Source organism: Desertihabitans brevis (genome assembly GCF_003327535.1).
In the GTDB taxonomy this organism is placed as follows: Bacteria; Actinomycetota; Actinomycetes; order Propionibacteriales; family Propionibacteriaceae; genus Desertihabitans; species Desertihabitans brevis.
On the sequence record NZ_QOUI01000005.1, the window covers coordinates 113,860 to 313,505 of the forward strand.

The 199,646-nt window shown below is 72.9% G+C and carries 188 protein-coding genes, 4 tRNA genes and 1 pseudogene (1 of these 193 running past the window's edge); 133 read left to right on the top strand and 60 right to left on the bottom strand.

The genetic code is table 11. The annotated features are described in order from the left end of the window. The 6 genes in view from DT076_RS09355 to DT076_RS09380 are tightly spaced (at most 43 nt apart) and all read left to right on the top strand, a layout consistent with a single transcriptional unit that may run on beyond the window. On the top strand, nt 1-80 hold the final stretch of the coding sequence (locus DT076_RS09355; RefSeq protein WP_114126416.1) for an ABC transporter substrate-binding protein. The gene continues 1,216 nt to the left of window position 1, outside the view; 80 of the gene's 1,296 nt are visible here — the last part of the coding sequence; its start codon lies beyond the left edge, outside the window; the stop codon is at nt 78-80. A 7-nt stretch (nt 81-87) separates the two neighbouring features. Further along, nucleotides 88-1,035: a carbohydrate ABC transporter permease gene (locus DT076_RS09360; protein ID WP_114126417.1), complete on the top strand. Its 948-nt coding sequence runs from the start codon at nt 88-90 to the stop codon at nt 1,033-1,035. Further along, nucleotides 1,032-1,934 (top strand): carbohydrate ABC transporter permease, encoded by a 903-nt coding sequence (locus DT076_RS09365; RefSeq protein WP_114126418.1) that lies wholly within the window; start codon nt 1,032-1,034, stop codon nt 1,932-1,934. Before DT076_RS09360 ends, DT076_RS09365 begins: the two co-directional genes overlap by 4 nt. Nucleotides 1,935-1,977: 43 nt before the next feature. Then, nucleotides 1,978-2,973: a sugar phosphate isomerase/epimerase family protein gene (locus DT076_RS09370; protein ID WP_114126419.1), complete on the top strand. Its 996-nt coding sequence runs from the start codon at nt 1,978-1,980 to the stop codon at nt 2,971-2,973. Further along, on the top strand, nt 2,973-3,890 hold the full coding sequence (locus tag DT076_RS09375; RefSeq protein WP_199539086.1) for a transketolase: 918 nt from the start codon (nt 2,973-2,975) through the stop codon (nt 3,888-3,890). Before DT076_RS09370 ends, DT076_RS09375 begins: the two co-directional genes overlap by 1 nt. Beyond that, nucleotides 3,887-4,864 carry a transketolase family protein gene (locus tag DT076_RS09380; protein ID WP_114126420.1) on the top strand — a complete coding sequence of 326 codons (978 nt, stop codon included), beginning with the start codon at nt 3,887-3,889 and terminating at the stop codon, nt 4,862-4,864. Before DT076_RS09375 ends, DT076_RS09380 begins: the two co-directional genes overlap by 4 nt. A 48-nt stretch (nt 4,865-4,912) precedes the next feature. Here DT076_RS09380 and DT076_RS09385 read toward each other — a convergent pair whose 3' ends face one another. The 4 genes from DT076_RS09385 to DT076_RS09400 form a co-directional block, all read right to left on the bottom strand. Beyond that, complete coding sequence (locus tag DT076_RS09385; RefSeq protein ID WP_114126421.1) at nt 4,913-6,070, bottom strand: alpha-amylase family glycosyl hydrolase; 1,158 nt, start codon at nt 6,068-6,070, stop codon at nt 4,913-4,915. A gap of 10 nt (nt 6,071-6,080) precedes the next feature. Next, nucleotides 6,081-6,335, bottom strand: coding sequence for a PLD nuclease N-terminal domain-containing protein (locus DT076_RS09390; protein WP_114126422.1), 255 nt, complete (start codon nt 6,333-6,335; stop codon nt 6,081-6,083). Nucleotides 6,336-6,434: 99 nt separating this feature from the next. Further along, a complete protein-coding gene (locus DT076_RS09395; protein WP_114126423.1) occupies nt 6,435-7,328 on the bottom strand; it encodes a 1,4-dihydroxy-2-naphthoate polyprenyltransferase in 894 nt (297 codons plus the stop codon). Then, nucleotides 7,325-8,464 (bottom strand): AMP-binding protein, encoded by a 1,140-nt coding sequence (locus tag DT076_RS09400; RefSeq protein WP_114126424.1) that lies wholly within the window; start codon nt 8,462-8,464, stop codon nt 7,325-7,327. Before DT076_RS09400 ends, DT076_RS09395 begins: the two co-directional genes overlap by 4 nt. Nucleotides 8,465-8,515: 51 nt before the next feature. Here DT076_RS09400 and DT076_RS19180 point away from each other — a divergent pair, with 51 nt between their 5' ends. Further along, nucleotides 8,516-9,877: a DUF418 domain-containing protein gene (locus tag DT076_RS19180; protein WP_147264113.1), complete on the top strand. Its 1,362-nt coding sequence runs from the start codon at nt 8,516-8,518 to the stop codon at nt 9,875-9,877. Between the two features lie 896 nt (nt 9,878-10,773). Here DT076_RS19180 and DT076_RS09410 read toward each other — a convergent pair. Next, nucleotides 10,774-13,560, bottom strand: a complete 2,787-nt coding sequence (locus DT076_RS09410) for a beta-glucosidase family protein (RefSeq protein ID WP_114126426.1) — start codon at nt 13,558-13,560, stop codon at nt 10,774-10,776. 113 nt (nt 13,561-13,673) lie between these two features. On the opposite strand from DT076_RS09410, the gene DT076_RS09415 reads away from it, so the two are divergent. Genes DT076_RS09415 through DT076_RS09425 form a run of 3 tightly spaced genes read left to right on the top strand, consistent with a single transcriptional unit; the run spans nt 13,674 to nt 17,331 of the window. Next, the gene (locus DT076_RS09415; protein WP_114126427.1) at nt 13,674-15,323 is read left to right on the top strand and encodes an extracellular solute-binding protein; all 1,650 of its coding nucleotides are present in this window, start codon (nt 13,674-13,676) and stop codon (nt 15,321-15,323) included. Further along, nucleotides 15,320-16,312: an ABC transporter permease gene (locus DT076_RS09420; protein ID WP_233493826.1), complete on the top strand. Its 993-nt coding sequence runs from the start codon at nt 15,320-15,322 to the stop codon at nt 16,310-16,312. Before DT076_RS09415 ends, DT076_RS09420 begins: the two co-directional genes overlap by 4 nt. After that, a complete protein-coding gene (locus DT076_RS09425) occupies nt 16,309-17,331 on the top strand; it encodes a carbohydrate ABC transporter permease (RefSeq protein WP_114126428.1) in 1,023 nt (340 codons plus the stop codon). Before DT076_RS09420 ends, DT076_RS09425 begins: the two co-directional genes overlap by 4 nt. Here DT076_RS09425 and DT076_RS09430 read toward each other — a convergent pair. After that, complete coding sequence (locus DT076_RS09430) at nt 17,321-18,304, bottom strand: LacI family DNA-binding transcriptional regulator (RefSeq protein WP_114126429.1); 984 nt, start codon at nt 18,302-18,304, stop codon at nt 17,321-17,323. The genes DT076_RS09425 and DT076_RS09430 overlap by 11 nt on opposite strands. A gap of 82 nt (nt 18,305-18,386) precedes the next feature. On the opposite strand from DT076_RS09430, the gene DT076_RS09435 reads away from it, so the two are divergent. The 4 genes from DT076_RS09435 to menD all read left to right on the top strand — a co-directional run bounded on the left by DT076_RS09435 (nt 18,387) and on the right by menD (nt 25,554). Further along, nucleotides 18,387-20,447 (top strand): beta-galactosidase, encoded by a 2,061-nt coding sequence (locus DT076_RS09435; protein WP_158548099.1) that lies wholly within the window; start codon nt 18,387-18,389, stop codon nt 20,445-20,447. Beyond that, nucleotides 20,444-22,720 carry an alpha-xylosidase gene (yicI, locus tag DT076_RS09440; RefSeq protein WP_114126431.1) on the top strand — a complete coding sequence of 759 codons (2,277 nt, stop codon included), beginning with the start codon at nt 20,444-20,446 and terminating at the stop codon, nt 22,718-22,720. The genes DT076_RS09435 and yicI overlap by 4 nt, the downstream gene beginning before the upstream one ends. 243 nt (nt 22,721-22,963) lie before the next feature. Further along, nucleotides 22,964-23,920 (top strand): o-succinylbenzoate synthase, encoded by a 957-nt coding sequence (locus DT076_RS09445; RefSeq protein WP_456073039.1) that lies wholly within the window; start codon nt 22,964-22,966, stop codon nt 23,918-23,920. Further along, nucleotides 23,917-25,554 (top strand): 2-succinyl-5-enolpyruvyl-6-hydroxy-3-cyclohexene-1-carboxylic-acid synthase, encoded by a 1,638-nt coding sequence (gene menD, locus DT076_RS09450; RefSeq protein ID WP_114126432.1) that lies wholly within the window; start codon nt 23,917-23,919, stop codon nt 25,552-25,554. Before DT076_RS09445 ends, menD begins: the two co-directional genes overlap by 4 nt. 22 nt (nt 25,555-25,576) lie before the next feature. Here the strand turns inward: menD and DT076_RS09455 are convergent, their stop codons facing one another. Beyond that, nucleotides 25,577-25,966, bottom strand: a complete 390-nt coding sequence (locus DT076_RS09455; protein WP_199539087.1) for a winged helix-turn-helix transcriptional regulator — start codon at nt 25,964-25,966, stop codon at nt 25,577-25,579. Between the two features lie 71 nt (nt 25,967-26,037). Here DT076_RS09455 and DT076_RS09460 point away from each other — a divergent pair, with 71 nt between their 5' ends. Both DT076_RS09460 and DT076_RS09465 read left to right on the top strand, forming a co-directional pair. After that, nucleotides 26,038-27,048, top strand: coding sequence for a zinc-binding alcohol dehydrogenase family protein (locus DT076_RS09460; protein WP_114126433.1), 1,011 nt, complete (start codon nt 26,038-26,040; stop codon nt 27,046-27,048). Between the two features lie 154 nt (nt 27,049-27,202). Continuing rightward, nucleotides 27,203-27,661, top strand: coding sequence for a DUF4383 domain-containing protein (locus DT076_RS09465; protein WP_114126434.1), 459 nt, complete (start codon nt 27,203-27,205; stop codon nt 27,659-27,661). Between the two features lie 90 nt (nt 27,662-27,751). On the opposite strand, the gene DT076_RS09470 is transcribed toward DT076_RS09465, so the two are convergent. Beyond that, nucleotides 27,752-29,482, bottom strand: coding sequence for a TM0106 family RecB-like putative nuclease (locus DT076_RS09470; RefSeq protein WP_114126435.1), 1,731 nt, complete (start codon nt 29,480-29,482; stop codon nt 27,752-27,754). A 24-nt stretch (nt 29,483-29,506) separates the two neighbouring features. Further along, complete coding sequence (locus tag DT076_RS09475) at nt 29,507-30,205, bottom strand: demethylmenaquinone methyltransferase (protein ID WP_267896814.1); 699 nt, start codon at nt 30,203-30,205, stop codon at nt 29,507-29,509. 97 nt (nt 30,206-30,302) lie between these two features. Between DT076_RS09475 and DT076_RS09480 the strand changes: the two genes are divergently transcribed. Beyond that, nucleotides 30,303-30,965, top strand: coding sequence for an ABC transporter ATP-binding protein (locus DT076_RS09480; protein ID WP_114126437.1), 663 nt, complete (start codon nt 30,303-30,305; stop codon nt 30,963-30,965). Continuing rightward, a complete protein-coding gene (locus DT076_RS09485; protein WP_114126438.1) occupies nt 30,962-32,812 on the top strand; it encodes a DUF6297 family protein in 1,851 nt (616 codons plus the stop codon). The genes DT076_RS09480 and DT076_RS09485 overlap by 4 nt, the downstream gene beginning before the upstream one ends. Nucleotides 32,813-32,958: 146 nt before the next feature. Here DT076_RS09485 and DT076_RS09490 read toward each other — a convergent pair whose 3' ends face one another. Continuing rightward, complete coding sequence (locus DT076_RS09490) at nt 32,959-33,648, bottom strand: DNA alkylation repair protein (protein ID WP_199539088.1); 690 nt, start codon at nt 33,646-33,648, stop codon at nt 32,959-32,961. Beyond that, nucleotides 33,645-34,982: an isochorismate synthase gene (locus DT076_RS09495; RefSeq protein ID WP_233493827.1), complete on the bottom strand. Its 1,338-nt coding sequence runs from the start codon at nt 34,980-34,982 to the stop codon at nt 33,645-33,647. Before DT076_RS09495 ends, DT076_RS09490 begins: the two co-directional genes overlap by 4 nt. 167 nt (nt 34,983-35,149) lie before the next feature. Here DT076_RS09495 and DT076_RS09500 point away from each other — a divergent pair, with 167 nt between their 5' ends. The 20 genes and pseudogenes from DT076_RS09500 (at nt 35,150) to recQ (ending at nt 58,308) form a co-directional block, all read left to right on the top strand. Further along, complete coding sequence (locus DT076_RS09500) at nt 35,150-36,427, top strand: geranylgeranyl reductase family protein (RefSeq protein WP_114126439.1); 1,278 nt, start codon at nt 35,150-35,152, stop codon at nt 36,425-36,427. A gap of 47 nt (nt 36,428-36,474) precedes the next feature. Beyond that, nucleotides 36,475-36,837: an NADH-quinone oxidoreductase subunit A gene (locus DT076_RS09505; protein ID WP_114126584.1), complete on the top strand. Its 363-nt coding sequence runs from the start codon at nt 36,475-36,477 to the stop codon at nt 36,835-36,837. A 58-nt stretch (nt 36,838-36,895) separates the two neighbouring features. Then, nucleotides 36,896-37,456 carry a NuoB/complex I 20 kDa subunit family protein gene (locus DT076_RS09510; RefSeq protein WP_114126440.1) on the top strand — a complete coding sequence of 187 codons (561 nt, stop codon included), beginning with the start codon at nt 36,896-36,898 and terminating at the stop codon, nt 37,454-37,456. Continuing rightward, on the top strand, nt 37,453-38,199 hold the full coding sequence (locus DT076_RS09515; protein WP_114126441.1) for an NADH-quinone oxidoreductase subunit C: 747 nt from the start codon (nt 37,453-37,455) through the stop codon (nt 38,197-38,199). The genes DT076_RS09510 and DT076_RS09515 overlap by 4 nt, the downstream gene beginning before the upstream one ends. A gap of 125 nt (nt 38,200-38,324) precedes the next feature. Continuing rightward, the gene (locus DT076_RS09520) at nt 38,325-39,578 is read left to right on the top strand and encodes an NADH-quinone oxidoreductase subunit D (RefSeq protein WP_233493868.1); all 1,254 of its coding nucleotides are present in this window, start codon (nt 38,325-38,327) and stop codon (nt 39,576-39,578) included. Between the two features lie 74 nt (nt 39,579-39,652). Further along, nucleotides 39,653-40,489, top strand: a complete 837-nt coding sequence (gene nuoE, locus DT076_RS09525; protein ID WP_114126585.1) for an NADH-quinone oxidoreductase subunit NuoE — start codon at nt 39,653-39,655, stop codon at nt 40,487-40,489. Further along, nucleotides 40,486-41,838: an NADH-quinone oxidoreductase subunit NuoF gene (gene nuoF, locus DT076_RS09530; RefSeq protein ID WP_114126443.1), complete on the top strand. Its 1,353-nt coding sequence runs from the start codon at nt 40,486-40,488 to the stop codon at nt 41,836-41,838. Before nuoE ends, nuoF begins: the two co-directional genes overlap by 4 nt. Next, nucleotides 41,835-44,309: pseudogene (locus DT076_RS09535) on the top strand (NADH-quinone oxidoreductase subunit G); the annotation flags it as partial. The gene nuoF and the pseudogene DT076_RS09535, both read left to right, overlap by 4 nt. Nucleotides 44,310-44,416: 107 nt before the next feature. Continuing rightward, entirely contained in the window at nt 44,417-45,769 is a 1,353-nt protein-coding gene (nuoH, locus tag DT076_RS09540; RefSeq protein WP_114126445.1) for an NADH-quinone oxidoreductase subunit NuoH, read from the top strand. A gap of 8 nt (nt 45,770-45,777) precedes the next feature. Next, nucleotides 45,778-46,377 carry an NADH-quinone oxidoreductase subunit NuoI gene (gene nuoI, locus DT076_RS09545; protein ID WP_114126586.1) on the top strand — a complete coding sequence of 200 codons (600 nt, stop codon included), beginning with the start codon at nt 45,778-45,780 and terminating at the stop codon, nt 46,375-46,377. 38 nt (nt 46,378-46,415) lie between these two features. Then, entirely contained in the window at nt 46,416-47,300 is an 885-nt protein-coding gene (locus DT076_RS09550) for an NADH-quinone oxidoreductase subunit J (RefSeq protein WP_114126587.1), read from the top strand. Continuing rightward, a complete protein-coding gene (gene nuoK / locus DT076_RS09555; protein WP_114126446.1) occupies nt 47,300-47,599 on the top strand; it encodes an NADH-quinone oxidoreductase subunit NuoK in 300 nt (99 codons plus the stop codon). The genes DT076_RS09550 and nuoK overlap by 1 nt, the downstream gene beginning before the upstream one ends. 9 nt (nt 47,600-47,608) lie before the next feature. Continuing rightward, the gene (gene nuoL, locus DT076_RS09560; RefSeq protein WP_114126447.1) at nt 47,609-49,519 is read left to right on the top strand and encodes an NADH-quinone oxidoreductase subunit L; all 1,911 of its coding nucleotides are present in this window, start codon (nt 47,609-47,611) and stop codon (nt 49,517-49,519) included. Nucleotides 49,520-49,531: 12 nt separating this feature from the next. Then, nucleotides 49,532-51,187, top strand: a complete 1,656-nt coding sequence (locus DT076_RS09565) for an NADH-quinone oxidoreductase subunit M (protein WP_114126448.1) — start codon at nt 49,532-49,534, stop codon at nt 51,185-51,187. Then, nucleotides 51,187-52,974: an NADH-quinone oxidoreductase subunit NuoN gene (gene nuoN, locus DT076_RS09570; RefSeq protein ID WP_114126449.1), complete on the top strand. Its 1,788-nt coding sequence runs from the start codon at nt 51,187-51,189 to the stop codon at nt 52,972-52,974. Before DT076_RS09565 ends, nuoN begins: the two co-directional genes overlap by 1 nt. A gap of 101 nt (nt 52,975-53,075) precedes the next feature. Next, nucleotides 53,076-54,050: a polyprenyl synthetase family protein gene (locus DT076_RS09575; protein ID WP_114126588.1), complete on the top strand. Its 975-nt coding sequence runs from the start codon at nt 53,076-53,078 to the stop codon at nt 54,048-54,050. Nucleotides 54,051-54,161: 111 nt separating this feature from the next. Next, nucleotides 54,162-55,574, top strand: a complete 1,413-nt coding sequence (locus DT076_RS09580) for an amidase (protein WP_233493833.1) — start codon at nt 54,162-54,164, stop codon at nt 55,572-55,574. A gap of 74 nt (nt 55,575-55,648) precedes the next feature. Further along, complete coding sequence (locus DT076_RS19185; protein WP_147264114.1) at nt 55,649-55,870, top strand: hypothetical protein; 222 nt, start codon at nt 55,649-55,651, stop codon at nt 55,868-55,870. Then, nucleotides 55,846-56,163, top strand: coding sequence for a PH domain-containing protein (locus DT076_RS09585; protein WP_114126451.1), 318 nt, complete (start codon nt 55,846-55,848; stop codon nt 56,161-56,163). Before DT076_RS19185 ends, DT076_RS09585 begins: the two co-directional genes overlap by 25 nt. A 180-nt stretch (nt 56,164-56,343) precedes the next feature. Beyond that, entirely contained in the window at nt 56,344-58,308 is a 1,965-nt protein-coding gene (recQ, locus tag DT076_RS09590) for a DNA helicase RecQ (protein ID WP_233493834.1), read from the top strand. A gap of 54 nt (nt 58,309-58,362) precedes the next feature. Here the strand turns inward: recQ and DT076_RS09595 are convergent, their stop codons facing one another. Further along, nucleotides 58,363-60,324, bottom strand: coding sequence for a M13 family metallopeptidase (locus DT076_RS09595; protein WP_114126589.1), 1,962 nt, complete (start codon nt 60,322-60,324; stop codon nt 58,363-58,365). A gap of 129 nt (nt 60,325-60,453) precedes the next feature. Between DT076_RS09595 and DT076_RS09600 the strand changes: the two genes are divergently transcribed. From DT076_RS09600 to DT076_RS09610, 3 genes are all read left to right on the top strand, one after another. Further along, nucleotides 60,454-61,596 (top strand): epoxide hydrolase family protein, encoded by a 1,143-nt coding sequence (locus tag DT076_RS09600; protein WP_114126453.1) that lies wholly within the window; start codon nt 60,454-60,456, stop codon nt 61,594-61,596. 185 nt (nt 61,597-61,781) lie between these two features. Beyond that, entirely contained in the window at nt 61,782-64,253 is a 2,472-nt protein-coding gene (locus tag DT076_RS09605; protein ID WP_114126590.1) for a phosphoketolase family protein, read from the top strand. 100 nt (nt 64,254-64,353) lie between these two features. Then, nucleotides 64,354-65,241 carry an SMP-30/gluconolactonase/LRE family protein gene (locus DT076_RS09610; RefSeq protein WP_199539089.1) on the top strand — a complete coding sequence of 296 codons (888 nt, stop codon included), beginning with the start codon at nt 64,354-64,356 and terminating at the stop codon, nt 65,239-65,241. 25 nt (nt 65,242-65,266) lie between these two features. On the opposite strand, the gene DT076_RS09615 is transcribed toward DT076_RS09610, so the two are convergent. Next, the gene (locus tag DT076_RS09615; RefSeq protein ID WP_114126454.1) at nt 65,267-66,346 is read right to left on the bottom strand and encodes a 2-oxoacid:ferredoxin oxidoreductase subunit beta; all 1,080 of its coding nucleotides are present in this window, start codon (nt 66,344-66,346) and stop codon (nt 65,267-65,269) included. Next, nucleotides 66,343-68,370: a 2-oxoacid:acceptor oxidoreductase subunit alpha gene (locus DT076_RS09620; protein ID WP_114126455.1), complete on the bottom strand. Its 2,028-nt coding sequence runs from the start codon at nt 68,368-68,370 to the stop codon at nt 66,343-66,345. Before DT076_RS09620 ends, DT076_RS09615 begins: the two co-directional genes overlap by 4 nt. A gap of 295 nt (nt 68,371-68,665) precedes the next feature. Between DT076_RS09620 and mptB the strand changes: the two genes are divergently transcribed. Beyond that, complete coding sequence (mptB, locus tag DT076_RS09625; protein WP_114126456.1) at nt 68,666-70,327, top strand: polyprenol phosphomannose-dependent alpha 1,6 mannosyltransferase MptB; 1,662 nt, start codon at nt 68,666-68,668, stop codon at nt 70,325-70,327. On the opposite strand, the gene DT076_RS09630 is transcribed toward mptB, so the two are convergent. The 4 genes from DT076_RS09630 to DT076_RS09645 form a co-directional block, all read right to left on the bottom strand. Beyond that, nucleotides 70,317-70,733: a hypothetical protein gene (locus DT076_RS09630; RefSeq protein ID WP_114126457.1), complete on the bottom strand. Its 417-nt coding sequence runs from the start codon at nt 70,731-70,733 to the stop codon at nt 70,317-70,319. The genes mptB and DT076_RS09630 overlap by 11 nt on opposite strands. Continuing rightward, nucleotides 70,726-71,100 carry a hypothetical protein gene (locus DT076_RS09635; RefSeq protein WP_114126458.1) on the bottom strand — a complete coding sequence of 125 codons (375 nt, stop codon included), beginning with the start codon at nt 71,098-71,100 and terminating at the stop codon, nt 70,726-70,728. Before DT076_RS09635 ends, DT076_RS09630 begins: the two co-directional genes overlap by 8 nt. A 137-nt stretch (nt 71,101-71,237) precedes the next feature. Further along, entirely contained in the window at nt 71,238-72,260 is a 1,023-nt protein-coding gene (locus tag DT076_RS09640) for an enoyl-CoA hydratase/isomerase family protein (protein WP_114126459.1), read from the bottom strand. 24 nt (nt 72,261-72,284) lie between these two features. Beyond that, the gene (locus tag DT076_RS09645) at nt 72,285-73,124 is read right to left on the bottom strand and encodes an exodeoxyribonuclease III (RefSeq protein WP_114126592.1); all 840 of its coding nucleotides are present in this window, start codon (nt 73,122-73,124) and stop codon (nt 72,285-72,287) included. A gap of 62 nt (nt 73,125-73,186) precedes the next feature. Here DT076_RS09645 and DT076_RS09650 point away from each other — a divergent pair, with 62 nt between their 5' ends. Both DT076_RS09650 and DT076_RS19390 read left to right on the top strand, forming a co-directional pair. Then, on the top strand, nt 73,187-74,107 hold the full coding sequence (locus DT076_RS09650; protein ID WP_233493835.1) for an aminoglycoside phosphotransferase family protein: 921 nt from the start codon (nt 73,187-73,189) through the stop codon (nt 74,105-74,107). Between the two features lie 44 nt (nt 74,108-74,151). Further along, a complete protein-coding gene (locus DT076_RS19390; RefSeq protein WP_158548100.1) occupies nt 74,152-74,622 on the top strand; it encodes a hypothetical protein in 471 nt (156 codons plus the stop codon). Nucleotides 74,623-74,641: 19 nt separating this feature from the next. On the opposite strand, the gene DT076_RS09660 is transcribed toward DT076_RS19390, so the two are convergent. Beyond that, nucleotides 74,642-75,133, bottom strand: coding sequence for a YajQ family cyclic di-GMP-binding protein (locus tag DT076_RS09660; RefSeq protein WP_114126461.1), 492 nt, complete (start codon nt 75,131-75,133; stop codon nt 74,642-74,644). A gap of 145 nt (nt 75,134-75,278) precedes the next feature. Here DT076_RS09660 and DT076_RS09665 point away from each other — a divergent pair. From DT076_RS09665 to rplL, 16 genes are all read left to right on the top strand, one after another. Further along, nucleotides 75,279-75,360, top strand: a tRNA-Tyr gene (locus DT076_RS09665). Nucleotides 75,361-75,458: 98 nt separating this feature from the next. Then, a tRNA-Thr gene (locus DT076_RS09670) sits at nt 75,459-75,531 on the top strand. A 30-nt stretch (nt 75,532-75,561) separates the two neighbouring features. Next, nucleotides 75,562-75,635, top strand: a tRNA-Met gene (locus DT076_RS09675). Between the two features lie 93 nt (nt 75,636-75,728). Further along, the gene (gene rpmG, locus DT076_RS09680) at nt 75,729-75,896 is read left to right on the top strand and encodes a 50S ribosomal protein L33 (RefSeq protein ID WP_114126462.1); all 168 of its coding nucleotides are present in this window, start codon (nt 75,729-75,731) and stop codon (nt 75,894-75,896) included. A 140-nt stretch (nt 75,897-76,036) separates the two neighbouring features. Then, on the top strand, nt 76,037-76,474 hold the full coding sequence (locus tag DT076_RS09685; RefSeq protein ID WP_114126463.1) for an FAS1-like dehydratase domain-containing protein: 438 nt from the start codon (nt 76,037-76,039) through the stop codon (nt 76,472-76,474). Continuing rightward, nucleotides 76,471-76,899 (top strand): MaoC/PaaZ C-terminal domain-containing protein, encoded by a 429-nt coding sequence (locus DT076_RS09690; RefSeq protein WP_114126464.1) that lies wholly within the window; start codon nt 76,471-76,473, stop codon nt 76,897-76,899. Before DT076_RS09685 ends, DT076_RS09690 begins: the two co-directional genes overlap by 4 nt. After that, nucleotides 76,892-77,974, top strand: a complete 1,083-nt coding sequence (locus DT076_RS09695; protein WP_114126465.1) for a UDP-N-acetylmuramate dehydrogenase — start codon at nt 76,892-76,894, stop codon at nt 77,972-77,974. Before DT076_RS09690 ends, DT076_RS09695 begins: the two co-directional genes overlap by 8 nt. A 29-nt stretch (nt 77,975-78,003) precedes the next feature. Continuing rightward, nucleotides 78,004-79,779 (top strand): malto-oligosyltrehalose trehalohydrolase, encoded by a 1,776-nt coding sequence (gene treZ / locus DT076_RS09700; protein WP_114126466.1) that lies wholly within the window; start codon nt 78,004-78,006, stop codon nt 79,777-79,779. Between the two features lie 157 nt (nt 79,780-79,936). Then, entirely contained in the window at nt 79,937-81,220 is a 1,284-nt protein-coding gene (locus DT076_RS09705; protein WP_407642715.1) for an aminotransferase class I/II-fold pyridoxal phosphate-dependent enzyme, read from the top strand. Nucleotides 81,221-81,324: 104 nt separating this feature from the next. Continuing rightward, nucleotides 81,325-81,397 (top strand) — tRNA-Trp (locus DT076_RS09710). 150 nt (nt 81,398-81,547) lie between these two features. Beyond that, on the top strand, nt 81,548-82,093 hold the full coding sequence (gene secE, locus DT076_RS19955) for a preprotein translocase subunit SecE (protein WP_233493836.1): 546 nt from the start codon (nt 81,548-81,550) through the stop codon (nt 82,091-82,093). 26 nt (nt 82,094-82,119) lie between these two features. Then, the gene (gene nusG / locus DT076_RS09720; RefSeq protein ID WP_114126594.1) at nt 82,120-82,977 is read left to right on the top strand and encodes a transcription termination/antitermination protein NusG; all 858 of its coding nucleotides are present in this window, start codon (nt 82,120-82,122) and stop codon (nt 82,975-82,977) included. Nucleotides 82,978-83,064: 87 nt separating this feature from the next. Further along, nucleotides 83,065-83,496, top strand: coding sequence for a 50S ribosomal protein L11 (rplK, locus tag DT076_RS09725; RefSeq protein WP_114126468.1), 432 nt, complete (start codon nt 83,065-83,067; stop codon nt 83,494-83,496). Between the two features lie 102 nt (nt 83,497-83,598). Then, entirely contained in the window at nt 83,599-84,300 is a 702-nt protein-coding gene (gene rplA, locus DT076_RS09730) for a 50S ribosomal protein L1 (protein ID WP_114126469.1), read from the top strand. 331 nt (nt 84,301-84,631) lie between these two features. After that, nucleotides 84,632-85,288 (top strand): 50S ribosomal protein L10, encoded by a 657-nt coding sequence (gene rplJ / locus DT076_RS09735; RefSeq protein WP_114126470.1) that lies wholly within the window; start codon nt 84,632-84,634, stop codon nt 85,286-85,288. A 14-nt stretch (nt 85,289-85,302) separates the two neighbouring features. Next, nucleotides 85,303-85,698, top strand: coding sequence for a 50S ribosomal protein L7/L12 (gene rplL / locus DT076_RS09740; protein WP_114126471.1), 396 nt, complete (start codon nt 85,303-85,305; stop codon nt 85,696-85,698). A 91-nt stretch (nt 85,699-85,789) separates the two neighbouring features. Here the strand turns inward: rplL and DT076_RS09745 are convergent, their stop codons facing one another. Then, nucleotides 85,790-85,999 (bottom strand): hypothetical protein, encoded by a 210-nt coding sequence (locus tag DT076_RS09745; RefSeq protein ID WP_114126472.1) that lies wholly within the window; start codon nt 85,997-85,999, stop codon nt 85,790-85,792. A gap of 186 nt (nt 86,000-86,185) precedes the next feature. Between DT076_RS09745 and DT076_RS09750 the strand changes: the two genes are divergently transcribed. The 3 genes from DT076_RS09750 to DT076_RS09760 all read left to right on the top strand — a co-directional run bounded on the left by DT076_RS09750 (nt 86,186) and on the right by DT076_RS09760 (nt 95,217). Then, entirely contained in the window at nt 86,186-87,451 is a 1,266-nt protein-coding gene (locus DT076_RS09750; protein ID WP_147264115.1) for a helix-turn-helix domain-containing protein, read from the top strand. A gap of 268 nt (nt 87,452-87,719) precedes the next feature. After that, a complete protein-coding gene (gene rpoB, locus DT076_RS09755) occupies nt 87,720-91,208 on the top strand; it encodes a DNA-directed RNA polymerase subunit beta (RefSeq protein ID WP_158548101.1) in 3,489 nt (1,162 codons plus the stop codon). 154 nt (nt 91,209-91,362) lie between these two features. Beyond that, the gene (locus DT076_RS09760) at nt 91,363-95,217 is read left to right on the top strand and encodes a DNA-directed RNA polymerase subunit beta' (protein ID WP_114126475.1); all 3,855 of its coding nucleotides are present in this window, start codon (nt 91,363-91,365) and stop codon (nt 95,215-95,217) included. Nucleotides 95,218-95,295: 78 nt separating this feature from the next. Here DT076_RS09760 and DT076_RS09765 read toward each other — a convergent pair whose 3' ends face one another. The 5 genes from DT076_RS09765 to DT076_RS09785 all read right to left on the bottom strand — a co-directional run bounded on the left by DT076_RS09765 (nt 95,296) and on the right by DT076_RS09785 (nt 100,227). Further along, the gene (locus DT076_RS09765) at nt 95,296-95,760 is read right to left on the bottom strand and encodes a tRNA (cytidine(34)-2'-O)-methyltransferase (protein WP_114126476.1); all 465 of its coding nucleotides are present in this window, start codon (nt 95,758-95,760) and stop codon (nt 95,296-95,298) included. A gap of 42 nt (nt 95,761-95,802) precedes the next feature. Beyond that, on the bottom strand, nt 95,803-96,474 hold the full coding sequence (locus tag DT076_RS09770) for a response regulator (protein WP_233493837.1): 672 nt from the start codon (nt 96,472-96,474) through the stop codon (nt 95,803-95,805). Beyond that, entirely contained in the window at nt 96,471-98,447 is a 1,977-nt protein-coding gene (locus tag DT076_RS09775; protein ID WP_114126477.1) for a sensor histidine kinase, read from the bottom strand. The genes DT076_RS09770 and DT076_RS09775 overlap by 4 nt, the downstream gene beginning before the upstream one ends. Nucleotides 98,448-98,472: 25 nt before the next feature. Further along, complete coding sequence (locus tag DT076_RS09780; RefSeq protein ID WP_233493839.1) at nt 98,473-99,171, bottom strand: hypothetical protein; 699 nt, start codon at nt 99,169-99,171, stop codon at nt 98,473-98,475. Between the two features lie 213 nt (nt 99,172-99,384). After that, nucleotides 99,385-100,227, bottom strand: coding sequence for a pseudouridine synthase (locus DT076_RS09785; protein ID WP_199539099.1), 843 nt, complete (start codon nt 100,225-100,227; stop codon nt 99,385-99,387). 222 nt (nt 100,228-100,449) lie between these two features. On the opposite strand from DT076_RS09785, the gene DT076_RS09790 reads away from it, so the two are divergent. After that, the gene (locus DT076_RS09790) at nt 100,450-101,181 is read left to right on the top strand and encodes a class I SAM-dependent methyltransferase (RefSeq protein WP_114126597.1); all 732 of its coding nucleotides are present in this window, start codon (nt 100,450-100,452) and stop codon (nt 101,179-101,181) included. Here the strand turns inward: DT076_RS09790 and DT076_RS09795 are convergent. Further along, a complete protein-coding gene (locus DT076_RS09795; protein WP_114126479.1) occupies nt 101,178-101,723 on the bottom strand; it encodes an AAA family ATPase in 546 nt (181 codons plus the stop codon). The two genes, DT076_RS09790 and DT076_RS09795, sit on opposite strands and share 4 nt — an antisense overlap. Nucleotides 101,724-101,804: 81 nt before the next feature. Between DT076_RS09795 and DT076_RS09800 the strand changes: the two genes are divergently transcribed. From DT076_RS09800 to tuf, 9 genes are all read left to right on the top strand, one after another. Beyond that, nucleotides 101,805-102,218: a VOC family protein gene (locus DT076_RS09800; RefSeq protein WP_114126480.1), complete on the top strand. Its 414-nt coding sequence runs from the start codon at nt 101,805-101,807 to the stop codon at nt 102,216-102,218. Between the two features lie 53 nt (nt 102,219-102,271). Then, entirely contained in the window at nt 102,272-103,021 is a 750-nt protein-coding gene (modA, locus tag DT076_RS09805; protein ID WP_114126481.1) for a molybdate ABC transporter substrate-binding protein, read from the top strand. Further along, a complete protein-coding gene (locus DT076_RS09810; protein WP_114126482.1) occupies nt 103,018-103,812 on the top strand; it encodes an ABC transporter permease in 795 nt (264 codons plus the stop codon). Before modA ends, DT076_RS09810 begins: the two co-directional genes overlap by 4 nt. Beyond that, complete coding sequence (locus DT076_RS09815; RefSeq protein WP_233493840.1) at nt 103,806-104,855, top strand: ABC transporter ATP-binding protein; 1,050 nt, start codon at nt 103,806-103,808, stop codon at nt 104,853-104,855. Before DT076_RS09810 ends, DT076_RS09815 begins: the two co-directional genes overlap by 7 nt. Before the next feature lie 63 nt (nt 104,856-104,918). Beyond that, nucleotides 104,919-105,599 (top strand): MOSC domain-containing protein, encoded by a 681-nt coding sequence (locus DT076_RS09820; RefSeq protein WP_114126483.1) that lies wholly within the window; start codon nt 104,919-104,921, stop codon nt 105,597-105,599. 368 nt (nt 105,600-105,967) lie between these two features. After that, complete coding sequence (gene rpsL / locus DT076_RS09825; RefSeq protein ID WP_114126484.1) at nt 105,968-106,339, top strand: 30S ribosomal protein S12; 372 nt, start codon at nt 105,968-105,970, stop codon at nt 106,337-106,339. After that, nucleotides 106,339-106,809 (top strand): 30S ribosomal protein S7, encoded by a 471-nt coding sequence (rpsG, locus tag DT076_RS09830; RefSeq protein ID WP_114126485.1) that lies wholly within the window; start codon nt 106,339-106,341, stop codon nt 106,807-106,809. The genes rpsL and rpsG overlap by 1 nt, the downstream gene beginning before the upstream one ends. 98 nt (nt 106,810-106,907) lie before the next feature. After that, the gene (gene fusA / locus DT076_RS09835) at nt 106,908-109,004 is read left to right on the top strand and encodes an elongation factor G (RefSeq protein ID WP_114126486.1); all 2,097 of its coding nucleotides are present in this window, start codon (nt 106,908-106,910) and stop codon (nt 109,002-109,004) included. Between the two features lie 137 nt (nt 109,005-109,141). Then, on the top strand, nt 109,142-110,335 hold the full coding sequence (gene tuf, locus DT076_RS09840; protein ID WP_114126487.1) for an elongation factor Tu: 1,194 nt from the start codon (nt 109,142-109,144) through the stop codon (nt 110,333-110,335). 122 nt (nt 110,336-110,457) lie between these two features. On the opposite strand, the gene DT076_RS09845 is transcribed toward tuf, so the two are convergent. After that, nucleotides 110,458-111,315 carry a class I SAM-dependent methyltransferase gene (locus DT076_RS09845; protein ID WP_114126488.1) on the bottom strand — a complete coding sequence of 286 codons (858 nt, stop codon included), beginning with the start codon at nt 111,313-111,315 and terminating at the stop codon, nt 110,458-110,460. A 10-nt stretch (nt 111,316-111,325) separates the two neighbouring features. Beyond that, nucleotides 111,326-111,763: an MOSC domain-containing protein gene (locus tag DT076_RS09850; RefSeq protein WP_114126489.1), complete on the bottom strand. Its 438-nt coding sequence runs from the start codon at nt 111,761-111,763 to the stop codon at nt 111,326-111,328. 43 nt (nt 111,764-111,806) lie between these two features. Between DT076_RS09850 and DT076_RS09855 the strand changes: the two genes are divergently transcribed. From DT076_RS09855 to DT076_RS09865, 3 genes are all read left to right on the top strand, one after another. Then, complete coding sequence (locus DT076_RS09855) at nt 111,807-112,490, top strand: GNAT family N-acetyltransferase (RefSeq protein WP_114126490.1); 684 nt, start codon at nt 111,807-111,809, stop codon at nt 112,488-112,490. A 107-nt stretch (nt 112,491-112,597) separates the two neighbouring features. Beyond that, nucleotides 112,598-113,137 (top strand): GNAT family N-acetyltransferase, encoded by a 540-nt coding sequence (locus DT076_RS09860; RefSeq protein WP_114126491.1) that lies wholly within the window; start codon nt 112,598-112,600, stop codon nt 113,135-113,137. Nucleotides 113,138-113,142: 5 nt separating this feature from the next. Then, entirely contained in the window at nt 113,143-113,976 is an 834-nt protein-coding gene (locus DT076_RS09865) for a GTP pyrophosphokinase (protein WP_114126492.1), read from the top strand. A 54-nt stretch (nt 113,977-114,030) separates the two neighbouring features. On the opposite strand, the gene treY is transcribed toward DT076_RS09865, so the two are convergent. Both treY and DT076_RS09875 read right to left on the bottom strand, forming a co-directional pair. Next, nucleotides 114,031-116,319: a malto-oligosyltrehalose synthase gene (gene treY / locus DT076_RS09870; protein WP_114126599.1), complete on the bottom strand. Its 2,289-nt coding sequence runs from the start codon at nt 116,317-116,319 to the stop codon at nt 114,031-114,033. 318 nt (nt 116,320-116,637) lie between these two features. After that, complete coding sequence (locus DT076_RS09875; protein WP_114126493.1) at nt 116,638-117,963, bottom strand: MFS transporter; 1,326 nt, start codon at nt 117,961-117,963, stop codon at nt 116,638-116,640. A gap of 140 nt (nt 117,964-118,103) precedes the next feature. Between DT076_RS09875 and DT076_RS09880 the strand changes: the two genes are divergently transcribed. Then, nucleotides 118,104-118,712, top strand: a complete 609-nt coding sequence (locus tag DT076_RS09880; protein WP_114126494.1) for a TetR/AcrR family transcriptional regulator — start codon at nt 118,104-118,106, stop codon at nt 118,710-118,712. Further along, the gene (locus DT076_RS09885; RefSeq protein WP_114126495.1) at nt 118,709-119,740 is read left to right on the top strand and encodes an LLM class flavin-dependent oxidoreductase; all 1,032 of its coding nucleotides are present in this window, start codon (nt 118,709-118,711) and stop codon (nt 119,738-119,740) included. The genes DT076_RS09880 and DT076_RS09885 overlap by 4 nt, the downstream gene beginning before the upstream one ends. A gap of 61 nt (nt 119,741-119,801) precedes the next feature. On the opposite strand, the gene DT076_RS09890 is transcribed toward DT076_RS09885, so the two are convergent. Beyond that, the gene (locus DT076_RS09890; protein WP_114126496.1) at nt 119,802-120,470 is read right to left on the bottom strand and encodes a TetR/AcrR family transcriptional regulator; all 669 of its coding nucleotides are present in this window, start codon (nt 120,468-120,470) and stop codon (nt 119,802-119,804) included. Between the two features lie 123 nt (nt 120,471-120,593). Here DT076_RS09890 and DT076_RS09895 point away from each other — a divergent pair, with 123 nt between their 5' ends. From DT076_RS09895 to DT076_RS09910, 4 genes are read left to right on the top strand one after another with little or no spacing between them, the layout of a single operon-like run. After that, nucleotides 120,594-121,931, top strand: a complete 1,338-nt coding sequence (locus DT076_RS09895; RefSeq protein WP_114126497.1) for an extracellular solute-binding protein — start codon at nt 120,594-120,596, stop codon at nt 121,929-121,931. Next, nucleotides 121,928-122,863, top strand: a complete 936-nt coding sequence (locus tag DT076_RS09900; RefSeq protein ID WP_114126498.1) for a carbohydrate ABC transporter permease — start codon at nt 121,928-121,930, stop codon at nt 122,861-122,863. Before DT076_RS09895 ends, DT076_RS09900 begins: the two co-directional genes overlap by 4 nt. Then, on the top strand, nt 122,863-123,759 hold the full coding sequence (locus DT076_RS09905) for a carbohydrate ABC transporter permease (protein ID WP_114126499.1): 897 nt from the start codon (nt 122,863-122,865) through the stop codon (nt 123,757-123,759). Before DT076_RS09900 ends, DT076_RS09905 begins: the two co-directional genes overlap by 1 nt. Beyond that, nucleotides 123,756-126,836 (top strand): glycoside hydrolase family 2 TIM barrel-domain containing protein, encoded by a 3,081-nt coding sequence (locus tag DT076_RS09910; protein WP_233493843.1) that lies wholly within the window; start codon nt 123,756-123,758, stop codon nt 126,834-126,836. The genes DT076_RS09905 and DT076_RS09910 overlap by 4 nt, the downstream gene beginning before the upstream one ends. Before the next feature lie 25 nt (nt 126,837-126,861). On the opposite strand, the gene DT076_RS09915 is transcribed toward DT076_RS09910, so the two are convergent. The 3 genes from DT076_RS09915 to serB are packed head-to-tail and all read right to left on the bottom strand — an operon-like array spanning nt 126,862 to nt 130,210. Further along, nucleotides 126,862-127,878: a Gfo/Idh/MocA family protein gene (locus DT076_RS09915; protein ID WP_114126500.1), complete on the bottom strand. Its 1,017-nt coding sequence runs from the start codon at nt 127,876-127,878 to the stop codon at nt 126,862-126,864. A gap of 41 nt (nt 127,879-127,919) precedes the next feature. Further along, nucleotides 127,920-129,347, bottom strand: coding sequence for a gamma-glutamyltransferase (locus DT076_RS09920; RefSeq protein WP_114126501.1), 1,428 nt, complete (start codon nt 129,345-129,347; stop codon nt 127,920-127,922). Beyond that, entirely contained in the window at nt 129,341-130,210 is an 870-nt protein-coding gene (serB, locus tag DT076_RS09925; protein ID WP_233493844.1) for a phosphoserine phosphatase SerB, read from the bottom strand. The genes DT076_RS09920 and serB overlap by 7 nt, the downstream gene beginning before the upstream one ends. A gap of 90 nt (nt 130,211-130,300) precedes the next feature. Between serB and DT076_RS09930 the strand changes: the two genes are divergently transcribed. The 26 genes from DT076_RS09930 (at nt 130,301) to galE (ending at nt 145,407) form a co-directional block, all read left to right on the top strand. Beyond that, nucleotides 130,301-131,281, top strand: a complete 981-nt coding sequence (locus tag DT076_RS09930; RefSeq protein ID WP_114126502.1) for a ribonuclease HI family protein — start codon at nt 130,301-130,303, stop codon at nt 131,279-131,281. 322 nt (nt 131,282-131,603) lie between these two features. Further along, a complete protein-coding gene (rpsJ, locus tag DT076_RS09935) occupies nt 131,604-131,912 on the top strand; it encodes a 30S ribosomal protein S10 (protein ID WP_090592218.1) in 309 nt (102 codons plus the stop codon). A 14-nt stretch (nt 131,913-131,926) separates the two neighbouring features. After that, entirely contained in the window at nt 131,927-132,583 is a 657-nt protein-coding gene (gene rplC, locus DT076_RS09940) for a 50S ribosomal protein L3 (RefSeq protein WP_114126503.1), read from the top strand. Then, nucleotides 132,580-133,266: a 50S ribosomal protein L4 gene (gene rplD / locus DT076_RS09945; RefSeq protein WP_114126504.1), complete on the top strand. Its 687-nt coding sequence runs from the start codon at nt 132,580-132,582 to the stop codon at nt 133,264-133,266. Before rplC ends, rplD begins: the two co-directional genes overlap by 4 nt. Continuing rightward, nucleotides 133,263-133,574 carry a 50S ribosomal protein L23 gene (gene rplW / locus DT076_RS09950; RefSeq protein ID WP_198671549.1) on the top strand — a complete coding sequence of 104 codons (312 nt, stop codon included), beginning with the start codon at nt 133,263-133,265 and terminating at the stop codon, nt 133,572-133,574. The genes rplD and rplW overlap by 4 nt, the downstream gene beginning before the upstream one ends. Nucleotides 133,575-133,614: 40 nt before the next feature. Next, nucleotides 133,615-134,451, top strand: coding sequence for a 50S ribosomal protein L2 (gene rplB, locus DT076_RS09955; protein ID WP_114126505.1), 837 nt, complete (start codon nt 133,615-133,617; stop codon nt 134,449-134,451). A gap of 17 nt (nt 134,452-134,468) precedes the next feature. Then, nucleotides 134,469-134,750, top strand: coding sequence for a 30S ribosomal protein S19 (rpsS, locus tag DT076_RS09960; protein WP_114126506.1), 282 nt, complete (start codon nt 134,469-134,471; stop codon nt 134,748-134,750). Between the two features lie 29 nt (nt 134,751-134,779). Continuing rightward, on the top strand, nt 134,780-135,211 hold the full coding sequence (gene rplV, locus DT076_RS09965) for a 50S ribosomal protein L22 (protein WP_114126507.1): 432 nt from the start codon (nt 134,780-134,782) through the stop codon (nt 135,209-135,211). 2 nt (nt 135,212-135,213) lie between these two features. Beyond that, nucleotides 135,214-136,026: a 30S ribosomal protein S3 gene (gene rpsC / locus DT076_RS09970; protein WP_114126508.1), complete on the top strand. Its 813-nt coding sequence runs from the start codon at nt 135,214-135,216 to the stop codon at nt 136,024-136,026. Then, entirely contained in the window at nt 136,026-136,445 is a 420-nt protein-coding gene (rplP, locus tag DT076_RS09975) for a 50S ribosomal protein L16 (protein WP_114126509.1), read from the top strand. The genes rpsC and rplP overlap by 1 nt, the downstream gene beginning before the upstream one ends. After that, nucleotides 136,445-136,735: a 50S ribosomal protein L29 gene (rpmC, locus tag DT076_RS09980; protein ID WP_114126510.1), complete on the top strand. Its 291-nt coding sequence runs from the start codon at nt 136,445-136,447 to the stop codon at nt 136,733-136,735. The genes rplP and rpmC overlap by 1 nt, the downstream gene beginning before the upstream one ends. Before the next feature lie 2 nt (nt 136,736-136,737). Beyond that, nucleotides 136,738-137,034 (top strand): 30S ribosomal protein S17, encoded by a 297-nt coding sequence (rpsQ, locus tag DT076_RS09985; protein ID WP_114126511.1) that lies wholly within the window; start codon nt 136,738-136,740, stop codon nt 137,032-137,034. A 103-nt stretch (nt 137,035-137,137) separates the two neighbouring features. Continuing rightward, entirely contained in the window at nt 137,138-137,506 is a 369-nt protein-coding gene (gene rplN / locus DT076_RS09990) for a 50S ribosomal protein L14 (RefSeq protein ID WP_114126512.1), read from the top strand. Continuing rightward, nucleotides 137,507-137,887, top strand: coding sequence for a 50S ribosomal protein L24 (gene rplX, locus DT076_RS09995; protein WP_114126513.1), 381 nt, complete (start codon nt 137,507-137,509; stop codon nt 137,885-137,887). Continuing rightward, nucleotides 137,887-138,525, top strand: coding sequence for a 50S ribosomal protein L5 (gene rplE, locus DT076_RS10000; RefSeq protein WP_114126514.1), 639 nt, complete (start codon nt 137,887-137,889; stop codon nt 138,523-138,525). The genes rplX and rplE overlap by 1 nt, the downstream gene beginning before the upstream one ends. Nucleotides 138,526-138,533: 8 nt before the next feature. After that, nucleotides 138,534-138,719 carry a type Z 30S ribosomal protein S14 gene (locus tag DT076_RS10005; protein ID WP_114126515.1) on the top strand — a complete coding sequence of 62 codons (186 nt, stop codon included), beginning with the start codon at nt 138,534-138,536 and terminating at the stop codon, nt 138,717-138,719. 136 nt (nt 138,720-138,855) lie between these two features. Beyond that, on the top strand, nt 138,856-139,263 hold the full coding sequence (gene rpsH, locus DT076_RS10010) for a 30S ribosomal protein S8 (RefSeq protein WP_114126516.1): 408 nt from the start codon (nt 138,856-138,858) through the stop codon (nt 139,261-139,263). 26 nt (nt 139,264-139,289) lie between these two features. Continuing rightward, nucleotides 139,290-139,832: a 50S ribosomal protein L6 gene (gene rplF / locus DT076_RS10015; protein ID WP_114126517.1), complete on the top strand. Its 543-nt coding sequence runs from the start codon at nt 139,290-139,292 to the stop codon at nt 139,830-139,832. Nucleotides 139,833-139,834: 2 nt separating this feature from the next. Continuing rightward, nucleotides 139,835-140,218 (top strand): 50S ribosomal protein L18, encoded by a 384-nt coding sequence (gene rplR, locus DT076_RS10020; protein WP_114126518.1) that lies wholly within the window; start codon nt 139,835-139,837, stop codon nt 140,216-140,218. 24 nt (nt 140,219-140,242) lie between these two features. Next, the gene (rpsE, locus tag DT076_RS10025; RefSeq protein WP_114126519.1) at nt 140,243-140,836 is read left to right on the top strand and encodes a 30S ribosomal protein S5; all 594 of its coding nucleotides are present in this window, start codon (nt 140,243-140,245) and stop codon (nt 140,834-140,836) included. Then, nucleotides 140,836-141,018, top strand: coding sequence for a 50S ribosomal protein L30 (rpmD, locus tag DT076_RS10030; protein ID WP_114126520.1), 183 nt, complete (start codon nt 140,836-140,838; stop codon nt 141,016-141,018). The genes rpsE and rpmD overlap by 1 nt, the downstream gene beginning before the upstream one ends. A gap of 1 nt (nt 141,019) precedes the next feature. Then, complete coding sequence (gene rplO / locus DT076_RS10035) at nt 141,020-141,460, top strand: 50S ribosomal protein L15 (RefSeq protein WP_114126521.1); 441 nt, start codon at nt 141,020-141,022, stop codon at nt 141,458-141,460. A 127-nt stretch (nt 141,461-141,587) separates the two neighbouring features. After that, nucleotides 141,588-142,898 (top strand): preprotein translocase subunit SecY, encoded by a 1,311-nt coding sequence (gene secY, locus DT076_RS10040; RefSeq protein ID WP_114126522.1) that lies wholly within the window; start codon nt 141,588-141,590, stop codon nt 142,896-142,898. Between the two features lie 31 nt (nt 142,899-142,929). Further along, a complete protein-coding gene (locus DT076_RS10045) occupies nt 142,930-143,493 on the top strand; it encodes an adenylate kinase (RefSeq protein WP_199539091.1) in 564 nt (187 codons plus the stop codon). 1 nt (nt 143,494) lies between these two features. Then, on the top strand, nt 143,495-144,322 hold the full coding sequence (map, locus tag DT076_RS10050; protein ID WP_114126523.1) for a type I methionyl aminopeptidase: 828 nt from the start codon (nt 143,495-143,497) through the stop codon (nt 144,320-144,322). Between the two features lie 71 nt (nt 144,323-144,393). Further along, nucleotides 144,394-145,407 carry a UDP-glucose 4-epimerase GalE gene (gene galE / locus DT076_RS10055; RefSeq protein ID WP_114126524.1) on the top strand — a complete coding sequence of 338 codons (1,014 nt, stop codon included), beginning with the start codon at nt 144,394-144,396 and terminating at the stop codon, nt 145,405-145,407. A gap of 58 nt (nt 145,408-145,465) precedes the next feature. Here the strand turns inward: galE and DT076_RS10060 are convergent, their stop codons facing one another. Then, nucleotides 145,466-146,011 carry a peptidase gene (locus DT076_RS10060; RefSeq protein ID WP_233493846.1) on the bottom strand — a complete coding sequence of 182 codons (546 nt, stop codon included), beginning with the start codon at nt 146,009-146,011 and terminating at the stop codon, nt 145,466-145,468. A gap of 168 nt (nt 146,012-146,179) precedes the next feature. Here DT076_RS10060 and DT076_RS10065 point away from each other — a divergent pair, with 168 nt between their 5' ends. The 17 genes from DT076_RS10065 (at nt 146,180) to DT076_RS10145 (ending at nt 164,448) form a co-directional block, all read left to right on the top strand. Beyond that, nucleotides 146,180-147,664 carry a pyridoxal phosphate-dependent decarboxylase family protein gene (locus DT076_RS10065; RefSeq protein ID WP_233493848.1) on the top strand — a complete coding sequence of 495 codons (1,485 nt, stop codon included), beginning with the start codon at nt 146,180-146,182 and terminating at the stop codon, nt 147,662-147,664. After that, on the top strand, nt 147,661-149,118 hold the full coding sequence (locus DT076_RS10070; RefSeq protein ID WP_114126526.1) for a lysine N(6)-hydroxylase/L-ornithine N(5)-oxygenase family protein: 1,458 nt from the start codon (nt 147,661-147,663) through the stop codon (nt 149,116-149,118). Before DT076_RS10065 ends, DT076_RS10070 begins: the two co-directional genes overlap by 4 nt. Beyond that, a complete protein-coding gene (locus DT076_RS10075; RefSeq protein WP_114126527.1) occupies nt 149,115-151,505 on the top strand; it encodes a GNAT family N-acetyltransferase in 2,391 nt (796 codons plus the stop codon). Before DT076_RS10070 ends, DT076_RS10075 begins: the two co-directional genes overlap by 4 nt. Further along, nucleotides 151,502-153,574, top strand: a complete 2,073-nt coding sequence (locus DT076_RS10080) for a penicillin acylase family protein (protein ID WP_114126528.1) — start codon at nt 151,502-151,504, stop codon at nt 153,572-153,574. The genes DT076_RS10075 and DT076_RS10080 overlap by 4 nt, the downstream gene beginning before the upstream one ends. Next, nucleotides 153,571-154,176: a GNAT family N-acetyltransferase gene (locus DT076_RS10085; RefSeq protein ID WP_114126529.1), complete on the top strand. Its 606-nt coding sequence runs from the start codon at nt 153,571-153,573 to the stop codon at nt 154,174-154,176. Before DT076_RS10080 ends, DT076_RS10085 begins: the two co-directional genes overlap by 4 nt. A gap of 63 nt (nt 154,177-154,239) precedes the next feature. Continuing rightward, nucleotides 154,240-156,354, top strand: coding sequence for a prolyl oligopeptidase family serine peptidase (locus DT076_RS10090; RefSeq protein WP_114126530.1), 2,115 nt, complete (start codon nt 154,240-154,242; stop codon nt 156,352-156,354). Nucleotides 156,355-156,488: 134 nt separating this feature from the next. Continuing rightward, the gene (locus DT076_RS10095) at nt 156,489-157,661 is read left to right on the top strand and encodes a PDDEXK family nuclease (protein WP_147264117.1); all 1,173 of its coding nucleotides are present in this window, start codon (nt 156,489-156,491) and stop codon (nt 157,659-157,661) included. 4 nt (nt 157,662-157,665) lie between these two features. Beyond that, nucleotides 157,666-158,034, top strand: coding sequence for a DUF1707 SHOCT-like domain-containing protein (locus DT076_RS10100; RefSeq protein WP_114126532.1), 369 nt, complete (start codon nt 157,666-157,668; stop codon nt 158,032-158,034). A 156-nt stretch (nt 158,035-158,190) separates the two neighbouring features. Beyond that, the gene (locus DT076_RS10105) at nt 158,191-159,069 is read left to right on the top strand and encodes a GTP-binding protein LepA (RefSeq protein ID WP_233493850.1); all 879 of its coding nucleotides are present in this window, start codon (nt 158,191-158,193) and stop codon (nt 159,067-159,069) included. 149 nt (nt 159,070-159,218) lie between these two features. Continuing rightward, nucleotides 159,219-159,440 (top strand): translation initiation factor IF-1, encoded by a 222-nt coding sequence (gene infA / locus DT076_RS10110; RefSeq protein WP_090592297.1) that lies wholly within the window; start codon nt 159,219-159,221, stop codon nt 159,438-159,440. Nucleotides 159,441-159,537: 97 nt separating this feature from the next. Continuing rightward, a complete protein-coding gene (gene rpmJ, locus DT076_RS10115) occupies nt 159,538-159,651 on the top strand; it encodes a 50S ribosomal protein L36 (RefSeq protein ID WP_002514836.1) in 114 nt (37 codons plus the stop codon). A gap of 253 nt (nt 159,652-159,904) precedes the next feature. Further along, the gene (gene rpsM / locus DT076_RS10120; RefSeq protein ID WP_114126534.1) at nt 159,905-160,279 is read left to right on the top strand and encodes a 30S ribosomal protein S13; all 375 of its coding nucleotides are present in this window, start codon (nt 159,905-159,907) and stop codon (nt 160,277-160,279) included. 38 nt (nt 160,280-160,317) lie between these two features. After that, a complete protein-coding gene (gene rpsK, locus DT076_RS10125) occupies nt 160,318-160,719 on the top strand; it encodes a 30S ribosomal protein S11 (protein WP_114126535.1) in 402 nt (133 codons plus the stop codon). 29 nt (nt 160,720-160,748) lie between these two features. Beyond that, nucleotides 160,749-161,354: a 30S ribosomal protein S4 gene (rpsD, locus tag DT076_RS10130; RefSeq protein ID WP_114126536.1), complete on the top strand. Its 606-nt coding sequence runs from the start codon at nt 160,749-160,751 to the stop codon at nt 161,352-161,354. A gap of 136 nt (nt 161,355-161,490) precedes the next feature. Next, a complete protein-coding gene (locus tag DT076_RS10135; RefSeq protein WP_114126537.1) occupies nt 161,491-162,507 on the top strand; it encodes a DNA-directed RNA polymerase subunit alpha in 1,017 nt (338 codons plus the stop codon). Nucleotides 162,508-162,596: 89 nt separating this feature from the next. Beyond that, entirely contained in the window at nt 162,597-163,205 is a 609-nt protein-coding gene (gene rplQ / locus DT076_RS10140; protein ID WP_114126538.1) for a 50S ribosomal protein L17, read from the top strand. 163 nt (nt 163,206-163,368) lie between these two features. Next, entirely contained in the window at nt 163,369-164,448 is a 1,080-nt protein-coding gene (locus DT076_RS10145) for a glycosyltransferase (protein WP_114126605.1), read from the top strand. A 3-nt stretch (nt 164,449-164,451) separates the two neighbouring features. On the opposite strand, the gene DT076_RS10150 is transcribed toward DT076_RS10145, so the two are convergent. Both DT076_RS10150 and DT076_RS10155 read right to left on the bottom strand, forming a co-directional pair. Then, nucleotides 164,452-165,108: a PIG-L deacetylase family protein gene (locus DT076_RS10150; RefSeq protein ID WP_114126539.1), complete on the bottom strand. Its 657-nt coding sequence runs from the start codon at nt 165,106-165,108 to the stop codon at nt 164,452-164,454. A 103-nt stretch (nt 165,109-165,211) separates the two neighbouring features. Continuing rightward, complete coding sequence (locus tag DT076_RS10155; RefSeq protein ID WP_114126540.1) at nt 165,212-165,829, bottom strand: superoxide dismutase; 618 nt, start codon at nt 165,827-165,829, stop codon at nt 165,212-165,214. A 131-nt stretch (nt 165,830-165,960) separates the two neighbouring features. Between DT076_RS10155 and DT076_RS10160 the strand changes: the two genes are divergently transcribed. After that, entirely contained in the window at nt 165,961-166,779 is an 819-nt protein-coding gene (locus DT076_RS10160; protein WP_114126541.1) for a siderophore-interacting protein, read from the top strand. A gap of 18 nt (nt 166,780-166,797) precedes the next feature. Here DT076_RS10160 and DT076_RS10165 read toward each other — a convergent pair whose 3' ends face one another. The 10 genes from DT076_RS10165 to DT076_RS10210 form a co-directional block, all read right to left on the bottom strand. Further along, a complete protein-coding gene (locus tag DT076_RS10165) occupies nt 166,798-167,340 on the bottom strand; it encodes a GNAT family N-acetyltransferase (RefSeq protein WP_114126542.1) in 543 nt (180 codons plus the stop codon). Between the two features lie 23 nt (nt 167,341-167,363). Continuing rightward, nucleotides 167,364-168,191, bottom strand: coding sequence for an ECF transporter S component (locus tag DT076_RS10170; protein ID WP_114126543.1), 828 nt, complete (start codon nt 168,189-168,191; stop codon nt 167,364-167,366). Continuing rightward, complete coding sequence (locus tag DT076_RS10175; RefSeq protein ID WP_114126606.1) at nt 168,188-169,807, bottom strand: ABC transporter ATP-binding protein; 1,620 nt, start codon at nt 169,805-169,807, stop codon at nt 168,188-168,190. The genes DT076_RS10170 and DT076_RS10175 overlap by 4 nt, the downstream gene beginning before the upstream one ends. Then, nucleotides 169,807-170,967: a CbiQ family ECF transporter T component gene (locus tag DT076_RS10180; protein ID WP_114126544.1), complete on the bottom strand. Its 1,161-nt coding sequence runs from the start codon at nt 170,965-170,967 to the stop codon at nt 169,807-169,809. The genes DT076_RS10175 and DT076_RS10180 overlap by 1 nt, the downstream gene beginning before the upstream one ends. A 267-nt stretch (nt 170,968-171,234) precedes the next feature. Next, a complete protein-coding gene (locus DT076_RS10185) occupies nt 171,235-171,456 on the bottom strand; it encodes a hypothetical protein (protein WP_114126545.1) in 222 nt (73 codons plus the stop codon). Between the two features lie 167 nt (nt 171,457-171,623). Then, nucleotides 171,624-172,958 (bottom strand): enolase C-terminal domain-like protein, encoded by a 1,335-nt coding sequence (locus DT076_RS10190; RefSeq protein ID WP_114126546.1) that lies wholly within the window; start codon nt 172,956-172,958, stop codon nt 171,624-171,626. Continuing rightward, complete coding sequence (gene kdgD, locus DT076_RS10195) at nt 172,958-173,881, bottom strand: 5-dehydro-4-deoxyglucarate dehydratase (protein WP_114126547.1); 924 nt, start codon at nt 173,879-173,881, stop codon at nt 172,958-172,960. Before kdgD ends, DT076_RS10190 begins: the two co-directional genes overlap by 1 nt. A 103-nt stretch (nt 173,882-173,984) precedes the next feature. Then, a complete protein-coding gene (locus DT076_RS10200; RefSeq protein WP_114126548.1) occupies nt 173,985-174,920 on the bottom strand; it encodes a LysR family transcriptional regulator in 936 nt (311 codons plus the stop codon). A gap of 53 nt (nt 174,921-174,973) precedes the next feature. Continuing rightward, nucleotides 174,974-175,654: a FadR/GntR family transcriptional regulator gene (locus tag DT076_RS10205; protein WP_114126549.1), complete on the bottom strand. Its 681-nt coding sequence runs from the start codon at nt 175,652-175,654 to the stop codon at nt 174,974-174,976. Then, nucleotides 175,651-176,778: an L-talarate/galactarate dehydratase gene (locus DT076_RS10210; RefSeq protein ID WP_114126550.1), complete on the bottom strand. Its 1,128-nt coding sequence runs from the start codon at nt 176,776-176,778 to the stop codon at nt 175,651-175,653. Before DT076_RS10210 ends, DT076_RS10205 begins: the two co-directional genes overlap by 4 nt. A gap of 72 nt (nt 176,779-176,850) precedes the next feature. Between DT076_RS10210 and DT076_RS10215 the strand changes: the two genes are divergently transcribed. Further along, the gene (locus DT076_RS10215) at nt 176,851-178,278 is read left to right on the top strand and encodes an alpha-hydroxy-acid oxidizing protein (RefSeq protein ID WP_233493851.1); all 1,428 of its coding nucleotides are present in this window, start codon (nt 176,851-176,853) and stop codon (nt 178,276-178,278) included. A gap of 77 nt (nt 178,279-178,355) precedes the next feature. Continuing rightward, on the top strand, nt 178,356-178,775 hold the full coding sequence (locus tag DT076_RS10220) for a VOC family protein (protein WP_114126551.1): 420 nt from the start codon (nt 178,356-178,358) through the stop codon (nt 178,773-178,775). A gap of 12 nt (nt 178,776-178,787) precedes the next feature. Here the strand turns inward: DT076_RS10220 and DT076_RS10225 are convergent, their stop codons facing one another. Genes DT076_RS10225 through DT076_RS10250 form a run of 6 tightly spaced genes read right to left on the bottom strand, consistent with a single transcriptional unit; the run spans nt 178,788 to nt 185,514 of the window. Then, nucleotides 178,788-179,381 (bottom strand): class I SAM-dependent methyltransferase, encoded by a 594-nt coding sequence (locus DT076_RS10225; RefSeq protein WP_114126552.1) that lies wholly within the window; start codon nt 179,379-179,381, stop codon nt 178,788-178,790. Continuing rightward, nucleotides 179,378-180,250, bottom strand: a complete 873-nt coding sequence (truA, locus tag DT076_RS10230) for a tRNA pseudouridine(38-40) synthase TruA (protein WP_233493857.1) — start codon at nt 180,248-180,250, stop codon at nt 179,378-179,380. Before truA ends, DT076_RS10225 begins: the two co-directional genes overlap by 4 nt. Then, nucleotides 180,247-180,993 (bottom strand): tRNA (guanosine(46)-N7)-methyltransferase TrmB, encoded by a 747-nt coding sequence (gene trmB, locus DT076_RS10235; RefSeq protein ID WP_114126554.1) that lies wholly within the window; start codon nt 180,991-180,993, stop codon nt 180,247-180,249. Before trmB ends, truA begins: the two co-directional genes overlap by 4 nt. Beyond that, entirely contained in the window at nt 180,990-181,211 is a 222-nt protein-coding gene (locus tag DT076_RS10240) for a hypothetical protein (RefSeq protein WP_114126555.1), read from the bottom strand. Before DT076_RS10240 ends, trmB begins: the two co-directional genes overlap by 4 nt. A 23-nt stretch (nt 181,212-181,234) precedes the next feature. Then, the gene (locus tag DT076_RS10245; protein ID WP_199539093.1) at nt 181,235-183,496 is read right to left on the bottom strand and encodes a heavy metal translocating P-type ATPase; all 2,262 of its coding nucleotides are present in this window, start codon (nt 183,494-183,496) and stop codon (nt 181,235-181,237) included. Beyond that, nucleotides 183,493-185,514, bottom strand: a complete 2,022-nt coding sequence (locus tag DT076_RS10250) for a cytochrome c oxidase assembly protein (protein ID WP_158548102.1) — start codon at nt 185,512-185,514, stop codon at nt 183,493-183,495. Before DT076_RS10250 ends, DT076_RS10245 begins: the two co-directional genes overlap by 4 nt. A 116-nt stretch (nt 185,515-185,630) precedes the next feature. Here DT076_RS10250 and DT076_RS10255 point away from each other — a divergent pair, with 116 nt between their 5' ends. Continuing rightward, complete coding sequence (locus DT076_RS10255) at nt 185,631-187,313, top strand: ABC-F family ATP-binding cassette domain-containing protein (protein WP_114126557.1); 1,683 nt, start codon at nt 185,631-185,633, stop codon at nt 187,311-187,313. A 78-nt stretch (nt 187,314-187,391) separates the two neighbouring features. Here DT076_RS10255 and DT076_RS10260 read toward each other — a convergent pair whose 3' ends face one another. From DT076_RS10260 to DT076_RS10285, 6 genes are all read right to left on the bottom strand, one after another. Further along, entirely contained in the window at nt 187,392-187,901 is a 510-nt protein-coding gene (locus DT076_RS10260) for a hypothetical protein (RefSeq protein ID WP_114126558.1), read from the bottom strand. 109 nt (nt 187,902-188,010) lie between these two features. Beyond that, a complete protein-coding gene (locus DT076_RS10265; protein ID WP_114126559.1) occupies nt 188,011-188,190 on the bottom strand; it encodes a hypothetical protein in 180 nt (59 codons plus the stop codon). Nucleotides 188,191-188,268: 78 nt separating this feature from the next. Next, nucleotides 188,269-188,571: a hypothetical protein gene (locus tag DT076_RS10270; protein ID WP_114126560.1), complete on the bottom strand. Its 303-nt coding sequence runs from the start codon at nt 188,569-188,571 to the stop codon at nt 188,269-188,271. Between the two features lie 31 nt (nt 188,572-188,602). Beyond that, the gene (locus DT076_RS10275; protein ID WP_114126561.1) at nt 188,603-190,303 is read right to left on the bottom strand and encodes a sodium:solute symporter family protein; all 1,701 of its coding nucleotides are present in this window, start codon (nt 190,301-190,303) and stop codon (nt 188,603-188,605) included. 173 nt (nt 190,304-190,476) lie between these two features. After that, the gene (locus tag DT076_RS10280; protein WP_199539094.1) at nt 190,477-193,314 is read right to left on the bottom strand and encodes an immune inhibitor A domain-containing protein; all 2,838 of its coding nucleotides are present in this window, start codon (nt 193,312-193,314) and stop codon (nt 190,477-190,479) included. A gap of 236 nt (nt 193,315-193,550) precedes the next feature. Next, nucleotides 193,551-194,816 carry a citrate synthase gene (locus DT076_RS10285; RefSeq protein ID WP_114126562.1) on the bottom strand — a complete coding sequence of 422 codons (1,266 nt, stop codon included), beginning with the start codon at nt 194,814-194,816 and terminating at the stop codon, nt 193,551-193,553. A 227-nt stretch (nt 194,817-195,043) separates the two neighbouring features. Between DT076_RS10285 and rplM the strand changes: the two genes are divergently transcribed. From rplM to DT076_RS10305, 4 genes are read left to right on the top strand one after another with little or no spacing between them, the layout of a single operon-like run. Further along, the gene (gene rplM / locus DT076_RS10290; RefSeq protein ID WP_114126563.1) at nt 195,044-195,487 is read left to right on the top strand and encodes a 50S ribosomal protein L13; all 444 of its coding nucleotides are present in this window, start codon (nt 195,044-195,046) and stop codon (nt 195,485-195,487) included. 17 nt (nt 195,488-195,504) lie between these two features. Beyond that, nucleotides 195,505-196,020, top strand: coding sequence for a 30S ribosomal protein S9 (gene rpsI, locus DT076_RS10295; protein ID WP_114126564.1), 516 nt, complete (start codon nt 195,505-195,507; stop codon nt 196,018-196,020). A 4-nt stretch (nt 196,021-196,024) separates the two neighbouring features. After that, complete coding sequence (gene glmM, locus DT076_RS10300; RefSeq protein WP_114126565.1) at nt 196,025-197,398, top strand: phosphoglucosamine mutase; 1,374 nt, start codon at nt 196,025-196,027, stop codon at nt 197,396-197,398. Between the two features lie 48 nt (nt 197,399-197,446). Then, nucleotides 197,447-198,322, top strand: a complete 876-nt coding sequence (locus tag DT076_RS10305) for an LLM class flavin-dependent oxidoreductase (protein ID WP_114126566.1) — start codon at nt 197,447-197,449, stop codon at nt 198,320-198,322. A gap of 10 nt (nt 198,323-198,332) precedes the next feature. Here the strand turns inward: DT076_RS10305 and coaA are convergent, their stop codons facing one another. Continuing rightward, the gene (gene coaA / locus DT076_RS10310) at nt 198,333-199,289 is read right to left on the bottom strand and encodes a type I pantothenate kinase (RefSeq protein WP_233493858.1); all 957 of its coding nucleotides are present in this window, start codon (nt 199,287-199,289) and stop codon (nt 198,333-198,335) included. Nucleotides 199,290-199,646: the final 357 nt, after the last annotated feature.

Here is a 199,646-nt window from a genome sequence, read left to right on the forward strand (position 1 = left end):
ACGTCCTCCAGGGCAGGACCAGCCCGGCCGACGCGGCGAAGGGGATGCAGGAGGTCGTCTCGACCTGGGCGCAGGGCTGACCCCGCGATGACGTCCTCGACCCTCACCACCGGCGCGCGCGTCCCGGCCGCGCGCGCCCCCGGCGGCGGCCGCCGCCGGTCCCCCGGACGCGGCGGCCTGGTCGCCTGGACCTTCGCCCTGCCCGCCCTGGCGGTCTACGCGGTGTTCCTCATCTACCCCGCGCTGTCCTCGCTGTGGTTCAGCTTCACCGACTGGGACGGTCTCAGCCCCACCTACGAGGTGGTCGGCCTCGACAACTACCTGGCCATGGCGTCGGACCCGGTCGTCGCGCGGGCGGTGGCGAACAACCTCACCTGGACGGTCGTCACCATCGTCTTCCCGGTGGTCATCGGGCTCGCGCTGGCCATCCTGCTCAACGGACCCGTGCGCGCCAAGCCGGTGCTGCGGCTGATCTTCTACACCCCAGCGGTGCTCCCGCTGGTGGCGGTCGCCTCGATCTGGGGCTGGTTGTACAACCCCGAGTACGGGGCCATCAACGCCGCCCTCGACGCGGTCGGCCTGGACTTCCTGGCCCAGCCGTGGCTCGGCCAGGACTCGACCGCACTCGGGGCGACGATGGTGCCCGCGATCTGGCTGAGGGTCGGCTTCCCGATGCTGCTCTACCTGGCCGCGCTGCAGGGCATCAACGCCGACATGTACGAGGCGGCCACGGTCGACGGCGCCACCCGGTGGCAGCAGTTCTGGCACATCACGATGCCGAGCCTGCGGCCGGCGCACTACATCGTGCTCGCCCTGTCGCTGATCGACTCGTTCAAGGTCTTCGACCTGGTCTACGCCATGACCTACGGCGGGCCCGGCACCGCCACCCAGGTGATGGGTACCTGGATGTACTTCAACGTCTTCCAGTACTACCAGGCCGGTTACGGCACCGCGATCGCGGTGGTCATCACCGTCGTGGCCGTCGCTGTCGGCATCCCCTACGTCCGGTCCCAGACGAAGGAGCACGTCGCATGAGCGGCTCCGCACAGCTCGCCCCGGCCGCAGCCCTGCCGGAGGCGGAGGTCCGCCCCGGCGACCTGGGCCGGCCGCGCCGGCGGAGCGGGGGACTGGTCGCGACGGTGGTGCTCGCCGTCGTCGCCCTGTTCTGGATCTCCCCGCTGGCCCTGCTCGTCATCACCGCCCTCCGCCCGTTGTCGGACTTCGTGGCCAACGGTGCGCTGTCGTGGCCCGGGACCTTCACCCTGCAGAACTTCGCCGACGCCTGGGCCATCGGGAACTTCGCCGCCACCTACCGCAACAGCGCCGTTCTGCTGCTGCTCAAGGTGCCGGTGGGCGTCTTCATCTCCGCGATGCTCGCCTACGCCCTGGCCAAGCTGCGGCTGCGGTTCGGTGCGGTCGTGATGTACGCCGTGTTCCTCGGCCTGACGATCCCCGTCTACATCACCATCGTGCCGGTCTTCGTGATGACCCGGAGCTTCGGCGCGACCGACAGCCTGCTGGGCCTGGTCGGGCCCTACCTCGCCTTCGGGATCCCGTTCGAGGTGCTGGTGCTGCAGTCGTTCTTCCGCCAGCTGCCGGACGAGATCATCGAGGCCGCCAAGATCGACGGCGCAGGCCCCTGGCGGATCTTCCTCACCATCGTCCTGCCGCTCTCGCTGCCCGCCTTGGTCACCGTGTTCATCCTCGACGCGGTGTCGACCTGGAACGAGTTCCTCTTCGCGCTCATCCTGCTCAGCTCGGACGCCAACAAGACGATCCCGGTCGGGCTGCTCAACTTCCAGGGGCAGTTCTCCAACAACAACACCGGTCTGGCCGCCGGCATCCTCATCGCCGTCGTCCCGATCCTGGTCGCCTACACCTTCCTGCAGCGCTGGATCGTCAGCGGGCTCACCGCCGGCGCCACCAAGGGCTGAGCCCCCAGCGCCCATCCACTCCCACACCTAGGAGGACCCCACGATGACCGACCTACCGACCTTCGGTGCCGGGATCTGGCACTTCGCCACCTACAAGGACCGCTACGCCACCGACGGCTACGGGGAACCGGTCGGCCTGCTGGAGCAGATCGACCGGGCCGGGGCGGTGGGCGAGCTCTCCGTGGTCGACCTCAACTGGCCGTTCGTCGGCTTCGAGGGCACGACCGAGGACGTCCGCTCCGCGCTCACCCGCAACGGGCTCCGCGCGGTGGCGATCACCCCGGAGATCTACACCCGCGAGTTCATGAAGGGCTCGCTGACCAACCCCGACCCCGCCGTCCGGACCAAGGCGCTGGAGATGCTGCACGAGGCGACCGCCGTCGCGCAGGAGCTGGGCTGCGACTACGTCAAGCTGTGGTTCGGCCAGGACGGGTGGGACTACCCGTTCCAGGTCAGCTACCGCGACGTGTGGCAGCAGGCCGTCCACGGGCTCCGCGAGCTCGTCGGGGCGCACCCCGACATGCGCTTCGTGATCGAGTACAAGCCGCGCGAGCCGCGCAACAAGATCATCTTCCCCAGTGCCGCCAGGACGCTGCTGGCCATCCAGGAGGTCGGTCACGACAACCTGGGGGTGCTGCTCGACTTCGGCCACTCGCTGTACGGCCTGGAGACGCCCGCCGACGCCGCCCAGCTGTGCATCGACCACGGTCGGCTCTTCGCCATCGACGTCAACGACAACTACCGCGGCTGGGACGACGACATGGTCGTGGGCTCGGTGCACCTGGTCGAGACCTTCGAGTTCTTCCACGTGCTGCGGCGCAACGGCTGGGACGGGGTGTGGCAGCTCGACCAGTTCCCCTTCCGGGAGGACCCGGTGCAGGCGGCCCGGCAGGCGGTCGACTTCCTCAAGGCGCTGCACCGTGCGCTCGACGCCCTCGACGAGGAGGCGCTGGCCGCCGCGCAGACCTCCCACGACGCCCTGGCCGCGCAGCGGCTGGTGCAGAAGGTGCTGCTGACCTCGATGGTGGAGGCGGGCTGATGCCCGGCCTGACCACCGACGAGGTGACCATGCCGGTGCTCGGACGGCTCGACTCCTCGGCACGGCGGGAGGACCAGGTCGCCCACCTGGCCGAGGTGGCCCGCCAGATCCGCATCCAGGACCTCAAGCTGGTGCACCACGGCGGTGCGGGGCACATCGGCGGGGACTTCTCCGCGATCGACATCCTCACCGTGCTCTACGGGGCGGTGCTCGACGTCAGCCCGGCCACCGTCGAGGACCCGGAGCGAGACCGGTTCATCCTGTCCAAGGGCCACGTCGCCGGCGCGCTGTACACCACGCTCGCCACCTTCGGGTTCCTCCCCGTCGAGGAGCTCGCGACCTTCCTCCAGCCGCTGTCCCGGCTGAACGGCCACCCCAACCGGGTCAAGGTGCCCGGGGTGGAGGCCAACACCGGGCCGCTGGGCCACGGGCTGCCGATCGCGGTGGGCCACGCGCTGTCGGCCAAGCTGGACGTCTCTCGTCGTCGGACGTTCGTCCTCACCGGCGACGGGGAGCTGCAGGAGGGCAGCAACTGGGAGGCGATGATGGCCGCCTCCCAGCACGAGCTCGACTCGCTCACCGTCATCGTCGACCGCAACCGGCTCCAGCAGGGCGCCACCACCCGCGAGACCAACGACCTCGACCCGCTGGACGCGAAGGCGGCCGCATTCGGGTTCTCGGTGGTCGAGGTCAACGGGCACGACCACGGCGAGCTGCTCGACGTCCTCTCGGCGGTGCCGTTCCGACCAGGCAAGCCGACCTTCGTCATCGCCCACACCCACAAGGGGCACCCCATCTCGTTCATGAGCAACAACGTCAAGTGGCACCACAAGGTCCCTGACGCCGAGCAGTACCAGCAGGCCCTGGACGAGCTGGACGCCCTCGCCCCCGACCGCGACGCCAGGAGGCCCGCATGACCCTCACCGCCAAGGCCCCGCAGACGGGATCCATCGCCGACGAGCCGCGGCACGACTGCCGCAACGCCTACGTCGAGACGCTGGCCGATCTCGCGCGTGCCGACCACCGGATCGTCGGTGTCGTCAACGACTCGGTCGGCTCGTCCAAGCTCGACGCCTTCAAGAAGGCCTTTCCCGACCGGCTCATCAACGTCGGCATCGCCGAGCAGGACATGGTCGGGGTGGCGGCGGGTCTGGCGAGCGGAGGCCGGATCCCGTTCGTGTCGGCGGCGTCCTGCTTCCTCACCGCGCGGGCGCTCGAGCAGATCAAGGCCGACGTCGCCTACTCCGACCACAACGTCAAGCTGTGCGGGATGAGCCCGGGGGTGGCCTACGGCGAGCTCGGTCCCACCCACCACTCGATCGAGGACCTGGCCTGGCTGCGCGCCATCGACAACCTCACCGTGGTGGTGCCCGCCGACCCGGTCGAGACGGCGGCAGCGATGCGCTGGGCCGCGGCCACCGAGGGGCCCGTCTTCATCCGGGTGAGCCGGATGGGCGTGCCGGTCGTCTACCGCGAGGACTACGAGTTCGTCCCGGGTCGCGCGGTGACGCTGCGCGACGGTCAGGACGTCACCCTGATCAGCAACGGCACCGTGCTGTGGCGGGCGCTGGCGGCGGCCGAGCAGCTGGCGCAGGAGGGGATCGAGGCGCGCGTCCTCTCGATGCCGACGGTCAAGCCGGTCGACGTGCAGGCCGTCGTCGCGGCCGCCCGGGAGACGGAGGGCATCGTCACGGCCGAGGAGGCGACGCGCGCCGGTGGTCTCGGGGGAGCCGTGGCGGAGACGGTCGTGGAGCACCACCCGACGCGGATGCGCATCCTCGGCATCCCCGAGTTCGCCCCCACGGGTGCGGCCGGCTTCCTGCTCGACCGCTACGGCATGTCACCGGACGGCATCGCCGACGCCGCCCGGAAGGTGCTCCGCCGCCGGTGACCCGCCGCGGTCGAGGGTGGCGGACGACGACCGACGTCCTCCGTGCGCTCAGACCGTGTCGACGCCCCATGAGCGTGCCGCGAAGCCGAGGGTGACGCGCAGGGCCTCCTCGCCGGACCTCACCAGGTAAACCAGGTGCTCCTGGGTGACCTCCTCGACCTCGAGCTGGGCGCGGTGCAGCCACGGGTGCTGGCGCCGCAGGCTGATCAGGTGGTGGTAGGTGCCCCGGATGACCTCGTCACCGGCCTCGGGCGCCGGCGGCAGCTCGGGCCGGACGGCGTCGTCGCCGCCGAACCGCTCCTCCTTGACGCCGGTGGAGCCCAGCTCGTCGCCGGCGTAGACCATCGGCGTCCCCGGCAGCGTCAGGAGCGCGACGACCGCCAGGGCGACGAGGCCGGGGTCGTCCAACCGGGAGGCGAGGCGGGTGACGTCGTGGTTGCCGAGGAACGTCACCGGCGCGAAGTGCTGCACGAGGTCGGCGTGCCGCCCGAGGGTCCAGGCGAGCTCGTGCGGGTTGCTGTCGGCGAGGCTGCTCCAGATCGCCTTCCACAGCTCGTACTGCGTCACCGAGTCCATGGTCGAGGTCTGCACGACGTCGGCGTAGTCGCCGTGGATGACCTCCCCGAAGAACCACGCGTGGGGGTGGGTGCGGCGCACCTCGGGAAGCACCGCGGCCCAGAAGTCGGGCGGCGTCGCGTAGGCGGCGTCGAGCCGCCAGGCGTCGGCACCGCGGTCGAGCCAGGTACGCATGATGTCGATCACCTCGGCGCGGACGTCGTCGCGGCCATGGTCGAGGGTGAGCAGCCCGCCGTGGCCCTCGAACGGCACCGGCTCACCGCGCTCGTCGCGGAGCAGCCAGTCCTGGCGCTGGTGCTGGGCGGCGACGTGGTTGAAGACGCCGTCGAGCGCGATGCGCAGCCCGCGGTCCTTCGCCGCGGCGACCAGCCGGTCGAAGGCGGCGTCGCCCCCGAGCCGCTCGTCGACGACGCGGTGGTCGAGCGTGTCGTAGCCGTGGGTCGCGGAGCGGAAGACCGGGCCGAGCGCGATCCCGGAGAGCCCGAGCGAGATCACGTGGTCGAGCCACGGCTCGAGGCGGTCCAGCCCGCGCGGCGCGGCGTGGGCGGGAGGTCCGGGCACAGCGCCCGCAGCGCCGAGGGGGTAGACGTGCCACCACAGGGCGTGCTCCACCCAGTCGGGCTCGGTCATGGGAGGCAGCTCAGAGCCGGCGCAGGAAGTCGGGGTCGTCGTCGGGGTAGCGAGGACGGTCGTAGCCGCCGCCCCCGCCGCCGTCGGCCTTCGGGCGTCCGAGCAGGAGCCAGCAGATCGGGCCGATGATCGGCACCACGACGATCACGGTGAGCCACAGCCAGCGGGGGGCGTTGCGGATCCGGTCGGCCTCCGACTGGGCGACATCGATGACGCAGTACACCATCAGCGCCAGGGCGATGAAGAGCGGCAGGTACCGGAGCATGGGCGAAGCATAGTTCGCGGGTCGGCCGCAAACCCCCGTCGAGAGCAGCTTCGTGTGCGGACGGGCGACAGGCTCAGGGTGCCGGGCCCAGGACGGCGGTCAGCCCAGGAGCAGACCGGCGAAGAGGCCGAGGGCGGCGAGCAGCTCGGTGGTGCCGGTGCGGGCGAGGACGGGGATGAGGTCGCGGCCGAGGGCACCGCGGAGGACGGTGCGGACGGCTGGCACCGCGGGGACCAGCATCGCCAGGCCGAGCAGCGCCCACCACGTGGTGAGCGCGGCCACGACCACCACGCCGACGGCGCCGACGCCGACCAGGGCCGCGTAGAGCACGCGGGTGCCGCGGTCACCCAGCCGGGTCGCCAGCGTCCGCTTCCCGGCGGCGCGGTCGCCGACGATGTCGCGGAGGTTGTTGGCGACCAGCAGGGCCGAGGCGAGGGAGCCGATGACCACCGCGCCGACCACCGTGGCGGCGTCCACCCGGCCGGTCTGGACGACGGTCGTGCCGCACACCGCGACCAGGCCGAAGAACACGAAGACGAACACCTCGCCCAGGCCGGCGTAGCCGTAGGGCCGCGGCCCGCCGGTGTAGAACCAGGCGGCGGCGATCGCGGCGGCGCCGACCGCGAGCAGCCACCACTGCCCCGACAGCACCACCACGGCCAGCCCGGCCAGGGCGGCGACGGCGAGGGCGGCGAACGCGGCCCGCTTCACCGCGGCGGGGCTCGCCGAACCCGAGCCCACCAGCCGCAGCGGGCCCACCCGGTCGGCGTCGGTGCCGCGGACGCCGTCGGAGTAGTCGTTGGCGTAGTTGACGCCGACCTGCAGCGCCAGGCTGACCAGCAGCGCGAGCACGGCCAGCCCCCAGCGCGGCGAGCCGGCGAAGGCGGCCGTCCCGGTGCCCACCAGCACCGGGGCCACCGCGGCCGGCAGCGTGCGCGGCCGCGCCCCGGCCACCCAGAGGGCGGCGCGGCTGCGCTCGACGGTGGCGGTCACCGCCGGGCCCCCGCGACGTCCGCGGCCAGTCGGCGCAGCTCCATCCGGTCCACCTTTCCTCCCGGCAACCGGGGTAGCGAGGGGAGCCGCAGCAGCTCCCGGGGCAGGGCGGCGTCGGCGACCAGGGCCCGCAGCCGCTGCTGGAGGGCGTCCAGCTCGAACGGGCTGCCCTCCTCGAGGACGGCCACGATCCGCGTCCCCCACTCGGGGTCGGGGCGGGCGGTGACGGCGACCTCGACCGGTCCGAGGACGGCCCGCAGCTGGCGCTCCAGCTGAGCCAGGTCGACGTTGATGCCGCCGGTGACGACGACGTCGTCGAGACGTCCCAGCACGCTCAGCCGGCCGTCGTCGAGGCGGCCGCGGTCGCTGGTGAGCACCGTGCGCGGGCCGACCAGCACCTCGGCGGTCAGATCGGGACGGTGCAGGTAGCCGGCGAACGCGGTCGGGGTGGTGATCCGCAGCCGCTGGTCGGCGTCGGCGACCACCTCGACCCCGCGCAGCGGGACGCCGTCGTAGACGCAGCCGCCGCAGGTCTCGCTCAGGCCGTAGGTGGTGACGGGGCGGACACCCGCGGCACGGAGGTCGTCGAGCAGGCCCGGGTCGACCGCCGCGCCACCGACCAGGACGGCCTCGAAGCGGGCGAGCCGGGCCAGCGCGGCGGGGTCGTCGCGCACCCGGTGCAGCTGGGTCGGCACCACCGACAGCAGGTGCGGACCGTCTCCCTCCGGTGCCAGGGCCGGGTCGGCCAGGTCGGCGGAGCGGCGGCGCAGGACGGCACGGGTGAGCACCGCCCGGGCGAGCACCATCAGCCCGCCGACCGCCGAGGGCGCCAGCACCGACGTCCAGGACGCCGCCCGTCCCAGCCGGTCCTCGCTCGCGGCCACCGCCGCCCGGACCGCCCCGACCGGCAGCACCACCGCCTTCGGCTCGCCCGTGGACCCGGAGGTGGCCACCACCACCGCGACGTCGGCGTCGACCGGCTGCTCCGGCCGCAGCACCGCCACGGCGCGGGCGGCGGCGGTGTCGTCGTCGGGCAGCACCGCCAGCGGACGTCCGCCGGCCAGCGCCTGCCGCAGCGCCTCCGGCAGCTCAGGGTCGCTGCCGCGGACCAGGCGGAGCGGGGCGGAGCGGGTCACCCGCCGAGCCTACTGCGGCAGCCGTTGGGGCCGGGACGGCACAGTGGGCCCATGACGACGTCGGGTCCGGCTGCCCCGGACCGCCCCGAGCCGCGGTCCCGGCTGGTCGGCGTCGACCTCGCGCGCGGGCTGGCCGTGCTCGGGATGTTCGTCGCGCACGCCGCCCCGACCGGGGACGTGCAGCTGTGGGAGGCGCTGGTCCGCGACGTCGCCGCCGAACGCTCCCGACTGCTCTTCGCCGTCACCGCCGGCCTCGGTCTGGGCCTGCTCACCCAGGCCCGCTGCCGGCCCACGTCCCGACGAGCTGGAGGCGCTGAGGAGGGGTCGGGGGTCGGGCACGGGTCGGTCGCGCTTCGACAGGCTCAGCGCGCTTCGGTGACGTCCCCCGACCCGCGCGAGGCCGCAGCTGCCAAGCAGAGCCGACCACAACGCCCTGAGCCTGTCGAAGGGCGAGCTCATCGCACGGATGCCGACTCCGAGGCGCTTCGACCGGCTCAGCGCGCTGGGGCTGGGTCCGCCGACAGCGCAGGGGGAGCGACGGGTCGGGCCGTGCCCGGGCGGGCCGCGTTGCGGTTGGAGATCGCGATCCGGGCGTTGTGCCTGCTGGTGCTCGGGGCGCTGCTGACCACGCTGGACACGCCGGTGCGGATCATCCTCGACGAGTACGGGGTGGCCTTCCTCGTCGTGCTGCCGCTGGTGTTCCTGCCGGCGCGGGTGCTGCTGGGGCTCGGGGTGGGCGGCGTCCTGCTGCTGCCCGGGGTGGCGGCCGCGCTGGCGCAGGTGCGGGCGGTGCGGGCGCAGCAGGTCGAGCCGTGGGGGATCGTCGTCGAGTGGTTCGTCACCGGCGCCTACCCGGTGCTGATCTGGGCGCCGACGCTGCTGCTCGGGGTGGCGCTGGTCCGGCTCGGTCTGGGACGGCGTCGGGCGACCCTGGTCGGCCTGGCGGTCGCGGCGGCCGTGGCCGCGGTGGCGCTGCCGCTCGGGGCGCAGCTCGTGCCGCCGCGGCAAGTGGCGATCGGCATCGCCACCGGCGGCGTGGAGCGGTTCGCGGTGGCGACCTCGCTGACGGTGGCCGGCAACGTCGCCGCGATGCTCGCCGTGGCGCTGGCCCTGATCGCCCTCACGACGTGGCTGCCCGCGTCCCCGCGCCGGCTGCTGGTCCGGCTGGGCGCACCGCTGGCCGCGGTCGGGTCGATGCCGCTGACGGTCTACGTCGCCCAGGTGCTGGTGCTCTGGCTGCTCACCCGAGGTCTCGGCGTCCCGCTGGGCGAGGACCACTGGGTGGTGGTTGGCGCGCTGACGGTCGGTTCGCTGCTGCTGGCCTGGCTCTGGCGCCGCCTGGCCGGACGCGGCCCGCTGGAGCAGCTGCTCGGCTTCATCAGCCGACCGCCGGCGCGGCGCACTTCCCGCTGAGACCCTCCCGCGGGTTGGTGGCGCTCAGCCCCTCGCCTGCGGCTGAGGCCGCGAGGGCGCCGAGTGGTGGTGCTCAGGCGTTGACGTGTGGCTCCCGCCCAGCCGCGCGCCGAGGGGTGGTGCTCGGGCGGGAAGGAAGATCGCGCGTGAGGCCTGCTGTGAGTGGGCGGTGCTCAGCCTCAGACGCGCGTCGAGTGCCGATGAGTGGCGCGAGTGGGCGGTGCTCAGCCCGCCCGTCTGGTGCTGAGGGGTGCTGCGAGCGGGCGGCGCTCGAGACGGTGAGCGATCGTCTGACGCTGATGGGCGCACCGAGCGGGCATCGCTCGGCTCCAGGGCAATGCGTCCAGTGCCGACGAGTGCCGCGAGTGGGCGGTGCTCAGCCCGTGGCCCGTCTGGTGCTGAGGGGTGCTGCGAGCGGGCGGTGCTCGGACCCTGAGCGGCGTCTGGCGCTGATGGTTGCTCCCAGTGGGCGCTGCTCGGCCTCAGGCATGCGTCCAGTGCCGACGAGTGCCTCGAGTGGGCGGTGTTCAGCCCGCGGCCCGTCTGGTGCTGAGGGGTGCTGCGAGCGGGCGGTGCTCGGACCCTGAGCGGCGTCTGGCGCTGATGGGTGCTCCCAGTGGGCGCTGCTCAGGCTCAGACGTGCGTCCAGTGCCGATCAGTGCCTCGAGTGGGCGGTGCTCAGGCGGGCGAGGACTCCGGTCCTGGCCGAGCCGATCCCGGAGCCTCCCGCCTCGGGGACGACAGGTACCGCTCCACGGCGCCCAGCGACGTCCGAGCCCGAGCGCCCCCGCGATCAGGATCCGACCGGCACACACCTCCGTCGCCCCGCACACCTGCTGCAGCATGGGTGCGGGGTGACGAAGGGGTGTGAGGCCAGCGCCGGCGGGAGTGAGAGGTCAGCGGGCCCCGCCCACCGCGCTGATCTCGACCAGCTCGACCGGACCCGACAGCGCCACCTCCAGCTCGGCCGGCTGCCCGACCTGCCCGGGCCGGGGGAGCACCACCTCGGGCAGCCCGTCGCCCTCCGCCCCGACCGACACCTCCGAACCGCCGACCCAGGCGGCGGCGACCTCGACCCGGCCCGGTCCGCGTCGGCGCAGCACCAGCCGCACCGCGTCCAGGCCGTCGACGTCCACCGGGCCGTAGCCGGCCCGACCCCCTCCGGCGACCGGACGCAGCACCGACCCGCTCAGCACCTCCCGCGGCGCCAGCTCCAGCCCCTCGCACCACGACCAGCACTCGGCGCGCACCGGACGCCGGGCCGGGCGGTGGCACGGCGCCTCGTCCCCCGCGAGCTCCACCGTCGCCCGGCTGCGGACGTCGGCGGCCGAGGCGCCCACCTCGAAGCGGTGCTCCCCGCCGGGCAGCCAGAACCGGTCGGCGGTGACGTCCCACAGCGTGAGCCGCTCCCGCGGCACCCGTAGCGTGACCGTCCGCTCCTCGCCGGGGGCGAGCTCGACCCGGGTGTGCGCGACCAGCCGGCGCGGGCCCTCTCGTCCCGGCACCTCGACCCGGTGGTACACCTGCACCAGCTCCGGGGCCGTCCGGGCGCCGTGGTTGACCAGGGCCACCTCCAGCGCCACCTCGTCGCCCACCACCGAGGCGGTCACGGTCCCGTAGCGGACGTCGCCGAAGTGCAGCCCGTGCCCCAGCGCGAACCGGGGTGCGTGCGGCGACCACCACGACGTCTGCCGGGCGCTCTCGAGGTCGTAGTCGGTGATCCCCCCGCAGTCCGACGGCCGCAGCGGCCACGGCTGCGGCAGCCGCCCGCTGGGCTCCACCGCCCCGGTGAGCACGTCCACCACGCCGTGGCCGAGCTCCTGCCCGCCGTGGCTGGTCCACACCAGCGGCAGCGCGGCGAGGTCGTCGTCGAGCACGTAGGGGTAGCTCGACACCACCACGACGACCGCCCGCGGCTGGACGGCCGCCACCGAGCGGACCAGCTCGGCCTGCGCCGGCGGCAGCTCGAGTGAGGGCCGGTCCGCGGTCTCGCGGCCGTTGAGGTGCGGGTCGTTGCCGACCACCACCACGGCGACATCGCTCTCCCGGGCGAGCCGGACCGCCTCGGCCGTCCCGGAGGCGACCGTCGTCACCTCGAACCGGGCCGCCTGCCCGATCCGCGCCGCGCCGGCCTCGATGACGCCGTCGGGCCGCGACCACAGCCAGCGCCGGGTGCCCAGGTGCAGCAGCGACCACGACCCGTCGGCGTGCACCTGCGTGGCGAAGCTCTCCTGCACCTCCCAGCCGCCCACCCGGGTGGCGTGGACGTCCACGGTGCGCCCGTCGCGGCTGCCCATCAGCCCGCGTCCGGAGTCCAGCGTCAGCAGCCCGTCGCCCCAGTCCTGCAGGGCCCAGGCGGTGGCCGCCGAGCGCTCCCCGGCCCGCACCCGGGCGTGCTCGTCGACGCCGAGCCACCCCGGCGTGCCCTGGACGCGCAGCACCACCCGGTCCAGGCCGTCGGCGGTGCGGGTCGGACCCCGCTCGGCGAAGGCGTCGGCCACCGACACCGCGTAGGGCGGGGTGCCGCTGTACCAGTCGGTGAGCACCCGGTCGGCGAGCGGGCCGACCACGGCGACGGAGGCGTCGGGCGGCAGCGGGAGGACGCGGTCGGGGGTGGCGTTCTCGCCCTCCGACCGGCTCAGGACGGTGGGGTTGGTCAGGACGACCACGGACCGTCCGGCGACCTCGCGGGCGAGCGCGCGGTGCTCGGGGAGGTCGATCTGGTCGGGCCCGATCGAGGCGTAGGGGTCGGTGGACGGGTCGAGCTCGCCGGTGCGCTCGCGCAGGGTGAGCAGCCGGCCGACGGCGGCGTCGACGTCCGCGACCGTGATGACGCCGCGCTCCAGCGCCTCGGTGAGGTGCCGCCGGGTGGGGCCGGGGTCGGCGGCGTCCTGGGTGAAGGAGTCGACGCCGGCCCGCAGCACCAGGCCGTAGGCCCCGGCCGGGTCGAGCCCGGGCAGCTGCACCGAGGCCACGTTGCCCGGCGCGTAGGCGTCGGAGACCACCGCCAGCAGCCCGTCCGCCGCCTCCCGGACGGCCTCGATCGCCTCGGCGTCCAGGTGCGCCGGACGCCCGTTGACGAGGTTGTAGGACGGCATCACCGCCCCGACCACCCCGGCGCGGGCCGGGCCGAGGAAGGCCGGCAGCTCGTACTCGTGCAGCACCCGCGGCGGCACCTGCACCGACAGCACGTCGCGGTGGTCCTCGACGTTGTAGGCGCTGAGGTGCTTCAGGGTCGGCACGCACCGCCACACCCGCTCGTCGTCGCCGCGCAACCCGCGGGCGTAGCCGGTGGCCAGCTCGGCGGTCAGGTGCGGGTCCTCGCTGAGCCCCTCCTCGTTGCGGCCCCAGCCGGGGTGGCGCAGCGGGTTGACCACGGGCGCCCAGGCGTTGAGACCGACCGCCGGGTCCTTGGCGTGGTGCGCGCGCAGCTCGGTGCCGACGACGGCGCCGACCCGCTCCAGCAGGTCGGCGTCCCAGCTGGCCCCGAGCCCGACCGCCTGGGGGAAGACGGTCGCCTCGCCGATCCAGGCCACCCCGTGCAGGGCCTCCTGCCCGGTGTGGAAGTCCGCCAGCCCGTGCTCGGGCAGTGCGGGCTGGTGCTGGTGCAGCATCGCGACCTTCTGCTCGGTGCTGAGCGACCCCAGCAGCTCGCGGACGCGTGGGGACCAGTCCTGGGGCATGGGGCTCCTCCTCGAGCAGGGGCTTGCGTTCGGTTCGGCGGGCGGCCTACAGTCCACCATCGAAGCGCTTCGACGACAAGATGGGTCGTCGGCATCTCTCACAAGGAAGTGACATGAGCACGCACCGTCCCGCACCCGCCCGCATCGTCCTCAACCGGCGCACGCTCTTCGGTGCCGCCGGTGTCGGCCTCAGCGCACTCGCCGTGCCCGGCCTCAGCGCCTGCGGAGGCGGCACCGCCGCCCCGACCGAGCAGGTCGCCGTCAGCACCGAGGTGCTGCCCCGCCACATCCCGATCACCATCGCCGAGCCCGACATCCCGGGCGTCAACGGCTCGGTGCCCGGCTACACCAGCCTCCCCACCGAGCTCGTCCGCTCGGTGACCACGCCGCCCGGCGACGGCCGCACCATCCGGGCGATGACGCCGCTGTGGGGCACCATCCCCCCGGCCGACGGCAACCAGTACTACGAGGCCGTCAACGAGATGATCGGCAACACCATCGAGTTCCAGATCACCGACGGCAACGTCTACGCCGACAAGCTCGCCACCGTGCTGGCCTCGCCGCGCGACGTCCCGGACTGGGTGCAGATCCCGCAGTGGAACTTCCCCAGCCGCTTCGGCTCGGAGATCGTGGGCAACGTCTTCGCCGACCTCACCCCCTACCTCGCCGGCGACGCGGTCAGCAAGTACCCGAACCTGGCCAACATCCCGACCGACGCGTGGCGCTCCTGCGTCTTCAACGGCAAGCTCTACGGCATCCCCTACCCGGACACCCCGATCCGCGACGCGCTGTACTACCGCGACGACCTGCTGGCCGAGCGGGGCATCGACCCCCAGGTCGGTTCGGCGGAGGAGCTGCTGGCGCTGGCCAAGGAGATCAACGACCCGGGGGCGAACCGGTGGGCCGCGGAGGACCTGTGGTCGGCCATCGCCATCGCCTTCGGCGTCCCGCCGAAGTGGAAGGTCGTCGACGGCAGGCTGGTGCACCGGGTCGAGACCGAGGAGTACCGCGCCGCCCTCGACTTCAACCGCCAGATGTTCGAGGCCGGGGTCGTCCACCCGGACGCGGTCGCCGCCCAGGAGAGCGAGGCCAAGGCCCGCTTCCAGTCCGGCCGCTCGCTGCTGCTCGCCGACGGCGTCGGCGGCTGGCACGAGGCCCTGCGCGACAACCTGGCCAACAACCCCGACTACTCGCAGAAGGCGTTCGCCCCGTTCGCCGGCCAGGGTGGTCAGCCGATCCTGTGGCGGGGCCCCGGCGCGAGCATGTTCTCCTTCGTCAAGCAGACCGACGACACCTCGATGATCGAGCAGATCCTCGCCTCGGCCAACGTCCTCGCCGCCCCGTTCGGCACCGAGGAGTTCTCGGTGATCAACAACGGTGTCGAGGGCGTGCACTACACCCCGGGCCCGGGCGGCGTCCCGCAGCCCACCGAGCTGGCCGCCGTCGAGCTGCAGCCGACCTACATCTTCCTGGCCGACCCGCCGGTGGTGGAGGCCAAGGTGCAGTACCCGGGCTTCGTCGAGGAGTACTGCAGCTGGATGGCCGACGCCGCGCAGTACCTGCAGGAGCCGCCGCTGTACGGCGTCCAGATCACCGAGCCGCCGCAGTACGCCTCGCTCGCCCAGCCCTTCGAGGACCTCGAGGCCGACATCCCGCGCGGGCGCAAGAGCCTGGACGACCTGGACGCCGCGGTCGAGAACTGGCGGAGCTCCGGCGGTGAGGAGCTGCGGGCGTTCTACCAAGGTCTGCTGGACCAGCAGTGAGCGCGCCCACCACGACCTCCGGCCAGCGGGCGGACGCGTCCGGGGCCCCGGAGGAGACGTCGGCGGCCCCGGCCCCGCGCCGCCGGACGCTCGCCACCCGCTGGCGGCGCGACCGCGCACTGGTGCTGATGACGCTGCCGGCGATCGCCCTGCTCGCCGTCTTCGCCTACCTGCCGATGCTGGGCAACATCGCGGCGTTCCAGTACTACTCGCCGTACTCGGGCTTCTTCAACAGCCCGTTCGTCGGGCTGGACAACTTCGCCCGGGTGTTCACCAACCCCGCCTTCCTCAACGCGGTGCTGAACACGCTGACGATCACGGCGTTCCAGCTGGTGTTCTTCTTCCCCATCCCGATCGCGCTGGCGCTGCTGCTCAACAGCGTGATCTCCCCGCGGGTGCGGGTGTTCATCCAGTCGGTGGTCTACCTGCCGCACTTCTTCAGCTGGGTGCTGGTGGTGACGATCTTCCAGCAGATCCTCGGCGGGGCCGGGCTGATCTCGCAGACCCTGCGGGAGAACGGCTACAGCGGCTTCGACCTGATGACCAACCCCGACACCTTCCTGCTGCTCATCACGCTGCAGGCGGTCTGGAAGGACGCCGGCTGGGGGATCATCATCTTCCTCGCCGCGCTCAGCACGGTCGACCCGGCGCTGCACGAGGCCGCGGCCTCCGACGGCGCCGGCCGCTGGCGCCGGATGTGGCACATCACCCTGCCGGCGCTGCGCCCGGTGGTGATCCTGCTGCTCATCCTGCGGCTGGGTGACTCGCTGACGGTGGGCTTCGAGCAGCTCATCCTGCAGCGCGACGCCGTCGGTGCGGAGGTCTCGGAGGTGGTCGACACCTTCGTCTACTACCAGGGCGTGGTCTACGGCGACTGGAGCTTCGCCGCCGCCGCCGGCCTGGCGAAGGGGCTGGTCAGCCTGGTCCTGGTGCTCGGCGCCAACAAGCTCGCCCACGTGTTCGGAGAGGCAGGGGTGTACCAGCGATGAGCGCCCAGATCGGAGACCAGACCGCCCCCGCCGCGGTCACCGCGACCGCCCGCCGCACCGGCGTCGGGCCCGGGGCGCCGCAGCGCCACGACGACCTGCACCCCTCGCGCCGACGCCGGCGCCGCGCCAACGGGCGTCCGGTGTGGGAGGAGGACCCGCACCCGGTCGGCCTCGGCCTCAAGGGCGTCGTGCTGGCGCTGGTGGTGCTCGTCGTCGCGTTCCCGCTCTACACCGTGGTGGTGACGAGCTTCTCGACCCAGGCCGAGACGCTGCGCGCCGGCGGCCTGGTCGTCATCCCCGGCGAGCTGACCCTGGAGGCGTACCGGCAGATCCTCTCCGGCGGCGTCGTCACCCGGGCCGCGGTCGTCAGCGTCGGGATCACCGTGGTCGGCACCGCGCTGTCGATGCTGGTGTCGGTGCTGGCCGCCTACGGGCTGTCGCGACCGGGCTCGCTGCTGCACACCCCGCTGCTGTTCGTCTTCCTCATCACGATGTTCTTCTCCGCCGGGCTGATCCCCAGCTACCTGCTGGTCAGCGGGCTGGGGCTGATCGACAGCTACTGGGCGCTGATCCTGCCGACGGCGGTGTCGGCGTTCAACATCCTCATCCTGCGCAACTTCTTCATGGGGATCGACAACGCCATCCTCGACGCCGCCCGCATCGACGGTGCGGGGGAGTGGCGCATCCTGCTGCGGATCGTGATGCCGCTCTCGGGGGCCGTGCTGGCCGTCGTCGCGTTGTTCTACGGGGTGGGCTACTTCAACGCCTTCTTCAACGCGGTGCTCTACATCAACGACAACGCCAAGTGGCCGCTGCAGCTGGTGCTGCGCTCCTACGTGCTGCAGGGCGCCTCGTTGCCCGGTGGGGCCGACCCCGGCCAGGCCGCCAGCGGCGCGGTCGCCGGCATGCCGATCAAGATGGCCGTCGTCGTGCTGGCCACCGTGCCGATCCTGCTGGTCTACCCCTTCGTCCAGCGCCACTTCACCAAGGGCGTCATCTTCGGCGCCATCAAGGGGTGACGCGGTGACGGGCCAGGGTCGGCGGGAGGAGCCGGACCTCGGGGCCGCGGCCGTCCTCCAGCCGGTCGACCACCATGTCGACTGCGAGCTCGCCGATCCTGGCCGCGGGGATCTCGATCCAGTCGCAGTCCACCGGCAGCGCCGCCACGACGTCGGCCGGACCGACCGCGAGCAGGGCGCGGTCGTCGTGCCCGCCCTCGCGCAGCGCCTCGATGACGCCGGGCAGCGCACCCTCGTTGTGCACCACCACGGCGTCGAGGTCGGGGTGGCGCTCCAGCAGCTCGGCCACGGCGGTGATCCCGCCGCGGCGGGTGCCCTCGGCGGCGGTCTCCAGCGGCTCCAGCCCGGCCTCGGCCAGGGCGTCGGCGTAGCCGTGCAGCAGCCGGTCGGCGAAGGAGGTGTGCCGGGCCCGCACCACCGGCGTGGGTCCGACCAGACCGATCCGGCGGCGTCCGGCGGCCAGCAGGTGCTGCACCGCAGTGCGGCCGACGGCGGCGAAGTCGAGGTCGACGCAGCTCAGCGGGCCCGGGTCGCCCGGCAGCCCGATCAGCACCGCCGGCTGCTTCATCGCGCGCAGCTCGGGCAGCCGCGGGTCGTCGGTCTCGATGTCCATCACCACGACGGCGTCCACCATCGAGCCGGCCACCACCCGGTCCAGGCTCGACGGGTCGTCGTTGGTGAGCAGCAGCACGTCCTTGTGGTGGGTGCGGGCCCGGGTGACCACCCCGGCCACGAACTGCAGGATCACGGGCACGTTGACGTCCACCCGCAGCGGGGCGACCAGGGCCAGCACGTCGGTGCGGCTGGAGGCCAGCGCGCGGGCGCCGGCGTGTGGGCGGTAGTCCAGCTCGCGCACCGCACGCTGGATCCGCTCCCGGGTGGCCACGGAGATCGGGCGCTTGCCGCTGAGGGCGTAGGAGACGGTCGAGACCGACACCCCGGCCGCGCGGGCGACGTCCTCGATGGTGGCCACGCCCGCTCCTCTGCTCGCTCCGATCGGCCTGACTGTAGCGCCGGCGGCGGGCTGCGCGGGCGGCGTCCGGGAGCGGTGCGTCGTGGCTGAGCCGACGCTGTGGATCGGTGCGGACTGGAACCCCGAGCAGTGGCCGCGCGACGTCTGGCGCACCGACGTCGAGCTGATGGTGCGGGCGGGGGTGAACCTCGCCACGGTGGGGGTGTTCAGCTGGTCCTCCCTCGAGCCGCGCCCCGACGAGTGGCGCATCGACTGGCTGGTCGACGTCCTCGACCTGCTGCACGAGCACGGGGTGCGGGCCGACCTGGCCACCCCGACCGCCTCCCCGCCGCCGTGGCTGGCCCGGCTCTGGCCGGAGACGTCCGCCGTCACCGCGGAAGGGGTGCGGCTGAGCCCGTTCTCGCGCAACCACTTCTGCCCGACGTCGGCCGTCTACCGCGAGCGCTGCGCCGCGGTGGTGCAGGCGCTGCTCGACCGCTGCGCCGGGCACCCGGCGGTGGCGCTGTGGCACGTCGGCAACGAGTTCGGCCAGACCTGCTTCTGCGACTCCTGCGCGGCGGCGTTCCGGGTCTGGCTGCGGGAGCGCTACGGCGATCTCGACGGGCTCAACCGCGCCTGGGGCACGGCGGTGTGGAGCCAGGGGGTCGGCGACTGGGACGACGTGCTACCGCCGCGGGCCGCGCCGTACCTGCACAACCCCGCACAGCTGCTCGACTTCCGCCGCTTCGCCTCCGACGCCCAGCTCGAGCTGTTCCGCGCCCAGCGCGACCAGATCCGGTCGGTGGACGCGACCACCCCGGTGACCACCAACTTCATGGGCTTCTTCGCGGGGGTGGACTACCGCCGCTGGGCCCGCGAGCTCGACCTCGTCAGCGACGACAGCTACCCCGACCCGTCCCGGGCCGACGCGGTGGTCGACTCGGCGATGAGCTCGGACCTCATGCGCTCCCTCGGCGGGGACCGCGGCTGGATGCTGATGGAGCAGGCCGCCAGCACGGTGAACTTCCGGCCCCACAACGCGGCCAAGTCGCCGGCGCGACTGCGGCGCGAGGTGTTCCAGGCGGTGGCCCGCGGCGCCCGTGGCCTGTGCTGGTTCCAGTGGCACCAGGCCGCCCAGGGCCCGGAGCGGTTCCACTCCGCGCTGCTGCCCGCCGCCGGGACGGACACCCGCCACCACCGGATGGTGGCCGCACTCGGCACCGAGCTGGCCGGCCTGCCGGACCTGGGGGAGGTGCCGCGCGCCGAGGTGGCGCTGCTCTTCGACTGGCCGAGCTGGTGGGCCGGCACCCAGCGCGACCTGCCGAGCGACCGGCTCGACCCGCTGGCGCAGCTGCGCCGCTGGTACCGGGTGTGCTGGCAGCGCGGGGTGCTCACCGACGTCCTCGGCAGCGGCGACGCGCTGGACGGCGTCCGGCTGCTGCTTGCGCCGTCGGCGGTGCTGCTCGACGACGCGACCGTCGCCCGGCTGCGGGCGTGGGTGCGCGACGGCGGCCACCTGTGGTTCGGCCCGTTCGCCTCGGCGGTGGACGAGACGACGCGTCTGCGACAGGGCCCCTTCCCCTCCGGTTTCGCCGACCTGCTCGGCGTCCGTGGCGAGGAGTGGCACCCGCTGCCCGACGACCAGCTCGACCCCGACGCCGACCCGTCCCGCAGTGCGGATCCCGACCGCAGCGCGCTGAGCCTGTCGAAGCGCCGGCAGTCGACCGTGGCGTTGGTGCCGACCGACCTGGGCGCCGGGCTCCCCCGCGGCCGCGCCGACATCTGGGCGGAGTGGCTCGAGGTCGACTCCGCCGACGTGTGGGCCCGGTTCCAGGGCGGACCGGCCGACGGCGGCCCCGCGGTGCTGACGTCGGCCGCCGGCGCGGGCCGGGTGGGCCTGGTCTCCACGGTCCCTGACGCCGCACTGCTGGACGCCGTTCTCGGCCGCGCTCTCGACCTGGCCCGGGTGGCGGTCCCGCCCGCCGTGCCGGACGTCGAGAGGGTCGTCCGCGGGGGGCTGACGTTCCTGATCAACCACGGGCAGGAGGTACGCACCGTGCCGGTCCCCGGCGCGACCACCGACCTGCTCAGCGGCACCCGGTACCGGGACGCCGTCGAGCTGCACGCCGACGAGGTGCGGGTGCTGACGAAGGAGGAAGTGTGAGGTTCACCGACGGGTACTGGCAGCTGCTGCCCGGGGTCAGCGTGCTCCGGCCGCAGGAGGTCGAGAGCCACGAGTTCGACGGCCAGCGGCTGGTGCTCTACGCCCCGACCGCGCGGATCACCAAGCGCGGCGACACCCTCAACCGTCCGGTGGTGACGGTCACCGTGACCTCCCCGGCCGAGGGCGTCCTCGGGGTGCGGATCGAGCACCACCGGGGTCGGCTGCCGCGGTACCCGGCCTTCGAGCTGACCACCGACCCCGACGTGGAGGTGCGCTGCGAGGAGGGTGAGGGCTGGGTGAGCCTCAGCTCCGGTCCGCTGACCGCCCGCTTCGCCACCGACGGCGGCTGGGCCTGCGACTTCCTCGAGGGCGACCGGGTGCTCACCAGCTCCAGCGGGCGCAGCATCGGCCTGGTCACCGACGGCGAGGGCCGGCACTTCGTGCACGAGCAGCTCGGGCTGTCGGTCGGGGAGCAGCTGTTCGGGATGGGGGAGCGGTTCGCCCCGTTCGTCCGCAACGGCCAGTCGGTCGACCTGTGGAACAGCGACGGCGGGACGTCCTCGGACCAGGCCTACAAGAACGTGCCCTTCTACCTCTCCGACCGCGGCTACGGCGTCTTCGTCGACCACCCCGAGCGGGTCAGCTTCGAGGTGGGCACCGAGGTGGTCTCGCGCACCCAGTTCTCGGTGGAGGGTGAGCACCTGCAGTACTACGTCGTCGCCGGACCCACCCCGGCCGACGTCCTCGACCGCTACACCCGTCTCACCGGGCGTCCGGGGGCGGTGCCGGACTGGTCCTACGGGCTGTGGCTGTCGACCTCGTTCACCACCAGCTACGACGAGCAGACCGTCACCTCCTTCGTCGACGGGATGGCCGAGCGGGACCTGCCGCTCAGCGTCTTCCACTTCGACTGCTTCTGGATGCGGCAGTTCCACTGGTGCGACTTCGTCTGGGACCCCGCCACCTTCCCCGACCCGACCGGGATGCTGCAGCGGCTGCGGGACAAGGGGCTGCGGATCTCGGCCTGGATCAACCCCTACATCGCCCAGCGCTCCGCCCTGTTCGAGGAGGGGCGGGAGTTCGGCTACCTGCTGCGCACCACCGACGGCGACGTCTGGCAGTGGGACATGTGGCAGGCGGGGATGGCGCTGGTCGACTTCACCAACCCCGACGCCGTCGAGTGGTACTCCTCCAAGCTCAAGACCCTGCTCGACCAGGGCGTGGACGCCTTCAAGACCGACTTCGGCGAGCGGATCCCCACCGAGGGCGTGCGCTGGCACAACGGCGGCGACCCGGAACGGATGCACAACTGGTACGCCCAGGCCTACAACAAGGCGGTGCACGACCTGCTGGTGCGCGAGCGCGGGGAGACGGAGGCGGTGCTCTTCGCCCGCTCCGCGACCGCCGGCGGGCAGCAGTTCCCGGTGCACTGGGGCGGTGACTGCGAGTCCACCTTCGTCTCGATGGCGGAGTCGCTGCGCGGTGGGCTGTCGCTGGGGCTGTCGGGGTTCGGCTACTGGTCCCACGACATCGGCGGGTTCGAGGGGACGCCCGACCCGGCGGTGTTCAAGCGCTGGGTCGCCTTCGGCCTGCTGTCCTCGCACTCGCGGCTGCACGGGTCCAGCTCCTACCGGGTGCCGTGGGCCTTCGACGAGGAGGCCGTGGACGTCACGCGGCAGTTCACCCGGCTGAAGATGTCGCTGATGCCCTACCTGCGCCGGCTGGGCGCGGAGGCCACCGAGCGCGGGCTGCCGGTGATGCGGGCGATGCTGCTGGAGCACCCCGGGGACCGGACCGCCCGCGGGCTCGACACCCAGTACATGCTGGGCGACAGCCTCCTGGTGGCGCCGGTGCTGGACGCCGCCGGCGACGTCGAGTACTACCTGCCGGCCGGCACCTGGACGCACCTGCTCACCGGTGAGCGCCGGCAGGGCCCGGGCTGGATCGCCGAGCGGCACGGCTTCGACTCGCTGCCGCTCTACGTCCGGGAGGGTGCGGTGCTGCCCCGCGGCGCCCGCACCGACCGCCCCGACTACGACCACGTCGACGGGCTGACGCTGGAGGTCCGCGAGCTGGCCGTGGGCGCGGAGACGACCGTGCGCGTCCCGACCGCCGACGGCGACGCCACCTGGGTGGTGTCCCGGGACACCGACGGCATCCGGGTGGTCGCCACCGGCACCGACAAGCCGTGGCGCGTCGTCCAGATCGGCCCCGCCGGCACGGTGACGGCCGAGGCCCCCGCCGTCGGCGCCACCGAGGCCCGCCTGCCCTGACCCGCCGACCGCGCCCCCGGTAGCCCCTTCACACACCTTCGCGGTGGGGCACACATGCTGCAGTGTGTGTGCGGTGGGGTGAACGTGTGTGAAGGCGGGCGCCCGCCCCGGCCGCCGTCCGGCTCCACACACCCTCGCGGTGCGGCACACATGCTGCAGCGTGTGTGCGGTGGGGTGAAGGTGTGTGAAGGGGGCGGACGTCCGCGGGCGGTGGTTGCGCACGGAGCGGGCTAGGGTCGCCACGTGCAGCGGATCGAGGTGTACGACATCGGGATGCGCACGCGGTTCCGCGGGATCACCCGACGCCAGGGCGTGCTGGTGCGCGGGGACGCCGGATGGGCGGAGTGGAGCCCGTTCCTCGACTACACCGGCGCCGAGCTCGTGCCGTGGTGGCGGGCCTGCCGCGAGGCCGCCGAGGAGGGGTTCCCGCCGCCGGTCCGCGCCGAGGTCGAGGTCAACTGCACCGTGCCGGCCGTGGACGCCGAGCGGGCCCACGCGCTGACGGCCGGGTCCGGCTGCCGCACCGCCAAGGTGAAGGTGGCTGAACCCGGTCAGACCCTGGCCGACGACGAGGCCCGGCTGGAGGCCGTCCGCGACGCCCTCGGCCCCGGTGGTGCGCTGCGGGTCGACGCCAACGGCGCCTGGGACGTCGACACCGCCGAGCGTGCGGTCGGCGTGCTGCGCCGTCTCGACCTGCAGTACGTCGAGCAGCCCTGCGCCACGGTGGAGGAGCTGGCCGAGCTCCGGCGCCGGCTGGCCCGCCGCGGCTGGGACGTCCGGGTCGCGGCTGATGAGTCGATCCGCCGCTCCGGCGACCCGGAGCGGGTGGTGGCCGCCGAGGCCGCCGACGTCGCCGTGCTCAAGGTGCAGCCGCTGGGCGGCGTCCGGGCCTGCCTGGAGCTGGCCGAGCGGCTCGGGCTGCCGGTCGTCGTGTCCAGCGCGTTGGAGACCTCGGTGGGGCTCGCCGCCGGGGTGGCGCTGGCCGCCGCGCTGCCCGAGCTCCCCTTCGCGTGCGGGCTCAACACCGTCCCGCTGCTGCACGAGGACGTCACCAGCGACCCGCTCGTCGCGCACGACGGCGCGATCGCCGTGCGCACCAGCGCACCGGCGCCCGACCTGTTCCCGGCCGTGGTCGCCGACGCCGACACCACCGCCAGCTGGCGGCACCGCTGGGACACCACCCGTGCGGCGGCGGCATGAGCGGCGCGCACCCCGACAGCATCACCGCTGCCACCACGGTGGTCGGCGCACTGGTGGCCGGCGGTATCACCGACGTGGTCGTCTCACCCGGTTCCCGCAGTGCCCCGCTGGCCTACGCGGTCGAGGCCGCCGAGCGCGGTGGGCTGCTGCGGCTGCACGTCCGCATCGACGAGCGCAGCGCCGCCTTCACCGCGCTCGGGATGGCCCGGGCCAGCGGCCGTCCGGTGCCGGTGGTCACCACCTCCGGCACCGCGGTGGCCAACCTGCACCCGGCCGTCCTCGAGGCCTCCCACGCCCACGTCCCGCTGGTGCTGCTCACCGCCGACCGGCCGGCCGCGGTGGTCGGCACCGGGGCCAACCAGACCACCCAGCAGATCGGCATCTTCGGCGAGGCGGTCCGCGCCGGCGCCCGGTTGTCGGTCCGCCCGGTCGAGGCGCTGGCCGGCGCCGTCCGACGGCTGCTGGCCGCGGCCACCGGCGTCCGCACCGGCACCCCCGGCCCGGTCCACCTCAACCTCGAGCTGACCGAGCCGCTGGTGCCCGACCGGCCGCTGGCCCCGATGGACACCCCCGGACCGGCCGGGGAGGTGTCCCGGCCGGCGCACCCGCCGGTCGGGCTCAGCCCGGACGCCGGCACCGTCGTCCTGGTCGGGGACGCCGCCCCCGAGGTCGGCGCGACCGCCCGCGCGCTGGCCGAGACCGCCCGGCTGCCGCTGCTGTCGGAGCCGTCGGGCAACGCCCGGGTGGGGGAGTGCGCCATCGGCACCTACCGGCTGCTGCTCGGCGGACCGCTGGGCGAGCGGATCACCCGGGTCCTCTGCTTCGGCCACCCGACCCTGTCCCGACCGGTCACCCGGCTGCTGGCCCGCGCCGACGTCGAGCTGGTGGCCGTCACCGCCGGCGACCGCTGGCCCGACCCCGGCCACCGGGTCTCCCGCGTCGCCGGTGCCGTCGACCTCGCCGCGGGCGACGAGGGCTGGCTGGCGGAGTGGCAGCAGGCCGACGCCGCCCTGCGCCGTCGCCTCGACGGGCTCGTCCCGGCCGACCCCAGCACCGGCCCCGGGCTGGCGGCGATGGTGGCCGGCAGCCTGCGCGCCTCCGACGTCTGGCTGCTCGGCTCCTCCCAGGCGGTCCGGGACGCCGACCTGGCGCCGGTCTGGACGTCGGCCGGGCCCGTGGTGCACGCCAACCGCGGGCTGGCCGGGATCGACGGCACCGTCTCCACCGCCGTCGGGTTGTCGCTGGGCACCGGCGCCGGGGTGACCGCGCTCGTCGGTGACCTCACCTTCCTGCACGACAGCAACGGGCTGCTGATCGGGCCCGACGAGCCCCGCGCCGACGTCCGGGTGGTCGTCGCCAACGACGTCGGCGGCGCCATCTTCGCCAGCCTCGAGCAGGGACGTCCGGACCTCGGCGGCTCCTTCGAGCGGCTCTTCGGCACCCCCCACCGCGTCGACCTCGCCGCGCTGGCCGCCGCGCACGGCGTGAAGTACCGCCCGATCACCGACGCCGACCAGCTGGCCGAGCTGCTCGAACGCCGGATCACGGGGATCGAGGTCGTCGAGGTCCGCCTGGACCGCAGCCGCCGCCGCGCCCTGGACGCCGGCCTCCGCGCCCTCGTCCGCCCCTCCTGAGCCGGATCCCCGGCGGGACGGCTCAGCCGCGGGCCGGGGTGGCGACCGGCAGCGGACCGGGCGCGTCCTCGGGGTGGCCCGCGTTGGCCTCGACCCAGGAGCGCAGGTGCGCCAGCGGCGCGGCCGCGCTCGCGCCCAGCCCGGTGAGGGCGTACTCGACGCGGGGCGGCACCTCCGCGTAGGCGGTCCGCGTCACCAGGTCGCTGGCCTCGAGCCGCTTGAGGGTCTGCGAGAGCACCTTCGGGCTCACCCCCTCCAGCCGGCGGCGCAGCTCGCCGAACCGGGTCGGGCCCTCCTCGAGCACACCGATGGCGAGCGCGCTCCACTTGTTGGCCAGCAGGTCCAGCAGGTCGCGGCAGGGGCACATCGCGGCGTAGACGTCGTTGCGCCCGCAGGCGTCGGGGGTGGTCACCGCGCCGACGATACCCGATGGGTACCAGGTGCCCTTGACGGTAACTACGGTCCGCGGGACATCGTCGCCCCATGACCACCACGCACACCGCCATCGGCTACCGCGACAACCTCCCAGCCACCGACGAGCGGGCGCTCGTCACCGAGCAGGTCCCCACCCCCGAACCGGGGCCGCACGACCTGCTCGTGCGGGTCGAGGCCGTCTCGGTCAACCCGGTCGACGTCAAGCTGCGCAGCGGGGCGCCGGCCGGAGGCCTGCGGGTGCTCGGCTTCGACGCCGCCGGCACCGTGGTGCGGGTCGGTTCGGAGGTGAGCCTCTTCAGCGAGGGCGACGAGGTGTACTACGCCGGCAGCATCGACCGTCCCGGCACCGACCAGCAGCGGCACGTCGTCGACGAGCGCGTCGTGGGACGCAAGCCGGCCAGCCTCTCCTTCGCCGACGCCGCCTCGCTCCCGCTCACCGCGATCACCGCCTGGGAGGCCCTGTTCGACCGGCTCGGCCTGACCGCCGGCTCCAGCGGGACCCTGCTCGTCGTCGGCGCCACCGGGGGCGTGGGATCGATCCTGCTGCAGCTCGCCGAGGCGCTGCTGCCCGGGGTCCGGGTCATCGCCACCGCCTCCGACGACGAGCGGGCGGCCCGTGTCCGCGGGCTCGGCGCAGAGCACACCGTCAACCACCGCGATGACCTCACCGCCCAGGTGCTCGCCCTCGCCCCGGCGGGGGTGGACTGGCTCTTCACCGCCTACTCCGAGGGTCAGGTCGCCACCTATGCCGAGGTCGTCGCCCCGGGCGGCCACGTGGTCGCCATCGACGACGGGCCGCGGGACGTGTCACCGCTGAAGTCCAGGAGCATCGCCTGGCACTGGGAGCTGATGTTCACCCGGCCGGTGCACCAGACCGCCGACCTGGTCGAGCAGCACCGCCTGCTCACCCGGGTCGCCGAGCTCGTCGACGCCGGACGGGTGCGCGCCACCACCGAGCAGGTGTTCACCCCGATCGACGCGGCGAACCTGCGTGAGGCGCACCGGAGGATCGAGAGCAGCCGGACGACGGGCAAGATCGTCCTGCACGGGTGGCGGTGACCCTGCGGCGGCGCCAGGCCGCCAGCCGGCCCGCCGGCCGGGAGCGCGCCGCCCGGGCCGTCGAGCGGGCCCGCGTCGGGTTGAACCGGGGGCGAGCGGGTAGCCCATCGGTACCGCCGGGACCGTCCCGGTACCGAACACCCGTGGAGGGATCATGTCTGTTCCCACGTCGTCCCGTACCGACCGTGCGGGCCGGACCAACGTCCAGAAGGCCGCCCTGGTGGTCGGCGTAATCTTCCTGCTCATCGGCGTGCTCGGGTTCATCCCGGGCATCACCACCAACTACGACACGATGTCCTTCGCGTCGCACCACTCCGAGGCGATGCTGCTCGGGATCTTCCAGGTCTCGATCCTGCACAACATCGTCCACCTGCTGTTCGGCGTGGCCGGTCTGGTGCTGGCCCGCTCGGTCTCCGGGGCCCGCAGCTACCTGGTCGTGGGCGGGATCATCTACGCGGTGCTGTTCATCTACGGCCTGCTCGTGCCCCAGGACTCCGCGGCCAACTTCGTCCCGCTGAACCTGGCCGACGACATCCTGCACCTGGTGCTGGCGATCGGCATGGTGGGCCTGGGCGTCGCCCTGACCCGCGGGCGGGCCGGCGCCGACGCCTGAGTCCGACCCGCACCGTACCTCGCCCCTCACACCGCCCGGCCAGCGCGGCGTGAGGGGCGGGGTCGCTGCGTGGCGGGGGCGTGCTCGACCTCAGTCGAGCGAGCGCAGCCAGCGGCGCAGCGCGGCGGTGGCCAGCACGTCGTCCTCGTTGTACTGCAGCACCCGCCACCGCGCCTGCGCCCTGATCTCCTCGGTCGGCCCGTGCACCGCCTCGGCGAACCAGCGCTGGGAGTTCAGCCCGCCGGGGTCGTCGTCGCGCCAGGAGAAGCCCGCACCCGCGCTGGCCACCACCTTCAGCCCCAGCCCGTTGACGCCGAACAGGTGGTCACGCACCGTCGCGAACAGGTCGACGAAGGCGTGGACGCCCTCGTCGCGGGCCCAGGCCAGCAGCGCTCCGCCGGGGTCGCCGTCGACGCCGGTGCGCTCGGCCAGCTGCCCGATCCGCACCGTCTCGTAGTCGCTGTAGTGGTAGACCCGCACCGAGCGGGGCCCCTCGACCACGCTCCGCAGCCAACCCAGCGCCTCCGCCGCGAGCGCCACCTCGCCCGCGTCGTCGAGGTCGTGCCAGGACACGAACGGCCGGAACTCGCTCGTGCCGGCGACCGTGTCGTTGACGAGGAACCCCCACAGGTACACCCGGTCGTCGGCGGAGGTCTCGATGTCGAGGTCGATCTCCAGCTCCGCCGCCGCGACGTCCACCGGGCCGGACTCCAGCCGCTCCAGCACCACCCCGTCGCTGATCAGCTGGGCCCGCCGCTGCACCCGACGGAGCCGCTGCTCCGCGCCGTGGCGGTGGGCGACCTCGGGCAGGTAGCGCGGCAGCAGCGCGTCGAGGTCGGCCCGGGCCAGCTCGGTGGTGGTGGCCACGCCGAGGGAGCGGAGCACGCTGATCTCGCGGACGTCCAGCGGCGCCTTGGCGATCCGCACGCTGATGTCCTCGGCGTCCAGCTGCGGCTCGCAGGCCCGCCACCACTGGCACCGGTCGCACTCCGACACCTTGATCGGGTGCACCATCGGGGTGACGCCCGGCTGGTCGAGCTGCTCGGCCCGGCGCGCCACCGAGACGCGGAACTGGTGCTCGTGGTCGTGCCGCTCCAGCGCCGAGCGCAGCCGCCAGCCGCCGGGGGAGGTGCGGGAGAAGGTGCGGAACACCGGCTCGGCCAGCTCGAGCCAGGTGATGCCCACCGGCTCGTCGGTGCCCACCAGCCCGCCGCGCGGCGGGCCGTCGGGGGCCCGGCCGCAGGCCTGCAGCATCCGGTACAGGTGGGCCAGCTGCACCGCGTCCCGCTCGCGGCGGATGGTGCGGAAGCTCTCCTCGGGGTGCACCACCGCGGCGGCCCGCGACGGCGCGTCGATGCCAGAGACGTGCAGCGGGCTGAGCCCGGGCGCCGGCGCGCGCCGCTCCCGCACCCGGTGGCCCTTGACCAGCACCGGGTGGTAGGCGTGCCGGCCGGGGGTGCCCGGGTCGCGCACCAGCACGTCGCACCGTCCGTAGCGGTGACCCTCGACGTCCAGCGGCAGCTGGGCGGCCAGCACCAGGTCGGCCCCCGACGCCATCGCCTCGACGGTGCGCCCGGCCCGCACGGCGGCGGGCTCGGAGGCCACCGGTCGCAGGTCGACCACGCCGGGCAGTGCGGCCAGCAGGTCGTCGACGTCGCGCTGCCACTGCTCCCCGCCGGCGAACAGCTCCCGCAGCGCCTCGTCCGCCGGCGGCGGGGCGGGGACGCCGACCAGCCGCGGGTCGTGCGCGTTCTGCGTCTTCACCGGGCAGCTGGTCGCGGCGTAGGGGCCGAGCACGATGCCGCCGTCGGCCAGCCTCACGCGGTGCCCCTCACGCCCCGCCCCTCACGCGACCCCGCGGTGCAGGGCGACCACGCCGCCGGTGAGGTCGCGCCACTGCACACGGCGCCACCCGGCCCGTCCCATCAGCGCGGCCAGCTCCGGCTGGGCCGGCCAGGCCCGGATCGACTCGGCGAGGTACCCGTACGCCGGCGGGTTGGACGAGACCACCCGGGCGACCCCCGGCAGCGCGGCCAGCAGCACGTCGCGGTACAGCTGTCGCACCCCGGGCAGGGTCGGGGTGGAGAACTCGCAGACCACCACCCGCCCGCCCCGACGGGTGACCCGCCGCAGCTCACGCAGGGCGTCCTCGGTGTGCTCGACGTTGCGCAGCCCGAACGAGATCGTCACCGCGTCGAAGGCACCGTCGGCGAAGGGCAGCGACAGCGCGTCCGCGGCCACGAAGGGCAGGTCGGGCTGGCGGTGCTTGCCCACCCGCAGCATGCCCAGGCTCAGGTCGGCCGGGACGACCGTCGCCCCGGCGTCGGCGAAGGGGCGGCTGGACGTCCCGGTGCCGGCGGCGAGGTCGAGCACCCGCTCACCCGGCAGCGGGTGCACCGCGGCCACCACCGCACGCCGCCAGCGACGGTCCAGACCCAGGCTGAGCACGTCGTTGGTGGTGTCGTAGCGCTCGGCCACCGCGTCGAACATGCGGGCGACGTCGGAGCGGCGTTTGGCCAGCGTGGCTCGAGCGGGGTGCGACACGTGTGGGATTCTGCCACGCGGGTCCGACACCCATCCCGGCTCCGCGGACGCCTCCCGAGCCGGTGCGCGTTCGGCGACGGAAGGCAGAATCGAGGCCATGGCCAGGAAGACCACCGTGCTCAAGGTGTCCGGACTCCGGCGCGCCTACGGGCCCGTGACCATCGTCCGCAACTTCGACCTGGAGGTGCGCGCCGGCGAGGCGGTGGCGCTGACGGGGCGCAACGGCTCGGGCAAGTCGACGGTGCTGCGCTGCCTGGTCGGGGCGGACAAGGCCGACGAGGGCACGGTCGAGGTGAACGGCCACCCGGTGCTGGAGACCTCGGTGCGGTCGCGCCGCGACATCGCCACCGTGATCGACGACCTCGACTTCTTCCCCGACCTGTCGGTGGTCGAGCACCTCGACCTGCTGGCCCGCGCCCACGGCGTCCCCGACGCCGACGCCCTGGTCGACGAGGTGCTGGAGGAGGTGCAGCTGGTGCCGCAGTCCGGGCAGCTGCCCGGCACGCTGTCCTCGGGCCAGCGGCGCCGGCTGGGGCTGGCCACCGCCTTCGTCCGCCCGCGCGACCTGCTGGTGATGGACGAGCCGGAGGCCCGGCTGGACGTCGAGGGCGTGGCCTGGCTGGCCAACCGGCTGCGGGCCGAGCGCGAGCAGGGCCTGGCCATCGTCTTCGCCAGCCACGAGCCCAGCCTGGTCGACACCGTCGCGACCCGGGTGGTCGAGCTGGGCGCCCCGCGGCAGACGGAGGGTGCGCGCGGATGAGCGAGCCCGACCCCACGAGCGACCCCGGACGCGCCGCCGAGCCGACCCGCGCCGGCGAGCCGGACCCGATCCGTCCCGACGGCCCGGGCCGCAGCCTGCCCGCCGCCGTCACCCCGAAGGGGGCGCGCAAGAAGCGGAGGAAGGAGCCCAAGGCCGCGCCGGCCGCCGGGTCCGCGACGCCCGCCGGCGCGGAGTCGTTGAGCGAACGGCCGATGCTGCGCACCGGGCAGCCGCTGCCGCGCCCCGCGCACCCGGTCCGGGTGACCACGGTGACCGCGGAGGAGTGCGAGCCCGCCGACCACCGCGAGCTGCTCGGGCTGATGCGCGACTGGCGCAAGGGCCGGGCCACCAAGAAGCTCGGCGAGGTCATCTCCGACGCCTACGTGGTCGTCTTCGGTGTGCTGCTGGTCGGGGCGATGGCGGTCAACGTGGTGCTGCAGGCCCAGACCACCGTCAGCCAGTGCGCCACCGTGGCCTGCACCTCCGCCCGGCTCTTCCTGCCGTGGGCGACGGTCGCCCTCGTGGCCGGGCTGGCGCTGTCGATGGCCCGGCTGTTCGGCCCCGTGCTCGCCTCGGCGGCGGAGGGGTCGTGGCTGATGTCGGCCCCGGTCGGACGCGGCCGGCTGCTGCGTCCCCGGCTGGTCTCCGCCCTGGTCATCGCCCTGCTCGGCGGCGCGCTGGTCGGCGTCCTGGTCACCCTGCTGTCGGGGACCGCCGGTCGCGAGGTGGCGGCCTGGACCATCGCCACCGGTCTGTCCGCGGCCGCCGTGGTGGCCTGGGCCGCGGCCTGGCAGACGGCCGGACGCTCCGGGCCGGCCCGCTGGAGCGCACGGCTGTTCGCCCTGCTCGGCCTGGCGGTGCTCATGCTGGTGGTGGCGCTGGCCGCCGGGTGGACCACGTTCACCCTGCCCGGGGCCGCCCGGATCGAGATCGCGGCGGCGGTCGCCGCGGGCGCGGTGCTGCTGCTGGTGGTCTGCGCCGCGGTGGCCGGACGCCGGCTCGACCGCATCGAGCGGCTGCGGCTGACCAGCGGCGGCTCCCTGGTCTCGGGTCTGTCCGGTGCGTTCTACGCCCTCGACCTCGGGCTGATCCACGACATCGTGGTGGAGCGGCGCGCCCGCGAGAGGGGCCACGTCCGGGCGATGCGGGGCAGCGGCGAGGCCGTCCGGGCCCTGGTGCTGCGCGAGGTGCAGCGGGCGCTGCGCAGCCCGGCCGCGGTGCCCACGGTGCTGCTCACCGTGGTGGTGCCCTACGCCGCCGACGCGCTCGGCCTGGCCACCGTGGTGCCGTTCCTGGGGGCGCTCGCCGTGTTCGTCAGCCTGATCCCGCTCACCGGCGGCCTGCGGGTGCTGACCCGCAACAGCGGGCTGGCGCGCACGCTGCCCTTCACCAACGGCCAGATCCGTCGGGCCACCGTGGTGGTGCCGGCCGTGGTGGCCCTGCTCTGGGCGATCGCCTCGGCGCCGGCCTTCGTCGGGTTCGGCGAGTCCGCCGGCACCCGTCCGGTGCTGGAGGCGGTGCAGGTGACCCTGCTGACCGCGTTCGCCGGGCTGATGGGGGCGGTCCGCTGGACCACGGCCAAGCCGGTGAACTGGGGTGCCCCGATGGCCTCCACCCCGGCCGGGGCGATCCCGCCCGGGATGATCACCGCCCCGATCCGCGGGATCGACATGGTGCTGCTCATCACCGCCCCGATCCTGCTCAACCTGCCTCTGGTCGTGTCCTTCGTCATCGCCGCGATCGTGGCGGTCGTACTGCTCGGCGGTTTCAGCAGCGAGGGCCTGCAGGCCACCCGTGAGCAGCAGCAGAAGGAGCTGGAGCGCCAGCGCGCCGCCCGCCGCCGCTGACCCCCGCACCCACACCCGCCCCCACCCGCCCCGCCCGCGCCCGGCCCCGCCCGCGCCCGGCCGCGAGTGTGGCGGAATCGTCGTGTCGCGGAGACGGATACCGCCGGGTCGGCCACACTCGTGCCCTGGCGGGGCCGGGGTGGGGCTCAGCCCACCCAGCGGCGGCGGACCGAGGGGTCGGCCTTCTCCAGGGCGAGCCGCACCACCGAGCGCGGCATCGTGCGGGCGTGGGAGGTGAGGAAGGCGTTGAGCATCAGCGGGGCCCGCTCGCCGGCGTGCTTGAGAAAGGTGCCGACGGCCTGGTGCACCACCGGCTCGGGGTCGGCGGCCAGCGCGGAGGCCACCACGTAGCCGGCGGTGAGGTCGGCGTCGGAGCCCTGCCGCACGAACAGCAGCGGTGCCGTGATCGCCGAGCGGCGGCGCAGCGGGTCCGCGCTGGCGGCCAGCTCGTGCAGCACCTCGTAGGGCCCGCCGAGCAGCGGGCCGCCCAGCACCCGCGGGGCGGCCCGGTCGACCATGTCCCAGGTGGTGATGCGGTCGTGGCGGCGCAGGTAGAGCTGCTGGCGTGCCGGGTCGCCGAGCCGGTCACGCACCTGCAGGTCGAGCACGCAGACGGCGCACATCCGGGCCTCGTAGGTCGGCTGGTCGAGCAGCCGCTCCACCTCGCCCAGCGGGAGCGTGGACGCCCACCGGGCGACGTCGAACAGCTCGCGCATCCGGATCCCGATGGCCGGCTCGTCCGGGGCCAGCCGGCGTCGCACCTTCGGCAGCTCGGCCGGGTCGGCCCGGGCCTGCAGCGCCCCCACCACGACCTCGGCGGTCAGCTCCCCGTTCACCGGGCACCCGTCCCCGAGGCCACCCGTCCGGTCGCGGCGGACGCCTCGGCCAGCGCGGTCCGCATCGGTACCAGCTTGGCCTCGGACTCGGCCACCTCGGCGTCGGGGTCGGAGTCGGCCACGATCCCGCAGCCGGCGAACAGCCGGACCACCCGAGAGTCATCAGGATCCACCTGCCCGCAGCGCAGCGCGATCGCCCACGCCCCGTCGCCGGTGCTGTCCACCCAGCCGACCGGGCCGGAGTAGCGGCCGCGGTCCATCGACTCCAGCTCCGCGATCAGCCGGCGGGCGGTCGGGGTGGGCGTGCCGCACACCGCCGCGCTCGGGTGCAGGGCGCCGACCAGCTCCAGCACCGAGGTCATCGGGCTGGTGGCGGCGGTGATCTCGGTGGCCAGGTGCAGCACGTTGGGCAGCTCCAGCACGTAGGGGGCGCTCGGCACGTTCATCCCGTCGCAGTACGGCGCCAGCGCCGAGGCCACCGAGGCCACCGCGTACTCGTGCTCGAGCAGGTCCTTGGAGGATGAGGCCAGCGCCGCGCCGAGGGTCTCCGGGGTGGCGCCGGAGACGCCGATCGTCCCGGCCAGCACCCGCGAGGTCACCAGCCCCTCCTCACGCCGCACCAGCATCTCCGGGCTCGCACCGACCAGGCCGTCGACCAGGAACGTCCAGCACCGCGGGTAGGACGCGTGCAGACGCCGGGCCAGCCGACCCACCGGCAGCGGCCGGTCGCCGCGTACGGTCACCTGCCGGGCCAGCACCACCTTGTCGAGGTCGCCGACGAGGATCCGCTTCACCCCGCGGGCGACCCGCTCGGCCCACTGCTCGGCGTCGAGGGCCTCGTGCTCCTCGTGCAGCCCGACGGGCTCCTGCGGCGCCTGGTCGACCGCTCCCAGCAGGGCGTCCAGCCGGGCGGTGGCCGGGACGGGGAACGGGCGGGTCGAGGCCTCCAGCAGCACCGTCCCCCCGTGCCGGTGCACCAGCACCCACTCCGGCAGCACCAGCACCGGCGCCGCCCTGGTGTGCCCGGGGTCGAAGGGGAAGGAGCCGAAGGCCAGCGAGGCGTGGCCGGCGCTGTCCCCGGTGTGCTCCAGCCGGGCGCAGACGCCGTCCCACCAGGACGCCGCCGCGCCGGTGCCCTCCCCGGGCCGCGGCTCCCAGCGCACGGCCGCGCCGCCGCCGACCGCACCGTCCTCGCCGTGCAGCCAGCCGAAGTCCACCCCGCCGGCCGGTCCGCGCCGCAGCAGGTCGAGCACCGCGTCGATGCCGGTCCCCGGGAGAAGCGTGCTCCGGACGAAGACGGGGGCGGAGCTGTGCACGAGCAGGGGGGCGATCACGCCCAGAGCCTACGCATCCGATTTGCGTGATGTCGCGCTTGCGATATTCGCCTGGTCAAACCGCCCGCGACAAGGGAGAACGGGCACCCCCACCCCTGCGCACGAAACCCGCGGATGTGGTTAGAGTGGCGGAGGTAGTGAACGTTTTCACGAGCAGCAGGAGTGCCATGACCAGCACCCCGTCCGGGGTCGTCGACGCCGACGTGGTCGTCGTGGGAGCCGGCCCCGCCGGTTCCGCCACCGCCACGCACCTGGCGCGGCGCGGGCTGGAGGTCGCCCTGCTCGAGAAGACGCAGTTCCCCCGCGAGAAGGTCTGCGGCGACGGGCTCACCCCGCGCGCCACCCGCCAGCTGATCCGGCTCGGCATCGACACCTCCACCGAGGCCGGCTGGCTGCACAACCGGGGCCTGCGGATCTACGGCGGCGGCGGGCAGCCGTTCCACCTGGACTGGCCCGACCTGGCCGACTTCCCGCCCTACGGACTGGTCCGGCCCCGTGCGGACTTCGACGACCTGCTGGCCCGGACGGCCGTGGCCGCCGGCGCCGAGCTGCACGAGCTGGCCAACGTCACCGAGCCGCTGCTGGACGAGCGCACCGGCCGGATCGTCGGCGTCCGCTGCAAGGACGGCCGGGAGTTCCGGGCCCCGCTGGTGGTCGCCGCCGACGGCAACTCGACCCGGCTGAGCGTGGCGATGGGCATCACCAAGCGCGACGACCGCCCGATGGGGGTCGCGGTGCGCACCTACTACACCTCGCCCCGCTCCGACGACGACTACCTCGAGTCCTGGCTGGAGCTGTGGGACGGTCCGGCCGGGAAGTCGAACCTGCTGCCCGGCTACGGCTGGATCTTCGGCATGGGCGACGGCACCAGCAACGTCGGGCTGGGCATCCTCAACACCTCCTCCGCCTTCGGCAGGACCGACTACAAGGGCCTGCTCAAGGCCTGGCTGGACACCACCCCGGAGGAGTGGGGCTACCGCGACGCCAACATGACCACCCCGGTGCGCGGCGCCGCGCTGCCGATGGGGTTCAACCGCCAGCCGCACTACACCCGCGGGCTGCTGCTGGTCGGGGACGCCGGCGGCATGGTCAACCCGTTCAACGGCGAGGGCATCGCCTACGCCATGGAGGCCGGGGAGTACGCCGCCGACGCCGCCACCGAGGCCCACCGTCGCGGTGTCGGCACGCCGAGCGCGGAGAAGGCGCTGCAGGGCTACCCGAGTCGGCTCAAGGACGAGCTCGGCGGCTACTACCGCCTGGGCAACGTCTTCGTCCGGCTGATCGGCAACCCGCAGGTGATGTCGCTGTGCACCCGCTACGGGCTGCCGCGGCGGACGTTGATGAGGTTCGTGCTCAAGCTGCTGGCCAACCTCACCGACTCCCGCGACGGTGACGCGATGGACGTGGTGATCAACCAGCTCACGCGGCTGGCGCCGGCGGCCTAGGAGGACGTCGACGTGGACCGCAGGGCTTCAACGGAGAGGCAGGTGTGGTGAACAACCTCTACGCACCGATCGTGGTGCTGCTGGCCATCGCGGCCGCCTTCGTGGCGGTCAGCGTGGTCACCAGCGTCAACGTGGGTCCGCGCCGCTACAACCGCGCCAAGTACGACTCCTACGAGTGCGGCATCCAGCCCACCCCGCACGCCGTCGGCGGCGGCCGGGTGCCGATGAAGTACTACATCACCGCGATGCTCTTCATCGTCTTCGACATCGAGATCGTCTTCCTCTACCCCTGGGCGGTCAGCTTCGACCTGCTCGGCCCGTTCGCGCTGGCCGAGATGGTGCTGTTCGTGGCGACCGTCTTCATCGCCTACTTCTACGTGCTGCGGCGGGGCGGTCTGGAATGGGACTGACCGCCCGGCACCCGCGCACGACCGACGAGACCGACGAGGACAGGACGGAGGCACGCTGATGGCCGGTGGACTGGAGGACAACGTCCCCAGCGGGGTGCTGCTCACCACGGTGGAGGGGCTGTTCGGCTGGATGCGGCAGGCGTCCTTCTGGCCGGCGACCTTCGGCCTGGCCTGCTGCGCGATCGAGATGATGACCTACGGCGCGCCGCGCTACGACTCCGGGCGCTGGGGCCAGGAGGTGTTCCGCGCCTCACCGCGCCAGGCCGACCTGATGATCGTGGCCGGACGGGTGAGCCAGAAGATGGCTCCGGTGCTGCGTCAGATCTACGACCAGATGCCCAACCCGAAGTGGGTGCTGTCGATGGGCGTGTGCGCCAGCACCGGCGGCATGTTCAACAACTACGCGATCGTCCAGGGCGTCGACCACGTGGTGCCGGTCGACATGTACGTGCCGGGCTGCCCGCCGCGTCCGGAGATGCTCATCGACGGCATGTTCAAGCTGCGCAAGCTGGTCCAGCACAAGCCGATCGGGGTCAACGAGGACCGCTTCTACGCCGAGCAGGAGGCCGCCCAGCTCACCGCCCCGGCCACCTCCGAGCTCAAGGGGCTGCTGCGATGAGCGACCGCCCGGACGAGAAGGGTCTCGAGCGCGAGGACGCTCCCGCCTCCGACACCAGCCTGGAGCCGACCACCGGCAGCGACGACGTCGCCGGCCCCGCGCCGCACCAGGTGCAGATCCGCCGCGGCATGTTCGGTGCGGCCGGCAGCGGCGACACGTCGGGCTTCGGACGCCTGCAGCGCGTGGTCGAGATGCCCCAGCCGACCGCCCCGCCCTACGGCGGCTGGTTCGACACGGTGGCCGACGAGATGGCCCAGGTGCTGCCCGCCGGCGCGGTCACCGCGGTGGTGGTGCACCGCGGCGAGATCACCTTCACCATCGAGCGCCGCCACCTGCTCGAGGTGGCCCGGGCGCTGCGCGACACCCCGACGCTGCGATTCGAGCACTGCGCCTCGGTGTCGGGGGTGCACCTGCCGACCCAGCAGGGCGCGGAGATGCACGTCGTCTACCACCTGCAGTCGATGACCCACAACCGGCGGATCCGGCTCGAGGTCACCTGCCCCGACGCCGACCCGCACGTGCCGAGTGTGGTCAGCGTCTACCCGGCCGCGGACTGGCACGAGCGTGAGACCTGGGACATGTTCGGCGTCCAGTTCGACGGGCACCCGGCGCTGACCCGGATCCTCATGCCCGACGACTGGCCCGGCCACCCGCAGCGCAAGGACTACCCCCTCGGCGGCATCGACATCGAGTACAAGGGTGCCGTCGTCGCCCCGCCGGAGACGCGGAGGAGCTACACGTGAGCACCAGCACCGAGCAGTCCACGCCGAGCCCGGGCGCGGGGGCCGGCCAGACCGACCCCTTCGGCCCGCCGGGGGAGCCGGTCGAGGGCCGGGTCTACACCGCCACCGGGCAGGACTGGCAGGAGATCGCCGACCTGCAGGCCGAGCGCGGCGACGAGCGGATCGTCGTCAACATGGGTCCCCAGCACCCGTCCACCCACGGCGTGCTGCGGCTCATCCTGGAGATGGAGGGCGAGTCCGTCCTCGAGGCCCGCTGCGGCATCGGCTACCTGCACACCGGCATCGAGAAGAACATGGAGGTGCGCACCTGGACCCAGGGCGTCACCTTCTGCACCCGGATGGACTACCTCACCCCGCTGTTCCAGGAGGTCGCCTACTGCCTGTCGGTGGAGCGGCTGCTGGGCATCACCGAGGACGTGCCGGAGAAGGCCACCGTGATGCGGGTGCTGCTGATGGAGCTCAACCGCATCTCCAGCCACCTCGTCGCCATCGCCACCGGCGGCATGGAGATCGGCGCGCTGACGGTGATGACCATCGGCTTCCGCGACCGGGAGATGATCCTGGACGCCTTCGAGCTGATCACCGGGCTGCGGATGAACCACGCCTTCATCCGCCCCGGCGGGGTCGCCAACGACCTGCCCGACAACGGCATCGCCAAGCTCCGCGACACCGTCGCCTGGCTGAAGAAGCACCTGCCCGAGTACGCCGCCTTCTGCAACGAGAACCCGATCTTCAAGGGACGTCTCGGCGGGGTCGGCCACCTCGACCTGGCCGGGTGCATGGCGCTGGGCATCACCGGCCCGGTGCTGCGCTCCACCGGCTACGGCTGGGACCTGCGCAAGCAGCAGCCCTACTGCGGCTACGAGACCTACGACTTCGAGGTGCCGACCTGGGACACCGCCGACGCCTACGGCCGGTTCCGGGTGCGCCAGGAGGAGATGTGGCAGAGCCTGCGCATCGTCGAGCAGTGCATCGACCGCCTGGAGCGGATGGAGGGTGAGCCGGTGATGGTGGCCGACGCCAAGATCGCCTGGCCCGCGCAGATGTCCATCGGCCCCGACGGCATGGGCAACTCCAACGAGCACATCAAGCACATCATGAGCCAGTCGATGGAGGCCCTGATCCACCACTTCAAGCTGGTCACCGAGGGCTTCCGCGTGCCGCCAGGCCAGGCCTACGTGCCGATCGAGAGCCCCAAGGGCGAGCTGGGTGCGCACCTGGTCTCCGACGGCGGGACGCGGCCCTACCGCGCCCACTTCCGCGACCCCAGCTTCAACAACCTGCAGGCCGTCCCCATCATGTGCGAGGGCGGGATGATCTCCGACGTCGTCGTCGCCGTCGCCTCCATCGACCCGGTGATGGGCGGTGTCGACCGGTGAGCACGAACGGGCACAGCAACGGGCACGCCGAGCACCACTTCGCGACGCACTTCGTGGAGACCGGCGGCGTCGACATGACCGTCACCGAGACCGCGCTGACCGAGCGGCACCTCGAGGAGATGCGCCAGATCGCGGCGCGCTACCCCCAGCCGCGCTCGGCGCTGCTGCCGATGCTGCACCTGGTGCAGTCGGTGGAGGGACGGGTCACCCCGGCCGGCATCGAGGCCTGCGCCGACGTGCTGCAGATCAGCGCCGCCGAGGTGAGCGGGGTGGCGACCTTCTACACGATGTACAAGCGCAAGCCGGTCGGGAAGCACCACGTCGGCGTCTGCACCACCGCGCTGTGCGCGATCCTCGGCGGGGACGAGGTGCTGGCCACCCTGCAGCGCCACCTCGGCGTCGGCAACGACGAGACCACCGCGGACGGCGCGATCACGCTGGAGCACATCGAGTGCAACGCCGCCTGCGACTACGCGCCGGTGATGATGGTCAACTGGGAGTTCTTCGACAACGTCACCCCGGCCTCGGCGGTCGAGGTGGTCGAGGCGCTGCGCGCCGGCGAGCCGATCACCTCCACCCGCGGCGCGGAGATCACCTCCTGGCGCGAGGCCGAGCGGGTGCTGGCCGGTTTCCCCGACGGCCGCGCCGACGCCGGGCCCACCGCGGGGGAGGCCTCGCTGCTCGGGCTGCGGATCGCCCGTGAGCGCGGCTGGCAGGCCCCGCCGGTGGGCGGCGGGTCGCAGCCGGAGGAGCCCGCGGAGGTCGCCGAGGTCAACGCCGAGGCCGCCACCGGCCCGGCCGAACCGGACTCCACCCGGCGCGAGGCCGCCGAGGAGTCCACCGAGGACGCCCGCGCCGGCGACGGCGCCGCGCGACCGGCGGACCGCCCAGAAGGAGGAGGGGAGAGGTGACCGACCTGCTGACCCCGGTGCTCTCGGCCCGGTGGGGTGACGAGCGGGCCTGGAAGCTCGGCAACTACGAGCGCGCCGGCGGGTACGCCGCGCTGCGCACCGCCCTGCAGATGGAGCCCGACGAGGTCGTCGCGCTGGTCAAGGACGCCGGCCTCCGCGGCCGCGGCGGGGCCGGCTTCCCGACCGGCATGAAGTGGTCCTTCGTGCCCAAGGACAACCCCAACCCCACCTACCTGGTGGTCAACGCCGACGAGTCCGAGCCGGGTACCTGCAAGGACATGCCGCTGATGATGGCGACCCCGCACACGCTGGTGGAGGGCGTCATCATCTCCGCCTACGCGATCCGGGCCCGCTACGCCTTCATCTACGTGCGCGGGGAGGTGCTGCACGTGGTGCGCCGGCTGCAGCAGGCCGTCCGCGAGGCCTACTCCGCCGGCTACGCCGGGGCGAACGTGCTCGGCACCGGCTACGACCTCGAGGTGGTCGTGCACGCCGGCGCCGGGGCCTACATCTGCGGGGAGGAGACGGCGCTGCTGGACTCCCTGGAGGGACGCCGCGGGCAGCCGCGGCTGCGTCCGCCGTTCCCCGCGGTGGCCGGGCTCTACGCCAGCCCGACGGTGATCAACAACGTCGAGTCGATCGCCTCGGTGCCGTCGATCGTCACCGGTGGCGCGGAGTGGTTCTCCTCGATGGGCACCGAGAAGTCCAAGGGGATGACGCTGTACTCGCTGTCGGGGCACGTGAAGAACCCCGGGCAGTTCGAGGCGCCGATGGGCATCACCCTGCGTCAGCTGCTCGAGCTGGCCGGTGGGATGCGCGAGGGCCACCAGCTGAAGTTCTGGACGCCGGGCGGCTCGTCCACCCCGATCCTCACGCCGGAGCACCTCGACCTGCCGCTGGACTACGAGTCGATGGCCGGGGCCGGCTCGATGCTCGGCACCAAGGCGCTGCAGTGCTTCGACGACACCACCTCGGTGGTCCGCTCCACGCTGCGCTGGGTGGAGTTCTACAAGCACGAGTCCTGCGGCAAGTGCACCCCGTGCCGGGAGGGCTCGTGGTGGCTGGTGCAGATCCTCATGCGGCTGGAGGCCGGCCGCGGCGAGCCCGGCGACATCGAGAAGATCCTCGACCTCTGCGACAACATCGGCGGGCGCTCCTTCTGCGCCCTGGCCGACGGCGCGGTCGCCTGCGTCACCTCCGCGATCAAGCACTTCCGCGAGGAGTTCGAGCAGGGGATGCACACACCCGCCTGGGAGCTGCTGCCGTACGAGCGCAGCACGGTCTTCGCGACGGGTCCCGACAGCCCCGCGCTCGGCGCGGGCACCGAACCGGCCGGAGGTGCGCGATGACGGTCACCAGCAAGGGCGAGCAGGGGCAGGTCGACAAGCGCGAGGACCTGGTCACCGTCACCATCGACGACACCTCGGTGTCGGTGCCGAAGGGGACGCTGGTGATCCGGGCCGCCGAGCTCATCGGGGTGGCCATCCCGCGCTTCTGCGACCACCCGCTGCTGGAGCCGGCCGGTGCCTGCCGGCAGTGCCTGGTCGAGGTGCCCGACGCCGGCAACGGGCGCGGGATGCCGAAACCCCAGGCGTCCTGCACCCTGGCGGTGGCCGAGGGCATGCAGATCCGCACCCAGGTGACGTCCCCGGTGGCCGACAAGGCCCAGCAGGGGATGATGGAGATGCTCCTGCTCAACCACCCGCTCGACTGCCCGGTCTGCGACAAGGGCGGGGAGTGCCCGCTGCAGAACCAGGCGATGAGCAACGGCCGCGGCGAGTCGCGGTTCGAGGCGGTCAAGCGCACCTACCCCAAGCCGGTGAGCATCTCCGCCCAGGTGCTGCTCGACCGGGAGCGGTGCGTGCTGTGCGCCCGCTGCACCCGCTTCTCCGAGCAGATCGCCGGCGACCCGTTCATCGCCCTGGTCGAGCGGGGCGCGCTGCAGCAGGTCGGCATCTACGAGCGCGAGCCGTTCGAGTCCTACTTCTCCGGCAACACCATCCAGATCTGCCCGGTCGGCGCCCTCACCTCGGCCGCCTACCGGTTCCGGGCCCGTCCCTTCGACCTCACCTCCACCCCCTCGGTGGGCGAGCACGACGCCTGCGGGGCGGCGATCCGGGTCGACCACCGCCGCGGTGAGGTGGTGCGCCGGCTGGCCGGGGACGACCCCGAGGTCAACGAGGAGTGGATCACCGACAAGGACCGCTTCGCCTTCCGCTACGGGCGCGGTGAGGACCGGCTGCGCGTCCCGCTGGTGCGCGAGGACGGCGTGCTGCGGCCGGCGTCGTGGCCCGAGGCGATCGACGTCGCCGTCCGCGGGCTGCGGGCCGCCGGACCGGACGAGACCGGCACCGGGCTCAGCGTCGGCGTGCTCACCGGTGGCCGGCTCACCCTCGAGGACGCCTACGGCTACTCCCGCTTCGCCCGCACCGTGCTCGGCACCGACGACATCGACTTCCGCTCCCGCCCGCTGTCGGCGGAGGAGACCGACTTCCTCACCCGCCGGGTCGCCGCCCGCACCGACGTCCGCTACGGCGACCTCGACACCGCCTCGGCGGTGCTGATGGTCGGCTTCGAGCCGGAGGAGGAGGCCGGGACGGTCTTCCTGCGGATGCGCAAGGCGATGCGCGCATCCGGGCTGCGGTCCTGGACGCTCGCGCCCTACCTCAGCAACGGCGCCCGCAAGGTCGGGGCGAGGCTGGTGCCGACCGTCCCCGGCACCGAGGCGGAGGTGCTGGCCGGGATCGAGGCCACCGTCCCGCTGGACGCCGATTCGATCATCGTCGTCGGGGAGCGGGCCGCCCTGTTCCCCGGGGCGCTGACGGCGGCCGCCGAGCTGGCCGACCGGACCGGGGCCCGGCTGGCGTGGGTGCCGCGCCGCGCCGGCGACCGGGGCGCGATCGAGGCCGGCTGCCTGCCGGGGCTGCTGCCCGGCGGGCGCCCGCTGGCCGACGCCCGGGCCCGGGTGGACTGCATCAGCGTCTGGGGGTTGCGCCGCGAGCTGCGCGCGACCCCGGGACGCGACGCGGAGCAGATGCTCGCCGCCGCGGCCGACGGCAGTCTGGGGGCGCTGGTGGTGGCCGGCGTGGACCCGTCCGACCTCGCCGACCCGGCCGCCGCTCTCCGCGGGCTGGAGGAGGCCGGGTTCGTCGTCTCGCTGGAGAACCGGCTCAGCCAGGTGACCGAGCGGGCCGACGTGGTCTTCCCGGTGTCGCTGGTCGAGGAGCGGCCCGGGACCTTCCTCACCTGGGAGGGCCGTCCGCGCGAGTTCGGCGTGGTGATCCGCCACGCCAACCCGATGACCGACCTGCGGGTGCTGGCCGCGCTGGCCGACGCGATGGGCACCGACCTCGGCATCCGCACCGTCGCCGACGCCCGCCGCGAGCTCGCCGAGTTCGAGCCCTGGACCGGTCGGCGCGACCCGCGCCAGGCCGCCGCCCGTCCCGGGCCCGGCGAGGGACGTCCCGCGCCGGCGGTGCGACCTCCCGCCGCGACCGGTGGGGACGCGGGCACCGAGCTCACCCTGGCCACCTGGCGGATGATGCTCGACCCGAGCCGGGCCCTGGACGGCGAGCCGCACCTGCTGGCGACCGCCCGCCGGGCGGTGGCCCGGGTCAGCGCCGCGACCGCCGGACGGGTCGGGCTGGTCGAGGGCGGCGGCGTCCGGCTGCTCCCCGCCGACGCCGACGACGAGCGCTCGGTGGTGCTGCCGGTGCACGTGATGCCGGAGATGGTCGACGACGTGGTGTGGGTGCCGACGCTGTCGGCCGGCGTGTCCACCCTCGCCCTCGGGCTGCGGGCCGGTGGGCCGGTGCGGGTGCTCCCGTCGGTGCTGCCGGCCACCCCGCGGCCGGGTGAGCAGGTGGACCTGGGCGAGTCGCCGTTGACCGAGCGTGACGTCCAGGCCGAGGAGCAGGGAGGGGTGGCATGACCGCGATGGACCTGGCCCTCTTCGGGGCCGACCCCTGGTGGGTGGTGCTGATCAAGGCGGTGTTCGTCTTCGCGCTGCTGCTGGTGCTGACGCTGTTCAACATCGTCTTCGAGCGCAAGGTCGTCGGCCGGATGCAGCACCGCAAGGGTCCGACCATGAACGGCCCGTTCGGCTGGCTGCAGTCGCTGGCCGACGGCATGAAGCTGATGTTCAAAGAGGACTTCATGCCGAGCGCGGCCGACAAGCTGGTCTTCAACCTCGCCCCGTTCCTCAGCGCCGTCCCGGCGCTCACCGCGTGGGCGGTGATCCCGATCGCCGGCACGGTCACCATCCCCTTCACCGACCGCCAGACGAACCTGCAGCTGACCGACCTGCCGATGGCGGTGCTCTTCCTGCTGGCGATCGCCTCGATCGGCATCTACGGCATCGTGCTGGCCGGCTGGTCCTCGGGCTCGACCTACTCGCTGCTCGGCGGGCTGCGCTCCAGTGCCCAGATGATCAGCTACGAGATCGCGATGGGGCTGTCGCTGGTGGCGGTGTTCCTGCTCGCGGGGTCGATGTCGACCTCGGAGATCGTCGCGGCCCAGCAGCAGCCGGTGGTGGTGCTCGGCGCCGACGTCGGCATCACCGGCTGGTACGCGCTGCTGCTGGCCCCCTCCTTCGTCATCTACCTGATCTCGATGGTGGGGGAGACCAACCGCGCCCCGTTCGACCTGCCCGAGGCCGAGGGCGAGCTGGTCGGCGGATTCCACACCGAGTACTCCGGGATGCGGTTCGCGATGTTCTTCCTGGCCGAGTACATCAACATGGCGACCGTCTCGGCGATCGCGGTCACCCTGTTCCTGGGCGGCTGGCACGCGCCGTGGCCGCTCAACCAGGTGCCCGGCATCGACGCCGGCTACCTGGGGGCGGTGTGGTTCCTGGCCAAGGTGATCCTGCTGGTCTTCGTCTTCGTCTGGCTGCGCGGCACCCTGCCGCGGTTCCGCTACGACCAGTTCATGAAGCTGGGCTGGAGCTGGCTGATCCCGCTCTCGCTGGTGTGGATCGTCGGCATCGCCACCGTGCGGATGGGCCGGGAGGAGGGCTGGTTCACCAGCCCCGCGGTGCTCGTCGGCGCCGGTGCGGTGGTGCTGGTCGCGCTCGGGCTGGCCCTCTTCGGCGGCCGCGAGGCCGAGCCGGAGACGCCGGCCGCCACCACGTTCGACCCCTACGCCGGGGGCTACCCGGTGCCGCCGCAGGGCGACCAGCAGCTGCCGGAGATGGCCGGGGTGCTGCCCGGCGACGAGGACACGGACCGGGCCGGGCGACGTCCGGGCGGTCCGGGTCACGACCGAGAGGAGACGTCCTGATGGGTGTGCTGGACGCCGTCGCCGGCTTCGGGGTGACGTTCAAGACGATGTTCCGCAAGACGTTCACCGAGGACTACCCGACCAAGCCGAAGATCACCGCGCCCCGGTTCCACGGCCGCCACCAGCTCAACCGCTGGCCCGACGGGCTGGAGAAGTGCGTGGGCTGCGAGCTGTGCGCCTGGGCGTGCCCCGCCGACGCGATCTACGTCGAGGGCGCGGCCAACACCGAGGAGGAGCGGTACTCACCCGGTGAGCGCTACGGCCGCGTCTACCAGATCAACTACCTGCGCTGCATCCTCTGCGGGCTGTGCATCGAGGCCTGTCCGACCCGGGCGCTGACGATGACCAACGAGTTCGAGCTGTCCGACACCAGCCGGGCTTCGTTGATCTACGAGAAGGACCAGCTGCTGGCCCCGCTGCTGCCCGACATGGAGGCCCCACCGCACCCGCGCCGTCTCGGTGAGGACGAGGAGGCCTACTTCCGCGGTCTGCCCACCTCCGGCGGTGCGGACACCCGCACCGGCGGCGAGGGCCCCGGCCGCCGGCACCACACGCCGACCCCGCCCGAGCCGGCCGGTGCGGCCGAGCGCCCCGGAGGAGACCGGTGAGCGGGCAGGAGGTCGCGTTCTGGCTGCTCGCCCCGGTGATGGTGCTGGGCGCGGTCGGGATGGTGCTGGCCCGCAAGGCGGTGCACTCCGCGCTCTGCCTGGCGGCGGTGATGATCTGCCTGGCGATCCAGTACGCCGCCCTCGACGCGCCGTTCCTGTTCGCGGTGCAGATCATCGTCTACACCGGCGCCATCCTCATGCTGTTCCTCTTCGTGGTGATGCTCGTCGGGGTCGACTCCGACGACTCCTTCGTCGAGACGCTGCGCGGCCAGCGGGTGTTCGCGGTCCTGCTCGGGGTCGGGCTGGTGGTGCTGCTGGTGGCCGGGCTGGGCAACGCCGTGGTCACCGGGCCGGCGGGGCTGACCGAGGCCAACGCCCAGTACGGCGGCAACGTGCAGGGGCTGGCCGCGCTCGTCTTCGTCCGCTGGGTGTGGGCCTTCGAGGCCACCTCGGCGCTGCTCATCACCGCGGCCGTCGGGGCGATGGTGCTCACCCACCGCGAGCGGCTGGCGCCGCGCCGGGACCAGCGCACCCGGGCGGCGGAGCGGATGCAGGCCTACGCCGAGACCGGACGCCACCCGGGCCCGCTGCCCACCCCCGGCGTCTTCGCCCGGCACAACGCGGTCGACACCCCCGCCCTGCTGCCCGACGGGTCCGTGGCCGAGGACTCGGTCTCGGCCACCCTGCGCAGCCGCTCGCGGATCCGCACGCCGGAGGAGCTGCTCGCCCCGATGGCCCAGCGGCACGCCGAGATCGCCGGGGACCGCCAGCCCGACCCGGCGGTCGGCCACCAGCGCGACCCGCGGCCCGGGGAGTCCGTGGCCGAGCAGGGTGCGGCGCTGAAGGCGTCCCAGCGCACCCGTGGTGAGGACCTCTCGGATGTCGAGCGGGGCGAGCAGCTGTCGGATGAGGAGCGGATCTGATGGAACCGAGCTACTACCTGGTGCTCTCGGCGATGCTCTTCACCATCGGCGCGGTCGGCTTCATGGTGCGGCGCAACGCGATCGTGGCGTTCATGTGCGTGGAGCTGATGCTCAACGCCTGCAACCTCGCGCTGGTCACCTTCTCCCACGCGTGGGGCCTGCTGGACGGCCAGGTCGCCAGCTTCTTCGTGATGGTGGTGGCCGCCGCCGAGGTCGTGGTGGGGCTGGCCATCATCGTCTCGATCTACCGCACCCGCCGCTCGGCCTCGGTCGACGACGCCAACCTGCTGAAGTTCTGAGGAGGACCTGTGACCCCGCTCGAAGTGGTGACGCCCACGGCCGCCTCCGGGCTCTTCGGACTGGCGTGGCTGCTCATCGCGCTGCCGCTGGCCGGCGCGCTGGTGCTGCTGCTGGCCGGACGGCTGACCGACGCCTGGGGCCACCTGCTCGCCACGCTGATGCCGATCGGCTCCTTCGTGCTCGGAGTGGTGCTCTTCGTCGACCTGCTCGGCCGTGAGGAGGGGGCCCGCGCGGTCGGCGTGCCCCTCTACCGGTTCATCGAGACCGGCGGGTGGCGGATCGACGCCGGGCTGCTGGTCGACCAGCTGTCGATCCTGTTCGTGCTGCTGATCACCGGCGTCGGCTCGCTGATCCACGTCTACTCGATCGGCTACATGGCGCACGACCCGCGGCGCCGCCGGTTCTTCGCCTACCTCAACCTCTTCGTCGCCGCCATGCTCATCCTGGTGCTGGCCGACAACTACCTGGTGCTGTTCGTCGGCTGGGAGGGCGTCGGTCTGGCCTCCTACCTGCTGATCGGCTTCTGGCAGCACAAGCCGACCGCCGCGACCGCGGCCAAGAAGGCGTTCGTCGTCAACCGGGTCGGCGACATGGGCATGGTGCTGGCGATCATGCTGATGCTGGCCACCTTCGGCTCCTCCGCCTTCGTCGACGTGGACGCCGGCGCGGGGCAGATGGGCGGCACGGTCGCCACCGTGATGGGGCTGCTGCTGCTGCTCGGCGCCTGCGGCAAGTCGGCCCAGGTGCCGCTGCAGTCCTGGCTGCTGGACGCCATGGAGGGCCCGACCCCGGTGTCGGCGCTGATCCACGCCGCGACGATGGTGACCGCCGGGGTCTACCTGGTGGTGCGGGCCAACGCCGTGTTCACCCACACCGAGGTGGCGAGCACGGCCGTGGTCGTCGTCGGCACGGTGACGCTGCTGTTCGGCGCCTGGATCGGCTGCGCCAAGGACGACATCAAGAAGGTGCTGGCCGGTTCCACCATGAGCCAGATCGGCTACATGCTGCTGGCCGCCGGGATCGGCCCGGCGGGCTACGCCTTCGCGATCTTCCACCTGCTCACCCACGGCTTCTTCAAGGCCAACATGTTCCTCGGGGCGGGTTCGGTGATGCACGCCATGGACGACGACGTCGAGATGCGCCACTACGGGGCCCTGCGCCGGGCGCTGCCGATCACCTTCGCCACCTTCGGACTGGGCTACCTGGCGATCATCGGCTTCCCGTTCCTGTCCGGCTACTACTCCAAGGACCACATCATCGAGGCGGCCTTCGAGCACAACGTGGTGGTCGGGGTGCTGGCGATGGTGGGTGGGGGGGTGACCGCGTTCTACATGACCCGGCTGATGCTGATGACCTTCCTCGGACGCCGTCGCTGGGCCGAGGGCGTCCACCCGCACGAGGCGCCGGCGGTGATGACCGTCCCGCTGGTCGTGCTGGCCGCCGCCTCGGTGGTCGGCGGTCTGGTGCTCAACAACTGGATCGAGGGCTGGCTGGCGCCGGCGGTCCGGGCCGAGGCGCACGAGGCGAGCCTGCTGCACTTCACCCCGGTGGCCGCGGTGACGCTGCTGCTGGTGGCCGGCGGGGTGGCGCTGGCCTGGGTGCTGTTCGGCCGCCGCGGGGTGCCGCGGACCGCGCCGAGCACGCGCTCGCCGTTCGTGCTGGCCGGACGCCGCGACCTCTACGGCGACGCCTTCAACGAGGCGGTGTTCATGCGCCCCGGGCAGGAGCTGGTCCGGGTCCTCGGCCGGGCCGACGAGACCCTGGTCGGTGGGGGCTGGTCGGCGACCGGGGACGTGCTGGCGGGCCTGTCCCAGGTGGGTCGCCGGCTGCAGAACGGGTTCGTGCGCAGCTACGCGCTGACGATGGTGGCCGGCGTCGGCATGGTCGCCGTCGTCCTGGTCCTCGGCCGGCTGGCCTGAGGGAGGAGAGCGATGAACATCCCGTGGTTGACCGTCCTCGGTCTGCTCCCGCTGGCCGGGGCGCTGCTGCTGGTGGCGCTGCCGCGCACCGCCGCTAGGGCGGCCGGGCTGGCGGTCTCGCTGCTCGCCCTGGTGCTCGGCGGCTGGGTGGTCGCCCAGCACCTGGCCGGCGCGCCGCTGGCCGAGCAGGTGCCCTGGATCCCGCAGATCGGCGCCTACTGGGCCCTCGGCCCGACCGACGGCCTCAGCCTCACCATGGTGGCGCTCACCCTCGTCCTCACCCCGGTGGTGCTGCTGGCCAGCTGGCGGGACGAGGACCGGCGCGGCGGGGCCTCGGAAGCCGTCCGGGACGTCGCCGAGGTCCGTCAGCGCGAGCAGGTGCTGGTCGGCGCGGGCGGTCCCGAGCGTCCCGCGACCGTCGGAGGAGGGGCCGGGGGCGGCGCCGCCACCGCAGCGGAGCAGCCGCGCCGCTGGAGTGCGCGGGCCTTCTTCGCCCTGGTGCTGGCGCTGGAGGGGTTCGCCCTGCTGGCCTTCCTCACCACCGACGTGCTGCTGTTCTTCCTGCTCTTCGACGCGATCCTGCTCCCGATGTACTTCCTCATCGGCGCCTTCGGCGGGGCGAACCGCAAGCGCGCGGCGAGCCGGTTCCTCATCTTCGCCCTCGGCGGCGGGCTCATCATGCTGGCCTCGGTGATCGGGCTGTACGTGGTCTCCGCCCGCGCCGGGGAGCCGTCCTTCCTGGTCGCCGACCTGGCCGCGCTGGGCATCGGCGGCGAGGTCGGACGCTGGTTGTTCGTCGGGTTCTTCATCGCGTTCGCGGTGAAGGCGCCGATGGTGCCGGTGCACACCTGGCTGCCCGACGCCGCGGAGGAGTCCACCCCGGCCGGTGCTGTGCTGCTGGTCGGCATCCTCGACAAGCTCGGCACCTTCGGCATGATCCGCTTCTGCCTGGGGCTGTTCCCCGAGGCCAGCCTGTGGGCCACCCCGGTGGTGCTGGTGCTGGCGCTGGTCTCGATCCTCTACGGGGCGCTGGCCGCGATCGGCAGCAAGGACCTGATGCGGCTGGTGGCCTTCACCTCGATCAGCCACTTCGGGTTCATCGTGCTGGGCATCTTCGCCTGGACCAGCCAGTCGATGTCGGGCTCGATCCTCTACATGCTCAACCACGGGCTCTCCACCGCGGCGCTGTTCCTGGTGGTGGGCTACCTGGTGAAGCGGCGGGGCTCGCGCAGCGTCGAGGCCTTCGGCGGGGTGCAGAAGGTGGCGCCGGTGGCGGCCGGGCTGCTCCTCTTCGCCGGGCTGTCGACGCTGGCCCTGCCCGGGCTGTCGAGCTTCGTCTCGGAGTTCCTGGTGCTGGCCGGCACCTTCAGCCGCTACCCGGCCGTGGCGGCGGTGGCGACCCTCGGCATCGTGCTGGCCGCGCTCTACATCCTTCTCATGTACCAGCGGACGATGACCGGCCCCGTCACCGACGACGTCCGCGACCACGTCCGCTCCGACCTCGACGGCCGGGAGCGGCTCACCCTGGCGCCGCTGGTCGTCCTCATCGTGGTGCTCGGGTTCTTCCCCGCACCGGTGCTGGACGCGGTGGCGCCGGTGGTCGGGGCGACCCTGGAGCAAGCCGGCGTCGCCGACCCGGCACCGAGCGTCGGACAGGAGGCCAACTGATGGAGATCACCCCTCCCTCGCTGGAGTACGCGCGGCTGATGCCGCTGATCGTCGTCTTCGCCGGCGCCTGCCTGGGGGTGCTGGTGGAGGCGGTGACACCGCGCTCGGCGCGCTGGCCGGTGCAGGTCGGGCTGACCTTCCTCACCCTGCTGGTCGCCGGTGCCCTCACCGTCAGCGGCTGGTCCGCCGCTGACGTCGGCATCTCCGCGCTGGGCTCGGTCGCGGTCGACCTGCCCACCTACTTCGTGTGGACCGCGCTGCTCGTCCTCGGGGCGCTGTCGCTGCTGCTGTTCACCGAGCGCCGGCTCAACGGCGGGGTGAGCGCCTTCGCCCCGCAGGCGGCGGCCGTCCCGGGCAGCGTCGACGAGGAGCTGGCGATCCGGGCCCGCACCGAGCACTCCGAGGTCTACCCGCTGGCGCTGTTCTCGCTGTTCGGGATGATGCTCTTCGCCGCCGCCAGCGACCTGCTGGTGATGTTCGTGGCGCTGGAGATCCTCTCGCTGCCGCTCTACCTGGTCTGCGCGCTGGCCCGGCGCCGGCGGCTGCTCAGCCAGGAGGCGGGGCTGAAGTACTTCCTGCTCGGCGCGCTGGCCTCGGCGTTCTTCCTCTACGGGGTGGCGATGCTGTACGGCTACGCCGGCAGCTTCGACCTGGCCGCCCTGGACGCCGCCATCAGCGCCGGGCAGCAGTCGACCTGGCTGCTGCTGGTCGGCATGGCCGGGGTGAGCATCGGGCTGCTGTTCAAGGTGGCCGCCGTCCCGTTCCACTCCTGGACCCCCGACGTCTACACCGGCGCGCCGACCGCGGTCACCGCGTTCATGGCCTCCTGCACCAAGATCGCCGCGGTGGCGGCGCTGCTGCGGGTGTTCTACGTCGGGCTCGGCGGTCTGCGCTGGGACTGGCAGCCGCTGATGGCGCTGCTGGCCGTGCTCACCATGGCGGTGGGGGCGCTGCTGGCCATCACCCAGACCGACGTCAAGCGGATGCTGGCCTACTCCTCGATCACCCACGCCGGGTTCATGCTCACCGCGGTGACCGGGGCGAGCCTGAGCAGCGGCGCCCGCGACCTCAGCAGCGTCGGCGCCACCCTCTTCTACCTGGTCGCCTACGGAGCCGCCTCGGTGGGCGCGTTCGCGGTGGTCACCCTGGTCCGCGACCGCAACGGCGAGGCCAGCAGCCTCGACGACTGGGCCGGCCTGGGTCGCCGGCACCCGTGGCTGGCCGGCGCGTTCTCGGTGTTCATGCTGAGCTTCGCCGGCATCCCGCTGACCAGCGGGTTCATCGCCAAGGTCAGCGTGTTCGAGTCGGCCTGGAGCGGCGGCTACGCCTGGCTGGTGGTGGTCGGGGTGGTGCTGAGCCTGCTCGCGGCCTACTTCTACCTGCGGGTCATCGTCACCCTCTTCTTCGCCGATCCGCGCCCGCGCGCTGCCGCCGTCACCACGGACGCCGGCACCACCGCGCCGACCGGCGAGCCGGACCCGACGACCGGTGCCGGACCGGCCGGGCCCGCTGCCGCGGGACCCACCGCGGAGGCCGCCCAGCCCGGCGCCGGCGCCCTCAGCGTCGCGACCCGCAGCGAGGAGGGAGCCGCCGCGCCCGCGGAGGAGACCTCCGTCACGTCGACCGCCTCCCGCCCGGAGCTGGGCGCGGGCGAGGTGGGGGTCGGCCGCGCCGGTGTGGCAACCTATGCAGCGGTGGCGGTCGCCGTGGCGCTCACGGTGGTCTTCGGGTTGGTGCCCGGGCCGCTGCTCGAGCTGGCCCTGCAGGCCAGTGTCTTCCTGAGGTGAGGTGAGGTGTGCCCGACCGACCCGGTCGTCCTGGCGAGACGGTGACCCGTACCGGGGCCGTCGGTGCGGGTGACTCCCACCCCGACCCGGGTCCCGGGCTGCTGCCCGGTGCGCAGGACCCCGGCCTGGAGGCCGCGGTGCGCCGCCGGCTGGAGGCCGTGGAGGAGGGGCTGCTGGTGGCCGCCCAGGCCAACACCGCCCTGGTCACCGAGGCCGCCCAGCACATCATCCGCTCCGGTGGGAAGCGGTTCCGCCCGATGCTGGTGGCGACCGCCGCCGAGCTCGGCGACCGGGTCGACGAGGACGCGCTGCTGGTCGCGGCCCAGGTGGTCGAGCTGACCCACGTCGCCAGCCTCTACCACGACGACGTGATGGACGAGGCCGAGATCCGCCGTGGCGCCCCGAGCGCGAACCAGCGCTGGCAGAACAGCATCGCCATCCTCGTCGGGGACTACCTGTTCGCCCGGGCCAGCGACCTCATCTCGGCCCTCGGGCCGCGGTGGGTGCAGCTGCAGGCGCGCACCTTCGCCCGGCTGGTGCAGGGCCAGATCGCCGAGACCGTCGGACCCGAGCCCGGTGCCGACCCACTGGCCCACCACCTGGCGGTGCTGGCCGACAAGACCGGCTCGCTGATTGCCACCTCGGCGGTCTTCGGCGGGCTGACCGCGGGTCTGGGCGAGCAGCAGCTGGACGCGCTGGCGGCCTACGGCGAGGAGGTCGGGCTGGTCTTCCAGCTGTCGGACGACCTCATCGACATCACCAGCGACGTCACCGGCAAGGAGCCCGGCACCGACCTGCGGGCCGGGGTGCCGACCCTGCCGACGCTGATGCTGGCCCGCTCGGAGCGTGCCGAGGACGTCGACCTCACCCAGGCCGTGCAGTCCGACCTCAGCGACCCGGCCCGGCTGGCCGAGGTGCTCGGCCGGCTGCGCGCGCACCCGGTGATCGAGGAGGCCCGCGAGGTCATCCGGGCCCACGCCCGCACCGCCCTGCGCCACCTCGACGTCCTCCCCGACGTCCCCGCGCGCCAGGCCCTCGCCGCCGTGGCCACCCAGCTCGTCGACCGCGTCAGCTGACCCCGGCGAACCCACCGACGCCCTGAGCCTGTCGAAGGGCGAGCACGCGCCCCCGCCCCCACGCCCCCACCCCTACCCCAGGCGCCATCCCGACCCGGCAGGATGGCCGTTGTGACGACCGAGCTGCACGACCTCGGCGCGCTCGACCTCGCCGCCGCGGTCCGCCGGCGTGAGGTGTCCGCGCTGGAGGTGACCGAGCACTTCCTCACCCGGGCCGAGACCGACGACGTGGGCGCGTTCACGGTGCTGGCGGCCGACCTCGCGCTCGCGCAGGCCCGCGAGACCGACCACCTGCTGCGCACCGACCCCGACGCCGCCGGACCGCTGGCCGGGGTGCCCTGCCCGGTGAAGGACCTGACGCTGGTGGCCGGCGTCCCGGCCCGCTTCGGCACCGCCGCGCTCGACCCGGTGGTGCCGACGGTGGATGACGGGGTGGTCCAGCTGCTGCGCCGCGCCGGCACGATCATGCTCGGCAAGACCTCCACCCCGGAGTTCGGGCTGCCCTGCTACACCGAACCCGACACCGGTCCGCCGGCGGTCACCCCCTGGGACCGCACCCGGTCGGCCGGCGGCTCCAGCGGTGGTGCGGCCGCAGCGGTGGCCGCCCGACTCGTGCCGGTGGCGCACGGCAGCGACGGCGGTGGCTCGATCCGGCTGCCCGCCGCCTGCTGCGGGCTGGTCGGGCTCAAACCCACCCGCGGCCTCGTCTCGCCGGGCCCCCACGGCCAGCCCGGCCCCGGTCTGGCCACCTCGGGCGTGCTCACCCGCGACGTGGCCGACACCGCCGCGCTGCTGGACGTCCTCGCCGTCCCGTGGCCGGGGGACTGGCCGGTGCCGCGGCCGGACTCCTTCGCCGCGGTCGCCGCCCGCCCGCCGCGCCGGCTGCGGGTCGGCGTCCTCACCGCGCCGCTGATCCACCCGGGTGCGCCGGTGCACCCGGCGGCGTTGCGGGCCGTCGAGCGTGCGGCCGGGACGCTGGAGTCGGTCGGGCACGAGGTGACCGGGCTGGAGCCGCCGTTCCCGCCCGAGGCCTGGCAGGGTTTCGCTGCGGTCTGGGCGGTCGGCGCCCTCGGCGCACCGGTCCCGCCCGAGCGGGAGGAGCGGCTGCGGCCCCTGACCCGGTGGCTGCGCGAGCGCGGGCGGTCGGTCACCGGGCTCGCCCACGCCCGCGCGCTGCAGGCCATGCAGCAGCTCACCCAGCAGGTGGGCACCGCCTGGCAGCACGTCGACGTCGTGCTCACCCCCACGATGGCCGCCGCGCCGTGGCCGGTCGGCGCGCTGCGGGACGACGCCGACCCCGCCGCCGACTTCGACGGCCAGACCGCCCAGACCCCCTGGTGCAGCGTCTGGAACATCACCGGCGCCCCGTCGCTGCAGCTCCCCCTGCACGCGGAGGAGGTGGACGGCCGCCGGCTGCCGTTCGGGGTGCTGCTCGGCGGACGTCCCGGTGCGGACGCCGAGCTGCTCGCCCTGGGTGCCGAGCTGGAGGGCCTGCTGGGACGCCCGACGCCCGGGCTCGCCTGACGCGCTGCGCCGGGTGCGGGTGGCCGGTGAGCCGCCGGCATGGCAGGGTCGCGTCCGAGACGAGGAGGGAGCGCGTGCCTCCACCCCCGGGGAGCAGGCCCCACCCGATCGGTCACGGCGTGGCGGTGGCGGTCCGTCAGCGTCCCGGGCGGCGGAGGGCCCTGCTGGTCAGCACGGTCGTCCTGGCGCTGAGCTGCGCCGCCGTGCTCACGTTGCTCGTGCTGGCCACCCAGACCTCGCCGATGCTGGCCCGGCGCTCGTGGTCGTCTCCGTGCTGGCGTCGGCGGGGCTGGTGATGCTCCTGCTCACCACGCTCGCGCACCGCGGGCCGGTGGTCGTCGTCGACGACACCGGGATCCGGCTGCGCGACCTGCTCGGCTGGACCCAGGTGCCCTGGACGACCCTGCGGGCGGTCACCACCAGCGCCGGCGGCCGGGTGCTCGACCTCGACGCCCCCGGCGGTGTCTTCTACAACGACGCGCTGACCCGACGTCCCCGCCAGCGCTACAAGATCGACGGACTCGAGGTGCGCCCCGACCACCTGGTGGCCTACCTGCAGCACCGGCACGTCGTCGCCACCCGCCGCTGAGCCGTCTCCCGCCGCGACGTGCCCGGGCGCGGGTGTGGCGAGAGCGTCGGTCCGGAGCGCCGGGAACCGACGCCCCGGCCACAGTCGCCACCCGTCGGCTGGCGTGACCGGGGGGAGAGGGTTGTGCACAGGTGGTCCGGTACGGACGCGCGGGACGCCGCGGGCTCGTAGGGTGTCCGGGTGAGTGAGCGGTCGTGGGACCCGGGAGATCCGCCCGAGGAGTGGGAGCCTCCCGAGGAGGAGCCGCCGCCGGAGGACTGGGAGCCTCCGGCCGACTGGGTGCCGTCCGAGCCGCCAGCGCCGGCCGGCGGGGAGCGCGCGGCGAGGCGCCGGCCGTCGAGCCCGCTGGAGGCGCTGCAGCGGGTGTGGGGCTACGACGCCTTCCGTGGCCAGCAGGCCGAGATCATCGACACCGTGGTGGCCGGCGGCGACGCGGTCGTGCTGATGCCGACCGGCGGCGGGAAGAGCCTGTGCTACCAGGTGCCGGCGCTGGTCCGTCCCGGGACGGGGGTGGTGATCAGCCCGCTGATCGCGCTCATGCACGACCAGGTGGACGCTCTGGAGCAGCTCGGCGTCCGCGCGGCCTACCTCAACTCCACCCAGGACCCCGACCAGCGCCGCGACGTCGAGCGGCGGCTGCTGGCCGGTGAGCTGGACCTGCTCTACCTCGCGCCGGAGCGGCTGCCCGCCGCCACCGGTCTGCTCGACCGGGCCGAGATCGCGCTCTTCGCCATCGACGAGGCGCACTGCGTCAGCGCCTGGGGCCACGACTTCCGCCCCGACTACCTGCGGCTGTCGGTGCTGCACGAGCGCTGGCCGCAGGTGCCGCGGATCGCGCTGACCGCCACCGCCACCACCGAGACCCGCGCCGAGATCGTCGACCGGCTCGCGCTCACCGGCGCCCGGGTCTTCGTCGCCAGCTTCGACCGCCCCAACATCCAGTACCGGATCTCGCCCAAGAACGACGCCCGCGGCCAGCTGCTCCGGCTGGTGCGCGAGGAGCACCCCGGCGAGGCGGGGATCGTCTACTGCCTCAGCCGGGCCTCGGTGGAGAAGACGGCGGAGTGGCTGGCCGGCCAGGGGGTGACGGCGCTGCCGTACCACGCCGGCCTGGACGCGGCGACCCGCTCGCGCCACCAGTCCCGCTTCCTGCGCGAGGACGGGGTGGTGATGGTGGCCACGATCGCCTTCGGGATGGGCATCGACAAGCCCGACGTCCGCTTCGTCGCCCACCTCGACCTGCCCAAGTCGGTCGAGGGCTACTACCAGGAGACCGGACGCGCCGGACGCGACGGGCTGGCCTCCACCGCCTGGCTGGCCTACGGACTCCAGGACGTGGTGCAGCAGCGCCGGATGATCGCTGAGGGCGAGGGGGACCGGCAGCGCAAACGCGCCCAGACCCTGCACCTGGACGCCATGCTCGCCCTCTGCGAGACGGTCACCTGCCGCCGCCACCAGCTGCTCGCCTACTTCGGCGAGCAGAGCGGGGACGCCTGCGGCAACTGCGACACCTGCCTGGCCCCGCCGGAGTCCTACGACGGCACCGTCCCGGCGCAGAAGCTGCTGTCGACCGTGGTGCGGCTGCAGCGCGAGCGCGGGCAGGCCTTCGGCGCCGGCCACCTGGTCGACATCCTGCTCGGCCGCGAGACCGAGCGCGTGCGCCGCTTCGGCCACGACCAGCTCACCACCTGGGGCATCGGCACCGAGCTCGACGAGGCGGGTTGGCGCGGGGTGGTCCGCCAGCTGCTGGCCCTCGGGCTGCTGCAGGTGCAGGGGGAGTACGGCGTGCTCGGGCTGACCGAGGCCTCCACCGAGGTGCTCCGCGGGCAGCGCACCGTCCGGTTCCGGCGCGAGCAGGAGCGGGTGCAGCGCAGCAGCCGCCGCAGCGCCGCCCCGTCCCGCCGCGAGCTGGACGCCGACGCCGAGGAGCTGTTCCAGCGGCTGCGCAGCTGGCGCTCCCAGGTCGCCAAGGAGCAGGCCGTGCCCGCCTACGTGGTCTTCTCCGACGCCACCCTGGCCGGCATCGCCAGCGCCCGACCGGCCGACGAGCAGGCGCTCCGCGCGGTGTCTGGCGTCGGCGAGGCCAAGCTCGCCCGCTACGGCGAGGCCGTCCTCGAGGTGGTCACCGAGCCCACCCCGTCCTGACCCGCCGGTGGGACGGGCGCGTCCCCGGCCAGCCCGGGGACGCGCCCGCACGGGTCACCAGATGGAGACGCGCTCCGACTCCGGCAGCCACAGGGCGTCACCCTCGGTGACGCCGAAGGCGGTGTAGAAGTCGTCGATGTTGCGCACGATCTGGTTGCAGCGGAACTCGTTGGGCGAGTGCGGGTCGGTGGCGATCCGCTGCCGCACCGCCTCCGGGCGCAGCTTGGACTGCCAGATGGTCGCCCAGGACAGGAACAGCCGCTGCTCACCGGTGTAGCCGTCGATCGGCTCGTCGGCGCCCTTGGCCTCCTGGGCGATCCGCCACGCCTTGAGCGCGATCGACAGCCCGCCGAGGTCGCCGATGTTCTCCCCGATGGTGAGCGCCCCGTTGACCTTGAGCTCGGGGGCGCCCTCGGGCGAGAGCTGGCCGTACTGCTCGATCAGCGACCTCGTCCGGGCCTCGAAGGCCTGCCGGTCCTCCGCGGTCCACCAGTCGCGCAGCCGGCCCTCGCCGTCGCAGGTGGAGCCCTGGTCGTCGAAGCCGTGCCCGATCTCGTGGCCGATCACCGCGCCGATGCCGCCGTAGTTGACCGCGTCGTCAGCGGCCTCGTCGAAGAACGGCGGCTGCAGGATCGCCGCGGGGAAGACGATCTCGTTGCGCAGCGGGTGGTAGTAGGCGTTGACCGTCTGCGGGGTCATGAACCACTCGTGCGCCTCGATCGGCTGGTCGATCTTGCCGAGCTGGAAGTCCAGGTCGAAGGCGACCGAGCGCAGCACGTTGCCGATCAGGTCGTCGGCCCTGATCTCGAGCGCGGCGTAGCTGCGCCACTTGTCGGGGAAGCCGATCTTGGGCGTGAAGTTCGCCAGCTTGGTCAGCGCCTCGGCCTTGGTGGCCTCGGTCATCCAGTCCAGGTCGGTGATCGAGCGGCGGTAGGCCTCGATGAGGTTGGCCACCAGCTCGTCCATCCGCTCCTTGGCGACGGGGGAGAAGTGGCGCTCGACGTAGATCTTGCCGACCGCCTCGCCGAGCACGCCCTCGACCAGGTCGACCCCGCGCTTCCACCGCTCCTTGAGCACCGGCGTCCCCGACAGCACGGTGCCGTAGAAGCCGAACCGCTCGTCGACGAAGTCGCTGCTGAGGTAGGGCGAGCGGCCGGTGACGACCTTCCAGCGCGCCCAGGCCAGCCAGGAGTCCAGCCGCTCCTCGGTGACCAGGGCGGCCACCTCGGTGAAGAAGGACGGCTGGCAGTCGATGACGTCGGTGGCCGAGGCCGGGACGCCGACCTCGCCGAACAGCTCGACCAGCCCCAGCGCGGGGGAGGCGGCGGCGAAGTCGGCGATCGTCCTCGGGTTGTACATCTGCCGCATGTCGCGGGTGCGCACCTTGTCCCAGTGGGAGGCCGCGATCTCGGTCTCCAGGGCGAACACCAGCTCGGCCTGCGCCTCCGCGTCGGCCACCCCGGCCAGCGCCAGCGACCGGGCCACGTGACCGCGGTAGGCGGTGCGGATCTCGGCGTGGGACTCCTCGCGGTAGTAGGCCTCGTCCGGCAGCCCCAGCCCGCCCTGCGCGGCGAAGAGCACGTAGCGCTGCGGGTTGCCGGGGTCGGCGTCGACGTCCAGCCCGACCAGGGACGGCAGCCCGCGCCGGGTCAGCCAGCCCAGCAGGGCCGGCAGCCCGTCGGTGCTGGTGACGGCGTCGACCCGGGCCAGCTCGTCGGCGAGCGGAGCGGCGCCGGCGGCCTCGATCGTCTCGGTGTCCATGAAGGAGGTGTAGAGGTCGGCGATCCGCGCGGCGTCGGTGCCCGGCTCGGGGTCGGCCTCGCTGCTCAGCCCGGTGATGATGTCGCGGACGGCCTCCTCGGCGGCGTCGCGCAGCAGCAGGAACGCGCCGGTGCCCGGCTTGTCCTCCGGGATCTCGGCGGTCGCCAGCCAGCGTCCGTTGACGTGGCGGTAGAGGTCGTCCTGCACCCGGGTGGCCGGGTCGAAGGAGGACGGGTCGAGGGACTGCGGTGTCATCACGTCGGTCACCCACGCGACCCTACTCGGCCGTCCGGACGCCGGTTCGCCCGTGTTCGCCACAGCGGACAGCATCTGGCCGGAAGCAGGAGCACGCTGGTCCCAGACGCACCGACCTGAGGAGTTCCCGTGCAGCCCTTCCAGCTCGCCATCGACCCCGCCGACATCGACGACCTGCGCCAGCGCCTGTCCCGCACCCGCTGGCCCGAACAGCTCCCCGGCACGACCGGCTGGGCCAAGGGGGTGCCGGTCGCCGAGGCCCGCGCCTGGGCCGCCGACCTCGCCGGCTTCGACTGGCGGGCCCTGCAGGACGAGCTCAACGCCCTGCCGCAGTGGACCACCGAGGTCGACGGCGCGACCCTCCACCTCGTCCACGCCCGCTCCACCCGCGAGGACGCCGTCCCCCTGCTCCTGCTGCACGGCTGGCCCGGCACCGTGGTCGAGCTCATCGACCTGGTCGGCCCGCTGACGGAGCCGGAGAGCCCGGACGACCCCGCCTTCCACGTCGTCATCCCCTCCCACCCCGGCGTCGGGCTGTCGGGGCGGACGGCGGAGCCCGGCTGGGGCGTCCCCCGCACCGCCCGGGCCTACGCCACCCTGATGGCCGAGCTGGGCTACGGCTCCTACGTGGTGCAGGGCGGCGACCACGGTGCCGTCCTCGCCCCGCACGTCGGCCGAGTCGACGCCGAGCACGTCCGTGGGATCCACGTCAACGCCGCCACCATCGGGTTCATGCCGATGGGGGAGGTGGACGAGGACACCGCGGCGACGCTCAGCCCGCTGGAGCAGCAGCGCCTGGGCCGGATCGCGGAGTTCATGAGCGACGGCAGCGGCTACAACACCATCCAGGCCACCCGTCCGCAGACCATCGGCTACGGGCTGGAGGACTCCCCGGTGGCACTGCTCACCTGGATCGTGGAGAAGGTGCAGGCCTGGACCCACGACCAGACCCGGCTCGCCGACCCGCACTACCGCACCCGCCACCTGGCCGACGTCCTCATCTACTGGCTGACCCGCACCGCCACCTCGGCCGCCGACAACGTCTACGCCAGCTACGGCGACCTCTTCGCCGACCCCGCCGCCGGTGCGGTCTCCGGCGTGCCGACGGCAGTCGTCGCCTACGCCGAGGACGTCTCCATCCGGCGGTTCGCCGAGCAGGCCCACCGCATCGTGCGCTGGACCGACGTCGACCACGGCGGCCACTTCGCCGCCCTGGAGCAGCCCGAGCACCTGGTCGCCGACCTGCGCGCCTTCGTCCGCGAGCTGTCCTAGCCGGCCGACCCGCCGGCCCGCGTGCCGCCTCCCGTGGCCGCCCGCGGGACCGGTGGGTCGCGACGCCGAGGCGTCACCGGCCCGTCCGCCGACGTCCATCCCCGGGCCACCCGCCGGCCGGCCGTGGTGCGGAACCGTGGACAGTGGGTACCGGCCGGTCGACGACCACCGAGCAGGAGGCGCAGATGGACGAGCAGTCGACGGTGTGGCAGCACACGGAGATCAGCGACCTCGACACGGCGGCGGTCGCGGGGGTCGACGCCTGGTGGCGGGCGGCCAACTACCTCTCGGTCGGGCAGATCTACCTGCTCGACAACCCGCTGCTGCGGCGCGAGCTGACGCGCGAGGACGTCAAACCGCGGCTGCTGGGCCACTGGGGCACCACCCCGGGGCTCAACTTCCTCTACGCCCACCTCAACCGGGCGATCACCGAGCGGGCCACCCAGGCGATGTACATCACCGGGCCCGGGCACGGCGGACCGGGACTGGTCGCCAACTCCTACCTCGAGGGCACCTACACCGAGACCTACCCCGACATCAGCGGTGACGAGGAGGGGCTGCGCAAGCTGTTCCGCCAGTTCTCCTTCCCCGGCGGCATCCCCAGCCACGTGGCGCCGGAGACGCCCGGCTCGATCCACGAGGGCGGTGAGCTGGGCTACGCGCTGTCCCACGCCTACGGCGCCGCCTTCGACAACCCCGACCTGCTGGTCGCCACCGTGGTCGGCGACGGCGAGGCCGAGACGGGGCCGCTGGCCACCGGCTGGCACGGCAACAAGTTCCTCAACCCCGCCACCGACGGCGTCGTGCTGCCGATCCTGCACCTCAACGGCTACAAGATCGCCAACCCCACCGTGCTCGCCCGCATCCCCGAGGACGAGCTGGTCGCGCTGATGCGCGGCTACGGTTACACCCCGCACCTGTTCACCGGCGGCTTCGACGACGAGCCGGTCGAGGAGGTCCACCGCCGCTTCGCCCGGGTGCTGGACGAGGTGCTCAACGAGATCGCCGAGATCAAGGCCGCCGCCGCGCGGGGACGCACCGAGCGCCCGGCCTGGCCGATGATCGTCTTCCGCACCCCCAAGGGCTGGACCTGCCCCGACACCATCGACGGGCGCCGCACCGAGGACTCCTGGCGGGCCCACCAGGTGCCGCTGGCCAGCGCCCGCGACACCCCCGAGCACCTCACCGTGCTGCGCCGCTGGATGGAGTCCTACCGGCCCGAGGAGCTCTTCGACGAGGGCGGCTCGCTGCGCCCGGAGGTGGCCGCGCTGGCCCCCGACGGCGACCTGCGGATGAGCGCCAGCCCGCACACCAACGGCGGGCTGCTGCTGCGCGACCTGCGGATGCCCGACTTCCGCGACTTCGCCGTCGACGTGCCCACCCCGGGCGGCGCCATCGGCGAGCCGACCAAGGTGCTGGGGCAGTGGCTGGCCGAGGTGGTCCGCCGCAACCCGGACAACTTCCGCGTCTTCGGGCCGGACGAGACGGCGTCCAACCGGCTGCAGGCGGTCTACGAGGCCACCGACAAGCAGTGGAACGCCGGCTACCTGCCCACCGACGCCGAGGACGACCACCTGGCCCCGTCCGGCCGGGTGATGGAGGTGCTCAGCGAGCACCAGTGCCAGGGGTGGCTGGAGGGCTACCTGCTCACCGGCCGGCACGGGGTGTTCTCCTGCTACGAGGCGTTCATCCACATCGTCGACTCGATGTTCAACCAGCACGCGAAGTGGCTGGACTCCTGCAACGACATCGCCTGGCGTCAGCCGGTGGCCAGCCTCAACTACCTGCTGTCCTCCCACGTCTGGCGCCAGGACCACAACGGCTTCAGCCACCAGGACCCGGGCTTCCTCGACCACGTGCTCAACAAGAAGGCCGAGATCGTCCGGGTGTACCTGCCGCCGGACACCAACACGCTGCTGTCGACCTACGACCACTGCCTGCGCTCGCGCAACTACGTCAACGTGGTGGTGGCCGGCAAGCAGCCGGGACCGCAGCTGCTGACGATGGACCAGGCGATCGCGCACTGCACCCGCGGGCTGGGCATCTGGGAGTGGGCGGGCACCGAGGTGGCCGGCGAGGACCCCGACGTGGTGCTGGCCTGCGCCGGTGACATCCCCACCCTGGAGGTGCTGGCCGCCGCGGACCTGCTGCGCCAGCACCTGCCGCAGCTCCGGGTGCGGGTGGTCAACGTGGTCGACCTGATGCGGCTGCAGGACGAGAAGGAGCACCCGCACGGGCTGTCCGACCGCGACTTCGACACCATCTTCACCACCACCGCACCAGTGGTGTTCGCCTTCCACGGCTACCCCTGGCTGATCCACCGGCTCACCTACCGCCGGCACGCCCATCCGAACCTGCACGTGCGCGGGTACAAGGAGGAGGGCACCACCACCACGCCGTTCGACATGGTGATGCTCAACGACCTCGACCGCTACCACCTGGTGATGGACGTCATCGACCGCGTCCCGGGTCTCGGCTCGCGGGCGGCCGGGCTGCGCCAGCAGATGGCCGACGCCCGCCTCGCCGCCCGCCGCTGGACCCGCGAGCACGGCGACGACATCCCCGCCGTCCGCGACTGGGTGTGGCCGGACGCCGGCGACGCCCTCGACACCTCCGGCCAGCAGGGCACGGTCTCCACCGGCGGCGACAACGAGTAGCCGGTCTGGTGGACCGCCCCGCTGCGACATCGCAGCGGGGTGTGCCACCTCGTGGGCCGGGCGGCCCTCGCGCGCCGGCACGGGACGGTACGGTCGTGCCGTGGTCGACGACGCGCACGCCCTGTCCGGTCTGGTGGTGGACGAGCCGAGGCAGATCGCCTCGGGCGGCACCTGGTACGAGGGGCCGGCCTGGCTGCCCGACGGCTCCCTGGTGTGGAGCGACGTGGTGGGCAACCGGTTGCTGCGCTGGTCCGGCGGCGACGGGCCCGACACCGGCTTCAGCGCCGGTGTCACGGTCGACATGGAGCCCTCGCACCACCAGAACGGGCACACCCTCGACCGCGACGGCCGACTCGTCGCGGCCAGCCACGGCGAGCGGGCGGTGGTCCGTCGCGAGGCCGACGGCTCGTGGACGCGGCTGGTCGAGCGCTGGCAGGGCCGGCGGTTCAACTCACCCAACGACGTGGTGGTGGCCCGCGACGGCGCCGTCTGGTTCACCGACCCCCGCTACGGGCTGGACAAGCCCGAGGAGGGCTACGGCGGCGAGGCCGAGATCGACGGGTGCCACGTCTACCGGCTCGACCCGGGCGGCGACGTCGAGCAGGTGACGCCGGCGATGCCCGGCCCCAACGGGCTCGCGTTCAGCCCCGACGAGACGGTGCTCTACGTCGTCGACTCCGCCGAGGGTCTGCTTCGGCACTTCCCGGTGCACGGCACCGGCCTCGGCCGGGGCACGGTGGTCGCCGGGCACCCCAACCCCGACGGTCTGCGGGTGGACGCCGACGGCCGGGTCTGGTGCTCGGCCGCCGACGGCGTCCGGGTGTACCAGCCGGGGGAGGGCACGGCCCCGCTGACCCTGCTCGGCACCGTCCCCACCCCGCAGCGCGCGGCCAACCTCGCCTTCGGCGGCCCGGACGGCCGCACCCTCGCCATCACCGCCACCGACGCCGTCTGGCTGGTGCAGACCACCGTCCGCGGCGCCGTCTGACCCCGGGAACAGATTAGCCGGAGCCTCAGCGGACCTGCCAGGTGTCGCTGCCGGCGATGAGGTCCTGCAGCGCGTCGTCACCGACGCCACCCTCCTGGGCCAGCCGGACCTGCTCGCGGGCGAGGTCGTCGTAGGCCGGGCGCTCGACGTCGCGGAAGATGCCGATCGGGGAGCGCTGCAGCACCCCGGCGTCGGTCAGCCGGGAGAGCCCGAAGGCGTAGGTCGGGTCGGTGCGGTGGGCGTCGTGCACCACCAGCGCGTCCTCGCCGACCTCGGCCACCTCCCGCACGGCCAGCTCACCGGTGGCGGCGTCACGGACGACCCCGAGCCGGCCCCCGGCGCCGAAACGGATCGGCTCGCCGTGGCGCAGCGGGATGATCGACTCCACCGCGGAGTCCTTGTCCTTCACCGCCTCGAAGGCGCCGTCGTTGAAGATCGGGCAGTTCTGGTAGATCTCCACGAACGAGGAGCCGCGGTGGTCGGCCGCCGCCCTGAGCACCTCGGTCAGGTGCTGGCGGTCGGAGTCGATGGTGCGGGCCACGAACGAGGCCTCCGCGCCGAGCGCCAACGAGACCGGGTTGAACGGGCTGTCCAGCGAGCCCATCGGCGTCGACTTGGTGACCTTGCCGATCTCCGACGTCGGCGAGTACTGGCCCTTGGTCAGCCCGTAGATCCGGTTGTTGAACAGCAGGATCGTGAAGTTGACGTTGCGGCGCAGCGCGTGGATCAGGTGGTTGCCGCCGATCGACAGCGCGTCGCCGTCACCGGTCACCACCCACACGCCCACGTCGGGACGGCTGGTCGCCACCCCGGTGGCGATCGCCGGTGCCCGGCCGTGGATGGAGTGCATGCCGTAGGAGTCGACGTAGTAGGGGAAGCGGGAGGAGCAGCCGATCCCGGAGACGATCACGGTGTTCTCGCGCTTGATGCCGAGTTCGGGCATCAGGCCCTGGAAGGCCGACAGCACGGCGTAGTCGCCGCAGCCGGGGCACCAGCGGACCTCCTGGTCGCTGGTGAAGTCCTTGCGGTTGAGCGGCTCGATGGCGAGCGGGACGCCGGACAGGCCCTTGTAGAGGGGACGGGTGCTCGGATCGGTGGTGGTCATCGGGTCTCCTCGGAAGAGGTGCCGTTCGAGGGTGGGATGGGGACGCTGCGCTGGGTGCTGTCGAGGTCGAAGTGCTGCTCGCCGACGAACTGGCGCACCTCGTCGGTGCGCAGCGCCGCCAGCTCGGCCGCGATCTCCGCGGCGCTGCGGCCCTCCTCCTCGTCGACCACGGTGATGAGGTCGCGGGCCAGCTCCGACAGCGAGATCGGCAGGCCCCGCACCCGGGAGTAGGACTCGACGTCGACCAGGTACTTCGCCCGCAGCAGCAGGGCGAGCTGGCCGGAGTTCATCTCCGGGACGATGACGCGGCGGTAGCGGCGCAGCACCTCGCCCAGGTTGGCCGGGAACGGGTTGAGGTGGCGCAGGTGGGTCTGGGCCACCTGGTGGCCCTCGTTGCGCACCCGGCGGACGGCGGCGGTGATCGGGCCGTAGGAGGAGCCCCAGCCGAGCACCAGCACCTTCGCCCCGCGACCGTCCTCCACGCCCGGGTCGTCGACCACCAGGTCGGGGATGTCGCGGACGACGCCGTCGACCTTGGCCTGGCGGGTGCGGATCATCTCCTCGTGGTTGGCCGGGTCGTAGGACACGTTGCCGGTGTCCTTGGCCTTCTCGATGCCGCCGATCCGGTGCTCCAGACCCGGCGTGCCCGGGACGGCCCACGGCCGGGCCAGGGTCTCCTCGTCGCGGCGGTAGGGGTGGAAGACCGCGTTGCCCTTGGCGTCGGTGGCGTTCGGCTCGGTGGCGAAGGCGGGGTCGATGGGCGGGATGTCGGCCAGCTCGGGCAGCCGCCACGGCTCGGCGCCGTTGGCCAGGTAGCCGTCGGAGAGCATCATCACCGGCGTCCGGTACTTCACCGCGATCCGCACCGCCTCGATGGCGGTGTCGAAGCAGTCGGCGGGGGACTGGGCGGCCAGCACCGGGATCGGTGCCTCGCCGTTGCGGCCGAACATCACCTGCAGCAGATCGGCCTGCTCGGTCTTGGTCGGCATGCCGGTGCTCGGGCCAGCGCGCTGGACGTCGACGACCACCAGCGGCAGCTCGGTCATCACCCCCAGACCGATGGTCTCGGCCTTGAGCGCGATCCCGGGGCCGGACGACGTCGTGACACCCAGGTGGCCGGCGAAGGAGGCGCCCAGGGCGGCGCCGACGGCGGCGATCTCGTCCTCGGCCTGGAAGGTGGTGACGCCGTGGCGCTTGTGCTTGCTCAGCTCGTGCAGCACGTCGGAGGCCGGCGTGATCGGGTAGGCGCCGAGGAACATCGGCAGCCCGGCCTTGTGCGCGCCGGTGATGAGGCCGTACGCCGTGGCGAGGTTGCCCGAGATCTGGCGGTAGCGCCCGGCCGGCATCGGGGCCGGGGAGACCTCGTAGCGGACGGCGAACGTCTCGGTGGTCTCACCGAAGGCGTGCCCGGCCTTGAACGCGGTGATGTTGGCGTCGCGGATGTCGGGCTTGCGGGCGAACTTCTGGGTGAGGAAGGACAGCGTCCCCTCGGTGGGGCGGTGGTAGAGCCACGACACCAGACCGAGGGCGAACATGTTCTTGGCCCGCGAGGCGTCCTTGCGGCTCAGCCCGAAGTCCTTCACCGCGGCCACGGTCATGCCGGTGAGGTCGAGGGCGTGCAGCTGGTAGTCGGCCAGGCTGCCGTCGGTCAGCGGGTCGGCGGCGTAGCCCACCTTGGTGAGGTTCCGCTTGGTGAACTCCGCGCTGTCGGCGATGATCACCGCGCCGCGCGGGAGGTCGGCCACGTTGGCCTTGAGCGCGGCCGGGTTCATCGCCACCAGGACGTCCGGACGGTCGCCGGGGGTCATGATGTCGTAGTTGGCGAAGTGGATCTGGAAGCTGGAGACGCCGGGCAGGGTGCCCTGGGGTGCCCGGATCTCGGCCGGGAAGTTCGGCAGCGTGGAGATGTCGTTGCCGAAGGCTGCGGAGTCCGAGGTGAAACGGTCCCCGGTGAGCTGCATGCCGTCGCCGGAGTCCCCGGCGAAGCGGATCACCACGCGGTCGAGTGTCTGCACTGCTGGCACGGAGAACTAGCCCCTCTGGATCGGTCCGGCCCCGCACCGACGTCGGCGAGACCGGATTGCACTGTACGCGCCTTGCGTAATTCCCCTGGACAGCGTCCACACCCACCGAGCTATTCCGCCGCGGTCGGCGGCACGGCGTGATCCGCGCCACCACGCCCGGGTCGCGGAGCACCGTTCGCGTACGCTGGGCCCGCACGCGCTCGACCCCGCCTCCGGACGTCCGGGGCCCGAGCCGGCGCTGCCGCCCGCGGCCGTGTCCGGCGGGTCGCTGCCGCCGGACGACGTGAGGAGGACCGTGAGCCAGGGAGTACTGCCACCGGCGAGCCCGGCCACGCAGCCGACCCCGTCGCGGCCCCGCCCCGCCCGGACCGCGCTGGCCGGGGTCCGCCCCGCGCTCGCGGGTGCCTGGGCCGTCGCGGCCGTCCGGCGCGGTCTGCTCGGCGTGGTGCTCATCACCGTCGGCTCGCTCACCCCCGGCTACCTCCCCGAGGCCAACCCGGTGCACGCGGTGCCGGGCGTCTCCCTCCTGCAGACCGGGCTGGGCGCCACCCTGGGCACGGCGGTGCTGCTGCTCGGCGTCGGGCTGCTGATCGACGCCTGGGTGGCGCTGCGTCCCTCCCGCGCGGTCGGGCTCAGCCTGCCGGCGGTGCTCGCCATCTGGAGCGTCCCGTTCCTGCTGGCCCCGCCGGTGTTCTCCGCCGACGCCTACGCCTACGCGGCCGAGGGCTGGCTGATGCACCACGGCCTCAACCCCTACGACGTCGGGGTGGGCTCGCTGCCCGGCCCCTTCGCCGACCAGACGGTGATGGTGTGGCGCTGGACGCCCGCCCCCTACGGGCCGCTCGACCTGGTGCTCAACCACGCCGTCGTCGACCTGTTCGGCGGCCACGCCTACTGGGCCGTGGTGGGCATGCGGCTGCCGGTGGTGGTCGCCGTGGCGATCATGGCGGTGCTGCTGCCCCGGCTGGCCGACCGGACCGGCGTGGACCGCCAGCTGGTGCTCTGGCTGGCCCTGGTCAACCCGCTGACCTTCGTGCACCTGGTGGGCGGGGCCCACAACGACGCGCTGATGATGGCGCTGGTGGTGATCGGCCTCTGGCTCGCCCTGCAGGGTCGCCTGCTGCTGGCGGTCCTGGCCGTCGCCGCCGCGGCCGCGATCAAGGTGCCGGCGATCCTCGCGGTGCTGGCCGTCGCCGTCCTCGCCGACCCGGTGCTCACCCGCGCGAACGCGCTGTCGCTGGAGCGGTACCGCCCCGGCCGCGGGCTGGTCGACACCCGTGCGCGGGTGCTGCGCACCATCCGGCGGGGGGTGGTGGCCTCGGTGCTGGTGATCGCGGCGTTCCTGCTCATCAACCTGGCCACCGGGCTCGGCTTCGGCTGGATCCCCGGTATGAACGTGCCCGGCATGGTGAAGACGATGTCGCCCTCGACGATGCTCGGCGAGCTGTTCTCCCAGCTGTTCTACGCCCTCGGGCTGTACGACCTGTCCTGGACGTCGGTGCGCGTGGTGCGCACGCTGTTCATGGTCGGCGCGGTGGTGCTGATCGGCTGGCTGGCGCTGACCGTGGCGCACCGGCGTCCGCTGACCTCGCTGGCCTGGTCCTTCCTCGCGGTGGCGCTCTGCGGACCGGTGCTGCACGGCTGGTACCTGTCCTGGGGCGGTGTGCTGCTCGGGCTGAGCCGCCCGAGCCGGGTCATGGTGCGCGCGGCGGTCTGGGTCTCCAGCGGGCTGCTCGTCTACATCGCGGTGAACCTGGCGTGGAAGAACGACGCCACCGTGCTCGGCGCGGTCGCGGCCGGGCTGATCGCCTGGCGGCTGTGGGAGCTGGACCGCACCTTCGCCGCGGAGTTCCCCGGCGAGCCCGGCTGGCGGCTGCTGGTGCCGCGGCCCAGCGACGTCGTCCGGCTGGACCCGCTCGGGGTGACCTCGGTCCGCCGGTCCTCGCTCAGCCGCTGACGCCCGGGCGGGTGCGGCGCAGCCACCCCAGCCCCAGCACCGGCAGCAGCACCGGGATGAACAGGTAGCCCTGGCCGAAGTGCGACCACACGGTGGGCTCGGGGAACCAGGCCGGCGCGGCCAGGCTGAGCCCGCCGACCACCAGCACCCCGGCCAGCTCCAGCGCGCACGAGAAGGCGGCCAGCCGACGGGAGGTGCGGTCGCCGAGGGCGAGCGCGGTGGTGGCCACCAGGTAGAAGACGGCCGCCACCGCCGACAGCACGAAGGCGACCGGGGCGACCTCGAAGCGGTCGATGATCTGCACCACCGAGCGGGCCGTGGCGGCCAGCGCGAACACCCCGTACACGGCGACGAGCACCCGTCCCCAGCCGGTCCGGGTGCGGCGGGCGTCGGCGTCCTCAGCCACCGGCGTACACCTGGTGCATCCGCAGCACCATCGCCGGCACGGTGACGCAGGCGACCACCAGCACCCCCGCACCGCCCCGGCTGCGGTCGGCCAGCGCCCAGAAGGTGCCGACCGGCAGGATGAGCAGCACCCCGACCAGGTACACCCCGAAGGTCAGCAGGTTCGGGATCTGCTGCTGGGCGCCCAGCACGAAGCCGAGCACCGCCTGCACGACCAGTCCGAGCTCGACCAGCGCGAGCACCCCGAGCAGCACCTGGTCGCCGCGGCGGGTCAGCAGCAGCGGCTGGCGGGTGACGATCTTGACCACCGCCCACACCACCACCACCAGGCACAACCCCGTCAGGGCGAGCGAGAGACCGAGGACCACGACGCCGGAGCCTACCGACCACCCGTCCTCGGCCCCTGAGAACGTGTATGTCATCGCGGTCACGTCCGGCGCGCCGCGGCGTGTCCCGCTGCGCGGAGCCGTCGACGCACACGATCCCAGGGCGGCGCCCACCGCCCTCAGTCCAGGACCGCGGCCACCTCGGTCGGGTCGACGTCCTCCAGCCGCGCGTGCGTCCAGCGCGGCGTGCGGTCCTTGTCCACCAGCTGGGCCCGCACGCCCTCGGCGAAGTCGGGGTGCGCGGCGAGCCGGGGGGCGAGCCGGCGGTCCTGCTCGAGCACGTCGGCCAGCGAGGTCATCGTCTCCGCCCGGCGCAGCGCGGCCAGGGTGACCGCCACCGCGAACGGGCTCCGCGCCCGGATGTCGGCCGCGGCGGCCCGGGCCACCGGGTCGTCGGCGGCCTCGAGCCGCTGGACCACCGCCACCGGGTCGTCCCCGGCGAAGAACGGGTCCAGCCCATCGGTCAGCCAGGCGCTGGTGACCTCCTCGCGGCCGGCCCCGAGGCCCGAGACGTCCCCGCCGGCTGCGAGCCGGTCGACCACCTCGGGCAGCTGGCCGGCGCCGAGCAGCCGGTCGGCCAGCCCGAGCGCGACGGCGTCCGCCCCGCCGACGGTGCCGCCGGTGAGCGCCATCCTGGTGCCGCGCTGCCCGGGCGCGCGCGAGAGCCACCACAGCGCGCCCACGTCGGGGAAGAACCCGATGATCGTCTCCGGCATCGCCAGCCGGGTGCGCCCGGTCACGCACCGCACGGCCGCGTGCACCGACAGCCCGACCCCGCCGCCCATGACGATGCCGTCCATCCAGGCCACCACCGGCACCGGTGCGTCCGCCACGGCGGCATCGGTCGCGTACTCCTCGGCGAAGAACTCCACACCGGCGCCGGTCCCGGCCAGCACCGACTCCCGCACCGCGCGGACGTCCCCGCCGGCGCACAGCCCGCGCTCCCCGGCCCCGTCCAGCAGCACCGCGCCCGCGCCGGCCTCGGCGTGCTCGTGCAGCGCCCGGCGCACCGCCACCACCATGGGGGTGGTGAGCGCGTTGATCGACTGCGGACGGTTGAGCCGGATCCGCCCCAGCGCGCCGGTGCGTGCGGTCAGCACGTCGGCGGTGGTCGGGGTGGGCTGCCAGGCGTCCTCGCGCATGGGGCCGACGCTAGCCGCCGCGGGTCAGCCGCGGGCGTAGTCGGCCAGCACGGGGGAGTGGTCGCTCATCCGCGAGGCGTAGTCGGGCTCGCGGTCGGTGCCGGCCCGCAGCGCCCGCGCGGCCAGACCCGGGGAGGCCAGCTGGTAGTCGATCCGCCAGCCGGCGTCGCGGTCGAAGGCGCTGCCCCGCCAGGTCCACCACGAGTTGGGGCCCTGCTCGTCGGGATGGAGCCGGCGCACCACGTCCACCAGCCGCCGCGGCGAGAGCAGCCGGTCGAACCACTCCCGCTCCACCGGTAGGAACCCCGAGGAGCGGGCGTTGGCCTTGGGGTTGGACAGGTCGGCGGCGGTGTGGGCGATGTTGAAGTCGCCCATCACGAGGAACTCCCGGCCGGCCCGCGCGGCCGCCCGTCGCGAGTCGGTGAGCTGGCGGGCCAGGGAGGCCATGAACCGCAGCTTGCGCCGGTGCCGGGCCCCGGCGGCACCGCCGCCGTCCACCGACCTGCCGGCGACCGCGTCGGCGTGCGGCCGGTCGCCCTTGGGCAGGTAGAGCGAGGCGACGGTGAGGCCGGCCCCGTCGAGGTCGACCTCGAGGTAGCGGCCCTCGCGGGCGAAGGCGGTGTGCCCGATCCCGGTGCGCACCGCGCTCGGCCGCTCCCGGGTCAGCAGGGCCACCCCGTTCCGCCCGGCCAGTGACCCGGCGTCCAGGCTGAGGTGCCAGCCCGGCAGCGGGGGCACCAGCTCGGGCGGGCAGCGCACCTCCTGCAGGCCGATGACGTCCGGGGCGCGCAGCTCGAGCCAGCGGTCCAGGCCGCGACGGACGGCGGCCCGGATCCCGTTGACGTTGAGGCTGGCGACCCGCAGGGTGCGCGGGTCCGGGGTGGGGAAGGACGTCACGGGGGAGCACCCTGCCAGAATCGGTGCCCGTGACCCTCCCGCTGCCACCCGCCCTGGACCGCCGGCGCCAGGGCGCCCCGGAGTGGATCGACTGGCTCGACCGGCTGCCCGCCCTGCGCGACCAGGTGCTGGCGGAGTGGCAGCTCGGCGTCGACGGCGAGCAGATCCCCGGGTCGGCGGCCCTGGTGGTGCCGGTGCGGGACGCCGAGGGGCAGCCCGCCGTCCTCAAGCTGGCCTTCGACGGGGCGCCGGAGCTCGAGCACGAGGCACTGGCCCTGCAGCACTGGCACGGCGACGGGACGGTGCGGCTGCTGCGGGCCGACCCGCGCCGGCGCGCCCTGCTGCTGGAACGGCTGGGGCAGGACGACCTCACCGACCTGTGGGACCTGGAGGCCTGCGAGATCGTCGCCGGCTTCTACCGGCGGCTGCACCGCCCGGCGATGCCGCAGCTGCGCACCCTGACGTCCTTCGTCGACGGCTGGCTGGACGACCTGGCCGCCCTCGGCCGCGAGCTGCCGGTGCCGCCGAGGCTGGTCGAGCAGGCCCTGCACCTGGGCCGGGCCCTGGTCGGCGACCCGGCCAGCACCGGTGTGGTCATCCACGGCGACCTGCACTACGCCAACGTGCTGGCCGCCGAGCGGGAGCCCTGGCTGGTGATCGACCCCCAACCCATGGCCGGCGACCCGCACTGGGAGCCGGCGCCCCTGCTGACCGACCGCTGGGAGGAGATGGTCGGCGACCTCCGCGCCGGGATCCGGCGCCGTTTCCACACCGTCGTCGACGTCGCCGAGCTGGACGAGGCCCGCGCCCGGGACTGGACGGTGGTCCGGATGGTGGTGGACGCCTCGTGGGCCGCGCTGGACGCCCGACGCGCCGGCCGCGGGCTGAACGGTGACGAGCGCGACCGGATCACCCGCTGCGTCGCGGTGGCCAAGGCCGTGCAGGACTGAGCCACCGCCCCGGAGGTGAGCCCGGGCGTCCCTACCCTGACCCGGTGATCATCTGGCGTGGGTGGGGAGTCGCGACGTTGCTGGCGCTGCTGGGCATCCCGGCGGGGCTCGGTCTGTGGTCGGCGCTCGGGCTGGGTGACGCCGTGCTGCCGGCCTTCGTCGGGGCCGGGCTCGCGCTCGGATCGGTCGGCACCTTCTTCCTCGGCCGCTGGCTCAACGAGCTGCGCCCGCAGGCCCGGCTGGAAGGGTGGAGCCGACGGCGCCGCGCCGAGCTCGACCAGCACGTCTCCGCCGGCACCTTCCACCTCGGGACGGGTCATCCCGCGCCGCGCTCGCTGGCTGAGGCCCGCGCGCAGGCCGAGGCGCTGCTGCAGGCCGAGCTGGCCGCGGTCGGCACGGCCGGCCGCAACGCCCACACCTTCTTCTTCGTCCCGATGCAGTACGCGGCCGTGGCGCTCGGCGTGGTCGGGCTGGGGATGCTGGTCTACGGCGCGGTCAGCGGCGCCGTCGGCTGACCGGCACCGGAACCGGGGCTCAGCGGTAGTTGGTGAACTGCACCGCGAAGTCGTAGTCCTGCTCGCGGATCAGCCGCTGGACGGTCTGCAGGTCGTCGCGGGACTTGCTGGAGATCCGCAGCTCGTCGCCCTGGATCTGGGTCTTGACACCCTTGGGGCCCTCGTCGCGGATCAGATTGCTGACCTTCTTCGCGTTCTCCTGGCTGATGCCCTCCTGGGTGCGGGCGGTGATCTTCCACAGCTTGCCCGACTGGCGCGGGTCGCCGGCCTCGAGCGCCTTGAGGTCGACCTTGCGCCGGGCGAGCTTGGACCGGAAGACGTCGAGCACCGCCTTCACCCGCTCCTCGCTGACCGCCTGCATCTCCACCGCCTCACCGGACCACTCGATCCGGGCCTCGGTGCCCTTGAAGTCGAACCGCTGCGCGACCTCCTTGGCGGCCTGGTTGAGCGCGTTGTCGACCTCCTGGCGGTCGACCTTGCTGACCACGTCGAACGAGCTGTCCGATGCCATCGCCGGGCCTCCTCCTCGTCTTCGGCCGCACCCGTGGGTGCGGCGGGTGTCTGCATGGTGGCGCGGGCGGGGCCGCCGCGTCGACCTCGATTGGTCTGCGCCCCCGGTTCCGTTGTACCCTTCCTGACCGCCGAGAGATCGGCACGGCAGGTTGCCCGAGCGGCCAAAGGGAGCGGTCTGTAAAACCGTCGGCTTCGCCTACGTTGGTTCGAATCCAACACCTGCCACGCACGACCTCCCGGGGCACACCGACGCGGTGCCCCGGACGGCGGAGGAGCCAGTTTGGTGAAGCCGCCGGGGAGTGTGTACTGTTGCGCGTCGGCTGGCCCCTATAGCTCAGTAGGCAGAGCGTCTCCATGGTAAGGAGAAGGTCTGCGGTTCGATTCCGCATGGGGGCTCTGGAGCCCGCGGGGTACCCTGCGTGCTGCGGCGGGGTAGCTCAGTTGGTGAGAGCGCACGACTCATAATCGTGAGGTCGCGGGTTCGAATCCCGCTCCCGCTACCCACACCAGCGCGCGGTCGAGCACCGCACCACGTGGGATCCACGCACGACCCGACCAGGCCGCCCCCGGGCGGCGAGGGAGATTGAGGAATCATGGCGAAGGCATCGGACGTCCGTCCCAAGATCACGCTGGCGTGCACCGAGTGCAAGGACCGGAACTACATCACCAAGAAGAACCGGCGCAACGACCCGGATCGTCTGGAGCTGAAGAAGTTCTGCCCGAAGTGCCACACGCACACCGCGCACCGCGAGACCCGCTGAGCCCAGGCCCAGCGCCCGCGTCCGAGCCGCTCACCCTCCGGGGTGGGCGGCTCGTGCCGTTCCCGGGCTGGTCCTCCCGCCCGCGGAGGGCCCTGCGGAAGGTGTGCCGGCGGTCGGGCCCGGCTCCTAGACTGCGGCCCATGTCGATCAGCCCCGACCACGTCGGACGCCGCTACCCGCCGACCGACGTCTACGTCGTGAGCCAGGCCAAGGTGGGCGAGTTCGCCCGGGCCCTGGGCGACGACCACCCCGCCTACCGGGGGCCGCGGGCGTGCGCGCCGCCGACCTTCCCGATCGTGGTGGCCGCGCAGGCGTGGGAGCAGATGTTCCACGACCCCGATCTCGGGCTGGCCCTGGAGCGGGTGGTGCACGGCGAGCAGTCCTTCGAGAGCCGGCGGGCCCTGATGGTCGGCGACGAGGTGACGGCCACCCTGACCATCGAGAGGGTCCGCACCCGCGGCAGCGCCGACTGGATCACCTCGGTCGCCGAGATCGGCACCCTGGAGGGCGAGGACGTCAGCCGGGTGCGGGCGACCTTCGTGCACTCCCACCCGCACCAGGAGGAGGAGAGCCGGTGAGCGCCGCAGCGACCGTCACCGCCGAGCAGGCCGGGGCCGGCACCGAGCTGCCGGCCACCACCGTGCACCTCACCCGGGCCGACCTGATCCGCTACGCCGGGGCGTCGGGCGACTTCAACCCGATCCACTGGTCGGACCGCTTCGCCACCGCGATCGGCATGCCCGGCGTGGTCGCCCACGGCATGCTCACCATGGCGCTGGCCGTGAAGGCGGTCACCGACTGGGTCGGCGACCCGTCCACCGTCCGGGTCTGCAGCACCCGCTTCACCCGGCCCGTCGTGGTCGACGAGCTGGACGGCGCCGACGTCACCTTCACCGGCAGCGTGAGCGCGGTGGAGGGCACCCGGCTCACCGTCACGGTCCAGGCGGTCTGCGAGGACGTCAAGGTGCTCGGTCCGACCCGGGTCGAGGTCGACCTTGGCTGAGCCGGCGCCCTCCGCGGCCGTCGAGGTCGAGCCCGCCGGGGGTGAGCTGATCGCCGCCTGGACGACGCTCCGTCTCGGCGGCCCCGCCCGTCGCTCGGTGGTGGCCAGCACTGCCGAGGAGCTGGTCGAGCTGGTCGCCGACTGCGACGCCCGCGGCGAGCCGGTGCTCGTCCTCGGCGGCGGGTCCAACGTCGTGGTCGCCGACGAGGGCTTCGACGGCACCGTGGTGCGGGTGGCCAGCCGCGGCGTCGACGTGGACGCCTCCGACTGCGCCGGTGCCACCCTGGTGGTCGCCGCGGGGGAGCCGTGGGACGCGCTGGTGGCGCGCACGGTCACCGAGGAGATGGTCGGGCTGGAGGCGCTCTCGGGCATCCCGGGGCTGACCGGGGCCTGCCCGATCCAGAACGTCGGCGCGTACGGGGCCGATGTCAGCCAGAGCATCGCCACCGTACGCACCTACGACCGGGTCGAGCGCCGGATGCGCACCTTCCCCGGCGCCGACTGCGGGTTCGGGTACCGGACGTCGCGGTTCAAGGCAGAGCCGGGCCGCTACCTCGTCCTCGAGGTCACCTTCCACCTCCGGCTGGGGACCCTCGGCGCGCCGGTGCGCTATGCCGAGCTGGCCCGCCGGCTGGGGGTCGACCTGGGGGAGCGGGCCCCGGCCGCCGACGTCCGCGAGGCCGTGCTGGCACTGCGGGCCGGCAAGGGCATGGTGCTGGACGCCGACGACCACGACACCTGGAGCGCCGGCTCGTTCTTCACCAACCCGGTGCTGGAGGCGGAGGTGGCCGAGCGGCTCCCCGACGGGGCGCCCCGCTTCGCCCAGCCCGACGGCCGGGTGAAGACCAGCGCCGCGTGGCTGATCGACTCCGCCGGGTTCGGCCGCGGCTGGGGCACGCCGCCGGCCACCCTGTCCACCAAGCACGCGCTCGCGCTGACCAACCGGGGCGGCGCCACCACCGCCCAGCTGCTCGAGCTGGCAGCCCGTGTCCGGGCCGGGGTGCACGAGACGTACGGTGTCGTCCTGGAGCCCGAGCCGGTGCTGGTCGGGTGCGTCCTGCCGCCGGTCGCCTGACCGCCGGCCGCCCGACCCGAGGAGTTCCCGTGGCCGTCCCCGCCAGCCGCTTCGACCTGTGGGCTCCCCGGCCGGAGCGGGTCACCCTGCTCGCCGACGGCCAGCGGGTGCCGATGACCCGCGAGGAGGACGGCTGGTGGCGTCCCACCGAGCTGCCCGCCGAGCTGGCCACCGGTGAGGTCGACTACGGCTACCTCCTCGACGACGGTCCCGACCCGCGGCCCGACCCGCGCTCGCGGCGCCAGCCCGAGGGCGTGCACGGGCTCTCGCGCACCTTCGACCCCGACGCCCACGTCTGGGGCGACGGGCTGTGGCGGGGACGCCCGCTGGCCGGCGGCACGATCTACGAGCTGCACCTGGGCACCTTCACCCCCGAGGGCACCCTGGCGGCCGCGGAGCAGAAGCTGGACCACCTGGTCGGGCTCGGGATCGACTTCGTCGAGCTGCTGCCGGTCAACGGCTTCAACGGCACCCACAACTGGGGCTACGACGGCGTGCTCTGGTACACCGTGCACGAGGCCTACGGGGGCCCGGCGGCCTACCAGCACTTCGTCGACGCCTGCCACCAGCGCGGCATCGGCGTCATCCAGGACGTCGTCTACAACCACCTCGGCCCCAGCGGGAACTACCTGCCGGAGTTCGGGCCCTACTTCAACGAGCAGGCGAACTCCACCTGGGGCACCGCGGTCAACCTGGACGGGCCGCAGTCGGACCCGGTGCGTCGCTACGTGGTCGAGAACGCGCTGATGTGGATGCGCGACATGCACGTGGACGGGCTGCGGCTGGACGCCGTGCACGCCCTGGTCGACCCGGCCCGGGCGGTCGACGTGCTGGAGGAGATGGCGGTCGAGACCGACGCGCTGAGCGCCGCGGTGGGACGTCCGCTGACGCTCATCGCGGAGTCCGACATGAACAACCCGCGGCTCATCACCCCGCGCGAGGCCGGTGGCTTCGGGCTGACCGGGCAGTGGAGCGACGACTTCCACCACGCGCTGCTGACCAACCTCAGCGGCGACACCACCGGCTGGTTCGCCGACTTCGCCGGACTGGACTCGCTGGCCACGGTGCTGACCCGCGGGTTCTTCCACGCCGGCACGTACTCCAGCTTCCGCGGCCGCACCCACGGCCGGCCCCTCGACCTGGCCCGGACGCCGGCCTGGCGGCTGGTGGTCTGCTCGGCCAACCACGACCAGATCGGCAACCGGGCCGACGGCAGCCGCCCGAGCAGCCGGCTCGACCCCGGCCAGCTCGCCATCGCGGCGGCCTTCACGGTGCTCGGCCCGAGCACACCGATGATCTTCATGGGCGAGGAGTGGGGCGCCTCCACCCCCTGGGCCTTCTTCACCTCCCACCCCGAGCACGAGCTCGGCGAGCAGGTCTCGAAGGGCCGGCTGGAGGAGTTCGCCGAGATGAGCTGGGACCCCGAGACCGTCCCCGACCCGCAGGACCCGAGCACCTTCACCAGCTCGAAGCTGGCCTGGGACGAGGCCCGGGACGGCGGGCACGCCGGGCTGCTCGCCTGGTACCGCCAGCTGCTCGCGCTGCGCCGCAGCCGCCCCGAGGTCACCGACCCGCGCTGGGACCGGACCTCCGTCCACCACGACGCCGACGCCGGCTGGCTGGTGCTCGACCGTGGCGGACGCACCGTGGTGGCCGCGAACTTCGCCGCCACCGACGTCGACGTCCCCCTCGAGCGCGCCGGGCTGACCCAGGGATTCGAGGTCGAGGGTGAACGCGGCGGCGCACAGCTCGGAGCAGACGCCCTGCACCTGCGCGGCCACTCGGTCGTCGTCCTCACCCGCTGACCCGGCCCGGACGCGCTGACCGACCGCGACGCCCTGAGCCGGTCGAAGGGCGATCACCGGACCACCGGCAGACGTGGACGCGCCGTCCCGACCCACCCGCCGTCGCTAGGCTGGCGCGCGGCCATCCGGCCGCACCCGCCGCGCACCCGTGAGGATGATGGAGATGGGCCTGGCAGAGCTCGACCCGCAGCAGCTCGACACCCTGGTGGCCGAGACCACCGGTGCCTACCGGGAGCTGCTGGAACGGAAGCTCTCCCTCGACCTCACCCGCGGCAAGCCCTCGGCGGCCCAGCTCGACCTCGCCGACGAGCTGCTGGCCCTGCCCGGCGCGGGCCGGACCCGGTCGGCCGGCGGGGTGGACGTCCGCAACTACGGCGGCCAGCAGGGGCTGCCGGAGATCCGCGAGATCTTCGGCGAGCTGCTCGGCATCGGCGTCGACCAGCTGATCGCCCAGGACAACTCCAGCCTGTCGCTGATGCACGACAGCGTGGTCTGGGCGCTGCTGCACGGCGTCCCGGGCGGGGGGCGCCCCTGGTCCGGCCAGCCGGTGAAGTTCCTCTGCCCGGTGCCCGGCTACGACCGGCACTTCTCGATCTGCGCCCACCTCGGCATCGAGATGGTCCCGGTGGAGACCGGTCCGCACGGACCCGACCCCGACGAGGTCGCCCGGCTGGTCGCCGCCGACGACACCATCAAGGGCATCTGGGTGGTGCCCACCTACGCCAACCCGAGCGGCGCGGTCTACGACGAGGCCGTCACCCGGGCCCTGGTCTCGATGCCGGCGGCCCCCGACTTCCGGATCTTCTGGGACAACGCCTACGCGCTGCACCACCTCACCGACACCGAGCACCCGCCGCTGGACGTGCTCGGGCTGGCCGCCGAGGCCGGGCACCCCGACCGCGTGCTGGTCTTCGCCTCCACGTCCAAGATCAGCTACGCCGGCTCCGGGGTCTCCTTCCTCGGCGCCAGCCCGGCCAACCTCGACTGGTTCCTCGGCCACGCCGCCAAGCGCTCGATCGGGCCCGACAAGGTCAACCACCTCCGCCACGCCCTCTACTTCGGTGACGCCGAGGGCGTGCGCCGGGTGATGCGCCGGCACCGCGAGCTGCTCGAGCCGAAGTTCGCCCTGGTGTCGGCGGTGCTGGAGCGCCGGCTCGGCGACCTCGGCATCGCCTCCTGGACGACTCCGGAGGGTGGCTACTTCGTGAGCCTGGACGTCCTCGACGGCACCGCCTCCCGGGTGGTCGAGCTGGCCGGGGCGGCGGGGATCGCGCTCACCCCGGCCGGGGCGTCCTACCCCTACGGCCGCGACCCGCGCGACCGCAACATCCGGATCGCCCCGTCCTTCCCGCCCGAGCCCGAGCTGGCGGCGGCGATGGAGGGTCTGACCACCTGCGTGGTGCTGGCCGCGCTCGAGCAGCAGGGGGCCGTCCAGCGATGAGCCGGGTCCGCGAGTTCGACTGATCGCGGATCGGTGCGTACACTCCATGTCTTGGCGATCCGCTGACTGTTCCGTCGCGCCCGCGCGTCGGGGTGGATCGTCGAAGGGCAATAGCTCAACTGGCAGAGCATCGGTCTCCAAAACCGAAGGTTGGGGGTTCAAGTCCCTCTTGCCCTGCGGAGCAGGTCGCCGTGTGGCCGTCCTGCAGCGCACCGTGCCGCGGCCGCCCCGCCGCGGACGGGATCGAGGTCGGGGCCCGCGCAGGTCGGCGACCTGGCGGGGTGCGACCGGACCGACCGAGTGGACGACAGATGGCGAGGACAGCTCGTGGCTGATGAGAAGGACGAGGACCAGACCCGCGGGTCGGATCCGTCTTCGCCGCGCGACCCCGCCGACGAGCGCGCCGACGGCGCGGGCGTCCCGGTCGAGGCCAACGCCGAGCTGAGCCCGGAGCCGGTCGGCGACGGCCAGCCCGAGCCGGTGGACGTCCCTGAGGGCGCCGAGCCCGGGAACGACCGCACGGGCGAGGAGGCGGACGCGGGCGAGGAGCCGGAGACCGCCGACGAGCCCGCCCTGGTCGGGGCCCGCGGGTCGCGGCGCCCGGTCCGGCGGACGCCGGAGGGCGGCGAGACCGAGCGCAAGGGCCGGGCCACCCGGCGGCGCGGTGACGACGAGGACGACGCCGAGCGCCGCACCGGCCCGGTCACCTTCGTCAACGAGTCGGTGGGTGAGCTGCGCAAGGTGGTCTGGCCGACCGCCGAGCAGATGCGTACCTACTTCATCGTGGTGCTGGTGTTCGTGGTCTTCATGATCGCCCTGGTCAGCCTGCTGGACCTCGCCTTCGGCACCGCCCTGCTGAGGTTGTTCAGCTGATGACGACGAACGAGTACGGAGAGAACGTGTCAGAGAACCCGTCCGGGAACGAGCAGCGCGAGGTCGAGATCGACCTCGGCGCACCGGAGCAGTCCGGTGACGAGGTCGAGGTCGACCTCGGCGACCTCGAGCCCGACGCCGGCGCCTCTGACGAGGACGAGCTCGACCTCGGCTTCGGCGACGACGAGTCCGACGAGGAGGAGGCCGGGGTCGACCTCGACTTCGACACCGAGGACGACGAGGACGAGGACACCGAGGACGAGGGTCCCGACCCCGGCGACGAGGCCGTCCGGCAGTTGCGCGCCGACCTGGAGTCCAAGTTCGGCGACTGGTACGTGGTGCACACCTACTCCGGCATGGAGAACCGCGTGCAGCAGAACCTGGAGAACCGGGTCCAGTCGCTCAACATGGAGGACTACATCTTCGAGGTGGTCGTCCCCACCGAGGAGGTCGTCGAGATCCGCAACGGCGCCAAGAAGCAGGTCCGGCGGACCGTGCTGCCCGGCTACGTGCTGGTCCGGATGGACCTGACCGACGAGTCCTGGTCCACGGTGCGGCACACCCCCTCGGTGACCGGCTTCGTCGGCCACGCCACCGCGCCGGTGCCGCTCAGCCTCGACGAGGTCGAGAAGATGCTCGCGCCCGCCGTGATCGCCGCCGCCAACGCCGCCTCCGACGCGCCGGCGAAGAAGAAGCAGAAGAAGGTCGAGGTGGCCGACTACCAGGTCGGGGACTCGGTCATGGTCACCGACGGCCCGTTCGCCGGCGTCCACGCCACCATCACCGAGATCAACGTCAACAGCCAGCGCCTCCGGGCGCTGGTGGAGATCCTCGGGCGGGACACGCCCGTGGACCTCACCTTCCCGCAGATCTCCAAGGTCTGACGAGAACCCCGCGGGGCTCCCGGTCGCCCGACCGGTCGTCCTGCGGGCCCGCACACACGAAGCACCGACGAAGCAAGGACCCGAACCATGCCTCCCAAGAAGAAAGTCGCCGCCCTCGTCAAGGTGGCCCTGAACGCCGGCTCGGCGACGCCGGCCCCGCCGGTCGGTACCGCCCTCGGTCCGCACGGCGTGAACATCATGGAGTTCTGCAAGGCCTACAACGCGGCCACCGAGTCGCAGCGTGGCCAGGTGATCCCGGTCGAGATCACCATCTACGAGGACCGCACCTTCACCTTCGTCACGAAGACCCCGCCGGCCGCGGAGCTCATCAAGAAGGCCGCCGGTCTGCAGAAGGGCTCCGGCGTGCCGCACAAGGAGAAGGTCGGCAGGCTCACCAAGGAGCAGGTGCGTGAGATCGCCAGCACCAAGCTGCCCGACCTCAACGCCAACGACGTCGACGCAGCGATGAAGATCGTCGAGGGCACCGCCCGCTCGATGGGCGTCACCGTCGAGGGCTGACCCCACCCGGGGCAGCCTCGTCGAGGCCGACACCTCGACACCCCGTGGGAGGGCCGGCGCGGCCCGCACCACACCTGGTCACAACGAAGAAGGACACCAGTCATGAAGCGCAGCAAGAGCTACACCGAGGCGGCCGCCAAGCGGGACGCCGACACCGTCTACCCCCCGAAGGAGGCCATCGGCCTCGTCAAGAGCGGGGCGAAGGCGAAGTTCGACGAGACCGTCGAGGTCGCGATCCGGCTCGGGGTCGACCCCCGCAAGGCCGACCAGATGGTCCGCGGCACCGTCAACCTCCCCAACGGCACCGGCAAGACCGCACGGGTCCTGGTCTTCGCCACCGGTGAGCGGGCCGAGGCGGCCATCGCCGCGGGGGCGGACGAGGTCGGCTCGGACGACCTGGTCGAGAAGATCCAGGGCGGCTACCTCGACTTCGACGCCGTTGTCGCCACCCCGGACATGATGGGCAAGATCGGCCGGCTCGGCCGGGTGCTCGGCCCGCGCGGCCTGATGCCGAACCCCAAGACCGGCACCGTCACCGTCGACGTCGCCAAGGCGGTCACCGACATCAAGGGCGGCAAGATCGAGTTCCGGGTCGACCGGCACGCCAACCTGCAGTTCATCGTCGGCAAGGCCTCCTTCACCGAGGAGCAGCTGCAGCAGAACTACTTCGCGGCGCTGGAGGAGGTGCTGCGGCTCAAGCCGTCCAGCTCCAAGGGCCGCTACCTGAAGAAGATCACCGTCTCCTCGACCATGGGTCCCGGCGTCCTGGTGGACGTCAACCGGCTCAAGGCCGACGCCGAGTGACCGCCGCGCCGGCCGCACCGGCCGGCGCCCAGCAGCCGCCGCAGCCCCCGACCGGATGGGTCGGGGGCTGCGGTGCGTCCGGCCGCACCGGCGCCCGCGATTTGGTGCCCGGGTCAGGGCGGGGTAGTGTGCTCGGAGCCGAAGACCGCTGGTCGACCGGGACACCGGTCCGAAGTCCTCACGGAGCCCGCGCAGGTACGTACGACAGCCCACCAGTGGTGTGCTTCGCCCCGTGCCCGCGTGCCGGGGCGTTTCTCGTTCCCGGGGCCCTTCGGTTCTCCGGTCGCCCGCGCGGCCGGGGTGGAACCTGAGGAAGTGGGAAGGGAGAACCATGGCGAGGCCTGACAAGGCAGCCAGCGTGGCCGAGCTGTCGGAGCAGTTCCGCAGCGCGGACGCGACCGTGCTGACCGAGTACCGCGGACTCTCCGTGGCGGCGCTCAAGGAGCTGCGCCGCTCGCTCGGAGACGACGCCAGCTACGCCGTGACGAAGAACACGCTGACCAAGATCGCGGCCCGCGAGGCCGGGGTGGAGGGCATCGACGACCTGCTCGTCGGCCCGACCGCGATCGCGTTCATCAAGGGTGACGTCGCCACCGTCGCCAAGAGCCTGCGTGACTTCGCCAGGGCCAACCCGCTCCTGGTGGTCAAGGGCGGTGTCATGGAAGGTCGCTTCCTCGACGCCGGCCAGGTCAACCAGCTGGCCGATCTGGAGTCGCGCGAGGTCCTCCTCGCCAAGCTCGCCGGCGGCATGCAGGGTGCCCTGCAGCAGGCCGTGTCCCTCTTCGCCGCTCCGCTCTCCCAGGCCGCTCGCGCCCTGGGTGCGCTGCAGCAGGCCGCGGAGGCGGATCCCTCGGTCATCGCCGGGGCCGGCGAGGGCCAGACCCAGGAGCCTGGGAACGACACCCCCGCTGCGGACGCCGCGGGCACCGACACGGACGCGGACGCCGCGGACACCGACACGAACGCGGCTCCCGCCGCGGGCAACTGAGAAAGGACACTGACATGGCAAAGCTCAGCACCGAGGAGCTCCTCGACGCCTTCAAGGAGATGACCCTGATCGAGCTCTCCGAGTTCGTGAAGACCTTCGAGGAGACCTTCAACGTCACCGCCGCCGCCCCGGTGGCCGTCGCCGCGGCCCCGGCCGCCGGTGGTGCCGGTGGCGAGGCCGCCGCCGAGGAGGAGGGCAGCGACGAGGTCGACGTCGTCCTCGAGTCGGCCGGTGACAAGAAGATCCAGGTCATCAAGGAGGTGCGGGCCCTCACCAGCCTCGGCCTGAAGGAGGCCAAGGACCTGGTGGAGTCCGCTCCGAAGGCGATCCTGGAGAAGGTCAAGAAGGAGGACGCCGCCAAGGCCAAGGAGCAGCTCGAGGCCGCTGGCGCCAGCGTCAGCCTGAAGTGACCGCGCACCGGCTTGGCCGGTGAACGCACACGCAGAACGGCCCCGCACCCTCTCCGGAGGGGGCGGGGCCGTTCGGCGTCCCGGGGCGGGGTCAGTACCAGATGCCCTCGCCGTTGGCGGTGAGGCGGGAGTCGTCGGCACCGGCTGCGTACCAGATGCCCTCGCCGGCGGACTGGACGTCGGCCTTGTACCAGATGCCCTCTCCCGCGCGCTCGGTGCTGACGCCGGCTGCCGCGCCGGAGAGGAGGAGGCCGGCGGCGGCGACGGCCGCGACCACGATCTTGCGGGGGGTGATGCTCATACTCGGTCCTTTGCTGTCAGGTGGCGCGATCGGAGCAACCACGGCCGTGGGGCTTGACCAGCAGCGACCCACCCGATTGACTCGCTGTCAGGTTTGTCAAGCTCGCACCCCCAAGACTGGTTCATCACCGGCGGAGTTGGCAACCATCCGGAGCACCCCATTCGGAGACGAAGGACAGGAGGGATCGTGGCTGACACCGTCACGGTGACCCAGGACGCCGAGATCGGCCAGCGGCTGAAGCGGCTGCGCCGCGAGCGACAGCTCTCCCAGGCCGAGCTGGGCGGCGACCGCTTCACCGGCAGCTACGTCTCCCACGTCGAGAAGGGGCGTCGCCGGCTGAGCCCGGAGATGCTGGAGTACTTCGCCGAGCGGCTCGGGGTGGGCGTCGACGTCCTCACCGGCGACGGCGGGCCGACCGCGGCGGTCGGGGACGCCGACAAGGTGGTGGCCTTCCAGGAGGTGCAGCGGGCGATGGCCGCCCACGAGTTCGGCCGCGCCGCCCGGGCCGCGGAGGAGGCCGCCGAGGACGCCCGTGCCCGCGGCGACGCCGCCGACGCCTGGTCGCTCACCCTGCTGCGCGCCCGGGCGCTGTTCGAGGACGGCGACTACCACCACGCCTCGGAGGTGGCCTCGCGGCTGGCCGACGAGCCGCTCTCGCAGTACCTGCCCTACCTGCCGGTGGAGGCGCTGCTGGTGGCCGCCCGCAGCGCCCGCGCCGGAGGCGACCTCAGCACCGCGCTGGAGCGGGCCCAGCGGGCCACCGAGCTGCTCGACCGGCTGCCCAGCACCGACCTGCGCGCCGAGACCCTGGCCGTGCTCATCGGCGCGCTGATGGAGGTCGACGAGCTCGAGCAGGCGCGGACGGTGGCCGAGCAGCTGGCCGGGGTGGTCGACGACGTCCGCTCCGACCAGGTGCGCGGGCTGGCGCTGTGGGTCGTCGGCAACATGGACTTCCTCACCGGCCGGGTCGAGGACGGCCTGCGGCGCCACGCCCGGGCCGCGGAGCTGCTGCACCCGCAGGCCGACCTGCGGCTGTGGGGCCGGTTCCGCAAGGCGAGCGCGGTGGTCCGGCTGCAGAACCGGATGACCGAGGGGGTGGGGGAGCTGCTGGCGCAGGCCGGGGACGCGCTGCGGATCGTCGGCAACAGCAGCGACCTGGTCGAGCTCCGGCTGGCCGAGGCGCGGCTGTGGCTGCTGGAGGGTGACACCGTCCGGGCCCGCTCCACGGTGGAGTTCTGCCTGGCCGACGAGGGCCTGGCCGCCCAGCCGCACTCCCGCGCCGAGGCCGAGGCGCTGCTCGCCGACGTCGAGGCCGCCGACGGGCGGTCGGCGCAGGCGGCGGCGGCCTACCTGCGGGCCGCGCTGCGCTACGAGGAGGCCGGGGCCTACCGCCGCTCGGTCGACATGTGGCGCCGGCGGGCCGAGATCGCCGAGACCGAGGCCGCCTCCTGACCGGGGTGGACGCGGCCGGACACGCGCGGCGACTCCTTGCATCGTCTCTGGTGCTGGCTATGCTGATGCCACGAGCGGCGCTCCGCACCGGTCCTTCCGACGGGCGGGCTTGACCGCGGGATCTCGTCCTGCCCGAGTACTTGCATCGACGCTTGATCTGGCAGTACTCTGTGTTCTTGCCCCATGTGCTCTGACCACCCGTCTCTCTTGACACGGGTCCGTCATGGTGCCCAAGAACCGCTCAGCGAGTCTCGGAAGGACCAAACTGTTGGCCGCCTCGCGCACTGCCTCGAACACCAACGTCATCTCCCGCACCGGTCGCATCTCGTTCGCCAAGATCGCCGAACCCTTCGAAGTCCCTGACCTGCTCGACCTCCAGATCGACTCGTTCGACTGGCTGATCGGGAACGACGTGTGGCGCCAGCGGGTCGACAACGCGCTGGCCGAGGGGCGTTCCGACGTCAACCCGCGTTCGGGTCTGGAGGAGATCTTCGAGGAGATCTCGCCCATCGAGGACTTCAACCAGACGATGTCGCTGTCCTTCCGCGACCACCGCTTCGAGGACCCGAAGTTCTCCGTCGACGAGTGCAAGGAGCGTGACGTCACCTACGCCGCGCCGCTGTTCGTCACGGCCGAGTTCATGAACAACGAGACCGGCGAGATCAAGAGCCAGACCGTCTTCATGGGCGACTTCCCGCTGATGACGCGCAAGGGCACGTTCGTCATCAACGGCACCGAGCGGGTCGTGGTCTCCCAGCTGGTGCGCTCGCCCGGCGTCTACTTCGAGCAGACCCCGGACAAGACGTCGGACAAGGACATCTTCACCGCGAAGATCATCCCCTCCCGCGGCGCCTGGCTCGAGTTCGAGATCGACAAGCGCGACACCGTGGGCGTCCGCCTGGACCGCAAGCGCAAGCAGAACGTGACCGTGCTGCTCAAGGCGCTGGGCTGGAGCGACGAGAAGATCCTCGAGGAGTTCGGCCAGTACGAGTCGATGCGGCTCACCCTGGAGAAGGACCACACCACCACCCAGGACGAGGCGCTGCTCGACATCTACCGCAAGCTGCGCCCGGGCGAGCCGCCGACCCGCGACGCCGCCGAGACGCTGCTGCAGAACTACTACTTCAACGCCAAGCGCTACGACCTGGCCAAGGTCGGTCGCTACAAGATCAACAAGAAGCTCGGTCTCGACCTCCCGTTCGACACCCAGACGCTGACGATGGACGACATCGTCGCGACCATCCGCTACGTGGTCGCCCTGCACGAGGGCCAGCAGTACCTCGACGGGGCCGAGGGCGAGCAGACGGTGCTGGTCGAGGAGGACGACATCGACCACTTCGGCAACCGCCGGCTGCGCACCGTCGGTGAGCTGATCCAGAACCAGCTGCGCACCGGCCTGGGCCGGATGGAGCGCGTGGTCCGCGACCGGATGACCACCCAGGACATCGAGGCCATCACCCCGCAGACCCTCATCAACATCCGTCCGGTGGTCGCGGCGATGCGGGAGTTCTTCGGCACCTCGCAGCTGTCGCAGTTCATGGACCAGACCAACCCGGTGGCCGGGCTGACGCACAAGCGCCGGCTGTCGGCGCTGGGTCCGGGCGGTCTGTCCCGCGACCGCGCCGGCATGGAGGTCCGTGACGTCCACCCGTCGCACTACGGCCGGATGTGCCCGATCGAGACCCCCGAGGGTCCGAACATCGGTCTGATCGGCTCGCTGGCCTCCTTCGCCCGGGTGAACGCCTTCGGCTTCGTGGAGACCCCGTACCGCAAGGTCGTCGACGGCCGGGTCACCGACGAGGTGGAGTACCTCACCGCCGACGAGGAGGACCGCTACGTCACCGCCCAGGCGAACGCCGTGCTCAACGAGGACGGCACCTTCGCCGAGGAGCGGGTGCTGGTCCGCCAGCGCCACGGCAAGGTCGACACCATCCCCGGGGCGGAGGTCCAGTACATGGACGTCTCGCCGCGCCAGATGGTCTCGGTCGCCACCTCGCTGATCCCCTTCCTCGAGCACGACGACGCCAGCCGGGCCCTGATGGGGGCCAACATGCAGCGCCAGGCCGTGCCGCTGATCCGCAACGAGGCCCCCTTCGTCGGCACCGGCATGGAGTACCGCGGTGCCGTCGACGGCGGTGACGTGACGGTGGCCGACAAGGCCGGTGCGGTCACCTCGGTGAGCGCCGACCTGGTCGAGGTGGCCAACGAGGACGGCACCTACAGCAGCTACAAGCTGGCCAAGTTCCAGCGGTCCAACCAGGGCACCTCGATCAACCAGCGTCCGCTGGTCAAGGTCGGCGACTCCCTGGCCGCCGGCGACCCGATCGCCGACGGTCCGTGCACCGACGGTGCCGAGATCGCGCTGGGCCGCAACCTGCTGGTGGCGTTCATGCCGTGGGAGGGCCACAACTACGAGGACGCCATCATCCTGTCCCAGCGCCTCGTGCAGGACGACGTCCTCACCTCGATCCACATCGAGGAGCACGAGGTCGACGCCCGCGACACCAAGCTGGGCGCGGAGGAGATCACCCGCGACATCCCCAACGTCAGCGAGGAGATGCTGGCCAACCTCGACGAGCGCGGCATCATCCGCGTCGGCGCCGAGGTGAGCACCGGCGACATCCTGGTCGGCAAGGTGACCCCGAAGGGCGAGACCGAGCTGACCCCGGAGGAGCGGCTGCTGCGCGCGATCTTCGGCGAGAAGGCGCGTGAGGTCCGCGACACCTCGATGAAGGTGCCGCACGGCGAGTCCGGCACCGTCATCGGGATCCGGGTCTTCGACCGCGAGGACGACGACGAGCTCAACCCCGGCGTCAACCAGCTGGTGCGGGTCTACGTCGCCCAGAAGCGCAAGATCTCCGACGGTGACAAGCTCGCCGGCCGCCACGGCAACAAGGGCGTCATCGCGAAGATCCTCCCGGTCGAGGACATGCCGTTCCTCGAGGACGGCACCCCGGTCGACATCGTGCTCAACCCGCTGGGTGTGCCGAGCCGGATGAACGTCGGCCAGGTGCTGGAGACCCACCTCGGGTGGGTGGCCAAGACCGGCTGGGACATCACCGACGTGGACGAGCCCTGGGCCGAGCGGCTGCGCTCGGTCGGGCTGGGTCGCGTGGAGGGCGACCAGCGGCTGGCGACGCCGGTCTTCGACGGCGCCACCGAGACCGAGCTGAGCGGTCTGCTGGCCCACGGCCTGCCGACCCGCGACGGGCAGAAGCTCGTCGACGGCACCGGCAAGGCCCGGCTCTTCGACGGCCGCTCCGGCGAGCCGTACCCCGAGCCGGTGGGGGTCGGCTACATGTACATGCTGAAGCTCGACCACCTGGTGGACAACAAGATCCACGCGCGTTCGACCGGTCCGTACTCGATGATCACCCAGCAGCCGCTCGGTGGTAAGGCGCAGTTCGGTGGTCAGCGGTTCGGCGAGATGGAGGTGTGGGCGCTCGAGGCCTACGGCGCCGCCTGGGCCCTGCAGGAGCTGCTCACCATCAAGTCCGACGACGTGGCCGGCCGCGTCAAGGTCTACGAGGCCATCGTCAAGGGCGAGAACATCCCCGAGCCGGGCATCCCCGAGTCGTTCAAGGTGCTGGTGAAGGAGATGAAGTCCCTCTGCCTGAACGTGGAGGTGCTGTCCTCCGACGGCAACCTGATCGACCTGCGGGACTCCGAGGAGGACAGCTACCGCGCCTCCGACGACCTCGGCATCGACCTCTCCCGCCGCCCCGGCGAGTCCTTCGCCGGCGTCGACGAGGTCTGAGCACCCCCGACCGGGACGGGCCACCGTCCCGGTCGGCAGGCCGACGAGACCACAGCTGAACAAGGATCGGGGTCCCGCCCCGACCACCCGGACTTGACGTCAGTTTTCAAGCACGAACGGATACCTTCCGTTCGTAGAAAAGAGATCAAGCAACGTGCTCGACGTGAACTTCTACGACAAGCTGCGCATCGGCCTCGCCACCGCCGACGAGATCCGCGGCTGGTCGCACGGTGAGGTCAAGAAGCCCGAGACGATCAACTACCGCACGCTCAAGCCGGAGCGTGAGGGCCTGTTCTGCGAGCGGATCTTCGGTCCGACGCGGGACTGGGAGTGCTACTGCGGCAAGTACAAGCGCGTCCGCTTCAAGGGCATCATCTGCGAGCGCTGCGGCGTCGAGGTGACCCGTTCCAACGTGCGTCGCGACCGGATGGGCCACATCGAGCTGGCGGCCCCGGTCACCCACATCTGGTACTTCAAGGGTGTGCCCAGCCGGCTGGGCTACCTGCTCGACATCGCCCCGAAGGACCTGGAGAAGGTCATCTACTTCGCGGCCTACATGATCACCTCCGTCGACGAGGAGGCCCGCCACCGCGACCTGCCGTCGCTGGAGGGCAAGATCGAGGTCGAGCGCAAGAACCGCGCCCAGCGTCGCGACGCCGACATCGAGAACCGGATGAAGAAGCTCGAGGAGGACATGGCCGCCCTCGAGGAGGAGGGGGCCAAGGCCGACGCCAAGCGCAAGGTCCGCGAGGGCGCCGAGCGCGAGGTCAAGCAGCTGCGCGACCGCGCCCAGCGCGAGCTCGACCGGATCGACGCGGTCTGGGACCGGTTCAAGAACCTCAAGGTGCAGGACCTCGAGGGCGACGAGATCCTCTACCGCGAGATGAAGGCCCGCTTCGGCAAGTACTTCGAGGGCTCGATGGGTGCCGACGCGATCCAGAAGCGTCTGCAGTCCTTCGACCTGCAGGCCGAGGCCGAGTCGCTGAAGAACACCATCCAGACCGGCAAGGGCCAGCGCAAGACCCGCGCCCTCAAGCGTCTCAAGGTGGTCTCGGCCTTCCTCACCACCGAGAACAGCCCCACCGGCATGGTGCTGGACTGCGTCCCGGTGATCCCGCCGGACCTGCGCCCGATGGTGCAGCTGGACGGTGGCCGCTTCGCGACGTCGGACCTGAACGACCTGTACCGCCGCGTCATCAACCGCAACAACCGGCTGAAGCGGCTGCTCGACCTCGGTGCCCCCGAGATCATCGTCAACAACGAGAAGCGGATGCTGCAGGAGGCCGTCGACTCGCTGTTCGACAACGGCCGCCGCGGCCGTCCGGTCACCGGGCCGGGCAACCGTCCGCTGAAGTCGATCTCGGACATGCTCAAGGGCAAGCAGGGCCGGTTCCGTCAGAACCTGCTCGGCAAGCGCGTCGACTACTCGGGCCGTTCGGTCATCGTGGTCGGCCCGCAGCTCAAGCTGCACCAGTGCGGTCTGCCCAAGGCGATGGCGCTGGAGCTGTTCAAGCCCTTCGTCATGAAGCGGCTGGACGACCTCAACCACGCCCAGAACATCAAGTCCGCCAAGCGGATGGTCGAGCGCCAGCGTCCGGTCGTGTGGGACGTGCTGGAGGAGGTCATCGCCGAGCACCCGGTGCTGCTGAACCGGGCGCCCACGCTGCACCGCCTGGGCATCCAGGCCTTCGAGCCGCAGCTCATCGAGGGCAAGGCGATCCAGATCCACCCGCTGGTCTGCACCGCCTTCAACGCCGACTTCGACGGTGACCAGATGGCGGTCCACCTGCCGCTGAGCGCCGAGGCCCAGGCCGAGGCCCGGATCCTCATGCTGTCGACGAACAACATCCTCAAGCCGGCCGACGGCCGTCCGGTGACCATGCCCACCCAGGACATGATCATCGGGCACTACTTCCTCACCATGCAGCGCGATGGCGTGGCCGGTGAGGGGCGGGCGTTCAGCAGCACGTCGGAGGCCGTGATGGCCTTCGACCGCGGTGAGCTCGCCATCGGTGCCACGGTGCGGATCCGGATGACCGACTACGTCGCCAGCACCGGCGCGGAGCCGGTGGCCAAGCTGGTCGAGACCACCCTGGGCCGGGCCCTGTTCAACGAGGCCCTGCCGGCGGACTACCCCTTCGTCAACCACGAGGTGGGCAAGAAGCAGCTGGGTCAGATCGTCAACGACCTGGCCGAGCGCTACCCGAAGGTCGAGGTGGCCAGCACGCTGGACAACCTCAAGGACCTGGGCTTCCGCTGGGCCACCCGTTCCGGTGTCACCGTCTCGATCAGCGACGTCTCCACCCCGCCGACCAAGCCGCAGCTGCTGGCCGGCTACGAGGAGCGCGCGACCAAGATCGACAAGCAGTACGAGCGCGGTCTGATCACCGACGAGGAGCGCCGGGGCGAGCTCATCGAGCTCTGGAACGACGCCACCGCGAAGCTCGGCCAGGAGATGGAGGCCAACTTCGAGTCGACCAACCCGATCTACATGATGGTGCACTCCGGGGCGCGCGGGAACATGGTGCAGATGCGCCAGATCGCCGCCATGCGAGGGCTCGTGGTGAACCCGAAGGGCGACATCATCGAGCGGCCGATCAAGTCCAACTTCCGTGAGGGCCTGTCGGTGCTGGAGTACTTCATCTCGACCCACGGTGGTCGTAAGGGCCAGGCCGACACCGCGCTGCGGACGGCCGACTCGGGCTACCTGACCCGTCGTCTGGTCGACGTCTCCCAGGACGTCATCATCCGCGAGGAGGACTGCGGCACCGAGCGCGGCCTGACCAAGGTCATCGCACAGGCGCCGGACGGTGACGAGAACGGTCCGCTGGTGGTTGATGAGAACGTCGAGAGCGCGGTCTACGCCCGCACCCTCGCCGTCGACGTCACCGACGAGAACGGGGAGGTGCTGCTGCCGGCTGGGGTCGACCTGGGTGACGTCAACATCGCCCGCCTGGTCGCCTCCGGGGTCCGGACCGTCAAGGTGCGCAGCGTGCTCACCTGCGAGGCCGCCACCGGCACCTGCTCGAAGTGCTACGGGCGCTCGCTGGCCACCGGCAAGCTGGTGGACGTCGGTGAGGCCGTCGGCATCGTCGCGGCGCAGTCGATCGGTGAGCCCGGCACCCAGCTGACGATGCGCACCTTCCACACCGGTGGTGTGGCCGGTGACGACATCACCCAGGGTCTGCCGCGTGTGGTCGAGCTCTTCGAGGCCCGTCAGCCCAAGGGCAAGGCGCCGATCGTGGAGACCTCGGGTCGCGTCCGGATCGAGGAGGGGGACCGCAGCCGCACCGTCGTGCTGACCCCCGACGACGGCTCGGAGGAGATCGAGTACCCGGTGGGCCGTCGTGCCCGGCTGCTGGTGGAGGACGGCGACACCGTCCAGCTCGGCCAGCAGATCACCGCCGGCACCCAGGACCCGCAGGACGTCCTGCGCGTCCTCGGCGTCCGCAAGGTGCAGGAGCACCTGGTGGACGAGGTGCAGGCCGTGTACCGCACGCAGGGTGCCCCGATCCACGACAAGCACATCGAGATCATCATCCGGCAGATGCTGCGCCGGGTGACCGTGATCGAGTCCGGTGACACCACCATGCTGGCCGGCGACCTGGTCGACCGGCAGGCCTTCGAGGCGGAGAACCGCCGGGTGAAGGCCGAGGGTGGGCAGCCGGCGTCCGGTCGTGCGGTGCTGATGGGCATCACCAAGGCCTCGCTCGCGACCGAGTCGTGGCTGTCGGCCGCCTCCTTCCAGGAGACGACCAAGGTGCTCACCGACGCGGCGATCCACGGCAAGTCCGACTCCCTGGTCGGTCTGAAGGAGAACGTCATCCTCGGCAAGCTGATCCCGGCCGGCACCGGTCTGGACCGCTACCGCAACATCAAGGTGGAGCCCACCGAGGAGGCCAAGGCGATGGCGTACTCGATGAGCTACGAGCCCTACGACTACGACTTCGGCTCGGGCTCGGGTGCGGCGGTGCCGCTGGAGGAGTTCGACCTCGGCGACTACCGCTGAGCCAGGCTCACCCGCTCGCGAGGGGCGGTCCGGACCATCCGGGCCGCCCCTCGCGGCGTTCCCGGTCGCCGGGCGGGGTCAGCTGAAGTCGTGCTGGCGCCAGGCCTCGTAGACGGCGATCGAGGCGGCGTTGGCCAGGTTGAGCGAGCGGCGGCCGGGCAGCATCGGGATGCGGACCCGCTCGGTGACCCGCTCGTCGGCGAGCACCTCGGGGTCGAGGCCGGTGGGCTCGGGGCCGAACAGCAGCACGTCACCGGGCCGGTAGGCGATGTCGGTGTGCCGGGTGGTGGCGCGCGCGGTGAAGGCCAGCACCCGGGCGGGCAGCAGCGCGGCGTAGGCCGCCTCGAGGTCGTCGTGGACGGTGAAGCTGGCCAGCTCGTGGTAGTCCAGCCCGGCCCGCTTGAGCCGGGTGTCGGTGAGCTCGAAGCCGAGCGGTCCGGCCAGGTGCAGCGGCGCCCCGGTCACCGCGGCCAGCCGGATCGCGTTCCCGGAGTTCTGCGGGATGCGGGGGGAGTGGAACAGGATCCGGACGGGGCAGGCCATGGACACAGTCTCCCGCCCCCCGGACGGTGCCGCCGACCGCGTTCAACCCCCGCCCAGGCCGCCCTCCCGGGCCCGGACGATGGCCACCGAACGGTTCGGCACGCCGAGCTTGGTGAGCACGTTGGAGACGTGGTTGCGCACGGTCTTGGGGCTGAGCACCAGCCGGCGGGAGATCGCGGTGTTGTCCAGGCCGCGGGCCATCAGGTCGAGCACCTCCCGCTCCCGGTCGCTGAGCTCGGGGAACGGCAGCCGGACGGCGGTGCGTCCTGAGACCAGCGCCGACAGCGCCCGGGCGGCCACCTCCGGACCGAGGATCACCTCGCCGTTGGCCACCGCCCGGACCGCGCGCTCCACCTCGGCCGGTCCGGCGGTCTTCAGCAGGTAGCCACGGGCCCCGGCGCGCACCGCCGCGACCACCGCCTCGTCCTCCTCGCTGGAGGTGATGACGAGGACGGCGAGCGCGGGCCGGAGCCGGACGAGCTCGCGGGTGAGCTGGATGCCCGACTCCGCGCCGAGGTGCAGGTCCATCAGCACCACGTCGGTGTCGTCGCGCACCTGCTGGTGCGCGGCCGCGGCGTCGGCGGCCTGCCCGGTCACCCGCACACCGGGCAGGGAGGACAGCAGCCCGGTCATGCCGAGCCGGAACAGCGGGTGGTCGTCGACCACCACGACGCGGATCGGCTCGCCGCCGGCCACTGGCGTCCCGGTGCTCACGACCGCGCCGCCGTCGCCGGGGCGACCGGGACGCCCTCGGTCGCGGGGGTCAGCGGCAGCACCGCCTCGACCACGGTGCCGTGCGGGTCGGCAGGCCCGCGGGTGAAGCTGCCGCCGAGCTCCTCGGCCCGCTCCCGCATCGCCCGGGTGCCGACGCCGGCGGCTGCCGTCGCGGGGACGCCGACGCCGTCGTCGCGGCAGCGCACCCGCAGCGCGTCGTCGCCGACGGTGACCTCGATGTCGCAGCCGGTCGCGCCGCTGTGCCGCGCCGCGTTGAGGACGGCCTCGCTGGCGATGCCGTAGGCGGCGGCGGCCAGGGGTGCGGGCAGGTCGGCGCCGACCTCGGCGCGCAGCCGCACCTCGAACCCGGCCGCGGCCTGACGCGTGACGAGCTCGCTCAGCGCGGCTTCGAGCCCGAGCTCCTCCAGCACCGGCGGCAGCAGCGTCCGAGCGACGGTCCGGACGTCCTCGATCCGCCGGTCGAGCTCCTCCTGCAGGGTGTGCAGCATCGCCCGCGCTGCCGCCGGGTCGCTGTCGACGGTGTTGGCCACCCCGGCCAGCCCCAGCCGCAGGCCGGCCAGCCACGGGCCGAGCCCGTCGTGCAGCTCGCGCCGGACCACCCGTCGCTCCTGCAGCCGGGCGGTGGTCAGCCGGCGGCGGCTCTGCTCGAGGTCGCGGGCGGTGCGGGTGAGCACCAGGCCGGAGGCCACCACCGACGCCAGCTCCTCCAGCGCCCGCCGGGTGCGGGTGTCGAGGGCCTCGCCGGGCCGGGCGGTGGCGACCAGCGTGCCCACCGGGCCGGTGCTGGAGGCGAGCGGGACCGACAGCGCGGTCCCGGTCGGGGTGCCCCAGGCGGCGAGCACCTGCCCCTGCTCCGAGCGCAGGGTCACCGACTCCAGCCGGAGCGCGGTGCCGACCGTCTCCACCAGGGAGGACAGCAGCAGGTCGGGGTCGGAGGCCCGGCCCAGAGCGGTGCCCATCCGGCTCGCGGTACGCCACGGGTCGTCCGCCACCCCGTAGACCATCCGGTGCACCTGGCGCTCGAACCGGTGCCGCAGCGGCTGGGCCAGCAGCACCACCGCGGCGGCGGCGGCCGCCTGGGCGATCCAGGCCGCCGGCACCAGCCGTCCGAGCGCGGCCGTCACCGCTGCGTAGACGACGGCCAGCCCGAGGGTGAGCACGGCGGCCAGCAACGCACGGGAGACCGCGAGCTCGATACCCCACAGCCGCTGCCGCAGCACCACCGACAGCACGGCGGCCGGGAACAGCGCCTGGCAGGCCAGGTGCAGCACCGGCGTCACCCACGACGGGGCCAGCGGCACCATCACCGGCACGAACGACAGCGCCATCACCGCGGTGCCGACCGCCAGCCAGCCCAGACCGACCGCCTCCGCCTCCGGCGAGCGGCGGCGTCGCAGCTCGACACCCACCGCGGTCACCAGCCCGTACAGCACCGCCGCGCCGAACGCCGCCATCAGCACCCGGACGTCGAGGAGCACCGACGACACCAGGGTCGCCGCGGTCAGCACCGCCCCGACCGCCGGACCCCACCAGGCCCGTCCCAGCGGCCGCTCGCGGACCAGCCAGGGCACCACGAGGAACAGCGCCAGCGTGCCGGGCACCCAGGCCAGGCCGAACCAGTCCCCGAACGGGCCCGCCTCCAGCGCGCGGGTGTGGGCGTAGGTCCGCCAGCCGCCGGCCAGCGCGGCCAGGCCGCCGCCGATGCTGGTCAGCGCGAGCAGGTAGGCGACCGGGTGGCGCCGGCGCCACAGCACCACGCCGGCGGTGGCGCCGTAGACCAGACCCACGGTGGCGTCGACGAGCAGGAACAGCTCGTCGTCCAGCGCACTCGGGCCGGCCACCGCGAAGAGCAGCAGCCCCGCGAGCGCCAGCAGCCAGGCGGTTCCCCCGAGGAACACCGCCTGGCGCGGGGCCCCGGACGCCGCGCGCCCGGGACCGTCCACCGCTGTCATGGCTGAACTGTAGGGAGCCGCACCGTCATCGCGCGACGGGTTCTCCGCGGAGCATCACCAGACCCGTGACGAGCAGCCACAGCGGGCCGAGGAAGCCGGCCATGTACTGCAGCGGGGAGAGCCCGAAGAGCACCATCAGCCCACCCAGCACCAGGCTGGCCACGCCGAGGGCCCGCGGGGCCGCCCCGTGCCGGACGGCGGCGACCCCGAGGGCGATCGCGCTCACCCCGGCGGTCACCCACAGCCACGGGATGGTGGCGATCCAGTGGGAGTAGAAGGACACGTCGGTGGCGACCATGAGCTCCGGTGTGGCGAGCCCGAAGACGAACTCGGTGTCCAGGCCCGAGCCGAGCACCAGCACGGCGGAGAGCACCACCAGCGCGGTGGAGGCCACGGCCGGCAGCAGCGAGCGGGCCGGTGCCTGCCCGGCCAGGCGACGGTGCAGCCCGGCGGCGAAGGGGATCAGCAGCAGCGCGGCCGCGACGGTGGCGACGTGGAAGCCGACCAGCTGCGGGACGTAGCCGCCGAGGTGCTCCTGGACCGACTCCGCGGTCGGCGGGTTGGCCGGGTCGAAGACGGGGCCGGCCGACATCGACAGCCAGATCCCGACGCCGCCGGCCAGGCCGGCCAGGGCGCCGGCGACGGCCCAGCCGCGACCGGGACGCGGGACCCCGCTGGGGGTCTCGCCCTGGCGGCGGGGCGAGCTGGTGATGGGTGCGGACATGGTGTTCTCCTCCTGCCCGTCGCGACCACCGTGGCCGCCTCCCCGGGCTACGAGGACGATGCTGGGCCGCCCGGCGTCCCGGCCGGCAGGGCGCGGTGTCCCGTCCTGCCGGGACGTCCGACCGGGACACCCGAGCGGGTGCCGAGGGCGGCCACACGCCCCCACCCAGCGCCCTGACCCTGTCGAAGCCCGTCCGCGGAGGTGCGCCCGTGCTCAGCCGGCCGCGTCCACGACGGGGTCGGCGAGGGCGCCCAGCCGGCGGGTGCTGCGGAAGCGGCGGGGGGTGCCGTCGACCGGGTCGGGGAAGGCGAGCTCGGCGGCCAGCAGCTGCATCGGCCGGCTGAAGTCGTCGACGTCGATCTCGCGGACGTCGGGGTAGAGCGGGTCGTCGACGATCGGGATGCCGAGACCGAGCAGGTGCAGCCGGAGCTGGTGGGTGCGCCCCGTGCGCGGGGTCAGCCGGTAGTGCCCGAGCCCGTCGACCACCCGCTCCAGCTCCACCAGCGTCTCGGCGTTGGGCGCCGAGCCGGGCACCACCTCCGCCTGCAGCACGCCCCGCTCCTTGCGCAGGTGGTTGCGCACCACCACCGGCAGCTCCAGGTCCTCGCGCACCGGGGCGAGGGCGCGGTAGCGCTTCTCGACCAGCCGCTGCTCGAACAGCGACTGGTACGGCCCGCGCCAGCGCCGCTCGGTGGTGAGCAGCAGGACGCCGGCGGTGCCGCGGTCCAGCCGGTGCGCCGGGGCGAGCTCGGGCAGCCCGAGCTCCTGCCGCAGCCGCACCACCACGCTCTGCGTGACGTGGCGTCCCCGCGGGATCGAGGACAGGAACGGCGGCTTGTCCACCACGACGACCCGCTCGTCGCGGTGCAGCACCGGCAGCCCGCCCGGCACGGCCGGCTCGGCCCGCAGCTCGCGGTGGAACCAGACGAAGGTGTGCGGACGGTAGGCGTCCCCGGCCCGCACCGGGGTGCCGTCGGCGTAGACGAGACGGCCCGCGGCCAGCATCGCGGCCACTGCGGCGTCGGCGTGCAGGCGCTGCTCCAACCAGGCGCCCATGGTCGACCAGGGCGGGGCGGCGGGTCCGCGGTCGGGGGTGCGCACCCACGCCGCGTCCAGCCCGTGGCGGCGGGGCAGCGGAGAGCGTGGCGGCACGGGCGGATGCTACGCGGGGCGCCCACCGCGCCGCGTCGACCGCGCGGACGACCCGACGACCACGCGGCTCTCCAGGGGGCGGAAAACCGGGTGCGCCCGCGGGCGGTGCCGGTGTGGGCTGGGCCCGTGCCCGACGCGATCTTCGCCGACCCCCGGCTGGCCGCGGTCTACGACGCCCTGGACGCCGACCGCAGCGACCTCGACGTCTACGAGCGCCTGCTGGTCGACGAGCTCGGGGCCCGGTCGGTGCTCGACGTCGGGTGCGGCACCGGCAGCCTGGCCGTGCGGCTGGCCCGGCGCGGGCTGGACGTGGTCGGGGTCGACCCGGCCGCGGCCTCGGTCGACGTCGCCCGTGCCAAGCCGGACGCCGACCGCGTGCGCTGGGTCGTCGGCACCGTCCCCGACGTGCTGCCGCTGCAGGTGGACGCCGCCACCCTCACCGGCAACGTCGCCCAGGTGTTCCTCACCGACGCCGACTGGCTCGCCACGCTGCGGGCGGTCCGCGCGGCGCTGCGTCCCGGCGGCGTGGTGGTGCTCGAGGCGCGCCGTCCGGAGGTGCGGGCGTGGGAGGGCTGGACCGAGCCGCTGACCCGGCAGCGGGTGCGCACGGCGCACGGGCTGGTGGAGCGGTGGAGCGAGGTCACCGCCGTCGACGGCGAGCTGGTGACCTTCAGCTCCCCGACCACCTTCTCCGCCGACGGCACCCGGGTGGCGTCGACGTCGACCCTGCGGTTCCGCCCGCGGACGGCGGTCGAGGCCTCGCTGGTCGAGGCCGGGCTGGAGCTGCGGGACGTCCGCGACGCCCCCGACCGCCCCGGGCTGGAGTGGGTGTACCTCGCGCGGCGGCCCGCGGGCTAGACCCTGGCCAGCTCCAGGTGCTCGAGGATGTCGTCGACGGTCTCGTCGGGGGTCTGGGCGCTGGAGTCCAGCCAGTACCCGATGTGCGCGGTCTCGGTGCGCAGGGCCGCGTCGAAGGCCACCGGGGTGAAGTGGTGGTAGCCGCGCTTGGCCCGCTGCTGCTCCCGCTCGGTCAACGCGGAGACGGTGGGGGAGAGCACGACCAGGTAGCGGCGCGGGGTCTGCACCTGCTGGATGAAGCGGCCCAGCTCGGCGCCGACGATGACGTCCTGGACGATGGCGTCGAAGCCGGCCTCGGCGTAGGTGTCGGCGACGTGGGCGGCCAGCCGGTAGCGCAGGTGCAGCTGGGCCAGCGCGGCCTCGGTGGGCTGCATCGTCATGTCCACCCGGCCGTTGATGACCATCTTGCGGAAGGTGTCGCCGCGGACGTGCACCGAGCGCTCGAGCCGGTGGGCCAGCAGCTCGGCCACGGTGGACTTGCCCGACGCCATCGCACCGGTGATGATGATGACCCGACCCGGTGCCGCGTCGTCTGCGCTCATGGGCCCAATCTCCCACACCGGTGTGCCGCTCCGGTGACCCGCGCCGTGACGCGCAGGCGGTGTCGCTGGCAGGATGCCAGCATGACCGGTGACCACCCCAGGCTGCTCACCACCGTCCTCGACGCCGAGGACGTGCGCGGGCTGGCCGAGTTCTACCGCGAGCTGCTCGGCCTGGTGTACCGCGCCGGCGACGAGGTGCCCGACGGCCCGGACACCGCCGACTTCCTCGTCCTGACCGAGCCCGACGGCACCCGTCGGCTGGCCTTCCAGCAGGTCGACCGGCTGCCCCGCGCGACCTGGCCGGAGTCGTCGCAGGTGCCGCAGCAGCTGCACCTCGACCTGGTCGTCGACGACGTCGCCGCACTGGACCGGCAGCACCAGCGGGCGACCGCGCTCGGGGCGACCCAGCTGCTGGACCGCACCGACGACCCGGAGGAGCCGCTGCGGGTCTACGCCGACCCGGCCGGCCACCCGTTCTGCATCTTCGTCGGCTGAGCGCGGCCCGGCGTAGTCTCCCGGCTGCGGGCGGGAGAGGGGAGGACGGCCGGATGAGGATGCTCCGAGGCGCGGTCGTCGTGGTCGGCGTCCTCGGCCTGCTGGCGAGCACCTCGGCCTGCGCCGCCGAGGAGGAGCCGCTGGTGGTCAGCGCCGCGGCGTCCCTGACCGACGTGCTGCCCCGGATCGGTGAGCGGTTCGCCGCCGGGCACGACGGCCCAGAGATCGTCTACGACTTCGCCGGCAGCTCGACGCTGGCCGAGCAGATCCGCCAGGGCAGCCCGAGCGACGTCTTCGTCTCGGCCGACGTGGCGGTGATGGACCAGCTGGCCGACGTGCCGGCGGTCGGCGAGCCGGTGGTGGTGGCGAGCAACGTGCTGCAGGTGGCGGTGCCGCCGGGCAACCCGGCCGGCGTCACCGGGCTGGCCGACTTCGGACGTCCGGAGCTGCGGCTGGTCGCCTGCGCGCCCGAGGTGCCCTGCGGCTCGGCCGCCGAGCAGGTCTTCGCCGCGGCCGGGGTGACCCCCGCGCTGGACAGCGAGGAGACCGACGTCCGCGCCGTGGTGACCAAGGTCGGCCAGGACGAGGCCGACGCCGGGCTCGTCTACCGCACCGACGTCATCGCCGCCGGCGGCCGGGTCGAGGGCGTCGACGTGGCGGAGGCAGCGGCCGTGGTCAACGAGTACCCGGCGGCCCCGCTCACCGGTGGCGCCCACCCCGAGGAGGGCCGGCAGCTGGTTGAGTTCCTCACCGGGCCGGAGGCCCAGCAGCTGCTGGCCGAGGCGGGTTTCGGGCCGCCGTGACCCCCCGGCCGCTGGGACGTCCACCCTGGCCGCTGCTGCTGGCGGCCGGGCTCGCCCTGCTCTGGTTGACGGTGCCGCTGCTCGGGCTGCTGGTGCGGGCCCCCTGGCCGCGGGCGGCCGGGCTGCTGGCCGAGCCGGAGGCGCTGCAGGCGCTCGGACTGTCCCTCGGCACCGCCACCGTGGCCACCGTCGTGGTGCTGCTGCTCGGCGTCCCGCTGGCCTGGGTGCTGTCGCGGCCGGGGCTGCCGGGTGCGGGTGTGCTACGCGCCCTGGTCACGGTGCCGCTGATCCTGCCGCCGGTGGTCGGCGGTGTCGCGCTGCTCACCGTGCTGGGCCGCTCCGGTCTGCTGGGGGCGCCCCTGCACGAGGCGACCGGGCTGGCCCTGCCGTTCACCCCGGCCGCGGTGGTGGTGGCCCAGGTCTTCGTCGGGCTGCCGTTCCTCGTGCTCTCGGTGGAGGGCAGCCTCCGCGCGCTGGACCCGCGCTCGGAGGAGGTGGCGGCCACCCTGGGTGCCAGCGCCGGCTACACCTTCACCCGGGTGACGCTGCCGACGGTAGCCCCCGGCGTGCTGGCTGGGGCGGTGCTGGCCTGGGCCCGGGCGCTGGGGGAGTTCGGCGCCACCATCACCTTCGCCGGCAACTTCCCGGGACGCACCCGGACGGTGCCGCTGGAGGTCTACCTCGCGCTGCAGAGCGACCCCGACGCGGCGGTGCTGCTGTCGGTGGTGCTGATGGCGGTGTCGCTGGTGGTGCTGGTGCTGCTGCGCGGACGGTGGGTGAACCGGTGGTGAGGTCGCTGCGGGTGGACGTCGCGGTCGGCCGTCCGGAGTTCGAGGTCGAGGTGGCCTGCCACGTCGACCCCGGGGAGGTGGTGGCCCTGGTCGGGCCGAACGGGGCGGGCAAGTCGACGCTGCTGCGCGCGGTGGCCGGGCTCGAGCCGTGCCGGGGCACCGTCCACCTGGGCGAGCAGCGGCTGCACGACCTGCCGGCCCGCGACCGCCAGGTCGGCCTGGTCTTCCAGGACCCGCTGCTCTTCGGCCACCTCAGCGCCACCGACAACGTCGCCTTCGGCCTCCGGGCGGGCGGCGTCGGCCGGCGGGAGGCCCGCACCCGTGCCCGCGCGCTGCTGGCGTCCTGGGGGCTGGTCGAGCTGGCCGACCGGCCGGGACGCCGGCTGTCGGGCGGGGAGGCGCAGCGGGTCGCGCTGGCCCGGGCGGTCGCCGCCGGCCCGCACGCGCTGCTGCTGGACGAGCCGCTGGCCGCCCTGGACGCCCGCACCCGGCTGGTCACCCGCGGCGAGCTGCGGGTCCGGCTGGCCGAGCTCGGCGTCCCCACCCTGCTGGTCACCCACGACCCGGTGGACGCCGCCGTGCTGGCCGACCGGGTGGTGGTGCTGGAGCAGGGGCGGGTCGTCCAGGAGGGCACCCCAGCGGAGGTGTCGCGGCGTCCCGCCACCGACTACGTGGCCCGGCTGGTCGGGGTGAACCTGCTGACCGGCACCGCCGAGGGGACCCGGGTCACCTGCACCTCCGGGCTGGTGCTGCACCTCGCCTCACCGGCCTCCGGCCCGGTGCACTGCGTGGTCCGCCCGACCGCGGTCTCGGTGTTCTCCCAGCGCCCGGTCGGCAGCCCGCGCAACGTCTTCGAGGGCATCCTGCGCGGGATGGCCCCGCACGGCGACGGCGTCCGGCTGGACGTCCAGCTGGTCTCCGGCGACCGGGTGCACGCCGAGGTGACACCGGCCGCGGTGGCCGACCTCGGGCTCGGCACGGCCACCCCGCTGTGGGTGGCGGTGAAGGCGAACGAGATCGAGGTGCAGACCCGGGCGGGCTGACCAGCCCACGGACGCCGTCGCGGGCGGCGGAGGAGGGCGGTCCCGGCCGGTACGGTGTCGTCCATGACTCGCGTGCTCTCGGTGAACGTGGGACGCGCCGCGCCCAACCCCTACAAGGACGCCCTCACCACCGGCATCGACAAGCGCCCGGTGGACGGACCGGTCGAGGTGCGCGCGCCCGGGCCCAAGCACGGCGGTCTGGGCAGCGGGGTGGTCGGCGACCACATCGGCGACCGCAAGCACCACGGCGGGGACGAGCAGGCGGTCTACGCCTACGCCCGGGAGGACCTCGACCGCTGGGAGGGCCGGCTGGAGCGCGAGCTGGCCAACGGCGTGTTCGGCGAGAACCTCACCACCAGCGGGATCGCGCTGGAGGACTGCCGGTTGGGCGAGCGCTGGCGCGTCGGCACCTGCGAGCTGGTGGTGACGGTGCCGCGGATCCCGTGCTCGACCTTCCGCGGCTGGCTGGACGTCCGGGGCTGGCTGCGGAAGTTCACCGCCGACGCCCGTCCCGGCACCTACCTCTCCGTCGCCGTGCCCGGCGAGGTCACGGCCGGCGACGCCGTGGAGGTGCTGCACCGCCCCGACCACGACGTCACGGTCGAGCAGGCCTTCCTGGCCATCATCACCCGCCCCGACCTCGCCCCGTCCCTGCTCGACGCCGAGCCGCACCTCACCCCCGAGCTCCGCCGCACCGCGCTCCGCCGCGCCCGCCGCGCCGCCGAGGACGCCCCCACCCCCTGAACCGCCCAGCGCCCTGAGCCTGTCGACGCGTCGTCCTGAGCCCGTCGACGGGGCGGCCCACCCCGACCCCCGCACGCCCCGCCCCGGCCGCACGACTCGCCGGGTGCCGACCGACCCAGGCGCCGCCAGGACGTGCGAGAGTGGTCCGTCCGGCGCTCTTTTGACCCTCGCGGGGGTGCCGGGTAACCTTTGTCCTTGTGTTCGGCGTGCCCGAACCCATGTGCGTGCCCGCGGCGTCGGCGAACCTCGAGGATCGCTCCCCGTCGGAGCCCGTACGGCAGTCCTCGCTCTGAACCGCTCCTGGTGATGGCGGGCGGTCTGCGCCCCATCAGCAGGAGAACAGCCGACGTAGGAAAGAGATTCACCCGGTGCCAACGATCCAGCAGCTGGTCCGCAAGGGCCGCGCCGAGAAGGTCAGCAAGAACAAGACCCCCGCCCTCCGGGGTGCGCCGCAGCGCCGTGGCGTGTGCACGCGCGTCTACACCGTCCCGCCGAAGAAGCCGAACTCGGCCCTGCGGAAGGTCGCGCGCGTCAAGCTGTCCAGCGGTGTGGAGGTGACCGCCTACATCCCCGGTGTCGGTCACAACCTGCAGGAGCACTCGATGGTGCTGGTGCGCGGTGGCCGTGTGAAGGACCTGCCGGGTGTCCGCTACAAGATCATCCGCGGCTCCCTCGACACCCAGGGTGTCAAGAACCGCAAGCAGGCTCGCAGCCGCTACGGCGCGAAGAAGGAGAAGTAATGTCTCGCAAGGGTCCGGCCCCCAAGCGGCCTGTCCTCGTCGACCCCGTCTACGGCTCGCCGCTGGTCAGCCAGCTGGTCAGCAAGGTGCTGCAGGACGGCAAGAAGACCATCGCCCAGGGCATCGTCTACACCGCGATGGAGGGCACCCGCGCCAAGACCGGCGTCGACCCGGTGCAGACCCTCAAGCGCGCGCTGGACAACGTCAAGCCGGCGCTGGAGGTGCGCAGCCGCCGCGTCGGTGGCGCGACCTACCAGGTGCCGATCGAGGTCAAGCCGGCCCGCTCCAACACCCTGGCCATGCGCTGGCTCGTGAGCTTCGCCCGGCAGCGTCGCGAGAAGACCATGTCCGAGCGGCTGATGAACGAGATCCTGGACGCCTCCAACGGCCTCGGGGCCGCGGTGAAGCGTCGCGAGGACACCCACAAGATGGCCGAGGCCAACAAGCCCTTCGCTCACTACCGCTGGTGAGCCGACGCGACCCCGTGCGTGATCCGCACGGGGTCGCACCCGCCACCGGGTCGCACCCGGTACCCCCTCACGATCACAGATAGAGGTTGAACGCTTCCGTGGCTGTCGACATCAAGACCGACCTGGGCAAGGTCCGCAACATCGGGATCATGGCCCACATCGACGCGGGCAAGACCACCACCACCGAGCGGATCCTGTTCTACACCGGGATCAACTACAAGATCGGCGAAGTCCACGACGGTGGCGCCACGATGGACTGGATGGAGCAGGAGCAGGAGCGCGGCATCACGATCACGTCCGCCGCGACGACCTGCCACTGGAAGGACCACCAGATCAACATCATCGACACCCCGGGGCACGTCGACTTCACCGTCGAGGTGGAGCGCTCCCTGCGCGTGCTCGACGGTGCCGTGGCGGTCTTCGACGGGGTCGCCGGTGTGGAGCCGCAGAGCCAGACGGTGTGGCGGCAGGCCGACCGCTACCGGGTGCCGCGGATCTGCTTCATCAACAAGCTGGACCGCACCGGTGCCTCCTTCGACTACTGCGTCGGCACCATCCGCAGCCGGCTGAACGCGGTGGCCGCGGTGATGCAGCTGCCGATCGGCGCCGAGGCCGACTTCCTGGGCGTCGTCGACCTGGTCAACATGCGGGCGCTGACCTGGCGCGGCGAGACCACGATCGGTGAGGACTACGAGGTCGAGGCCATCCCCGCCGACATGGTCGAGCAGGCCGAGGCCGCGCGCAACGAGCTCATCGAGACCGTCGCCGACCACGACGACGAGCTGATGGAGCTGTACCTGGAGGGTGAGGAGATCACCGGCGAGGTGCTGCAGCACGCGGTCCGCCGCGCCGTGCTGTCCAGCTCGATCACCGCCGTCTTCTGCGGCACCGCCTTCAAGAACAAGGGCGTGCAGCCGCTGCTCGACGCGGTCATCCACTACCTGCCGTCCCCGATCGACGTGCCCGCCATCGACGGCTTCAAGCCCGGTGACGAGACGGTCGAGATCCACCGCAAGCCGGCCGACTCCGAGCCGTTCTCCGCGCTGGCCTTCAAGATCGCCGCCGACCCGCACCTGGGCAAGCTGACCTACGTGCGGATCTACTCGGGCAAGCTCGAGGCCGGCACGCAGGTGCTCAACAGCACCAAGCAGCGCAAGGAGCGGATCGGCAAGATCTACCAGATGCACGCCAACAAGCGTGAGGAGATCGCCTCGGTCGGTGCCGGTCAGATCGTCGCCGTGATGGGTCTGAAGGACACCACCACCGGTGAGACGCTGAGCGACGCCAACGACCCGGTGGTGCTGGAGTCGATGGACTTCCCGGCTCCGGTGATCGAGCAGGCCATCGAGCCGAAGACCAAGTCCGACCAGGAGAAGCTGTCCGCGGCCATCCAGCGGCTGGCCGAGGAGGACCCGACGTTCCGCGTCCACACCGACGAGGAGACCGGGCAGACCATCATCGCCGGCATGGGCGAGCTGCACCTCGAGGTGCTGATCGACCGGATGAAGCGCGAGTTCCGGGTCGAGGCCAACATCGGCAAGCCCCAGGTGTCCTACCGCGAGACCCTGCGCCGTCCGGTGGAGAAGGTGGAGTACACCCACAAGAAGCAGTCCGGTGGGTCGGGCCAGTACGGCCGCGTCATCATCTCCCTGGAGCCGCAGGAGCCGGGCTCGGGCTACGAGTTCGTCAACGCGATCACCGGTGGCCGCATCCCCAAGGAGTACATCCCCGCGGTCGACCAGGGCATCCAGGAGGCCATGGCCTTCGGTGTGCTGGCCGGCTACCCGGTCGAGGACATCAAGGTGACGCTGACCGACGGCGCCTACCACGACGTCGACTCCTCCGAGCTGGCCTTCAAGATCGCCGGTTCGATGGTCTTCAAGGAGGCCGCCCGCCGCGCCGACCCGGCCCTGCTGGAGCCGATGATGGCCGTCGAGGTGACCACCCCCGAGGACTACCTGGGCACCGTCATCGGTGACCTCAACTCGCGTCGCGGGCAGGTGCAGTCGATGGAGGACGTGCACGGCAACAAGGTCGTCAAGGCCCTCGTCCCGCTCTCGGAGATGTTCGGCTACGTCGGCGACCTGCGGTCCAAGACCTCGGGCCAGGCGTCGTACTCGATGGAGTTCCACTCCTACGCCGAGACGCCGAAGAACGTCTCCGACGAGATCATCGCGAAGTCGCGCGGAGAGTGAGGTGGACGGCGTCGGAGCCGGTTTGACCTGACCGACGCCGTACACAAAACTTGGTCCGGTCCTCGGATCGACCGAGCAGTCAGAAACCCAGAATCGCCGCGCGATCCACGCGTGGTGAACACCCAGAAGGAGCCCCAGTGGCAAAGGCCAAGTTCGAGCGGACCAAGCCGCACGTCAACATCGGCACCATCGGGCACATCGACCACGGCAAGACCACGCTGACCGCGGCGATCTCGAAGGTGCTCCACGATCAGTACCCCGACCTCAACGAGGCGTCGCCGTTCGACCAGATCGACAAGGCACCCGAGGAGCGTCAGCGCGGTATCACCATCTCGATCGCGCACATCGAGTACCAGACCGACAAGCGCCACTACGCCCACGTCGACTGCCCGGGCCACGCGGACTACGTCAAGAACATGATCACCGGTGCCGCCCAGATGGACGGCGCCATCCTGGTGGTCGCCGCCACCGACGGCCCGATGCCGCAGACCCGCGAGCACGTGCTGCTGGCCCGCCAGGTCGGTGTGCCGGCCATGGTGGTCGCGCTCAACAAGTGCGACATGGTCGACGACGAGGAGCTCATCGAGCTCGTCGAGATGGAGGTGCGCGAGCTCCTCTCCGACAACGAGTTCCCCGGTGACGACATCCCGGTCGTGCGGGTGGCGGCCTTCCCGGCGCTGAACGGCGACGAGAAGTGGGTCAAGTCGGTCCAGGACCTGATGGCCGCCGTCGACGACTACATCCCGCAGCCGGAGCGCGAGATCGACAAGCCGTTCCTGATGCCGGTCGAGGACGTCTTCACCATCACCGGTCGTGGCACCGTGGTGACCGGCCGCATCGAGCGCGGCATCGTCAAGGTCAACGAGACCGTCGACATCATCGGCATCCGCGACACCAAGCAGACCACCACGGTCACCGGTGTCGAGATGTTCCGCAAGCTCCTCGACGAGGGCCAGGCCGGTGAGAACGTCGGCCTGCTGCTCCGCGGCACCAAGAAGGAGGACGTCGAGCGCGGCATGGTGATCATCAAGCCGGGTTCGACCACCCCGCACACCGAGTTCGAGGCCCGCGTCTACATCCTCAACAAGGACGAGGGCGGCCGTCACAAGCCGTTCTTCTCGAACTACAGCCCGCAGTTCTACTTCCGCACCACCGACGTGACCGGCATCGTCAACCTGCCGGAGGGCACCGAGATGGTCATGCCCGGTGACAACACCGACATGACCGTCCGGCTGATCCAGCCGATCGCCATGGAGGAGGAGCTCCGCTTCGCCATCCGTGAGGGCGGCCGCACCGTCGGCGCCGGCCGGGTCACCAAGATCCTGAAGTGATCGCCTCCGGCGATACGATCCTGAAGTGATCTGACCCGTCTGACACAGACACGCAGAGGGCCCCGTGCTTCGGCACGGGGCCCTCGTGCGTCCCCAGCCGAGCACGGCCGCGCGCGGAGGCGTCAGCGACGCCTGGCGACCACGGTGAAGGTGCACGGCACCAGGGCGCGCTGCTCCTCGGGCCAGGCCCAGCCGCCCTCGACCTCGACCATGCGGGGGCTGAACTGCCACGGCAGCACGGTGTCCTCGCGGAGCGCCAGCAGCTCCAGGCCCGCCTCCAGCAGCACCGTGACCACCTCCGAGACGGGATGCGGCCACTCGTAGCTGCGGGTGGCGGTGAGGCGGCCGTCGCCGGCGTAGGTGACGTCGCTGTCCCACTGCTCGGCGGTGCCGTCGCCGAAGTAGCGGTAGCGCAGGGTGAGCTGCTCGGCGTCCTCGTCGAGGGCGAGCAGCACCGGGTGGCCGTCGCGCAGGTAGAACAACCCGCCCGGACGCAGCAGCGTGGCCACCTGCTCGGCCCAGCGGCGCAGGTCGGACAGCCAGCAGATCGCGCCGATGCTCGTGTAGACGACGTCGAAGGTGCGTCCGAGCGCGGCCGCGGCGTCCAGCACGTCGGACTCCACCCAGCAGGCCGGGGTGCCGGTCTGCTCGGCCAGCCGGGCGGCCACCGCGAGCGCGGCGGGGGAGAAGTCCAGCCCGGTGACCGCCGCGCCGGCGCGGGCCAGTGAGACCGTGTCGGTGCCGAGGTGGCACTGCAGGTGGCACAGCTCCAGGCCGGTCAGCACCCCGCCCGGCAGGAACGGTGCCATCGCCGCCAGGTCGTGGCGGACGACGTCGGACAGGTGGGTGGGGTCGCTGCGGAAGCGGTCGAGGTCGTAGCCGCGCTCGTGGATGCCGACCCGGTCCTCCCAGTTGGCCAGGTTGGCCGACCGGGCCTCCTCCCAGCCCACCGGAACGCTGCCCCGCCACTCCTCGCCCACGACGGCGAGCCTAGGCCAGCTCGACCTCGTCGCCCACCGAGATCGTGCCGGAGGAGAGCAGCCGGAAGGTGGTGCCGCCGCGGCCGTGCATGGCCTTCATGGCGCCGGGGCCGATCCAGTCGTCGAGCAGCCGGCACGGCGCGGAGATCCGCACCACCTCCAGCTCGACCCCGCCGACCCGGATCCGCTCACCGGGTCGGGTGGGCAGGGTGCCGCCGGTGAGGGTGAGGTTGCGGCGGGTGCTGCCCGGCTCCACCGGGGTGCCGAGCGCAGCACCCGCCTCGGCCAGCGCGGGCAGCGTCTGCACGGTGACGTGGCGGTGCCGGGTGCCGTGGTAGCGGTCGCCGACCAGCCCGCGGCCGGCCTCGGCCTCCACGCTGGGCACCGAGCGGGTCGGCAGCCGGCGCGCCGGGGCGATGTGGATGGCGTGCACGGTCGGGGCGCTCACCCGACCATCCTCCCCGCCCGGCCAACCCCACTAGGCTCCCCGGGTGGACGCCAACACCGAGGCCATCGTCCGGCTCTGCTTCGCCCGCCAGCTGGGTCTGGCCGACGACGCGCTGGAGGCCGACGGCCGGGTGACGGTGGTGCGGGACGACCAGGTGATGACGCTGCGGCTGTGGCGGACGCACGTGCTGGTGGCCCCGGCCCCGTTGCTCCCGGCGCTGTCCGCGCTGGACGCCGGCGCCCTGGCCGACCCGTCGGCCCTGCTCAGCCTGTGCGGCACGGGCCGGGTGGTAGGGGCGGCCCGGCTGTCGGTGCTCGACGAGCTCGACCGCCACCCCGACCTGGAACGGCTGGAGGTCGATCCCGACCCGGACGCGGCCACCGCGCTGGAGCAGCGGTGCCCTCCCGACGACGTCACCGAGGTCGGGCTGAGCCGGATGGACACCGTGTTCGTGCACCGGGCGCCAGACGGGACGCCGTGCAGCGGGGCCGGCTACGCGGTCTGGGCCGGTCTGGTGGCCAACCTCGGTGTGCTCAGCGCGCTGGAGGCGCGACGTCGTGGGCTGGCCCGGGTGCTCGCCGGGATCGCGGTCAACGACGCCCTGGACGCCGGTCTCGTCCCGGCCTGGCGCGTCGGGCCGGGCAACGCCGCCGCCGAACGCCTCGGAGACGCCCTCGGCTTCAGCCCGGTGGGCGACCAGGTGACGGTCGAGCTCACGCCCGGCTGAGGCCCCGGCCGACCCCACGAGGAGGGGGAGGGCCGCAGGGAACGCTCCGGTCCGCCACCGGCGGGTGGCAGGATGGCTGCGCACACGTCGCACCCCGAAGGACTCCGATGGCCGAGCTGACCTTGTTCGCTGACCTCTCCGCCGACCCGATCACGATGACCACCCGGTTGGCGCCCTCGGCGCTGCCGCTGGGCATCCTGCTGCGTCCGGCCCGCGAGACCGACGTCGAGGCGATGGGCGCGCTGCGCGCGGAGTCGACCGGGCGCACCGACGTCGAGACCTCGGTGGCCGAGGTGCGGGCCACCGTCGAGGGCGGCGACGGCGACTACCTGGCGGCGGCGTCCAAGGTCGCCGTCGACGAGCAGGACCAGGTCGTCGCCTTCGTGCAGACCGTGGGCCGCACCGCCGACGGCACCGACCCGTTCGTGGTCCGGGTGCACACCCAGCCGCCGTGGCGGGGTCGGGGGCTGGGCCGGGCGCTGCTCATCGAGGCGATGCGGGCGGCGGCCGAGAGGTCGGACCGGGTCGGCCTGCGGGTGGACAGCGCGAACGGCGAGGCGCTCAGCCTGTGCCGCTCCCTCGGCTTCGTCGAGGACGGTGCCGCCGCGCCGAGCCCGCGGCCGTCCGCCTCGGCGCCGACCGGATGACCGGCATGACCGGGATCGACGACACGGTCGGCACCGACGCCGACCCCGCGTCGGCGCTCGACCGCGCCGAGGACGCGCTCGGGAGCGACCACGCGCTGGTCGAGCGGCTCGGCGCCCAGCAGAAGCAGTTCAACGACTTCATGCTGGGCTACAAGTTCGCCATCGACGAGGTCGTCACGAAGATCCACATCCTGCGCGAGGACTTCAACAACACCCACGACTACAACCCGATCGAGCACGTGAACTCCCGGCTGAAGACACCGGAGAGCATCCTGCGCAAGGTGCACCGCAAGCAGCACCCGGTCGACGTGGACAGCATCCGGGAGAACATCCTCGACATCGCCGGCGTGCGGGTCACCTGCTGCTTCCTCAGCGACATCTACACCGTGCGCGACCTCGTCGTCAGCCAGGACGACCTGGAGGTCATCGACGAGCGCGACTACATCAGCAAGCCCAAGCCGAACGGCTACCAGAGCCTGCACCTCATCATGGAGGTGCCGGTCTACCGGGCGCGCGAGGTGTCCCGGGTGCCGGTGGAGATCCAGATCCGCACGATCGCGATGGACTTCTGGGCCAGCCTGGAGCACAAGATCTACTACAAGTACGGCGGCGAGGTGCCCGCCGGGCTGGTCGCGGACCTGTCCCAGGCCGCGGCGGCGGCCAACAGCCTCGACCTCAAGATGGAGGAGCTGCACCGCCAGGTCCGCGGCGGCGCGGAGCCCGACGACACCGTCGACGCCCGTGACCGCCACCCCCTGGCCCCGCCGGCCGACCTCCTCGCCCAGTACACCCGCGCCGTCGGCCGACCCCCGCACTCCCCGGAGTCACCCCTGCGCTGACCGTCCCACCCACCCCAGCGCCCTGTGCCTGTCGAAGGGCGAGGGTGCTCCGGCTCAGCGGCGGACGAGGAGCGCGACCGGGAGGGTGTGGAACAGGTCGTCGGCCGCCACGGTGCCGCTGTGCTCGTGTCCGCTCAGCACGTCGACCACGTCACCCACCTCCAGCGTGGTGCCCCGCCAGCCGCCGGCTTCGGCCAGGGTCAGCGGCAGCCGGGTGACGCAGGTGGTCGCCCCACCCCGGTCGAAGGCGAGCAGGTGGTCGGCGGCCGGGCCCTCGGCGGTGAGCGGGGTGTAGGAGCCGAACAGCTCCGGGCGCTCCCGCCGCAGCCGCAGCGTCTCCCGCACCACCCGCAGCTTCGCCGCGCCGGAGCCGTCCACCACCGGCGGGCGGTCCTCGGCCAGCAGCGCGCGTCGGGCGGCGAAGTCGACCGGTCGTCGGTTGTCCGGGTCGACCAGCGAGTCCTCCCACAGCTCGGTGCCCTGGTAGACGTCGGGCACGCCCGGCATCGTCAGCTGCACCAGCTTCTGCCCCAGCGCGTTGGACCATCCGGGCTGCTCCACCACCGACAGCAGCCGGGCCAGGTCGTCGGCGAGCGCGGGCTCGTCCAGGGCCCGGTCGACCGCGGTGTGCACGGTCCGCTCGAAGGTCTCGTCGGGGGAGCCCCAGCTGGTCGAGGCCGAGGCCTCCCGCATCGCCTTCTCGGCGTAGGCGTGCAGCCGCTCCCGCTCGATCGGGCCCGCACCGACCAGCGTCTGGGCCAGGAAGTAGCCGAAGGCGCGGTCGGCGACCTGGTCGCGGGGCAGTCCGGAGTGCTCGAGGAAGTGCCGGGCGAAACGCTCCCAGGCGTACGGCACCTCCGACAGCACCGCCAGCCGGGCCCGGACGTCCTCCCCGCGCTTGGTGTCGTGGGTCGACAGCGAGGTCATCGAGTGCGGCAGCCGCTCCTGGCGGTGCTGCTGGGCGGCGTGGAACTCCGCCGGCGACAGCCCGAAGGAGTCGGGGTTGCCGCCGACCTCGTTGAGCGCGACGAAGCGGGCCTGGCGGTAGTAGGCGGTGTCCTCGGTGCCCTTGGCCATCACCGCACCCGACAGCTGCTGGAACCGGCGGGCCAGCTCGTCGGACGGGTCGTGCAGCCGTGGGGACAGCCTCGCCAGGGTCTCGGCCACGGCCGCGTCCCCACCGGCGGCCTCGAGAGCGGCGTCGAGCCGCTCCGCGCCGTCGGGCAGGTAGGAGCGGTAGACGTCGAAGCGGACCGCCAGCTCGCCCAGCGCGGCGCGGACCTGCTCGGCCGGGACGTCGGGCACCAGCCGCGCGAGCCGGGACAGCTCGGAGCCGAAGAGGGTGTCGACGACGTGCCGCTTGCCCTCCAGCACCGCCTCGTGCATGGTCCGCCGGTCCCCGGTGAGGTCGGCGTAGAGGGTGGTGAAGGCCTCCTCCTGACCCGGGTGCACGAAGACCTGGTTGACCTCGGTCATCGCGTCGTAGCCCGAGGTGCCCTCGACCGGCCAGTCCGGCAGCTCCTCACCGGGCTCGAGGATCTTCTCCGCGACCAGCCAGGCCTCCGGGGCCAGCGCCCGCAGCCGCTCGAAGTACTGCGCCGGGTCGACCAGGCCGTCGGGGTGGTCCACCCGGATGCCGGTCAGCTGGCCGTCGGCGACCATCTGGCGCACCCGGGCGTGGGTGGCCTCGAAGACGTCCTCGTCCTCGACCCGCAACCCGGCCAGGTCGGCGACGGCGAAGAAGCGGCGGTAGTTGAGCTCGGTGGCGGCCGTCCGCCAGCCCACCAGTCGGTAGTGCTGGCGGGCCAGCACGTCCTCGACGCTGTCGCCCTCGCGGTAGGTGCCCGCCGCCACGGGGAAGCGGTGCTCGTGGTAGCGCACCTCGTGCCCGCCGTCGACGGCGACCACCTCCAGCTCGTCGGGCCCGACCTCGTCGCCGAGCACGGGGATCCGCAGCGGGGCGTTGGCCCACTCGATGTCGAACCAGGACGCGTACGCCGAGGCCTCGCCCTCGGCCAGCACGCTCCACCAGGCCGGGTTCTCCGCCGGCGCGGCCACCCCGAGGTGGTTGGGGACGATGTCGAGCACCAGCCCGAGGCCGGCCGCGTGGGCCGCCTCGACCAGGCGGGCCCAGCCCTCCTCCCCACCCCGGGGGACGTCCAGGGTGGTGGGGTCGGTGACGTCGTAGCCGTGGTCGCTGCCGTCGGTGGAGCTCAGCAGCGGGGACAGGTAGAGCGCGCCGACGCCGAGGTCGGCCAGGTAGTCGACGAGCGCTGCCGCGTCGTCCAGGGTGAAGCCGGCCCGGATCTGGAGGCGGTAGGTCGACGACGGGATGCTGGTCACGTGCGCCACGCTAGTCGGCGCCACCCGGGCGGGGTACACCGGCTGACCGGACCGGGGGACGGGGTGGGGATCCAGCCCGACGCCGTCGGCGCCCGAGGCCTCCATGCGCGTGCGTCCAGCGCCGAACCTCCGCCCGGTCCGGAGCTCAAGCCGACGCCCGGCTCGTCGCCGCGCTCGACGCGGGTCGCCGCAGCTGGTGCGCTGCCAGCCGTCGTCCGGTCGTCGTCGGCGGTGGGGACGGTGTGCGGTGCGTGGCCGACCGCGGGGACGAGCGCCCCGTGGCGCGCCGTGACCGCACACCGTCCCGGGACCCAGGCGCTACCGGCGTGTCGCTGCGATCTCGCGGCTGGGCGCCATGTCGCTGGTGTCGCCGTCGCGACGCAGTCGGGCACGGTGCAGGGCGGCCACGATGCCCGTCAGGACCACGTTGGTGCCGATGATGACGAGCAGGACGGTGCGGAACGCGGCGGCGTAGGCGTCCCCGTGGCCGGGGATGCCGGCGGCGGTGGCGTCGGCGATGGCCCGGTCGCCCAGGCTGCCGAGGACCAGCCACGCGACGACCGCCGCGAAGGCGGCGATCACGACGGCCTCGCTCCCGACGCGCACGAAGTTCAGGACGCCCGCGGCCGCGCCGGAGCGGTGCGGGGGCACCTGGGCCAGCGCCTCGCCGTCCACCAGCCCGATGGTCATGCCGAACGCGGCGCCGATGAGGACCATCCCCGGGACCGCCCACCAGATCGGGACGCCGGGTGAGACCACGAGCAGGGCACCGTCACCGACGACCATCGCGAGGAGGGCGACGTAGATGACCTTCATCGGGGTGACGGCGGTGAAGCGGTGGATCGCCCGTGACGCCGCCAGCGGTGCCACGACGATCGGCACCATCATGAACAGCATGAAGACGCCGGCCGCCGGTGCGGAGAGGCCGTAGATCGCGCCGAACGCCACCGGCAGGTAGGTGCCGAGCGTGATCACGCCGACCGAGGTCGCCACCGGGACGAGCGAGAGCGCGAGGAAGTGCGGGTTGCGGAGCACCCCGAAGTCGACGACCTTGCGGCCCGGCTCGGGTTCGTGCGTGATGGTGGGCAGCGACCTGCGGAAGACCAGGGCGAGGACGGTCACGATGCCGAACGCGACGAAGACCCCGCGCCAGCCGAACCATCCCGTGAGGAGTCCTGCGACCACCGGGCCGATCGCGGACCCGATGCCGATGATGGTGCCGAAGATCGCGAAGTTGCGCGCCCGTGCCGCCCCCTCCCAGGCGTTCGACATCAGTGAGGCCGATCCGGTGAACACGGCGGCACCGCCGATGCCCGACAGGATGCGCCCGATGTCGAGGACGACGAGGTCGGGCGCGGTCGTGCTCACCAGGGAACCGACAGTGAAGAAGAGCAGGCCGATGACGACCGTCGTGCGGTAGCCCAGCCGGTCCGAGAGCACGCCCCACACGAGGGTGAAGACGGCGAAGGCGGCGTTGAACCCGTTGACCACCGATTGCAGCAGGAACGGCGACGCACCGAGGTCACGCGCGATGCTCGGCAGCAGCACACCCATGCCCGAGATGGCCAGTGGCACGACGAAGACCGAGAGCACGATCACCGGCATGGCCAGTCTCGAGGTGGGGGTGCGGGTGGGTCCCGACATGGGAAGTCCTTCCGTGGGATGGGATCGCGGAGTGCGCAGCACAGCCGCCGCCGGCGATGTCCGGCTCGCGGCTGGTCAAGATCTGTAGTGCGCGCTACAGTTATAGCAGCAATGTAGTGATCGCTACAGATTGGTGAGACATGTCACGTGGACGGACCCGGACCTTCGACCTCGACCAGGCCCTCGACCGAGCGGTCGACGTGTTCTGGCGGCGGGGCTACGACGCGACCTCGATCGCGGAGCTGACGGAGGCGATGGGCATCAACCCGCCGAGCCTGTACGCGGCGTTCGGGAACAAGCGCGCGCTCTTCGACCGGGTCGTGGACCGGTACGTGCAGGACACGGCCAGCAACCTGCAGGCGGCGGTGGCGCAGGCGACGGGTCGCGCGGCCGTCCGCTCGATGCTGACCAGCGTCGTCGAGAGCGCGACCAGCGAGGACCATCCCGCAGGGTGCCTGCTGGTGCAGGGGGCACTCGCGTGCTCGGCCGGCAACGCCGACGTCCACGACGAGCTGGTGCGTCGGCGTGAGGAGGTCCGCCAGGCGATGCAGCTCCGCTTCGAGCAGGCCCTCGACGACGGCGACTTCCCCCGGGGGATCGACCCGGCCCGTCTGGCCCGGTACTACGTCACGGTCGCGACCGGGCTGACCGTCCAGGCTGCCAGCGGCGTCCCCCGTCGGGAGCTGCTCGAGGCCGTCGACCTCGCCATGGCCGCGTTCCCCGACGTCAGCGCTGGTGCGGCGAGGTGAGCGCGCGCCGACTGGGTTTCCTGTCGTTCGGCCACCACCAGAACACCTGGGGCGCGTCCGCCCGGACGGCAGGTGAGGCTCTCACCCAGGGGATCGAGATCGCCGTGGGCGCCGAGGCGCTCGGTCTCGACGGCGCCTGGAGCCGCGTCCACCACCTCCAACGCCAGTTCTCCAGTCCCTGGAGCCTTCTCGCCGCGGTGGCGGCGCGGACCTCCCGGATCGAGATCGGCACCGCCGTCATCGACATGCGCTACGAGAACCCCCTCCTCATGGCCGAGCTCGCCGCCTCCGCGGACCTGATCAGCGGCTCACGCCTCCAGCTCGGCCTGGGCCGCGGATCGCAGGAGCCGGCTCTGCGGGGGTACGAACGGTTCGGCTTCCGCCCGGCCGAGGGCCACACCGCGGGCGACATGGCACGGGAGCACACCGCACGGTTCCGCGCGGCGATCGCGGGAGCCCCCGTCGCCGAGAGCGACCCGAGCCAGACGTCGACAACCGTCCCGCTGGCGATCGAGCCGCAGTCGCCGACGCTGCCGGAACGGATCTGGTGGGGCTCTGCCACCCGCCAGAGCGCGCGGTGGGCCGGCGAGCAGGACCTCCACCTCCTCAGCAGCACGCTGCTCTCAGAGGACACCGGGGTGCCGTTCAGCGAGCTGCAGGCCGAGCAGATCCGGGCGTTCCGGACCGCGCGTGCCGAGGCGGGGCACCCGGGGAGCCGCCGCGTCGCCGTGGTGCGCAGCATCCTGCCGATCGTCTCGCAACGCGACGCCGACCTCTACGGCCCGGCTGCGCGCGCGTCGCAGGAGCACGTCGGCGTGCTCGGCGGAGCAGTCTCCCGCTTCGGGAAGAGCTTCATCGGCGAGCCCGACCGGATCGTCGAGGAGCTCCAGCGGGACGAGGCCGTGATGTCCTCCGACACGCTGCTCGTGACGATCCCGAACGTCCTCGGCGTCGACCACAACCTGGAGCTCCTCGAGAACATCCGGGACCACATCGCCCCGGCGATCGGCTGGACGAGGACCGGCTGAACCCGCCGGGTGCCGCGCCGGCGGGCCCGCAGCCATCCGGTGGCGGTGAGGCCGTCCGGGCTCAGGCCGGGGCGTCGGGCGGGCTGGCCGCGGGTCGCAGCACGAGCGCGAGGAAGTCCTCGAGGTGGCGGGCGACGTCCACCTGGGCGGGGGCGTGCAGCCACTGCAGCTGCAGCCCGTCCCAGAGCGCCACCAGTGAGGTCGCCGCGCGCTCGGGGTCGACACCGGGGCGCAGCCGGCCCTGGCGGGCGAGCTCGGCGAAGTAGCCGGCGTACTCCTGGCGCAGGTGGGTGAAGCGGCGGACGAAGTAGTCCGACCCGGGGTGCCCGGCGGTGGTCGCCTCCGCGCAGAGCACGGTGTAGACCTCGATCAGACCCCGCAGGTCCTCGTTGCGACGGGCGCGGGCGAGGACGGCGGTGGGGAAGTTGGCGGCCGACGTCGGCGTCTCCACCGCACCGGCCTCGTCGCGGTGCCCCAGCGTCGCCAGCAGCAGGTCCTCCTTGGTCGGGAAGTGGTGCATCAGCGTGGACAGGCTGATCCCGGCGTCCGCGGCGATCTCCCGCAGCGAGGCGGCCCGGTAGCCGCGGGAGGCGAACCGGGCCAGGGCGACGTCGAGGATCTGACGCCGCCGTCCCGCGCTCTTGGCGTACGGTCCCCGCCGCCGCCCGGCGCCCGTCGCGCCACCCACGTCCGCGCCGGTCGCCGCCGGCCCTCGCGTCCTGCTGCTCATCGCGTCCCCGTCCTCGTCGACGTCTCGGGCCGGCCCTGCGCCGGCGTCCGCGTGAAAGTCGTGCACCTGCACGGTTTTGCTGTACGTTAGCGGCCGCATTCGATCACGGCGAAGTGAGGCGGCATGAGAGTCACCCGACGAGATCTGCTCAGGCTCGGCGGCGCGGGGGCAGCGGGCGCGCTGCTGTCGGCGTGCGCGGGGCCGGGCGCGACCCCGGTCAACACCCGACCGACCATCCCGCCCGCGGACGGGCCGATCACCCTGACCTACTGGTCCTGGCTGAAGGACCTGCAGAAGGTCTGCGACGTGTGGAACGCCCAGAACCCGCACATCCGGGTGGAGGCCAGCTGGATCCCAGGCGGCAACGACGGCGGCTACCAGAAGATGTACTCCGCGCTGGCCGCCGGTGGCGGCCCCGACATCGGCCAGGTCGAGATGCGCACGGTGCCGGAGTTCGTGCTGGTCGACGGTCTGGTCGACCTGCGCCGCTACGGCGTCGACCAGTACGCCGACCGGTTCAACGAGACGCTGTGGCAGCAGGTCTCCTTCGTCGGCGGGGTGTACGGCATCCCCCAGGACAGCGGGCCGCTGGCGCTGTACTACCGCCCCGACCTGTTCCAGGCCGCCGGCGCGGAGGTGCCGGCGACCTGGGAGGAGTGGAACGAGACCGCCCGGCGGATGCGGGCCACCGACGTCTACCTGGAGTGCCTCGACCTCTCCGACACCTCCTGGTTCGCCGCGCTCGCCCAGCAGGCCGGGGCCCGCTGGCTGCGGGTGGAGGGTGAGGAGTGGGTCATCCACATGACCGACGACGCCACCCTGCAGGTCGCCCGGCACTTCGACCGCGCGATCGACGAGGACCTCATCACCACCGCCTACGGGCAGTTCTCGACCCCGTGGTACGCCGCGGCGTCGGCGGGCCAGATCGCCTCGGCCGCGCAGGCCAGCTGGGGTGACGCGCTGCTGCAGAGCGTCACCTCCGGCGCCGGGCAGTGGCGGGTCGCGCCGCTGCCGACCTGGGGTTCGGGCGGCTACGCCTCGACCTTCCTCGGCGGGTCGACGGCGGCGGTGCTGGCCAACAGCAAGCACCCCCAGGAGGCGATGGAGTTCGCCATCTGGATGACGACGAGCCAGGAGGGCATCGACGCCATGATCGCCAACAGCGGCATCGGCTGGTCGCCGAGCCGCGACTACATCGGCCAGAGCCGCCTCGGCGGGGCCGACTTCTTCGGTGGTCAGAGCTACAACACCGAGGTCTTCGAGCCCGCCGCCCAGCCGGAGGCGCAGAACCCGGACTGGTCCTGGTGGCCGATCACCCAGCAGTCGTTCAACATCCTCTCCGACGGGTTCCGCCAGAAGGTCTCCGGCGGCACCCTGGTCGACGCCATCGCGACCGCCGAGAACGCCATCGTCAAGGCCTTCACCAACAAGGGCCTGAGCATCCGGAAGGCCGAGGCATGAGCGCGACCGAGCAGTCGACCGCCCCCGCCGCGACGTCGGGCCGCCGCCGGCGCGGCAGCCAGCTGACCGCCGCGCCCTGGCTGCTGCTGGCCCCGTTCCTGCTGTTCTTCGTGCTGACCTTCGTGCTGCCGATCCTGGTGGCGGTGGGGCAGAGCTTCACCCGGGTCACCCGCAGCGGCGTCTTCGGCGAGCAGGGGGTCACCAGTGAGTTCGCCTGGTTCGCCAACTACGCCCAGGCGCTGGAGAACGGCAACTTCATCGACTCGATCATCCGGATGCTGCTCTTCGGCGTCGTCCAGGTGACGGTGATGATCGCGCTGTCCACCGTGCTGGCCCTGCTGCTGGAGTCGGCCTCCGCGCGCTGGCCCGGCTTCTTCCGCGCCGTCTACTTCCTGCCCTACGGCATCCCCGGCGTGATCGCCACCATCTTGTGGTCGTTCCTCTACGTCCCCGGGCTGAGCCCGGTCATCGACGCCGCCGAGGTGGTCGGCATCGAGCTCGACTTCCTCGGCGCGGGCACCGTGCTGTGGTCGATCGCCAACATCGTCACCTGGACCTACGCCGGCTACAACATGATGATCATCGTCGCCCAGCTGAAGGCGATCCCGACCGAGGTCTACGAGGCCGCCAAGGTCGACGGCGCCGGCCCGCTGCGGGTGGCGGCCAGCATCCAGCTGCCGCTGATCCGTCCCGCACTGGTGCTCACCACCGTGTTCTCCATCATCGGCACCCTGCAGCTGTTCGCCGAGCCGCAGGTGCTCTCCACGGTCGCGCCCGACGTCGACTCCGAGTACACGCCCAACCTCAGCGCCTACACCACCGCGTTCGCCTACAACGACTACAACGTGGCGGCGGCCCAGGCCGTGCTGATCGCGCTGGTGGCCTTCGCGCTGTCCTTCCTGTTCCTGCGACTCACCAACCGGAGGTCGTGATGAGCGCCGCCACCGTCACTGACAGCGTCGCCTCCGGCGGCCGCAACCGCCGTCCCGGCCAGTCCGCCGGGCGGAGCATCCTCGTCACCGCGATCCTGCTGCTGGTCGCGCTCTACTTCCTGGTGCCGGTCTACTGGGTGGTGGTCGCGGCGACCAAGACCACCGAGGACCTGTTCGCCACCAACGGCTTCTGGTTCGGCCAGACCTTCGCGCTGTTCGCCAACGTGCGCGAGGTGGTCGCCTACGACGGCGGCATCTTCCTGCGCTGGTTCGCCAACTCGGTGCTCTACTCCGGGGTCGGCGCGCTGCTGGCCACCTACTTCGCCGCGGCCGGCGGGTACGCCCTGTCCCGCTACCAGTTCCGCGGCCGCAACCTCGTGTTCGGCACCATCCTCGGCGGCGTCCTGGTGCCCGGCACCGCGACCGCGCTGCCGATGTTCCTGCTCTTCAGCGAGCTGGGGCTGGCCAACACCTACTGGTCGGTGCTGATCCCGTCGGTGGTCTCGCCGTTCGGGCTCTTCCTCTGCCGGATCTACGCCGACGCCTCGGTCAGCCCGTCGCTGCTGGAGGCGGCCCGGCTGGACGGCGCCTCGGAGCTGCGGATCTTCCACACCGTGGGGCTGCGGATCCTCACCCCGGCGCTGGTGACGGTCTTCCTCTTCCAGCTGGTCGGCATCTGGAACAACTACTTCCTGCCGCTGGTCATGCTGGCCGACCAGGACCTGTATCCGATCACCCTGGGGCTCAACAACTGGCGCTCCCAGACCGACCGGCTGCCCGAGTTCTACGAGCTGACCACCGGCGGCGTGCTGCTCTCGGTGATCCCGCTGGCCATCGCGATGATCGTGCTGCAACGCTTCTGGCGTGGCGGACTCACCGAAGGGGCTGTGAAGTGACGACGGACGACGTGTCCTACCTGACCGACCCGGCACCGCGACGGGGGGCGCACGCCGCCCCGCGCTCGTGGCTGCACAGCGACGCACCGCGGATCTCGCTCAACGGGACGTGGTCGTTCCGGCTGCTGGACCGGGCTCCCGGGACGCCCGGCGGCGGCGGGGTGCTGCCGGCGGGGGAGGATCCCGCGGCCTTCGCCGATCCCGGCTACGACGTCTCGGGCTGGGAGACCATCGAGGTGCCCTCGCACTGGGTGCTCACCGGTGACGGCACCCGCGGGCGTCCGATCTACACCAACGTGCAGTTCCCGATCCCGCTCGACCCGCCGCACGTGCCCGACGAGAACCCCACCGGTGACCACCGCATCGAGGTGGACGTCCCGGCGGAGTGGGCCGAGGCCGAGCGGGTGCTGCTGCGCTTCGACGGCGTCGAGTCGATCTACCGGGTCTGGGTGAACGGGGTCGAGGTCGGCGTCGGCACCGGCAGCCGGCTGGCCGCCGAGCTCGACGTCACCGAGCAGGTGGTGCCCGGGCAGACCAACACGGTCGCCGTCCGGGTCCACCAGTGGTCGGCCGCCACCTACCTGGAGGACCAGGACCAGTGGTGGCTGCCCGGCATCTTCCGCGACGTCACCCTGCTGGCCCGTCCGCGCGGCGGCATCACCGACGTCTGGCTGCGGGCCGGCTACGCCGGCGAGGCGGTCGGCACCGGGGCGGGGACCCTGGAGGTCGAGCTGGACGTCGCCGAGGGCGGCTTCCCGGTCACCGTGGCGATCGAGGAGCTCGGGGTCTCGACGACCTTCGACTCCGCCGCCGACGTCGGCCCGGTCGAGCTGGAGAAGGTCGAGCCGTGGTCGGCCGAGCGGCCCCGCCTGTACGAGGTGGTGGTCTCCAACGCCGCGGAGACGATCACCCAGCGGGTCGGGTTCCGCCGGGTCGAGATCCGGGACGGGCTGCTGCTGGTCAACGGCGCGCGGGTGCTCTTCCACGGCGTCAACCGGCACGAGACCCACCCCGAGCGCGGTCGCGTCTTCGACGAGGAGCACGCCCGCGCCGACATGGCGCTGATGAAGCGGTTCAACGTCAATGCGATCCGCACCAGCCACTACCCGCCGCACCCACGGGTGCTCGACCTCGCCGACGAGCTGGGCTTCTGGGTGGTCGACGAGTGCGACCTGGAGACGCACGGCTTCGGCTCCGACGACTGGCGGCAGAACCCCAGTGACGACCCGGTGTGGCGCGAGGCCTACCTGGACCGGATCACCCGCACCGTCGAGCGGGACAAGAACCACCCCAGCGTGGTGCTGTGGTCGCTGGGCAACGAGTCCGGCACCGGGGCCAACCTGGCGGCGATGGCGGCCTGGGTGCACTCCCGCGACCCGGAGCGTCCGGTGCACTACGAGGGCGACTACGTCGGCGCCTACACCGACGTCTACTCCCGGATGTACCCCTCGCTGGCCGAGACCGCCGCGATCGGCACCGACGGCGACACCACGCCGCTGCTGGGCTGCACGGTGGCCGAGGGCGTCCGGCAGCGCACCAAGCCGGCGATCCTGTGCGAGTACGTGCACGCGATGGGCAACGGCCCGGGCCTGATCAGCGAGTACGAGGAGCTGTTCGAGCAGCACCCGCGGCTGCAGGGCGGTTTCGTGTGGGAGTGGCGCGACCACGGCCTGTGGCACCGCACGCCCGACGGCACCCGGTACCTCGCCTACGGCGGTGACTTCGGCGAGGTGGTGCACGACGGCAACTTCGTGATGGACGGACTCGTCTTCAGCGACGACACCCCCTCGCCGGGTCTGCACGAGTACGCGGCGGTGGTGCAGCCGGTGCGCTTCGAGTGGGCCAACAAGCGGCTCACCGTGCGCAACCTGCGCCACAGCACCGACACCACCGACCTGCGGCTGCGCTGGCGGCTCGAGGTGGACGGCACGGTGCTGGCCCGCGGCACGGAGAAGGTGCCGCGCGTGCTGCCCGGACGCAGCGCCCGGATCGACCTCGACCCGGGGGCCCCGCCGGTGCCGGGGGAGGCCTGGCTGAGCGTCCAGGCCGAGCTGGCCGAGGCGACCGCCTGGGCACCGGCCGGCCACGTGGTCGCCCGCGGGCAGTTCCGGGTCGCCGAGGCCACCGCACCGGTGCGCGTCCTCCCGCTGCCGGCGGTGCAGACCGGGCAGCCGGTGCCGGAGCGGCTGGAGCTGGGCCCGGCGGTGTTCGCCCACGGCCGGCTCGTCGAGCTGGCCGGGGTGCCGGTCAGCGGTCCGCTGCCCGAGCTGTGGCGCGCACCCACCGACAACGACCGCGGCAAGGCCGGCTTCGGGGCGTCCCGGCCGCTGCCGGCCGGGGCGGCCGAGGCCGACGCGGCGCTGCTGGCCTCCGGCGGCCGGCGCACCACCTGGGAGATGGTGTGGCGCGAGCAGGGTCTGCACCGGCTGGTGCACCGGGTGACCTCGGTCGAGGCCGGCCCGGGCTCCCTGGTCACCCGGGGCGTGTCGATGGCGGCCCAGGGCCGCGCCCGGCTGGAGTCGACCACCACCTGGCAGCTGGTGCCGACGCCGGGAGGCGAGCGGCTGGCGCTGACCATCGAGCTCGCGCCCTCGCGCGGGTGGGGCAGCGTCTGGCCCCGGCTGGGTGTGCGGTTCGACCTGCCCGGTGACGTGACCCGTGCGGAGTGGTTCGGCCTCGGGCCCGGGGAGTCCTACCCCGACAGCCTGGCCGCGGCCCGGGTGGGCAGCTTCACCGCCTCGGTGGACGAGCTCGCCGCGCCGTACAGCCGGCCGCAGGAGACCGGGCACCGCAGCGACCTGCGCCGGCTGGTGCTGTCGCGGTCCGGGGTGCACGACTGGCTCACGCTGGAGGCGCTGCCCGACACCGCCGGACGGCGTCCCGGGTTCACCCTCAGCCGGCACACCGCCCAGCAGATCGCCGACGCGGACCACCCGCACGAGCTGCCCACCAGCGACCGGACCTACCTCTACCTGGACGCCGCCCAGCACGGTCTCGGCACGGCGGCCTGCGGTCCCGACGTCTCCCCGCAGTTCGCCCTGCGCCCGCACGCCCGCACCCTCCAGCTGCTCCTCTGAGGTCGCCGCTGCGTCGGGGGTCGGGTCAGGGCGTCGCGGCGGCGAGGCGGGCGGCCTCGGCGGCACGGTGGTCGGCCAGCAGGGCGTCCAGCACCTGCGCGGTGCGCAGGGCGGTGCGGCCGGTGCTCGGGCAGGTGCCGTGGCCGGTGAGCTCGTCGACCACGCTCTGCACCAGCGGCAGCTGGACCGGGTCCGGGTGCTCGGTCCGCACCAGCTCCTCCCGGCCGTCGGCGAGCAGCCGCAGGGGCTCGCTGCCGAAGCAGGAGAAGACGAGGCTGCCGCCGTCGCCCACCACCTCGACCCGGTCGACCCGCTCGGCGGCGGCGAAGTCCCACAGCCCGACCCCGCGGACGCCGCTGGCGAAGGCGAGGGTGGCGGTGACCTGGTCCTCCGCCCGCGGCGCGGTGGCGTCGTCGGTGGACGCGGTCGAGGTGGCTCCGCCGGTGACCTCGGTGACGGGCCCGAACAGCCAGTCGAGCAGGTCGAGGGTGTGCGAGCCGAGGTCGACCAGGTAGCCGCCGCCCGACACCTCCGGCTGCTCCCGCCACGGCAGCTCGCCCCCGCTCCGGGCCGGCTGCTGGGTGCGCACCAGCACCGAGCGCGGGCGGCCGACCCGCCCGGTGGCCAGCAGCTCGCGCACCCGGCGGAACCGTGGCAGCGCCCGGCGGTAGTAGGCCACCCAGAGCCCGGTGCCGGCCCGCTCGGCGGCGGCGACCATCGCGTCGCACTCCGCGGCGTCGCGCGCCATCGGCTTCTCCACGTACACCGGTTTGCCGGCGGCCGCGACCCGCTGCGCGTAGTCGGCGTGGGAGTCCGGCGGGGTGGCGACGTAGACCGCGTCCACCTCGGGGTCGGCGATCAGGGCGTCCGCGTCGGCGTACCAGCGGCCCACCCCGTGCCGGCGGGCCCAGTCCTCGGCCTTCGCGGCGTCGCGGCGCATCACCGCCACCAGCTCCGAGCGCTCCGCCTGCTGGAAGGCCGGCCCGCTCTTGCGCTCGGTGACGTCGCCGACGCCGATGATGCCCCACCGCACCCTGTCCACGCGCTCACGCTAGTGGCCCGCGGCGACGGCCGGGGCCGGGCTCAGCCCAGCAGCACCCACTCGCCGCTGCGGCGCGGGTCGGCGCCGGCCCCGAGCGGCGACAGCGCGCTCACCCCGCCGAAGAACGGCAGCTGCGTGCGGGTCTCGAAGACGGTGTTCCCGGCCGCGGCGAGGGCGTCCAGCACCACGGGGGAGAAGCCCGGTTCCAGCCGCACGTGCCCGTGGGGCAGCGCGGCCAGCCGGGGACGGTCGATCGCCTCCTGCGGGGGCACCCCGCGCAGCATCCGCAGCACGGTCTGCACCAGCGCGGGTCGGATCCGGCTGCCGCCGGCGGCCCCGGCCACCAGCCGCAGCCGGCCGGCTCCGTCCAGGACGACCATCGGCGACATCATCGAGTTCACCCGGTGGCCGGGCACCCACTCGTCGCGGACCAGCTCGCCCTCGCCGAGCATCGAGTTGAGGTGCACCCCGTAGCCGGGGACGTAGACCGAGGAGCCCAGACCGAGGCTGGTGGTCACCGCGCAGGCGTTGCCGTCGGCGTCCACGGCGCACACGTTGGTGGTGTCGGCCAGCCGCGGGTGGGCTCGCAGCGCCTCGACCAGGTGGGTGGCCGCCGCGGGGTCGCTGACCGGGTCGCCGTCGTGCTCCGACGCCCCGAGCAGGGTGGCCAGCACGTCGTCCAGGTCGTCCCCGCGGGCCAGCACCCGCACCCGGCGTCCGGCCACCTCCATCGCGACCTCGCGGGGCTCGGACTCGCGCACCCGGTAGGCGGCCAGGTCGGTGGCGCTCAGCCCGCCGCCCTCGGCGACGGCCGCCAGCATCGCCTCGGCGTAGGGGCCGGTGGAGAAGGCGTCCGGGTCGTCGCGGAGCAGCTCGAAGGCCCGCCAGTGCTCGGGGTGGAACAGCGGGTCGCCGGCCTGCAGCAGCGACCCGTCGGGCCGGCAGAACACCTGGGCGCCCTCGCCGGCGCACATCGCCTCGGTGATGTTGGGCAGCAGCTCGGCGTGGGTCAGCGGGAACGGCGTGCCGTAGGACGCGGTCAGCGCGGGCTCCACCAGGGTGGCCCAGTCCAGCCGTCCCCAGCGCTGCCACAGGTGCCGGACGCCCACCGGCAGCCCCGGCACGGCCACGGTCGCCGGCCCGATCTCGTACGGCACGGGGTGCCCGCCGAGGTGGACCTGGATCGGCACCCCCCGCCCGGTGCGGCGTTCGCCGAGGCCGGGGACGGCGACGAAGAAGTCGACGCAGGTGGTACGGCCGGTGGCGGCCTCGTGCACGACCGCGAACCCACCGCCGCTCAACCCGGTGAACAGCGTCTCGGCGGCACAGCTGACCAGCGTCATCGCCACCGCCGCGTCGACGGCGTGCCCGCCCCGGCGCAGCACGGCCGCCCCGGCCCCGGCGGTGCTGGGGTGGGCGGCCGCCACCCCGGGCCGGACGCGCTCGTCCGGGGGGACGGGGTTCACCACCGCAGCAGCTCGGCGGCGACGTCGAGGCGGGGGACGGTGATCGCGGCGTCGGCGGCCGCGGCCACCACCGGCTTGGCGCAGTAGGCGATGCCCAGCCCGGCGGCGGCGAGCATGTCGAGGTCGTTGGCACCGTCGCCGATCGCCACGCAGGCCTCCAGCGGCACGCCGAGCTCACCGGCCCACTGCTCGAGGGTGGCGGCCTTGACCGCACGATCCACCACCTCGCCGAGGACGCGGCCGGTGAGCCGGCCGTCGGCGACCTCGAGCTGGTTGGCCCGGACGTGGGTGATGCCGAGCAGCTGGGCCAGCGGCTGCACCACCTCGATGAACCCGCCGGAGACCAGGCCGATGGTGGCCCCGTGCTCGCGCGCCCGGGCGATCAGGTCGCTGGTGCCGGGGGAGAGGCGCAGGTGCTGCAGCACGTCGGCCAGCGCCGTCACCGGGACGCCCTGCAGCGTCGCCACCCGGGCGTGCAGGCTGGCGGCGAAGTCGAGCTCGCCGCGCATCGCCCGCTCGGTGACCGCCGCCACCTCCTCCCGCGTGCCGGCGTGCTCGGCCAGCAGCTCGATCACCTCCGCGGTGATCAGCGTGGAGTCGACGTCCAGCACCAGCAGGCCGGCGCCCTCGGGCAGCGGCGGCACCAGCACCGCGGAGTCCCAGCCCGAACCGGTCAGCACCTCGGCGAGGCGGGTGCGCAGCCCGACGACGTCCTCGGCCTGGGCGGTGAGCTCCACGCTGACCAGGTCGCCGCGCTCGCGCGTCCCGGCGTCGACGGCCCCGGGCAGCGCGCGGCGCACCAGGTCGGCGGCGGCTGCCGGGTCGGCCGGTCGGGGGCGGACGAGCACGATGCGCAGCGGGGTCACACCGAGATCCTAGGGTCGGGCGCCCTGCCGCGGGTGTGGCGCCGGCCACGTCCGGTGCACGCCCCGCCGTGCGTCGGTAGGGTGCCGGGCGTGCCAGCCCAGAGCCCGACCGCCGACGCCGCCCGCACCCTGGTCGCCGCGGCGGACGGCTCCGCGCTGGGCAACCCGGGCCCGGCCGGCTGGGCCTGGTACGTCGACGACGACACCTGGGCCGCGGGCGGCTGGCCGCACGGCACCAACAACATGGGCGAGCTGATGGCCGTCCTCGACCTGCTGCGCGCCACCGCCGACCTCGGCGTGCCGCTGCGGGTGCTGTGCGACAGCACCTACGTCATCAAGGCCGTCACCGAGTGGATGCCCGGCTGGAAGCGGCGCGGCTGGAAGAAGGCCGACGGCAAGCCGGTGCTCAACCAGGACCTGCTGCGCGAGCTGGACGCCGCCCTGCAGGGCCGTGACGTCGTCCTGGAGTGGGTCAAGGGCCATGCCGGGCACGCCATGAACGAGGCCGCCGACGCACGTGCCCGGGCCGTCGCGACCGCGTTCCAGCGCGGCACCGAGCCCGACACCGGGCCGGGCATCGCCGGGCTCGTCCAGCACGAGCTCCGGGTGCCGGCGACCGCACCGTCGGCGGACGTCGACGAGGCCGAGGAGGCGGACGCCGAAGCCGAGCTGGTGCCGCCGGCCACCGACGAGCCCACCCCGGTGGACGCGCTGTTCGCCACCCCCGACCCGACCGACGAGGAGATCGTCGTCGCCCACGAGCGCGAGCTGCTCGACCCGCGGGTGCGGGCCGACCCCGAGCGGGTGGAGCAGCTGCTGCACCCGCACTGGCGCGAGGTCGGGGCGTCGGGCCGGCTGTGCAGCCGGGCCGAGATGGTCGAGCACCTGGCCAGCACGCCGGGACGTCGGACCGGTCTGGACGTCGTCGAGGTCAGCCGGGTCGACGCCGCCACGATGCTGCTGCTGTGGCGCAGCAGCGACGAGCGGGGGACCGCCCTGCGCAGCTCGGTGTGGGTGCTGGGCCCGTCGGGCTGGCGCCAGCGCTTCACCCAGGGCACCCCGGAAGCCTGAGCCGCACCCCTCGACGGGCGTGACGGCCTACCACACCCGTCCCGGGACCCTGATTTGGCTCACGGGCCGATCTCTGACAGTATTGCCGGGTTGCTCCGACGGGTCGCCGGGGTGAGGTGCGCCATCAGTGGCCGCACTCGCCGCACCGAGAGGCCCGCTCGTGGCCGGGCCGCTGGGCCGGCACCACAACCAAGGCAGGATCGATCCTTCCTGGTGTGCGTCCGAACTCCGCGACACACCCGACCGCGTGGGTCGGAGAGACGGGACAGTGGTTCGCCCGTACGGGCTGCCGACACTGCAGGACGGATAGTAAGGACGAACTGTGGCGGGACAAAAGATCCGCATCAGGCTGAAGGCCTATGACCACGAGGTGATCGACTCCTCGGCGCGCACGATCGTCGACACGGTCACCCGTACCGGCGCCACCGTCGCCGGCCCGGTGCCGCTGCCCACCGAGAAGAACGTGTACTGCGTGATTCGTTCGCCGCACAAGTACAAGGACAGCCGCGAGCACTTCGAGATGCGCACCCACAAGCGGCTGATCGACATCATCGACCCCACCCCGAAGACGGTCGACTCGCTGATGCGCCTCGACCTCCCCGCGGGTGTCGACATCGAGATCAAGCTCTGAGGACTGACGAACACATGAGCGAACGCAAGCTGAAGGGCCTGCTGGGCACCAAGCTCGGCATGACCCAGCTCTGGGACGAGAACAACCGGGTCGTGCCGGTGACGGTGATCCAGGCCGGCCCCTGTGTGGTGACCCAGGTCCGCACCCCGGACAAGGACGGCTACTCCGCCGTCCAGCTCGGCTTCGGTGCGATCAAGGCCAAGAAGGTCAACAAGCCCACCGCCGGGCACTTCGCCAACGCCGACGTCACCCCGCGCAAGCACCTCGTCGAGCTGCGCACCACCGACGCCTCGGAGTACACCCTGGGCCAGGAGCTGAGCGCCGACGTCTTCGCCGCCGCCGACGTGGTGGACGTGACCGGTGTCAGCAAGGGCAAGGGCACCGCCGGTGTGATGAAGCGTCACGGCTTCGGCGGTCTGCGTGCCACCCACGGTGTGCACCGCAAGCACCGCTCGCCGGGCTCCATCGGCGGCTGCGCCACCCCGGGCCGCGTCTTCAAGGGTCTGCGGATGGCCGGGCGCATGGGTGTCGACAAGGTCACCGTGCAGAACCTCTCCGTGCACGCGGTCGACGCCGAGCGCGGTCTGATCCTCGTCAAGGGAGCGATCCCCGGCGCCAAGGGCGGCCTGGTCGTCCTGCGCAGCGCAGCCAAGAAGGGAGATGTCGCGTGAGCACCCTCACCATCGACGTCGTCGACGGCTCGGGCCAGAAGTCCGGCAGCACCGACCTGCCGGCCGAGCTCTTCGACGCACCGGTCAACATCCCGCTGATCCACCAGGTCGTGGTGGCCCAGCTGGCCGCCGCCCGCCAGGGCACCCACGCCACCAAGACCCGCGGCGACGTCCGCGGCGGTGGCGCCAAGCCGTGGCGCCAGAAGGGCACCGGCCGCGCCCGCCAGGGCTCGCGCCGCGCCCCCCAGTGGACCGGCGGTGGCGTCGTGCACGGCCCGACGCCGCACGGCTACGGCCAGCGCACGCCCAAGAAGATGATCGCCGCCGCCCTGCGCGGTGCGCTCAGCGACCGGGCCAGCGACGGCCGGGTGCACGTGGTCTCCGACCTCGTCCCCGACGGCGTGCCGAGCACCAAGAAGGCGCTGGCCGCGATCACCGCGGCCGCCGGCGAGGTCAAGGTCCTGGTCGCGCTGCACCGCGACGAGGACGCGGCCTACCTGAGCCTGCGCAACGTGCCGAGCGTGCACGTGCTCGCCGTCGACCAGCTGAACGCCTACGACGTGCTGTGCGCGGACGCGGTGGTCTTCACCTCCGCCGCGCTGGAGACCTTCGTCGCCGGCCCGGTCTCGGGTGGCGCGAAGACCGTCGCTCGCGAGAGCGAGATCGAGGAGGAGCAGAAGTGACGCAGCCGCTCAAGATCCGCGACCACCGCGACATCCTGCTGGCCCCGGTGGTGAGCGAGAAGACCTACTCGCTGCTGGACCAGAACAAGTACACGTTCGTGGTCGCCCCGCAGGCCAACAAGACCGAGATCAAGATCGCCGTCGAGAAGGTGTTCGGCGTCAAGGTCACCTCGGTCAACACGATGAACCGCAAGGGCAAGACCCGCCGCACGCGCTACGGCGTCGGCAAGCGGCCCGACACCAAGCGCGCGATCGTCACGGTCGCCGAGGGCCAGCGGATCGACATCTTCGGCGGCCCGGCCGCCTGACCGGGCAGCTGCACCAGACAGACAAGGACGAATAGACCTCATGGGTATCCGTAAGCACAAGCCGACAACGCCGGGCCGTCGTGGCTCGTCGGTTGCCGACTTCGTCGAGCTGACCCGGTCGACGCCGGAGAAGTCCCTGTTGCGCCCCAACCCCAAGACCGGGGGCCGCAACAACACCGGCCGCATCACGACCCGTCACATCGGCGGTGGGCACAAGCAGGCCTACCGCGTGGTGGACTTCAAGCGCTACGACAAGGACGGCGTGCCGGCCAAGGTCGCTCACATCGAGTACGACCCCAACCGCACCGCCCGCCTGGCGCTGCTGCACTACGCCGACGGGGAGAAGCGCTACATCATCGCCCCGGTCCAGGTGAGCCAGGGTGCGGTCGTGGTCTCCGGCGAGGGCGCCGACATCAAGCCGGGCAACAACCTGCCGCTGCGCAACATCCCGGTCGGCACCACCGTGCACGCGGTGGAGCTGCGCCCGGGCGGTGGCGCCAAGCTGGGCCGCTCCGCCGGCGCCTCCATCCAGCTGGTGGCCCGCGAGGGTCGGCACGCCACGCTGCGGATGCCCTCGGGCGAGATGCGGATGGTGGACGTCCGCTGCCGCGCCACCGTCGGTGCCGTGGGCAACGCCGAGCAGTCCAACATCAACTGGGGCAAGGCCGGCCGGGCCCGCTGGAAGGGCAAGCGCCCGACCGTGCGCGGCGTGGCGATGAACCCGATCGACCACCCGCACGGCGGTGGTGAGGGCAAGACCTCCGGTGGTCGCCACCCGGTCAGCCCGTGGGGCAAGCCCGAGGGTCGCACCCGCAACCCGAACAAGGCGAGCAGCCGCCTCATCATCCGTCGCCGCAAGTCCGGCAAGAAGCGCTGATCAGGAGTTAGCAAGAGATGCCACGCAGCTTGAAGAAGGGCCCGTTCGTCGACGACCACCTGCAGAAGAAGGTGGACGTCCAGAACGAGAAGGGCACCAAGAACGTCATCAAGACCTGGTCGCGCCGCTCGATGATCGTCCCGGACATGATCGGCCACACCATCGCGGTGCACGACGGTCGCAAGCACGTCCCGGTCTTCGTCAGCGAGGCGATGGTGGGTCACAAGCTCGGGGAGTTCGCGCCCACGCGGACCTTCAAGGGCCACGTGAAGGACGACCGGAAGGCCCGCCGCCGCTGACGCGGTGGTGGGACAGACAAGGAAGAGACATGAGCACCTCTGAGAAGGAGCGCCCCACCCGGCGCAAGGCCCTGCTCGGCGACCGTCCCGGTTCGTACGCGATCGCCCGCCACGTCCGGATGTCGCCGACCAAGGTCCGCCGCGTGGTCGACCTGGTCCGCGGGATGGACGTGTCGGAGGCCCTGACGGTCCTGCAGTTCGCCCCGCAGGCGGCCAGCGACCCGGTCCGCAAGGTGGTGGCCAGCGCCGCCGCCAACGCCGAGAACACCGACAACCTGCGCGCCGACGACCTCTACGTCAGCCAGGCGTTCGTGGACGAGGGCGTCACCATGCGTCGCATCCGTCCGCGGGCGAAGGGCTCGGCCTCCCGCATCCTCAAGCGGGGCAGCCACATCACCGTCGTCGTCGAGCCCCGCTCGCAGCAGTCGAGCACCGCGCCCCGCACCGCCAAGGAGGCCTGAGCATGGGACAGAAGGTCAACCCGAACGGCTTCCGCCTGGGTGTCACCACCGACCACAAGACCCGGTGGTACGCCGACAAGCAGTACGCCGCGCTGGTGGGTGAGGACGACAAGATCCGCAGCTACCTGACCAAGTCGCTGGAGCGCGCCGGCATCTCCTCGGTGGAGATCGAGCGCCGCAGCGAGCGCGTCACCATCTTCCTCTACGCCGCGCGTCCGGGCATCGTCATCGGCCGCAACGGCGCCGAGGCGGAGCGGGTCCGTGGCGACCTGGAGAAGCTGACCGGCAAGCAGGTCCAGCTGAACATCCTCGAGGTCAAGAACACCGAGACCGACGCCCAGCTGGTCGCCCAGGGCGTGGCCGAGCAGCTGAGCGCCCGGGTGGCGTTCCGCCGGGCCATGCGCAAGGCGCAGCAGACCGCGATGCGCTCCGGTGCCAAGGGCATCCGGATCAAGTGCTCCGGTCGTCTGGGCGGTGCGGAGATGAGCCGCTCGGAGTTCTACCGCGACGGCCAGGTGCCGCTGCACACGCTGCGCGCCGACATCGACTACGGCTTCTTCGAGGCCCGCACCACCTTCGGCCGGATCGGCGTGAAGGTCTGGATCTACAAGGGCGACGTCTCCGGCACCCGTGCCGAGCGCGCCGCTCAGAAGGCCGCCCGCCAGAAGGCGCCGGGCCGTCCGCGCAACCAGCGCGGCGGCGAGCGTCGCCCGGGTCGTGGTGACCGTCCGGAGCGCGGCGGACGCCGTCGCGCCGAGGCTGCCGAGGCCACCTCGGCAGCTCCCGCCACCGAGAACGCAGGAGCGCAGAACTGATGTTGATCCCACGCAGGGTCAAGTTCCGCAAGCAGCACCACCCCAAGCGCGACGGTGCGGCCAAGGGCGGGACCACGCTGGCCTTCGGTGACTTCGGGATCCAGGCCCTCGAGGGCGCCTACGTCACCAACCGGCAGATCGAGTCGGCGCGTATCGCGATGACCCGTCACATCAAGCGAGGCGGGAAGGTGTGGATCAACATCTACCCCGACCGTCCGCTGACCAAGAAGCCCGCCGAGACCCGGATGGGTTCGGGCAAGGGCTCCCCCGAGTGGTGGGTGGCCAACGTCAAGCCCGGACGCGTGATGTTCGAGCTCTCCGGTGTGAGCGAGGACGTGGCCCGCGAGGCCATGCGGCTGGCGATCCACAAGTTGCCGATGAAGGCTCGCTTCATCCGGCGTGAGGCAGGTGAGAACTGATGGCGAAGGCACTCAACGCCGCCGAGCTGCGCGGCCTGAGCCGTGAGGCGCTGGAGAAGCAGGTGGTGGAGCTGAAGGAGGAGCTGTTCACGCTCCGCTTCCAGGCGGCCACCGGTCAGCTGGAGTCGCACGGCCGCCTGCGCGCCGTCCGCAAGGACATCGCCCGGATCTACACCGTGATCCAGGAGCGCAACCTCGGCATCGTCAGCGACCCTGACACCGCCGAGCCCGAGACCCCCGGAACCCCTGAGACCTCCGGAACCATGGCAAGCGCGAGCGAGAAGGCCTGAGCATGAGCGAGACCACCAACCCGACCGACACCGCCCCCACCGCGACCGAGCGCACCGCGCGCAAGGTCCGCGAGGGGGTCGTGGTGAGCGACAAGATGGACAAGACCATCACCGTCCTGGTGGAGGACCGCGTCAAGCACAAGCTGTACGGCAAGGTCATGCGGACCTCGGAGCGGCTGAAGGCCCACGACGAGGAGAACGCCGCCGGCGCCGGTGACCGGGTGCGGATCATGGAGACCCGCCCGCTGTCGGCCACCAAGCGCTGGCGCCTGGTCGAGATCCTCGAGCGCGCCAAGTAAGCCAGTCGACGCACGGCCGGTGCGGACACCACCGGTCTGCTTCATCCAACCAGTTCTGCCAGGCCCGGACCGCGGGAACCGGTGAGACAACCAGGAGACAGAAATGATCCAGCAGGAGTCGCGGCTCAAGGTCGCCGACAACACGGGTGCGAAGGAGATCCTCTGCATCCGCGTGCTCGGCGGCTCCGGCCGACGGTACGCCGGCATCGGTGACACCATCGTGGCCACGGTGAAGGACGCCATCCCCGGCGGCAACGTCAAGAAGGGCGATGTCGTCAAGGCCGTCATCGTGCGCAGCGTCAAGGAGCGTCGCCGTCCCGACGGTTCCTACATCAAGTTCGACGAGAACGCCGCCGTCATCCTCCGGGCCGACGGCGAGCCCCGCGGCACCCGCATCTTCGGTCCCGTCGGCCGGGAGCTCCGCGAGAAGAAGTTCATGCGGATCGTGTCGCTCGCCCCGGAGGTGATCTGAATGGCACAGCGCAAGCTGCACGTGAAGAAGGGTGACCGGGTCAAGGTCATCGCCGGCAAGGACAAGGGCCTGGTCGGCGAGATCCTCTCGGTCAGCCCCGAGAACCAGAAGGTGACGGTCGAGGGCGTCAACGTCGTCAAGCGTCACCGCCGCGAGAGCCAGACCCAGGCCGGACGCCGGGTCGAGGGCGGGATCATCTCCAGCGAGGCCCCGATCCACGTCTCCAACGTCCAGCTGGTCGTCAAGGACGACAACGGCGACGAGGTCGTCACCCGGGTCGGCTACCGCCGTGACGAGGTCACCAAGAAGCGGCCCGACGGCACCGAGTACCAGGGCTTCCGCTCCGTGCGGATCGCCCGCAAGACCGGGAAGGAGATCTGATGTCGACCGCGACCGAGGAGACCACCACCGCCGTGGCCCCGCTGCCGCGTCTGCAGCAGCGCTACCGCGACGAGATCCGTACCGCCCTCCAGCAGGAGTTCGGCTACGCCAACCCCATGCAGATCCCCGGCCTGGTCAAGGTCGTGGTGAACATGGGTGTGGGTGACGCCGCCCGCGACTCCAAGGTGATCGACGGCGCCGTGCGCGACCTGACCACCATCACCGGGCAGAAGCCGTCGGTGACGAAGGCCCGCAAGTCCATCGCGCAGTTCAAGCTGCGCGAGGGCCAGGCGATCGGCTGCCACGTCACCCTGCGCAACCGCCGCATGTGGGAGTTCGCCGACCGGCTGATCAGCCTGGCGCTGCCCCGCATCCGCGACTTCCGCGGGCTGAACGCCCACCAGTTCGACGGCCAGGGCAACTACACGTTCGGTCTCAACGAGCAGGTCATGTTCCACGAGATCGACCAGGACCGCATCGACCGGGTGCGCGGCATGGACATCACCTTCGTCACCACCGCCACCAACGACGCGGAGGGCCGGGCGCTGCTCAAGCACCTGGGCTTCCCCTTCAACGACAACCCGAGGCCGGCCAAGGCCCGCGCCAAGGGTCCCGCCTTCAGCCGGAAGAAGAAGTGAGCTAACCGATGGCCAAGAACGCACTGAAGGTCAAGCAGGCCCGCAAGCCGAAGTTCGCCGTCCGCGCGTACACCCGCTGCCAGCGCTGCGGTCGGCCCCGCGCCGTGTTCCGCAAGTTCGGCCTGTGCCGCATCTGCGTGCGCGAGCTCACCCACGCCGGCCAGCTGCCCGGGGTCACCAAGTCCTCCTGGTGACGCCCCGGCGCCGCCGGCGTCGAGCCCGAACCCAACGTCCCGAGCCCTGCCGACGGACGAACACCCAGTCCAACGCCACAGGTCCCCGGCCCACCCGGTCGCGGGAAACCACGGTGAGAAAGAAGAACGTGACGTCATGACCATGACCGACCCGATCGCAGACATGCTGACCCGTCTGCGCAACGCCAACCAGGCGTACCACGACTCGACCTCGATGCCGCACAGCAAGATCAAGGTCGGCATCGCCGAGATCCTCAAGGAGGAGGGCTACATCTCCTCCTACGAGGTGCTCGAGCCCGCCGAGGGCGAGGTCAGCAAGACGCTGAAGCTCACCCTCAAGTACGGCCAGAACCGCGAGCGGTCCCTGGCGGGTGTGCGTCGGATCTCCAAGCCGGGGCTGCGGGTGTACGCGAAGTCCACGAACCTGCCGAAGGTCCTCGGCGGTCTGGGCATCGCGATCATCTCCACCTCCCAGGGCCTGCTCACCGACCGGGCGGCCAACGCCAAGAGCGTGGGCGGCGAAGTGCTCGCCTACGTCTGGTGAGCGACGAGAGCTGAAGGAGAACAGACATGTCCCGCATCGGTAAGCTGCCGATCACCGTCCCGGCCGGGGTCGAGGTCTCCCTCGACGGCCAGCAGGTCGTGGTCAAGGGCCCGAAGGGCTCGCTGTCGCACACCGTGGCCTCGCCCATCACCATCGCCCGCGCCGAGTCCGGCGAGCTCGAGGTCAGCCGTCCCGACGACGACCGCGTGAGCAAGTCGCTGCACGGCCTCACCCGGACCCTGGTGGCCAACATGGTCACCGGTGTGACCGAGGGCTACGAGAAGAAGCTCGAGATCGTCGGCGTCGGCTACCGCGTCATCAGCAAGGGCCCGAACGCGCTGGAGTTCAACCTGGGCTTCAGCCACCCGGTCAACGTGACCGCGCCGGAGGGCATCACCTTCACCGTCGAGACGCCCACCCGCTTCAGCGTGGTCGGCATCGACAAGCAGGCTGTCGGCGAGACGGCCGCCCGGATCCGCAAGATCCGCAAGCCCGAGCCGTACAAGGGCAAGGGCGTGCGGTACGCGGGCGAGCACGTGCGCCGCAAGGTCGGAAAGGCTGGTAAGTGACCATGGGCATCTCGTTGTCCGCTCCCAAGCACACGGCGCCCAAGCGCGCCTCCCGGCTGCGTCGCCAGGTCCGCGGGCGCAAGAAGGTGTTCGGCGCCGCCGACCGCCCGCGCCTGGTCGTCACCCGGTCCTCCCGGCACCTGTTCGTCCAGGTGATCGACGACACCCGCGGCCACACCCTGGCCTCGGCCTCGACCATGGAGCCGAGCCTGCGCACCGCCACCGGCGACAAGTCGGACAAGGCCAAGCAGGTCGGCGCCCTGGTGGCCGAGCGGGCCAAGGCCGCCGGCGTCACCCAGGTCGTCTTCGACCGCGCCGGGAACAAGTACCACGGTCGGATCGCTGCGCTGGCCGACGGGGCCCGCGAGGCCGGTCTCGGCTTCTGACACGACAGAACGGAAGGTAGAGCGATGAGTGGAACCCAGCGCCGCGGAGGCGGCGGGGGAGAGCGTCGCGGCCGGGACGACCGTCGTGGCCAGGCGCAGGACAAGAACCAGTACCTCGAGCGCGTGGTGGACATCAACCGCGTCGCCAAGGTCGTGAAGGGCGGTCGCCGGTTCAGCTTCACCGCGCTGGTCGTCGTCGGTGACGGCGAGGGCATGGTGGGTGTCGGCTACGGCAAGGCCAAGGAGGTGCCCGCGGCGATCGCCAAGGGCGTGGAGGAGGCGAAGAAGAACTTCTTCCGCGTCCCCCGCATCCAGGGCACCATCCCGCACCCGGTGCAGGGCGAGAAGGCGGCCGGTGTCGTCATGCTGCGTCCGGCCTCCCCGGGTACCGGTGTGATCGCCGGCGGCGCCTGCCGCGCGGTGCTCGAGTGCGCCGGCGTGCACGACGTGCTCGCCAAGTCGCTCGGCTCGTCGAACTCGATCAACGTGGTGCACGCCACCGTGGCGGCCCTGCAGATGCTGGAGCAGCCCGAGGCCGTCGCCGCCCGCCGCGGCAAGGCCGTCGAGGACGTCGCGCCGGCCGCGCTGCTGCGCGCCAAGCAGGAGGTGGCGTCCTGATGGCGACCCTCAAGGTCACCCAGACCCGGTCCGACATCGGGTCGAAGCAGAACCAGCGGGACACCCTGCGCAGCCTCGGCCTGCGCCGCATCGGCGCGACCGTCGAGGTGCAGGACCGTCCCGAGATCCGAGGCATGATCACCACGGTGACGCACCTGGTCACCGTCGAGGAGGTCGACTGACATGGCACTGAAGGTGCACCACCTTCGTCCCGCCCCGGGTGCCAAGACCGCCAAGACCCGTGTGGGTCGCGGTGAGGGCTCCAAGGGCAAGACCGCCGGTCGCGGTACCAAGGGCACCGGCGCGCGCAAGAACACCCCGGAGAACTTCGAGGGTGGGCAGATGCCGCTGCACATGCGCACCCCGAAGCTGCGCGGGTTCAAGAACCCGTTCCGCACCGAGTACCAGGTGGTCAACCTGGACCGGCTGTCGACGCTGTTCCCCGAGGGCGGGCAGGTCGGCGTGGCGGACCTGGTCAGCAAGGGTGCCGTCCGCGACGGCCAGCTGGTCAAGGTGCTCGGCACCGGCGAGGTGTCGGTGGCCCTGCAGGTGAGCGCGCACAAGTTCTCGGCCTCGGCCAAGGACAAGATCGCGGCCGCCGGCGGCAGCACCACCGAGCTGTAAGCACCACCGCGACTCCGGAGGGGGACGTGCTCCAGACGGAGCCGTCCCCCTCCTGCGCTTGATAGGGTCCCGAGGGTTGCCCTGACGGCGATCCGACTCCGCACCACAGAGAAGAGAGGGCTCGGAAGTGCTTTCCGCCTTCGCCAACGCGTTCCGGACACCGGACCTGCGCAAGAAGATCCTGTTCACCCTGGGGATCGTCGCGCTGTTCCGGGTGGGCTCGGTCGTGCCCGTCCCCAACGTCGACATCCAGCAGGTGGACGCCTGCCGCCGGCTCGCCGAGACGGGTGAGCAGGCCGGGCTCTACTCCCTGATCAACCTCTTCTCCGGAGGTGCGCTGCTGCAGCTGGCGATCTTCGCGCTGGGCATCATGCCCTACATCACCGCCAGCATCATCCTGCAGCTGCTCACCGTGGTGGTGCCGCGGCTGGAGGCCCTCAAGAAGGAGGGCCAGTCCGGCACCGCGAAGATCACCCAGTACACCCGCTACCTGACGCTGGTGCTGGCGGTCCTCAACTCCACCGCCTTCGTCACCCTGGCGGTCAACGACCAGCTCTTCCTCGGCTGCCCCAACAGCGTGGTGTACAGCAAGGACATCTTCCCGGTCGTGGTGATGGTGCTGACCATGACCGCCGGCACGGGTCTGGTGATGTGGCTGGGCGAGCTCATCACCGAGCGCGGCGTCGGCAACGGCATGTCGGTGCTCATCTTCACCCAGATCGCCGCCACCTTCCCGACCGCGCTGTGGGCCATCAAGGCCGCCCGCCCGGGCGCCAGCGGCTGGATCGTGCTGCTGCTGGTGGTCGCGGTCGGCCTGGTGGTGATGGCCGCGGTCATCTTCATGGAGCAGGGTCAGCGCCGGATCCCGGTGCAGTACGCCAAGAAGATGGTCGGCGGCCGGCTGCTCGGCGGCACCACCACCTACATCCCGCTGAAGGTGAACCAGGCCGGCGTCATCCCGGTCATCTTCGCCTCCTCGATGATGTACCTGCCGGTGCTGTACTCCCAGTTCCAGCCCGAGAGCGGCATCAGCTCCTGGATCCAGCGCTACTTCGTCAGCGGCGACCACCCCCTCTACATGGTCACGCTGTTCCTGCTGGTCGTCTTCTTCGCCTACTTCTACGTCTCGATCACCTTCAACCCGCAGGAGGTGGCCGAGAACATGGCCAAGTACGGCGGGTTCATCCCCGGCATCAGGGCCGGCCGGCCGACGGAGAACTACCTCTCCTTCGTGCTCAACCGCCTCACCCTGCCCGGCTCGATCTACCTCGCCGTCGTGGCGCTGCTGCCCTCGATCGCCTTCATCCTGCTCAACGCCAACCAGAACTTCCCGCTCGGCGGCACCTCGCTGCTCATCGTGGTCGGGGTGGGTCTGGACACCGTGAAGCGGATCGAGAGCCAGCTGCAGCAGCGCAACTACGAGGGCTTCCTGCGATGAGGTCGGGAGCACCGGTGAGAAGGAGAGTGCGATGAGGATGCTGATCATGGGCCCGCCGGGAGCCGGCAAGGGCACCCAGGCCAAGGGGGTGGCCGCCCACTACGGCGTGCCGGCCATCTCGACCGGCGACATCTTCCGCGCCAACATCAGCCAGGGCACCGAGCTCGGCCGCCAGGTGCAGCAGATCATGGCCTCCGGCGGCTACGTCGGTGACGACATCACCAACGCGATCGTGGCCGACCGGCTCGCCGAGGACGACACCCGCAACGGGTTCCTGCTCGACGGCTACCCGCGCACGCTGGGCCAGGTGGAGGCCCTCGACGCCCTGCTCGCCCAGCAGCAGACAGCCCTGGACGCCGTCCTGGTGCTCACCGCCGACACCGACGAGCTGGTCGCCCGGCTGCTCCGCCGCGCCGAGACCGAGGGCCGCGAGGACGACACCGAGGAGGCGATCCGGGTGCGCCAGAAGGTGTACGCGGAGGAGACCGCGCCACTGCTCGACGTCTACCGCGAGCGGGGCCTGCTCGTCGAGGTCGACGGGCTGGGCGGCGTCAGCGAGGTCGCCGACCGGATCTTCGAGCGGCTGCCCCGCTGACGTGCTCGGACGCAGCCGGATCGAGCTGAAGACACCGGCGCAGGTCGACGCGATGCGCCGTGCCGCGATGGTGGTGCACGAGGCGCTCGAGGCCACCAGCGCCGCCGTCCGCCCCGGTGTCACCACCGCCGAGCTGGACGCCGTCGCGGCCGAGGTGATCGCCTCGGCCGGGGCGACGTCGAACTTCCTGCACTACGGCGCCGACGAGGACGGCCGGGGCGGGTTCACCGGCGTGGTGTGCCTCAGCGTCAACGCCGAGGTGGTCCACGGCGTCCCCGGGACGCGGGTGCTGGCCGAGGGTGACCTGCTCTCCATCGACTGCGGTGCGGTGGTGGACGGCTGGCACGCCGACGCCGCCCGCACCGTCCCCGTCGGCGAGCCCAGCGACGCGCGCCGGGCGCTGTCGGAGGCGACCCGGCGGGCGATGTGGGCCGGGATCCGCGCGGTCCGCCCCGGCGGCCGGGTCGGCGACGTCTCCGCCGCCGTCCAGGCCAGCGTCGAGGCCGAGCCGCAGCGCTACGGGATCGTCGCCGAGTACGTCGGCCACGGCATCGGCTCGCAGATGCACATGGAGCCCGACGTGCCCAACAGCGTCGCCCGCGGCCCGTGGCCCGGCGGACGCCGCGGCCCCCGGCTGGTGCCGGGCATGGTGCTGTGCATCGAGCCGATGCTCACCGCCGGATCCGCGGACACCCGCACCCTCGACGACGGCTGGACCGTGGCCACCCGCGACGGCTCCGACGCCTGCCACTGGGAGAGCATGGTGGCTGTCACCGAGGACGGGATCCGCGTCCTCAGCGAGCCCGACGAGGGCGCCGCCCACCTCTGAGCCGACCGTCGCCTCCGCCTCGACCGGCTCCCGTGGCAGGATCGGGCAGCGGAGAGGGAGGATCGACACCCATGGACGTGCTGCTGACCGGCGGAGCCGGCTACATCGGATCCCACACCGCGGTGGTGCTGCTCGAGGCCGGGCACCGGGTCGTGGTGCTGGACGACCTCAGCAACGCCAGCGAGGAGAGCCTGCGCCGCGTCGAGGAGATCACCGGCCGCAGCCACACCTTCGTCCGCGGCGACATGCTGGACCAGGCGCTGGTCGAGCGGGTGCTGCGCGAGCACGGCATCGACGCCGTCATCCACTTCGCCGGCAAGAAGGCGGTGGGGGAGTCCACCCGCGTGCCGCTGGACTACTACTCGACCAACGTCGCGGGGACGCTGTCGCTGCTGCGCGCGATGGAGGCGACCGACGTCCGCACCATCGTCTTCTCCTCCTCGGCCACCGTCTACGGCGAGCTCGCCGTCGCGCCGTACCTGGAGAAGATGCCGCGGGACGCCTTCAACCCCTACGGCCGCACCAAGGAGCACATCGAGGACATCCTCACCGACGTCGGCGCGGCCGACGACCGCTGGCGGATCGCGCTGCTGCGCTACTTCAACCCGGTGGGCGCCCACCCCTCGGGCCGGATCGGGGAGGACCCGCAGGGCATCCCGAACAACCTGGTGCCCTTCATCGCGCAGGTGGCGGTCGGACGCCGGGAGAAGCTCGTGGTCTTCGGCGACGACTACGACACCCCCGACGGCACCTGCGTGCGCGACTACCTGCACGTGATGGACCTCGCCGACGGCCACGTGCGGGCGATGGACTACCTCGCCGACCACGGCGGGGTGCACATCTGGAACCTCGGCACGGGCCGCGGGCACTCGGTGCTGGAGGTGCTGCGCTCCTTCGAGAAGGCGGTCGGACGTCCGATCCCGCACGAGGTGGGCCCGCGTCGTCCCGGCGACATCCCCGCCTTCTGGGCCGACGCCTCCCAGGCGCTGACCGACCTCGGCTGGGTCGCCACCAAGTCCCTGGACGAGATGACCGCCGACCACTGGCGCTGGCAGCAGCAGAACCCGGACGGCTTCGCCTCCTGAGGCCGACCCACCACAGCCGCCCTGGGCCTGCCGGAGTGCGGGCCACCCGCCCCGGCGCTCAGGCCGCCAGCAGCACCGACAGCGCGGCCGTGTCGGCGTCGGAGTAGGGATCGAGGTCCTGCCGGTTGACCAGCCGCGTCACGGTGCCCGCGGCGTCGGACTCCACCCAGCTGGCCCGGTGGTCCAGGCCCAGGTAGGGCAGCCCCGGCAGGAAGATGCACCCCGAGGCCACCTCGTGGTCGGCCACGCTGGGCACCGTGGTCGAGGGCGGGTGCAGCACCAGCAGCCCCATCGGCACCGGCGGCTCGATGCACCCGGGCCCGAGCGCCTCCTCACCGACCAGCGTGCCCTCGGCGACCACCAGCCCGACCATCTCCGGCGGTGGTTCCTCGACGCGGTCCTCGCAGACCCGGAACACGGTGCTGCTCGGCAGCAGCCCCGGCACCGCGGCCATCCGGACGGCCAGGCAGAGCACCTTCGACCACTCCACCAGGTCCTGCGGCCAGCGCCCGCTGAGCAGGAACCCTGACAGCACACCCTCCGACTGCAGCGGCGAGACCTCGACCGCCGGTGCGCGGTACCCCTCCATGTCGACCTCCAGCACGAGCCGATGATCACCTCATGATCACGCCCTACCCGCCCGCTGCCAAGCATCACCGGCGTTGCGATTGCGTGACGGTGCGACGCGTCTCACCTTCCGCCCCGGTTGACAGCGGGACGTCAGGTCATGTGAGGCTAACCTTGCTAAGGGATGCCTAAGAAAGGACCACCGGTGCGCCAGCCCACCCCCGCGGCCACTCACCTCCTCGACGCCGCCTCCGCCGACGCCTACCGCTCCGCGATGGCGCAGGCCACCGAGCTGGTGGCCAGCCGGCTGACCACCGTCGACCGGCCGTACTCCGGTGCCAGCCTCGAGCAGCTGACCCGTCTGGTCGACGCGGTCGACCTCGACCGGCCGGTCGGCACCGTCGAGGCGGCGCTGGCCGAGGCCGCCGAGATCTACGTCGACCACGCGGTGTGGTTCCACGAGCCCCACTACCTCGCCCACCTCAACTGCCCGGTGGCGGTGCCCGCGGTCGCCGCCGACGCCCTGGCCAGCGCCATCAACACCTCGGTCGACACCTGGGACCAGAGCACCAGCGGCACCCTGGTCGAGCGCCGGCTCGTGCGGTGGACCTGCGAGCGGATCGGGTTCGGCGCGACCGCCGACGGCGTGTTCACCAGCGGCGGCACGCAGTCCAACCTGCAGGGCCTGCTGCTGGCCCGCGAGGACTGCCGCGACCGGCTGCCGGTCGAGCTGGGCCGGCTGCGGGTGCTCGCCACCGCGAACAGCCACTTCAGCGTCACCAAGGCGGCCCGGCTGCTGGGGCTGTCCACCGACGCCGTCCGCGAGGTGGCGGTGGACGCGTCCGGCCGGATGTCGCCCGAGGCGCTGGCCGCCGAGCTGGAGGCCGTCCGCGCCGCCGGTGACGTGGTGATGGCGGTCGTGGCCACCGCCGGCACCACCGACCGCGGCGTCCTCGACCCGATCGCTGAGGTCGCCGACGTGACGACCGCCGCCGGGGTCTGGCTGCACGTGGACGCCGCCTACGGCTGCGGGCTGCTGGTCTCGCCGACCCGCCGGCACTGGCTGGACGGCATCGAGCGGGCCTCCTCGGTCACCGTCGACTTCCACAAGAGCTTCTTCCAGCCGGTGGCCTCCAGCGCGCTGCTGGTGCGCGACGGCGCCGACCTGCGCCACGTCACCTACCACGCCGACTACCTCAACCCCCGGCAGGCGGTGGAGCCCAACCAGGTCGACAAGAGCCTGCAGACCACCCGGCGCTTCGACGCGCTCAAGCTGTGGCTGACCCTGCGGGTGATGGGCGCGGAGACCATCGGCCGCCACGTCGACACCGTGATCGACCTGGCCGCCGAGGCCGCCAGCCTGGTCACCGCCGACCCCGACCTGGAGCTGCTCTGCCCGCCGCGGCTGAGCACCGTGCTCTTCCGCTACCGCCCCGCAGGGGTCACCGTCGCCGAGGCGGACCGGCTCAACCCGCTCATCCGCAGCCGGCTGTTCGCCTCCGGCCGGGCGATGGTGGCCGGCACCACCGTCGACGGCCACGCCTGGCTCAAGCTGACCCTGCTCAACCCCGCCACCACCCCCGCCCACCTGCGCGAGGTGCTGGACCTGCTCGTCGACCACGGGCGGACGCTGGGCGGTCCCGCGCCGGCCGAGCAGGACGTCCTCGAGCTGGTCGGGGACGCCGGGTGAGCGGCGTGCGCGAGGCGGGCGAGCACGACTTCGTCGCCGTCGGGCTCGGCCCCTTCAACCTCGGGCTGGCCGCCCTCACCGACCCGCTGGACGACCTGGACGGCGTCTTCCTCGAGGCCCGGGACGCCTTCTCCTGGCACCCCGGGATGATGCTCGAGGGCGCCACCATCCAGGTGCCGTTCCTGGCCGACCTGGTGACGATGGCCGACCCCACCTCGCCGTGGTCGTTCCTCAGCTACCTCAAGCAGCACGGCCGGCTCTACCCCTTCTACATCCGCGAGAGCTTCTACCCGCTGCGCGCGGAGTACGACGCCTACTGCCGCTGGGTCAGCACCCGGCTGCCCAGCATCCGCTTCGGCCGGACCGTCCGCAGCATCACCCACGACGGCGGGGGCTACCGGGTCGAGGCGGTGCTGGCCGACGGCAGCACCGAGGTGCACCGCGCCCCGCGGATCGTGCTCGGCGTCGGCACCCAGCCCTCGCTGCCGTGGCCGCTGGACGGGCTGGGCGCCCCGGTGGTGCACAGCGCCGACTACCTGCCCGCCCGCGACCGGCTGCGCGCGGGGGAGTCGATCACCGTGCTCGGCAGCGGCCAGAGCGCGGCCGAGATCTACCTCGACCTGCTCGAGGGCATCCGGGAGGGCGGCTACCGGCTGGACTGGGTCACCCGCTCCCCGCGGTTCTTCCCGATGGAGTACACCAAGCTCACCCTGGAGATGACCTCCCCGGAGTACACCTCCTACTTCCACGCCCTGCCGCCGGCCACCCGCGACCGGCTGGGACGCGAGCAGCGCCACCTCTACAAGGGGATCAGCGGCGACCTCGTCGACACCATCTTCGACACCCTGTACCGCCTCAGCGTCGACGGCCCGGTGCCGACCCGGCTGCTCACCGGCGCCGAGCTGCGGGGCGCGTCCTGGGACGGGCAGCGCTTCGCCCTCGACCTGCACCACCTGGAGACCGACCAGCCGCTGCGGACGTCCACCGCCGGTCTGGTCGCGGCCACCGGGTACGCAGCGCGGGTGCCGGCCTTCCTCATCCCGCTGGCCGACCGGATCCGCTGGGACGCCCAGGGCCGCCTCGACGTCGGGCGCGGCTACGCCGTCGACCACGGCCAGTGCGAGATCTTCGTGCAGAACGCCGAGGAGCACACCCACGGCCTCAGCGCCCCCGACCTCGGCATGGGCGCCTACCGCAACTCGGTCATCATCGCCCAGATGCTCGGCCGCGAGGTCTACCCGATCGAGGAGCGGATCGCCTTCCAGGAGTTCGGCGTCCCCGCCGACCTCGCCGTCGGCGACCCCCGCCCGCCCGTGCCGGCCCGGCCGCCTGCCGACGACCCGCGTCCCCGCCGCGCCCTCCGCCCGGACGCCAGCGCGCCCACCTCCCACCACCACGCACCGGGCTCCCACCACAACACCCTGAGCCTGTCGAACGGCGAGGACCCCCGATGACCACCACCACCCGACCCCACCGCCCCGACGCCGTCGACGCGGGATCTCCCTGGACCGCGCCCCCGCGTCCCGGCACCGACCTCGGCCCGATCACCATCGAGCCGCTCGACCCCGACCGCGACGCCGCGCTGCTGCACGGCTGGGTCACCTCCCCGCGGTCGCGGTTCTGGGGCATGCAGGAGGCCGACCTCGAGACGGTCCGCGCCGCCTACGCCGCCATCGACGCCGACCCCTCCCACTCCGCCTGGCTCGGCTCGGTCGCCGGCGCGCCGGCCTTCCTCGCCGAGACCTACGACCCGGCCCGCTCCGAGCTGGCCCAGCACTACCCGGTCCGCGACGGCGACCTCGGCATGCACGTCCTCGTCGGCCCGGCCGAGCGGCGGGTGCCCGGGTTCACCTCGGCGGTGTTCGCGGCGGTGATGGACTTCTGCTTCGCCGACCCGGCCGTCCGGCGGGTGGTGGTGGAGCCCGATGTCGGGAACCGGCTGGTGGCGGCCAAGAACGCCGCCGCCGGGTTCGTGGTCGACCGGCTGGTGCGGCTGAGCGACAAGACCGCCGCGCTCTCCTTCTGCACCCGCGAGGCCTTCCGCACCAGCGCGCTCGGCCCCGAGCCCGCGGAGCGTCCCGACGACTCGGCGCCGCACCTCGAGCCCGGGGTGGCCGCCCGCGCGCACCGGCACCTGGTCACCAAGGCACTGGCCGAGTTCAGCCACGAGCGCCTGCTCGCGCCGCGGCGGCTGGGGGAGGACCGGTGGGCGGTCGACGTCGACGGCGGCCGGGTGCGCTACACCTTCGCCGCGGTCCATCACCCGCTGGAGCACTGGGTGGTCGAGGCCGCCACCGTGGGCCGCACCGTCGACGGCGAGCCGCGCGAGCTGGACGTCCTGGAGCTGGTGGTCGAGCTGGCCCCGGTGCTCGGCATCCCCGACACCCTGCTCGGCACCTACCTGGAGGAGGTCAGCAGCACGCTGGCCAGCCTGGCCTACAAGTGGACCTCCGCCGCGGCCAGCGCCGACGACCTGCTGGGGGCCGGCTTCCAGCAGATCGAGGCCGCGATGACCGAGGGGCATCCCGCCTTCCTCGCCAACAACGGCCGGATCGGGTTCGGCCGGCGGGCCCACGACACCTGGTCCCCCGAGGCCGGACGTCCCCAGCGCCTGGTCTGGGTGGCGGCCCGCCGCACACTCAGCCACTTCGCCGCCGCCCGCGACGTCACCGAGGAGCAGCACTACCGCGACGAGGTCGGCGCGGAGGGTCTGCAGCTGCTGCACGACCGGCTGGAGCGGCTGGGCCTCGACCCGGCCGACTACCGGCTGCTGCCCGTCCACCCCTGGCAGTGGGACACCCGGGTGGCGATCACCTTCGCCGCCGACGTGGCCCGCCGCTACCTCGTCCACCTCGGCGAGACCGAGGACCGCTACCAGGCCCAGCAGTCGATCCGCACCTTCTTCGACGTCGACCGTCCCGACCGCAGCTACGTCAAGACCGCGCTCGCGGTGCAGAACATGGGCTTCCTGCGCGGACTGTCGGCGCGCTACATGCGGGCCACCCCGGCGATCAACGACTACGTGGCCGACCTCGTCCGCGGTGATGCGACCCTGCGCGGCTGCGGGTTCTCGGTGCTGCGCGAGCACGCCACGATCGGCTACACCGGCAGCGTCTACACCCGGCTCCCGGCCGGCTCGCCGTACCAGAAGATGCTGGCGGCGCTGTGGCGGGAGTCGCCGGTGCCGGGGCTCGCCCCGGACGAGCGGCTGGCCACGATGGCCTCGCTGCTGCACCGCGACGCCGACGGCCGGTCCCACCTGGCGGCGCTGGTGCGGGGGTCCGGGCTGGACGCGGCGGAGTGGGTGCGCCGCTACCTGCGGGTCTACCTGCGTCCGGTGGCGCACTGCCTGCTCGCCCACGACCTCGCGTTCATGCCGCACGGGGAGAACCTGATCATGGTGCTCCGCGACCACGCCCCGGCGCGGATGATCATGAAGGACATCGGCGAGGAGGTGGCGGTGCTGTCGGCCGACCGGCCGCTGCCGCCGCAGGTGGAGCGGGTCCGCGCACCGGTGGGCGAGGACGTCGCGGCGCTGTCGGTGCAGACCGACGTGTTCGACGGGGTGCTGCGCTTCGTGGCGGCCGTCCTCGACGTCGACGGGCTGCTCGACGTGCACCGCTTCTGGGCGCTGGTGGCCGACTGCCTGGACGAGTGGGAGGCCGACCACCCCGAGCTGGCCGGACGGCTCGATCTGCGCGCGCCGCGCTTCGCCCACTCCTGCCTCAACCGGCTGCAGCTGCGCAATACTCTGCAGATGGTCGACCTGACGGACCAGGCGAGCTCGTTGATCATGAGCGGGACGCTGGCGAACCCGGTGGCGCGGGCGGCGGCCCGGTGATCACCGAGGTCCGCCGCGACGCCTGGGGCATCCCGCACCTGCAGGCTCCCGACGTGCTCGCGCTGGCCCGGCTGCAGGGCCGGGTGACCGCGGAGGACCGGGTCTGGCAGATCGAGCTGGACCGGTGGCGGATGGAGGGCCGGACCGCCGAGTGGCTGGGGGAGGCCGGACTGGCCTGGGACGTCTTCGCCCGGCAGGTGCGGCTGGAGGCGACCGCGCGCGAGGCCTACGACCGGCTCGGACCGGAGACCCGGGCCTTCGTGGACGCCTACGTCGAGGGCGTCAACGAGGGGCTGCCGGCGGCCGCGGCCGGCTCGACGGAGCTGCGGCGGCTCGGCGCCACCGACGTCCGGGCCTGGGAGCCGTGGACGTCGCTGGGCCTCTTCTGGGTGGCGCACGTGCTGTTCGCGAGCTTCCCCACCAAGCTGTGGCGGGCCACGGTGGCCGAACGGCTGGGTCCCGAGGCGGTCGGGCTGCTCGGCGTCGAGGGCGAGACCGGCAGCGGCAGCAACGCCGTCGCCGTCGCCGGCCGGCACACCACCAGCGGTCGTCCGCTGGTGGCCGGCGACCCGCACCGGCTGCTGGAGATCCCCGGCGTCTACGCCCAGGTGCACCTGCGCTGCCCCGGGGTGGACGTGCACGGCTTCACCTTCCCCGGCGTCCCGGGCGTCCAGCACTTCGCCCACGCCGGCCCGGTCGCCTGGGGCATCACCAACGCGATGGCCGACTACCAGGACCTCTACGCCGAACGGCTGCGCCGCGTCGACGACCGCTGGGAGGCCGAGGGCCCCGACGGCTGGGAACCCGTCGACGCCCACGAGGAGACCCTCACCGTCCGCACCCCCGACCCCTCCACCCCGAGCGCGACCACGGTCACCGTCACCTGCCTGCGGACCTCCCGCGGCCCGGTCGTCACCGGACTGGAGCCGCCCGCCCTCGACGTCCACGGCGCTCCCACCCTGTCCCTGCGGGTGCCCGGGCAGGTGCTCGCCGACCTCGGATTCGAGGCGCTGCTGCCGCTGCTGCGGGCCCGCACGGTCGCCGACGTCGAGGCCGCCCTCGAGCACTGGGTGGAGCCGGTCAACAGCGTCGTGGTCGCCGACGCCGACGGCGCCCGCCACCTGCTGGCGGGGAAGGTCCCGGACCGCGAGGACGCCCTCACCCTCCACCCCGGACGGGCCTGGGTCGCCGGAGACGCCTGGCGCGGCTGGCGCGAGATGCCCCGCCGCGACGTCCCCGACGTCGAGGTCAACGCCAACGACCGGGCCAGCGGCGGCGGCCTCGGCCCGGAGTACGCCCCGCCGCAACGCGCCCGACGGCTGCGCGAGCTCGTGCTGGCCAGCCGTCCCGTCACCCCCGAGGTCGCCCGCGGCTGGGCCACCGACACCCGGCTCGGGTCGGTCGAGGTGGCCCGTCCGCACCTGGCGACCGCCGCCGTGGACGGGGCCGCGGCCGCCCTCCGCGACCGGCTGCTGGCCTGGGACGCCCACGTCGACGCCGACAGCGAGGAGGCCGCCGCCTTCGCCGCCTGGCGGACCGCGCTGGTGCACTGGCTCGCCGACCAGGAGCCGCTGGCCCCGCTCCGCACCCCGACCGGGCACTCCCCGCTCTTCGACCGCTGGCTCGACCTCCCCGCACGGATCGGCCTGGCCTGGGAGACGCTCCTGACCCGGGGTTCCGAGCTCGGCATCGACGTCCTCGCCGGCGTGCGCGCCGCCCTGGAGGAGGCGGCCGGCACCACCGGACCGTGGGGTGAGCGGCACCGGCTGGTCCCGCTGCACGGCCTGGACGACCCCGCCACCCCCGAGGTGGCGCTGTCGGGCGACGGGAACTGCGTGCTGGCCACCAGCAGCGTCCCCGGCGTCACCGACCGCTGCTCCCGCGGCCCGGTGGCCCGCTACGTGTGGGACCTGGCCGACCGGACGCGCAGCGGCTGGGTGGTGCCCTTCGGCGCGGCCGGCGACCCGTCGTCGGCGCACCACCACGACCAGCTGCCGCTCTGGACGGCCGGGCAGCTGGTGCCGCTGGTCGAGTGGGACGACGTCCCGACGCAGGAGGAGCACCCGTGAGCGGACCCGTGTCCCGCACCGTCGTCCCGGGTCTCGGCGTGGTCACCGTCGCGCCGCTGGACGTCTCACCCGGCAGCGAGGAGCTCGCCGTGCTGCACGGCTGGGTGGGGGAGGAGCGGGCCCGGTTCTGGGGCATGGTCGGCAAGAGCGCGGAGGAGGTGGACGCGATCTACCGCTACCTCGACTCGCTGGAGACCCACCACGCCTTCTGGGTGCGCCTGGACGGCCGCCCGGTCGCGCTGCTGCAGACCTACCAGCCCGAGCACGACCCGGTGGGGGAGTGCTACGACGTCCAGCCCGGCGACCTCGGCATGCACCTGCTGCAGGCCCCACCCGAGTCCGGGGCGGCACCGGTGCCCGGGTTCACCGAGCTGCTCGGCACCGCACTCGCCGGCCACCTCTTCGCCGACCCGGGGGTGCAGCGGCTGGTCGTCGAACCCGACAGCCGCAACGACCGGGCGCTGGCCCGCCTGGAGCGGACCGGGTTCGAGCTCGGGCCGGAGATCCGGCTGCCCGACAAGACCGCCCGGCTGGCCTTCCTGCCGCGGCGACGGCTGCAGGCCCTGCTCCGGGCGAGGGACCTCAGCCACTCCTCCGACTGAACGACGCGGCTGCCGCAGGAGGAGCGTCCCCGGGCGTCGGGACGCCTCGGTAGGGTCGGGCCGGTGAGCGAGACCCCCGCCGTCCGACCGCCGACCACCCGCCGCGACGAGACCGCCGACCTGCTGCACGGCCGGCTGGTGCCCGACCCCTACCGCTGGCTGGAGGACCCCGACAGCGAGGACACCCGGGAGTGGGTGCGCCAGCAGAACGAGGCCACCGAGGCGGCGCTGTCGGCGCTGCCGCACCGCGACTGGTTCACCGCCACCATGCGCGCCGTCGTCGACCAGCCCCGCCTCGGGACGCCGCTGCGCCGCGCCGGGCGCTACCTGCAGACCCGCAACGACGGCAGCCAGGCCCAGGACGTCTGGTACGTCGCGGACTCGCTGACCGAGCTGGTCTCCGGCGGCGGTCGGGTGCTGGTCGACCCGAACACGCTGTCGGAGGACGGCACCGCCTCGATCGGGTCGGTGGCGGTCAGCCGGGACGGGCAGCGGGTCGCCTGGACGGTGAGCACCGGCGGCTCGGACTGGCAGGAGATCCGGGTCGCCGACCTCGACGGTGCACCGCTGGCCGACGAACCGGTGGTGATGACGAAGTTCTGCGTGCCCACCTGGTTGCCCGACGGCCGCTCCTACCTCTACCTCGCCTACCCCGAGGCCGAGCGCGCCGACGCCGCGGGCACCGAGACCGGCGACGTCGGCCGGGCCCACCTGATGCGGCACCGCCTGGGCACCGACCCCGCCCAGGACGAGCTCGTCCATACCGACCCCGACCAGCCCCGGCTGTCCATCCACGCTGAGGTGAGCGACGACGAGCGGTGGCTGGTCACCACCTTCTCGGTCGGCACCGAGCGGACCAACCGGCTCTGGGTCTGGCCGCTGACCGCGGGCGAGGACGGCACCGTGATCGGCGACCCGGTCCGCCTCGTCGACACCGCCGACGCCGAGTACGAGCCGGTCGCCGTCGCCGACGGTCGGCTGCTGGTGCACACCGACGCCGGCGCACCGCTGGGCCGGATCACCGCCGTCGACCTCGTCGACGCGGTCGACGGGGCGCCGGCGGTCTGGGTGGAGGTGGTGCCCGAGGGCGAGGACGCCCTGGCCGCGGCGGTGGTGATGGGCGACGTCGTCGTCACCGAGCACCTCGTCGACGCCACCCCGGTGCTCCAGCGCTGGTCGCTGGGCGGGAAGCTGCTCGGTCGGCTAAGCGTCGAGGGCGGCTCGCTGCTCGCCCTCGACGGCGACCCCGGCAACCCCGAGGGCTTCGTCGGGCTGTCCACGGTGACCGACCCGCAGCGCAGCTGGGTGGTCGACGCCGCCACCGGCACGGTCACCGCGCTGTCGCGTCCGGACTCCTCCGCACCCCGCCTCGACGTCGTGACGACGCGGCAGCGCGCGGTGAGCGCCGACGGCACCGAGGTGCCGTACTTCGTCATCCGCCGGCGCGACCTCGACGGCCCGGCCCCGACCCTGCTGTGGGGCTACGGCGGGTTCAAGATCCCGGTCGCGGCGGACTACCGGCCCGGCTGGTCGGCCTGGCTGGCCGCGGGCGGCACCGTCGCCATCGCCAACCTCCGCGGCGGCGGGGAGTACGGCAGCGAGTGGTACGACCAGGGCCGGCTGGCCGCCAAGCAGAACGTCTTCGACGACTTCATCGCGGTCGGGGAGCACCTGCTCGCCACCGGCGTCACCGGGCCCGGCCAGCTGGTCATCCACGGCCGCAGCAACGGCGGCCTGCTGGTGGGCGCGGTGATGACCCAGCGTCCCGACCTGGCCGCCGTCGCGCTGCCGTCGGTCGGCGTCCTCGACATGCTGCGGTTCCACCGCTTCACCATCGGCGCGGCCTGGAAGTCCGACTACGGCGACCCCGACGTCGCCGAGGACTTCGAGGTGCTGTGGCGCTACTCCCCGCTGCACAACGTGGCCGTCGACACCCGCTACCCGGCCACGCTGGTCACCACCGGCGACCACGACGACCGGGTGGTGCCGCTGCACTCGCACAAGTTCGTCGCCCAGCTGCAGTACGCCACCCGCGGCGAGGCGCCGGTGCTGACCCGGATCGACACCAGCGCGGGCCACGGCGCCGGACGCCCCCGGCACAAGGTGGCCGCGGAGTGGGCCGACCAGCTCGCCTTCGCCGCCTTCCACACCGGTCTGGTCCCGCCTCCCACCGCCTGAGTCGTCGAGCGGAACGTCCGAGGGGTCCGACGGGCGCTCGGGCCCCTCCAGCGTTCCGCTCGCGGCAGGAAGAGGCTTGTGGACGGTCCCGCTTCCGGCGGGCGCGCGGGGCGCCAGGCCGACAGGGTGGAGCGGTGCGACCAGTACGGACCACCACCGCCCGGGTGCCGCAGGACGGTGCGACGCTGCGCGGACTCGGCATCACCAAGGACATGGTGCGCTCGCGGGCCTGGGTACGCACCAGCCGGGGCCACCACCGGACCGGTGGGTCGGGCCCGTCCCTGCCGCCGCTGCAGCGCGTCCTCGACGCCGCGGCGCTGGTGCCCGCAGAGGGCGCCTTCACCGGTTGGGCGGCGGCGCTGCTCGCCGGCGTCCCCGGTCTCGACGGCAGGAACCCGTTCACCGCGGAGGAGCAGCCGGTGCCGATCTGCCTGGCGGGCCCGGCCACCCGGCGCCGTCCCGCCTCCGGGGTGTCGTTCTCCCGCGGCCGGCTGGTCGGTCGGACGGTCGTCGAGGTCCGGGCCCGCGACGCCGTCGGCACCGGCACGGTCACCATCGCGCTGCCGGTCGCGACGCCGGCCCAGGCCACCATCGACGCCATGCGGACCGCCGGCGACCTCGCCGAGGCGGTGGCCTTCGCCGACGGCTGCCTGCACGCGGGGTGGGTGTCCCCGGTCACGCTGCACGGCCACCTCGGACTCATCGGCGGCGGCCGGGGCGTGCGTCGGCTGCGCATGGCGCTGACCCTGGTCGACCCGGCCAGCCGCAGCGCCTGGGAGAGCCGGTTCCGCCTCTTCTACCAGCTGACCGCCGGGCTACCACGGCCACGGGTGAACGTCCCCGTGTTCGGCGCGGACGAGCAGCTGCTGGGCATCGCCGACCTGCTGGACGCTGAGGCGGGCCTGGTCAGCGAGTTCGACGGCCAGCACCACCGGGGGAGGAGGCAGCACCGGGCCGACAACGAGCGGGAGGAGCGGTTCGAGGCGGCCGGTCTGACCGTGGTGCGTGCGGACAGCCTCGACCTGCTCGACCACGCGGAGCGGCTCGTGAGCCGCCTGCGCTCCGGGCACCACCGCGGCTCGACCCGCGACCGCCGCAGGGACACCTGGACCCTCCTCGAACCCGCCTGGTGGGCCGGGGACGAGCCTCCGCCACCACCTCCCGGCGAGGAGGCGGTCGAGGCGGCCCTGGACGCCGCCCAGCGGGGCGAGCCGCAGCGAGCGGAACGTCGGAGGGGTTCTCCGTCCGCGACGACCCCTCGACCGATCCGCTCGGCGGGGCGGGCGGACCTCCCGCGGTTAGGCTGAGGTCGTGGAGCAGCTGCCGATCTCGTCGAAGTACCGCAGCAGTCCCGACGCGCCCGTGGAGGAGCAGGAGCGGGCCAGCCTGAGCGAGCAGCTGAACGCGGCCTACACCGAGGGGCGGATCGACTCCGAGGAGTACCACCGCCAGCTCGACGTGCTCTTCTCCGCCACCCGGCTGGGCGACCTGGTGCCGGTGGTGACCGCGCTCGGCCCGCGGCCCACCCACCAGACGCCGGCGATCGTGGAGAGCGGACGGGCCGCGCCCGGCGAGCTGACCGAGTCCCGGCGGCCCGGGGGGCTGGCCCTGGTCGTCACCGGCGGGGTGGTGGCCGGCGTCGTGCTGGTCGTGCTGCTGCTCACGCTCCTGCTGCTCTGAGGATCTCGCCAGGGGCGGGCGACGGGCTCGTCGCCGGCCGTGCGGGTGTCCCGTAGCCGACCCTCCGACGGATGGGTGGCGACGCCGTGATTAACACAACAGAACCGTTGCAGATCTCGCTCCAAACCCCGCCGTTGCTGGACTAGCATGACCGCCGTGGCAGGACCCGTCATCACCCAGCAGAAGATCATGGATCACGTCCTGCGCCTGGGCGAGCTGTACCCGCCGATCCCGTTGGGCTCGGTCGACCGCACCGTCAAGAACCCCGCCGAGGTGAGTCGTCGCTTCGGCCACGTGCTCGACTACCTGGCCCGCGTCGAGCTCGAGGTGGACCGCAACGTGCTCGAGCTGCTGGTGCTGCTGCCCGACGTCGAGGAGGTCGACCGGGTCTTCTACGCCGACGTCTGGCAGCCGCAGGAGATCCAGCACGGGCTGATCCTCGACCGGCTCCAGCAGGACCTCGGGCAGCCGCCCGCCGAGCCGGTGCTGGAGGTGTCGATGAAGATGAAGATCCTCGGCGCGCTGTCGCACCTGCGTCCCATCCAGGACATCACCCGGCTGCTCTACTACCTCACCGGTGCGAGCACCGAGCGGCAGGCGGTGATCGCCTACAACAGCTTCACCAAGGGTCTGGTCGAGATGGGGGAGGACGCCATCGCCAAGACCATCGTCGGCCCGATCAAGCAGCAGGAGCCCGGCCACTTCGCCTTCTACAAGATGTCAGCCACCGCCCTGGTGCAGAGCGGGCGGCTCAAGCCCTGGCAGATGTATCTGGCCCGTCAGCTGCGCAGCCTCTCCTACAACCTCGCCGGGACCAACGCGATGGAGCGCTACAAGGCCCAGATGGGTGGGCTGATGCACACCATGGGCTTCGACGCCGACCTGCACGCCTACGCCCGCGAGGTCGGCCGGCTGGAGGCGAAGCTGCTGTGGGCCCACCGGCAGGGACTGGAGTTCCCCCAGTACGTGCTGAAGGCGCTGCGGGAGTCGGTGGAGCTGTACACCGAGAAGGGTCTCGGCGCCGCCACCGCCTGAGCCGTCGCGGTCGCGGCCGGCGGCGATTTGGGTCGGTGCGGCGGATGGCGTAGGCTACATCGTCGGTCACCCGTGCCGGGGGATCATCCTGTCCAACCACCATCCACGTGTCTGCGCTCCGCGGTGCGCGTGGGGAGATCGAGAGGTCAATGGCGAAGAAGGAAGGCGCGCTCGAGCTCGAGGGCACCGTCGTCGACGCGTTGCCGAACGCGATGTTCCGGGTTGAGCTCGCGAACGGCCACACGGTGCTCGCCACCATCAGTGGCAAGATGCGGCAGCACTACATCCGCATCCTCAAGAGCGACCGGGTCGTCGTCGAGCTCTCGCCCTACGACCTCGATCGTGGACGCATCGTCTACCGGCACAAGTGAGCTGAGCCGCACCACCCACATCCACCGACCGCAGGCGTGCCCCGCCGCGTCCCCGGGACGCCCGAGGCGCGCTCGCGCTGATTGAGAAGGTTGCTCGATGAAGGTCCAGCCGAGCGTCAAGAAGATCTGCGACAAGTGCAAGGTCATCCGCCGCCACGGGCGCGTGATGGTGATCTGCGACAACCCGCGGCACAAGCAGCGCCAGGGCTGACCCAGGCGCCGCCCGCCGGCCGACACCCTGTCGACCGGCGCCCACAACTGCACACGGCTCCGGACGGAGCCACGAAAAGCGTGGACGTACCCCGGCTGCTCGCAGCCGGGCCCACCCTCGGACGAAGGCCGAGGCCCCTCCCGCCGCACCGGCGGGGCCCACGGGGACGCGTCACGCCAGACACCTTCGCGGTCCCAGAGCTGGAAACTCGCCGGCCTCCACGGCCAGGACCGGAGCTGAGAGGAACTGCCAGATGGCACGTCTGATCGGAGTCGACCTCCCGCGCGACAAGCGCCTCGAGGTCGCCCTCACCTACATCTTCGGGGTGGGACGCACCCGCGCCCTGGAGACCCTGGCCGCCACCGGGATCAGTGGCGATCTCCGCGTCCACGAGCTGAACGACGAGCAGCTGGTCGCCCTGCGTGACCACATCGAGGCGAGCTACCAGGTCGAGGGTGACCTGCGCCGCGAGGTGGCCGCCGACATCCGCCGCAAGGTGGAGATCGGCTCCTACCAGGGCCGCCGCCACCGGATGGGTCTGCCCGTCCGCGGCCAGCGCACCCGCACCAACGCGCGTCAGCGCAAGGGCAAGCGCAAGGCCGTCGCCGGCAAGAAGAAGGCGCGCTGACCCGCGCCCGCTGAGACCAGATCCAGGGAGAGAGAAACATGGCTACTGCAGGTCGCGGCGGCGCCAAGAAGGTCCGCCGCAAGGAGAAGAAGAACGTGGTCGCCGGCCACGCGCACATCAAGAGCTCGTTCAACAACACCATCGTCACCATCACCGACCCCACCGGCGCCGTCATCGCCTGGGCGTCGTCGGGCACGGTGGGCTTCAAGGGCTCCCGCAAGTCGACCCCGTTCGCCGCGCAGATGGTGGCCGAGGCCGCCGGGCGTCGCGCGATGGAGCACGGCATGAAGCGTGTCGACGTGTTCGTCAAGGGCCCCGGCCCGGGCCGCGAGACCGCGATCCGCTCGCTGGGTGCGATCGGGCTGGAGGTCGGGGCCATCTCCGACGTCACCCCGGTGCCGCACAACGGCTGCCGCCCGCCCAAGCGGCGTCGCATCTGACCGCCCGAGAAGAAGAAGAGGACTGAGAGATGGCCCGTTACACCGGCCCCATGACCAAGAAGTCCCGTCGTCTCGGGACCGACCTCGTCGGCAACGACAAGGCCTTCGAGCGCCGTCCGTACCCCCCGGGCATGCACGGCCGCGGCCGCACCAAGGACTCGGAGTACTCGCTGCAGCTGCGCGAGAAGCAGAAGGCGCGCTTCTCCTACGGCGTGATGGAGAAGCAGTTCCGTCGCTACTACGAGGAGGCCAACCGCCAGGAGGGCAAGACCGGCGACATCCTGCTGCAGATCCTCGAGTCCCGTCTGGACAACGTGATCTACCGCGCCGGGTTCGCCAACACCCGCCGGCAGGCCCGCCAGCTCGTCGTGCACGGCCACTTCCTGGTCAACGGCCAGAAGGTGAACATCCCCTCCTACCGGGTGAGCGCGCACGACGTCATCGACGTCAAGCCGAAGTCGCTCAACCTGCACCCGCTGGTGGTCGCCCGTGAGACCCACGGCGAGCGCGAGGTGCCGGCCTGGCTGGACGCGCGTCCCAACCGGATGCGCATCCTCGTCCACTCCCTGCCCGTCCGCGAGCAGATCACGGTGGACGTCCAGGAGCAGCTGATCGTCGAGCTCTACTCCAAGTGAGCCACGCCGTCGCAGGCCGGTCCGTCCGGCCTGCGACGGCCCCGGCCCGCTGCGGCGGGCACCCCGCACCTGCCGGATGCAGGTGCGGTTCCACGTCCTCAGATAGCGGTGGACGTGGGGAAGGAACGAAGACACCATGCTGATCGCACAGCGCCCCACCCTGACCGAGGAGGTCGTCGCCGACTTCCGCTCCCGGTTCGTCATCGAGCCCCTGGAGCCCGGCTTCGGCTACACCCTCGGCAACTCGCTGCGTCGCACCCTGCTGTCGTCCATCCCGGGCGCGGCGGTGACGAGCATCAAGATCGACGGCAACCTGCACGAGTTCTCGACCATCGAGGGCTGCGTGGAGGACGTCACCGAGATCATCCTCAACCTCAAGGGCCTCGTCGTCTCCTCCGAGGAGGACGAGCCCGTGACGATGTACCTGCGCAAGGCCGGTGCCGGTGCGGTGACCGCCGCCGACATCGCCCCGCCCGCGGGCGTCGAGGTGCACAACCCCGACCTGCACATCGCCACCCTCAACGACAACGGCAAGCTCGAGATGGAGCTGGTCGTCGAGCGCGGCCGCGGCTACGTCTCGGCGGTGCAGAACAAGAACGTCGACGCCGAGATCGGGCGCATCCCGGTCGACTCCATCTACTCCCCGGTGCTCAAGGTCACCTACAAGGTGGAGGCCACCCGCGTCGAGCAGCGCACCGACTTCGACCGCCTCGTGGTCGACGTCGAGACCAAGCAGGCGATCACCCCGCGGGACGCGGTGGCCTCGGCCGGCCGCACCCTGGTCGAGCTGTTCGGTCTGGCCCACGAGCTGAACGTCGAGGCCGAGGGCATCGAGATCGGCCCGTCCCCGGTGGACGAGCAGCTGGCCGCCGACCTGGCGCTGCCGGTGGAGGACCTCAACCTCAGCGTCCGGTCCTACAACTGCCTCAAGCGCGAGGGCATCCACACCGTCAGCGAGCTGGTCTCACGCAGCGAGCAGGACCTGCTCGACATCCGCAACTTCGGCTCCAAGTCCATCGACGAGGTGAAGGAGAAGCTCGTCGAGATGGGTCTGTCGCTCAAGGACAGCGCCCCGGGCTACGACCCGATGGCCGCCCGCTACGACGAGGGCGCCGAGGACGAGGTCGACTACGCCGAGACCGAGCAGTACTGAGCACAACCGGGCAGTACCTGACGTACTGACGCCCAGCCCGAGCGCTGCCGGTGCCCACCGCGCAGCACCGCACCTGATGGAGAACTGACATGCCGACACCGACCAAGGGTCCGCGCCTGGGTGGCAGCCCGGCCCACGAGCGCATCATCCTCGACAACCTGGCCAGCCAGCTGTTCGAGCACGGGCGCATCACCACGACCGAGGCCAAGGCCAAGCGCGTCCGCCCGCTGGCGGAGAAGCTGATCACCAAGGCCAAGCGGGGTGACCTGCACGCGCGCCGGCAGGTGGCCACCCACATCCGGGACAAGGACGTGCTGCACGTCCTGTTCGCCGAGATCGCCCCGGCCGTGGCCGGTCGCGACGGCGGCTACACCCGGATCACCAAGGTGGGCCCGCGCAAGGGCGACAACGCCCCGATGGCGGTGATCGAGGTCATCACCACGGCCGTCCAGCCGAAGGCGAAGGCCGCCGCACCGGCCGCCAGCGCGCCGCAGCACGGGTCGACCGAGGAGGAGCCGGCGGAGGTCACCCCCGCCGACGAGACCGGGGGTGAGGTCGAGGAGCAGGCCCCGGCCGAGGACCTGCAGCCGGAGCCGACCACCACCGACACGGCGTCGGAGGAGGTCACCGAGGCCCGTGACGAGGAGGCCGCCGCCTCCGACGACGCCGGCACCGAGGACACCTCGAAGAACGCCTGATCGTCCGGCCAACGGCTACGCTCCGACGCGGTGCCCACCACCTGGTGGGCACCGCGTCGGTCGTTCCGGCCGCCGGACCTCCCCGGACAGGAGCACCGTGACCGACCCCGGCAGACTGCGGATCGCCCAGCTCGCCAACTTCGTGGGGCCCGTCTCCGGCGGCATGCGGACCGCCGTCGACGCCCTGGGCCGGGGCTACGTCGAGGCCGGCGCCGAGCGCATCCTCGTGGTGCCGGGCCGCGAGGACGAGGTCACCGAGACCGAGGCCGGGATCGTGGTGCGGGTCCGGGCGCCGCGGCTCACCGGCGGGTACCGGATGATCGCCCAGCCCTGGCGGGCCCTCGACGTGCTCGACCAGTTCCACCCGACCAGCGTCGAGGTCTCCGACAAGTGGACGCTGTCGCCGGTGGCGGGCTGGGCCAGCCGGCGCGGGATCGGCTCGGTGCTGTTCAGCCACGAGCGGCTGGACGCCCAGCTGTCGCTCTTCCTCAAGCGCCCGGCCCGCCGCGTCCCCGGGCTCACCACCCTCTACCACCGCCTGGCCAAGGCCTTCGACGCGGTGGTGGTGACCTCCGACTACGCCGCCGACGAGTGGGCGCCGACCGGTGCGTCCCTGGTCCGGGTGCCGCTCGGGGTCGACCTGCAGACCTTCCACCCCAGCCGCGGTGAGCCGGCCGAGGACGGCGTGCTCAAGCTGGTGCACATCGGCCGGCTGTCGCGGGAGAAGAGCCCGCACCTGGCGGTGGCCGCCGCGGTCGAGGTGCACCGGCGTGGTGTGCCGGTCCGGCTCGACGTCTACGGCACCGGCCCGCACTCCGAGGAGCTGGTCGAGATCGCCGGGGACGCGCCCGTGCACTTCCACGGCTACGTCGGCTCCCGGCTCGAGGTGGCGGCCGCCTTCGCCCGCGCCGACATCTCGCTGTCGGTGTGCCCGGTGGAGACCTTCGGGCTGGCCGTCCTGGAGGCCCTGGGCTCGGGGACGCCGGTGGTCACCGCCGACCGCGGCGGGGCCCGCGAGCTGGTCGACGAGCGCTCCGGGGCCTGGGGCGAGCCGACCACCGAGGGGATCGCCGACGCGGTGCTGCGGCTGGCCGCCCAGCCCCGCCGGCCCTTCCGCGAGGGCGCCCGCCGCCGGGCCGAACGCTACGCCTGGTCGGCCAGCGTGGAGCGGATGCTCGCGCTGCACGGGCGGCTGGCCGAGGAGGTGCCGCACCGCCCGCTCCGACGCCGGCGGGCGTCCTGAGCCTCAGACCCGGCTGAAGACCATCGCGTGCCGGCCGCCGAGGTCCTCGTGCGGCGGACAGCACATCTCGACCACGGCCCGCGCCTGCTCGGGCACCGGGGTCTGCGGGTCGAGCACCGCGAAGTAGGTCGCGTGGGCGGCGACGGCGCGGACGCACGCCACCACCTGGTCCTCGACGTCGACGAGCAGGTCGCCGCGGGGGTCCTGCTGGTAGAGCGGGACGCCGCTGCCGGCCAGCGCGCCGACCGCGGCGTGGCCGAGCTCGATGTGGTCGCTCTGGTTGGGGGAGTCGTCGTCCCAGGCGGCGCCGAAGAAGCCGACGACGGCGAGGTGGGCGCCGCGGCGGGTGACGGCCTCGCGCAGGGCGGCCCGCAGCTCCGGGGTGTCGTGCAGCGCGCTGTCGGGGAAGCCGAGGAACTCGACGTCGTCCACCCCGACCTCGGCGGCGGCGGCCCGCTGCTCGGCCTCCCGCAGGGGACCGGCCTGCTCGGGCGCCAGACCCTCGATCCCCGCCTCACCGCGGCTGGCCAGCACGTAGCCGACGGTGCGGCCCTCGGCCGTCCAGCGGGCGACCGCGGCGGCGGTGCCGTAGTCGATGTCGTCGGGATGGGCCACCAGTACCACGGCCCGCTGCCAGTCGGTGGGGAACGGCGCGCTCATGGCCCCGATCATGCCGACCCGGTCGGCGCGGGGTCGAGGGTGGGCCCGGACGCGCGAGAGCCGCGTCCCGGGCGGGACGCGGCTCTCGCCGGTGCGGTCGGACTCAGACCAGACCGGGGGTGGCGCTGCGCGCCTTGGTGAAGCGCTCGGTCGCGTCGGCCCAGTTGACGACGTTCCACCAGGCGGTGACGTAGTCGGCCTTGACGTTCTTGTACTGCAGGTAGAAGGCGTGCTCCCACATGTCGAGCTGGAGCACCGGGATCTGCCCGACGGGCAGGTTGCCCTGCTGGTCGAAGAGCTGGAACATGTTGAGCCGCTGGCCGAGGACGTCCCAGGCCACGACCGACCAGCCGGAGCCCTGGATGCCGGCCGCGTTGGCCGCGAACTGGCCCTTGAAGCCGGCGAAGCCGCCGAAGAACTCCTCGATCGCCGCAGCCAGCTCGCCGTCGGGCTCGCCGCCGCCGTCGGGCGACATGTTCTTCCAGAACACCGAGTGGTTGACGTGACCGCCGAGGTTGAACGCGAGGTCCTTCTCCAGCTTGTTGACGTTGGCGAAGTCCTCCTTCTCCCGGGCCTCGGCCAGCTTCTCCAGCGCGGTGTTGGCGCCGGTCACGTAGGTGTTGTGGTGCTTGCTGTGGTGCAGCTCCATGATCTCCGGCGCGATGTGCGGTGCGAGGGCGCTGTAGTCGTAGGGCAGGTCAGGAAGGGTGTAAACCCCCATGGGTTCCTCCTCGGTTGGAGTGCTTCAGATGCCGTTGCGACTGTACCGAGGGCGGCGTCCCACCTCCCCGCGGGGTGGTGCCCCGCGGGTTCCGTTCGGTTAGGCTCGCCTTACCCGCTCGAGGAGGACCGATGGCCGTCAGCCGGACCAAGCCCGCCAGCCAGGGGCTGGTGCACGCCCGGGTACTCGACCGGCACCGGGTGTCGCCGGGATTCGTCCGCGTCGTGCTGGGCGGAGACGACCTGGCGGCGATCGAGCCGATGGGCCACGACCACTGGGTCCGCTTCTTCCTGCCCGCCGGCGAGGGCTCGCTGGAGCGGCTGCCGGGCTCGATGGGGCTGCTCTCCTACGCCCGCTACCGCGCCCTCCCGGCGGCGCGGCGTCCGGTGCTGCGGAACTACACGATCGCCGACCTGCGCCACGGCGACGGCGGTTCCCAGCTCGACATCGACTTCGCCGTCCACGAGGCCCCGGACGGCCAGCAGCCGGGGCCGGCGATCGGTTGGGCGCTCGGCTGCTGTGAGGGCGACCCGGTGGCGCTGATCGACGAGGGCATCACCTTCGCCCCGCCCGCAGACGTCGCGTCCTTCCTGCTGGTCGGCGACGAGACGGCCCTGCCCGGGATCGCCGGCATCCTGCACAGCCTGCCCGCCGACGCGCGCGGCACGGCGCTGCTGGAGGTGGGCTCGGCCGAGGACGTCCGCGAGCTCCCCGCACCCGCCGGTGTCGAGCTGCGCTGGCTGCCGCGCACCGACCCGCACGCGGTCCCCGGCGCGCTGGCGCTGACCGCCGTGCAGCAGCTGTCGACGCCGGACGCCCGCTGCTACGCCTGGGTGGCGGGGGAGTCCGCGTTGGCCACCGGAGCCCGCCGGCACCTGGTGCAGGCCGGGCTGGCCAAGGACCGCATCACCTTCGTCGGCTACTGGCGCCACGGCCGCGCCCAGTACTGAGCGCCGGGGCGGGCGCCCTCAGTCGTGCAGGATGCGCTGGAAGAGCCGGTGGTCCTGCCAGCGGCCGCCGATCCTCAGGTAGCGCTCGGCGACCCCGATCTCGGTGAACCCGCAGCGCCGCAGCACCCGCTGGGAGGCGACGTTGTGCAGCAGGGTCCCGGCCTGCAGCCGGTGCAGTCCGAGCTCGTCGCGGGCGATCGCGGCGGCGGCGTCCACTGCGCGGGTCATCAGCCCGCGGCCGGTGTGGGTGGCGGCGGTCCAGTAGCCGAGGTTGGCGCTCTGGAAGGCCCGGCGGACGATGCCGGTCAGGCTGACCCGGCCGACCACCGTGGTCTGCTCGACCAGCACCAGCCACAGCCCAGCTCCCTCGCCGGTGGCGCGCTGGTGCGCCTCGACCTCGCGGCGCTGGCCCTCGGCGGTGAACCAGGACGCCGGCCGCTCCGGCTCCCACGGGGCCAGGTGCAGCCAGCTGTCGGCGTAGGCGGTGGCCAGCGCCGCGGCGTCGTCGAGGGTCACCGGGCGCAGCACCACGTCCTCGGTCAGCTGCCGTGTCCAGCGCACCCGCCGATGGTAGGGCGGCGGGGTCAGCTCACCCGGGCGGCGCGGCGCAGCACGGCGAGGACGGGTGCGCCGAGGAGCAGCAGGGCGACCGCGTTGGTGATCGCGCGCCCGGTGTCGAAGGTGGCGGTCGACGTCAGCAGGGTGAACACCGCGAACCGGCGCAGGTTGTCCAGCAGCGGTGCGCCCGGGACGAGGTCGAGCGCGCCGGTGGGCTCGCCCGGCATCGCGATCCCGGTGAGGAAGGGCCACACCGACAGGTTGATGAGCAGCCCGAACAGGTAGGCCGAGACGACGCCGTAGCCGACCAGCAGCGCGAGCTCGGCCGCCCCGCGCGCCCGGGGGAGCAGGCCGGCGCCCAGACCGATCCAGGCCGCGCAGATCATCTGGTAGGCCAGCCACGGGCCCATCCCCGCGGTGAGCAGCGCCGAGGCGAACAACGAGGTGCAGCCGAGCAGGAAGCCGAACCCGGGTCCGAGCACCCGTCCGCTGAGGATGAGCAGGAAGAACACCGACTCGACCCCGGCGGTGCCCGCGCTCAGCGCCGGGCGCAGCGCGGCGTTCAGCGCCGACAGCACCCCGAGCACGGCCAGGGTGCGTGAGTCGAGGCCGCGTTCGGTGAGCTGGGCCAGCGCCAGCAGCAGCACCAGCGGCACCAGCGCCACCAGCAGGAACCCGGCGCCCTCGTCGGCCCCGGACGCGGGCACCCACAGCGGCCAGGTGAGCGCCCCGAGGCCGAGCACGCTGGCCAGTGCCACCACCGCCGCCGACCATCCGCGCAGCCGGACGCCGGTGGCACCCGCGCCGACCGCTACCACCGGCAGCGGCTCGACCGGCGGGGCCGGCGCGCTCATCGCGTCCTCCGCCCGGGCCCGCCGGGCAGCCCGCCGTCGCGTGCCGGCAGGTCGGGGTCGGCGGGAACCACCTCGTCGGGGGTGAGGTGGCGGAGGGGAGCCATCACCCGGGAGGTCTGCGGTGCCAGCAGCGGGGAGGACGGCAGCACCTCGCGGACCGGGCCGTCGGTGACCACCTCGCCCTCGGCGAGCACCACCACCCGCTGGCAGGTGGCGGCGACGAACTCGACGTCGTGGGTGGCGACCAGCACGGTGCGTCCCTGCTCGGTGAGGGTCTGCAGCGTCCGGGTCAGCTCCGCCTTGGCGCGGTAGTCCAGCCCGCGGGTCGGCTCGTCGAGGAGCACCACCGACGTGTCGGGGGCCAGCTGCAGGGCCAGCACGAGGGCGAGCAGCTGGCCCTCGGACAGGTCGCGGGGGTGCTGCCCGGGACGCAGGTCGCCGCCGAGCCGACGGGCCAGCGCCAGCGTCGAGCCGGGCGGGCGTCCGGCGCGGGTGTCGGCGTCGGCGCACTCGGCGGCCACGGTCTCCCGGTAGAGCAGGTCGGCCGGGGTCTGCGGCACCAGCGCGGCCCGCCCGTCGACCGGACGCCCGTCCAGGGTGACCTCGCCGGTGTGCGGCCCGGCGCCGTGCAGCGCCCACAGCAGCGAGGACTTGCCCGAGCCGTTGCGGCCGACCAGGGCGGTGAGCTGCCCGGGGGGCAGGTGCAGGTCGACCTCACGGACGGCGACGGCCGAGCCGTGGCGCACGGTGAGCCGCCGGGCCCGCAGCCCACCGGGGGTGTCGGGCAGCGGTGGGTCGACCGGTGAGGTGAGGGTGCGGCGCAGCGGCGCGGCCCGGCGCCGGGCGTCCCGCACCGACAGCGGCAGCGGGGACCAGCCCAGCCGCCGGCCCAGCTCGACCACCGGCGGCACCAGCTCGGCGCGGGCCAGCACCTCCGCCGGCGGGCCCTGCTCGACGGTGCCGTCGGCCCCGACCCGCACCACCAGGTCGGCCGACTCCACCACCCGCTCCATCCGGTGCTCGGCCACCAGCACGGTGGTGCCGAGGTCGTGCACCAGCCGCCGCAGCACCGCCAGGACGTCCTCGGCCGCCACCGGGTCGAGGGCGGAGGTCGGCTCGTCGAGGACCAGCAGCGGTGGCCGGAGGGTGAGCACGCTGCCGATGGCGACCCGCTGCTGCTCCCCGCCGGACAGGGTGCGCAGCGAGCGGCGGCGCAGGGGGGCGATGCCGAGCAGATCCAGCGTCTCCTCCACCCGCACCCGCATCGGCGCGGGCGGCAGCCCCTGCTGCTCCATCGGGTAGGCCAGCTCGTCCTCGACGGTGTCGGTGACGAAGGCGGTCAGCGGGTCCTGGGGCACCCAGCCGACCCGGTCGGCCAGCTCGCGCGGGGGGCGGGTGGTGACGTCCTCCCCGGCCAGGGTGACCCGGCCGGTGCGGACGCCGGCGGTGAACCGCGGCACCAGGTTGTTGATCGTGCCGAGCAGGGTGGACTTGCCGCTGCCGGTGGGCCCGGTGACCAGCGCCAGCTCGCCCTCGTCCACGGTCAGGTCGACGTCGCGCAGCACGGCCGGGCCGTCGGCGGAGTAGCGGACGGTGAGCCCCTCGATGCGCAGCATCACGACGCCACCTCCGGCCGGGGAGTGAGGACGGCGGGCAGCGCGGCGACGACGGCGGCGGCCACGAGCAGCAGGGTCAGCGGCGGCCACTCGCGCAGCGAGGGGACGACCGCGGCCGCGTCAGCACCCCGGGCCGTCTGCCACACCAGCAGGAAGGTGAGCACCCCGCAGACCACCGTCAGCCACTCCGCCGGCCGCATCCGGTCGGGGCGGTAGCGGGTGCGCCGGACGTCCCGGCCGGCCAGCCACAGCCCGACGCCGGCCACCAGCACCCCGGCCAGCAGCACCAGCGGGCCGCCCGCCCCCGGCAGTGCGGCCGCGAGGGTGGCGTAGGCGCCGAGGGCGAGCAGTGCCAGGGCGAGCAGGGCGGTGCCCGCGGTGAGCGCACGGCGGGCCGGTGATCCGGTACCGGCGCGGCCGTAGCCACGGGCGTCCATCGCCGCGGCCAGCGCGAGGGAGCGGTCGAGGGCGTCGGTCAGCACCGGCACCACCACCGAGCGGACCAGCTGGCGGCGCGGACGTCGGACGCCGGCGGCCGGGGCGCGCAGTCGCCGGGCCCGCTGCACGCGGCGGACCGAGTCGGCGAGCTGGGCGAAGACCGTCACCGCGATCACCAGCGCGGTGCCGAGCTCGTACAGCGCCGGCGGCAGCGCGGCCAGCAGCCGGCGCGGGTCGGCCAGCGAGTTCGCCGCACCCACGCAGAGCACCACGGTGCCCAGCCTCAGCCCGTCCTGCAGCGCGGCCACCACGGCGTCGGAGGTCACGTCGCCGAGCAGCCGCAGCCCGGTGAACCAGTGCGGCAGGGGGACCTCGGGGAGTGCGAGCAGCACCGTGCCGCCGTCCTGGCCGCCGAAGACCACCCGGTAGAGCAGCCGCAGCACCACCACGGCGCCGGCCAGGGCCAGGTAGAGCCGGAAGGAGCGCGCCCAGGGTCCGCTGCCGCGCCGCAGCAGCACCACCTGGGTGACCGCGGCCGCCAGCAGCAGGAGCAGCAGCGGGTTGGTCGTCAGGCTGGCCGCGGCGGCGACGCCGACCGCCCACACCCACCAGGCCACCGGGTGCAGCGACCGCGGCAGCCGGGACCACCGCGCGGCACCGCCCGACCGCGGCGCGACGTCGGCGGGCGCACCCGTCGGGGCGGTCGGTGGCGGGGTCGGCATCGGGGAGCGTCCTGTCAGCCGCGGGCGGACGCCCGGCCGGTGCCCCCCGACCGGCTCGCCCGCGGGCCACGGCGGGTGGTGGTGAGCCGAGGTGGAGGCAGGCGATCCGACTCGTCCCACCGGGGTGGGGCACACGGTTGCGGGCCAGCGTCGGACTCCCACCGACTTCCCCTGCGACCACCTCCGTGGCGCCCGGCAGGGCACCACCTTGGATGTGTCGGCACCTTACAACGGCAGGCCGCGTGGCCGGCCGTCGCGAGGCACCCTTCAGCTGTCGTCGGCTGGGTCGTCGCCCAGGGCGTCGGCGATCGCGTCGTCGACCTGCTCGATCCGGCTCTGCTCGCCGGCCTCCGCGGTGGTGTCCCGGTCGCGGAGCCGGTCGGCGAGGTCCTGCGGCAGGCGCCCGATCGGTGCGTCGTCGCCGGTCGGCTCCTGGGAGCGTCGGTCCACCTCGTCCATCGCGACCTCCTCCTCCGCGCTGCGGGTCACCGCCCATGCTGGCACGCCCGCCCCAGGTCCGGCGGACGACCTGGACGTCCCGCCCGGCCTGACCTCAGCGCGCTGAGCCTGTCGGAGCGCGAGCGCCCCGCACCAGCCCCCAGAGTCGACCGGCCGGCTCGATCGCCCGTCGACAGGCTCAGGGCGTTGGGGTCGGGTCAGCGGACGAGGCAGGGGCGCTTGGGGTCGAAGGTCCAGCCGGGGACGAGGTACTGCATCGCCGTGGCGTCGTCGCGGGCACCGAGGCCGTGCTCGGTGTAGCGGGCGTGCGCCTCGGCCAGCCGCTCGCGGTCGAGCTGGACGCCGAGGCCCGGGGTGTCGGGCACCTGCACGGCGCCGTCGCGGATCACCGGCGGTGCGGTGGTGATGCCCTGGCCGTCCTGCCAGATCCAGTGCGTGTCCAGCGCGGTGATCTCGCCCGGCGCGGCCGCCCCGACCTGGGTGAACATCGCCAGCGAGACGTCCAGGTGGTTGTTGGAGTGCGAGCCCCAGGTCAGCCCGAACTCGGCGCACAGCTGGGCCACCCGGACCGAGCCGGCCATCGTCCAGAAGTGCGGGTCGGCCAGCGGGATGTCCACGGCGGCGCTGCGCACGGCGTGCGCCAGCTGGCGCCAGTCGGTGGCGACCATGTTCGTGGCGGTGCGCATGCCGGTGGCCCGGCGGAACTCCGCCATCGTCTCCCGGCCGGAGAAGCCCTGCTCGGCGCCGCACGGGTCCTCGGCGTAGGCGAGCACCCCGTGCAGGCCGGAGCAGATCCGGATCGCGTCGGCCAGCAGCCAGCCGCCGTTGGGGTCGAGGGTGATCCGGGCCTCGGGGAAGCGCTCGGCCAGCGCGGTCACCGCGGCGGCCTCCTCGTCCCCGGCCAGCACGCCGCCCTTGAGCTTGAAGTCGCTGAACCCGTAGCGCTCCTGCGCCGCCTCGGCCAGCGCCACCACCGCCTCCGGCGTCATCGCCTCCTCCCGCCGCAGCGCCGACCAGCGGTCCTGCTCCCCGGCGCCGACGGCGTCCCCGCGGACGTAGGGCAGGTCGGTGCGGTCGGGGTCGGCGACGTAGAAGAGGTACCCGAGCATCGGGACGGCCTCACGCTGCTGGCCGTCGCCGAGCAGCTCGGCCACCGGCACCCCCTGCTGCTGGCCGGCCAGGTCGAGCAGGGCGGACTCCAGCGCCGTCACCGCGTGCACCGTGGTCCGCAGGTCGAAGGTCTGCCCGCCTCGACCGGCGGCGTCCCGGTCGGCGTAGGCGGCGGCGACGCGGCGCAGCAGCGAGCGGTAGCGCAGCACCGGCTGGCCGACCAGCAGCTCACCCGCCTCGGCGATGGTGCTCCGGATCGCCTCTCCGCCGGGCACCTCGCCCAGCCCGGTGCGGCCGTCGGAATCGGTGACGACGGCGATGTTGCGGGTGAAGAACGGGCCGTGGGCGCCGCTGAGGTTGAGCAGCATCGAGTCGTGACCGGCGACCGGGACCACCTCGACGCGGGCGACGGTGACGCTCATCAGGCGGTGGCCCCGATGCCCTGCACCAGGGTGGTCAGCTCGGCCAGCTCGTCCTGGGTGAGGTCGCTCAGCGGCGGCCGGACCGGTCCGGCCGGGCGTCCGATCACCCGCATCCCGCCCTTGATGATGGAGACGGCGTAGCCCTTGGTGCGGTCGCGCAGCCGGGTGTAGGGGATGACGAACTGGTTGAGCCGGCGGTACACCTCGTCGCGGTCCTGGCGGCGGACCGCCTCGTAGAACTCGACGGCGAACTGCGGCACGAAGTTGAAGATGGCCGAGGAGTAGGTGGTCACCCCGAGCTGCAGCAGCGGCAGCGCGAACACCTCGGCGGTGGGCAGCCCGCCGACGTAGGTCAGCCGGTCACCCATCCGGGCGTAGGTGCGGGTCATCTGCTCGATGCTGCCCACGCCGTCCTTGAAGCCGACGAGGTTGGCGCTGCGCTCGCACGCCCGCTCCACGGCCTCGTCGTGCAGCACCGCGTTGGCGCGGCTGTAGTAGACGATCCCGAGGGAGGTGGCCGCGCAGACGGCGCTCACGTGCTCCACCAGCCCGACCTGGTCGGCCTCGGTGAGGTAGGGCGGCATCAGCAGGATGCCGCTCGCGCCGGCCGCCTCGGCGGCCCGGGCCTGGGCGATCGCGTTGCGGGTCGAGCCGGTGGCGGGGGCCAGCACGGGCACCTTGCCGGCCACCCCGTCGACGGCGGCGCGCACCACCTGGTCGGTCTCCTCGGCGGTGAGCGAGAACCCCTCGCCGGTGCCGCCGGCGGCGAACAGCGCCGCCACCGGGTAGCCGCTGAGCCACTCCAGATGCTCGCGGTAGCCGGGGACGTCCAGCTCGAGGTCGTCGGTGAACGCGGTCACCGGGAAGGACAGCAGCCCGCTGCCCAGGACGGTCGCGAGCTCGGACGGGGTGACGGCAGGCACGGTGGCGGCTCCTCAGCACTCGGCCCGGCGGCGCGGTCCGCCGCCCGGTGGCCCCACCCTAGGGACCGGCCTGATACCCGTCCAGGACCGATCGGGCATTCGGTCATACCCCAGCTGCATCGCCTGGTTCCTCGACCGAGCGCTCCACCAGCTGCAGCACCCGCCGCAGCAGCGGGGTGAGGCCGTCGCGCGCCCAGATCGCGTGCAGCTCCACCGGTCGGGCCGGGTCGCTGTCGGCGTGCGCGCCGGGCACCTCGGTCAGCCGCTGGAACCGCACCCCCTGCACGTGCAGCGCCGCGACGCCCGCGGGCACGAAGGCGACCCCCTGGCCGGCGGCCACCAGCAGCACGGCGGTGAGCACCTGCTGCACGTGCTGCTCGATCCGGGCGTGGCCGTTGAGCAGGAAGCGGACGGTCAGCTCGTGCAGGTAGCGGGCGGAGGTGGGGTGGTAGCTGATCACCGACTGCCCGTCGAAGTCCTCCGGCGCCAGCGGCCGGTCGAGGCCGGCGAGCGGGTGCCCGGCCGGCACCACCGCCCGCAGCGGCTCGCGCAGCACCAGCCGGGAGGACAGCGAGGCGGTGTCGAACGGGGGGCGCGCCAGCCCGAGGTCGATCTGGCCGCGGCGGATCCCGTCGACCTGACCGCCGCTGGCGCTCTCGTGCAGCACGACGTCCACCTCGGGCAGCTCGCGGTCGAGCAGCCCGAGCAGCGGGCCGAGGACGCCGATCGCCGAGACCGCGGTGACCCCGAGGTGCACGGTGCCGGCCGAGCCCGCCTCCACCCGCCGGGCGTGCTGGACCGAGGCGTCGACCGCGGCCAGCATCCGGTAGGCGTCCTCCAGGAACGCCGTCCCGGCCGGGGTCAGCGCCACCCGGCGGTGGTCCCGGTCGAGCAGCCGGGCGCCGACGCTGCGCTCCAGCCGCTGGATCTGGCGCGACAGCGGCGGCTGGGTCATCTGCAGCCGTTCGGCGGCCCGGCCGAAGTGCAGCTCCTCAGCCGTCGCGATGAAGCACCGGATCTGGTCCAGCGTGATGGCCATGCCCGCAAGGTATCGCTCGGACGCCTCGCCGACCCCGAGCATCGAGCGGCGGCTCAGCCGGGGACCAGCCGCCGGCGGGTGGCGGCCAGGTGCACCCGCATCGCCGCCCGCGCGGTCTCCGGCTCACCGGCCAGGACCGCCGCGGCCACCGCGTCGTGCTCCTGGCGGACCCGCTCGACGTGGCGGGCGTCGCTGAGGGAGTACTCCTCGCCGAGCCGGGTCCGCGGCAGCATGATCATCATCGGTCCGAGGGCGTCGAGCAGCTCGAGGTAGAAGCGGTTGCGGCTGGCCTCGGCCACCGCCCGGTGGAAGGCGAAGTCGGCCTCCACCATCTCCGCCGGCCGGGCCCGGCCGAAGGTCTCCACCGCCTGGCGGATCCGGGCGGCGGCGTCCTCGGTGCGGGCGCCGGCGGCCAGCGCGGCGGCCTCGCCCTCCACCCCGATCCGGAAGTCGATCATCGCCAGCACGTCGCGGTGGCTGCGGATCGCCGACTCCTCGAGCCGGAAGGACGAGGGCTCGGGGACGGCGAGCACGAACGAGCCGCGGCCCTGGAAGGTCTCGACCAGCCCCTCGGCCTGCAGCCGCGAGACCGCCTCGCGCACGACCGTCCGCGACACCTCGAACTCCGCCACCAGCGCGGCCTCCGACGGCAGCTTGGCCCCCGGGCCGAGCTCGCCGGACAGGATCTGGCGGCGGATGCCGTCGACGACCCTGGCGGCCAGCGTGGTCGTCACGTCGCGGACGCGCCGAACCGGGCCGTCTCGACCGTCAGGGCGCGCATCTGCTCGCTCAGCGTGAAGCCCAGCCCGGGACGCTCCGGCAGCCACATCCGGCCGTCGGAGATGTCGATCCGCTCCTCGAACAGCGGGTCGAGCCACTCGAAGTGCTCCACCCACGGCTCGGTGGGGTAGGCCGCGGCCAGGTGCAGGTGGATCTCCATCGCGTAGTGCGGGGCGAGCGCCAGCCCGGCGTGCGCAGCCAGCGTGGCGAAGCGCAGGAACGGGGTGATGCCGCCGATCCGCGGGGCGTCGGGCTGGACGATGCCGCGGTAGCCGGCCTCCAGCAGCGCCATGTGCTCGGGCACCGAGGTGAGCATCTCCCCCGTCGCGATCGGGGTGTCGAAGGTGCGGCTGAGGTCGGCGTGGCCGGTGGCGTCCCAGGCGTCCAGCGGCTCCTCGATCCAGACCAGGTCGTAGGCCTCGAGCTCGCGGCACATCCGCCGGGCGCGGGCGCGGTCCCACTGCTGGTTGGCGTCGACCATCAGCGGCACCTCGCCCAGGTGCTCGCGGACGGCCGCCACCCGCTCCAGGTCGGTGCGCCAGTCCGGCTGGCCGACCTTGATCTTGATCCCGCCGATCCCGCTGGCCAGCGAGGCGTCGGCCTTCTCCCTGATCTCTTCGACGCTGGCCTGCAGGAAGCCGCCGGAGGTGTTGTAGACCCGGCAGGAGTCGCGGTAGGCGCCGAGCAGCTTGGCCAGCGGCAGACCGGCGCGGCGGGCCTTGAGGTCGTGCAGGGCGACGTCCAGGGCGGCGATCGCCTGGGTGGCCACGCCCGAGCGGCCGACCGAGGCGCCGGCCCACAGCAGGCTGTCGTAGACCTTGGCGGTGTCGGAGGGGTCCTGCCCGATCGCGACCTGGGCGATCTCCTTGAGGTGGGCGTACTGCGAGGGGCCGCCGGCCCGCTTGGAGTAGCTGAAGCCCATGCCCTCCACGCCGTCGGCGGTGGTCACCTCGGCGAACAGCAGGACGACCTCCGACAGCGGCTTCTGCCGGCCGGTGAGCACCTTGGCGTCGCTCACCGGGTTCTGCAGCGGCAGCACCACGTGCGACAGGGAGATCGAGGCGATGGAGTCGGACATGGGCATCCCGTCTGGTCGGACGACTTGTATGATGAGTTCGGAACTTATCCGATGAGCAGGGGAGGGACAAGAGTGTCCGCAGCCGACCCGCCCGACACCCCGGTCGCGCCGCCAGGCGCGCTCGGAGAACCCGCGCCGCCAGGCGCGCTCGGAGAACCCGCGCCGCCAGGCGCGCTCGGAGAACCCGCGCCGCCAGGCGTTGCTGGGCGCACCGAGCCGGAGCAGATCGCGGCCGAACCCGCCCCGGCACCGCCGCCGCGCCGGTCGCCGGCGATCCCCGCACCGCCCCGGCGGCTGCCGCGCTGGCGCGACCTCGAGCCCTTCCTGAAGACCCGGCCCTGGCACGCCGACGCGGTCGAGCGCCGGCTGGCCCGCTGCGTCACCGTCGACGACGTGGAGCGGCTGGCCCGGCGCCGGGTGCCGGGCGCGGTGTTCGACTACGTGCACAGCGGCGCGGAGTCAGAGGTCTCCCTGGCGCGCAACCGGGACGCCTTCGCCGACGTCGAGCTGCGTCCGACCGCCTGGGACGCCGTCGGCGACCCCGACACCAGCACCACCCTGCTCGGACGCCCGGCCGCCGCGCCGATCGTCCTCGCGCCGACCGGCTACAGCCGGCTCAGCCACCACACCGGGGAGCGGGCGGTCGCCGCGGCCGCCGCCTACGCCGGGATGCCGTACACGCTGTCGACCTACGGCACCACCTCCATCGGTGACGTGGCCGAGGCCGCACCCACCGGGCGGAACTGGTTCCAGTTCTACGTGATGCGCGACCGCGCGGTCACCGACCAGCACCTGGCCGAGGCCCGCGAGCACGGCTACGAGGCCGTGATGATCACCATCGACACCACGGTGACCGGGCTCAAGCGCAAGGACCTGCGCAACGGCTTCGCCATCCCGCCGCAGCTCACCCTGCGCACCTTCGCCGACATGGCCCGCCACCCCGGCTGGGTGGCCAACATCCTCACCACCGAGCCGCTGCGGTTCGCCACCTTCCCGGCCGGCTCGCCCTACGGGCTGTGGGGGATGTCCAACCAGCACCGCGAGCAGCGGCTGCGGCCCTCCGACGTCACCACCATCAAGGAGCAGTTCGGCGGGCCGGTGGTGGTCAAGGGCGTGCTCTCGCTCTCCGACGCGGTGCGCTCGGTGGACGCCGGCGCCGACGCGATCGTGCTGTCCAACCACGGCGGACGCCAGCTCGACCGCTCGCCGGTGCCGCTGGAGCTGCTGCCGCAGGTGGTCGACGCGGTGGGGGACCGGGCCGAGGTGTACCTCGACTCCGGGGTCCGCAGCGGGGCCGACGTGGTGGCCGCGCTGGCGCTGGGCGCCCGGGCGGTGCTGATCGGGCGGCCCTACCTGTACGGCCTGATGGTCGGCGGCCAGCGCGGGGTGGACCGGGTGCTGGAGATCCTCACCTCCGAGATGGAGCGGACCATGTCGCTGGTCGGGGTCTCCCGCGTGGACGAGCTGCGCCCCGAGCACGTCCGGCTGCGCCGCTCCTGAGCCGGGTCCCCTCGGCGTCTCCGGACTGTTCCGGAACGTCCAAGACGGCGGGGACGGGCTTCGCGCAGACTGACCGCATGACGCCACAGATCTCGGCCAAGCTCGTCGTCGCCTCCGCCGACGCCGCCATCGACACCTACCGCCGCGTCTTCGGTGCGGAGCTCCGCCAGCGCTACACCTCCGGCGACCGGGTGGTGTACGCCCAGCTGGAGCTGCTCGGCACCCTGCTCGAGCTCAAGGACGCCGACGAGTTCGACCAGCTCGCCACCCCGGGCCGTCCCGGCGTGCTGCTGTCGGTCACCACCGACGACCCGGACGCCCTGGCCGAGGCCATGGTGGCGGCCGGCGGCTCGGTGGTCTTCCCGGTCGCCGACCAGCCCTACGGGGCCCGCGGCGGCCGGGTGGCCGACCCGCACGGGCACCAGTGGCTGGTGCAGACGCCGCTGCGGCTCGGCCCGGAGGAGATCCAGCGGGCGACCGCGGCGATGGACGGCTGAGCGACCTCCCGCTCAGGCCCGGGCGACCTCGAGCACGCGGAACCCCTTGGCGCTGGCCGTCCGCTCGCACCGCCAGCCCTGCTCGACCAGCCAGCGCTGCAGCGAGTCCGCGCCGAGGTTGCGCCCGACCACCAGCCGGGCCACGCCGTCGTCGGTGAGTCGCGGCAGCCACTGCAGCAGCAGGTCGTGCAGGGCCTCCTTGCCGATCCGGATCGGCGGGTTGGACCACACCTCGTCGTAGCGCGCGTCCGCGTCGACCTCCTCGGGCCGCAGCGCGGTGACCCGGTCACCGACGCCGGCGGCCCGGGCGTTGTCGCGGCACAGGGCGAGCGCGCGCTCGTTGACGTCCACGGCGTCCACCCGGGCCCGCGGCGCCTCCAGCGCGAGCGCCAGCGCGATCGGGCCCCAGCCGCAGCCCAGGTCGAGCACCCGGCGCGCCGAGGGGTCGGGCCGGTGGGTCCGCAGCAGGACGCCGGTGGCCAGGTCGACCCGGTCGGCGGAGAACACCCCCGAGGCGGTCTGCAGCGCCAACGGATGCCCCCACAGCTCCACCTGCAGCGGGCGCCGGCGCTCCGGGCCCTCGGGGGTCTCGAAGTAGTGGCTCACTCCTCGTCCTCCTCCTCGTCCGGCTCCAGCCCCAGCTCCGACCTCGCCCGCATCCGCCGGGACGCCTCCGCCCGCGCGGCGACCTCGGCGTCGGGTGGGTAGCGGACCTCCTCCAGGGTGAGGCCGCAGGCCGCCATCACATGCACCTGGTAGTGCCGCCGGGGGCTCGCCGCGACCATCGCCAGCCAGTCCAGGTCGCGCTGGCCGGTGGCGACGGCGGTCAGCGCACCGACCAGCGAGCGCACCATCGAGTGGCAGAAGGCATCGGCCCGCAGCATCACCTCGACCCGGCTGCCGAGCAGGTCGTCCACCCGGCGGGCCTCCACGTCGGTGAGCGTGCGGATGGTGGTGGCGCCGGCCTTGTGCCGGCAGAAGGGGGCGAAGTCGCGCAGCCCGAGCAGGGTGGCCCCGGCGGTGTTGAAGGCGTCGACGTCCACCCGGTGCCGCACGGGCGCGACGAAGCGGCGGTGCAGCGGGTCGGGCACGTCGTCGGCCATCCGGTACACGTAGCGCCGCCACAGCGCGGAGAAGCGGGCGTGGAAGCCGGGCGGGGCCGGTGTGACGTCGAGCACCGACACGTCGGCCGGCAGGGCGCGGCGGAGCCGGCGCAGGACGTGGGCCGGGTCGGTGCCCGCCGGCAGGTCGACGTGGGCCACCTGGTGGCGGGCGTGCACGCCGGCGTCGGTCCGGCCCGCGCAGGTGATGGCCGCGGCGTACGGAAGCCGGAGCACCCGGGTCAGCCACAGCTCCAGCTCGCCCTGCACCGTGCGGTAGCCGGGCTGCACGGCCCAGCCGGTGAAGTCGGTGCCGTCGTATGCCAGGTCGATCCGCAGCCGCCGCGTCTCCGGCGTCATCGGGGCCGGGGTCATCGGCGCCGGAAGGTGAGGTCGCGGATGGTGCGGCCGGCCGCGGTGCCCTTGGCCTCGAACTTCGTCACCGGACGGGCCTCCCAGCGCGGCGCCCACTGCTCGTGCAGGTTCTCGAACGCCTCGTGCTCGGTGAGCACCCGCAGCATCTGGTTGGCGTAGTCCTGCCAGTCGGTGGCCAGGTGCCACTGCCCGCCCGGGCGCATCCGGGCGGCCACCAGGTCGGCGAAGGCGGAGGTGACCAGGCGGCGCTTGCGGTGCTTGAGCTTGTGCCAGGGGTCGGGGAAGAACAGCCACAGCTCGCTCAGCGCGTCCGGCCCGAGCAGCAGCGTCAGCCCCTCCACGGCGTCGGCCATCACCACGCGCACGTTGTCCACCCCGGCCCGGTTGATCCGGCTCAGCGTGCTCGCCACCGCCGGCTGGTAGACCTCGAAGGCCAGCACGTCCAGCTCCGGGCGGGCGGCGGCCATCGCCACCAGCGACTCACCCGAGCCCGAGCCGATCTCCACCGCCAGCGGGGCGTCGCGGCCGAACAGGGCCGCCAGGTCGAACGGCTCGGCCGACGGGTCGACCGAGGTCTCGCGCGGACCCTCCGGCACCGGCACCACCCACCGGTCGGCGAACCGGTCCCAGGCGTGCTGCTGGGTCTCGGTGAGCCGGGTGGTGCGGCGGACGTAGGAGACGATGCCCCTGCGGTGGCCGGTGCTGGGACGCGGGCCGCCGGCAGGGCGGGGACCCGCGGTCATCGGCCGTCCCGCTCCTGGCGCCGGCGCTCGTAGACGAACAGCGCGCTGCCGAGGACGCCGAGGAAGGTCAGGCAGACCAGGGCGCCGACCCAGAACGAGTCGGTCCACCACACCGCGAGCGCGCCGGGAACGGCGCAGAGCAGGGCGAGCAGGTAGAGCCGTCCCTCCTTGGCGAGGGCGGAGCGCAGGTCGCGGCGCTCGGGTGGGTCGGCTGGCACGGGGGACAGGGTACGCGGAGCGGTCAGCGGGTGCGGAGCCCGGCGCGGGCGGGGTCGTAGCCGCGCAGCCGCAGGCTGTTGCCGACCACGAACAGCGAGGAGAGGCTCATCGCGAGACCGGCGATCAACGGGTTGAGCAGCCCGAAGGCGGCCAGCGGGATGGCGGCCACGTTGTAGGCGAAGGCCCACACCAGGTTGCCGCGGATGGTGCCCAGCGTCCGCCGCGCCAGCGCGATCGCGTCCGGCACCACCCCGAGGGAGGGGCGGACGAGGATCATGTCGGCGGACTTCATCGCGATGTCGGTGCCGCTGACGACCGCGAGCCCGAGCCCGGCGGTGGCGAGCGCGGCGGCGTCGTTGATGCCGTCGCCGACCATCGCCACGCGGCGGCCCCCGGACTGCAGCCGCTCGACGTGGGCGACCTTCTCCGTCGGGAGCACCCCGGCGACCACCTCGTCGACGCCGATCGCGGCGCCGACCTGCTCGGCGGCGGCCGGGGCGTCCCCGGTGAGCAGCACGGTGCGCAGCCCGAGACCCTTGAGCCGGGCGACCGCGCCGGCGGCGGAGTCCTTGAGGGTGTCGGCCAGCTCGAACCCCCCGACCAGCCGCCCGTCCGCCGCCACCAGGACGAGCGTCCGGCCGGCCTCCGCGGCGGCGGCCACCCAGTCGTCGGCGGGGGAGAGGGACACCTGCTCGCGCTCCATCAGCGCCCGGTTGCCGACCAGCACGTCGCGGCCGCCGACCCGGGCGCGGGCGCCCAGCCCCCCGAGCGCGGTGAAGTCGTCGGCGCCGGGCAGCGGCTCGGCACCCCACCGGTGCACCACGGCCCGTCCGATCGGGTGCTCGGAGTGCTGCTCCACCGCGGCGGCGATCCGCAGCACCTCCTCGGTGTCCGACCCGCAGGCGTGGACGCCCACCACCTGCATCTCGCCGGTGGTCAGCGTCCCGGTCTTGTCCAGCACCACGGTGTCGATGGCGCCGGACGACTCCAGTGCGGCCGGTCCCTTGATGACGATGCCGAGCTGCCCGGCCCGGCCGACGCCGACCATCAGCGCCGTCGGCGTGGCCAGCCCCATCGCGCACGGGCAGGCGATGATGAGCACCGAGACCGCGGCGTTGAAGGCGTCCCGGACGCCGCCGCCGGCCAGCAGCCAGCCGGCCAGGGTGAGCACGGCGATCCCCAGCGCCACCGGCACGAACACCGCGACCACCCGGTCGACGAGGGTCTGCACCCGGGCCTTGCGGGCCTGCGCCTGCTCGGCCATCGTCGCCATCTGCGCCAGCTGGGTGCCGGCGCCGACCCGCTCGGCCCGCACCACCAGCCGGCCCGACAGCGCGATGGTGCCGCCCAGCACCCGGTCGCCGGCCGCCACCTCGGCCGGTGCGGGCTCCCCGGTCATCATCGAGGTGTCCACCCCCGAGGCGCCTGCGGTCACCACGCCGTCGGCGGCGATCGTCTCGCCCGGCCGCACCGCGAACTCGTCCCCGCGGGCCAGCGCGGACACCGGCTCGACGCTCTCCACGCCGTCGCGGACCACCCGCACGGTGGTGGCGGCGAGCTGGTTGAGCGCGCCGAGCACGTCCCCGGCCGCCCGCCGGGAGCGGGCCTCCACGTAGCGGCCGGTGAGCAGGAAGGTGGTGACGGCGGTCGCCACCTCCAGGTAGATGGCATCAGCCCCCTCGGGTGTGACGCCGTAGCCGAGCCAGTAGCCGGGCTCGTCGGAGCCGAGGACGATCGCCAGCACCGACCACAGGTAGGCCGAGACCACCCCGAGCGAGACCAGCGTGTCCATGCTGAACGAGCCGTGCCGCAGGTTGCGCAGGGTGGCGCGGTGGAAGGGCCAGGCGCCCCAGAGCACGGTCGGGGTGGCCAGGGCCACCGCCAGCCACTCCCAGCCGGGGAAGCGCAGCTCCGGCACCAGGGCCAGGATGATCGTCAGGCTGCCCAGCGGCACCGTGGTGACCGCGCCGAGGGCGATCCGGCGGCGCAGCGGCGCCAGCCGGTCGGGGTGGGAGGTGTCGTCGGGATCGGCGTCGCGGTCGACCACGGTGGCGTCGTAGCCGGCGGCGCGCACCGCCTGCACCACCCGCTCGTCCAGGCCGTCGGCCGGGCCGCTGAGGACGGCCCGCTCGGTGGCGTAGTTCACCACCGCGCTGACGCCCTCGAGCTTGTTGAGCTTCCGCTCGATGCGGTTGGCGCAGGCCGAGCAGGTCATCCCCTGCAGGTCGTACTCGCGGGTGCGGGTGCTCGGCAGTCCCGCGTCCGGACGGGTCGTGGTGGTCATGGGCGTCCGCTCCGCTGCTCGGTCTCCCGTTCGCGGCGGGCCAGCTCGGCCAGCATCTCGTTGTAGGCGTCGAGGGAGGTGTCGTGACCGGCGCTGGTGGCCCGGTCGAAGCGGCGGGCGGCCCGCTCGTCGGAGCGGAACCACTGGAAGAGCAGCGCGATCGTCACCCCGAGCAGCGGCAGCTCGCCCATGCCCCAGGCCAGCTGACCGCCGGTCTGCTGGACGTCGGCCAGCGCGGACGGCCCGTCCGGGGCGCCGCTGACCGGGCGCCAGAGCAGGTCGAGCCCCGAGTAGTAGTCGGCGCCGATCACCTGGCTGTTGAGCACCGCGACGGCGAAGAAGGCGTGGAACGGCATCGCGGCCAGGATGTAGCCGAGCTTGGCGATGTGGGGGATCGGGCGTCCGGGGGAGTCCACCCCGATGACCACCAGGTAGTAGAGGAAGCCGACGGCGATGAAGTGGACGTTCATCAGCTGGTGCGCCCAGTGGTACTTCATCACGGTGCCGAACAGCCCGGTGAGGTAGAGGGCGTAGAAGGAGCCGACGAACAGCACCCAGATCACCAGCGGGTGGCCGAGCACGTGCAGCGCCCGGGCGTTGAGCCCGGCGTTGACCGTGTCACGCAGCGAGAGCAGCTGGCCGGGACGCGCGGCCCCCCGCACGCGCAGCAGCAGGGTGAGCGGGCCGGCCAGCACCATCAGCGCGGGCGCGCCCATGTTGAAGACCATGTGCACCACCATGTGCCAGTCGAAGCTGGTGGAGGCGTACTGCCAGACCTGGCTGACCGAGACGTAGGTGATGGTCAGCCAGCCGGCCACCCAGGCGGCGGTGCGTCCGCGCGGCCAGGCGTCCCCGCGCCGGCGCAGCCGCCGGACGCCGAGCAGGTACAGCCCGATCATCGCCAGGCTGACCACCAGCAGCAGCAGGTTGACCCGGCCGGGCTGGACCAGGGCGAGGAAGGACGGCGCGTCGGGCACCTCGTAGCCGAGGAAGTTCTGCTGCGGGGTCTGCGGCACCCGGAACCGCGGCGGCACCAGCTGCGACTGCACGACCGTCGTACCGGCCACGAGCAGCAGCAGCACCGCGTCGACCACGGTGGTCAGCCGTGCCAGCCCGAGCCGAGCCGTCACCCCGGCGCCCTGAGCCTGTCGCAGGGCGACCGCGCGGACGCCCCACGACCCGGCCAGCAGCACCAGCAGCGCCACCGCCACCACCACCGACAGCCCGTAGCCCGGCGCCAGCCACGGCTCGCCGGCCAGCTCGAACCACCCGATCAGGACGCGCGCCGGCAGCGCCACCAGCAGCGTCACCCCGAGCAGCCGGTGGTAGCGCCGCAGCAGGTCGCCACGCGCCCGGTCCCGGCCGGTGAGCGCCACCGCGGCGCCGGTGGCGAGCGCCAGCAGCGGGGTGGCGAGGATGGCGGCGTCGGAGGCGAGGTCGTGGTCGGCGCCCACCGAGACCTGGGCGGTCACCACCGGCGGCAGGTGCACGAGCACCGCCACCGCCAGCAGCAGCACACCGGTCCGCCAGGTGCGCACGAACGGCAGCACCGCGGCCAGCACGAAGGCCACCACGGCGGTGAGCAGCCAGGCCTGGGTGGTCTGGGTGGCCAGCAGGAAGTCGCGCAGGTTCCCCACGGCCACGCCGACGGCGATGCCGCTGGTGTCGGCGGCGTCGAAGGGCACCAGCGCGAGGGCGGCGGCGCACCAGCCGAGGGCCCAGTGCCGGGCCACCGCCAGCTGGTCCAGCGCGGTCTCGTCCAGCCGTTGGGGGCCTCGGCCGCGGCGGCGCCGGGTCAGCACGACCCGGGCGAGCGCGGCGACCGTGCCGACCGCGGCGAAGGTGACCAGCAGCCGCAGCGCGCCGGTGACCTCGGTGGTGAGCGGGTCGGCGTCCTCGTGCCCGAGCAGCGGCGGCTGACCCGCCTGCCAGGAGATCGCCCCCCACAGCGCCACGGCGGTGGCGAGGAGGCCGACCAGCCATGGCATCACCGAACGTGCCGCCACAGAGCTGCCCATCCTCGTCCCGACGCCAGATGCCGCCTCCTCCGACGAGGGGGAGGCCGACACAGCACTGTACCCGGCGGTCGGGAAACCCCTCGCCGGACGAGGTGGTGGGGCCTAGCATCCGCGCCATGGGCCACGTCGACCTCTCCCACGTCAGCTACTCCCTGCCCGACGGGCGGGTGCTGCTGGACGACGTGTCGTTCCGGGTGGGCGACGGCGCGGTGGTGGCCCTGGTCGGTCCCAACGGCGCGGGGAAGACCACGTTGATGCGCATCGTCGCCGGCGACCTGGCCCCGGACTCCGGGACGGTCAGCCGCAGCGGCGGGCTGGGGGTGATGCGCCAGTTCATCGGCTCGATCCGCGACGGCTCCACCGTCCGCGACCTGCTGCTCTCGCTCGCCCCGGCCCGGGTGCGGGCGGCGGCCGAGCAGCTGGACGCCGTCGAGCTGGCCCTGATGGAGGACGAGTCCGACGCCCTGCAGCTGCGCTACGCCGAGGTGCTGGCCGAGTACGCCGACGCCGGCGGCTACGAGACCGAGGTCACCTTCGACGCCTGCTGCACCGCCGCGGTCGGCGTCGGCTACGACCGTGCCCGCTGGCGTCCGGTCGACACGCTGTCGGGAGGTGAGCAGAAGCGGCTGGCGCTGGAGTACCTGCTGCGGGGGCCCGACGAGGTGCTGCTGCTGGACGAGCCGGACAACTACCTCGACGTCCCGGGCAAGCGCTGGCTGGAGGGACAGCTGCAGGCGACCCGCAAGACCGTGCTGCTGGTCAGCCACGACCGCGAGCTGCTGGCCGAGGCCGCCACGGCGGTCGCGGCGCTGGAGCTGGGGGCGGCGGGGAACACGCTGTGGGTGCACGGCGGCGGGTTCGCCACCTTCGCCGCCGCCCGCCGCGAGCGGTTCGCCCGGTTCGAGGAGCTGCGCCGGCGCTGGGACGAGGAGCACCAGAAGCTCAAGGACCTGGTGCTGATGTACAAGGTCAAGGCGGCCAGCAACTCCGACATGGCCAGCCGGCTGCAGGCCGCCCGGACCCGGCTGGCGAAGTTCGAGGAGGTTGGGCCGCCGCAGGCGGTCCCGCTGGAGCAGCAGGTGACGATGCGGCTGTCCGGCGGCCGCACCGGCAAGCGCGCGGTGGTGGTGGAGAACCTGGAGCTGACCGGGCTGATGCGGCCCTTCGACGCCGAGATCTGGTTCGGCGACCGGGTCGGGGTGCTCGGCTCCAACGGCTCGGGCAAGTCGCACTTCCTGCGGCTGCTGGCCCGTGGCGGCTCGCTGCCGGACGCCGAGCACCGCCCGGTCGGCGGGCTCGACATCGCCCCGGTCGCCCACACCGGCTCGGCCCGGCTGGGCGCGCGGGTGCGGCCCGGCTGGTTCGCCCAGACCCACCACCACCCCGAGCTGCTCGGGCGGACCCTGCTCGACGTGCTGCACCGCGGCGACGAGCACCGCGAGGGGATGCCGCAGGAGCCGGCGGCCCGCGCCCTGGACCGCTACGGGCTGGCCCGGCAGGCCGAGCAGCGGTTCGAGACGCTGTCCGGCGGGCAGCAGGCGCGGCTGCAGATCCTGCTGCTCGAGCTCTCCGGCGCCACCCTGCTGCTGCTCGACGAGCCCACCGACAACCTCGACATCGAGTCGGCCGAGGCCCTGGAGCAGGGGCTCGCCTCCTTCGAGGGCACGGTGCTGGCGGTCACCCACGACCGCTGGTTCGCCCGCGGGTTCGACCGGTTCCTGGTCTTCGGGGCCGACGGCACCGTCTACCCCTCCGAGCAGCCGGTCTGGGACGAGGGCCGGGTGGCGCGGGCCCGCTGAGGGCGACCCTCCTGGGACGGCGACGGCGCGTGACCGGGGACCGGCCACGCGCCGCGCGGGGGATGGGTGCGCGTCAGCTCAGAGGCGACGGCACTGGTCCTCCTTGTTGCCCTCCACCCGGTTGCCCTTGCCGGTGGGAGCGGGGGAGTTGGACTTGCACTGCAGGTTCCCGTCGACGCGGTTGCTGTTGAGGTGCTGGCGGCCGCGGTTGGAGAACAGCTGGATGTCGCCGTCCACGGTGTTGGAGTGGACGCTGGCGATGCCGCCCTGCTTGAGCTGGATGTTGCCCTTGACGACGCTGCTCAGCACCAGCACGCTGTGGTGCCGCTCGGCCTGGATGTTGCCGTCGACCCGCACGGAGCGGGCCTCGAGCCGGGCGCCCTTGTAGACCTTGATGTTGCCCTTGACCTTGGTCTTGTTGAGCTTGCAGGTGGCGCCGGAGGGCACGCGGATGTCGTCGACGGTGACCGCGCCGAGGGTGCCCCGGCAGGTGCGCTCCCCGGCCGAGGCCGGAGCGGCACCCACGGACAGGGTGAGCGGCAGCGCGACGACCGCGGCTGCGACGACGAGGGCTGGGAGACGCTTCATGATGGGTGTCCTTCTGCTGGGCGGGTCCTCGGTGGACCCGATGGCAGCAGCGTCCCGACCAGGGGTGATGGGGTGATGAGGCGCCGGTGAGAGCCGCCTCATCCGGTCCTCAGCGCCGGCGGCGTCGTCCGAACCGCTCGAGGCGGGCCAGGTTCCGCACGACGGCGTGGTCGGGTCCGTAGCGCTTCTCCAGCTGGCGCCGCACCACCGCCAGCACGGCGGTCACGAGCGGCACCACCACGGCGAAGACGAGCCACATCCGGAGCCGGGCGCTGAGGAAGGCCCACATGACGGTCCTCTCGGTCGAGGTCGAGGTGCTGCGACGCTACCCGCCCGCCGCGGCGGCACACCGGAGCGGGCCCGGTCCTCAGTCGGTGGGGGCGATGTCGCGGCGCTCCTCGGCGCCGGGCTCGTTCTCCTTCACCACGATGCGGATCGGGCGGAGCCGCGCCCACAGCACGAACAGCGCGCCGAAGGCCAGCATGGCCAGCCCCGTCCACAGGTTGGCGTTGAGGTCGGCCGTCTTGGCCCGGGCCGCCTCGTCGAAGAAGAACAGGCCCATCACCGTCAGCACCAGGCCGTAGATGCCGATCAGCAGACCGATGAAGTTGCGGATGTCGAACCCGCCGACCTTCTCGACGTGGCCGTCGGGGACGGTGCTCTCACTCATGTCCGGCTCCTTGTGTGTGCTGGTCGGGCCGTCAGGCGAAGACGACGTTGAGGGCGATCACGAGCACCAGGCCCAGGATCGCCATCGGGACGGGGCGGCGCCAGATCGGCAGGCTCTTCTCGTCGGGGTCGACGAGGTCGGCGCGCGGGGTCTCGGAGTAGACCAGCCCGCGCAGCTCGCCCACCGGCTTCGGCTGGGTGGCCAGCGAGACCACCACCATCAGCACGATGTCGACCACGAAGGCCACCCCGGCGGCCAGGAACGCCGCGCCCTGGCCGGGCAGGCTGAACACGCCGGTCTCCGACATCACGAAGACCACCACCGCCGAGAGCGTGCCGGCCACCAGACCCACCCAGCCGGCGGTCGGGGTGGCCCGCTTCCAGAACATGCCGAGCAGGAAGGTGGCGAACAGCGGGGCGTTGAAGAAGCCGAAGAGCGTCTGCAGGTAGTCCATCAGGTTGGAGAAGTTCGCCGCGATCAGCGCGCTGAAGATGGCGATCACGCAAGCCGCCACGGTGGCGATGCGTCCGACCTTGAGGTAGTAGTCGTCGGGGCGGTCCTTCTTCACGTACTGCTGCCACAGGTCGTAGCTGAAGACGGTGTTGAAGGCCGACACGTTGGCCGCCATGCCGGCCATGAACGCCGCCAGCAGACCGGCGATGGCCAGGCCCAGCAGACCGGTGGGCAGCACGTCGCGCATCAGCAGCAGCAGCGAGTCGTTGTAGGTGACGCCGGTGGCCGCGGTGGCGGCCGCCTCGCCCTCGGCGGCGTAGACCTCCTTGTACCGGGTCAGCTCGCCGACCAGGACGGCCGCGATCATGCCCGGGATGATGACGATGAAGGGCACGAACATCTTCGGGAAGGCGCCGATGATCGGGGTCATCCGGGCCGAGGTGATGTCCTTGGACGCCATCGCCCGCTGGACCTCGACGAAGTTGGTCGTCCAGTAGCCGAAGGAGAGCACGAAGCCGAGACCGAAGACGATGCCGATGGTGCTCAGCACCGGGTTCTCGAAGCCCGACAGCGCGGCTCCCGGCCAGGTGCTGAGCTGCTCCGCACCGCCGGCCTCGGAGTCGGCGGTGACCCGGTCGACCAGCCCCTGCCAGCCGCCCACGCGGTGCAGACCGATCAGGGTGAGCGGCAGCAGGGCGGCCACGATGACGAAGAACTGCAGCACCTCGTTGTAGATGGCCGCGCTCAGCCCGCCGAGGGTGATGTAGGCCAGCACGATCGCCGCGGCGACCACCAGACCCACCCACAGCGGCCAGCCGAGCAGCCGGTTGACGATGGTGCCGAGCAGGTAGAGGTTGACGCCGGCGATGAGGATCTGGGCCAGCGCGAAGGAGATGGCGTTGACCAGGTGGGCCCCGGTGCCGAACCGCATCCGCATGAACTCCGGCACCGAGCGCACCTTGGAGCCGTAGTAGAAGGGCATCATCACCACGCCGAGGAAGAGCATGGCGGGCACCGCGCCGACCCAGAAGTAGTGGAACGTCGGGTAGCCGTACTGGGCGCCGTTGGCCGACATGCCCATCACCTCGACCGCGCCGAGGTTGGCCGAGATGAAGGCCAGCCCGGTCACCCAGGCCGGCAGCGAGCGGCCGGAGAGGAAGAACTCGATCGAGTTGGAGACGCCGCGCTTGGCGAACCAGCCCACGCCGAGCACGAAGAGGAAGTAGAGCGCGATCAACAGGTAGTCGATCCAGGCGGCGTCGAGCCGGATCTCGGTCACGGGGTGCTCCTGTCTGCACGACGAGGTGCTGGGGTGCCAGCCGGACCGGTCTACTAGACGGCCGGTCAGGGGTCAACCTGGGGGTCGACACCGGGTGCGCGGCCGGAGACGCCGACGGGGCGGTCGCCGCGGCTGCGACGACCGCCCCGGGTGGGCGGATCAGGACCTACCGGTCACCGGTCGGCCTCGGGCGGGGTCACCCGGATCTGGGCGATCTGGTTCCCGGCCCGGGTCTTGCCGACGTCCAGCCGGACGCCGTAGGGCTGGGTCGGGTTGCCGTCGCCGAGCGGCACCGGCAGACCGACGTCCTCGCCGTAGAGCTCGGGCACCGGGTTGCCCTCGGCGTCGACCACCCGCACCGGGTAGGGCGCGTTGTCCTCGTTCGGGATGACCACCGAGGCGTCCTGGTCGCGGTAGAACAGCTGGTTGCCGCGGACCTCGATACCGGGGTAGTAGCCCTGGGAGTCGTCGAAGGTGCTGACCGCCGGCAGCGAGCCGAAGTCGGTGCAGTACTCGGTCGACCACTCCTCGCCGGGCACCTCGGCCAGGCACTCGGTGAACGGCACGGTGGGCGAGCCGAACGCCGCGTTGGAGGACTGGGCCCGCGAGGGCAGGTTCTTCAGCGTGGTCGGGTCCTTGGCGGCCGCCTCGCCGCTGCGCCGCAGCGGGTCGAAGTGGCTGTCGACGATGAGCAGACCGCCCTTGGTGCCCACCGAGGGCAGGTCGAGGGTGGTCGCCAGCACCGGGTTGTTCTCCCCGTACAGGGTGTCGCGGTACCAGACCAGCAGCCCGGCGTTGTAGGCGATGTGCTCCACCTTCCACGGGCCGTGGCTGGAGTAGGTGGTGTCGTAGCCGTACTTCAGCCCCTCGTCGAAGCCGTCGTAGTTGCGCCACTCCGCCAGGTAGTACTGGGCCTGGTCGAGCTCACCGCTGAACAGGTGCCAGCCCTGCCCGGAGGCGCTGCCCGGCTGGAAGGTGCCGACCCGGGGCGTCCAGCCGTTCTCGCCGTTCTCGGTGTCGTCGCTCCAGACGATGTCGGTGCCGGAGGTGAGGGAGAAGTCGTCGGCGAACCAGCCGCGCTCCAGGAACGCGGCGTCGGTGGCCACCCGGAGCCGGATCTGCACCTGCTGCCCGGCGTAGGAGGAGAGGTCGACGTAGTCGTGGCGCCACCCGCCGCTGCTGCCGGTCAGCCCGTAGCGCTTGTCGCCGAAGGTGGCGAGGTTGCCGTTGGGGTCGGGGTAGCCGTCAGGGGTGCTGACCTCGACTCCGTTGGTGTCGAAGACCTTCTGCTCGGTCCAGGTGGTGCCGCCGTCGGTGGAGACCTCGACGAAGCCGAAGTCCCAGTCCTGCTCGATGACGTAGTTGTTCCACATCCAGAACCGCGGGTCGGCGGCGGGGACGTCGATGGTGCGGGTCAGGGTGTAGTCCGCCCAGTCGCCGCTCGCGCCGTTCCACCACATCGAGTCGCCGCTGTGCGGCTCGCCCAGCACCTGGCGCTTGTTGGGCAGGTTGATGATGAGGCCGTCCTCGGTGCCCTGCGGCGTCCGTGACGTCTGCCCGACCTGCACCGTGCGGCGCCGGTCGCCGGGGTTGAACTCGAGCGGGTCGACCCAGCCCAGCACCCACTTGTCCCACAGGCCCATGTGGGTCGGCATGGTCTGGAAGATCGGGCCGGCGTGGCTGCCAGACGACATCAGGTCCCAGAAGTCGACGTCGGAGTCGCCGCCGCTGGTGACGTCGTAGAGGTCGGGCAGGCCGAGGTCGTGGCCGTACTCGTGGGCGAACACGCCCACGCCGGAGTCCTCGGGCTGGACGATGTAGTTGCTCATCCGGATCCCGGTGTCGCCGATCTCCGGGGCGTTCGGCAGCGCGGAGCTGTGCGCCCAGATGGCGTAGGTGCCCTCGGCCCCGCCGCCGCCGGACTTGTCCTCACCGGCGTGCACCAGCACGAGGTGGTCGATCACGCCGTCCGGCTCGTGGAAGTCGCCGTCGCCGTCGACGTCACCCTGGTCCTCGATGTCGTAGTCGGCGAAGGGGAAGTCGGGGTCGGTCTCGTAGAGCTTGTTGACCGCGTCCAGCGCCATCTGCTGCGGGCCGCCGGAGCCGGGGTAGCCGTCCATGTCCTGGATCCGGCCGGCCTCCCACTCGCCCTCCTCGTTCTGGAAGCAGCGGTCGGCGGCGTAGTAGGCCTCGGAGTTGTCGAGCTTGATCCACGGCGTCGCCTCACCGGTGACGGTGTAGGCGCCCTTCGACATCTCCTCGTACATCGCCTTCATCGTGTAGCCGGAGATGTCGAAACCGGGCTGTCCGTCGGGGCCGGTGAGGTCGGTGCGGACGCGCTCGGTGATGCCCTCGTCGGTGTAGAGCATCGTGTTGTAGTGCTCGGAGGAGAAGTCCTCGACCCAGAAGGAGTTGTTGTCCTCCTCGGGCCAGCTGGCCGGGTCGGGGATGTTGTTGTGCAGCGGACCGGACGGGACGTCGGTGGCCGGCACGCAGGTGCGGTCACCGGTGACCGTCCGCGGCACCATCACGCCGGACCAGTCGTAGGTGACGTCCTCGTCGTACTCCACCAGGATGGTCAGCAGCCGGGCCTCCTGCGTGCTGGGGGCCTGCTTGAACTGGCGGGGGTTCTGGCCGGTCTTCACGGCCTTCTGCTCCGCGCGGGCCAGCTGCTCGGCGGCCCGCGGGTTGCCCTCGGCGTGCTTGCGGTTGAAGGCCTCGGCCTGCTCGCGGGCCGACTGCTCCTCGCTCCGGCCCTCCTCGTCCTCGCCGACCTCGGCGTCGTCGTCCTCGAGGTCGACGGTGGGCGCCACGTAGTTGATGTAGGCGTCGTCGGGGCCGTAGGGGTTGGGCCCGGTGGACTCCGTGACCGGCGCCGGCTCCGCGTTCGCCTGCGGGGTGCCCGTGGCCGCGACGCCGCCCAGGACCAGGGCGAACGAGGCGCCCAGGACGAGGGGGGCGAGGGTCCGGGGTGGGCGCCGGGGGGCGCTCGACGGTGGCTTCTTCGGCACGGTGCTGCCTTCCTCCGGTGGTGCAGGGTGACCCTGGGGTGCAGGGCTGAGCGGACGCGGATCGCACGTCTGGTTGCCCTCGATCCTCGCCCTCGGGGCGACGCCGGGGCAGACCTGCGGCGGCGACGTTACCAAACTGTGACCTGGGGGCCAAGACCCCGCGGGGCGCTGCGACAGGTCCCAGACGGCGACGGGGGAGGACGTCGGCGACGTCCTCCCCCGTGGTGGCCGGCTGCTCAGCGCTGGTCGATGGGCACGAACTCGCGCTGCCGCTCCCCGGTGTAGATCTGCTTGGGCCGGGCGATCTTCTGCTCCTTGTCGGTCACCAGCTCCTGCCACTGGGCCAGCCAGCCCGGCGTGCGGCCGATGGCGAAGAGCACGGTGAACATCTCCGGCGGGAACTCCAGCGCCTCGTAGATCAGCCCGGAGTAGAAGTCGACGTTCGGGTAGAGCTTGCGGGAGACGAAATACTCGTCCTCCAGCGCGATCTTCTCCAGCTCCTGGGCGATCTCGAGCAGCGGGTTGACCCCGGTCACCTCGAAGACGTCCTCGGTGGCCTTCTTGATGATGGTGGCCCGCGGGTCGTAGTTCTTGTAGACACGGTGGCCGAAGCCCATCAGCCGCTCGTTGCCGGCCTTGACCCCCTCGATGAAGCTGGGGATGTTGTCGGTCGAGCCGATCCGGCGCAGCATCTTCAGCACCGCCTCGTTGGCCCCGCCGTGCAGCGGGCCGTAGAGGGCGCCGATGCCGGCGGCGACCGCGGAGTAGGGGTCGACCTGGGAGGAGCCCACCGAGCGCACCGCGTTGGCCGAGCAGTTCTGCTCGTGGTCGGCGTGCAGGATGAACAGCACCTCCAGCGCCTTGACCAGCCGCTCGTCGGCCGCGTAGTCGCGCTCGCTCATCTTGAACAGCATCGACAGGAAGTTCGCGCAGTAGGACAGCTCGTTGTCGGGGTAGATGTACGGCTTGCCCTGGCTGTGCCGGTAGGCGAAGGCCCCGATGGTCGGCATCTTCGCGATCATCCGGGTGATCTGCAGGTAGCGGTTCTCCGGGTCGGAGATGTCACTCGCGTGGGGGTAGAAGGTGCTCAGCGCGCTCACCGAGGACATCATCATGCCCATCGGGTGCGCGTCGTAGCGGAACCCGGTCATCAGGCTCTTGATGTTCTCGTGCAGGAACGTGTGGTGCGTGACGTCGTGCGTCCACTGCGCCAGCTGGTCCGACGTGGGCAGCTCGCCGTTCAGCAGCAGGTAGCAGACCTCGAGGAAGCTCGACTGCTCAGCCAGCTGCTCGATCGGGTACCCGCGGTACTCCAGGATGCCCTGCTCGCCGTCGATGTAGGTGATCGCGCTGCGGCAGGAGGCGGTGTTGACGAACCCGGGGTCGTAGGTGGCGAGACCGCCCACCTTCTTCAGGTCCGCGGCCCGGATGGTGCCGTCGACGATCTCGATCTCGTGCTCTTCGCCCGTCCGGTTGTCGCGAATCGTGAGGGAGTCGGTCATGGGCTTCAATCTAGGGGTGTCGTGGAGGGCGGGCGAATCGCCCCTGGGCGGTCCGGCCGTTTTGACCCGACCGGTGCCGCCGAGTAGTGTGAGGCGCTGTTGCGCTGAGGCGTGCCCACCCTGGTGGTGAGCTGCAGCCGCCCGTGGTGGCCCTCGGTGCGTCCACAGATGTCAGCTCCACCCTGTCGGCCGCGGCCGGCAGCACACTCACGGAAGATGGTCCCAGCGTGTCTACGTACACTCCGAAGCCTGGCGAGGTCACCAGGAATTGGCATGTCATCGATGCCGAGGACGTCGTGCTGGGTCGCCTGGCGGTCCAGGCGGCGACGCTGCTGCGCGGGAAGCACAAGCCGCAGTACGCCCCGCACGTCGACACCGGCGACTTCGTGGTGGTGGTGAACGCCGCCAAGATCGCCCTGACCGGGCACAAGGCCACCGACAAGGTGCAGTACCGCCACTCCGGCCGTCCGGGTGGGCTGAAGAGCATCGCGCAGGGTGACCTGCTGCGCACCGACCCGCGGAAGGCCGTCGAGCTGGCCGTGTGGGGGATGCTGCCGAAGAACAAGCTGAGCCGCCAGCAGCTGAAGAAGCTGAAGGTCTACGCCGGCCCCGAGCACCCGCACACGGCGCAGCAGCCGTCGGACTTCCAGATCACCCAGATCGCCCAGTGAGCACCCGAGGACCAGAAGTGACCGAGACCGCAGAAGAGAACGTCGAGACCACTCCGTTCACCGAGGGCGAGCGCGAGATCGCCTACCGCTCCGAGAGCGGTGCCACCGGTTCGCAGGCCGCCTCGACCGGCCGCGCCGCGGTGGTCGCCCCCGGCCAGGCCACCGGCCGCCGCAAGGAGGCCGTCGCCCGCGTCCGGATCGTCCCCGGCTCGGGGCAGTGGACCATCAACGGCCGTCCGCTGGAGGGCTACTTCCCCAACAAGGTGCACCAGCAGATCGTCTCCGAGCCGTTCGGCACGGCCGGTGTCGAGGGCTCCTACGACGTCATCGCCCGCATCCACGGCGGCGGCGTCACCGGTCAGGCCGGGGCCCTGCGTCTCGGGGTGGCCCGGGCGCTGAACGAGGTCGACGCCGAGGCCAGCCGTCCCGCCCTGAAGAAGGCCGGCATGCTGACCCGCGACGCGCGCGCCAAGGAGCGCAAGAAGGCCGGTCTGAAGAAGGCGCGTAAGGCTCCCCAGTACAGCAAGCGCTGATCCGGTGGGGCGTCGTCTGTTCGGCACCGATGGTGTCCGCGGCCGTGCCAACGCCGACCTGACGGCCGAGCTCGCGCTCGACCTGTCGGTGGCGGCGGCGCACGTGCTGGGAGAGGTCGGTGCCTTCGGCGGCGCCCGTCCGCGCGCCCTGGTCGGTCGCGACCCGCGGGCCTCGGGGGAGTTCCTCGAGGCCGCGGTGGTCGCCGGGCTGGCCAGCGCCGGCGTGGACGTCGTCCGCCTGGGTGTCGTCCCGACCCCCGGGGTGGCCTGGTGCGTCAAGGCGTCCGGGGCCGACCTGGGCGTGATGATCTCGGCCAGCCACAACCCGATGCCGGACAACGGCATCAAGTTCTTCGCCCGTGGCGGGGTCAAGCTCGACGACGCCATCGAGGACGCGATCGAGGCCCGGCTGCGTGAGCCGTGGCAGCGTCCGACCGGGGCCGGGGTGGGCCGCACCAGCACCGACGACGCCCTGATCGAGGGGTACGTCGCCCATCTGGTGGCCAGCCTGCAGGGCCCCGACCGGGAGCAGGCGCCGGCCAGCCTGCACGGTCTGACCGTCGTCGTCGACTGCGCGAACGGGGCCGCCTCCCAGACCGCGGTGGCCGCCTTCGAGTCCCAGGGTGCGCACGTCATCGCCATCCACGCCGAGCCGGACGGCATCAACATCAACGACAACTGCGGGTCCACCCACATGGGCGACCTGCAGACCGCGGTGGTCGAGCACGGCGCCGACCTGGGCATCGCCCTCGACGGTGACGCCGACCGCTGCCTGGCCGTGGACGCCTCCGGTGCGCTGGTCGACGGCGACCAGATCCTCGCGGTCCTCGCCCGCGCCATGAAGGAGGCGGGCACCCTGCCCTCCGACACGGTGGTCGCCACGGTGATGAGCAACCTCGGCTTCGTGCACGCGATGCGCGACCAGGGCATCACCGTCGAGCAGACCAAGGTCGGCGACCGCTACGTCCTGGAGGCGATGAAGGCCGGTGGGTTCGCCCTCGGCGGGGAGCAGTCCGGCCACGTCGTGCTCTCCCAGTTCGCCACCACCGGCGACGGCACGCTCACCGCGCTGCACCTGATGGCCACGATGGCCCGCACCGGGCGGTCGCTGGCCGAGCTGGCCGCCGTGATGACGCGGCTGCCGCAGGTGCTGGTCAACGTCGACGACGTCGACAAGAGCCGCGCCACCACCGACCCCGAGCTCACCGCCGCGGTCGAACGCGCGACGGCGGAGCTGAACGGCAGCGGACGGGTGCTGCTGCGCCCGTCCGGCACCGAGCCGCTGGTGCGGGTGATGGTGGAGGCCGAGACCCACGACCGCGCCGACCAGGTGGCCCGTGAGCTCTCCGAGGTGGTACGGGTCCGGCTCGGCCGCTGATCCTGGGCCTCCCGCCCCGCGCGGGACCGACTGAGACGAGGACCCGTCGTGCGCTTCGGCATCGTCATCCTGCCCGAGCTGCCCTGGCGCGAGGCCGGGCCGCGGTGGCGCGAGGCGGAGGAGCTGGGTTTCGACTCGGCCTGGACCTACGACCACCTCAGCTGGGGCGGGCTGCCCGACGTCCCCTGGTACGGCACCGTGCCGACGCTGACCGCGGCGGCGATGGTGACCCGCCGGATCCGGCTCGGCACCTTCGTGGTCTCGCCCAACTACCGCCACCCGGCCTCCTTCGTCCGGGAGCTGCTCTCCCTGCACGACGTCTCCGAGGGCCGGTTGCTGCTCGGGCTCGGCGCCGGGGGGACGCCCGACGACCGCGTCCTCGGCACACCCCCGCTGTCCCCGCGGCAGAAGGTCGACCGGCTGGCCGAGTTCACCGCCCTGCTGCGCCGGCTGCTCGGCGAGGACCACGTCGACCACCAGGGGGAGTGGTTCACCGCGGTCGACGCCCGGTCCAACCCGGGTGAGGCCGCCGACCTCCCGCTCGTGGTGGCGGGTAACGGGCCGCGCTCGCTGCGGCTGGCCGTCCAGCACGGGTCGACGAGCCCCGACGGCGGATGGGTGACCACGGGCGGGCGCGCCGACGACCAGGAGGGGTGGTGGCGCTCGCTGGCCGAGCTGTCGGCCCGGCTCGACGAGCAGTGCGCCCGCACCGGGGCGACCCTGCGTCGCTACCTGTCGGTCGACTCCGGTCACCGCTACGCGCTGCAGAGCGCCTCGGCCTTCGCCGAGTGCGTGGAGCGTGCCGCCGCACTCGGTTTCACCGACGTCGTCACGCACTGGCCGCGCCCGGAGCCGCCGTACGTCGGCACCCGCGACACGCTGGAGGAGGTGGCCGCGTTGCTGCCGCAGTGGCGCGGCCTCTGATCCGGGCCGGTCAGACCTTGCGGATGCGGACCCAGCTGACGTCGTGGTGGGCGCCCTTGCGCAGGATCGCGGTGGCCCGGCCGCGGGTGGGGCGGACGTTCTGCACCAGGTTCGGACCGTTGATGGTGTCCCAGACCCGGTCGGCGTAGGCCATCGCGTCCTCGTCGCTCAGCTTGGTGAAGCGGTGGAAGAACGACTCGGGCTTGCGGAAGGCGGTCTGGCGCAGCGTGGCGAACCGCTCGAGGAACCAGGTCTTGATGTCGGCCTCGAGGGCGTCGACGTAGACGGAGAAGTCGAAGAAGTCGCTGACGGCCAGGCCGCTGGTGCCGTCGGCGCGCTGCCGCGCCGGCTGCAGCACGTTGAGCCCCTCGACGATGAGGATGTCGGGCTGGTTCACCACGATCTGCCGGCCGGGGAGGATGTCGTAGTACAGGTGGCTGTAGACCGGTGCGGTGACGTGCGGCTTGCCCGACTTCACGTCCATCACGAAGCGCAGCAGGCTGCGCCGGTCGTAGGACTCGGGGAAGCCCTTGCGCTGCAGCAGCCCACGGCGCTCCAGCTCGGCGTTGGGGAAGAGGAAACCGTCGGTGGTGACCAGCTCGACGTGGGGGTGCTGGGGCCAGCGGGAGAGCAGCTCCTTGAGCAGCCGGGCGGTGGTCGACTTGCCGACGGCCACGGAGCCCGCGACCCCGATGACGAAGGGGGTGCGCTCGACGGAGAGCTGCAGGAAGTCGTGGGTGGCGCGGTAGAGGTGGCCGGTGTGCTCGAAGTACTGGCTGAGCAGCCGCGTCAGGGGGAGGTAGACCTCGACCACCTCCTCCAGGCTGGTCGGGTCGTTCATGCCACGCAGCCGGGAGAGCGCCTCCTCGTCGAGCGTCATCGGCGTGCTGGACGCCAGCTGCGCCCAGTCCCGGCGGCTGCGCTGCACGTAGGGCCCGTTGGTCTCCCCGCTGGTGTCCAGAGACATGCCGGCCATTGTGTCGCAACGGCCCCTGGCCGCCCGGCGACGACCACCGCCAGGAGTGCGGCGCGGGTCACACCGCTGGGATTTGCGTCCTCGCCCGGTCGTGCGTAATGTTCTCCGAGTCGCCAGGACGGGGGCACGGGCCAGGAGCCCGGCCAACGGACAGCGACCACCTCTCTCCGATCAGCAGTGGATCTTGGCGCCTCCGGGCACGAGGATGCACCGCTGGGGTGTGGGCGGTGACCGGCCGGATGACGCGGGTTTGACTCGCAGAAGAACGGCAGGTAACGTTAGGCGAGTTGCCCCGAGGGCTGGCGGTGAGCTGGTTCGAGGTGTGTGGGTGATTCTTGAGAACTCAAC

Coding starts and splice junctions, on each gene's coding strand:
- DT076_RS10170 (WP_114126543.1), bottom strand. CDS start 168,191: ATGAGCGCGCCGGCCCCGCCGGTCGAGCCGCTGCCGGTGGTAGCGGTC.
- DT076_RS09900 (WP_114126498.1), top strand. CDS start 121,928: ATGAGCGCGACCGAGCAGTCGACCGCCCCCGCCGCGACGTCGGGCCGC.
- rplF (WP_114126517.1), top strand. CDS start 139,290: ATGTCCCGCATCGGTAAGCTGCCGATCACCGTCCCGGCCGGGGTCGAG.
- rpsK (WP_114126535.1), top strand. CDS start 160,318: ATGGCTACTGCAGGTCGCGGCGGCGCCAAGAAGGTCCGCCGCAAGGAG.
- rplJ (WP_114126470.1), top strand. CDS start 84,632: ATGGCGAGGCCTGACAAGGCAGCCAGCGTGGCCGAGCTGTCGGAGCAG.
- DT076_RS10260 (WP_114126558.1), bottom strand. CDS start 187,901: ATGAAGCGTCTCCCAGCCCTCGTCGTCGCAGCCGCGGTCGTCGCGCTG.
- DT076_RS10145 (WP_114126605.1), top strand. CDS start 163,369: ATGCGGACCGCCGTCGACGCCCTGGGCCGGGGCTACGTCGAGGCCGGC.
- DT076_RS09785 (WP_199539099.1), bottom strand. CDS start 100,227: ATGGGCGCCTGGTTGGAGCAGCGCCTGCACGCCGACGCCGCAGTGGCC.
- rplP (WP_114126509.1), top strand. CDS start 136,026: ATGTTGATCCCACGCAGGGTCAAGTTCCGCAAGCAGCACCACCCCAAG.
- DT076_RS09360 (WP_114126417.1), top strand. CDS start 88: ATGACGTCCTCGACCCTCACCACCGGCGCGCGCGTCCCGGCCGCGCGC.
- menD (WP_114126432.1), top strand. CDS start 23,917: ATGAGCGGCGCGCACCCCGACAGCATCACCGCTGCCACCACGGTGGTC.
- DT076_RS09800 (WP_114126480.1), top strand. CDS start 101,805: ATGACCGGTGACCACCCCAGGCTGCTCACCACCGTCCTCGACGCCGAG.
- DT076_RS09775 (WP_114126477.1), bottom strand. CDS start 98,447: ATGACAGCGGTGGACGGTCCCGGGCGCGCGGCGTCCGGGGCCCCGCGC.
- DT076_RS10285 (WP_114126562.1), bottom strand. CDS start 194,816: ATGACCGACTCCCTCACGATTCGCGACAACCGGACGGGCGAAGAGCAC.
- infA (WP_090592297.1), top strand. CDS start 159,219: ATGGCGAAGAAGGAAGGCGCGCTCGAGCTCGAGGGCACCGTCGTCGAC.
- rplO (WP_114126521.1), top strand. CDS start 141,020: ATGGCACTGAAGGTGCACCACCTTCGTCCCGCCCCGGGTGCCAAGACC.
- DT076_RS09410 (WP_114126426.1), bottom strand. CDS start 13,560: ATGCCCCAGGACTGGTCCCCACGCGTCCGCGAGCTGCTGGGGTCGCTC.
- DT076_RS10175 (WP_114126606.1), bottom strand. CDS start 169,807: ATGCTGCGCATCGAGGGGCTCACCGTCCGCTACTCCGCCGACGGCCCG.
- DT076_RS09820 (WP_114126483.1), top strand. CDS start 104,919: ATGACTCGCGTGCTCTCGGTGAACGTGGGACGCGCCGCGCCCAACCCC.
- rplV (WP_114126507.1), top strand. CDS start 134,780: ATGAGCACCTCTGAGAAGGAGCGCCCCACCCGGCGCAAGGCCCTGCTC.
- DT076_RS10075 (WP_114126527.1), top strand. CDS start 149,115: ATGACCACCACCACCCGACCCCACCGCCCCGACGCCGTCGACGCGGGA.
- DT076_RS09865 (WP_114126492.1), top strand. CDS start 113,143: ATGACCGGGATCGACGACACGGTCGGCACCGACGCCGACCCCGCGTCG.
- DT076_RS09895 (WP_114126497.1), top strand. CDS start 120,594: ATGAGAGTCACCCGACGAGATCTGCTCAGGCTCGGCGGCGCGGGGGCA.
- DT076_RS09705 (WP_407642715.1), top strand. CDS start 79,937: ATGGAGATGGGCCTGGCAGAGCTCGACCCGCAGCAGCTCGACACCCTG.
- nuoN (WP_114126449.1), top strand. CDS start 51,187: ATGGAGATCACCCCTCCCTCGCTGGAGTACGCGCGGCTGATGCCGCTG.
- modA (WP_114126481.1), top strand. CDS start 102,272: ATGAGGATGCTCCGAGGCGCGGTCGTCGTGGTCGGCGTCCTCGGCCTG.
- DT076_RS09765 (WP_114126476.1), bottom strand. CDS start 95,760: ATGGCCTGCCCCGTCCGGATCCTGTTCCACTCCCCCCGCATCCCGCAG.
- DT076_RS09880 (WP_114126494.1), top strand. CDS start 118,104: ATGTCACGTGGACGGACCCGGACCTTCGACCTCGACCAGGCCCTCGAC.
- nuoH (WP_114126445.1), top strand. CDS start 44,417: ATGACCGCGATGGACCTGGCCCTCTTCGGGGCCGACCCCTGGTGGGTG.
- rplQ (WP_114126538.1), top strand. CDS start 162,597: ATGCCGACACCGACCAAGGGTCCGCGCCTGGGTGGCAGCCCGGCCCAC.
- DT076_RS09565 (WP_114126448.1), top strand. CDS start 49,532: ATGAACATCCCGTGGTTGACCGTCCTCGGTCTGCTCCCGCTGGCCGGG.
- DT076_RS09615 (WP_114126454.1), bottom strand. CDS start 66,346: ATGACCACCACCGATCCGAGCACCCGTCCCCTCTACAAGGGCCTGTCC.
- rpsQ (WP_114126511.1), top strand. CDS start 136,738: ATGAGCGAGACCACCAACCCGACCGACACCGCCCCCACCGCGACCGAG.
- DT076_RS09745 (WP_114126472.1), bottom strand. CDS start 85,999: ATGAGCATCACCCCCCGCAAGATCGTGGTCGCGGCCGTCGCCGCCGCC.
- rplL (WP_114126471.1), top strand. CDS start 85,303: ATGGCAAAGCTCAGCACCGAGGAGCTCCTCGACGCCTTCAAGGAGATG.
- rplX (WP_114126513.1), top strand. CDS start 137,507: ATGGCACAGCGCAAGCTGCACGTGAAGAAGGGTGACCGGGTCAAGGTC.
- rplK (WP_114126468.1), top strand. CDS start 83,065: ATGCCTCCCAAGAAGAAAGTCGCCGCCCTCGTCAAGGTGGCCCTGAAC.
- DT076_RS09380 (WP_114126420.1), top strand. CDS start 3,887: ATGACCCTCACCGCCAAGGCCCCGCAGACGGGATCCATCGCCGACGAG.
- DT076_RS10045 (WP_199539091.1), top strand. CDS start 142,930: ATGAGGATGCTGATCATGGGCCCGCCGGGAGCCGGCAAGGGCACCCAG.
- DT076_RS09485 (WP_114126438.1), top strand. CDS start 30,962: ATGAGCGAGCCCGACCCCACGAGCGACCCCGGACGCGCCGCCGAGCCG.
- DT076_RS10005 (WP_114126515.1), top strand. CDS start 138,534: ATGGCCAAGAACGCACTGAAGGTCAAGCAGGCCCGCAAGCCGAAGTTC.
- DT076_RS09425 (WP_114126428.1), top strand. CDS start 16,309: ATGAGCGCCCAGATCGGAGACCAGACCGCCCCCGCCGCGGTCACCGCG.
- DT076_RS09550 (WP_114126587.1), top strand. CDS start 46,416: ATGGTGCTGGGCGCGGTCGGGATGGTGCTGGCCCGCAAGGCGGTGCAC.
- DT076_RS10150 (WP_114126539.1), bottom strand. CDS start 165,108: ATGAGCGCGCCGTTCCCCACCGACTGGCAGCGGGCCGTGGTACTGGTG.
- DT076_RS10200 (WP_114126548.1), bottom strand. CDS start 174,920: ATGGCCATCACGCTGGACCAGATCCGGTGCTTCATCGCGACGGCTGAG.
- DT076_RS10160 (WP_114126541.1), top strand. CDS start 165,961: ATGGCCGTCAGCCGGACCAAGCCCGCCAGCCAGGGGCTGGTGCACGCC.
- nuoE (WP_114126585.1), top strand. CDS start 39,653: ATGACCGTCACCGAGACCGCGCTGACCGAGCGGCACCTCGAGGAGATG.
- DT076_RS09415 (WP_114126427.1), top strand. CDS start 13,674: ATGAGCACGCACCGTCCCGCACCCGCCCGCATCGTCCTCAACCGGCGC.
- DT076_RS10190 (WP_114126546.1), bottom strand. CDS start 172,958: ATGAGCGTCACCGTCGCCCGCGTCGAGGTGGTCCCGGTCGCCGGTCAC.
- DT076_RS09500 (WP_114126439.1), top strand. CDS start 35,150: ATGACCAGCACCCCGTCCGGGGTCGTCGACGCCGACGTGGTCGTCGTG.
- DT076_RS09795 (WP_114126479.1), bottom strand. CDS start 101,723: ATGAGCGCAGACGACGCGGCACCGGGTCGGGTCATCATCATCACCGGT.
- rpsG (WP_114126485.1), top strand. CDS start 106,339: ATGTCTCGCAAGGGTCCGGCCCCCAAGCGGCCTGTCCTCGTCGACCCC.
- rpmJ (WP_002514836.1), top strand. CDS start 159,538: ATGAAGGTCCAGCCGAGCGTCAAGAAGATCTGCGACAAGTGCAAGGTC.
- DT076_RS10270 (WP_114126560.1), bottom strand. CDS start 188,571: ATGAGTGAGAGCACCGTCCCCGACGGCCACGTCGAGAAGGTCGGCGGG.
- DT076_RS09660 (WP_114126461.1), bottom strand. CDS start 75,133: ATGGCATCGGACAGCTCGTTCGACGTGGTCAGCAAGGTCGACCGCCAG.
- rpsD (WP_114126536.1), top strand. CDS start 160,749: ATGGCCCGTTACACCGGCCCCATGACCAAGAAGTCCCGTCGTCTCGGG.
- DT076_RS10265 (WP_114126559.1), bottom strand. CDS start 188,190: ATGTGGGCCTTCCTCAGCGCCCGGCTCCGGATGTGGCTCGTCTTCGCC.
- rplR (WP_114126518.1), top strand. CDS start 139,835: ATGGGCATCTCGTTGTCCGCTCCCAAGCACACGGCGCCCAAGCGCGCC.
- DT076_RS10220 (WP_114126551.1), top strand. CDS start 178,356: ATGACGCCACAGATCTCGGCCAAGCTCGTCGTCGCCTCCGCCGACGCC.
- DT076_RS09890 (WP_114126496.1), bottom strand. CDS start 120,470: ATGAGCAGCAGGACGCGAGGGCCGGCGGCGACCGGCGCGGACGTGGGT.
- DT076_RS10245 (WP_199539093.1), bottom strand. CDS start 183,496: ATGACCACCACGACCCGTCCGGACGCGGGACTGCCGAGCACCCGCACC.
- DT076_RS09465 (WP_114126434.1), top strand. CDS start 27,203: ATGTCTGTTCCCACGTCGTCCCGTACCGACCGTGCGGGCCGGACCAAC.
- DT076_RS10250 (WP_158548102.1), bottom strand. CDS start 185,514: ATGGGCAGCTCTGTGGCGGCACGTTCGGTGATGCCATGGCTGGTCGGC.
- rpsM (WP_114126534.1), top strand. CDS start 159,905: ATGGCACGTCTGATCGGAGTCGACCTCCCGCGCGACAAGCGCCTCGAG.
- DT076_RS10155 (WP_114126540.1), bottom strand. CDS start 165,829: ATGGGGGTTTACACCCTTCCTGACCTGCCCTACGACTACAGCGCCCTC.
- DT076_RS09510 (WP_114126440.1), top strand. CDS start 36,896: ATGGCCGGTGGACTGGAGGACAACGTCCCCAGCGGGGTGCTGCTCACC.
- rplB (WP_114126505.1), top strand. CDS start 133,615: ATGGGTATCCGTAAGCACAAGCCGACAACGCCGGGCCGTCGTGGCTCG.
- DT076_RS09595 (WP_114126589.1), bottom strand. CDS start 60,324: ATGACACCGCAGTCCCTCGACCCGTCCTCCTTCGACCCGGCCACCCGG.
- DT076_RS09390 (WP_114126422.1), bottom strand. CDS start 6,335: ATGCTCCGGTACCTGCCGCTCTTCATCGCCCTGGCGCTGATGGTGTAC.
- rpmD (WP_114126520.1), top strand. CDS start 140,836: ATGGCGACCCTCAAGGTCACCCAGACCCGGTCCGACATCGGGTCGAAG.
- DT076_RS09375 (WP_199539086.1), top strand. CDS start 2,973: ATGCCCGGCCTGACCACCGACGAGGTGACCATGCCGGTGCTCGGACGG.
- nuoK (WP_114126446.1), top strand. CDS start 47,300: ATGGAACCGAGCTACTACCTGGTGCTCTCGGCGATGCTCTTCACCATC.
- rpsS (WP_114126506.1), top strand. CDS start 134,469: ATGCCACGCAGCTTGAAGAAGGGCCCGTTCGTCGACGACCACCTGCAG.
- DT076_RS09860 (WP_114126491.1), top strand. CDS start 112,598: ATGGCCGAGCTGACCTTGTTCGCTGACCTCTCCGCCGACCCGATCACG.
- DT076_RS09640 (WP_114126459.1), bottom strand. CDS start 72,260: ATGCGCGAGGACGCCTGGCAGCCCACCCCGACCACCGCCGACGTGCTG.
- rplC (WP_114126503.1), top strand. CDS start 131,927: ATGAGCGAACGCAAGCTGAAGGGCCTGCTGGGCACCAAGCTCGGCATG.
- rpsH (WP_114126516.1), top strand. CDS start 138,856: ATGACCATGACCGACCCGATCGCAGACATGCTGACCCGTCTGCGCAAC.
- rpsE (WP_114126519.1), top strand. CDS start 140,243: ATGAGTGGAACCCAGCGCCGCGGAGGCGGCGGGGGAGAGCGTCGCGGC.
- DT076_RS09685 (WP_114126463.1), top strand. CDS start 76,037: ATGTCGATCAGCCCCGACCACGTCGGACGCCGCTACCCGCCGACCGAC.
- DT076_RS09385 (WP_114126421.1), bottom strand. CDS start 6,070: ATGACCGAGCCCGACTGGGTGGAGCACGCCCTGTGGTGGCACGTCTAC.
- coaA (WP_233493858.1), bottom strand. CDS start 199,289: ATGTCTCTGGACACCAGCGGGGAGACCAACGGGCCCTACGTGCAGCGC.
- rplN (WP_114126512.1), top strand. CDS start 137,138: ATGATCCAGCAGGAGTCGCGGCTCAAGGTCGCCGACAACACGGGTGCG.
- rplE (WP_114126514.1), top strand. CDS start 137,887: ATGTCGACCGCGACCGAGGAGACCACCACCGCCGTGGCCCCGCTGCCG.
- rplA (WP_114126469.1), top strand. CDS start 83,599: ATGAAGCGCAGCAAGAGCTACACCGAGGCGGCCGCCAAGCGGGACGCC.
- DT076_RS19180 (WP_147264113.1), top strand. CDS start 8,516: ATGACGACGTCGGGTCCGGCTGCCCCGGACCGCCCCGAGCCGCGGTCC.
- DT076_RS09480 (WP_114126437.1), top strand. CDS start 30,303: ATGGCCAGGAAGACCACCGTGCTCAAGGTGTCCGGACTCCGGCGCGCC.
- DT076_RS10210 (WP_114126550.1), bottom strand. CDS start 176,778: ATGTCCGACTCCATCGCCTCGATCTCCCTGTCGCACGTGGTGCTGCCG.
- trmB (WP_114126554.1), bottom strand. CDS start 180,993: ATGACCGCGGGTCCCCGCCCTGCCGGCGGCCCGCGTCCCAGCACCGGC.
- rpsC (WP_114126508.1), top strand. CDS start 135,214: ATGGGACAGAAGGTCAACCCGAACGGCTTCCGCCTGGGTGTCACCACC.
- DT076_RS09905 (WP_114126499.1), top strand. CDS start 122,863: ATGAGCGCCGCCACCGTCACTGACAGCGTCGCCTCCGGCGGCCGCAAC.
- galE (WP_114126524.1), top strand. CDS start 144,394: ATGGACGTGCTGCTGACCGGCGGAGCCGGCTACATCGGATCCCACACC.
- rpmG (WP_114126462.1), top strand. CDS start 75,729: ATGGCGAAGGCATCGGACGTCCGTCCCAAGATCACGCTGGCGTGCACC.
- DT076_RS10135 (WP_114126537.1), top strand. CDS start 161,491: ATGCTGATCGCACAGCGCCCCACCCTGACCGAGGAGGTCGTCGCCGAC.
- DT076_RS09780 (WP_233493839.1), bottom strand. CDS start 99,171: ATGTCCGCACCCATCACCAGCTCGCCCCGCCGCCAGGGCGAGACCCCC.
- DT076_RS09370 (WP_114126419.1), top strand. CDS start 1,978: ATGACCGACCTACCGACCTTCGGTGCCGGGATCTGGCACTTCGCCACC.
- DT076_RS09875 (WP_114126493.1), bottom strand. CDS start 117,963: ATGTCGGGACCCACCCGCACCCCCACCTCGAGACTGGCCATGCCGGTG.
- DT076_RS10180 (WP_114126544.1), bottom strand. CDS start 170,967: ATGCCGACCCCGCCACCGACCGCCCCGACGGGTGCGCCCGCCGACGTC.
- DT076_RS09605 (WP_114126590.1), top strand. CDS start 61,782: ATGGACGAGCAGTCGACGGTGTGGCAGCACACGGAGATCAGCGACCTC.
- DT076_RS09460 (WP_114126433.1), top strand. CDS start 26,038: ATGACCACCACGCACACCGCCATCGGCTACCGCGACAACCTCCCAGCC.
- DT076_RS09365 (WP_114126418.1), top strand. CDS start 1,032: ATGAGCGGCTCCGCACAGCTCGCCCCGGCCGCAGCCCTGCCGGAGGCG.
- DT076_RS09515 (WP_114126441.1), top strand. CDS start 37,453: ATGAGCGACCGCCCGGACGAGAAGGGTCTCGAGCGCGAGGACGCTCCC.
- rpmC (WP_114126510.1), top strand. CDS start 136,445: ATGGCGAAGGCACTCAACGCCGCCGAGCTGCGCGGCCTGAGCCGTGAG.
- DT076_RS10255 (WP_114126557.1), top strand. CDS start 185,631: ATGGGCCACGTCGACCTCTCCCACGTCAGCTACTCCCTGCCCGACGGG.
- truA (WP_233493857.1), bottom strand. CDS start 180,250: ATGACCCCGGCCCCGATGACGCCGGAGACGCGGCGGCTGCGGATCGAC.